The sequence below is a fragment of the Marinobacter sp. JSM 1782161 genome, assembly GCF_011421605.1.
In the GTDB taxonomy this organism is placed as follows: domain Bacteria; phylum Pseudomonadota; class Gammaproteobacteria; order Pseudomonadales; family Oleiphilaceae; genus Marinobacter_A; species Marinobacter_A bohaiensis.
On the sequence record NZ_WSSA01000002.1, the window covers coordinates 1,778,401 to 2,009,086 of the forward strand.

At 63.6% G+C, this 230,686-nt stretch carries 208 protein-coding genes, 1 tRNA gene and 2 pseudogenes (2 of these 211 running past the window's edge); 107 read left to right on the forward strand and 104 right to left on the reverse strand.

From position 1 onward, the window contains the following. Positions 1–324 carry the start of an MFS transporter gene (locus tag GQB00_RS07920; protein WP_165855831.1) on the reverse strand. 981 nt of this gene lie to the left of the window's left edge, so the window shows 324 of its 1,305 coding nt (coding positions 1–324); the start codon lies at positions 322–324; its stop codon lies beyond the left edge, outside the window. A gap of 288 nt (positions 325–612) precedes the next feature. Here GQB00_RS07920 and GQB00_RS07925 point away from each other — a divergent pair, with 288 nt between their 5' ends. The 4 genes from GQB00_RS07925 (at position 613) to GQB00_RS07940 (ending at position 3,996) form a co-directional block, all read left to right on the forward strand. Then, complete coding sequence (locus GQB00_RS07925) at positions 613–1,575, forward strand: DUF6635 family protein (RefSeq protein ID WP_165855832.1); 963 nt, start codon at positions 613–615, stop codon at positions 1,573–1,575. Positions 1,576–1,670: 95 nt separating this feature from the next. Then, positions 1,671–2,069, forward strand: coding sequence for an SET domain-containing protein-lysine N-methyltransferase (locus GQB00_RS07930; protein WP_165855833.1), 399 nt, complete (start codon positions 1,671–1,673; stop codon positions 2,067–2,069). Continuing rightward, positions 2,066–3,412: a hypothetical protein gene (locus tag GQB00_RS07935; protein ID WP_165855834.1), complete on the forward strand. Its 1,347-nt coding sequence runs from the start codon at positions 2,066–2,068 to the stop codon at positions 3,410–3,412. The genes GQB00_RS07930 and GQB00_RS07935 overlap by 4 nt, the downstream gene beginning before the upstream one ends. Positions 3,413–3,540: 128 nt before the next feature. After that, positions 3,541–3,996, forward strand: coding sequence for a GatB/YqeY domain-containing protein (locus GQB00_RS07940; protein ID WP_165855835.1), 456 nt, complete (start codon positions 3,541–3,543; stop codon positions 3,994–3,996). A 60-nt stretch (positions 3,997–4,056) separates the two neighbouring features. Here the strand turns inward: GQB00_RS07940 and GQB00_RS07945 are convergent, their stop codons facing one another. Beyond that, entirely contained in the window at positions 4,057–5,373 is a 1,317-nt protein-coding gene (locus tag GQB00_RS07945) for a short-chain fatty acid transporter (RefSeq protein WP_111494861.1), read from the reverse strand. 360 nt (positions 5,374–5,733) lie between these two features. On the opposite strand from GQB00_RS07945, the gene GQB00_RS07950 reads away from it, so the two are divergent. Beyond that, positions 5,734–6,966, forward strand: coding sequence for a cation:proton antiporter (locus tag GQB00_RS07950; protein ID WP_165855836.1), 1,233 nt, complete (start codon positions 5,734–5,736; stop codon positions 6,964–6,966). Between the two features lie 169 nt (positions 6,967–7,135). Here GQB00_RS07950 and GQB00_RS07955 read toward each other — a convergent pair whose 3' ends face one another. From GQB00_RS07955 to GQB00_RS07980, 6 genes are all read right to left on the reverse strand, one after another. Then, the gene (locus tag GQB00_RS07955; RefSeq protein WP_165855837.1) at positions 7,136–7,516 is read right to left on the reverse strand and encodes a TM2 domain-containing protein; all 381 of its coding nucleotides are present in this window, start codon (positions 7,514–7,516) and stop codon (positions 7,136–7,138) included. Continuing rightward, positions 7,500–7,754 carry a membrane protein insertion efficiency factor YidD gene (gene yidD, locus GQB00_RS07960; protein ID WP_207950638.1) on the reverse strand — a complete coding sequence of 85 codons (255 nt, stop codon included), beginning with the start codon at positions 7,752–7,754 and terminating at the stop codon, positions 7,500–7,502. Before yidD ends, GQB00_RS07955 begins: the two co-directional genes overlap by 17 nt. Position 7,755: 1 nt before the next feature. Continuing rightward, a complete protein-coding gene (locus tag GQB00_RS07965; protein ID WP_111494857.1) occupies positions 7,756–7,977 on the reverse strand; it encodes a DUF4177 domain-containing protein in 222 nt (73 codons plus the stop codon). A 328-nt stretch (positions 7,978–8,305) separates the two neighbouring features. Next, positions 8,306–8,761: a metallophosphoesterase family protein gene (locus tag GQB00_RS07970; RefSeq protein ID WP_165855838.1), complete on the reverse strand. Its 456-nt coding sequence runs from the start codon at positions 8,759–8,761 to the stop codon at positions 8,306–8,308. A gap of 98 nt (positions 8,762–8,859) precedes the next feature. Next, the gene (locus GQB00_RS07975) at positions 8,860–9,789 is read right to left on the reverse strand and encodes an ornithine cyclodeaminase family protein (RefSeq protein ID WP_165855839.1); all 930 of its coding nucleotides are present in this window, start codon (positions 9,787–9,789) and stop codon (positions 8,860–8,862) included. Positions 9,790–10,059: 270 nt separating this feature from the next. After that, a complete protein-coding gene (locus GQB00_RS07980; RefSeq protein ID WP_111494851.1) occupies positions 10,060–10,836 on the reverse strand; it encodes a GntR family transcriptional regulator in 777 nt (258 codons plus the stop codon). Between the two features lie 208 nt (positions 10,837–11,044). Here GQB00_RS07980 and GQB00_RS07985 point away from each other — a divergent pair, with 208 nt between their 5' ends. From GQB00_RS07985 to dld, 3 genes are all read left to right on the forward strand, one after another. Then, on the forward strand, positions 11,045–12,739 hold the full coding sequence (locus GQB00_RS07985; protein ID WP_165855840.1) for an L-lactate permease: 1,695 nt from the start codon (positions 11,045–11,047) through the stop codon (positions 12,737–12,739). Positions 12,740–12,810: 71 nt separating this feature from the next. Further along, positions 12,811–13,950: an FMN-dependent L-lactate dehydrogenase LldD gene (gene lldD, locus GQB00_RS07990; RefSeq protein ID WP_111494847.1), complete on the forward strand. Its 1,140-nt coding sequence runs from the start codon at positions 12,811–12,813 to the stop codon at positions 13,948–13,950. Beyond that, complete coding sequence (gene dld, locus GQB00_RS07995; RefSeq protein WP_165855841.1) at positions 13,947–15,677, forward strand: D-lactate dehydrogenase; 1,731 nt, start codon at positions 13,947–13,949, stop codon at positions 15,675–15,677. Before lldD ends, dld begins: the two co-directional genes overlap by 4 nt. A gap of 5 nt (positions 15,678–15,682) precedes the next feature. Here dld and GQB00_RS08000 read toward each other — a convergent pair whose 3' ends face one another. Next, complete coding sequence (locus tag GQB00_RS08000) at positions 15,683–16,162, reverse strand: FKBP-type peptidyl-prolyl cis-trans isomerase (protein ID WP_165855842.1); 480 nt, start codon at positions 16,160–16,162, stop codon at positions 15,683–15,685. A 146-nt stretch (positions 16,163–16,308) separates the two neighbouring features. On the opposite strand from GQB00_RS08000, the gene GQB00_RS22020 reads away from it, so the two are divergent. Further along, positions 16,309–16,488 (forward strand): NYN domain-containing protein, encoded by a 180-nt coding sequence (locus tag GQB00_RS22020; protein WP_323127282.1) that lies wholly within the window; start codon positions 16,309–16,311, stop codon positions 16,486–16,488. Here the strand turns inward: GQB00_RS22020 and GQB00_RS08005 are convergent. Together GQB00_RS08005 and GQB00_RS08010 are read right to left on the reverse strand one after the other, a co-directional pair. Next, entirely contained in the window at positions 16,451–16,612 is a 162-nt protein-coding gene (locus GQB00_RS08005; RefSeq protein ID WP_165855843.1) for a hypothetical protein, read from the reverse strand. The genes GQB00_RS22020 and GQB00_RS08005 overlap by 38 nt on opposite strands. A gap of 163 nt (positions 16,613–16,775) precedes the next feature. Beyond that, a complete protein-coding gene (locus GQB00_RS08010; protein ID WP_165855844.1) occupies positions 16,776–18,566 on the reverse strand; it encodes a DEAD/DEAH box helicase in 1,791 nt (596 codons plus the stop codon). A 406-nt stretch (positions 18,567–18,972) separates the two neighbouring features. Here GQB00_RS08010 and GQB00_RS08015 point away from each other — a divergent pair, with 406 nt between their 5' ends. Together GQB00_RS08015 and choX are read left to right on the forward strand one after the other, a co-directional pair. Then, a complete protein-coding gene (locus GQB00_RS08015; protein ID WP_165855845.1) occupies positions 18,973–19,800 on the forward strand; it encodes a MipA/OmpV family protein in 828 nt (275 codons plus the stop codon). Between the two features lie 452 nt (positions 19,801–20,252). Continuing rightward, the gene (gene choX, locus GQB00_RS08020) at positions 20,253–21,200 is read left to right on the forward strand and encodes a choline ABC transporter substrate-binding protein (RefSeq protein WP_165856561.1); all 948 of its coding nucleotides are present in this window, start codon (positions 20,253–20,255) and stop codon (positions 21,198–21,200) included. Between the two features lie 140 nt (positions 21,201–21,340). On the opposite strand, the gene GQB00_RS08025 is transcribed toward choX, so the two are convergent. Both GQB00_RS08025 and GQB00_RS08030 read right to left on the reverse strand, forming a co-directional pair. Continuing rightward, positions 21,341–22,123 carry a class II glutamine amidotransferase gene (locus GQB00_RS08025; protein ID WP_165855846.1) on the reverse strand — a complete coding sequence of 261 codons (783 nt, stop codon included), beginning with the start codon at positions 22,121–22,123 and terminating at the stop codon, positions 21,341–21,343. Positions 22,124–22,421: 298 nt separating this feature from the next. Then, on the reverse strand, positions 22,422–23,252 hold the full coding sequence (locus tag GQB00_RS08030) for a hypothetical protein (protein ID WP_165855847.1): 831 nt from the start codon (positions 23,250–23,252) through the stop codon (positions 22,422–22,424). A 202-nt stretch (positions 23,253–23,454) separates the two neighbouring features. Between GQB00_RS08030 and GQB00_RS08035 the strand changes: the two genes are divergently transcribed. Together GQB00_RS08035 and GQB00_RS08040 are read left to right on the forward strand one after the other, a co-directional pair. Beyond that, positions 23,455–24,807: a hypothetical protein gene (locus GQB00_RS08035; RefSeq protein WP_323127255.1), complete on the forward strand. Its 1,353-nt coding sequence runs from the start codon at positions 23,455–23,457 to the stop codon at positions 24,805–24,807. A 310-nt stretch (positions 24,808–25,117) separates the two neighbouring features. Beyond that, entirely contained in the window at positions 25,118–27,052 is a 1,935-nt protein-coding gene (locus GQB00_RS08040; RefSeq protein ID WP_165855848.1) for an AAA family ATPase, read from the forward strand. 132 nt (positions 27,053–27,184) lie between these two features. Here GQB00_RS08040 and GQB00_RS08045 read toward each other — a convergent pair whose 3' ends face one another. The 13 genes from GQB00_RS08045 to urtA all read right to left on the reverse strand — a co-directional run bounded on the left by GQB00_RS08045 (position 27,185) and on the right by urtA (position 39,312). After that, positions 27,185–27,757, reverse strand: coding sequence for a HupE/UreJ family protein (locus tag GQB00_RS08045; protein WP_165855849.1), 573 nt, complete (start codon positions 27,755–27,757; stop codon positions 27,185–27,187). A gap of 173 nt (positions 27,758–27,930) precedes the next feature. After that, positions 27,931–28,569, reverse strand: coding sequence for an urease accessory protein UreG (gene ureG / locus GQB00_RS08050; RefSeq protein ID WP_165855850.1), 639 nt, complete (start codon positions 28,567–28,569; stop codon positions 27,931–27,933). 45 nt (positions 28,570–28,614) lie between these two features. Next, complete coding sequence (locus GQB00_RS08055; protein ID WP_165855851.1) at positions 28,615–29,304, reverse strand: urease accessory protein UreF; 690 nt, start codon at positions 29,302–29,304, stop codon at positions 28,615–28,617. Continuing rightward, a complete protein-coding gene (gene ureE / locus GQB00_RS08060) occupies positions 29,294–29,893 on the reverse strand; it encodes an urease accessory protein UreE (RefSeq protein WP_165855852.1) in 600 nt (199 codons plus the stop codon). Before ureE ends, GQB00_RS08055 begins: the two co-directional genes overlap by 11 nt. 10 nt (positions 29,894–29,903) lie before the next feature. Continuing rightward, entirely contained in the window at positions 29,904–31,607 is a 1,704-nt protein-coding gene (ureC, locus tag GQB00_RS08065) for an urease subunit alpha (protein ID WP_165855853.1), read from the reverse strand. 145 nt (positions 31,608–31,752) lie between these two features. Beyond that, on the reverse strand, positions 31,753–32,067 hold the full coding sequence (locus GQB00_RS08070) for an urease subunit beta (RefSeq protein WP_165855854.1): 315 nt from the start codon (positions 32,065–32,067) through the stop codon (positions 31,753–31,755). 11 nt (positions 32,068–32,078) lie between these two features. Further along, positions 32,079–32,381: an urease subunit gamma gene (ureA, locus tag GQB00_RS08075; RefSeq protein ID WP_111494800.1), complete on the reverse strand. Its 303-nt coding sequence runs from the start codon at positions 32,379–32,381 to the stop codon at positions 32,079–32,081. A 150-nt stretch (positions 32,382–32,531) separates the two neighbouring features. Continuing rightward, the gene (locus GQB00_RS08080) at positions 32,532–33,452 is read right to left on the reverse strand and encodes an urease accessory protein UreD (protein WP_165855855.1); all 921 of its coding nucleotides are present in this window, start codon (positions 33,450–33,452) and stop codon (positions 32,532–32,534) included. Next, positions 33,449–34,147 (reverse strand): urea ABC transporter ATP-binding subunit UrtE, encoded by a 699-nt coding sequence (gene urtE / locus GQB00_RS08085; RefSeq protein WP_165855856.1) that lies wholly within the window; start codon positions 34,145–34,147, stop codon positions 33,449–33,451. Before urtE ends, GQB00_RS08080 begins: the two co-directional genes overlap by 4 nt. Beyond that, entirely contained in the window at positions 34,147–34,962 is an 816-nt protein-coding gene (urtD, locus tag GQB00_RS08090) for an urea ABC transporter ATP-binding protein UrtD (RefSeq protein WP_228276770.1), read from the reverse strand. Before urtD ends, urtE begins: the two co-directional genes overlap by 1 nt. Positions 34,963–34,967: 5 nt before the next feature. Next, complete coding sequence (gene urtC, locus GQB00_RS08095) at positions 34,968–36,116, reverse strand: urea ABC transporter permease subunit UrtC (protein WP_165855858.1); 1,149 nt, start codon at positions 36,114–36,116, stop codon at positions 34,968–34,970. Between the two features lie 97 nt (positions 36,117–36,213). Further along, positions 36,214–37,839 (reverse strand): urea ABC transporter permease subunit UrtB, encoded by a 1,626-nt coding sequence (gene urtB / locus GQB00_RS08100; RefSeq protein ID WP_165855859.1) that lies wholly within the window; start codon positions 37,837–37,839, stop codon positions 36,214–36,216. Positions 37,840–38,004: 165 nt separating this feature from the next. Next, positions 38,005–39,312 carry an urea ABC transporter substrate-binding protein gene (urtA, locus tag GQB00_RS08105; RefSeq protein WP_165855860.1) on the reverse strand — a complete coding sequence of 436 codons (1,308 nt, stop codon included), beginning with the start codon at positions 39,310–39,312 and terminating at the stop codon, positions 38,005–38,007. Positions 39,313–39,942: 630 nt separating this feature from the next. On the opposite strand from urtA, the gene GQB00_RS08110 reads away from it, so the two are divergent. From GQB00_RS08110 to GQB00_RS08120, 3 genes are all read left to right on the forward strand, one after another. Then, entirely contained in the window at positions 39,943–40,986 is a 1,044-nt protein-coding gene (locus tag GQB00_RS08110) for a 2-dehydropantoate 2-reductase (RefSeq protein WP_207950639.1), read from the forward strand. Positions 40,987–41,547: 561 nt separating this feature from the next. Then, positions 41,548–41,841 (forward strand): ComEA family DNA-binding protein, encoded by a 294-nt coding sequence (locus GQB00_RS08115; RefSeq protein WP_165855861.1) that lies wholly within the window; start codon positions 41,548–41,550, stop codon positions 41,839–41,841. 238 nt (positions 41,842–42,079) lie between these two features. Next, a complete protein-coding gene (locus GQB00_RS08120) occupies positions 42,080–43,024 on the forward strand; it encodes a DMT family transporter (protein ID WP_165855862.1) in 945 nt (314 codons plus the stop codon). A 237-nt stretch (positions 43,025–43,261) separates the two neighbouring features. On the opposite strand, the gene gloA is transcribed toward GQB00_RS08120, so the two are convergent. After that, on the reverse strand, positions 43,262–43,816 hold the full coding sequence (gloA, locus tag GQB00_RS08125; RefSeq protein ID WP_111494782.1) for a lactoylglutathione lyase: 555 nt from the start codon (positions 43,814–43,816) through the stop codon (positions 43,262–43,264). 239 nt (positions 43,817–44,055) lie between these two features. Here gloA and GQB00_RS08130 point away from each other — a divergent pair, with 239 nt between their 5' ends. After that, positions 44,056–45,849, forward strand: coding sequence for a monovalent cation:proton antiporter-2 (CPA2) family protein (locus GQB00_RS08130; RefSeq protein WP_165855863.1), 1,794 nt, complete (start codon positions 44,056–44,058; stop codon positions 45,847–45,849). A gap of 173 nt (positions 45,850–46,022) precedes the next feature. Here the strand turns inward: GQB00_RS08130 and GQB00_RS08135 are convergent, their stop codons facing one another. Further along, positions 46,023–47,159: an alkane 1-monooxygenase gene (locus tag GQB00_RS08135; RefSeq protein ID WP_323127256.1), complete on the reverse strand. Its 1,137-nt coding sequence runs from the start codon at positions 47,157–47,159 to the stop codon at positions 46,023–46,025. Between the two features lie 252 nt (positions 47,160–47,411). Between GQB00_RS08135 and GQB00_RS08140 the strand changes: the two genes are divergently transcribed. Further along, positions 47,412–48,077, forward strand: a complete 666-nt coding sequence (locus GQB00_RS08140; protein WP_111494776.1) for a GntR family transcriptional regulator — start codon at positions 47,412–47,414, stop codon at positions 48,075–48,077. Between the two features lie 16 nt (positions 48,078–48,093). Here the strand turns inward: GQB00_RS08140 and GQB00_RS08145 are convergent, their stop codons facing one another. Next, on the reverse strand, positions 48,094–48,480 hold the full coding sequence (locus GQB00_RS08145) for a DUF4864 domain-containing protein (protein ID WP_228276683.1): 387 nt from the start codon (positions 48,478–48,480) through the stop codon (positions 48,094–48,096). Positions 48,481–48,721: 241 nt separating this feature from the next. Between GQB00_RS08145 and GQB00_RS08150 the strand changes: the two genes are divergently transcribed. Further along, positions 48,722–49,513, forward strand: coding sequence for a substrate-binding periplasmic protein (locus tag GQB00_RS08150; protein WP_111494774.1), 792 nt, complete (start codon positions 48,722–48,724; stop codon positions 49,511–49,513). A 107-nt stretch (positions 49,514–49,620) separates the two neighbouring features. On the opposite strand, the gene GQB00_RS08155 is transcribed toward GQB00_RS08150, so the two are convergent. From GQB00_RS08155 to GQB00_RS08165, 3 genes are read right to left on the reverse strand one after another with little or no spacing between them, the layout of a single operon-like run. Then, a complete protein-coding gene (locus tag GQB00_RS08155; protein WP_165855864.1) occupies positions 49,621–51,366 on the reverse strand; it encodes an alpha-amylase family glycosyl hydrolase in 1,746 nt (581 codons plus the stop codon). A 35-nt stretch (positions 51,367–51,401) separates the two neighbouring features. Then, a complete protein-coding gene (locus GQB00_RS08160) occupies positions 51,402–52,646 on the reverse strand; it encodes a glycosyl transferase (protein ID WP_111494770.1) in 1,245 nt (414 codons plus the stop codon). A gap of 37 nt (positions 52,647–52,683) precedes the next feature. Further along, on the reverse strand, positions 52,684–53,511 hold the full coding sequence (locus GQB00_RS08165) for an HAD-IIB family hydrolase (protein ID WP_165855865.1): 828 nt from the start codon (positions 53,509–53,511) through the stop codon (positions 52,684–52,686). Positions 53,512–53,850: 339 nt separating this feature from the next. Here GQB00_RS08165 and GQB00_RS08170 point away from each other — a divergent pair, with 339 nt between their 5' ends. From GQB00_RS08170 to GQB00_RS08180, 3 genes are all read left to right on the forward strand, one after another. Then, complete coding sequence (locus tag GQB00_RS08170; protein WP_165855866.1) at positions 53,851–54,957, forward strand: lysylphosphatidylglycerol synthase transmembrane domain-containing protein; 1,107 nt, start codon at positions 53,851–53,853, stop codon at positions 54,955–54,957. Next, entirely contained in the window at positions 54,944–57,169 is a 2,226-nt protein-coding gene (locus tag GQB00_RS08175; RefSeq protein ID WP_165855867.1) for a glycosyltransferase, read from the forward strand. The genes GQB00_RS08170 and GQB00_RS08175 overlap by 14 nt, the downstream gene beginning before the upstream one ends. Positions 57,170–57,246: 77 nt before the next feature. Continuing rightward, positions 57,247–58,191 (forward strand): YbgA family protein, encoded by a 945-nt coding sequence (locus GQB00_RS08180; RefSeq protein ID WP_165855868.1) that lies wholly within the window; start codon positions 57,247–57,249, stop codon positions 58,189–58,191. Between the two features lie 36 nt (positions 58,192–58,227). Here the strand turns inward: GQB00_RS08180 and GQB00_RS08185 are convergent, their stop codons facing one another. The 4 genes from GQB00_RS08185 to GQB00_RS08200 form a co-directional block, all read right to left on the reverse strand. Beyond that, positions 58,228–58,989 (reverse strand): DUF481 domain-containing protein, encoded by a 762-nt coding sequence (locus tag GQB00_RS08185; protein WP_165855869.1) that lies wholly within the window; start codon positions 58,987–58,989, stop codon positions 58,228–58,230. A gap of 175 nt (positions 58,990–59,164) precedes the next feature. Next, positions 59,165–60,166, reverse strand: coding sequence for a rhodanese-related sulfurtransferase (locus GQB00_RS08190; RefSeq protein ID WP_111494759.1), 1,002 nt, complete (start codon positions 60,164–60,166; stop codon positions 59,165–59,167). Between the two features lie 167 nt (positions 60,167–60,333). Next, positions 60,334–60,885 carry an outer membrane beta-barrel protein gene (locus GQB00_RS08195; protein WP_165855870.1) on the reverse strand — a complete coding sequence of 184 codons (552 nt, stop codon included), beginning with the start codon at positions 60,883–60,885 and terminating at the stop codon, positions 60,334–60,336. A gap of 185 nt (positions 60,886–61,070) precedes the next feature. Continuing rightward, a complete protein-coding gene (locus tag GQB00_RS08200) occupies positions 61,071–61,802 on the reverse strand; it encodes a DsbA family protein (protein ID WP_111494756.1) in 732 nt (243 codons plus the stop codon). A gap of 163 nt (positions 61,803–61,965) precedes the next feature. On the opposite strand from GQB00_RS08200, the gene GQB00_RS08205 reads away from it, so the two are divergent. Then, a complete protein-coding gene (locus GQB00_RS08205; protein WP_165855871.1) occupies positions 61,966–62,946 on the forward strand; it encodes an NAD(P)H-dependent flavin oxidoreductase in 981 nt (326 codons plus the stop codon). Between the two features lie 22 nt (positions 62,947–62,968). Here the strand turns inward: GQB00_RS08205 and GQB00_RS08210 are convergent, their stop codons facing one another. The 10 genes and pseudogenes from GQB00_RS08210 to GQB00_RS08245 form a co-directional block, all read right to left on the reverse strand. Further along, positions 62,969–63,304, reverse strand: a complete 336-nt coding sequence (locus tag GQB00_RS08210) for a chaperone modulator CbpM (RefSeq protein WP_228160509.1) — start codon at positions 63,302–63,304, stop codon at positions 62,969–62,971. Positions 63,305–63,315: 11 nt separating this feature from the next. Further along, a complete protein-coding gene (locus GQB00_RS08215; protein WP_165855872.1) occupies positions 63,316–64,269 on the reverse strand; it encodes a DnaJ C-terminal domain-containing protein in 954 nt (317 codons plus the stop codon). Between the two features lie 226 nt (positions 64,270–64,495). Continuing rightward, positions 64,496–65,560, reverse strand: coding sequence for a class II fructose-bisphosphate aldolase (gene fba, locus GQB00_RS08220; RefSeq protein WP_165855873.1), 1,065 nt, complete (start codon positions 65,558–65,560; stop codon positions 64,496–64,498). Positions 65,561–65,796: 236 nt separating this feature from the next. Next, complete coding sequence (locus GQB00_RS08225; RefSeq protein ID WP_165855874.1) at positions 65,797–66,957, reverse strand: phosphoglycerate kinase; 1,161 nt, start codon at positions 66,955–66,957, stop codon at positions 65,797–65,799. A 55-nt stretch (positions 66,958–67,012) separates the two neighbouring features. After that, entirely contained in the window at positions 67,013–68,041 is a 1,029-nt protein-coding gene (gene gap / locus GQB00_RS08230) for a type I glyceraldehyde-3-phosphate dehydrogenase (RefSeq protein ID WP_165855875.1), read from the reverse strand. A 75-nt stretch (positions 68,042–68,116) separates the two neighbouring features. Further along, positions 68,117–70,117 (reverse strand): transketolase, encoded by a 2,001-nt coding sequence (gene tkt / locus GQB00_RS08235; protein ID WP_165855876.1) that lies wholly within the window; start codon positions 70,115–70,117, stop codon positions 68,117–68,119. A 205-nt stretch (positions 70,118–70,322) separates the two neighbouring features. After that, the gene (locus tag GQB00_RS22125) at positions 70,323–71,981 is read right to left on the reverse strand and encodes a thrombospondin type 3 repeat-containing protein (protein WP_416234154.1); all 1,659 of its coding nucleotides are present in this window, start codon (positions 71,979–71,981) and stop codon (positions 70,323–70,325) included. Positions 71,982–71,987: 6 nt separating this feature from the next. Next, a pseudogene (locus GQB00_RS22130) lies at positions 71,988–72,227 on the reverse strand (thrombospondin type 3 repeat-containing protein); the annotation flags it as partial. After that, positions 72,204–73,784: pseudogene (locus GQB00_RS22135) on the reverse strand (thrombospondin type 3 repeat-containing protein); the annotation flags it as partial. The pseudogenes GQB00_RS22135 and GQB00_RS22130, both read right to left, overlap by 24 nt. Before the next feature lie 49 nt (positions 73,785–73,833). Next, the gene (locus GQB00_RS08245; protein WP_165855877.1) at positions 73,834–74,427 is read right to left on the reverse strand and encodes a hypothetical protein; all 594 of its coding nucleotides are present in this window, start codon (positions 74,425–74,427) and stop codon (positions 73,834–73,836) included. A 267-nt stretch (positions 74,428–74,694) separates the two neighbouring features. Here GQB00_RS08245 and GQB00_RS08250 point away from each other — a divergent pair, with 267 nt between their 5' ends. The 7 genes from GQB00_RS08250 (at position 74,695) to GQB00_RS08280 (ending at position 81,973) form a co-directional block, all read left to right on the forward strand. Then, the gene (locus GQB00_RS08250) at positions 74,695–75,693 is read left to right on the forward strand and encodes a metalloregulator ArsR/SmtB family transcription factor (RefSeq protein WP_165855878.1); all 999 of its coding nucleotides are present in this window, start codon (positions 74,695–74,697) and stop codon (positions 75,691–75,693) included. A gap of 97 nt (positions 75,694–75,790) precedes the next feature. Beyond that, entirely contained in the window at positions 75,791–76,981 is a 1,191-nt protein-coding gene (metK, locus tag GQB00_RS08255) for a methionine adenosyltransferase (protein ID WP_111494738.1), read from the forward strand. 124 nt (positions 76,982–77,105) lie between these two features. Then, positions 77,106–78,500 (forward strand): adenosylhomocysteinase, encoded by a 1,395-nt coding sequence (gene ahcY / locus GQB00_RS08260; RefSeq protein ID WP_111494736.1) that lies wholly within the window; start codon positions 77,106–77,108, stop codon positions 78,498–78,500. A gap of 98 nt (positions 78,501–78,598) precedes the next feature. Then, entirely contained in the window at positions 78,599–79,468 is an 870-nt protein-coding gene (gene metF / locus GQB00_RS08265; RefSeq protein WP_111494734.1) for a methylenetetrahydrofolate reductase [NAD(P)H], read from the forward strand. Between the two features lie 244 nt (positions 79,469–79,712). Then, the gene (locus GQB00_RS08270; protein ID WP_111494732.1) at positions 79,713–80,471 is read left to right on the forward strand and encodes a transporter substrate-binding domain-containing protein; all 759 of its coding nucleotides are present in this window, start codon (positions 79,713–79,715) and stop codon (positions 80,469–80,471) included. Positions 80,472–80,542: 71 nt separating this feature from the next. After that, a complete protein-coding gene (locus GQB00_RS08275; RefSeq protein ID WP_111494730.1) occupies positions 80,543–81,214 on the forward strand; it encodes an amino acid ABC transporter permease in 672 nt (223 codons plus the stop codon). Positions 81,215–81,226: 12 nt separating this feature from the next. Continuing rightward, on the forward strand, positions 81,227–81,973 hold the full coding sequence (locus tag GQB00_RS08280; RefSeq protein ID WP_111494728.1) for an amino acid ABC transporter ATP-binding protein: 747 nt from the start codon (positions 81,227–81,229) through the stop codon (positions 81,971–81,973). A 277-nt stretch (positions 81,974–82,250) separates the two neighbouring features. Here GQB00_RS08280 and GQB00_RS08285 read toward each other — a convergent pair whose 3' ends face one another. Beyond that, a complete protein-coding gene (locus GQB00_RS08285; RefSeq protein ID WP_165855879.1) occupies positions 82,251–82,742 on the reverse strand; it encodes a DUF2505 domain-containing protein in 492 nt (163 codons plus the stop codon). Between the two features lie 224 nt (positions 82,743–82,966). Between GQB00_RS08285 and GQB00_RS08290 the strand changes: the two genes are divergently transcribed. The 6 genes from GQB00_RS08290 to GQB00_RS08315 all read left to right on the forward strand — a co-directional run bounded on the left by GQB00_RS08290 (position 82,967) and on the right by GQB00_RS08315 (position 92,194). After that, positions 82,967–84,316: an adenosylmethionine--8-amino-7-oxononanoate transaminase gene (locus tag GQB00_RS08290; protein WP_111494724.1), complete on the forward strand. Its 1,350-nt coding sequence runs from the start codon at positions 82,967–82,969 to the stop codon at positions 84,314–84,316. 16 nt (positions 84,317–84,332) lie between these two features. Then, a complete protein-coding gene (locus GQB00_RS08295) occupies positions 84,333–85,076 on the forward strand; it encodes a 16S rRNA (uracil(1498)-N(3))-methyltransferase (RefSeq protein WP_165855880.1) in 744 nt (247 codons plus the stop codon). Between the two features lie 120 nt (positions 85,077–85,196). Continuing rightward, entirely contained in the window at positions 85,197–86,456 is a 1,260-nt protein-coding gene (locus GQB00_RS08300; protein ID WP_165855881.1) for an efflux RND transporter periplasmic adaptor subunit, read from the forward strand. Next, positions 86,449–89,607, forward strand: coding sequence for an efflux RND transporter permease subunit (locus GQB00_RS08305; RefSeq protein ID WP_323127257.1), 3,159 nt, complete (start codon positions 86,449–86,451; stop codon positions 89,605–89,607). Before GQB00_RS08300 ends, GQB00_RS08305 begins: the two co-directional genes overlap by 8 nt. A gap of 154 nt (positions 89,608–89,761) precedes the next feature. Continuing rightward, on the forward strand, positions 89,762–90,997 hold the full coding sequence (locus tag GQB00_RS08310) for a DUF445 domain-containing protein (RefSeq protein WP_165855883.1): 1,236 nt from the start codon (positions 89,762–89,764) through the stop codon (positions 90,995–90,997). A 165-nt stretch (positions 90,998–91,162) separates the two neighbouring features. Further along, the gene (locus GQB00_RS08315) at positions 91,163–92,194 is read left to right on the forward strand and encodes an HDOD domain-containing protein (RefSeq protein ID WP_165855884.1); all 1,032 of its coding nucleotides are present in this window, start codon (positions 91,163–91,165) and stop codon (positions 92,192–92,194) included. 9 nt (positions 92,195–92,203) lie between these two features. Here the strand turns inward: GQB00_RS08315 and GQB00_RS08320 are convergent, their stop codons facing one another. Beyond that, positions 92,204–93,508 carry a YihY/virulence factor BrkB family protein gene (locus tag GQB00_RS08320; RefSeq protein WP_111494712.1) on the reverse strand — a complete coding sequence of 435 codons (1,305 nt, stop codon included), beginning with the start codon at positions 93,506–93,508 and terminating at the stop codon, positions 92,204–92,206. Between the two features lie 452 nt (positions 93,509–93,960). On the opposite strand from GQB00_RS08320, the gene GQB00_RS08325 reads away from it, so the two are divergent. Then, entirely contained in the window at positions 93,961–96,126 is a 2,166-nt protein-coding gene (locus tag GQB00_RS08325; protein ID WP_165855885.1) for a methyl-accepting chemotaxis protein, read from the forward strand. A 77-nt stretch (positions 96,127–96,203) separates the two neighbouring features. Here the strand turns inward: GQB00_RS08325 and GQB00_RS08330 are convergent, their stop codons facing one another. The 4 genes from GQB00_RS08330 to GQB00_RS08345 form a co-directional block, all read right to left on the reverse strand. Further along, positions 96,204–98,612 (reverse strand): fatty acid cis/trans isomerase, encoded by a 2,409-nt coding sequence (locus GQB00_RS08330; RefSeq protein WP_165855886.1) that lies wholly within the window; start codon positions 98,610–98,612, stop codon positions 96,204–96,206. Between the two features lie 117 nt (positions 98,613–98,729). Continuing rightward, entirely contained in the window at positions 98,730–99,758 is a 1,029-nt protein-coding gene (locus GQB00_RS08335) for an acyltransferase (RefSeq protein WP_165855887.1), read from the reverse strand. Between the two features lie 140 nt (positions 99,759–99,898). After that, complete coding sequence (locus tag GQB00_RS08340; RefSeq protein WP_165855888.1) at positions 99,899–100,330, reverse strand: hypothetical protein; 432 nt, start codon at positions 100,328–100,330, stop codon at positions 99,899–99,901. Positions 100,331–100,395: 65 nt separating this feature from the next. After that, the gene (locus GQB00_RS08345) at positions 100,396–100,947 is read right to left on the reverse strand and encodes an NADPH-dependent FMN reductase (RefSeq protein WP_165855889.1); all 552 of its coding nucleotides are present in this window, start codon (positions 100,945–100,947) and stop codon (positions 100,396–100,398) included. Between the two features lie 113 nt (positions 100,948–101,060). Between GQB00_RS08345 and soxR the strand changes: the two genes are divergently transcribed. Next, complete coding sequence (soxR, locus tag GQB00_RS08350; RefSeq protein WP_416234155.1) at positions 101,061–101,537, forward strand: redox-sensitive transcriptional activator SoxR; 477 nt, start codon at positions 101,061–101,063, stop codon at positions 101,535–101,537. A gap of 75 nt (positions 101,538–101,612) precedes the next feature. Beyond that, entirely contained in the window at positions 101,613–102,275 is a 663-nt protein-coding gene (locus tag GQB00_RS08355; protein ID WP_165855891.1) for a DsbA family oxidoreductase, read from the forward strand. 5 nt (positions 102,276–102,280) lie between these two features. On the opposite strand, the gene GQB00_RS08360 is transcribed toward GQB00_RS08355, so the two are convergent. After that, complete coding sequence (locus tag GQB00_RS08360) at positions 102,281–103,195, reverse strand: AraC family transcriptional regulator (RefSeq protein WP_407657827.1); 915 nt, start codon at positions 103,193–103,195, stop codon at positions 102,281–102,283. A gap of 722 nt (positions 103,196–103,917) precedes the next feature. Here GQB00_RS08360 and GQB00_RS08365 point away from each other — a divergent pair. From GQB00_RS08365 to GQB00_RS08375, 3 genes are all read left to right on the forward strand, one after another. Continuing rightward, a complete protein-coding gene (locus GQB00_RS08365) occupies positions 103,918–105,093 on the forward strand; it encodes an efflux RND transporter periplasmic adaptor subunit (protein ID WP_165855892.1) in 1,176 nt (391 codons plus the stop codon). Positions 105,094–105,163: 70 nt separating this feature from the next. After that, the gene (locus tag GQB00_RS08370) at positions 105,164–108,343 is read left to right on the forward strand and encodes an efflux RND transporter permease subunit (protein WP_165855893.1); all 3,180 of its coding nucleotides are present in this window, start codon (positions 105,164–105,166) and stop codon (positions 108,341–108,343) included. Then, entirely contained in the window at positions 108,336–109,784 is a 1,449-nt protein-coding gene (locus GQB00_RS08375) for an efflux transporter outer membrane subunit (RefSeq protein ID WP_165855894.1), read from the forward strand. The genes GQB00_RS08370 and GQB00_RS08375 overlap by 8 nt, the downstream gene beginning before the upstream one ends. A gap of 199 nt (positions 109,785–109,983) precedes the next feature. Here the strand turns inward: GQB00_RS08375 and eat are convergent, their stop codons facing one another. The 3 genes from eat to GQB00_RS08390 all read right to left on the reverse strand — a co-directional run bounded on the left by eat (position 109,984) and on the right by GQB00_RS08390 (position 113,722). After that, positions 109,984–111,426, reverse strand: a complete 1,443-nt coding sequence (eat, locus tag GQB00_RS08380) for an ethanolamine permease (protein WP_165855895.1) — start codon at positions 111,424–111,426, stop codon at positions 109,984–109,986. 62 nt (positions 111,427–111,488) lie between these two features. Next, a complete protein-coding gene (gene eutC, locus GQB00_RS08385) occupies positions 111,489–112,319 on the reverse strand; it encodes an ethanolamine ammonia-lyase subunit EutC (RefSeq protein WP_165855896.1) in 831 nt (276 codons plus the stop codon). Beyond that, positions 112,316–113,722, reverse strand: coding sequence for an ethanolamine ammonia-lyase subunit EutB (locus GQB00_RS08390; protein ID WP_165855897.1), 1,407 nt, complete (start codon positions 113,720–113,722; stop codon positions 112,316–112,318). Before GQB00_RS08390 ends, eutC begins: the two co-directional genes overlap by 4 nt. 177 nt (positions 113,723–113,899) lie before the next feature. Here GQB00_RS08390 and GQB00_RS08395 point away from each other — a divergent pair, with 177 nt between their 5' ends. Both GQB00_RS08395 and GQB00_RS08400 read left to right on the forward strand, forming a co-directional pair. Next, positions 113,900–114,889, forward strand: a complete 990-nt coding sequence (locus GQB00_RS08395) for a helix-turn-helix domain-containing protein (RefSeq protein WP_207950643.1) — start codon at positions 113,900–113,902, stop codon at positions 114,887–114,889. Between the two features lie 91 nt (positions 114,890–114,980). Further along, complete coding sequence (locus GQB00_RS08400; protein WP_165855899.1) at positions 114,981–115,592, forward strand: FMN-binding negative transcriptional regulator; 612 nt, start codon at positions 114,981–114,983, stop codon at positions 115,590–115,592. Positions 115,593–115,637: 45 nt separating this feature from the next. On the opposite strand, the gene GQB00_RS08405 is transcribed toward GQB00_RS08400, so the two are convergent. Beyond that, on the reverse strand, positions 115,638–115,940 hold the full coding sequence (locus tag GQB00_RS08405; protein ID WP_111494680.1) for an antibiotic biosynthesis monooxygenase family protein: 303 nt from the start codon (positions 115,938–115,940) through the stop codon (positions 115,638–115,640). A gap of 222 nt (positions 115,941–116,162) precedes the next feature. Here GQB00_RS08405 and GQB00_RS08410 point away from each other — a divergent pair, with 222 nt between their 5' ends. After that, positions 116,163–117,077, forward strand: coding sequence for a glutathione S-transferase family protein (locus GQB00_RS08410; protein ID WP_165855900.1), 915 nt, complete (start codon positions 116,163–116,165; stop codon positions 117,075–117,077). A gap of 8 nt (positions 117,078–117,085) precedes the next feature. Here the strand turns inward: GQB00_RS08410 and lpoB are convergent, their stop codons facing one another. From lpoB to GQB00_RS08425, 3 genes are read right to left on the reverse strand one after another with little or no spacing between them, the layout of a single operon-like run. Continuing rightward, positions 117,086–117,703 (reverse strand): penicillin-binding protein activator LpoB, encoded by a 618-nt coding sequence (gene lpoB, locus GQB00_RS08415; protein ID WP_228276684.1) that lies wholly within the window; start codon positions 117,701–117,703, stop codon positions 117,086–117,088. Next, positions 117,700–118,092 carry a DUF1425 domain-containing protein gene (locus GQB00_RS08420; protein WP_162628735.1) on the reverse strand — a complete coding sequence of 131 codons (393 nt, stop codon included), beginning with the start codon at positions 118,090–118,092 and terminating at the stop codon, positions 117,700–117,702. The genes lpoB and GQB00_RS08420 overlap by 4 nt, the downstream gene beginning before the upstream one ends. 20 nt (positions 118,093–118,112) lie before the next feature. Continuing rightward, entirely contained in the window at positions 118,113–119,609 is a 1,497-nt protein-coding gene (locus GQB00_RS08425) for a COG3014 family protein (protein WP_165855901.1), read from the reverse strand. Between the two features lie 157 nt (positions 119,610–119,766). Between GQB00_RS08425 and GQB00_RS08430 the strand changes: the two genes are divergently transcribed. Continuing rightward, positions 119,767–120,045: a peptidylprolyl isomerase gene (locus GQB00_RS08430; protein WP_111494670.1), complete on the forward strand. Its 279-nt coding sequence runs from the start codon at positions 119,767–119,769 to the stop codon at positions 120,043–120,045. 74 nt (positions 120,046–120,119) lie between these two features. Here GQB00_RS08430 and GQB00_RS08435 read toward each other — a convergent pair whose 3' ends face one another. From GQB00_RS08435 to GQB00_RS08445, 3 genes are all read right to left on the reverse strand, one after another. Further along, complete coding sequence (locus tag GQB00_RS08435) at positions 120,120–121,859, reverse strand: methyl-accepting chemotaxis protein (protein WP_165855902.1); 1,740 nt, start codon at positions 121,857–121,859, stop codon at positions 120,120–120,122. Positions 121,860–121,892: 33 nt separating this feature from the next. After that, positions 121,893–123,131 carry a maltose/maltodextrin ABC transporter substrate-binding protein MalE gene (gene malE, locus GQB00_RS08440; protein ID WP_228276685.1) on the reverse strand — a complete coding sequence of 413 codons (1,239 nt, stop codon included), beginning with the start codon at positions 123,129–123,131 and terminating at the stop codon, positions 121,893–121,895. A gap of 293 nt (positions 123,132–123,424) precedes the next feature. Then, positions 123,425–124,387, reverse strand: a complete 963-nt coding sequence (locus GQB00_RS08445) for a D-2-hydroxyacid dehydrogenase (RefSeq protein WP_165856568.1) — start codon at positions 124,385–124,387, stop codon at positions 123,425–123,427. Positions 124,388–124,562: 175 nt separating this feature from the next. Here GQB00_RS08445 and tmpT point away from each other — a divergent pair, with 175 nt between their 5' ends. Further along, on the forward strand, positions 124,563–125,222 hold the full coding sequence (gene tmpT / locus GQB00_RS08450; RefSeq protein WP_165855903.1) for a thiopurine S-methyltransferase: 660 nt from the start codon (positions 124,563–124,565) through the stop codon (positions 125,220–125,222). Positions 125,223–125,239: 17 nt separating this feature from the next. On the opposite strand, the gene GQB00_RS08455 is transcribed toward tmpT, so the two are convergent. Next, positions 125,240–125,647 carry a hypothetical protein gene (locus tag GQB00_RS08455; protein ID WP_165855904.1) on the reverse strand — a complete coding sequence of 136 codons (408 nt, stop codon included), beginning with the start codon at positions 125,645–125,647 and terminating at the stop codon, positions 125,240–125,242. A 148-nt stretch (positions 125,648–125,795) separates the two neighbouring features. Beyond that, on the reverse strand, positions 125,796–126,821 hold the full coding sequence (locus GQB00_RS08460; RefSeq protein ID WP_165855905.1) for a GlxA family transcriptional regulator: 1,026 nt from the start codon (positions 126,819–126,821) through the stop codon (positions 125,796–125,798). Between the two features lie 110 nt (positions 126,822–126,931). On the opposite strand from GQB00_RS08460, the gene GQB00_RS08465 reads away from it, so the two are divergent. Further along, positions 126,932–127,825 carry an alpha/beta hydrolase gene (locus GQB00_RS08465; protein WP_165855906.1) on the forward strand — a complete coding sequence of 298 codons (894 nt, stop codon included), beginning with the start codon at positions 126,932–126,934 and terminating at the stop codon, positions 127,823–127,825. 67 nt (positions 127,826–127,892) lie between these two features. Here the strand turns inward: GQB00_RS08465 and GQB00_RS08470 are convergent, their stop codons facing one another. The 6 genes from GQB00_RS08470 to GQB00_RS08495 all read right to left on the reverse strand — a co-directional run bounded on the left by GQB00_RS08470 (position 127,893) and on the right by GQB00_RS08495 (position 132,691). Then, positions 127,893–128,351, reverse strand: coding sequence for an ATPase (locus GQB00_RS08470; protein ID WP_111494658.1), 459 nt, complete (start codon positions 128,349–128,351; stop codon positions 127,893–127,895). Between the two features lie 103 nt (positions 128,352–128,454). Beyond that, positions 128,455–128,775, reverse strand: a complete 321-nt coding sequence (locus GQB00_RS08475) for an antibiotic biosynthesis monooxygenase family protein (RefSeq protein WP_111494656.1) — start codon at positions 128,773–128,775, stop codon at positions 128,455–128,457. Positions 128,776–128,840: 65 nt separating this feature from the next. Continuing rightward, positions 128,841–129,587 (reverse strand): ABC transporter permease, encoded by a 747-nt coding sequence (locus tag GQB00_RS08480; RefSeq protein ID WP_165855907.1) that lies wholly within the window; start codon positions 129,585–129,587, stop codon positions 128,841–128,843. Then, positions 129,587–130,534, reverse strand: coding sequence for an ABC transporter ATP-binding protein (locus GQB00_RS08485; RefSeq protein WP_165855908.1), 948 nt, complete (start codon positions 130,532–130,534; stop codon positions 129,587–129,589). Before GQB00_RS08485 ends, GQB00_RS08480 begins: the two co-directional genes overlap by 1 nt. Positions 130,535–130,598: 64 nt before the next feature. Next, entirely contained in the window at positions 130,599–131,777 is a 1,179-nt protein-coding gene (locus GQB00_RS08490; RefSeq protein WP_416234145.1) for an ABC transporter permease, read from the reverse strand. Beyond that, positions 131,774–132,691 (reverse strand): ABC transporter substrate-binding protein, encoded by a 918-nt coding sequence (locus GQB00_RS08495; RefSeq protein WP_323127259.1) that lies wholly within the window; start codon positions 132,689–132,691, stop codon positions 131,774–131,776. The genes GQB00_RS08490 and GQB00_RS08495 overlap by 4 nt, the downstream gene beginning before the upstream one ends. 544 nt (positions 132,692–133,235) lie before the next feature. On the opposite strand from GQB00_RS08495, the gene GQB00_RS08500 reads away from it, so the two are divergent. The 3 genes from GQB00_RS08500 to GQB00_RS08510 all read left to right on the forward strand — a co-directional run bounded on the left by GQB00_RS08500 (position 133,236) and on the right by GQB00_RS08510 (position 138,233). Then, entirely contained in the window at positions 133,236–135,158 is a 1,923-nt protein-coding gene (locus GQB00_RS08500; protein ID WP_111494648.1) for a PrkA family serine protein kinase, read from the forward strand. A gap of 250 nt (positions 135,159–135,408) precedes the next feature. Continuing rightward, on the forward strand, positions 135,409–136,695 hold the full coding sequence (locus GQB00_RS08505) for a YeaH/YhbH family protein (protein WP_204355797.1): 1,287 nt from the start codon (positions 135,409–135,411) through the stop codon (positions 136,693–136,695). Next, entirely contained in the window at positions 136,692–138,233 is a 1,542-nt protein-coding gene (locus GQB00_RS08510; protein WP_165855910.1) for a SpoVR family protein, read from the forward strand. The genes GQB00_RS08505 and GQB00_RS08510 overlap by 4 nt, the downstream gene beginning before the upstream one ends. Positions 138,234–138,272: 39 nt before the next feature. Here GQB00_RS08510 and GQB00_RS08515 read toward each other — a convergent pair whose 3' ends face one another. Genes GQB00_RS08515 through GQB00_RS08525 form a run of 3 tightly spaced genes read right to left on the reverse strand, consistent with a single transcriptional unit; the run spans position 138,273 to position 140,640 of the window. Continuing rightward, positions 138,273–139,652: a sensor histidine kinase gene (locus GQB00_RS08515; protein WP_165855911.1), complete on the reverse strand. Its 1,380-nt coding sequence runs from the start codon at positions 139,650–139,652 to the stop codon at positions 138,273–138,275. Next, a complete protein-coding gene (locus GQB00_RS08520) occupies positions 139,649–140,311 on the reverse strand; it encodes a response regulator transcription factor (protein ID WP_111494640.1) in 663 nt (220 codons plus the stop codon). The genes GQB00_RS08515 and GQB00_RS08520 overlap by 4 nt, the downstream gene beginning before the upstream one ends. Next, positions 140,308–140,640: a PepSY domain-containing protein gene (locus GQB00_RS08525; RefSeq protein ID WP_228276686.1), complete on the reverse strand. Its 333-nt coding sequence runs from the start codon at positions 140,638–140,640 to the stop codon at positions 140,308–140,310. The genes GQB00_RS08520 and GQB00_RS08525 overlap by 4 nt, the downstream gene beginning before the upstream one ends. 172 nt (positions 140,641–140,812) lie before the next feature. Between GQB00_RS08525 and GQB00_RS08530 the strand changes: the two genes are divergently transcribed. The 3 genes from GQB00_RS08530 (at position 140,813) to GQB00_RS08540 (ending at position 142,577) form a co-directional block, all read left to right on the forward strand. Next, on the forward strand, positions 140,813–141,286 hold the full coding sequence (locus GQB00_RS08530) for a PepSY domain-containing protein (protein ID WP_165855913.1): 474 nt from the start codon (positions 140,813–140,815) through the stop codon (positions 141,284–141,286). A 186-nt stretch (positions 141,287–141,472) separates the two neighbouring features. Next, on the forward strand, positions 141,473–141,841 hold the full coding sequence (locus GQB00_RS08535) for a CidA/LrgA family protein (RefSeq protein WP_165855914.1): 369 nt from the start codon (positions 141,473–141,475) through the stop codon (positions 141,839–141,841). Next, positions 141,834–142,577, forward strand: a complete 744-nt coding sequence (locus GQB00_RS08540; protein ID WP_165855915.1) for an LrgB family protein — start codon at positions 141,834–141,836, stop codon at positions 142,575–142,577. Before GQB00_RS08535 ends, GQB00_RS08540 begins: the two co-directional genes overlap by 8 nt. Positions 142,578–142,601: 24 nt before the next feature. On the opposite strand, the gene GQB00_RS08545 is transcribed toward GQB00_RS08540, so the two are convergent. The 4 genes from GQB00_RS08545 to GQB00_RS08560 all read right to left on the reverse strand — a co-directional run bounded on the left by GQB00_RS08545 (position 142,602) and on the right by GQB00_RS08560 (position 144,793). Further along, the gene (locus GQB00_RS08545; protein ID WP_165855916.1) at positions 142,602–143,231 is read right to left on the reverse strand and encodes a TetR/AcrR family transcriptional regulator; all 630 of its coding nucleotides are present in this window, start codon (positions 143,229–143,231) and stop codon (positions 142,602–142,604) included. 159 nt (positions 143,232–143,390) lie between these two features. Further along, complete coding sequence (locus GQB00_RS08550) at positions 143,391–143,849, reverse strand: EVE domain-containing protein (RefSeq protein ID WP_165855917.1); 459 nt, start codon at positions 143,847–143,849, stop codon at positions 143,391–143,393. Next, a complete protein-coding gene (locus GQB00_RS08555) occupies positions 143,824–144,195 on the reverse strand; it encodes an antibiotic biosynthesis monooxygenase family protein (RefSeq protein WP_165855918.1) in 372 nt (123 codons plus the stop codon). The genes GQB00_RS08550 and GQB00_RS08555 overlap by 26 nt, the downstream gene beginning before the upstream one ends. Further along, positions 144,188–144,793, reverse strand: a complete 606-nt coding sequence (locus GQB00_RS08560; protein ID WP_165855919.1) for a DJ-1/PfpI family protein — start codon at positions 144,791–144,793, stop codon at positions 144,188–144,190. The genes GQB00_RS08555 and GQB00_RS08560 overlap by 8 nt, the downstream gene beginning before the upstream one ends. 506 nt (positions 144,794–145,299) lie before the next feature. On the opposite strand from GQB00_RS08560, the gene GQB00_RS08565 reads away from it, so the two are divergent. From GQB00_RS08565 to gntR, 11 genes are all read left to right on the forward strand, one after another. After that, positions 145,300–146,418: an HlyD family secretion protein gene (locus GQB00_RS08565; RefSeq protein ID WP_165855920.1), complete on the forward strand. Its 1,119-nt coding sequence runs from the start codon at positions 145,300–145,302 to the stop codon at positions 146,416–146,418. Further along, the gene (locus tag GQB00_RS08570; RefSeq protein WP_165855921.1) at positions 146,415–147,944 is read left to right on the forward strand and encodes a DHA2 family efflux MFS transporter permease subunit; all 1,530 of its coding nucleotides are present in this window, start codon (positions 146,415–146,417) and stop codon (positions 147,942–147,944) included. The genes GQB00_RS08565 and GQB00_RS08570 overlap by 4 nt, the downstream gene beginning before the upstream one ends. A gap of 73 nt (positions 147,945–148,017) precedes the next feature. Further along, positions 148,018–149,778 (forward strand): ABC transporter transmembrane domain-containing protein, encoded by a 1,761-nt coding sequence (locus tag GQB00_RS08575; RefSeq protein ID WP_165855922.1) that lies wholly within the window; start codon positions 148,018–148,020, stop codon positions 149,776–149,778. A gap of 69 nt (positions 149,779–149,847) precedes the next feature. After that, the gene (locus tag GQB00_RS08580) at positions 149,848–150,786 is read left to right on the forward strand and encodes a cation diffusion facilitator family transporter (protein WP_111494616.1); all 939 of its coding nucleotides are present in this window, start codon (positions 149,848–149,850) and stop codon (positions 150,784–150,786) included. Positions 150,787–150,815: 29 nt separating this feature from the next. After that, a complete protein-coding gene (locus GQB00_RS08585; RefSeq protein WP_165855923.1) occupies positions 150,816–151,244 on the forward strand; it encodes a DUF2946 domain-containing protein in 429 nt (142 codons plus the stop codon). A gap of 86 nt (positions 151,245–151,330) precedes the next feature. Next, entirely contained in the window at positions 151,331–152,716 is a 1,386-nt protein-coding gene (locus GQB00_RS08590; RefSeq protein ID WP_165855924.1) for a PepSY-associated TM helix domain-containing protein, read from the forward strand. 384 nt (positions 152,717–153,100) lie between these two features. Then, positions 153,101–154,111 (forward strand): TRAP transporter substrate-binding protein, encoded by a 1,011-nt coding sequence (locus tag GQB00_RS08595; protein ID WP_111494610.1) that lies wholly within the window; start codon positions 153,101–153,103, stop codon positions 154,109–154,111. Between the two features lie 77 nt (positions 154,112–154,188). Beyond that, on the forward strand, positions 154,189–154,791 hold the full coding sequence (locus GQB00_RS08600) for a TRAP transporter small permease subunit (RefSeq protein ID WP_165855925.1): 603 nt from the start codon (positions 154,189–154,191) through the stop codon (positions 154,789–154,791). Next, on the forward strand, positions 154,791–156,107 hold the full coding sequence (locus tag GQB00_RS08605) for a TRAP transporter large permease (RefSeq protein WP_111494606.1): 1,317 nt from the start codon (positions 154,791–154,793) through the stop codon (positions 156,105–156,107). The genes GQB00_RS08600 and GQB00_RS08605 overlap by 1 nt, the downstream gene beginning before the upstream one ends. Before the next feature lies 1 nt (position 156,108). Further along, positions 156,109–156,606 carry a gluconokinase gene (locus tag GQB00_RS08610; RefSeq protein WP_165855926.1) on the forward strand — a complete coding sequence of 166 codons (498 nt, stop codon included), beginning with the start codon at positions 156,109–156,111 and terminating at the stop codon, positions 156,604–156,606. Between the two features lie 103 nt (positions 156,607–156,709). Next, positions 156,710–157,708, forward strand: coding sequence for a gluconate operon transcriptional repressor GntR (gene gntR / locus GQB00_RS08615; protein ID WP_111494602.1), 999 nt, complete (start codon positions 156,710–156,712; stop codon positions 157,706–157,708). 16 nt (positions 157,709–157,724) lie between these two features. Here gntR and GQB00_RS08620 read toward each other — a convergent pair whose 3' ends face one another. Continuing rightward, a complete protein-coding gene (locus GQB00_RS08620) occupies positions 157,725–159,311 on the reverse strand; it encodes an ABC-F family ATPase (RefSeq protein ID WP_165856570.1) in 1,587 nt (528 codons plus the stop codon). A gap of 198 nt (positions 159,312–159,509) precedes the next feature. Between GQB00_RS08620 and GQB00_RS08625 the strand changes: the two genes are divergently transcribed. The 10 genes from GQB00_RS08625 (at position 159,510) to xylB (ending at position 170,274) form a co-directional block, all read left to right on the forward strand. Beyond that, positions 159,510–160,496: a sugar-binding transcriptional regulator gene (locus GQB00_RS08625; protein WP_165855927.1), complete on the forward strand. Its 987-nt coding sequence runs from the start codon at positions 159,510–159,512 to the stop codon at positions 160,494–160,496. A 149-nt stretch (positions 160,497–160,645) separates the two neighbouring features. Further along, entirely contained in the window at positions 160,646–161,956 is a 1,311-nt protein-coding gene (locus GQB00_RS08630; protein ID WP_165855928.1) for an ABC transporter substrate-binding protein, read from the forward strand. Positions 161,957–162,056: 100 nt separating this feature from the next. Further along, positions 162,057–162,947, forward strand: a complete 891-nt coding sequence (locus GQB00_RS08635) for a carbohydrate ABC transporter permease (protein WP_165855929.1) — start codon at positions 162,057–162,059, stop codon at positions 162,945–162,947. A gap of 10 nt (positions 162,948–162,957) precedes the next feature. Further along, a complete protein-coding gene (locus GQB00_RS08640) occupies positions 162,958–163,776 on the forward strand; it encodes a carbohydrate ABC transporter permease (protein WP_111494594.1) in 819 nt (272 codons plus the stop codon). Positions 163,777–163,828: 52 nt separating this feature from the next. Further along, the gene (locus GQB00_RS08645; RefSeq protein WP_165855930.1) at positions 163,829–164,974 is read left to right on the forward strand and encodes an ABC transporter ATP-binding protein; all 1,146 of its coding nucleotides are present in this window, start codon (positions 163,829–163,831) and stop codon (positions 164,972–164,974) included. An 11-nt stretch (positions 164,975–164,985) separates the two neighbouring features. After that, positions 164,986–165,690 carry an HAD family hydrolase gene (locus GQB00_RS08650; protein WP_165855931.1) on the forward strand — a complete coding sequence of 235 codons (705 nt, stop codon included), beginning with the start codon at positions 164,986–164,988 and terminating at the stop codon, positions 165,688–165,690. Then, positions 165,687–166,475 carry an L-iditol 2-dehydrogenase gene (locus tag GQB00_RS08655; protein ID WP_165855932.1) on the forward strand — a complete coding sequence of 263 codons (789 nt, stop codon included), beginning with the start codon at positions 165,687–165,689 and terminating at the stop codon, positions 166,473–166,475. The genes GQB00_RS08650 and GQB00_RS08655 overlap by 4 nt, the downstream gene beginning before the upstream one ends. A gap of 53 nt (positions 166,476–166,528) precedes the next feature. Then, entirely contained in the window at positions 166,529–167,176 is a 648-nt protein-coding gene (locus GQB00_RS08660) for a nucleoside/nucleotide kinase family protein (protein WP_165855933.1), read from the forward strand. Positions 167,177–167,210: 34 nt separating this feature from the next. After that, positions 167,211–168,692, forward strand: a complete 1,482-nt coding sequence (locus GQB00_RS08665; protein ID WP_165855934.1) for a mannitol dehydrogenase family protein — start codon at positions 167,211–167,213, stop codon at positions 168,690–168,692. A gap of 85 nt (positions 168,693–168,777) precedes the next feature. Beyond that, positions 168,778–170,274 carry a xylulokinase gene (gene xylB / locus GQB00_RS08670; protein WP_165855935.1) on the forward strand — a complete coding sequence of 499 codons (1,497 nt, stop codon included), beginning with the start codon at positions 168,778–168,780 and terminating at the stop codon, positions 170,272–170,274. A 96-nt stretch (positions 170,275–170,370) separates the two neighbouring features. On the opposite strand, the gene GQB00_RS08675 is transcribed toward xylB, so the two are convergent. From GQB00_RS08675 to GQB00_RS08685, 3 genes are all read right to left on the reverse strand, one after another. Continuing rightward, positions 170,371–171,075, reverse strand: coding sequence for an aspartate/glutamate racemase family protein (locus GQB00_RS08675; RefSeq protein ID WP_165855936.1), 705 nt, complete (start codon positions 171,073–171,075; stop codon positions 170,371–170,373). Positions 171,076–171,111: 36 nt separating this feature from the next. Beyond that, complete coding sequence (locus GQB00_RS08680) at positions 171,112–175,623, reverse strand: CHASE domain-containing protein (RefSeq protein WP_165855937.1); 4,512 nt, start codon at positions 175,621–175,623, stop codon at positions 171,112–171,114. Positions 175,624–175,752: 129 nt separating this feature from the next. After that, the gene (locus GQB00_RS08685; RefSeq protein WP_165855938.1) at positions 175,753–176,664 is read right to left on the reverse strand and encodes a diguanylate cyclase domain-containing protein; all 912 of its coding nucleotides are present in this window, start codon (positions 176,662–176,664) and stop codon (positions 175,753–175,755) included. Between the two features lie 216 nt (positions 176,665–176,880). On the opposite strand from GQB00_RS08685, the gene GQB00_RS08690 reads away from it, so the two are divergent. Continuing rightward, positions 176,881–177,591: an SIMPL domain-containing protein gene (locus GQB00_RS08690; protein WP_165855939.1), complete on the forward strand. Its 711-nt coding sequence runs from the start codon at positions 176,881–176,883 to the stop codon at positions 177,589–177,591. 55 nt (positions 177,592–177,646) lie between these two features. On the opposite strand, the gene GQB00_RS08695 is transcribed toward GQB00_RS08690, so the two are convergent. Both GQB00_RS08695 and GQB00_RS08700 read right to left on the reverse strand, forming a co-directional pair. After that, complete coding sequence (locus GQB00_RS08695) at positions 177,647–178,435, reverse strand: substrate-binding periplasmic protein (RefSeq protein ID WP_165855940.1); 789 nt, start codon at positions 178,433–178,435, stop codon at positions 177,647–177,649. Between the two features lie 207 nt (positions 178,436–178,642). Beyond that, on the reverse strand, positions 178,643–179,335 hold the full coding sequence (locus tag GQB00_RS08700) for a Crp/Fnr family transcriptional regulator (RefSeq protein ID WP_165855941.1): 693 nt from the start codon (positions 179,333–179,335) through the stop codon (positions 178,643–178,645). A 155-nt stretch (positions 179,336–179,490) separates the two neighbouring features. Between GQB00_RS08700 and GQB00_RS08705 the strand changes: the two genes are divergently transcribed. The 3 genes from GQB00_RS08705 to GQB00_RS08715 all read left to right on the forward strand — a co-directional run bounded on the left by GQB00_RS08705 (position 179,491) and on the right by GQB00_RS08715 (position 182,751). Next, positions 179,491–180,261 (forward strand): class II aldolase/adducin family protein, encoded by a 771-nt coding sequence (locus tag GQB00_RS08705; RefSeq protein WP_165855942.1) that lies wholly within the window; start codon positions 179,491–179,493, stop codon positions 180,259–180,261. Between the two features lie 14 nt (positions 180,262–180,275). Continuing rightward, on the forward strand, positions 180,276–180,866 hold the full coding sequence (locus tag GQB00_RS08710) for an HD domain-containing protein (RefSeq protein WP_165855943.1): 591 nt from the start codon (positions 180,276–180,278) through the stop codon (positions 180,864–180,866). 412 nt (positions 180,867–181,278) lie between these two features. Continuing rightward, positions 181,279–182,751 (forward strand): WS/DGAT/MGAT family O-acyltransferase, encoded by a 1,473-nt coding sequence (locus GQB00_RS08715; protein WP_165855944.1) that lies wholly within the window; start codon positions 181,279–181,281, stop codon positions 182,749–182,751. Here GQB00_RS08715 and GQB00_RS08720 read toward each other — a convergent pair. Both GQB00_RS08720 and GQB00_RS08725 read right to left on the reverse strand, forming a co-directional pair. Further along, positions 182,731–183,204 carry a hypothetical protein gene (locus tag GQB00_RS08720; protein ID WP_165855945.1) on the reverse strand — a complete coding sequence of 158 codons (474 nt, stop codon included), beginning with the start codon at positions 183,202–183,204 and terminating at the stop codon, positions 182,731–182,733. The genes GQB00_RS08715 and GQB00_RS08720 overlap by 21 nt on opposite strands. After that, positions 183,201–183,842 carry a TetR family transcriptional regulator gene (locus tag GQB00_RS08725; RefSeq protein ID WP_111494560.1) on the reverse strand — a complete coding sequence of 214 codons (642 nt, stop codon included), beginning with the start codon at positions 183,840–183,842 and terminating at the stop codon, positions 183,201–183,203. Before GQB00_RS08725 ends, GQB00_RS08720 begins: the two co-directional genes overlap by 4 nt. A gap of 294 nt (positions 183,843–184,136) precedes the next feature. On the opposite strand from GQB00_RS08725, the gene GQB00_RS08730 reads away from it, so the two are divergent. Both GQB00_RS08730 and GQB00_RS08735 read left to right on the forward strand, forming a co-directional pair. Then, on the forward strand, positions 184,137–185,246 hold the full coding sequence (locus GQB00_RS08730) for a ferredoxin reductase (protein WP_165855946.1): 1,110 nt from the start codon (positions 184,137–184,139) through the stop codon (positions 185,244–185,246). A 63-nt stretch (positions 185,247–185,309) separates the two neighbouring features. Continuing rightward, positions 185,310–186,392 (forward strand): fatty acid desaturase family protein, encoded by a 1,083-nt coding sequence (locus GQB00_RS08735; RefSeq protein WP_165855947.1) that lies wholly within the window; start codon positions 185,310–185,312, stop codon positions 186,390–186,392. A gap of 142 nt (positions 186,393–186,534) precedes the next feature. Here GQB00_RS08735 and hemN read toward each other — a convergent pair whose 3' ends face one another. Continuing rightward, on the reverse strand, positions 186,535–187,959 hold the full coding sequence (gene hemN, locus GQB00_RS08740) for an oxygen-independent coproporphyrinogen III oxidase (protein ID WP_165855948.1): 1,425 nt from the start codon (positions 187,957–187,959) through the stop codon (positions 186,535–186,537). Between the two features lie 128 nt (positions 187,960–188,087). Here hemN and GQB00_RS08745 point away from each other — a divergent pair, with 128 nt between their 5' ends. Then, a complete protein-coding gene (locus tag GQB00_RS08745; RefSeq protein WP_165855949.1) occupies positions 188,088–189,620 on the forward strand; it encodes a cryptochrome/photolyase family protein in 1,533 nt (510 codons plus the stop codon). A gap of 121 nt (positions 189,621–189,741) precedes the next feature. Further along, on the forward strand, positions 189,742–190,956 hold the full coding sequence (locus GQB00_RS08750) for a transporter substrate-binding domain-containing protein (protein ID WP_111494550.1): 1,215 nt from the start codon (positions 189,742–189,744) through the stop codon (positions 190,954–190,956). A gap of 10 nt (positions 190,957–190,966) precedes the next feature. Here GQB00_RS08750 and GQB00_RS08755 read toward each other — a convergent pair whose 3' ends face one another. Then, a complete protein-coding gene (locus tag GQB00_RS08755) occupies positions 190,967–192,661 on the reverse strand; it encodes an HAD-IA family hydrolase (RefSeq protein WP_323127260.1) in 1,695 nt (564 codons plus the stop codon). Between the two features lie 70 nt (positions 192,662–192,731). Then, entirely contained in the window at positions 192,732–193,289 is a 558-nt protein-coding gene (locus GQB00_RS08760) for a DUF2845 domain-containing protein (RefSeq protein ID WP_111494548.1), read from the reverse strand. A gap of 149 nt (positions 193,290–193,438) precedes the next feature. Here GQB00_RS08760 and GQB00_RS08765 point away from each other — a divergent pair, with 149 nt between their 5' ends. Continuing rightward, complete coding sequence (locus GQB00_RS08765) at positions 193,439–193,594, forward strand: DUF2256 domain-containing protein (protein WP_165855950.1); 156 nt, start codon at positions 193,439–193,441, stop codon at positions 193,592–193,594. After that, positions 193,591–195,114: an FAD-binding domain-containing protein gene (locus GQB00_RS08770; RefSeq protein ID WP_165855951.1), complete on the forward strand. Its 1,524-nt coding sequence runs from the start codon at positions 193,591–193,593 to the stop codon at positions 195,112–195,114. Before GQB00_RS08765 ends, GQB00_RS08770 begins: the two co-directional genes overlap by 4 nt. On the opposite strand, the gene GQB00_RS08775 is transcribed toward GQB00_RS08770, so the two are convergent. Then, positions 195,111–196,031 carry an AEC family transporter gene (locus GQB00_RS08775; protein WP_165855952.1) on the reverse strand — a complete coding sequence of 307 codons (921 nt, stop codon included), beginning with the start codon at positions 196,029–196,031 and terminating at the stop codon, positions 195,111–195,113. The two genes, GQB00_RS08770 and GQB00_RS08775, sit on opposite strands and share 4 nt — an antisense overlap. Before the next feature lie 567 nt (positions 196,032–196,598). Between GQB00_RS08775 and sufB the strand changes: the two genes are divergently transcribed. The 7 genes from sufB (at position 196,599) to GQB00_RS08810 (ending at position 202,927) form a co-directional block, all read left to right on the forward strand. After that, entirely contained in the window at positions 196,599–198,047 is a 1,449-nt protein-coding gene (gene sufB, locus GQB00_RS08780; protein ID WP_165855953.1) for a Fe-S cluster assembly protein SufB, read from the forward strand. Between the two features lie 71 nt (positions 198,048–198,118). After that, complete coding sequence (gene sufC, locus GQB00_RS08785; RefSeq protein ID WP_111494538.1) at positions 198,119–198,886, forward strand: Fe-S cluster assembly ATPase SufC; 768 nt, start codon at positions 198,119–198,121, stop codon at positions 198,884–198,886. A 14-nt stretch (positions 198,887–198,900) separates the two neighbouring features. Next, a complete protein-coding gene (gene sufD, locus GQB00_RS08790; RefSeq protein WP_165856572.1) occupies positions 198,901–200,187 on the forward strand; it encodes a Fe-S cluster assembly protein SufD in 1,287 nt (428 codons plus the stop codon). A gap of 5 nt (positions 200,188–200,192) precedes the next feature. Further along, positions 200,193–201,440 carry an aminotransferase class V-fold PLP-dependent enzyme gene (locus GQB00_RS08795; RefSeq protein ID WP_165855954.1) on the forward strand — a complete coding sequence of 416 codons (1,248 nt, stop codon included), beginning with the start codon at positions 200,193–200,195 and terminating at the stop codon, positions 201,438–201,440. Positions 201,441–201,463: 23 nt separating this feature from the next. Beyond that, positions 201,464–201,817 (forward strand): HesB/IscA family protein, encoded by a 354-nt coding sequence (locus tag GQB00_RS08800; protein WP_111494534.1) that lies wholly within the window; start codon positions 201,464–201,466, stop codon positions 201,815–201,817. A 29-nt stretch (positions 201,818–201,846) separates the two neighbouring features. Beyond that, complete coding sequence (gene sufT / locus GQB00_RS08805; protein WP_111494532.1) at positions 201,847–202,389, forward strand: putative Fe-S cluster assembly protein SufT; 543 nt, start codon at positions 201,847–201,849, stop codon at positions 202,387–202,389. 73 nt (positions 202,390–202,462) lie between these two features. Beyond that, positions 202,463–202,927, forward strand: coding sequence for a SufE family protein (locus GQB00_RS08810; protein WP_165855955.1), 465 nt, complete (start codon positions 202,463–202,465; stop codon positions 202,925–202,927). A 151-nt stretch (positions 202,928–203,078) separates the two neighbouring features. On the opposite strand, the gene GQB00_RS08815 is transcribed toward GQB00_RS08810, so the two are convergent. Continuing rightward, a complete protein-coding gene (locus GQB00_RS08815) occupies positions 203,079–204,269 on the reverse strand; it encodes a flagellar assembly protein T N-terminal domain-containing protein (protein ID WP_228276687.1) in 1,191 nt (396 codons plus the stop codon). A 56-nt stretch (positions 204,270–204,325) separates the two neighbouring features. Then, complete coding sequence (locus GQB00_RS08820; protein ID WP_165855957.1) at positions 204,326–204,865, reverse strand: LPP20 family lipoprotein; 540 nt, start codon at positions 204,863–204,865, stop codon at positions 204,326–204,328. A 287-nt stretch (positions 204,866–205,152) separates the two neighbouring features. Here GQB00_RS08820 and traF point away from each other — a divergent pair, with 287 nt between their 5' ends. From traF to pntB, 5 genes are all read left to right on the forward strand, one after another. Then, a complete protein-coding gene (gene traF / locus GQB00_RS08825; RefSeq protein WP_165855958.1) occupies positions 205,153–206,385 on the forward strand; it encodes a conjugal transfer protein TraF in 1,233 nt (410 codons plus the stop codon). Between the two features lie 118 nt (positions 206,386–206,503). After that, a complete protein-coding gene (locus tag GQB00_RS08830) occupies positions 206,504–207,679 on the forward strand; it encodes a multifunctional CCA addition/repair protein (RefSeq protein WP_165855959.1) in 1,176 nt (391 codons plus the stop codon). Between the two features lie 58 nt (positions 207,680–207,737). Continuing rightward, on the forward strand, positions 207,738–208,916 hold the full coding sequence (locus tag GQB00_RS08835; protein WP_111494520.1) for an acetyl-CoA C-acetyltransferase: 1,179 nt from the start codon (positions 207,738–207,740) through the stop codon (positions 208,914–208,916). A gap of 375 nt (positions 208,917–209,291) precedes the next feature. Further along, positions 209,292–210,860: a Re/Si-specific NAD(P)(+) transhydrogenase subunit alpha gene (locus GQB00_RS08840; protein ID WP_111494518.1), complete on the forward strand. Its 1,569-nt coding sequence runs from the start codon at positions 209,292–209,294 to the stop codon at positions 210,858–210,860. An 11-nt stretch (positions 210,861–210,871) separates the two neighbouring features. Beyond that, a complete protein-coding gene (pntB, locus tag GQB00_RS08845; RefSeq protein WP_111494516.1) occupies positions 210,872–212,269 on the forward strand; it encodes a Re/Si-specific NAD(P)(+) transhydrogenase subunit beta in 1,398 nt (465 codons plus the stop codon). Positions 212,270–212,335: 66 nt separating this feature from the next. Here pntB and GQB00_RS08850 read toward each other — a convergent pair whose 3' ends face one another. The 3 genes from GQB00_RS08850 to GQB00_RS08860 form a co-directional block, all read right to left on the reverse strand. Then, a complete protein-coding gene (locus GQB00_RS08850) occupies positions 212,336–212,800 on the reverse strand; it encodes a tRNA (cytidine(34)-2'-O)-methyltransferase (RefSeq protein WP_165855960.1) in 465 nt (154 codons plus the stop codon). A 190-nt stretch (positions 212,801–212,990) separates the two neighbouring features. After that, positions 212,991–213,494 carry a protein-export chaperone SecB gene (gene secB / locus GQB00_RS08855; RefSeq protein ID WP_111494512.1) on the reverse strand — a complete coding sequence of 168 codons (504 nt, stop codon included), beginning with the start codon at positions 213,492–213,494 and terminating at the stop codon, positions 212,991–212,993. A gap of 192 nt (positions 213,495–213,686) precedes the next feature. Then, a complete protein-coding gene (locus tag GQB00_RS08860; protein WP_111494510.1) occupies positions 213,687–214,109 on the reverse strand; it encodes a rhodanese-like domain-containing protein in 423 nt (140 codons plus the stop codon). A 143-nt stretch (positions 214,110–214,252) separates the two neighbouring features. Between GQB00_RS08860 and gpmI the strand changes: the two genes are divergently transcribed. The 4 genes from gpmI to GQB00_RS08880 all read left to right on the forward strand — a co-directional run bounded on the left by gpmI (position 214,253) and on the right by GQB00_RS08880 (position 219,418). Next, entirely contained in the window at positions 214,253–215,800 is a 1,548-nt protein-coding gene (gene gpmI / locus GQB00_RS08865; RefSeq protein ID WP_165856573.1) for a 2,3-bisphosphoglycerate-independent phosphoglycerate mutase, read from the forward strand. Positions 215,801–215,993: 193 nt separating this feature from the next. Then, a complete protein-coding gene (locus tag GQB00_RS08870) occupies positions 215,994–217,121 on the forward strand; it encodes a peptidoglycan DD-metalloendopeptidase family protein (protein ID WP_165856574.1) in 1,128 nt (375 codons plus the stop codon). Positions 217,122–217,202: 81 nt separating this feature from the next. Further along, entirely contained in the window at positions 217,203–218,576 is a 1,374-nt protein-coding gene (locus GQB00_RS08875; protein WP_165855961.1) for a S41 family peptidase, read from the forward strand. A gap of 38 nt (positions 218,577–218,614) precedes the next feature. Then, positions 218,615–219,418 carry a divergent polysaccharide deacetylase family protein gene (locus GQB00_RS08880; protein WP_407657826.1) on the forward strand — a complete coding sequence of 268 codons (804 nt, stop codon included), beginning with the start codon at positions 218,615–218,617 and terminating at the stop codon, positions 219,416–219,418. A gap of 57 nt (positions 219,419–219,475) precedes the next feature. Here the strand turns inward: GQB00_RS08880 and hisF are convergent, their stop codons facing one another. The 5 genes from hisF to GQB00_RS08905 form a co-directional block, all read right to left on the reverse strand. Next, the gene (gene hisF, locus GQB00_RS08885) at positions 219,476–220,249 is read right to left on the reverse strand and encodes an imidazole glycerol phosphate synthase subunit HisF (protein ID WP_165855962.1); all 774 of its coding nucleotides are present in this window, start codon (positions 220,247–220,249) and stop codon (positions 219,476–219,478) included. Positions 220,250–220,251: 2 nt separating this feature from the next. Further along, entirely contained in the window at positions 220,252–220,989 is a 738-nt protein-coding gene (gene hisA, locus GQB00_RS08890; protein WP_111494500.1) for a 1-(5-phosphoribosyl)-5-[(5-phosphoribosylamino)methylideneamino]imidazole-4-carboxamide isomerase, read from the reverse strand. A 36-nt stretch (positions 220,990–221,025) separates the two neighbouring features. Next, positions 221,026–221,685 carry an imidazole glycerol phosphate synthase subunit HisH gene (gene hisH / locus GQB00_RS08895; RefSeq protein WP_165855963.1) on the reverse strand — a complete coding sequence of 220 codons (660 nt, stop codon included), beginning with the start codon at positions 221,683–221,685 and terminating at the stop codon, positions 221,026–221,028. Positions 221,686–221,758: 73 nt separating this feature from the next. Next, complete coding sequence (gene hisB / locus GQB00_RS08900; protein WP_111494496.1) at positions 221,759–222,352, reverse strand: imidazoleglycerol-phosphate dehydratase HisB; 594 nt, start codon at positions 222,350–222,352, stop codon at positions 221,759–221,761. Between the two features lie 154 nt (positions 222,353–222,506). After that, positions 222,507–222,968, reverse strand: a complete 462-nt coding sequence (locus tag GQB00_RS08905) for an SRPBCC family protein (RefSeq protein WP_111494494.1) — start codon at positions 222,966–222,968, stop codon at positions 222,507–222,509. Between the two features lie 299 nt (positions 222,969–223,267). On the opposite strand from GQB00_RS08905, the gene GQB00_RS08910 reads away from it, so the two are divergent. The 4 genes from GQB00_RS08910 (at position 223,268) to GQB00_RS08925 (ending at position 227,063) form a co-directional block, all read left to right on the forward strand. Further along, complete coding sequence (locus GQB00_RS08910) at positions 223,268–225,481, forward strand: AsmA family protein (protein ID WP_165855964.1); 2,214 nt, start codon at positions 223,268–223,270, stop codon at positions 225,479–225,481. Beyond that, positions 225,481–226,545, forward strand: a complete 1,065-nt coding sequence (gene mutY / locus GQB00_RS08915; RefSeq protein ID WP_165855965.1) for an A/G-specific adenine glycosylase — start codon at positions 225,481–225,483, stop codon at positions 226,543–226,545. Before GQB00_RS08910 ends, mutY begins: the two co-directional genes overlap by 1 nt. 62 nt (positions 226,546–226,607) lie before the next feature. Beyond that, positions 226,608–226,883: an oxidative damage protection protein gene (locus GQB00_RS08920; RefSeq protein WP_165855966.1), complete on the forward strand. Its 276-nt coding sequence runs from the start codon at positions 226,608–226,610 to the stop codon at positions 226,881–226,883. 104 nt (positions 226,884–226,987) lie between these two features. Continuing rightward, positions 226,988–227,063, forward strand: a tRNA-Phe gene (locus GQB00_RS08925). 363 nt (positions 227,064–227,426) lie between these two features. Here the strand turns inward: GQB00_RS08925 and GQB00_RS08930 are convergent. Next, complete coding sequence (locus tag GQB00_RS08930) at positions 227,427–227,858, reverse strand: hypothetical protein (protein ID WP_111494486.1); 432 nt, start codon at positions 227,856–227,858, stop codon at positions 227,427–227,429. Positions 227,859–227,997: 139 nt separating this feature from the next. On the opposite strand from GQB00_RS08930, the gene GQB00_RS08935 reads away from it, so the two are divergent. Beyond that, positions 227,998–228,861 carry an AraC family transcriptional regulator gene (locus GQB00_RS08935; protein WP_207950645.1) on the forward strand — a complete coding sequence of 288 codons (864 nt, stop codon included), beginning with the start codon at positions 227,998–228,000 and terminating at the stop codon, positions 228,859–228,861. Here GQB00_RS08935 and GQB00_RS08940 read toward each other — a convergent pair. After that, on the reverse strand, positions 228,820–229,407 hold the full coding sequence (locus tag GQB00_RS08940; RefSeq protein ID WP_165856575.1) for a LysE family translocator: 588 nt from the start codon (positions 229,405–229,407) through the stop codon (positions 228,820–228,822). The two genes, GQB00_RS08935 and GQB00_RS08940, sit on opposite strands and share 42 nt — an antisense overlap. Before the next feature lie 158 nt (positions 229,408–229,565). Between GQB00_RS08940 and GQB00_RS08945 the strand changes: the two genes are divergently transcribed. Then, positions 229,566–229,907 carry a hypothetical protein gene (locus GQB00_RS08945; protein ID WP_165855967.1) on the forward strand — a complete coding sequence of 114 codons (342 nt, stop codon included), beginning with the start codon at positions 229,566–229,568 and terminating at the stop codon, positions 229,905–229,907. Positions 229,908–229,928: 21 nt separating this feature from the next. On the opposite strand, the gene GQB00_RS08950 is transcribed toward GQB00_RS08945, so the two are convergent. Both GQB00_RS08950 and GQB00_RS08955 read right to left on the reverse strand, forming a co-directional pair. Next, on the reverse strand, positions 229,929–230,345 hold the full coding sequence (locus GQB00_RS08950; RefSeq protein ID WP_323127261.1) for a thermonuclease family protein: 417 nt from the start codon (positions 230,343–230,345) through the stop codon (positions 229,929–229,931). Positions 230,346–230,426: 81 nt separating this feature from the next. Then, positions 230,427–230,686: the 3' portion of a hypothetical protein gene (locus GQB00_RS08955; RefSeq protein WP_165855968.1), read on the reverse strand. Its footprint extends 52 nt past the window's final position; 260 of the gene's 312 nt are visible here — the last part of the coding sequence; the start codon falls outside the window, past its right edge; its stop codon occupies positions 230,427–230,429.

The window sequence follows — 230,686 nt, forward strand, 5'->3', positions numbered from 1 at the left end:
GCCGCAGGCAAACACGCCCGCGCCCAGCGATAGCGCGCCGGACGCCTGACTGATCAGCGCCAGCCCGACCACGCCAAACGCGCCGGACAGCACCGCCGTGTTACGGGCGCCGAAACGAACCGCCAGAAAAGAGGCCACCGACGAGGCCAGCAGGAAGCTGATCAGCGGTAGCGCGCCGATAATACCGATGACGTAGGGCGTCAGGCCCAGATCGGCCCGGATGGGAGGTACGAACAAACCAAAGGCGAAGCGCGCCAGACCGTAGCTGATGGCGATCAGCGAAGCGCCGAACAGCGCGAAACCGGTACTCGACAACGACTTCATGGCGCCCTCCTCTATTCGTCGACTATCGAGCACTCCGGGAAGAACTCAAGCTGGCACGGTTACACTGTGATCCCTTACTCGCACAGCGGATCACAATGCCTGTGAGGGTAGGAGTTGTGCTGTGCGGTTTCAATCCGCAAGGGCTTCCCGGAAACAATCAACAGAGCGTCGCCGGCAAGCCGCGCCGCCAGTATGATTGTGCAGGCTACCCCAGGAACATTGTCCCGGCTTTCTCTAATACGGTTAAATGTGCCGGCCACTCACAAACCCGCTGATACACCTTTCACCATGCCCAATGCCACATCGCCCGAGCACCCCGTCTCCGAAGCGGAGATCGAGCAGGCCATCCGCGCCGGCATTGCGCGCTATTTCAACGACTGCCGGACGCGGATACCGGGCTTTATCGATCGCCACTTTCACTATCCCGGTGCAATCGAGACCAACCGCAAAGCACTCGGCTGGGACATGCTGCGGGCGCCGATCAACCTGCTATGGGCGCCGGTGTACGCCCTGGCGTGCCTGCTGAAAATCCTGATTCGCAATCGACCAAGGCTGGCGTGGCTGCACCAGTTTGCGGACCGGGTGCCGGCCGGCTTCACCACCCAGGTCCAGCAGCACATTTCCGACCTGATCCTGGTCGACCTGCTGAACGATGGCCAGCCGGGGCCTCTACTGGAAGACTACCTGATCGAAGCCCTCGAATCGGTCTACGCGCGTCATGCCCTCGAGCCGGTCGACCACCAGCGCTTCAGCACGCTGATCGAGCCGCTGGTCGCGGACGCGCTCAGCCAGTACCGGGTCACCCGCACAGCGTCGGCCGACATCACCAACAGCATTTCCTGTACGGTGCTGGGGGCCTTTGCGTTCCAGAAGTTCACACCGGGCGGGATCGGGCTCGGCGTAGTGCTGGCTTCCATGGCCGCCAAGTTTATGGCTGCCCGGGATTTCATCCTCGGCGAGACGATCGGCGGGTGGTACTACAGCTGGTTTCCACCGGAGCCGTCACTGGCCACCACCGCCAGCGTGATGGTCGCGGTCATGGCCGCCTTGGCGGCGCTGGCGGCCCTGTCCGGCGTTATCTTCGACCCCGTGCAGGCCGCAGTGGGACTGCATCGACGACGCCTGAACAAGCTGCTGGACCATCTGGAGCGGGACGTCTCCATCAGCACCCAAAGCAGCTTCCGCCCCAAGGATCAGTATGTGGCGCGGATCCTCGATATGTTTGACATGATCCGGTCGGGGTTGATCTGAAAACTTCATTTTCTGACAGAAAACAGACAAAATGCCCGCGTGACCTCTCCGCATGAAGCCATCGGTTTCAGACTGTGGCTCGCTAAGGACCTTTCTTGTTTTCGGACGTTATCGATAACATCAGATACACGCGCATCGCATCCAGCACCATTCATGGTCACGGCCTGTTCTGTATCACAGATCTCGAAGCCGGACTGGCGATCGCGGAGCTGGACGGCCAAGTGGTTCCCTGGTCGCTGCACGAAACACAACACCTGACAAGCGAATGGAATGCGCTGCCGGGCAACCGCCTTTTAGTCCGCCCCTATAAAACCAGGTACTTCTACATCAATCACGCTCGTACGCCTAACCTTAAGCTGGAACGGCTCGGTGACGACAGGATCCGGATCGTCACGCTGCGCTTTATCCGGGAGGGAGAAGAGCTAACGCTGGACTACCGAAGCGAACCACTTCCCGACGATTACCTGAGCGGACACGGTGCAACGTACCTATGACATCGACAGGCAACCTCAAGCTTTTCCTGCTCTCATCCATAGACTACCGAAGTCACGATGGCCAGGGTCCCCAGTATGTGGACGCCATGCTATCGATGTCCCGCCACTTCGGGACCGACACGTATGGCGCGCATCGCACGCTGGAAGGGCACAACGTTTTCTACTCCGAAACCGATGATATAGCAGACGCCTGCCAGGTCACCGCGTTTGAAGCCATCGACAAGGCCCGGGGACTGAAGTTGAGCCATGTAGCTTCTTTCAACGGCGACCCAGCCAGGCTCACCACTCCCAGGATCGACGCGGTTGGCGTGCGCGATGTGCGTAGTCACCTTCTGTACGATTCGCACGCCTGCTTCCTGGTGATCACCGAAGTCTGCCTGGAAACCACCGCCCCGCCGCCTACGGGCATCATTGAGAATATTTTCCGCCAGCGCTCATCGTTCAGGAATCTCGGCATCGACCAGTACATGGACGACGTCTTCAAACGGGCGACGACCGACGTCATCCAGATTCTCGGAACGCCGCCGGGGGCCGGAGGTTCCTTTTCCGGGGAGGATATCGGGTTCTCCGAGGAGAAAACTCTTCCACTACTCATGTCGGGGCATGCTTTCGACATCAATCCAACCCATTTTGCCAACGAGGAAACCGTCGGCCAGATCACTGATGGCCAGTCGATGAGTCAGGATTATCCGGGGTCCTTTTTTCATCCCGGCTGGAATTACACCATCGCCGTGGGTTTCCCGTTTGAAGTGCTGGTCAACATCCTTCACATGATGATCCGTGCCCAGACCTTCTTCTTCAGCTTGGGCTACATGAAGAGTTACTTCGCCGATGAGCTCAACATGACGCTGAGAAGAAAAGCAGGCATTGGCGAAAAGGAAGTAGACGACGCCGAGGAAGTCCGGCTCGCCTTTTACGACCTGCTGGCAAAGTTCAAGGGTTACAAGAACCGACTGTTCCCAAAGTATCACCGGGAACTGACGGCACTCATGGAGCGCTGGCACTGCAACGACGACGTCGCCTACGTCAAAGACAGCATAGAGCTGAACCTGCAGGCCAAGGATCGCATCCACAACAACAAGGTCGAGAAACAGAACGAACGACAGAACACGGCCCTGGCTTTTATTGCGTTCCTGCAGCTGATATCCATCTATGGCGCGTTCGGCGACGGCTTCAGCCTGTTCAACAATGAGAGCACGCTGTTCCACGTCGGCACCGCGACGCTTATCCTCTCGCTGGTGACTTTCCTCGTCATCTCCCGCTACTTGAAGAGTGCCCTTGTGTTCGGTTTTGCCTCGGCTCTGACGGTGTCCGTCGTGGTGCAGTTGGGATTGATGGGGTAACGGCTGACAGAAAACAGCCAACGCTCGAATCGCGGTACGTCTGCAATCGACCGCAGGCGGCACTCGTCCCTACCGGGTCCGTTTTGGGTTAAGGTACCATCCTCAACACCCCGCACAGGAGATCCGCTATGTCTGCCCCATCCCTCAAGGAAACACTGGCCGGAGCCGTCAAGGAAGCGATGCGCAACAAGGACAAGGGCCGGTTGGTCACCCTGCGCATGGCCCAGGCCGCGATCAAGCAGATCGAGATCGATGAACGCCGCGATCTCAGCGACGACGAAGTGCTGAAGGTGCTGGACAAGATGCTGAAGCAGCGTCGCGATGCCGCCAGTCAGTACGACGACGCCGGTCGCCAGGAGCTGGCCGACAAGGAACGGGCGGAGATGGTCATCATCGAGGAATTCATGCCCGCCGCCCTCACCGACGACGAGCTGGACGGCCTTATCCGCGAGGCGATCAGCACCGCCGATGCCCAGGGCATGCAGGACATGGGCAAAGTCATGAACGCCCTGCGCCCGCAGGTCACAGGCCGGGTGGACATGGGCCACCTGAGCCAGAAAGTACGGGCGGCGCTGGCGGGATAGGTTCGCCGTGGGCGGGAGCCGGCCTGGCATGATGCCAGACCGGCATTCCGCGAGGCGGCGTCAGCCGTAGACGGACAGCGCCACAAACGTCCCGGCAATCGCAACGCCGGCGATCACCAGCCAGATCAGCAGGTAGCCCATGATGTCGCGAGCCGAGAGCCCCGCCACGCCCAGCAGCGGCAGAGCCCAGAAGGGCTGGATCTGGTTGGTCCAGCCATCGCCCCAGGCAAAGGCCATGATGGTTTGCGCCGGATCCGCGCCGATGGCGGCCGCCGCTTCCATCATGATCGGTCCCTGGATGGCCCACTGACCGCCGCCCGATGGAATGAAGAAGTTGACGATGCCCGCAGACAGGAAGGTCAGGATCGGGAAGCTGGTCGGCGTGGCGACGGAAATGATCGCCTCACTGAACTGCGTTACCAGGCCGGCGCTGGTCATCATGCCGGCGATCCCCGCGTACAGAGGGAACTGCACGATAATGCCACGCGCGGCGTTGACCGCCTTTTCCGCCGCTTTCAGGTAAGCCGCCGGACTCCGGTGCAGCAGCAGGCCCAACGCCAGGAAGATCAGGATGATGGTGTTCAGGTTGATGCTGAAGCCCTTGTCGATAGCCTGCCCCACCAGGAAAGTGGCCGCCAGCACACCCAGCAGGAACGTCGGCCAGCGGCTGTTCTCCAGGCGGTCGGACGGGCTCATCGAGGCCTTGTCGAGGGTCTCATCGTCTGGCTGCTCGTCGCCGGCACGCAGCTCCACGATGCGATCGGGCTGTTTCTGCATCATGAAGAAGGCAATCAGCAGCGCCAGCAGGCCCAGGGTCAGGGCGATGTTCCAGGGCGAGTATAAAGTCTCTGTGACCGGCACAATCCCGATGCTGTCTTCCATGAAATGGCCCGGCGTGGCGATGACCAGGGGAATCGACGACGACGGTCCCCGGACCAGCTCGCCCCCGTAAGCGGCGGCCACGATCAGCGGGAAATGCAGCCCCTTGATCCGGGCCCCCATCTCTCGGGCCAGGATGGCGCCGGTCACCATGCCGAAGCCCCAGTTCAGGTAGTAGCAGACGAAGCTCACCACGATGGTCAGCACCATCGCCTGCCTGGGCGTGCTGGCGTGCCGTGTCATGCCGGAGAGCAGGGTCTGCACGACCGGTGTCAGAGCCAGCACGTAGCCAGTCAGCAGCACCAGGGTCATCTGCATGCCAAACTTGAACAGCTTGGAGAAGCCACCGCCCCAATAATTGGCCATGTCCATTGGGGAACTGTCGGTGAGCGTAACACCGAGGAAGAAAACGATCGCCGTCAGCAGGATCGCCAGCACGAACGCGCTGGGCAAATAGCGCTGGACGACGCGCACAGAAAAGTTGGTCACAGCTTGCATGGTCGAAAGGGTCTCATCATCTGATTTTGTTCGCATCGCGAACATTAGTTAATTATACGAACATGCTTGCGCGAGATAGTGTGTAGGGTCAAGCGAGAGATCGTCGGACTGGTGATATAAATCAACTGGGAAGCATTGGAGCGTTCGGCCAATCCAGACAGGAGTTCCTGGCCGCGGCATCGAACCGACAAACCGGCTCCATGCCGCCTCGGCGCCGCTTATTTCTTCTGAAACTCCGTCCCAACACTGTGCGAGAATAGCCCGCCCAGGCCGACACGAGTCTGACCGGACGAACACAGGACCGACCGGAACGCTCACACAACGGCCTTTCTCCACCGCTACATGGACGTAAAGGAACGCATGTCTCTCTTTGAAATCATCGCTATTCTGCTGTGCCTGTCGGCACTGTTCAGCTATATCAATGCCCGTTTCATTGGTTTGCCCAACAGCATCGCCGTCATGGCCTTTTCGCTGGCGTTTTCCCTGATACTGCTCGGGCTGAAACCGTTGGGTGTGACCGGCCTGGCCGGCTGGGCCGAGCAGCTGGTTGGCGGCGCCGATCTCGGCCCTACCCTGCTCAACGGCCTGCTGAGTTTCCTGTTGTTCGCCGGCGCCCTACACGTGAACCTGGACGAACTCGCCGATCAGAAATGGCTGGTCGCCTTACTGGCCACCGTGGGCGTGGTCCTCACGACGTTCCTGGTAGGCGGGGCGATGTGGTATGTGCTGCAGTGGCTGGGCAGTCCATTGCCCTTCATTTATTGCCTCCTGTTTGGCGCCCTGGTCGCGCCAACCGATCCCGTGGCCGTGATGGCAATCCTCAAATCGCTGAACGCGCCGGCCAGTCTCTCCACCAAAATCGCTGGCGAATCGCTGTTCAATGATGGCGTCGCCGTCGTGATGTTCATCGCCATTCTGGGGATCGCCCAGGGCCGGCATGAGGCGTCCTTCGAGAACATTGGCGTGCTGTTCCTGCATGAAGCCGTCGGCGGCCTGGTACTGGGCTTCCTGCTGGGGCTGTTGGGCTATCACCTGCTCAAGAACCTGGACAACTATCAGGTTGAAGTTCTCATCACCGTGGCCCTCGTCGCCGGCGGTTACGCCCTGGCCAGTCGACTGCACACCTCCGGTCCGCTCGCGGTTGTCGTCGCCGGCCTGATGATCGGGAACCACGGCCGCGAGTTCGCCATGTCCAAGAAGACGGAGGAGCAGCTCGATACCTTCTGGGAAATGGTCGACGAGGTGCTGAACGCGGTCCTGTTCCTGTTGATCGGCCTTGAGCTGATGATCATCACGTTCGAGCTGCCCTCGCTCTGGGCCGGGATCATCGCGGTGCCGCTGGTGCTCCTGGTGCGGTTCGTTTCGGTGGGAATCCCCGTCGTCGCGCTGCAGCCTTTCCGGGACTTCAAACCCAATCCCATCAAGGCCCTGACCTGGGGCGGCCTGAAAGGCGGCATTTCAGTAGCGCTGGCCCTGTCACTGCCGATGAGCGAGGAACGGGACCTGATCCTGCCGATGACCTACGTGGTCGTGGTGTTTTCAATACTGGTGCAGGGGCTGACGGTTAAGCGGGTATTGAGAACGAAAGGATAAGGCGAGGAGTCTGCAGCCAGCCTCTTCGTCAGACGGAAGAGGTTGGCTTCGATAACTGACTTTATGGGGAGTATGGGGAGAAAACGGCTGCCGGAGCTCGCGGTGCCTGATGTTCAGTCCGCGCCACGCTTTCTCAACGCGCTGTATGCTTCGGCGTGCTCTGCTCGCCCTACGCGCCATACTTATCAAGAAGGGACCGATAGACCTGGTTATTCCAGTCCTGGACGATAATCTGCGACCTGAACAGGGCCCACAGCTCCCAGGCGGAAACCACACCAATCAGGATGACGCCGACCCAAAGAAAATCCAGCACCAGCAATACGATGCCGATAGCGATCAGCCCGATATCCGCCAGCGCACTGAACCATCTTCTGAGATAAAGATGATGGATTCCTATGGGGAAAAACCAGTTCAGCACGGCATAGGTATCGGGATCTTTTATCTGCCCCCGGAGTTCGCCAAACAGGGCCTTCCGGCTTTCGTCTGGAAGCTTGCCGGCGAGGTTTCGCAACCGTTCCTCTTCTGAATCAACATCACTCTGTTTCAGCATTCGACAGGCTCCGTGGTACCGGCTCAATGCATTTGCAGATGCAGTCGCTCCGATTGCATCGCTTCAAGCGCCCCAGGATCAACGGCAGTCCCCGGAACAGCCCAAACCGCTCAATCGCCGTCTCAGCGTAGGCCGAGCAGGTCGGCTCGAAATTGCAGTCAATCCCGAACCATCGGCTTCCACCGCCTGTACGCCGGTAAAAACCGATGGCCCGGAGGGCAAGGAACTTGCCGATCAAATCAGCGCCCCAGAGTCACGATGACCGCTTCACGCTGCCAGAACAGCCAAAACCGCTTCATTTCCAGCACCTGGAAAACCACCTGCCAGCCCTCGGCAGCCAGACGGTTCAGCTCGGCCTCGATTTTCTTCAACGGCAAACCGGAAGACCCGAGCAGCAGCGTCCCGCAACCGCCTTCGGCGATGTGGACCATCTTGTATTCCTTGAAACGGGCTTCAGACATATACACTCCTTGTAACTTCATTCTGGAAGGATTTAAGGCGCGGAATTATCTCACTTTTTAAAAAGTATCAGGCAAGGCGGCGGGAAGATTTCACAGGATTTTATATCGTGGACTGAGCGCGATGCCGTAAGCCCACCACCAGGGCCATCCCCTCATTCAGGGGGTCACTCGGCCCCGGGCGGTCATAACAGTGAAGCCGACGACAATGGTCTGGCCGTACGTGAATGCATCACTTCTTGGCAACCGAGACTGGCTGGGCCAAGGCAACTGCAGAAGCGAGTCCGGCTCGCCCCAAAGCGGGATCAGCCATGAAGGCACTCAGTCCGGCTCAGACCGCCAGGTCGATGATGTCCCCAACGACGCCATCTGCCGTCACCTCCAACTGCCCCACCGTAATCGGCAGCGTAAATCGCCGGGGCCCGGCGCCGCCGGGATTGAAATAGAGCACACCGTCGATCCACTCGTTACGCGGCTTGTGGGAGTGGCCGGCGATCACCACGCGATACCGGTCCCGTGGGTCCAGGTCGAGGGTTTTGACGTCGTGGAGCATGTAGAACGCGTGCCCGAGGAAATCCAGTTCCAGCACATCGGGCAGATCCGCGGCGCGGCCGGTCTTGTCGATATTGCCGCGAATCGCCACCACCGGCGCGATGTCCTCCAGCGCTTTCAGAACGTCATCCCGACCCACGTCGCCGGCGTGAAGAATCACGTCCGAGCCTTGCAGAGCCTCCAGGGCTTCGGGACGCATCTTGCTGTGGGTATCGGCGATAACGCCAATTCGCATACCTGTCGCTGACCTCGCTTTGTGCCTCGTCGCGCGTGGCTGGAAACAGCCGCTCGTCCCCGGTTCTGGCGTCCGGGTCGAGCGGCCTGCCCTCAGCGCTACTTCATGACGCTCGCAATGTACATCCCGATCATGGTGTCCAGGTGGGCACCGCCGCCGTTCTTGTACACGGTCACTTCCTGATCGGACTCACGGCCGATGCCGTTCTGAATCATGTCGTACAGATCGCCTTTGACATCGTCCGCCGTGATCACGCCGTTAGCGATGGGGATTTTCAGCTCGCCGATATGCCCGAGGGTCGTGTCCCGGCTGTCCACGAACAGTGAATGGTCGGCGATCAGCGCGTCGTCGGCTTCACGCATGTCGGCCTTGTAGGCGCCGATCAGATCCACATGGGTGCCCGGACGGACCCAGGCGCCCTTAAGAATGGGGCTGCGGGCCATGGTGGCGGTAGACACGATATCGGCGGTGGCGACGGCGGCCTCAAGATCCGCAGCGGCCACGACTTCGATCGAGTGATCGCTCATCTCATCGGCGAGCTGCTGCGCCTGTTCGGGCCGGCGCGCCCACACCGAGATCCGTTCCAGCGCCGGCATGCCGGCGGTGTAGGCCCGGATCAGGCTGCGCGCCAACGTCCCGGCACCGGCGATGACCAGATGGCGACTGTCCGGCCGGGCCAACAGTTGGGCGCCGAGTACCGAGTCCCCCGCGGTTTTGTATTCGGTGACCAGGCGACTTTCGATAATGGCGCTCAACGCGCCGTGCTCGGGTTCGAAGACCATCATGGCACCCTGGACGGTATCGAGCCCGTGGGACGGGTTCTCGTCAAAAACCGTCACCGCCTTCACGCCATAGCCCTGCCCCGGAAGATAGGCCGCACGGTTCAGCAGCGTGCCTTTGGCGGGCCCCAGGAAAATATCGTCGACGTCGGCCTTTTCCGCCCGGTGCCCCGCACGCAGTGCATCAATGGCATCGCGCCAGGATAAACGCTCGACAGCGGCTTCGTATTGGATAACGCGCAGGGACATAGACTGAGAATCCTCTGTGATGGTCGTGGGTGGAGGACGACTGGAATGGGTTAATCAGGGACCACCTGAACCTTTTTCTCTCCAGCCAAATCCTTTGGCCCGATGGATTCTAACCCATCGGGGCTTTGGCTTCAGAAGGGATCAGTGGAAGTGATCCATAGAAGGGCTTGCGGACAGCTTCCTGCTGCGGCGTCAGGGTAGTCAGCAAGCGGCACTGGCCAGACCGCGACAGGTGCCTGCACGGGGATACCGTGCAGGCCGCCAGCCTGATCAGCGACTGCCCGGCTGCTCGCGCCGTTGGGCACGGGCCAGTCGGCGGCTTTCTTCCTCGCTCTCTTCCAGTACGTCCTGCACGTAACTGATGTGCTCGCCGGCGATGCGCCGGGCATCCTCGGCGCGGCCCTCCATGATGGCGTCGAACAGTTCCCGGTGCTGCGCGACCAGCATGTGCCGGGTCTCGCTGCGCAGCGCATACATGCCGCCGATATTGGTCACCACATTGCGCTTGAGCAGGTCGAACAGACCGCGAATGGTGTGCAGCAGCACCAGATTGTGGCTGGCCTCGGCAATCGCCAGATGGAAGCGCGCATCGGCGGCGCCTTCTTCGGCACGGGTCGCCTTGCCCTCGCGGGCGTAGCAGGCCTGCAACGCGTCATAGGCCGACTGCAATTGCTGACGGTCAAGCTCCGTGGCGCGCCGGGCGGCGTAGTAGGCACAGTCCGCCTCCAGCGTATGGCGAAACTCCAGCAGGTCACGCTGGGCTTCGGGACGCCCTTCGAGCAGGCTCAGCAACGGGTCGCTAAAGCTCGAGCCCAGCGACTCGCTGACGTAATTACCGCCGCCCTGACGGCTGATCAGCAGCCCCCTGGCCACGAGTTTTTGTACCGCCTCGCGCAGCGACGGTCGCGAGACGCCAAACCGCTCGGCCAGCGCGCGCTCGGCGGGCAGTCGCTGCCCCGGTTGCAGCGTGCCTTCCAGAATCATGGTTTCCAGCTGCTCGACGATGTTGTCGGAAAGTCGGTGCTGGCGAATCTGCCCCAATTCCATTCCTGATCCTTTTGGTCTTACCAATTTATACGAAAGAGTAACCAGAGGCCGTCGCACGATCAACCCGAATACTCGCCTCTAGTTCCGCACGTCCAAAGACGCAGGTTTGACATGCCGTTGATGCTTTTCTAATCTACCCGCTCACAATTTTGTAAATTGGTATTACCAATTTATGCTCGTACATCAATAACAAATACAGGAGCGTTCCATGTCTTCCGGTTTTCTTGCCCTGATGGCATTCACCCCGATTCTGCTTGCCGGGGTGCTGCTGATCGGTTTGCGTTGGCCGGCACGCCGTGCCATGCCACTGGTGTATCTGCTCAGCGCAGGCATCGCACTGTTCGTCTGGGATATGAGTTTCAACCGCGTACTGGCCTCGACCCTGCAGGGGCTGCTGGTGACCGTCGGCGTGTTGTGGATCATCTTCGGCGCCATCTTCCTGCTCAACACGCTCAAGCACTCGGGCGGCATCACGGCCATCCGCGCCGGCTTTACCACCATCAGCCCGGACCGCCGCATCCAGGCAATCATCATCGCCTGGCTGTTCGGCTGTTTTATCGAGGGCGCGTCCGGCTTCGGCACCCCGGCGGCCATTGCCGCGCCGCTGCTGGTGGCCATCGGCTTCCCGGCCCTGGCGGCCGTGCTGATGGGCATGCTGGTACAGAGCACGCCGGTGTCCTTTGGTGCGGTGGGTACGCCGATCATCGTAGGGGTCAACACCGGCCTGGATCACGCGGTCATCGGCGAGCAGCTGGCCGCCAACGGCTCCAGCTGGGACGCCTACCTGCAACTGATCACCAGCCAGGTCGCTATCGTGCATGCGCTGGTCGGCACGGCGATGCCGCTGATCATGGTCATCATGCTGGTGCGCTTCTTCGGCCGGGACAAAAGCTGGCGCGCGGTGCTCGAGGTGCTGCCCTTCGCACTGTTTGCCGGGGTCTCCATGACCATTCCCTATGTGCTGGGCGGCATCTTCCTGGGCCCGGAATTCCCCTCCCTGATCGGCGGCCTGGCCGGGCTGGCGATTGTCACCACCGCCGCGCGTTTCGGCTTCCTGGTGCCCAAGCGCCAGTGGGACTTTGCCCCGAGCGAGCATTGGCCGGCGGCCTGGATGGGCTCAATCGAGATGAAGCTGGACGAACTCACCGCCCGCCCCATGAGCAGCGTGCGCGCCTGGTTGCCCTATTTGCTGGTGGGGGTGCTGCTGGTCATCAGCCGGGTGTTCCCGGAGGTCACCGCCGCGTTCAAGTCGGTGGCCGTCAGCTTCACCGACATTCTGGGCGAGACGGGTATCAGCGCCGGCCTCCAGCCGCTGTACCTGCCGGGCGGTATCCTGGTCATGGTGGTGCTGGCCACTTTCTTCCTGCACCGCATGAAAATCAGCGAGCTGGGCAAGGCGGCGAGTGAATCCTGGGGCGTGCTGCTGAGCGCGGGCTTCGTGCTGTTGTTTACCGTGCCGATGGTGCGCATCCTGATCAACTCCGGCATCAACGCGGGCGACTTGCCCAGCATGCCGATTGTCATGGCGCGCTACGTTGCCGACAGCGTCGGCGGCATCTACCCGCTGCTGGCGCCAACCATCGGCGCACTGGGTGCTTTTCTGGCTGGTTCCAACACCGTCTCCAACATGATGTTCAGCCAGTTCCAGTTCGGCGTCGCGAGCAACCTGGGGCTGTCCACCGCGTTGATCGTGTCGGTGCAGGCCATCGGCGCCGCAGCCGGCAACATGGTGTCCATCCACAACGTAGTGGCGGCCTCGGCCACGGTGGGCCTGCTGGGGCGCGAAGGGACCACGCTGCGCCGCACCGTCTGGCCGACCCTTTACTATGTGCTGGTAACGGGGCTGATTGCGCTCTTCGCCGCCTATGTGCTGGGCGTCAGCGATCCGCTGATGGCCGGCTGATGCCGTGACTGCATGCGCCCCGGCCTGCGCGCCGGGGCGCGATTCGTTCAAGAACCGATGGGAATTCCTTGATGATCATTTCCGCCTCGACCGACTATCGCGCCGCCGCCCGGCGCCGCCTGCCGCCCTTCCTGTTCCATTACATCGATGGGGGCGCCTACGCCGAGCGCACGCTCGAGCGCAACGTCGCGGATCTGGCCGACATTGCCCTGCGCCAGCGGGTGCTGAAAAACATGGAGGACCTGAGCCTGGAAACCCGGCTGTTCGACGAAACCCTGGACATGCCGGTGGCCCTGTCGCCGGTGGGCCTGACCGGCATGTACGCCCGTCGGGGCGAAGTACAGGCGGCGCGCGCGGCGGCGGACAAGGGCGTGCCCTTCACCCTCTCCACCGTCTCGGTCTGCCCGATCGAGGAGGTTGCACCGGCGATCGGCCGCCCCATGTGGTTCCAGCTCTATGTATTGAAAGACCGCGGCTTTATGAAGAATGCGCTGGAGCGCGCCAAGGCCGCCGGCGTCACCACCCTGGTGTTCACCGTCGACATGCCGGTGCCGGGTGCCCGCTACCGGGATGCGCACTCCGGTATGAGCGGTCCCAACGCGGCCATGCGCCGTTACCTGCAGGCGGTGACGCATCCGCATTGGGCCTTTGACGTGGGTCTGCGCGGCAAGCCGCACGATCTGGGCAATATCTCCGCCTATCGCGGCCACCCGACCGGACTGGAGGACTACATGGGCTGGCTGGGCGCCAACTTCGATGCCTCGATCTCGTGGAAGGATCTGGAGTGGATTCGCGATTTCTGGGACGGGCCGATGGTGATCAAGGGCATTCTGGACCCGGAGGACGCCCGCGATGCCGTGCGCTTCGGCGCCGACGGCATCGTGGTGTCCAACCACGGCGGCCGCCAGCTCGACGGTGTCCCGTCCAGTGCCCGCGCATTGCCGGCCATTGCCGATGCGGTCAAGGGCGACCTGAAGATCCTGGTCGACTCCGGCATTCGCACCGGCCTGGACGTGGTGCGCATGCTGGCGCTGGGTGCCGACTGCACCATGCTCGGCCGCGCCTTTGTCTACGCACTGGCGGCCGGCGGCCAGGCCGGTGTCAGCAACCTGCTTGAGTTGATCGAGAAAGAAATGCGGGTGGCCATGGTACTGACCGGCGCCAAGTCGATCAGCGAGATCAACGCCGACCTGCTGGTGTCCGAAGCATGAGTGTGGCTGACCGCAATCAACGCCGTACGCTGCTGGACCGGCTGCGCGGGCTGGTCGGACGACGCCATGTGCTGACCGGCGATCAGCCGACCCGGCACTTTCGCAAGGGCATCCGTACCGGCGAGGGCAAGGTACTGGCCGTGGTCAGGCCCGGCACCCTGCTGGAGCAGTGGCAGGTGTTGCAGGCGGCGGTGGCGGCGGATTGCATCGTCATCATGCAGGCCGCCAATACCGGCCTGACCGGCGGCTCCACCCCGGATGGCGACGACTACGACCGCGATATCGTACTGATCAGCACCCGACGCATGGACGGCGTGCAACTGATCAACCAGGGCGAGCAGGTGGTCTGCCTACCCGGCGCCACCCTCGATCGCCTGGAACGCGAGCTGGCGCCGCTGGGCCGCGAACCGCATTCGGTGATCGGCTCCTCCTGCATCGGTGCCTCGGTGCTGGGCGGCGTCTGCAACAACTCCGGTGGAGCGCTGGTGCGGCGTGGTCCGGCCTACACCGAACTGGCGCTCTACGCCCAGGTGCAGGCCGATGGCCGCCTGACGCTGGTGAATCACCTGGGGATCGAACTGGGTGATAGCCCGGAAGAAATTCTCACCCGCCTGCAGACCGGCGACTACTGCCCCGACGCCGTGCGCAATGAGGCCGCCAACGCCTCGGACGCCGGCTACGCCGAGCACGTGCGTGACGTGGACGCCGATACCCCCGCGCGCTTCAACGCCGACCCGTCACGGCTGTTCGAGGCCTCGGGCTCAGCCGGCAAACTGTGCCTGTTTGCCGTGCGGCTGGATACCTTCGTCAAGGAGGCCAGCACTGTGTTCTACATCGGCACCAACGATCCGCAGGATTTGACCGAGCTCCGCCGTCACCTGTTGACCCACCTGCCGAGCCTGCCCATTGCCGGCGAATACATTCACCGCACCGCGTTCGACATCGGCGAGCGCTACGGCAAGGACACCTACCTGATCATCGACCATTTCGGCACCGCCCGCGTACCCACCGCCTTCGCGCTCAAGAGCCGGATCGATGGCCTGTTCGAGCGCCTGGGCCTGCGTGGTGTCAGCGACCGGCTGATCCAGAAAGTCATGGACCGCCTGCCCAGCCACCTGCCCGAACGCATGCGCGACTACCGCGATCGTTTCGAGCATCACCTGCTGCTGCGCGTGGCGGACGACACCGCCGCCCAGACACGCGAACACCTCGCCCGCTTCTTCGCCGGGCGGGACGGCGACCATTTCTTCGAGTGCGACGAGGACGAAGGGCGCCGCGCCTTCCTGCATCGCTTTGCCATCGCCGGCGCAGCCATCCGTTACCGCGAAGTGCACCGTCGTGAGGTGGAAGACATCGTCGCGCTGGACATCGCCCTACGCCGCAACGACCGCGACTGGGTCGAAACCCTGCCCGCCGAGCTGGAACAGGGCATGGTGCACAAGCTGTACTACGGGCACTTCTTCTGCCACGTCTTCCATCAGGACTACATCGTGCGCAAGGGCGTCGACCCGCTCGCCATGGAGCACCGCATGTGGGCACTGCTGGACGAGCGCCGCGCCGAATACCCCGCCGAGCACAACGTGGGCCATCTCTACGTCGCCAAGCCCGCACTGGCCGGTTTCTACCGCGATCTGGACCCGACCAACAGCTTCAACCCCGGGATCGGGCACACCTCACGCCAGCGTGGCTGGGGCGAGTGCTGTGGTGGGCATGGGGAGAAGGCGTGACTCGCTCAGTGATGCCCTCCCGGCCCATGCGCGTGGCCGTGCGCGATCTCCTCCGGGTCGGCGTCGCGTACATCGATGATTTCGATATCGAAGGTTAGGGTTCGGCCAGCCATCGGATGGTTGGTATCGACGTCGACGAACTTGTGGCCGACCTTAACAACCACCACGTGGCGCGGGCCCTGCTCGGTCTGCACCTGGGCGATCATCCCCGGCTTCCAGCGTTTGGCACCGCGCAGGTGTTTCATCGGCACGCGCTGCATGGCCTCGGGGTTGCGCGGGCCATAGCCTTTCTCCGGGGGAACGGTGACGCTGAAGGTGTCGCCCGTCTCGCGACCTTCCAGGGCTTCTTCCAGGCCCTGGATAATGCCGCCGTGACCGTGCAGGTAGGCGTTCGGTTCGCCGTCTCGGGAGGTTTCAACGACGTTGCCCTGTTCGTCACTGACACTGTAGTGGAACAGGACCACCTGGTTCTTTTCGATTGGCATAGAGGTACTCCGCGACGGTTTTCGGGAGCGCTATTGTAGCCTGCGGCGGAGTGGATTCCAGCCGCCGTCGCGGGTAACAAGTACTCTCATGCACTTACGCCATCCGGGATAGGCAAAGCTCAGGGAATATGAACAATAACGACAAAATGGCCCTCCTGATCGACTGTGACAACGTCAGCCATCAATCAATCGAAGGAGTGCTTCAGGAGCTTGCCAAGTATGGTGCCGTGAACGTGCGCCATGCCCATGGGAACTGGAATGGACCACAACTGAGTGGCTGGATCGTGATCAGTTCGCCTTCAGATCAATCTGCTTTGATCCTTTAGCGTCGAATCGCCCGCTTTTACCCTTTTCGACATACTCCACCGTCCCGCCAGACTTCAGGAAAGCAGTCGTCTGCGCCTCAATCATGGCGCTCGTTAACGTCGCTTTTACGGTTTTCTTGTTCATCATCGTCTCCCGACTAAACGCTGACCGATTCACCAACGTCGAACCTACATCATATACAAAGTAGGAAATTATTGTTTGGCGTAGGCAAGCAGCACCTGAGCCTCACAGGAATTCGCAACGACGTACCGCTTCCTTTTTTTGCAAACCGCACATTTTGCAAACCTCACACCTCATTCGCCTTACGATAATTCCCCTGATAATCAAAGATCCGCTCCTGCACCTGCCAGTAGTGCTTCTGCTGGCGGGCGATGACGAAATCCGGGGATGGCAGCAAGGCTTCGATTTCCAGCACTTCATCAGCACGGCTGAACACTTTCGGGGCCCGGCTATCGGCCAAACGGCGCCCGAACAGTTTGTTGAAAACGTGGCGCTGGGGTGGCTTGCTGAAATCGAACGATTCGCTGAGCTCTTCCCCATCTTCACCGTGGTAGGTGATCTTCAGTTTGCCCTCGCTCTTGCCGTTCTGGGCGCTCAGCGTGATCCCGGCGCATCGGATCACCATGGCGTCCTTGAGCTTCAGGGCATCCCGCAGCTGATCGTCGGGATCGATGATGGCTTTCTGGCACTGCCCACAGCGACGGGCCGCGATATCGTTCTCGCCGCCGCAGTGGGGGCACTCCTTGAACCGGAAACGGTAATCGCACTGTTGCGGACGTGTGTCCGACGCTGCAGCGTCATCCCCGTCCGCGGCCCCAAGCAGGCCCTGACAGCGGCGGCCGTAGTGTTCGATGACATGGCCGTCACCGTCCGTCTTGCCCCAGAAGATGTTGGCGAAACCGCAGCCCGGGCAGAACACCTGCACCGGCTCGCTGTCGGGGTTCGGTTTCGGCTCCCCCACCTCCGGGTGATGCAGGTTCACGTGGTTGCCGGCGTAATCGATCACCAGACAATCCTGCTTGCCTTCATCCAGACGCAGCCCACGGCCCACGATCTGCTGATACAGGCTGACGGACTGGGTCGGGCGCAGGATGGCGATGAAGTCGACATGGGGCGCATCAAAGCCCGTGGTGAGCACGGACACGTTCACCAGGTACTTCAACTCCCGCTGCTTGAAGCGCTGGATCAGCGATGCCCGTTCGGTCAGTTCGGTAGCGCCGGTCACCAGGGCGGTTTCGCTTTCTGGCAGGTAGCCGGTGATCTCCCGCGCGTGATCCACGGTGGCCGCGAAGATCATGACGCCCTGGCGATCCCCGGCCAGCTCCATCACCTGCTCGATGATGGCGCGGGTCACGCGTTGATGCTTGCTTAGCAGCTGGTTGACGTCCTTCTCGGCGTATTCGCCAAAACGGTCCTGGGGCAGCGCGGAGAAATCGTATTGCGCCACCGCCGCGTTCACCAGCTCGGGCTTGGTGAGGTACCCCCGATTGATCATGTAGCGCAGCGGCAGTTCGTAGATGCAATGTTGAAAGGGCTTGTCCTGCCCATCGAGGCTGCCACGGACAAAGCCCCGGTAGTGGTAGCGATAGATCCAGCCCATGGCCAGACGATAGGGTGTGGCGGTCAGCCCAAGCACTTTGAGGGCATCATTCTGCTGCCGCAGCAGTTCGATGATCCGGTGATACTGGCTGGTGTCGTCCCCGCTGACCCGATGGCACTCATCGATGATGACCAGCGAATACGCATCCCTGAACTGATCCAGATTCGCCGCCACGGACTGCACGCTGGCAAAGGTCACCTGATGCCGGCTTTCCTTACGCTTCAGCCCGGCCGCGAAGATACCGCCCGTTAACCCATAGCTCTCGTACTTGGCGTGATTCTGCTCCACCAGCTCCTTGACGTGGGTCAGCACCAGAATCTTGCGCCGGGCCAGACGGGCCAGCTCGGCGATGACCAGACTCTTCCCCGCTCCGGTCGGCAGCACGATCACAGCCGACTCGTCGGATCGGCGGAAGTGCCGCAGGGTGGCATCGACCGCTTCCTGTTGGTAGGGACGCAGTTTGAAGGGAGCGTTCATGCTTCAGGGTTTGATCGTTTTGGGAATGAGGGGGCAGTCATACTAGCAAATGTTGTTGCCGTTGCCTGCGAGCCAGGATAAAGCGGACGATCGTACCGCCAGCCCCAATACCAGCCGGGCTCCCGCTTCGGCACTGATCTATCGCCTTCCGAACCGCGTGATGGTTATGTTTTCGGCGATCTGGTGGCGTTCTCGTTTTTCAGTGGACGGGGTGACCTGTCCTCAATCATTGAGCCGTTTACTGCTTAGTGGACTTCTGGATTTCGCCGCGAGGCGTGCCCACTCGACTGGGAGAAGTCCACTGCGGCGTCAGAGCTGGTCAAAAAACAGGCACTTCAACACCCTCAAACTAATTAGAAAAGCTATACTTATTGGTGCGACTTCGCCTCTATCGGAGGGCACCCTAATGAAGTTACCCAATGCTCTTTGGTTAACCGTGCCCCTATTGGCATTTTCCTATACAAACAACGTATTGGCTGAAGAGAGCCGATCGGTGTTGGTCCCTCTTCCTTCCCTGGACGACTTTACAGACGGTGATGGCTGGGGTATCGGATTGGGCGTCGGCGTTGAATATGAATCTGAGTATGAAGGTTCCGACGACTTCGATTTTGAATTCGACCCTGCGGGTGCGCTGCAGTGGCGTAGCGGCAATCACATCTACTACTTTGCGGGAGAAGCCATTGGTTGGCGTGGGCTCGTGTCCGACCCCTGGTTGCTGGAGGCATCGCTGGGATTTGACGAAGGACGACAGGAATCCGACTCGGACGACGGGGATTTAGATGGCCTCGGAGACCAGGATGACGGGGCCGAAGTCGTACTGCAGGTCCGTCGTGATCTCAGCGGCGAGTGGCGCGATTGGATAGACGGCCGTCTGATATTCGGCCCAAATGGAAATCGAGCCTTGATCGGATACGGTCATCGATTCGGAACACAGACGGACGGAACCGGCTCGGAAATTGGTATTGTCGCGGTGTTTCAGGACAGTGACCAGGCCAACAGTGATTTTGGCGTTGATGCAACCCAATCGGCCGCCTCGGGGCTCCCTCCCACCGATCTTGATAGCGGATTCCGATCGATCGGCGCTAACTACAACTACCGATACAACTTTACCGAGCATTGGCAATTGTTCGGCGAAGTACTCTACGAGCACTACGGCGACGATATCGCGGATAGCCCAGTGTCCCGACACAATTATGAGGCCGAGGTCGGTATCGGTGTGATTTACGTTTTCTAATTGAGAAAACCGGTACACCTTTATTTTTCGCCCGTTGCGTGTAGACACCGCTCAACGGGCGCATGTCTTTTGAGAGAGCATCAAACAGCCGGCAAGGCATGCCCAGCCAAAGATCTCTCCAACCTCATCAAGGCACGATAACCAGGCGTGCCCGTCGTCTTCTGATTCGTAATCCTCTCCGGCGACTTTCCCAAGACGTTGCATGATACAACGCCCCGGCACACGCCAGTCGCAACGGTGTCACCCTTCCCTGACTATTCCCTTTGCTCCTTCCGTGGTTCTGGTATGAGGCGGGAACGACAGCGTTGATCAAGTCACCAAGGCAAGACGGGGCAAAACGCAAAACCTCGTGTATTGACGACGCCGCTAATTTCAACATGGCTCCGCTTTGGGTAAACTCTCGCCTCAAATTTCCATTGATTGAACGTTCATTCAACGAGTGCGGGTGCGGCATGCGATCTCTATTTTTCCTGGCGATTTTTGCGTCGGTTGTGGCTGGGCATAAGGCCTATGCAGCCGAAGCGTGTAACCAAATACAATTCGGCATTGTCGATTGGACCGATGTAAAGGCGACCACCGCCGTGGCGTCTGAACTGTTGAAGGCGCTTGACTACGACGTGGATATTTCCGATCACTCCGTCGTGGATACGTACGACGCTCTGGCGAACGGCGATATCGACGTCTTCCTAGGCAACTGGATGCCCAGTATGGCCCCCATAGCGGATCCCCTGATCGAAGACCAGAAGGTAGCCCGGCTGGGCCCCAACCTCGAAGGCGCAAAATACACGCTGGCGGTACCGCAATCGGTCTATGACGCCGGGGTCAAAAACTTCTCCGATATCGCCAAGTTTGCTGACAAGTTTGAAGACCGCATATACGGGATTGAAAAAGGCAACGACGGCAACAAGCTGATTCTCGACATGATCGATACCAACGCCTTTGGTTTGGGCCAGTTCGATCTGGTTGAGACATCGGAACGCATCATGCTGGCTCAGGTGAATGGCAAAATCCGCGATAACAAGTGGATCGTCTTCCTCGCCTGGGCGCCTCACCCCATGAACGAGCGATTTGATATCGCCTACCTGGACGGTGGCGACGACTATTTTGGCCCCAACCAGGGCGGTGCAACGGTTTACACCAACACCCGCGCCGGATTCTCCGAAGAATGCACGAACGTCGCGACACTTCTGGACAACCTGCAGTTCTCACTGTCGATGGAAGGACAGGTGATGGACATGATCCTGAACGAGTTTGTTCCTCAGGACCGGGCCGCTCGCTATTGGATGCACCGACACCCGGATGCCGTGGCGACGTGGCTGGATGGCGTCACCTACCGGGACGGCAGCCCCGTCGATCCCAAAGTCATAGCCCAATCCATGAAACTGACCATGGATAACTAGGATATTGGATCAGCCTGCATAGAAAGCTCGGTGGTGCGTTGACGGGTAAGCTCGGCTGTTGCGGGCTTCGGTTCAATCGCCACCGGACAAAACCGCGGACACAAGACCGGTTTTCCCGGGCATTCTTTTAAGGCGTCCTTCTAGTCGGAGCCTGCGCTTCCCTGCATGATGACTTCGCCCTGGCGCCAGAGGCGCCACTCACCGGGCTGGTAGATGTCCCAGATTTCATCCGTGGTCAGGGGCTCGGTCACAATCACACTGACCACGTCGTCAGGGGTGGTTTCCGATTCAAAATCGACGATGACATCGGCATCTTTCAGTCGCGCGGGGCCAAAGGGCGCGCGGCGGGTGATGCTCGCCATCTTGGTGCTGCAGTAGGTAAAGAGCCAGTCCCCGTTGCTGAGCAGGAGGTTGAACACCCCCTGACGGGCATAAACACGAGCCAATTCGACCAGCCGGCCGACAATCACCTCGGTGGCGGTGTCACGGTCACAGTCGCGTCGCAGGTCATTCAGAATATCGCAGAACAGCGCCTCACTGTCGGTGCTGCCGACCGGCTCGTAGTAACCCGGGGCCGGTCGGAAGCCGGTAATCTGGCCATTATGGGCACAGACCCAGTACCGCCCCCAGAGTTCGCGGATAAACGGGTGCGTGTTGGCCAGACAGATCTCCCCCACATTGGCCTGCCGGATGTGGCAAATGGCCACCTCACTCTTGATCGGGCTGGTCTGGACCACCTCGGCGATGCGGGAATTGGCACTGGCATCGACATCGTGGAAGGCCCGAACGCCCTTGCCCTCGTAAAAGGCGACACCCCAGCCGTCCTTGTGGGGACCGGTGGCCCCGCCACGACGGGTCAGGCCAGTGAAACTGAAACACAGATCGGTGGGGGTATTGGCGCTCATGGCCAGCAGTTCGCACATGGCTCGACGTCGTCCCTGGCGGGGAATGGTTGATGCCCCAAGGTTACCGGATTTAGCGGGCCCGGCCAGCCCGAATTTGCGCGGGCGGCGAGACGTTTCCAGCCGGGCCGGCTACGCCGTTGCGTTCCGAGCGCTTGCCGGAGTACGGGCCACGATCGGCCATGGAGAACAGGGACGGGGCGTCAGGCCCGTCGACCGGCCACCGAGCAATACCAAACGAGGCGGAGAGCTGGATGCGCGCAACGAAGAATGAATCTGTCTGACTTTTCTTAACCATGCGCCCTGAACACATCAATCACTACCCATTTTTACTGCCGCGCCGCCTCAACTTAGTCAAAACTGTTTGCTGCCTGCTAACAGGGGGCTCATGTAGCTCAAGCAAAGCTCTAACAATATAGCCAGAAATATTCTCATTTATATATGAAGACCCGCTAGTGCGCCAAGACCAAAGATAGAGCAGTTGAATTAAAACTCTAAAAATTATCGACAAAGACATAAGGCCGAATGCTATTATAAAAAACACAATTAGGTAAACAGTAAATATTTCTGACCATTCGGCTGAATGATAAAAGTCAAAAAGAGAAGTAAGAGAAATATTCTCCCTAGCAGTCAGCAAAAGTACGGCTGACCCTAAAAACAAGAGCAATGTTAATATGCGAGGCCGAGCATCTGGGGAATAAACCCACCGTGAAAATGACTTAACACTGAAATCGAGGGCAGGTCTGTATTTATAATATAGCTCGAAAGCCTTATCAAACTGAACCGCTTTGTCAGAAAACTCTGACGAGGGAGCGTTCAAAAGCCGCTTAAGCCGTTCCTTCTTAACCTCATCAACTGTTTGACATGACCATCCATATCGCTTGTTAAAAACATAGACAAGCCGCTTATCTCTATAGTCCTTTAATAACAAACTGGAGATCACGAAAAGTACCTCTGAGAGAAGCAGATAAAGGAAGCCAAGATCAGATAAATCTCCACTGAAGGTAACAATAAAATTGGTTGAAACAGTGACAAAAAGACATCCAGAAAGTAAAAACAGCCATAGCATCCAACTTTTTAGCTCTACATATGGATGATAACTTTCAAACTCTTTGTAGTATCTGTTTGCTACAGCAAAGCTATCTTGCACAACGCCCCCACACCCTAAAAATTAAACCCAACGCCAGAATCAACAACAACTACCCTACCTCGCATCGGTACCCTGCGGTAGAGGCTACAAAGACAAGGTTTTACAGGCTTTTGCATTCGCAATACTCCGAGATCAGGCAAGCGCTCTGATGCCGTACTAGGCTACAGACTAGGAAGGTATCAATAACAGAAAGGAGCGCGCCGTGTCTGACCGTCCCGAATTTCTTGCAAGTGGAGAACCCGCTCGTCTCATACCCATCGTTGCCGATAGCGCACGGGAACAAAAATCTGCCTCCGTGCTGCTGGCAGGCATGCGAGCTGTCTACGAGCTCCGACAGGCTTTGCTAAAATCGATTGGCATTCGAGTCGGGTCAAGGGCAACGCTGGAAGCATGGACCGAAGTCGTCTTCGAGAGCTCTGACAAGAAGGCCCCCAAACCCAAAGATCGCCCCGACGGGCTTTTGATTCTCAGAACCGGTAAGAAGGAATGGCGAGCGCTCATTGAAGCGAAGATCGGGAACGAGTCCGTTACTGAAGAGCAGATTTCTCGATACCTTCAGCAGGCGAAGGCTCACAAAATCGATGCCGTTATTACCATCACCAACCAGTTCTCTGCCCTGCCAACGCATCACCCGGTCTCATTACCGAAGAACGCCACGAAATCGGTCAGTCTATTCCACTGGTCCTGGGCTTTTGTGAGAACCCAATGCGCCCTGCTCCTGAAAAACGATGGCGTTGAAGACGAAGATCAGATTTTCATACTCAACGAAATCCAGCGTTACTTCGAAAGCGATCGCTCCGGCATCAGCCATTTCGATCAGATGAACGCGGAATGGAAGGACGTGGTCAACAAGGTGAAAAGCAACGCCTCGCTGTCCAAAACGAGCGATGAGGTACAAAACACCATCGCTGCTTGGCATCAGGAGCAGCGGGATCTTTGTCTCATCATGTCTCGTTTGACTGGTAGCGATGTCTCGCTAAAGCTGAAGAACGACCACCGCCTTGATCCTGCAAAGCGCGTCAAAGATGACGCAGAAGCTTTCAGCAAAGCACCTTCTCTCCAGTGTGCACTCAGCATCATCAACACGGCCGCAGATATCGAAGTGACCGCCGACCTCCAACGGCGGATGATCTATTGCTCCATGCGACTCGCTGCCCCTAAAGACAAACAGAGTACGAAAGCGAGAGCTAACTGGCTGCTGCGCCAGCTCAAGAAGACCAATCCGACTGGATTCTTCATTAGGGCAACTCGCCCTGGGAAAGCCGAAGCCACATACCAGCCGTTAAAGGATCTTCGAGAAGCCCCAGAGCTCATCGAATCCGACACATCAAACACCACCGCGACAACATTCGAAGTGGTTTATGAGGTCGATTTAGCAGGTAAGTTCAGCGGGCGAAAGGTATTCGTTGAAGAGCTTGAGAAGGCGGTCCCGCACTACTATCAAGAAGCCGGCCAGTGGTTGAAAGCCTGGACACCACCGCCTCCAAAAATCGAAAAGCGGCAGTCCGTTCAAGAGCACGATGAGGGAAATTATGAATCAGAAGCGGCAGAGTAAAGCTCTGCTGCTTCAACAGTAAGTGACAGGAAATAAATCTGCACCATCCCCATAGACTTTCAGCGTGTCAATCACCGATTGATTTAACATCTTTTTTCAAAAAAACTCCCATAGTCCAAGTAACAAGGTTGAACAGAGGCCGCATGCCATAATAGATTTCATAAAATCAAAAAAATCAAATATATGAACTAATCATATTTATCAGATTCCAACATCCTGAAAATACTTAATTAATTTGAATATTTAAAATCACTACTTTTATGATTAAATATTGAACGTAAATACCTGCCAAGCACGGAGAAATTGAGTAATGATAGCGGGGCTTTTCTTAAGGGATATAAAATGCTACTCAAACCTAAATTTTGTGCCTTTCATAAAGGATAATAATGAAAATCTAAACATTCTCATTGGCGGAAACGGGGCAGGAAAATCAACTTTATTGGAATCTATAAACTGTATACTTAATAACGTCGACCCAAAGTCTTGGGAAACCACTATCGGCCAAAAAAAGTCTAGATCTCAAATTTGCCCGGTATTTTTAATCCCAAAAGAAAAACTGAAGCCCGATCCCAAAATAGAAGCTATATCCAATGCGTTCTGGAGCAATGATTTCACAGTAACAAATCAGTCAGAATCAACGAAAGAATTTCAAGAATGGCGAGATGATTTGCGAAAAAAAGTCGATCCTGCAAAGTATTTCCTTATATCAATAGGAAAAAACTATGAAGGATCAACAATACTAACCAGCACTTTTCATAAAAAAATATTTGATCAAACAAAAAGGGCGGGAGTTTCGAAAACCTTTATAAACGACCTTTTTTCAACAATATGCAAACTCTACAGCTATATTTACATACCAGTAGAGAGTCGGATGAACGATGTCTTATCGCTGCAAGCTCATGAACTCCAAAGTCTAATGGATAAGAGTGTCATTCAAGAAATACGCTCGATACTGGAAAAAAAGGAGCACACCCAGAATCAGGGAACCAAAAAAATAAGTCTAGTAGACATCATAAACCAGAAGCTAGATGGATATATAGAAGATATTAACAAAAGCATATCTGAAGGTTATAAATTTGAACCTAAAGGCGCTCACAAAAAAACAATAAAACCAAATGACATACTAAAGATTGTACTCTCAGAATACTTCAGCATAAGACCACTAACCAAAGACGGAAAAAACATTAACAGCCTTAGCTCTGGCCAGCAGCGACTTGCATTAATTGATGTAGCAACAACACTCCTTTCATCTGAAAACGAAAAATCAAAAGAAATAATTGTTGCAATCGATGAACCTGAAAGCTCACTGGAGTCCAAACAACGATTTAACCAGTTCATTCGACTTATAAAAATATCAGAAAAACATCAACACCAAGTATTTTTAACAACTCACTGGTATGGACTACTGCTAAGACCAAGCAAGGGAAGACTACACTTCATTGAAGAAGAAGAAAACTTAACAAAAATATCAAACTTCAACATGGAGTCTCTTTTTGACAACAGAAGGAGCTTTCCCGACTCCATAGAAATGAAAAGTTACTTTGACCTCATGAGCTCTCTTCTGACTGTAATTAAAACAAGCGCTCAAAACTGGATTATTTGCGAAGGCGCTGAGGACGCCAGATACCTAGACACATATCTTAGCAACAAAGTAGAAAACTTAAATATACTACCATTTAACGGATGCGGGAACGTAAAAAAAATATTTGATTTTCTATCAGTTCCGTTTAGCGACAAAGCAGAGAGCAAAAACATTCAAGGTAAAGTTCTTTGCTTAATAGACACAGACGCAAAGTCGACCATTGTTATCAACGGGTATTCAAGTAAAAACTACGATAAAAAACTGCAATTCTCTCGCCTAAGCCTAGATCGTGAGTCTCAAAAGTCTTCGATTATCAGTGTCGCCAGCACCAATTCTATCAACACCGAAATCGAAGACTTATTAGACCCAAAAATCATGTGGCAATCGATTCAAAAAACCGCCAGAAAAGACAATGATCTGAACAGAGTATTGAAGCACTTCAGACTCAACAGTAACGCCAAGTATTCAGATTTAACGGGGCGAATGTCGATGTTCAAATTTGACTCTATGGGTTCACATCAGAACAAAGATAGACTAAAAAACCTGCTCGCCACAGACAAGGTCAAAAGGGAACTCTCGCATGCATATAGAAAGATAGCAGGCCAAGAAAGCTTGCCCTCCCCGGATTGGGCGAAGCAAATTATTGACTTCTTCGAGAATTAGTCACTCTTACTCTGCTCGCTTTTATGCAGATATTCACCTAGCGACAGATGAAACAAAAGTCGATCGTGGTTCACTACAACGGCTCTCCCCCTCTCTTCCTAATCCGGAAGAGAGGGTCTTCCTATGGCAGGCTTACGCGATTAGAAACGCTCCAGTGGCTGCCAGGGCCGCACCAACGGCCTGTGATACCCGATTGTCAGTCTTCATCAGTAACGCACCAAGACCACGGCCGGCGAAGGCAATGATCAGTGTCGCGATGCCGAAGCCGGCCATGTAAGCCATGAAGTGCGATCCCGCCGGCATTTCGGCGCCGTGGGCGAAGCCGTGGAACACCATGAAGGCAGCGACCAGTGTTCCGCCTACGGCAGTTGGCATCTTCGCCAGTGTGGCGATCAGCACACCCGCCAGCATGACGGACAGCGCAATGCCGATTTCAACGCCGGGGATGCTCAGGCCCGCGAAGGCCAGCCCGGCCCCCAGGAACATGCCGCCGATCATGAACAGCGGCGTGCCGCGTTTCATCCAGCCGCTCTGGCGCATGCTCCAGAAGCCGATGGCGGCCATGGCCAGCAGGTGGTCGAGGCCCAGCATGGGGTGCAGCAAGCCGCTGGTGAAGCCGCCCTGGCCGTGGCCCGGGTGGGCGGAGGCCGCCGTGGCGGTCAGCATGAGGCCGGCGGTGAGCAGGGTTTTGGTGAGTCGTGTCATGGTTATCTCCGTTGAATTTCTAGCGATACCTTAGCGTTCAATTAGCAGGCGAATACCTGAGGTTCTGGTGGCGTGAAGGGCAAGGCGCACCGACGCGCAGAGAGCGGGACATACCTGCTGGTAGGACCGCTTTCGAGCATCGGAGCAACGCCGCCATTCGCGTCACCAGGACCTCAGGCGCTGGCTTCAATTTTCTCTGGGCGACGTTCCGGCAACATGCCGCGTTCTAGGATGAACGAGATAATCGTGTCCAGCCCCACCCCGTCATACAGGTTGGTAAACACAAACGGCCGCTCGCCGCGCATCTTCTTGGAATCCCGGTCCATCACGTCCAGTGAGGCGTGGACCTGTTCGGCGATGTCGATCTTGTTGATGATCAGCATGTCCGACTTGGTGATGCCCGGCCCGCCCTTGCGGGGGATCTTGTCGCCGGCGGAGACGTCGATGACGTACAGGGTGAGGTCCGACAGTTCCGGGCTGAAGGTGGCGGAGAGGTTGTCGCCGCCGGATTCCACCAGCACCAGTTCCAGCTCCGGGTGGCGGGACTGGAGGTCGTCGATGGCCGCCAGGTTCATGGAGGCGTCCTCGCGGATGGCGGTGTGCGGGCAGCCGCCGGTTTCCACGCCGAGAATGCGGTCGGCTTCCAGGGCTTCGTGGCGCAGCAGGAAATCGGCGTCTTCCCGGGTGTAGATGTCGTTGGTGACCACGGCGATGTTGTAGTGATCGCGCAGGGCCAGGCAGAGCTGGCGCAGCAGGGCGGTTTTACCGGAACCGACAGGGCCACCGACCCCGACTCGCAGACAATGTTTCATGGTGTGTTCCTCATCGTTGTTTGTGGGGGCGCGTTGGCGAGCGCATTAGCTTCTAAAGAGTCTCGAATACTGTGTTTCGTGATGGGCGCTGGCGAGGGCGAGGCCGGGCAGAATCGGGCCCAGTTCGTCGTCCTTCAGCACCAGGGCGTTATCCACGGCACTCACCAGTGCCGGGCGCAGTTGTTCGGTCAGCCGCTGGGCGGCGGTGTGCCCCAAAGGCAGCGCCTTGCAGGCCACGGCGAGCTGGTTTTCCAGCCACGCCCAGGCGAAGCCGAGCAGCGTCTGGCGCACGGGCACATTGCGCTGGTGCGCGGCCCAGGCAAAGACGGTGACGTAGCCCGGCTCGTGGGGCATCTGGCCGTCTTCCGGCATCAGCTCCAGGCTGGTGAGCAGGCGCGTGAGCGCGGAGCCCAGGCGGATGTCCTCGTCGCTCAGTTCGGCGGTTTCCCGGGTGGCGTGGAGCCAGTCTTTCCACTGCGCCAGGGTCGCGGTGTCGCCGTCGGCCCAGGCCTGTTGCTGGCGCGCCAGCACGGGCAGTTCGCAACGGGTCAGGCCGTCGTCCAGCACGCCCGCCAGCCACTGGCCCAGGTCGGCTTCGTTGCGTACCCAGTCCAGCTCGAAGGCGCTTTCCAGCCCCTGGGACCAGGCAAAGGCCCCGATGGGCAGCGCCGGGCTGACCAGTTGCAGCAGGCCGAGCAGGCTGAGATCCGCCAGGGGCGATGCCTCAGTGGACATGGTCGCTCCCGTGTCCGTGGCTGTGCGGGTGATCGTGGCCGTGGTCGTGATCGTGCGAATGGCCGTGGCTATCTCCATGGCTATGGCTATGCCCGTGGCCATGACTGTGACCGTGCGAGTGCCCCGCCTGGGAATAGGCGCCCGGCTCGGGATCGAACGGGGCCTGATGGTGCTTCAGGGTGGCGCCCAGGCGTTCGGCCAGTTCTTCCAGCACGTGATCCGGCGGGAAGCGGACCCAGCCGGACTGCCCAGAGCCCCCATCGAGCGTCTCGTCAATCGTGCCGATGGCCAGTTGCACGTGGCGGTTGCCCAGGTGGTAGCACAGGCGCGCCAGCGGCAGGCCGGCCGGGATCTGGGCGGTGACCACCGGCTCGTCGGCGGCGCGGATGCGGACCACTTCGCCGCCGGCGGATTGCAGGCAGTCGCCGTCCCGCAGCACGGGGCCGCGATCGAGGAACAGGCCCACGTCGGTGCCGTTGTCCGTGGTGGCCCGCAGGCGGCCGCGGATGCGCAGCTCGAACGGCAGGGTCAGGCTGTCGAAGATTTCCGCCGACTCGACCGGGGCGATACGTTGTGTCAGTTCAATCATGCGGGCGTCCTCAGAACAGGTGATAACGCTGGGCCAGCGGCAGTTCGGTGGCCGGCTCGCAGGTGAGCAGCTCGCCGTCGGCGTGGACCTCGTAGGTCTGCGGGTCGACGGTCAGCGTCGGGCAGGCGTCGTTGAGTTTCATGTCGCCCTTGCGCACCTGGCGCACCCCTTTGCAGGCGGACAGCGGGCTGTCCAGCCCCAGCGCCTTGTCGATGCCGGCGTCCAGTGCGGCCTGGCTGACGAAGGTCAGGCGGATGGCACTGGCGGCCTTGCCGTAGGCGCCGAACATGGGGCGGTAGTGCACCGGCTGCGGCGTGGGGATGGAGGCGTTCGGGTCGCCCATCGGCGCCGCGGCGATCATGCCGCCCTTGATAATGGTGGCGGGCTTCACGCCGAAGAAGGCCGGGCTCCACAGCACCAGGTCCGCCAGCTTGCCCACTTCCACCGAGCCCACGTCGTGCGCGATGCCGTGGGTGATGGCGGAGTTGATGGTGTACTTGGCGATGTAGCGCTTGGCGCGGAAGTTGTCGGCGCCCAGCTCCTGGTCTTCCGGCAGCAGGCCGCGCTGGACTTTCATCTTGTGGGCGGTCTGCCAGGTGCGGCAGATAACCTCGCCCACCCGGCCCATAGCCTGGGAGTCGGAGGAGATCATGGAGATCACGCCCATGTCGTGGAGGATGTCCTCGGCGGCGATGGTCTCGCGGCGGATGCGGGAGTCGGCGAAGGCCACGTCTTCCGGGATGTTCGGGTCCAGGTGGTGGCAGACCATCAGCATGTCCAGGTGCTCGTCGATGGTGTTCACCGTGTAGGGCCGCGTCGGGTTGGTGGACGACGGCAGCACGTTGGCTTTCGAGCACGCGGTGATGATGTCCGGCGCGTGGCCGCCGCCCGCCCCTTCCGTGTGGAAGGTGTGGATGCAGCGGTCCTTGAACGCCGCCAGGGTGTCTTCGACGAAGCCGGACTCGTTCAGGGTGTCGGTGTGGATGGCCACCTGCACGTCGTACTTGTCCGCCACGGTCAGGCAGTTGTCGATGCTGGCCGGGGTGGTGCCCCAGTCTTCGTGCAGCTTGAGGCCGATCACGCCCGCTTCCACCTGGATTTCCAGCGCTTCCGGCAGGGAGGCGTTGCCCTTGCCGAGGAAGCCGATGTTCATGGGCAGCGTGTCCACCGCCTGCAGCATCTTGCCGATGTGCCAGGGGCCCGGTGTGCAGGTGGTGGCGTTGGTGCCGGTGGCCGGCCCGGTGCCGCCACCAAGCATGGTGGTGATGCCGCTCATCAGGGCTTCTTCCACCTGCTGCGGGCAGATGAAATGGATGTGCGGGTCGATGCCGCCGGCGGTGAGGACCTTGCCCTCCCCCGCGATGATTTCGGTGCCCGGGCCGATGACGATCTCGACGTCCGGCTGGGTGTCCGGGTTACCCGCCTTGCCGATGGCGGCGATGCGGCCTTTCTGGATACCTACGTCGGCTTTGACGACGCCCCACCAGTCGAGGATCAGGGCGTTGGTGATGACGGTGTCCATGACCGCGTCGTCGCAGCGCTGGCTCTGGCCCATGCCGTCGCGGATGACTTTGCCGCCGCCGAATTTTACTTCGTCGCCGTAGTGGGTGTGGTCTTTTTCAACCTCGATCCAGAGTTCGGTGTCCCCGAGCCGCACGCGGTCGCCCACGGTGGGGCCGTACATGTCGGCGTAGGCTTGTCTGCTGATTTTCATTGTCTGCCTCGACTTTCTGAGTCCGTGCCAGGGCGAGCGGTCGAATCCATCCGGGACACGCAATAAATACGTCCCTGTAGGCTCGACGGCAGCGTCCATGCTGCCGACGGTCCCGGATGGATTCGCCCGCTCACCTCCAGAATTCCTAGTTACCGTCGACCTTGCCCATGACCTCACCCCGGAAGCCGTAGATCTCGCGCTCGCCGGCGTAGGGAATCAGGGTGACTTCGCGGGTCTGGCCCGGCTCGAAGCGGATCGCGGTGCCGGCGGCGATGTCCAGCCGGTAGCCGGTGGCTTTCTTGCGGTCGAAGGTGAGCGCCGGGTTGGCTTCGGCAAAGTGGTAGTGGGAGCCGATCTGCACCGGGCGGTCGCCGGTGTTACCCACCTCAACGGTGATGCGTTCGCGGCCGGCGCAGAGCTCGATGTCGCCGTCCTTGATCTGGTATTCGCCGGGAATCATCTGCGGGCTCCTCAAACTATCGGGTTATGAACAGTCACGAGTTTGGTGCCGTCGGGGAACGTCGCTTCCACCTGCACCTCGTCGACCATTTCCGCGACGCCTTCCATCACGTCGTCCCGGGTCAGCACTTCGGTGCCCAGGCTCATGAGTTCCGCGACGGTGCGGCCTTCACGGGCGCCCTCGAGGATTTCGGCGCTGATCAGGGCCACGGATTCCGGGTAGTTGAGCTTGAGGCCCTTGGCCTTGCGGCGCTCGGCGAGCAGTGCTGCGGTGAACAGCATCAGCTTGTCTTTGTCTCTGGGGGTGAGTTCCATCGTCGTAACTCCGTTGTTTGCGATGTTCTTTTGTCTTTTCTGGTGTAGCCGACGCTTTAGCTTTGGAGCAGGCCACAGGGCTGCCATGTGTTGGCCGGGCGTCTAGCGACGCCTCCGAAGCTGAAGCATCGGCTACATTGGCTCGTACATCTATGTCAGCCAGATGCGCGGTATATGCGCCTCCTGGCCGGTCATCCTCGGCCTCAGAATTTCCCACGCCTGCTGGCAAATGGCCCAGGCTTCGTTGCGTTCGTGGCCGATGTAGCGCAGCAGCAACACGCCCCGGCGGCGGGTGACCGCCCATCTCGGGGACGCGGTGATCTGTTCGCGCAGGGCTTCGATGGCTTCGTTTTCATCCTCTAACCCCACCGCCCAAAGCGTCGCCTGGACAGTGCTGCCGCCCTGCCCCCAATGACCTTTGAACCGGGGGTGCGTCGGGTCCATGGGCTGGCGTTCGATCCACAGGGGGCGGCCGTCGCGGGTCAGGCGGAAGCGTTGCTCCAGATGGCCGCTGACGAACGGCAGATCCCCCACCGGACGACCGAGGGCCAGCACTTCCCAGCCGATGCAGCGGGCCGAACCGGCGAGGTCGATGGTGGTGGTCTGTTCGCCCCGGGAGCCGTCGAAGGCGAGGGTTTCCTGGGGCAGCCATTCCAGGGTGGCGCCGTCGGCGACGCTGAGATGGGTGTGCTGGCCCCAGGCGACGCCGTGGCTGTCGGCCTTGTACAACTTGGCGGCGGCGGGAGTGGTCAGCAGGGCATGCGCCCCTTCCCCCAGGGAGGCGCTGATCGACAGCGCGTCGCCGCTGACCAGCCCGCCCGGCGGGTGCAGCAGGTAGACGTGGCAGCAGCCGTCGCGGCCTTCCGGGTAGAAGGGTTTCTGGACCCGCAGCGGGCCGACGTGGCGGCGGCGGACCAGTCGCGTGATGCGCTGCAGCGACTCGCGCCGGGCCTCGAAGCCCAGTTCGATCGCCGCCGCCCAGTGCCGTTCGGTGTCGAAGCGGTGGCCGGAGTCGTTGGCGGACGCGCGGTCGTTGGGCAGCGGCGCGTTCAGGGGTGCAAAAATCGTCATACGGTCAGGTGCTGCTTGATGAGTGCGTCGGACAGCTCGGCGATCTCGCCTTCAGCCACGCGACGGCCCCGGTCCATGATGGCGAAACGGTCGGCGTACTTGCGGGCGAACGGCAGTTTCTGTTCCACCAGCAGCACGGTCAGTCCGTCCTCCTCGATCAGCTTGCGGATGACCTCGCCGATCTGGGCGACGATGTTGGGCTGGATGCCCTCGCCCGGTTCGTCGAGGATCAGCAGGCGCGGCTCGATCACCAGCGCCCGGCCGATGGCCAGCTGCTGTTGCTGGCCGCCGGAGAGATCCCCGCCGCGGCGGTTCTTCATTTCCTTGAGCACCGGGAACAGTTCGTAGACCCGTTCGGGAATGCTCTTGAGCCCGTCCTGCCGCACGGCGAGGCCAGTGCGCAGGTTCTCCTCGACGGTCAGCAGCGGGAAAATCTGCCGCCCCTGGGGAACATAGCCGATGCCGAGCCGGGATCGGTCCTCGATCTTGCGTTGGGTCAATTCCACGTCGCCGGCGAACAGCATGCGGCCATCCTTGGTGGTTTCCTCGCCCATGACGCACTTCATCAGGGTGGTCTTGCCCACGCCGTTGCGCCCCATCACGCAGGTGCACTGGCCCTGGGGCACGTCGAGGTCGAGGTCCCAGAGGGTGTGACTCTCGCCGTAGAACTGGTTGAGTTTTTCGATCTTGAGCATCAGGCGCCCTCCCCCAGATAGACTTCGATCACCTTGGGATCGTTGGACACGTCGTCCATGGAACCTTCCGCCAGCACGCTGCCCTGGTGCAGCACGGTCACGGTGCGGGCGATGGAGCGGACGAAGCCCATGTCGTGCTCCACCACCACTACGGACTGCTTGCCCGCCAGGCTGGTGAGCAGTTCGGCGGTGCGCTCCATTTCCTGTTCGGTCATGCCGGCGACGGGTTCGTCCACCAGCAGCAGGCGCGGCTTCTGCATCAGCAGCATGCCGATCTCCAGCCACTGTTTCTGGCCGTGGGAGAGAATGCCCGCCTCGCGGTGGCGCAGGCTGGTGAGGCCGATGGTTTCCAGCACCTCGCCGATGCGGTCCCTGGCCTCGCCGGTGAGCCTGGCGGTCAGCGTCGGCAGCACCCGCTTGTCGGTGGCCATGGCCAGTTCGAGGTTCTCGAACACGGTCAGGGCCTCGAACACGGTGGGCTTCTGGAACTTGCGGCCGATGCCGAGGGTGGCGATGTCCGGCTCGTTCATCGTCAGCAGGTTGTGGCGGCTGCCGAACCAGACCGAGCCCACGTCCGGGCGGGTCTTGCCGGTGATGATGTCCATCATCGTGGTCTTGCCCGCGCCGTTGGGGCCGATGATGCAGCGCAGTTCGCCGTCGTCGATGGTCAGGTTCAGGTTGTTGATGGCCCTGAAGCCGTCAAAGCTGACGGTGACGTCTTCAAGGTACAGGATCGGCCCGTGACGGACGTCCACCGGGGACGCCGTCGGGGTCAGGAAATCGAAGACCCGGTCGCGCTGGGCCAGCTCCGTCATAATGCTCATGCCGTGGCCTCCTTGGCGCTGGTGGGCGGGTCGGCGGCGTCATCGTCCGCTTTCTTGCGGTTCCCCGGCAGCAGGCCGGCAATGCCCTTGGGCAGGAACACGGTGACCAGCACGAACAGCGCGCCCAGGGCGAACAGCCACGCGTCCGGCATGATGCCGGTGAACACCGTCTTGGCGTAGTTGACGATGATGGCGCCGATAACCGCCCCGTAGAGCGTCGCGCGCCCGCCCAGGGCCACCCACACCACGATCTCGATGGAGAACAGCGGCGAGAATTCGCTGGGGTTGATGATGCCCACCTGTGGCACGTAGAGCGCCCCGGCCACCCCCGCCAGCATGGCGGAGACGGTGAACACGAACAGCTGCACCCGCTCGACCCGGTAACCGATGAAGCGCGTGCGCGCCTCGGCGTCGCGGCAGGCCACGCTGACGCGGCCCAGCTTGGAGGTGACGATGGCGCGGCAGATCACGTAGCCCACCGCCAGCGCGATGCCGGTGGCGATGAACAGCCCGAGGCGGGCGCCGTCGGTGCGCAGGTCAAAGCCGAGGATGTCCTTGAAGTCGGTCAGCCCGTTGTTGCCGCCGAAGCCCATCTCGTTGCGGAAGAAGGCCAGCATCAGCGCGAAGGTCAGCGCCTGGGTGATGATCGACAGGTACACGCCGGTCACCCGCGAGCGGAAGGCGAGGAAGCCGAACACCAGCGCCAGCAGGCCCGGGGCCAGCAGCACCATGATGAAGGCGAACCAGGCCATGTCGAAGCCGTGCCAGTACCAGGGCAGCGAATCCCAGTTCAGGAACACCATGAAGTCCGGCAGGACCGGGTCGCCGTAGACGCCGCGATCGCCGATCTGGCGCATCAGGTACATGCCCATGGCGTAGCCGCCGAGGGCAAAGAAGGCGCCGTGGCCCAGGCTGAGGATACCGAGGTAGCCCCAGACCAGATCGACGGCCACCGCCAGCAGCGCGTAGCACAGGTACTTGCCCAGCAGGGTGACGGTGTAGGAACTCACGTACAGGGCGCTGCCTTCCGGCATGACCAGGTGCAGCACGGACACCACGATCATCGCCAGGAACAGCACGCCCAGGAACAGTTGGGTGGAACGCTCGGTGAAGGGGCGTACCAGCCAGGGTTTGGACTGAAGCATTAGGTGTCCCTTCTAACTGATTTTTCGAACCACTGCCCTGCACGAGTCGGCAACCCGACAGAACACGGATTTAAAAAGCTCGTTTGATAGGACATCCCTAACCCTCCGCGGCACGGCCCTTCTGCGGGAACAATCCGCGCGGGCGTTTCTGGATGAACAGGATGATGAAGACCAGCACCACGATCTTGGCCAGCACGGCGCCCGCCCAGGGCTCCAGCAGCTGGTTGATGGTGCCCAGGGACAGGCCGGCGACCAGGGTGCCCCAGAGGTTACCGACGCCGCCGAACACCACCACCATGAAGGAGTCGATGATGTAGTTCTGGCCCAGGTTGGGACCGACGTTGGTGATCTGCGACAGGGCCACGCCCGCCAGTCCGGCCACGCCGGAGCCCAGGGCGAAGGTCATGATGTCCACCTTGGTGGCCTTGATGCCCATGGAACGGGCCATGGCGCGGTTCTGGGTAACGGCGCGCACTTCCAGCCCCAGCCGGGTCTTGCGCATGATCAGCATCAGCCCGGCGAACACGATCAGCGCGAAGCCGATGATGTAGAGCCGGTTGAGCGTGAGGGACAGGGCCTCGTTGACCATGATCGAGCCGCTCATCCACTCCGGCGTGATGACCGTGCGGTTGAGCGGGGAAATCACGGTGCGCACCAGCTGCTGCAGGATCAGGCTGATGCCGAACGTGGCCAGCAGGGTTTCCAGCGGGCGCCCCTTGAGGAACTGGATCACGCTGCGCTCGATGGCCACGCCCGCCAGGGCCGCCACCAGGAAGCCGGCGGGAATCGACAGCAGCAACGCCAGACCCGGCTGGCCCGGCAGCAGTTGCTGCATGCCCCAGGTGGTGTAGGCGCCGAGCATGATCAGCTCGCCGTGCGCCATGTTGATGACGCCCATGACGCCGAAGGTGATGGCCAGGCCAATGGCCGCCAGCACCAGCACGGAACCCAGCGACAGGCCGAAGTACAGGGTTTCGGCGGCGCGGTTCCACTTGAGTTTGGTTTCGATGGTCGCCAGCGCGTCTTCGGCGGCGGCCTTGAGGGCCGGATCGTCGCTGTAGGTGGCGGTGTTGAGGGCCGCGCGGGCTTCCGAGTTGAGGCTGCCGGACAGCGTCGCCACGGCGTCCACGTCGCCCAGATCCTCGACCCGGTGGATGGCGATGGCCTCTTGCAGGGTGGCGCGGACGGTCGCGTCGTCTTCGGTGGCCATCAGCTCGGCCAGTTTCGCCGCCATGGCTTCGTCGACGCTGCCGCGCAGGCCGCGTGCCGCGTCCAGGCGCTGGTCGGCGTCGTCGACGGTGAGGTCGATCACCGACAGGATGCTGTCGATCTCGCTGCGCAGGGAGTTGTTGACGCGGATGGTGTCCAGGTCGCGCCGGGACATCTCACCCAGGTCCTCGCCGGTCAGGGCGTCCTGGACCTTCCAGTTGCGGCCGCGGTTCGAGAGAACGATCACGAAGTCGGGAGAGCCCTCGGCGTCGCCTTTGGACGGTTCGATGCGGGCCAGCTTGCCGTCGGAGAAGGCTTCCAGCCAGCCGCGGGCGCGGTCGTCGCCGCTGCGGGCGATCTCGCCGACAATCCCGGCTTTCTGCGAGTAGGAGCCGTCGGCCAACTGGGCCAGTAACGACTGAGCCTGCTCGTCATTGGCCTGTGCGTGAACCAGCACGGGCAACGACAGCAGGCAGGCAATAAGCAGCTGTGTGAGCGATCGACGGATGCTCATGGTTGCGTCCTATCCAAGGTGAATCCTTTCCGGGCGGACGCTTTGGAAAGCAAGCGCGCTGGCGATCCCTTTCCGAAGCGCCCGTCCTGTTGTTGGTTTCGGGTTGTTCCGGTCGTTCGGGGTAGGTGCGGATGCCCGCAGGCACCCGCACCCATTGGTACAGCCTTACTCGGCGGCCTCTTCGGCCGCGCCGCCGCAGGACTTGGTGACGACGTTGTAGTTGCCGCACTTGAGCGGCTTGCGCCAGTCACTGATCAGGTCCTTGGAGCCCGGCAGGAAGTCAGACCAGGCATCGCCGGCGACCGTGGACGGGGTCTGCCAGACGACGGAGAACTGGCCGTTGTCCTGGATCTCGCCGATCAGCACCGGCTTGGTGATGTGGTGGTTGGGCATCATGGTGGCGTAGCCGCCGGTCAGGTTGGGCACGGACACCCCGATGATGGCGTCCTTAACCGCATCCACGTCGGCGGTGCCGGCTTTCTTGACCGCTTCCTTCCACATGTTGAAGCCGATGTAGTGCGCTTCCATCGGGTCGTTGGTGACCGCTTCCTCGTTACCGGTGTAGTCGATCCACTGGTCGATGAAGTCGTAGTTGACGTCGGTGTCGACGCTCATGAAGTAGTTCCACGCGGCCAGGTGACCGACCAGCGGGCCGGTGTCGATGCCGGACAGCTCCTGCTCACCCACGGAGAAGGCCACGACCGGGATGTCTTCGGCCTTGATGCCCTGGTTGGCCAGCTCGCGGTAGAACGGCACGTTGGCGTCGCCGTTGATGGTGGAGACCACGGCGGTTTTCTTGCCCTGGCTGCCGAACGCCTTGATGTCGGAGACGATGGACTGCCAGTTGGAATGACCGAACGGCGTGTAGTTGATCATGATGTCGGCATCGGCCACACCGTGATCTTTCAGATACGCATCAAGGATCTTGTTGGTGGTGCGCGGGTAGACGTAGTCGGTGCCCGCCAACACCCAGCGCTCAACGCCGACTTCGTTCATCAGGTAATCCACCGCCGGGATCGCCTGCTGGTTGGGCGCCGCGCCGGTGTAGAACACGTTCTCGGAGGATTCTTCTCCTTCGTACTGGACCGGGTAGAACAGCAGGCCGTTCAGTTCCTCGACCACCGGCAGCACGGATTTACGGGAGACGGACGTCCAGTTACCGAAGATGACGTCGACTTTGTCCTTGGCCAGCAGCTCGCGGGCCTTCTCGGCGAACAGCGGCCAGTTGGACGCCGGGTCCACCACCACCGGCTCCAGCTCGCGACCCAACAGACCGCCTTCCTCATTCTGCTTTTCGATCAGCATGAGCATGGTGTCTTTCAGGGTGGATTCACTGATGGCCATGGTGCCGGACAGGGAATGGAGGATGCCTACTTTAATCGGGCCTTCGTCCGCCGCGGATGCGGTGACGGATACAGAGATGGAGAGAGCCAGCGCAGAGAGTCCTGCTTTTATTTGCTTTTTGATCTTCATGGAGTGTGCGTCCTTTGTACCTGGTTGAGTTTCCAATGTTTCAAAACGCCAACCGATCATTGCATCGTGCATTCCACTCCCCGTTTTTTTCTTATTTTTCATTGCCTTATTTGACCAATTGGACAACAAATAGTGCGCCATTCGCTGGCGGCCACGCCCAAATACAAGACACCCGCTCTTTCTCCGCACCAAAACAGTGCTCCAAACAGGTGCCCGTGAGACAATTCGCACGCCGGAAAAAGTAACGACAAAGCAAAATGTTACGCATCCTCATAGAAACAGCCGGCTTCCTCGCCCAGACATGCACTCAATTGGCGCTGCGTCACATCGGCTGCTCATCGACAGTGCGGACATAGCCTCCCCAATTTCGCACCGGGACCAGCCATCGGCCGTCGCGCCACCTCCATACAGGGCATGAACGGAGCGCCGCCGGGACGACCCTCCGTGGACCGTCATAACGGAAACCGGGCATCCGGCGTGGCACCGGCTGAAAACGCAACATTTGGGGCGAGGGAATAAACTGTCCACTCGTTGACAGACTGCCACGGCCGATGGCGCTATCGTTCATCCGGGGGCACGCGACATTGGCCCGCAACCGCCGCATCACAACAACAAACCGGACACGACACCATGCAAGAGATGCCACGCATCGCCCTTTTTGGCGCCGGGAGTATTGGCTGCTACCTGGGCGGACGCCTGCTCGCCACCGGCGCCGACGTCATCATGATCGGGCGCCCGAGGCTCCAGGCCTTGCTGACCAGCACGCCGCTGCGGGTCAGCGACTACCAGGGGCTGGATGCCTCGATCCAGCTTTCGGACACGGAGTACACCACCGATCCGGCCGCGCTCGCCAACGCCGACCTGGTGCTGCTTACGGTCAAGTCCGCCGCCACCGAAGACGCCGCCCGCGCCATGGCGCCGCACCTGCGCCCGGGCATCCCGGTGATCAGCCTGCAGAACGGCATCAGCAACGCCCGGCGCCTGGCGCCTCTGCTGCCCGAGCAGGTCGTACTGGCGGGCATGGTGCCGTTCAATGTATTGCAGCGAGCCCCGGGTCACTTCCATCAAGGCACCGAAGGCCATCTCATGACGGCCCGGGATGCCAGCCTGTCACCGGCGCTGCTGGAAACGTTCGCCCGCGCCGGGCTGCCGCTGGACGTGCGCGACGACATGGATTCAGTGCTCTGGTCCAAACTGCTGCTGAACCTGAACAACCCGATCAACGCCTTGTCCGGCCTGCCGCTCAAGACCGAACTGTCGCAGCGGGCGTACCGGCGCTGCCTGGCCATGGCCCAGCGCGAAACGCTGGGTCTGCTGCGGGAAGCCGGCATCGCCACGGTTAAACTCACCGGGCTGCCGATGGGCCTGCTGCCCACACTTCTGGGCTTGCCGGACTGGCTGTTCCGCCATCTGGCCCGCACGATGCTCGCCATCGACCCGCTGGCGCGCTCCTCCATGTGGGAGGATCTGCAGGCCGGCCGACGTACCGAGGTGGACTGGATCAATGGCGAGGTGGCGCAGCTGGCGCAATCGCTGGGACGGGACGCACCGATCAACCGCCGACTCGTGGCGCTGATTCGCCAGGCCGAGCGGGAACCGGGCGGCCAGTGGTCCGGCGATCGCCTGCTGCAGGCACTGGAAGCCGCCCCGGAAGCCCTGAGTAGCGCCGGCTGACACACCACCTTTCCGGATGATTACGCCGGTGTAATCCATTTCCTACATCGCGCAGCGGGAATGTCCGGTTTGCCGAATTCGCCAATCCAGTAAACTTGTTTTCAGCAAGGACGCAGAACTGCATGGATGCAGGACAGGGACGTATCTCGCCTGACGGAACAGGCGGACAGGGAAAGATCAGCCCAACGGATTGGGCGGTGCAAGGATGACTCGCCTGAAGGATCAGGCCTATAGGGACGTACAGCCCGCGGACAGGGCAAATTTAAGCCACGGAACGGGTGCACAGGGATTTGTGGGCCCGTATTCCGTGACTTTTCGTCTTTCACATCAGCTCGACCATTCTTGTTTCAGCCATTTCGTTATCCCTTGATCCCCAGCGGTCGGCTTGGGCCTGATCGGGCCAACGGTCTGTTTATATCGTCGATCCGGAAGTCTTGCTCTCCATTTGTCTGTTTCTGGCGCCGTCGTGCGCTGCATTCCCGGCCACGGCCACCAGGCGTTGACAATCCGCAGTCGGTCCTTGCGATAACGCAAAAACAACCGTTGTAGGAGTAGTCTCAGATGAAAGCACTGATCACCGCCTTTTTCGTTCTGGCCACCGCGCTGTCCAACGTTGCCGTCGCCGCTGACACCCAGCCGGCTCAGGAAGCGGCTCCCACTCAGGTCAACATCAACACCGCGGACGCCAAGACCCTTTCCAGTCAGCTGGACGGCGTCGGCGAAGTCAAAGCCCAGGCCATCATCGATTACCGCGACGGCAATGGCCCGTTCGCCAGCGTGTCCGACCTGGACAAGGTCAACGGCATCGGCCAACTGACGCTGGACGCCAACCGCGATCACATCACCGTCCAGTAAGCGGCGTTCCTGCGGGCGCCGCCCGCAGGTTGCCTCCCTCACGATTTCCAGCTAATCTCGCCGCATGATTGATTCAACCGTCCTTTTCGGAAAACGCACACCCCCACCCGTCCGGTCCTGAACCGGATACGGACTCGTCATGCTCTGGCCACCCCGGCCTGAGTGATCGCGCCTGCCTGTCCGGTCGTCGCTTCTATTCCCGTTTCAGCGTTTTGTTTAACCGGACAAGAGATTTTCCATGACCACATCATTGCGTTCCCATGACGCCCTGCGCGGCGCCATCCTGATTGCTATCGCCGCCGCCCTGTGGGCCACCACCAGCATTGCGGCCAAGACCCTGTTCAACCACAGCGAGCTGGAGCCCATCGCTCTGGCATTCTTCCGGCTCTGCATCGCCTGCCCGTTCTTCGGCCTGCTGATGTGGCGTGATCGCCGTAACACCACGAACCGGATCAGCCGCGGCCTGGTGATCGGCCTGATGGGCCTGGGGCTGTTGCAGGCGGCCTACCAGGGCACCTATCTCTGGGCGGTGGATCTGACCGGCGCCGGCATCGCGACCCTGATCACGCTCTGCCTCGCGCCGGTGTTTGTGGCCATCGCCGCCGCACCGCTGCTCGGCGAAAAACCCACCCGCACTACGGTCATCGCCCTGATCAGCGCCATCGCTGGCACCCTGTTGCTGGTGTCCGGCGACGTCCGCAATCCTGACGCAGCCCGGCTAGGCGGCATCTTCATTGCCGTGGCCGCTGCGGCGGTCTATGCGGCGTTCACGCTGACCAGCCGGCACGTGTCCGGTGGCGGCTCGGTATTCACCACCGCCTTTATCTGTTTCACCACCGGCGCCGTTGCGCTGGCCCCAATCGCGGCTGGCACCGGTGCACTGGATATTCTGCCCCAGCTGGATGGGCTCGACTGGCTGCTGATCGCCTACATCGGCATCGTGCCCACCTGCGTGGGCTATGTGTGTTTCTTCAAGGGCATGCAGAGCACACCGGCCACCACCTCCAGCATCATCGTGACCCTGGAGCCGCTGTTCGCCGCACTGCTGGCGTGGATAATCCTTGGAGAGGCGCTGGGATTGCTGGGCGTGATCGGTGCCGTGGTGCTGACGGTGTCCGTGTTGGTGGCATCGCGTAGCGGGTCGGCGGCGCGGCGGAAGGAAGCCGACGAGACGTCGCAGTAGCGACGACCGTATCGGAGCAAGCCGGGGAAGGCCGGCATCCGCAGGGACTCTGGATGGCACCATCCAATGTAGCACTTCGGAGCAGGCCACGGGCCTGCCGAATGGCCACTGGAGCACCTTCGGCGCCTGAGAAGCTGAAGCTTCTGCTACATTTTGAGGCGCATCCCGCCACTTCATCGCATTCAAGACACAAAAAAGGCCGGGATAACCCGGCCTTCTCGTCTGCCTCCAGAGCCCTTACGCCTGCTCTTCCTTCCGCTGGCGCTCCAGCATGTTGGGCTGGAGGATCTCGATCCAGTAGCCATCCGGATCGCGGATGAAAGCGAGGCCCTTCATCTTGCCGTCGTCCGGTCGCTTCTGGAACGGCACGCCCAGGGACTCGAAACGCTCGGCGGCCTGGTAAACGTCAGGCACTGCGATACCAATGTGGCCGAAGCCCTGGGGCTCGTCGTTGCCGTTGTGGTATTCGAAGTCGTCCTGGTCTTCCGTGCCCCAGTTGTGGGTCAACTCCAGCATCGCCTCGCGGGCGAAGATGTAGGTGGTGCGATGGCCGTCATCGGACGGCACGGTGGTGGCCTGGCGGTCGTCCAGGTAGCCCAGGAAATAGAGGGTAAACTTCATCTCCGGGAAATCCAGTTTACGGATCAATCGCATACCCAACACCCGGGAGTAGAAATCCAGGCTGCGCTTGGGGTCCTTGATGCGCATCATGGTCTGGTTGAAGACGTAACCGTCCGTTGCCGGATCGATGTCTTCCGACAGACCGGGGGCTTCCTCAAAATGGGGCGACATGTCTTGGCTCCTGTGTTGATGCAGTCATCGGATCCCCGCTATTCGCCGGGGACCTTCGGGAAAATTCGGTGAGAAAATTGGCCGCGGGCAGCGCCTGCGGGGCCGCCGTTTTTTCGGGGCTCCCTGTCTGGCATTCAAAGCGCGGAGGTTTACCACTACATTAACGATGGGGCGCATCGGCTAAACTTTCAAGGCATTAGCTCGATGCATGCCCGTGATTTCAGCCAGTAAGGACACCCATGAATCCCTTAGGCCAGCTCGTCGTTCTCTTCCTCGTCGCGGTCATCGCCGTGCCCCTGTTCAAGCGCGCGGGCCTTGGCGCCCTGCTCGGCTATATCGCCGCCGGCATGCTGATCGGTCCACACGGAATCGGCGTGGTGGGCGATGTGGACAACATGCTGCACATTTCCGAATTCGGCGTGGTGCTGCTGATGTTCGTGATCGGCCTGGAGCTTCAGTTCTCCCGTTTGCGCGCCCTGCGCAAACCCATTTTCGGACTGGGCTCCCTGCAGGTGCTGACGGCGATGCTGATCATCGGCGGGCTGGTTGTCCTGACGGGCCGCGACATCGCCCTGGCCATCGTTCTGGGATGCGGTCTGGCCCTGTCTTCAACAGCGTTCGTGCTGCAACTGCTGGCCGAGAAGAAAGAACTGGCCACCGGTCATGGCCGGCTGGCGTTCACCATCCTGCTGTTCCAGGACATGGCCGCCGTGCCCATGCTGGCGTTCATCCCCTTTCTGGTGTCCGGCGACGCGGAAGAGGCCACCAACTGGACGGAGATTCTGCTGGGCATCGGCCAGGTGGCGGTGACTTTCGCCATCATCGTGGTCGCCGGTCGCTACCTGCTGCGCCACGCCCTGCGCTTCATCCACGCCACCCGCGTGCGCGAGGTTTCCATCGCCGCCGCCCTGCTGGTCGTCACCGGCACCGCCTACCTGATGGAGTCGGTGGGCCTGTCGATGGCCCTGGGCGCTTTCGTGGCGGGTGTGCTGCTGGCCGATTCGGAATTCCGGCATCAGCTTGAAGCCGACATCGAGCCGTTCAAGGGCCTGCTGCTCGGCCTGTTCTTCATCTCCGTGGGTATGACGCTGAACCTGGGGGCCGTGTTGGCCGATCCGCTGATCCTGATCGCCGGCGCCGCCGGGCTGATGCTGATCAAGGCTTTGTTGATCGCCGCCATCGGTCATTGGGGTGGCAAGCTGGGCGGCATCAGTGCGCTGCGCCTGGGGTTGCTGCTCAGCCAGGGCGGTGAGTTCGGTTTCGTGATCTTTTCCCTGGCCACGCAACTGGCACTGATCGATCGCACCCTGCACGAGCAGCTGATTGCGGTGGTGACCATTTCGATGGTGCTGACGCCGCTTGCACTGACGGTATTCGAGCGGATCGTCGCCCGGCTTGGCGGCGAGGAGAAGCCGCCCTTCGACACCATCGAGGACGGCCGCACCGGGGCGGTCATCGCCGGCTTCGGGCGCTTCGGCCAGATCAGCGGGCGTCTGCTGCGCTCCCTGAACGTGCCGTTCACCGCCCTGGACGTGAACCCGGATCAGGTGGACGTGGTGCGCCGCTTCGGCAACAAGGTGCATTATGGCGACGCGTCGCAACTGGACGTGCTGCGGGCCGCCCGCGTGGGTGAGGCGAAGGTGTTCATCCTGGCCATCGACGACATCGACGCGTCCCTGCGCACGGTCAACCTGGTGCGCAAGTATTTCCCGGACGTGCGCATCCTCGCCCGCGCCCGCAACCGCCGGCACGCCCACATGCTGATGGACGCCGGCGTGCGCTGGCTGGTGCGGGAAACCTACCACTCAGCGCTGCTGATGGCCGAAGAGATGCTCGTCAGCCTGGGCCGCGAGCGGGACGAGGCACAGGATCTGGTCAAACTCTTCCAGGAGACCGACCAGCGCAACCTGGCCCGTCAGCACGAGAAGGGATTGCATCACGATGCGGCCAAGATCCTCCAGTCTTCCCGGGACGCCGCCGAGGAGCTCACGCGGTTGTTCGAGGAGGACCAGGAGGAGCGCCGCGAGGGGTGAGCATTTGAAATGTAGCGGAAGCTTTAGCTTCCGAGCCGCCCGCTGGGTGGCCGCAATGATCGAGAAACTCCAGAGCGATAAGGGGCCCTACCGGGCCCTCCGAAGCTAAAGCTTCGGCTACATGGCAGTGGGCCGCTCCCTTACAAGGAGCGCTCAATGCTCGCAGTGTGTTTTCACACCAACTGGTGCTCCTCCCCCTGATAATACGCCTCCACCCGCGGATTCATGATCCGCATCCACAGCGGCGGAACCAGCGCCAGCACCACCATGGTGGCGTAACCCGCCGGTAGCTGTGGCGCGACGTCGTGGTGGCGCAGCACCTGGTAGCGGCGCTTGGCGTAGGCGTGATGGTCGCTGTGGCGTTGCAGGTGGAACAGGAACACATTGGTCAGGAAGTAGTTGGAATTCCAGCTGTGGGCCGGCGTGGTCCGCTCGTAACGGCCGTTTTCCAGCTTGCGGCGATGCAGGCCGTAATGCTCCAGGTAGTTGACGATTTCCAGCAGGGTAAAGGCGACAAAACACTGCCCCAGGAAGTACGCGGCCCCCAGCCAGCCAAAGCCCAGCGTGCACGCCACCAGCGCCAACACTGTGATGCCGTACCACCAGATCAACTCGTTGCGCCAGCTCAGCGGCGAATGGCCCTTGCGCGTCAGCTTCTGGGCTTCCAGGCGCCAGGCGTTCATGAAATTGCGCCGGTAGGCCTGGGGCAGGAACTGGTAGAGGCTCTGGTTGTAGCGGGATGACGAGGCGTCCTCCGGCGTCGAGACGTGCACGTGGTGGCCGCGGATGTGTTCCACCTTGAAGCCGCCGTAGCCCACCAGCGCCAGCAACCAGCCGCCAGCCCAGGTTTCCAGGCGGCCGTCCTTGTGAATCAGTTCGTGAGCCACGTTAATCCCCAACCCGCCGACGATGCCGATGGAGAACACCCATCCGACGCCTCCCAGCGGTGAGAACCGACCGTCGGCCAGAACGAACAGGCCCCACACCAGCAGTCCGGTGAACGCCGCCACCCAGCCGAGCGTCAATGCGCGGTAGAAGCGTTCGAGGTTCATGCGGGGTACGTCGACCTCCTCGTCGGGGTTCATGGCGTCCTGCCCCAGCATCAGGTCCAGCAGCGGGATGACGCCGAACACCACCACCGGCACGCCCCAGGCAAACAGATTGATCCAGCCGCTTGCCTCACCGGCCCGAAGCAGGAGCAGTGGCAGCGCCAGCGGCAGCAGGGCGATCAGGAAACTGTATTTCTTGAGGCGCAGCAGAATGCGGCGGCGCGCGTCGGTCAGGTCCAGGGTGCGTTGCTGTGGGTTCACGGGAATACCTCTTGTTGTTGCTGTTGTGACGTCTCGCGTTCGTTCTTTGGCGTTGCGGTCGGGGCGATGCTCGCGTCCCGGCCCGATGGCGCCAAATTATTTTGATACATTGTAGGACAATAAATCAAAAATCAAACGTTGTTGGAAAGACGGCCCCAGCGGCCAAGCCACTGGCCCATAACCACTGTGCTAGGATGCAAAGCGGCGCGATCCGGCGGGTCGGGTTGAAATCTTCAGAACAGGCAGGACTTTATGGACTTCCAGACGCCCAACACGCTGGCCGAGCAGATCGCCAACTATCTGGCCGAACGCGTGATGACTGGCGAGATCAAACCGGGGGAACGACTGCACGAAGCCACGATTGCCGGCGAACTGGACGTCAGCCGGGCGTCGGTGAAGGAAGCGCTGTATACCCTGACCCGCTGGCACCTGGTGGAGATCACGCCGCGCAAGGGCGCGCGGGCAACGCAGTTGAACGCCACCTACGCCGCGGAGCTCTACGACATCTACATGCACCTGCTGATCATGCTGGCGCGTCGTCTCTGCGAACGCTGGGAGGAAGCCGACCGGGCGCCCATGCTGGAGGCCATCAAGCGGGTTACGGGGCAACTTTACGCCCGACCGCCGGACATACTGGCCGTGGTGCAGGCCAGTTTCGAGGTACTGGATCAGTGTGCCGGGGTGGTGGGCAATCCGTACCTGAGTGAGACGCTGGCCAACTTCAAGCCGGCCGTGAGCCGAACCTACTATTTCTGCGCCGATCGATACCAGCAGGATCTGGACCGCACCGCCGCGTTTTTCGCGCGGCTGACCGAAGCGGTGCTGGCGCGGGATGCCGATGCCGCCGAAACGCAGATTGTTGGCTTCGCCGAGCACCAGAAGGCGCTGATCCGCCAGGCGCTCGACGCAACGTCATGACGGGAAGGCCGGCCGGTCAGATACCGCCGGCAACTTCCTCCAGCACCACACCGCCGATGCGCCACTCCTCCCCTTCCCGCTCCATGCGATAGTAAGCGTCCCAGTAAAGGCCGTTGGGCCCCAGCAGTTGCACCCGCTGCACCACGAACCCGGGATGGGGCACCTGCTCGCGGAAACGCACGGTGGCGGCCTCGTATACCGCCGGGTAGCGACTGCGCACCATGTTGGCGAACTCCCGGGCGCTGGCGAACCCTCGCTGGATGGCAGGCGAGGCATAGCTGAAGGCGGCTTCGTCGTTGTCTTCGGAAAAGGCTTCCAGTTGGGCTCGGATCACCGTTTCCACGGCGTCCGTCGGCGCTCGGTCGTCGGCCGCCAACGGACTGCTGAATACCAGGCACAGCAACAGCGCCCACCTGCGGGCGCCGGATCGACAGGATCTGAATCGGCGTGTCACGCTCATCTCGCCTCTCCCTTTTTCTCGGGATACGTCCGCGGACCCGCGCCGGATGATTTTTCGAGCAATCCACCGCTCCGGATCAACGCATCTGCCCCCCTATCCGCTATATTAAACCTGAGTCCCCGACTGCACTACGGAAACCCAGGCGGGGCCCCAAAAGCGGACGCATTGCGAGAAGTATCTGCCCATGCCCCTGAAAACGCTGTTGCTGTTGTTGATTGTCGTTCCGGCCGTGTTGGCCGCCCCGGTCGATGCCGGGACCGACACGCGCCTGCCCGAGGGTCCCATTCGCTTCAACGTATCGCCGGGAGGCTACCCGCCCTACACGATGGTTCACGACGACGGCTCGGTCTCGGGCATCTTCTGGGATGTGATGGTGATCCTGGCCCGGCAGCACGATTACCAACTGGAGGTGCAGCAGATACCCACCAAGCGGGTCGACGGCTTCCTGCTACGCGACGAACTGGATGTGACAATGCGTGCAAGGGAATGGACCGACCAACCGGACGCTTTCGTGTTTACCGACGGCATCCTCAAGGCCCGCGATAGCATCTTCCGCCGCGCTGACAGCCCATTGCACTCGCGCACGCTGGACGACCTGGAGGGCACGATCCTGCTGACCAACCTGGGCTATCACCACCCCAGACTGGAAAGCCGCTTTGCGTCGGGCCGGATCAGGCGCATCGACGTGCCCAACACCCTGAACATGTTGCAGCGACTGCATAACGGCCAGCACCTGCAGGGCGGCGTGGCCAACCGACGGGCGGCGCAATGGATCATCCGCCAGCACGGCTGGCAGTCCCGCTTCCGCATCGAGCCGGTGGCGCTGGACGTGACCGAGTATCGGCTGATGTTCGCGCCCAAGTGGGCACCGCTGATGGACGGTTTCAACAGAACGCTGACGGATCTGCGCCGCTCCGGCACGCTCGACGAGATCATCGCCCGTTATCTGCCGGAAGGCTCGGCGCCGGGGATCTGAGGGGACCGGCGGAACTCACCGCAGTCGGCCGGCAGACCGCCGGTCTGCTCCGAAGATAAATCTTCGGCTACATCCGCTATCGCTTCGCCACCGGTGCAAGCGTCATCTCACCAGCGATTGGTCAGCCAGATGAATTGATAGGGCTCCAGGGTCACCGGCTTCATGCGGTCCTCGAACGGCCGTCCGCTGACCAGGTCCATCCACTGATCGGTGACGATCAGGTTCAGCTCCGACAGGTTGAACACCTGCTCTTCACCGCTGATGTTGTGGATGGCGAAGATGCTCTGGCGGCGGTCGATGCTCTGGCGCCAGAAGGCGAACAGACCGTCTCCCAGATGCAGGGTGTACTGGGTGGCGTTGGGGTGGAAGGCGGCCTGCCGCGTGCGGATCGCCAGCAGCCGGCGCAGGGCACTGAACACCGAGCGGTGGTGCGTGGCGCCTTCCAGCAGATCGTCCAGTTGATCGGCGTCCCACACGTGGCGGTTGATGGACCGGTTCTGGCCGGTGTGCTCGACCCGCGCTTCGTCGTTCTCCGTGGCCAGCAGACTGTGGATGTAGAACGCCGGCACCCCTTCCAGCGCCATCATCACCGCGTGGGCACAAATGAACCGGTGGAATTGCAGGCCGTCGTTGTCGCCGGAAGTCTCCGTCCGCGCCATGGCGTTCCACAGGCTGATGTTGATCTCGTAGGGACGCACGTCGCCGTTGGCCGCGGTGCGGGCCGTGATGCGCGCGCCGGAATCGACCAGCGCCTCGATCATGCGATCGATCTCGTCGTCACTCAGCAGGCCCTCGACCGGCCGCAGGCCAATGCCGTCGTGGGACGCGATGAAATTCAGGTAGGCGGTACCCTGCTGCGCCGGCGGCATGGTCATCAGCCAGTGCTTGAGGTGCTGGGCGTTACCGCTGAGCATGGCGTGCAGCAGCAGCGGCGGCAACGAGAAGTTGTAGATCATGTGGGCTTCGTTGGCGTTGCCGAAGTAGGTCAGGTTCTCCTGGTTGGGGATGTTGGTTTCGGTGATGATCACCGCCTCCGGATCGCGGTGCTCGATCATCAGCCGGATCAGGCGGATCACCTCGTGGGTCTCCGGCAGGTTGATGCAGGGCGTACCCAGGATCTTCCAGAGAAACGCCACGGCGTCGAGCCGGAACCAGCGCATGCCGCGATCCATGTACAGCTTGATGATGCCCAGAAACTCCAGCAGCACGTCCGGGTTGGAGAAATCCAGATCCACCTGGTCGTGACTGAAGGTGCACCAGACGTGCTTCTCGCCCTCCACCGTTTCCACCGCCCGCAGCAACGGCGACGTCCGCGGACGCACCACGCCGGACAGATCCTCGTCCGGCGACATCTCGATGAAATAGCGATGCCCCGGGGCCTTGCCCGCCTTGTAGTTCTCGAACCAGAGGCTGCGGCTCGAACAGTGGTTGATCACCAGATCCGTCATCACCTGGAAGTGCCGGGACAGCTCGGTCAGGTCGTCCCAGTCCCCCAGGGACGGGTTGACGGTGGTGTAGTCCATCACCGCGAAGCCATCGTCCGAACTGTAGGGGAAGAACGGCAGCACGTGGACGGTGGAGATCATGCCGCTGAAGTGCGCCTTGCAGAACCCGGTCAGCGTATGCAGCGGTTCCTCGCCGTCCCGGCGCACCGAGTCGCCGTAGGTGATCAGCATGGCGCTGCCCGGCCCCCAGTTGTTGCGATGGGGCCCCGGCGTCGGCGCGTCCGGCGTCACCCCGAACGTTTCCAGGCAGCGCGCCGCCAGTGCGTCGATGTCTTCGTGGGGATAGAGGCACTGCAGATGCGCCTTCACACGCAGCTCCAGTGACGGTAGGGCCTCGGGCTCGGTCATGCGATCCATCCTTCTGCACGCATCGGTGAGTGAAATCAGCCGCGCTTGGCGACGCTCTTGGGCACGTGCTCTTCCAGGTCCTGCTCGACCGCGTCGTGCAGTTGCTGCATCACGCCCGGGAAGGCGCTGGCCACCCGGTTCCAGCAGGAGATGAACGGTGCCTCCATGGGGTTCTCCAGGAAGTAGATCCCGGCCTTCATGATGTTGCGGGCAAACAGCTCCACCGCCTGCTCTTCCTGGTGGACGTCGAACTTGAGGCCGTTGATCTCGGCGTCGTTGCGGTAAGTCTCGACGAAATCCAGGGCGATGCGGAAGTAGGTCGCCTTGATGGTGCGGAAGGACTCCTGGTTGAAGACGATGCCGTTGGTGGCCAGCTTGCGGAAGATGGCCTTGGCGATGTCGATGGACATCTTGGACAGCCCGCCGCTGTCGTCATCCGGGGACAGGTTCTGGTGCTTGTGGTCGTAGCAGTCGGCGATGTCCACCTGGCACAGCCGGTTGGTGCTGTAGTTGCGCTTCATTTCACTGAGCACGCCGATTTCCAGACCCCAGTCGCTGGGAATGCGGATGTCGGTCATCACGTCCTTGCGGAAGGAAAACTCGCCGGACAACGGGTAGCGGTAGCTGTCCAGGTAATCCAGGTAGTCCAGGTTGCCCAGGGTTTTCTTGAGCGCCCGCAGCAATGGAGTCACCAGCAGCCGGCTGACCCGGCCGTTGAGTTTCTGGTTGGCGACCCGGGCGTAGAAGCCCTTGCAGAATTCGTAGTTGAAATTGGGGTTGGCGACCGGATAGATCAGCCGGGCCAGCATCTCCCGATCGTAGGTGACGATGTCGCAGTCGTGCAGGGCGATGGATTCAGCACGACCGGAGGCCAGTACGTAGCCCATGCAGAACCAGACGTTGCGCCCCTTGCCCGGCTCGGTGGGCGCCAGTTCCTCGCCCTTGAGTTCCTTGTCGATTTGGCGCAGCCGCGGGCCGTCGTTCCACAGCACACGGTGGCGCTGAGGCAGTTGCGAGAAGAACGTCAGGGCGTGGTGGTACTGCTCCTCGTTGGCCCGGTCCAGGCCGATGACGATTTCGCTCAGATAGGGCACCTGCTTGAGGTGCTCCAGGATCCGGGGCATCGCCTCGGTTTCCAGTTCCGAGTAGAGACAGGGCAGGATCAGGGCCATCGGCCGCGTTTTCGAGAACGTGACCAGCTCTGCTTCCAGCTCTTCCAGTGGGCGACGTGACAGGTTGTGCAGGGTTGTCACAATGCCGTTCTGATAAAAATCACCCATTGCTTGGTTCCTCTCTGCCGGGGCGCCTGCCGGTTTGTTATTGAGGCGCCGTTATCCCCTCCCGGACCAGTATGGAAGTCACCGCTTCCGACCAGCCTTCGGGGCCACAGGAAGAGGTAATGCACACTTCGGGCCGATTCGGGATCGCCGGTGGTGCATGGGCCGGCGAGCGCACCACAACCGGGATATCCGCGGCGGACAACATGTCTACATCATTATCGCTGTCCCCCAGCGCCACGGACGTGATGGCGTCCCCGAAGGCCTTCTGGTAGACCGCCAGCAACCAGCTCATGGCCTGGCCCTTGTCACAGGCGCCGATCACGTGATGAAAACGACCGCCGCGCACCAGGTGCAGGTTGTGCCGGGCCAGCCTCTTTTCGCACTCTTTTAGTGCATCCTCGCTATCCTGCCACACCAGTGGTTCACTGAATTCACGGTTGGCGGCCAGTACCGCCTGCTGACGCTCCAAACCCGTGCGCTCCATCAGCTCCGCCACGCTCATGTCGGACAGCGACCGGAAACTGAATTCATGGCGTAACGGCTTGAGTACGTCGAGAATTTCCCCGCGCGGCACGGACAGCAGCTTGCAGTAACTGTCCCCCGCGGACTGGACATCCGGCGGTAACGGCAGATCGGTGTCGCCGGGAAACCACACCGATGCGCCATTCTCGACGATGTAGGGGCCGTCGATGCCGAGTTTCTGCTGCAGCTGCTCCACTTCAGCGCGGGTCTTGCTGGTATTGAAAATACAGGGCACGCCGCCGGCGCGGGCGGCTTCCCATGCCTGACGCGCCGGCTCGGCCGAGTAGGAGTAGTGATCGAGTAAGGTGCCGTCCAGGTCGGTAAAGATAACCAGCCTTGTCATGGGCTTTCCCCCTGTTTGACGCCCAGGAAGTACGTCGTCGCATCCATTGATGATCCGCAGATCCCGCGGTGGTTCCCCACCGCTCCCTTAGCGACCTATGCAAGGGGAGCGCCACCTTGTCTGACAGTTCCGTAACCTGCTGATTGTTGGGCCGGCATCGACGATAGCGCGGCACACGCGGGCACCGGCAATGCACCATCGACGCCAGTCCGCCGCCTGCGCCGACTCAAAGGGCAGCCAACGATTGGCCAGAGCGACCCTATAAACGACCACGGCAGGTCTTGCCAGCGCCCCCCAGGATCGCAGTACACTGCCGCAGCACCCATCAAGAGAGCCCACATGGCCGGTCAGCAATCGTCTAACGAACACACCTCGGCAACGCCCGGACGACGCCTGGTCCTGTTTTCCCTCCTGTTCCTGCTGCTGAGCGCCGCCGGCACCTGGACCATTTATTCCCAGTTCGCCGAGCGCAATTTCAGTTTCGACGACCGTTTGCTGCATCCCGGTTTCCTCGCCGGCGCCGTGGTCCTGCTGCTGATCTACTTCCTGTCCGACGGCCTGCGGCTGTATTACACGCTGCGGGCACTGGGGCATCGCGTGCCGTTCCGGGATATGTTCCGGCTGGTGTTCATCAACATTTTCTTCTCCAACGTCACGCCCATGGCCACCGGCGGTGGGGTGGCACAGATCTGGTACCTGCGACGCCACGGTGTGCGGCTGGGGACGGCCACGGCCGCAACCACCCTGCGCACCGTGCTGGCGGTGGCGTTTATCTTTACTGTCACTCCCGCCTGCCTGATCTGGATGGATGCCCTGCAGGGGCGCGCCATCATCGGCCGCATTGCCGAGCTGCTGGCGGTGTTCATCGTGCTCTACCTGGGCTTCTTTGCGGTGGTGCTGTGGCGTACCCACTGGCTGATCATGCTGCTGACGGGGCTGTTGCAGGCGGTTCGCCGGGCCCGCCTGATCGGTCCGGCGCGCCACAAACGCTGGCAGTTCCGCATGAAGCGGGAGATGACCCGCTTTTCCCGCGCCTTCACCGTCTATCGGCGCGGCCCCCGGCGCTACATCGCTCTGTCGATCCTGTTCACCCTGTTGTTCCTGGTTTCACTGTTCAGCTTCCCCGCCCTGCTGATGCAGGCGCTGGGTTACGATGTGGATTACCTGATGGTGCTGGGCCTGCTGTTCGTGACCACCTTCGTCATGTACTTCGCGCCCACGCCGGGGGCTTCGGGGATTTCCGAAGGGGTGTTCGGCACCTTCTTCAGCCCGATTCTCGGCCCGGGGCATCTGGTACTGGTCACGGTCGCCTGGCGCTTCCTCACCATCTACCTCGGCATGATCGTGGGCCTGGTGATGACCCAGGTGGAACTGTCCGGCGACCGCCGACAGAGACGCGAGGCCCTGGCCCGGCAAGTCGCAAGGACCGGCGATGATCCGACGTAAACCGCTCAAGGCACTGTTCTACCTGTGTTTGCTGATCGTCCTCCTGCTGATCGGCTACAAGATCTATCTGGATTTCTTCGAGCCGGATTACGAAGCGGTGCACACCGAACAGATCGATCGCATTCATCAGGCCCTCGACGACAGCGACCAATACAGTTTCGCCGTGGTCGGCAACATCAATAATTCGGTGGGGGTGTTCGAGCGCAAGATCATCCCGATGCTCAATGGCGCCGACGTAAACTTCGTGATTTCCGCGGGCAACGCGGTCAGCAGCGGCGGCGAGGACAAATACCGGGCCCTGTACCGGACCATGAGCCAACTGCAGGTGCCCTATCTGCTGACGTTCGGCGACAACGAATTCAGCAACTTCGGCAGCTTCCGCTTCTACGAGCACTACGGCCCCTACTTCTACTCGTTCCGCACCGGCGACAGCCTGTTCGTGTTCCTCGACGCCACCGGCAAGACGCCCTATCGCTGGCAGCTGCGCTGGCTTTCGGACCTGATGCGCCAGGACGAAAGCCAGCATCGTTTCGTGTTCATCGGCGAGCCGCTCAGGCACGTGGATCAGGACACCCTGTTCGACGATGAGGACGAGTACCTGCAGAACCCCAGATTCCGCGATGGCCTGATCGACCTGTTCCAGCAGTACAACGTGGACGCGGTTTTTTCCGCCAACCTGCCGTTCTATGCCGAACAGCAGGCGCATGGCACACGCTACATCGTCACCGGCGGTGCCGGCGGACTGGTGCTGAACAACGACACCAGCTTCTATCACTTCGTCCGCGTGGACGTGGACAAGGACGGCGTCAGCACCACGCTGGAACGGCTCAACATCGGTCAGCACCCGGTCTTCAAGCAGTTGGAAAGCTTCTGGTTCTTTATCCACTCGCTGTTCTACGTGGGCTACGTCAACTTCATCCTGATCCTGGGGATTCTGGGGCTGGTCGCCATCAAGCTCTACTCGCTGATTTTCGTCGACCGGGACTATTACCCGGACTTCGACCTAGACCCCACCCCCTGGCGGGAAAAGCAACTGCGGGTGGCCATGTTCACCAACAACTACCTGCCCTTTATCGGCGGGGTGCCGCTGTCAATCGAACGGCTGCGCCAGGGGCTGGAGGCGCTTGCTCACCAGGTCCGCATCGTCGCCCCGCGCTACCGCGACCAGGCCAACCACGAACCCCACGTGGTGCGAGTGCCGTCCCTGGTGAGCCTGGGCGCCCAGCGGGAGTTCCGCATCGCCAATATTTTCCTGCCCCGCATCCGGCAGGCCATCCGCACCTTCAAGCCGGACATTATCCACGTCCATCACCCTTTCTGGCTGGGTTCCCTGGGGCTGTGGATGGCGCGCCGGCTGAAGGTGCCGGCGGTCTACACCTACCACACGCGGCTGGAGCACTATGCCCACTTCGTGCCGCTACCGGGCCTGATCTTCCGCAACCTGATCTCCCACGCGCTGATCAAGCATTTCGCCAACAAGTGCGACGGCGTGATCGTGCCCACCTACTCGGCGGAGGAATACCTGCGCATGATCGGGGTGAAATCCCTGGCCTTCGTGCAGCCCACCGGCATCGAGTTCGACCGCTTCCAGTCGGTCTCCGACGCCGACGTGGCGGCCCTGCGGGAAAAACTGGGCATCCGCGACGACGAGCACGTGTTCGTCAGCGTGTCGCGGCTATCCACAGAAAAGAACATCGATTTCATGATCGAGGCCATCGCCGGGCTCAGGGAGCAGACCGACCGCCCCTTCCGCTTCCTGATGATCGGTGACGGTCACGAGCGCGAGCGCTTGCAGGGAAAAATCGACGACCTGGGCCTGACCGATGTGTTTATGCTGATCGGTGCGGTCCCGCCCGACGACATGGCCACCTACTACAAAGCCGGCGATACGTTCCTGTTCGCTTCGGTATCCGAAACCCAGGGCATGGTCATCCTGGAGGCCATGGCCGCGGGTCTGCCGGTGGTGGCGGTACGCTCCAGTGGCATCGACGACGTGGTGCGCGAAGGCCATAACGGCTTCAAGACGCCCAAGAACCTGGAACGCTGGCGCCAGGCGGTGCAACGCATCATGGACGACGAGGCCCTGCACCGCGAACTGGCGGACAACGCCCTGGCCTTCGCCCGGGATTTCTCCATCGACCATTTCGCCAGGGACGTGGAGAACATCTACGCCACCGTGCTGGCCGATTACCACAAGCGCCGGGAAGAATAACGGCAACCGCCTGATCGGATAGCGCGGCCGCCGCGTATGCACGGAGACGATCCAGCGAAGACGAGGTTCCGTTTCCCATGGCCAAGATTCCCGTCGGCATCAGCACCTGCCTGCTCGGCAAGAACGTCCGCCACGACGGCGGGCACAAACACTCCCGTTTCTGCACCGGCCAGCTTGCGCGCTACTTCGACTACCACCCGGTCTGTCCGGAGCTGGAAGCCGGCTTCGGCGTACCGCGACCGGCCATCCAGCTACGCCAGCAGGGCGAGGCCGTCCGTCTGATGGAATCGAAGGGGGAGCGGGACTATACCGATGAGATGACGCACTGGATCGACGGCGCGCTGCCGGGGCTGGAACACTTGCGGGGCTATATCCTGATGGCCAAGTCCCCGAGTTGCGGCATGGAACGGATCAAGGTCCACAACGAGAAGGGCCGCACGATCCACCGGGACGGTCGCGGGCTGTTTGCCGACGCCCTGATGCGGGCCTACCCCCTGCTGCCGGTAGAGGAAGAGGGCCGACTCAATGACAGCCACCTGCGGGAGAATTTCATCGAGCGCGTCTATGCCTACGACGACTGGATGCGCCTCAACGAAAACGGCCTCACCCGTGCCGGACTGGTGGCCTTTCACACCCGCCACAAGTTCCAGCTCATGGCCCACGACGAGCCCGGCTATCGCGAGCTGGGGCGGCTGATTGCCAACCAGAAGGACGAGCCCCTGGAGACCGTGGCAGAACGCTACATCGGGCGTTTCATGGAGATCATGAAGGTCCATATCCGCCGCGGCGCCCATGCCAACGTGATGCAGCACATGATGGGTTTCCTGCGGGACGCCCTGTCCGACAGCGACCGGGCCGTCATCTGCGAACAGATTGCCGCCTACCAGCGCGAGGAAGTGCCCTTGGTGGTGCCCATGTCGCTGCTGCGCATGGCCCAGCGCCGCCGGCCAGTGTCGTACCTGGAACAGCAGGAGTACATGGCTCCCTACCCGGAAGATCTGGGCCTGCGCAACCGTATTTAAGCCACCCGGGCGGGCGCCATCGAATCAGAATCCGAGTCAGAAGCCGTAGAGCAGGGCCAGGGAGATCTCGGTATCGGTCTTCTCTGTGCCCTCGGGCACTTCGGATTCGTGCTTGACCCGGTAGCCCAGTTTCATGGAGACATCGCCCACCACATTGGACTGCAGGCCGGTGAAGGATTCGGTAATGGTTTTGCCGTCCTGCAGGCCCACTTCTGTGCTCAGCTCCTGAATGAACAGGGCATTGTCGGACAGGCCATAGTTGAAGGTTCCGGCGAAGCGCAGCAGGGTACCTTTCTCGACATCGTCGCCGTCATCACCCGGTTCCTCCAGCTTGTTGTAGCGATAACCGGCACCCGCCTTGAGCTCCAGGTAGGAGCGTTCACCGGATTGCCAGACACGGTTACCGTAACCGGTACTGGTCGATGACTGGAAGTCATAGCCCGAGAACCGGTCATCCTCGTAGGCGCCGCGCAGGAACCAGAACTGGCGCTCGTCGAACTTGTAGTTGGTTTCCGCCTGGGCGTTGTACTTCTCGGAGGTCGTTTCATCCTCGCCGGTTTCATCATCCTCCGACTCGGCAAAAACGGAACGGAACTCGGCGGTGTTGCGCCACTTTTCCACCTCGTGCTTCAGAGCGAGGCGCGCATTGATGTTCGTGGAATCACTGTTGCCCTCGGTGACGAGCACACCCAGCTCACCCTCACCGGTCCAGTTCTTGCTATCGTCGTCCTGGGCCAGGGCAAAAGGGGACGAAGCGACCAGCAGGCCGCCCCAAAGAATCTGTCTGTACGTTCGCATGCCGACTCCCTGCGTCGTTCTTTACTCATTTGGCCTATGCACCAAGCGTGCCTATCAAACACGAAAAATGGCTTGGCTGAAAAGTCGATAGAACGTACAGGGCGTCAGAGAAGTCAGATCACCACCGGCTTTACCCAGATCATGGCGTTGCCGGGATCAAGATCGTGCCGGCCCCTTAAGCCTTGGCCTCGCCCTGCTGGCTTTGCCGGGCCTGTTCGGCGCGAGCCTGCTTCTTGGCCGCCTTACGCTCGGCGATCACAGCCGCCGCCTCACCGCCCACATGCGATTCGCCACGCTCACGAGCCAGGCGAATCTGCTTTTCACGCTCGGCAAACCGGGCGCGCTGTTCCGGGGTCAGTTGGTCCATGCACTGGTGACAGCTCACACCCCGCTCGTATTCGGGGCGCTGCTTGTCGGCTTCCGTGATTGGCCGGCGGCAGGCGTGGCACTGGTCGTAACCGCCGCGCTCCAGGTTGTGGTTGACGGTGACCCGGTCGTCGAACACAAAGCACTCGCCCTGCCACAGGCTCTCTTCCTCGGGTACATCCTCCAGGTATTTGAGGATGCCGCCCTTGAGGTGGTAGACCTCGTCGAAGCCCTGCTCCTTGAGGAAAGCTGTGGACTTTTCACAGCGGATGCCGCCGGTGCAGAACATGGCCACCTTGCGGTGTTTGGACGGGTCCAGGTGCTCAGCGACGTACTCAGGGAATTCCCGGAAGGTATCCGTGGCCGGGTTGACCGCGTTCTGGAAGGTCCCGACGTCCACTTCGTACTGGTTGCGGGTGTCGATCAGCAGCACCTCCGGGTCGGAAATCAGATCGTTCCAGGCCTTGGCATCGACGTAAGTGCCCACGGTGCGGCGCGGATCGATGTCTTCCACCCCCATGGTGACGATCTCTTTCTTGAGCTTCACCTTGGTGCGTTTGAAGGGCTGTATATCGACGTAGGATTCCTTGTAGTCGATGCCGTCGAAGCGGCTGTCATCGGCCAGCCACGCCTTGACCGCATCAACCCCGTCGCGGGAACCGGCGATGGTGCCGTTGATGCCCTCGTGCGCCAGCAGCAGGGTGCCGCGGACTTCGTATTCATTCAGCAGCGCCAGCAGCGGGTCACGCAGACGCTCATAATCTTCCAGTGCGGTGAACTTGTACAGCGCACAGACAACGACATCTTTCATGGTTTTCTCCTGCGGGCCGGACCGTAAATCCGGAGCATGGTCAAAACAAGAAGCCCTCGCGAGGCAACGGCTTCTCAGGACGAGCGGATTTTAACCAATGGCGGGTGACAAAAGGAAGGGATCTGCGGAAGACACCGATCCGGGGACCGGTGTCTTGTCGGTCGCCGTCAGAAACGGAACTGACCGCCCACGGAGATGCCGGCAAGCTCAGCATCGTCCTTGTCGTAATACTGCATGGCCTCTGCATTGAGCACGAACTGGTCGGTCAGTTCGATGTTGAGGCCAACGCCGTAGGAAAAGCTGCTGTCCGAATCGGACTCGGAAGCCGAGAGACCTCCGAAAGAAGCCGTTGCCTCAGCGTCAATACGGGTGACGCCGGCAACCACATAGGGATAGAGGATCGTTTCAGTGGGCAGCCCGGCTTTCAGGTAGGCGCCAAACAGGCTGTTGATTTCCAACCCCAGATCGACGCCACTCACTGTGGCGGAATCATCGGACAGGCCTGTGCCGGCACGTAATTCCCCTGCCAGGTATGGATTAAGCTGTACCCCGAGTTGGGCAAAGAGGACATCGGCATCGAAATCCTCGGAAATCTGATCTTCTTCATACTGGCCGGCCAGATAGTTCAGCCCCACGTACGCCTGGGATTTGAAATCATCGGCCATGACCGGACCTGCAACCAGGCCGGACAGCAGCACAGCAACAACGCGCTTTTTCATGAGTATTCCCTGTTTTTTTCGAGTTCTTTAGATCCATGTTTTGCACTTCACGCAGCTCCGTGCGCTTCATGAAAAACAGCGCTGTATGGTAAAGGTCTGTAAAGAAACCCTCCACTCGCTACGGAAAAAGAATGTGAAAAAGCGAAGAAACCGGGCCCAGAGAAATCTGACCCCGGGAGGAAAGGTTATTGCTGCTCCGCCAGCTCACGCTGGATCACGGCATCCATTTGGCTCCAACCGGGGCGAGTCAGGCGGATGTTGTCGACGTAGACCGTCGGTGTGCTGGCAACTTGCAGCTGCTGGGACACGCCTACGCTCTGGGCAATGACATCACCGTGCAGTTCGGTGCGGATGCAGCGTTCCAGACGGCGGCTGTCCAGGCCCAGTTCGTCGGCGTAGCGGGCAAAGGTGGGAACCGGGTCGCTCTGGCCGGACCACTCGGACTGGTTTTCGTAAAGCCTATCCTGAATGCCCCAGAAGGCAGACTGGTCCGCGGCGCAGCGTGCGGCCAGCGCCGCCGGGCGGGCATTGGCGTGTTGACGCAGGGGCAGGTCGAAGAACACCAGCCGCACCTGGCCGTCCTTCACGTAAGTCTCACGCAGCTTCTCGGAGGCAGGCGCGAACCGGGCGCAGGCCGGGCACTGGTAGTCAGCAAACTCACGCACCACGATCGGCGCATCGGGATCACCGATGGACACACCGACGCTGTCAAAGTTGGCAGGGAACGGGTCCGCACCTTCAGCAACATCCGGCAGGGCATCCGACGTCGGCTGCGGCGGCTGGATAACCCACCACAACACCGCGACCAGGAAAGTCGCCACCAACACGGCCACGCCCGCCAGCAGGACCCGCCGGCGCATGCGCTCCAGTTTCGCGGAGGAACCGCCCCGATGCTGTCGGCGTTTGGCTTCGCCCATATCGATCACTCCCTGTTCATAGCTTGGCTGTCTTGTGATTCGTTGTCGCAGAGCAGCTTACACCAGCCCGGGGCGCCTGCAATAGACGTTCGAAGCGGTCTCGGTTAATTTTGGAGGTCAATGATTCAGCCCGGAAAAGAAACACAACAACCAAGGAGTCCTCATGCCCATTCCCCACGCCTTGCGGGATCGTCTCACTCTCCCGCTGATCGCCGCCCCGATGTTCCTGATCTCCGGCCCGGAGCTGGCCCTGGCCTGCTGCCGCAAGGGGATCGTGGGGAGTTTCCCGGCGCTCAATCAACGCACCAGTGAGGGCTTCGAGGCCTGGCTGCAGACCATGGCGGCCGGCCTGACTGCATTGGAAGAGGCGGCGCCCGACAGCCCGGTCGCCCCCTATGCCGTCAACCTGATCGTGCACCCGACCAACCCGCGCTGGCAGGCGGATCTGGCCCTGTGCGAAAAATATCGGGTGCCCATCGTCATCACCTCGCTGGGCGCGGCCAGCCATGTGGTGGAGACCGTTCACGGTTATGGTGGCCTGGTGTTCCACGACGTGACCAACCAGAAACACGCCCGCAAAGCCGCCGAAGCCGGTGTGGATGGCATCATTGCCGTGGCGGCGGGCGCTGGCGGCCATGCGGGTACGACCAGCCCGATGGTGTTGGTCAAAGAAATCCGGGAAGTGTTCGACGGCGCCATCATCCTGGCCGGTTGCCTGTCGAACGGTGAGGATCTGCTGGCCGCCCAGGCCATGGGAGCGGACCTGGGCTACATGGGAACGCGCTTTATCAACACCCGGGAATCCCTGGCGGACAGCGCCTATCAGACGATGATCATCGAAGCCGTCTCGGGCGACATCATTCACACCCCCGCCGTGTCCGGCATTCCCGCCAACTTCATGCGCCAGAGCCTGGAAGCGGCGGGCTACCCGATGGACAGGCTCAACCAGCCCGGCGCCATCGACTACGGCGAAAAACTCAAACCCATCGACGACGAAGCCAAGGCCTGGAAGACTGTCTGGTCCGCCGGCCAGGGCGTCAGCGCAATTCGGGATGTGGTATCGGTGGACGACCTGGTGGGCCGCCTTGCCGACGAATACCGGGCCGCAATGGCCAGCCTTCAGGAGCGCTGTTTTAGCGGCTGAACATCCCCACCGTGCCGATCGTTCAGTCTTCCATGAACTGACGCAGTTGCTGGTGGAGCCGCTCCACCTCCCGGCGCAGCTCGGTCATCTCGTCGAGCAGTTCCAGCGACATGGCCAGCCCCGGCACGTTGATCTTGAGATCACGCTGTAGGCGCTGGGCCTTGCGCAGGCGGGTCAGCGCCACGGCATCGAAGCTCCAGCCGCTGACCGGGCCGTCTTCCACTGGCGTGATCACGCCATGATTGACCAGTTTGATCACGAACTCGGCAGGCACGTCGCCGCGTTCGCAGATCTCCCGCAGGCTGAAACGGGTGCGCTGGTCGAGCACTTCCACCTGGTAGCTGATTTCCGTCTTCACGTCGCACTCCGTTACACGTTCAGATGGGCGCGGGGATTGAATCCCTTCTCCGCCTCGGCCAGTTTGCGGTACAGGGCTTCGCTGTCACCGTCGTGTTTGCGCGGCAGCGCGATCTGCAGCACCACGATCTGATCCCCCGGTTTTTTGCCGGGCAGGCCCTTGCCCTTCAGTCGCAGCTTCTGGCCGCCGGTGGCGCCCCTGGGCACCTTGACCTTGAGCCGGCTGCCCAGCGTGGGCACGGTAACCTCCGCCCCGAGCGCCGCTTCCCAGGGGGCGACTGGCAACGTCATGACCACATCCCGACCGTCCACGGTAAACAGCGGATGCGGTGCCAGATCCACCTCAATGAAGAGATCGCCGGCTTCGCCGCCGCCAAACCCGGGTGCCCCCTGTCCTTTCAGACGAATGTGCTGGCCCTGGGACATCCCGGCGGGAATCTTGACCTTGAGGGTTTTTGTGCGCCGTTTCGGCACGCCGCGGGCATCGCTCTCGTTGACCTCGAACTGAACCTGCTTCTCGCAACCACTGTAGGCCTCCTCCAGGAACAGCGCGAGGCGGGCGTGCACGTCCTCACCGCGCATGCGCATGTTCTGCCGGAAGCCGCCAAAACCAGCGTGACGGCCACCGCCGAAAATGGACTCGAAGAAATCGCTGAACTGGCCCGCATCCGCCTCGGTATAGCCACCACCGCCGAAGCGTGAGGCGCTCTCCCAGCCGGGCGGCGGCTCGAAATGGCCACTGCGTCCGGCGCCGTAAGTGCGCAACTGGTCGTACTCGGCACGCTTCTCTGGATCCTTCAGCACCTCGTAGGCTTCGCCGACGTCCTTGAACTTATCCTCGGCGTCGTCTTCCTTGCTGATGTCCGGATGATACTTACGCGCCAGCTTGCGATAGGCCTTCTTGATCTCGTCGGGCGACGCGTCTTCTTTGACGCCCAATGCCGCGTAGTAATCCTTGAATTCCATGATGGATGCACACCCTCCGGATGTCTCCTCGCCCGTTCGGACCGGGCGACGTTTATCGACTCATTGATCAATAATTGTTCCGAAACAGCGTAATACAAGTGGTGGGAAATGAGGAATAATCCGCATCGTCGTCGCCGTTGACGCGGGTCAAGGAAAAGGCTCGAAGGCACAAAAAAGCCCCGCGCGTCTGGTGACGGGCGGGGCTCACACGATGATCAGCAAGCGATCAGTTGACCTTCGGATCCAGTTCGCCGCGCTCATAGCGCCCGAACATGTCCTCCAGGTTGATCGGCTTGATCTTGCTGGCGTTACCGGCAGTGCCAAAGGCTTCGTAACGGGCCATGCACACTTCGCTCATGGCTTTGACCGATTCCTTCAGGTATTTACGCGGGTCGAACTCGGCGGTGTTGTTCGCCAGGAAGCGACGGATCGCGCCGGTGGACGCCAGGCGCAGGTCGGTATCGATGTTGACCTTGCGCACGCCGTGCTTGATGCCTTCAACGATTTCCTCGACCGGGACACCGTAGGTTTCCGGGATCTCGCCACCGTATTCGTTGATGATCTGCAGCCAGTCCTGGGGTACGGAGCTGGAACCGTGCATGACCAGATGGGTGTCCGGGATGCGGGCGTGGATCTTCTTGATCTGGTCGATGGCCAGGATGTCGCCGGTGGGCGGACGGGTGAACTTGTAGGCGCCGTGGCTGGTGCCGATGGCGATGGCCAACGCGTCCACGTGGGTCTTCTTGACGAAGTCGGCGGCTTCTTCCGGATCGGTCAGCATCTGGCTGTGGTCCAGCGTGCCTTCCGCGCCGATGCCGTCTTCCTCACCGGCCTGGCCGGTTTCCAGGGAGCCCAGACAGCCCAGTTCGCCTTCTACGGACACGCCGCAGGCATGCGCCATTTCCACGGTGCGACGGGTGACGTCGACGTTGTACTCATAATCGGTCGGCGTTTTGCCGTCTTCACCCAGGGAACCGTCCATCATCACGGAGCTGAAACCCAACTGGATGGAGCGCTGGCATACGGCCGGGCTGGTGCCGTGGTCCTGGTGCATGACCACCGGAATGTGCGGGAATTCCTCGACCGCCGCCAGGATCAGGTGGCGCAGGAACGGTGCACCGGCGTACTTACGTGCACCGGCAGAGGCCTGGACGATGACCGGGGAGTCGGTCTTGTCCGCCGCTTCCATAATGGCGCGCATCTGCTCCAGGTTGTTGACGTTGAACGCGGGAACGCCGTAACCATGCTCGGCGGCGTGGTCCAGCAGCTGGCGCATTGAAATAAGAGCCATCGGATAGTCTCCTTGGATAATTCAGTTCGGAATTCATGGAGTCGCTGGGCGGGTCTTGAATATCTTCTGCCGAGCCTGAGGGCATCAGATGCAAGGCGCGGCTTGCCGGCAATGGCCTGGGCCGCATGCGGATAGCCCTTGGCAAAAGCCGCAACGCCGCATCTGTTGTCTTCAGGCTTGGCCCGCAGGGGCGCTTCGCGCCAGAAGGTATTCAAGACCCGTCCAGGGGCTCCCTATTAAGCGCCGCGCTCTTCCAACACCGCGACGGCGGGCAGGGTCTTGCCTTCCACGAATTCGAGGAAGGCGCCACCGCCCGTCGATATATAGGAAATTTTATCGCTTACGCCGTATTTGTCGACGGCCGCCACGGTGTCACCGCCGCCGGCCAGCGAGAAAGCGTCGCTCTCGGCGATGGCATCGGCCAGGGCGCGGGTACCGCCGCCAAACTGGTCGAATTCGAAAACGCCCACCGGACCGTTCCACAGAATGGTCTTGGCGGACTTCAGCAGTTCACCGAAGTGCGCTGCAGTTTTCGGGCCGACGTCGAGGATCATGTCGCCCTCGCCCACGTCGGCAATCGCCTTGGTGGTGGCTTCCGCGTCCTCGGCGAACTCGCCGGCAACGACCACGTCCTCCGGCAGCGGGATCTTAACCCGCTCGGCGATGGCCTTGGCGGTGTCGATCAGGTCGTGTTCGCACAGGGATTTACCCACCGGGTGACCGGCCGCCGCCAGGAAGGTGTTGGCAATACCACCGCCCACGATGATCTGGTCGCAGACCTTTTCCAGCGCGTTGAGGACGTCCAGTTTGGTGGACACCTTGGAACCGCCGACGATGGCCACCACCGGCTTGGCCGGGTTGTCCAGCGCCTGGCTCAGGGCTTCCAGCTCCGCCGCCAGCAGCGGGCCGGCGCAGGCTTCCGGCGCGAATTTCGCCACGCCATGGGTGGAGGCCTGGGCGCGGTGGGCGGTGCCAAAGGCGTCCATCACGTACACGTCGCACAGGGCGGCGTAGCGTTTGGACAGGGCTTCGTCGTCTTTCTTCTCACCCTTGTTGAAGCGGACGTTCTCGCACAGGACCACTTCACCCTCGGCCACGTCGACGCCGTCCAGGTAATCCTCGACCAGACGTACCGGCTGGCCCAGCAGTTCGCCCAGGTGCGCGGCGACCGGCTTCATGGAGGACGCCTCATCGTAGACGCCTTCTTCGGGACGCCCCAGGTGGGACATCAGCAGGACCCTGGCGCCGGCGTCGCGGGCGGCCTTGATGGTCGGCAGGGAAGCGCGGATGCGAGCGTCGCTGGTCACCTTGCCGTCCTTGACCGGGACGTTCAGGTCTTCACGAATCAGAACCCGCTTGCCCGCCAGGTCCAGCTCGGTCATTTTCTTGATCGTCATGAAACGTTCCTTTTTTCAAAGCGTTGATAAGGGTTTCAAGGCATTTTTGGGGAATTCAGTGAGAATCGACAAACCGGGACAGCCAGCTCTGGCTGACGTCGAGCATCCGGTTGGCAAAGCCCCATTCGTTATCAAACCAGCACAGCACTTTCACCATGCGACCGCCGCTGACCCGGGTCTGGCCGCCGTCCACGATCACCGAGCGCGGGTCGTGGTTGAAATCGGCGCTGGCCAGGGGCTCGTCGGTGTAGCCGACGATGCCTTTGAGGGGCCCCTCCGCACTGTCGCGGATCAGGCGGTTGACGGTCGCCACGTCGGTGTTTTTCGAGACGTTCACGGTCATGTCGATGGCCGACACATTGAGCGTCGGCACGCGCATGGCCACGGCGCTGAAGCGGCCTTTCATGGCCGGCAGCAGGCGTTCAATTCCACGCGCCAGCCCGGTGTCCACCGGCACGATATTGTGCAGGGCGCTGCGGGTGCGGCGCAGGTCATGGTGATGGTAGGCGTCGATGACCGGCTGGTCGTTCATCGCCGCATGAATGGTGGTGATCGCGCCCTGCTCCACGCCCAGGGCGCGGTCCAGCTCGCGAATCACCGGCACCACGCAGTTGGTGGTGCAGGATGCGTTGGACACGACCCGGTCGTCCGCGGTCAGCTCGGATTCGTTGATACCGTAGACCACGGTCCGGTCCACGTCCGGTTCCGCCGGCTGCGAGAACAGCAGCCGCGGAGCGCCAGCGTTCAGGTGCTGTTCCGCCGTCGAACGATCGCTGAAAGCACCGGTGCATTCCAGCACCAGGTCCACGTCCAGCGATGCCCAGGGCAGGTCCTGCGGCTGGCTGGCACGCAGCACCTGGATGTCATCGCCGTTGACCTGCATGCCAGTGGCCGTGGTGGTGACTTCCCCCCGGAAACGACCGTGGGTGGAATCATAGCGGGTCAGGTGGGCGATGGTTTCCAGATCGGACAGCTCGTTGATGGCCACAACCTGCAACGTGTCGCGGTAGCCGTTTTCATACAGCGCGCGCAGCACGCACTGACCAATGCGGCCATAGCCATTGATTGCCAGACGGTATGCCATGTGGCGGAAACGTCTCCCGGATGGAGTGACGGCCGCCGGTCATCCCGGCGGCCGAAGATCGGGCTGAGCGTGAACTCAGTTTTCGAGCAGTTCCTGGGACACCGCGACCACATTGTCCACGGTGAATCCGAAGAACTTGAACAGATCACCGGCCGGCGCCGATTCGCCAAAGCTGTTCATGCCCACCACGCGGCCGTCCAGGCCGACGTACTTGTACCAGTAATCCTCGAAGGCCGCCTCGACGGCCACGCGGTTGGTCACGTCCAGCGGCAGCACTGTCTGCTTGTACTGGGCGTCCTGGGCCTCGAACACTTCCGCCGACGGCATGGACACGACGCGCACCTTGCTGCCCTGCTCGCGCAGCTGGGTAGCGGCGTCCTGGGCCAGGCCGACTTCGGAGCCGGTGGCGATCAGGATCAGGTCCGGGTGGCCGTCGCTGTCGGAAAGAACGTAGGCGCCCTTGCTCACGTCAGCCAGCTGCTGCTCGCTGCGATCCTGGTGCGGCAGCCCCTGACGGGAGAACACCAGCGAAGACGGGCCATCGTTGCGCTCCAACGCGGATTTCCAGGCCACGGCCGATTCCACCGCGTCCGCCGGACGCCACACGTGCATGTTCGGCGTGCTGCGCAGGGCGGTGAGCTGCTCGATCGGCTGGTGGGTCGGGCCGTCCTCGCCCAGACCGATGGAGTCATGGGTGAACACGAAGATGGAACGCTGCTTCATCAGTGCCGCCATGCGCACCGCGTTGCGGCAGTATTCCATGAAAATCAGGAAGGTCGCACCGTAGGGCACGAAACCGCCGTGCAGGGCGATGCCGTTCATGATCGCCGCCATGCCGAATTCGCGCACCCCGTAATAGAGGTAGTTGCCGCTGGCGTCGTCCTTGTTGATGCCCTTGCTGCCGTCCCAGATGGTCAGGTTGGAACCGGCCAGGTCGGCGGAGCCACCCAGCAGTTCCGGCAGCATCGGGCCGAAGGCGTTGAGGGTCTTCTGGGATGCCTTACGGCTGGCCACGGTTTCGCCGTTTTCCTGGCATTCGCGGATGTAGGCGTCCGCCTTGTCCGCAAAGTCAGCCGGCAGTTCGCCCTGGATACGGCGTTCGAACTCCGCCGCCAGCTCCGGGTGGGCGCTCTTGTAGGCCGCGAAGGTCTCGTTCCAGGTCTTCTGGGCCGCAGCGCCTTTTTCGCGACCGTCCCAGGCGGCGTAGATGTCGTCCGGCACCTCGAACGCAGGATGGTTCCAGCCCAGGTTCTCGCGGGTGGCGACGATTTCGTCCTCGCCCAGGGCCGCGCCGTGGCAGCTTTCGGTGCCCTGCTTGTTGGGTGCGCCGAAGCCGATAATGGTCTTGCAGCAGATGAGTGTCGGCTGCTCGGTGTTGGCACGCGCCTGTTCGATGGCACGACGCACTTCCTCGGCGTTGTGGCCGTCCACGTCCGGGATGACCTGCCAGCCGTAGGCGTCGAAGCGCTTGGGCGTGTCGTCGGTGAACCAGCCATCCACTTCACCGTCGATGGAAATGCCGTTGTCGTCGTAGAAGAAGATCAGCTTACCCAGGCCCAGGGTGCCGGCCAGGGAGCAGACTTCGTGGGAGATGCCTTCCATCAGGCAGCCGTCGCCCAGGAACGCGTAAGTGTAGTGGTCGACGATGTCATGACCGTCACAGTTGAACTGCGCGGCCAGGGTTTTCTCGGCCACGGCAAAGCCCACGGCATTGGCAATACCCTGCCCCAGCGGGCCGGTGGTGGTCTCAACACCCGGCGTGTAGCCGAATTCCGGGTGGCCCGGCGTTTTGCTGTGCAGTTGGCGGAAGTTCTTGATGTCGTCGATGGTGACGTCGTAGCCGCTCAGGTGCAGCAGGGAATACTGCAGCATGGAACCGTGGCCGTTGGACAGGATAAACCGGTCACGGTTGGGCCAGGACGGGTCCGCCGGGTTGTGGCTCAGGTAATCGTTCCAGAGCACTTCGGCGATATCTGCCATGCCCATCGGTGCACCGGGATGACCGGATTTGGCCTTCTGGACGGCATCCATGCTGAGGGCGCGGATGGCATTGGCAAGATCTTTACGGGACGGCATCGAGTGTATCTCCACATTTAGGCGACGGCTTTCACGCGGTATTCCGGGTCCGAACCCCCCGAAAATACCGGCCAGAAATCGAGAAGGCGCATATTTTCGCCGATTAGGACATCAATGGGCAAATGCCATCCGCAAGATCCTTTCCCTCCCGTCCGCTTCCGCCATCCCTTTCTCCGGGCCGCCGCGCCGAAGCCCCTGATATCTCTCAGGGATAAGCCACGCAGGCCTGATGCACACGCAGGTCGCTCAGTACGTTGGCGACGCCGCCGAACCGGACTTCAACGGCGTCGAAGTCCTGGGTGGCCTGGAAGTTCACGAAATAACGATTGGCGTTTTCCGGAACACTGAACAGCTGTAGAGCCAGCAGGGTGCCCACCGCCGCCCGCTCCTGTTCCACGCCGTTGCGTCGGGTCACAATGGCCACGCCGCCGAGGGCGTCCAGGGTGAGCAGCGCATTGGGGCGCGACAGCATCAGGCCCAGGGTACGTGGCGCCGGCGGCGTGGCACTGAAGACCGCCGGCGACTGGCTGCTGACGCGCAGGTAGGACCCCGCCGCCAGCCCGACGGAACTGGTCATCCGGGCCGCCGTATCCGCATCCGCGTCGATTGCCAGGCCCGGGTCGGAGACGCCGCACAGCGCGCACAGCAAGCCGAACAGGCCGTCGGACGTGGTGGCATCGGGCGTTTCCAGAGGCATAAAGGGGGAATCCGGGCCGCAACTGACCGAGCTGACCAGGTCACAGGCGTCCCCGATACCGTCCAGATCCCGGTCCGCCTGATCCGCGTTGGCATCCACCGGGCAATTGTCGCTGTCGTTGGCCACCGCATCGCCGTCGATATCGGTATCGCAGGCATCCCCCTGACCGTCGCCGTCGGTATCCTGTTGCGAGGCGTTGGCGACCAGCGGGCAGTTGTCGGCGACATCATCGACGCCATCGCCGTCGACATCGTCGTCACAGGCATCGCCCGCTCCATCCAGGTCCCGATCTTCCTGCCCGATGTTGGCCACGGTCGGGCAATTGTCACTGGCATCGTCGACGGTGTCGGCGTCGTCATCGGTATCGCACGCATCGCCCTGGCCGTCGCCGTCCAGATCCGCCTGCCCCGGATTCGCCACCAGCGAGCAGTTGTCGCTGCCCTGACTCACGCCGTCGCCGTCGAGGTCGTCGTCGCAGGCGTCCCCCTGGCCGTCGCCGTCCAGGTCGGACTGGTCCTGATTGGCCATGACCGGACAATTGTCGGCTCCGTTGGCCACATTATCGCCATCGACATCCGCATCGCAGGCATCACCAACGCCGTCGTCGTCCAGATCCACCTGCCCGGCGTTGATCACCGACGGGCAGTTATCGACGCCGTCGGACACGCCATCGCCGTCGGAATCGGTGTTGGCGTCGCAGGCGTCCCCCACGCCGTCGCCATCGGCATCGCCCTGCCCCGGGTTGGCGTCGACCGGGCAGTTGTCTCCCACGTCGTCCACGCCGTCGCCATCGCGATCCGGATCGCAACTGTCGCCCACCAGGTCCCCATCCTGATCCTCCTGCCCCGCGTTGGCCATCGCGGGACAATTGTCCATGCCGTTGGTCACGCCATCACCGTCGCGATCCGCATCGCAGGCATCGCCATGACCGTCGCCATCGTCATCCTCCTGGCCGGGGTTGGCCAGCAAAGGACAGTTGTCGACCCCGTTGGCGAGGCCATCCCCATCAAGGTCGTCGTCGCAGGCATCGCCGGCGCCATCGCCATCCGAGTCGAGCTGATCGGCATTGGCATCCACCGGGCAGTTATCGCCGGCACCGATGCCGTCACCGTCGCGGTCGTCATCGCAGGCGTCGCCGATTCCATCGCCGTCGAGATCCGCCTGCAACGGGTTGGCGACGGTCGGGCAGTTGTCGAGACCGTCGGCCACCGCGTCGCCGTCCCGGTCGGAGTCGCACGCGTCGCCGACGCCATCACCGTCGAGGTCCGCCTGATCGGGGTTGATCAACGACGGGCAGTTATCGGCGTCGTTCTGGACGCCATCGCCGTCGAGGTCCGAATCGCAGGCATCCCCGACACCGTCGCTATCCCAGTCGTGCTGATTGGCGTTGTCCACCGTCGGGCAATTGTCCACGCCGTCATCGACACCATCACCATCCTGGTCCGATTCGGCATCGCAGACGTTGCCCAGACCATCGCCGTCACTGTCTTCCTGGGACGGATTACTGAGCGTCGGGCAGTTATCGCCCAGGTTGTCCACGCCATCGCCGTCGGCGTCGGTATCGCAGGCGTCACCGTCGCCGTCCAGGTCCAGGTCCCCCTGTTCCGGGTTGGCGATATACGGGCAGTTGTCCGCGCCGTTCAGCACGGCGTCGTTGTCGAGATCGCTGTCGCAGGCATTGCCCTGGCCGTCGCCGTCTGCATCGAGCTGATCCGCGTTGGCTATCGATGGGCAGTTATCCACCTCGTCGTCCAGGCCGTCGCCGTCGCTGTCCAGGCCCAGGTCGCAAGCATCGCCCTCGCCGTCGCCATCGGCATCGGCCTGCGAGGCATTGGCGACGTGGGGGCAGTTGTCGGCGACGTCCAGAACCCCATCGCCGTCGACATCGTCGTCGCAGGCGTCGCCGATATCGTCGCCATCGAAATCCGACTGGCCGGGGTTGGCGTGGGCCGGGCAGTTGTCGAGCGTATCCGGCACCGCGTCGCCGTCACTGTCCGCCGGCGTCGGCGGTTCGCAGACGTCGCCGATGCCGTTGGCGTCGCTATCGAGCTGGTCGTCGTTGGGATCGTGCGGGCAGTTGTCGACATCGTCGAAAACGCCGTCGTTATCCCTGTCCGGGTCGCAGGCGTCGCCAATGCCGTCGAGGTCCTCGTCCTCCTGAAAAGCATTGGCATCGAGCGGACAATTATCGACGCCGTTGGCGATGCCGTCTCCGTCGCTGTCCACGGACAGGTCGCACGCGTCTCCAACACCGTCCAGATCGTCGTCCCGCTGGTCGCCGTTCGCCAGGCGCGGGCAGTTGTCCACGTCGTTATCGACGGCGTCCCCATCCAGATCGTCGTCGCACACGTCGCCCAGACCGTCGCCGTCGTGGTCCACCTGATCCGAATTCGACATCAGCGGGCAATTGTCGACACCGTCGTCGATCCCGTCGTTGTCGTGATCGGCATCGCAGGCATCGCCCAGGGCGTCGCCGTCCCGGTCCGCCTGGTCCGGGTTGCTGACGGTCAGGCAATTGTCCACGCTGTCGTCGATGCCATCGGCGTCCAGGTCCCGCCCGGAATCGCAGGCATCGCCGGCACCGTCGCCATCGGAATCCTGTTGGTCGCTGTTAGCGGTGACCGGGCAATTGTCGGCGGCATCGGCCACGCCGTCGCCATCGGAGTCGATCAACGGATCGCAGGCGTCGCCGATGCGGTCGCCGTCGAGGTCGGTCTGTTGGGCGTTGGCCAGATCCGGGCAGTTGTCGACGCTGTCACGCACCTGGTCGCCGTCGCGGTCGGCATCGCAGGCATCGCCGATGCCGTCCCCATCCATATCCGCCTGATCCGGGTTGACCATCGCCGAACAGTTATCGTCGGGCCCGGGCACGCCGTCGGCATCCTGGTCCTCTCCTTCTGCCAGGCAGCCGGCCAGCAAGACCATCGCGCCCAGTACCCATGCGGCCTTCCATGACGTTCGGGTTCGCATCCGCGTCCTCCCTGCGCCTTGCCGTTGCTACTCCTTTCCCGAAAAACAGCTACCGTAGAGGCAGCATCACGCTTAAGCCGGCCTGCCAGTCCAACACGCCGCCCTGGTAGTGGTCGTAATTGGCGCGCAGACTGCCGCGCACCCGCAACCGGGTGCCCCCCAGCCAGGGCGAGGTGGCCTGTAGCCCCAGGGAGCCGAACCAGTCGTTGCTGTCGTCGGCGTCGGGCACTACGTCGTTATTCACCCAGCCCAGGCCGGCAAACACGCCACCGCGGACGTCGTGACCCAGCGCCCAGTCATGGCCCAGGTCGCCGCCGAGCCCCCGGCGATAGAAATCGGACACCACGCGATCGGTCGTCTCCAGCACCTCGTGAAAGGCCCGCACGCGCCAGTAGCCGCACCAACGGCTGCAATCCCGTTCGTAGAAAGCGTCGTAGCCCACGCTGACTTCATCAGTGCCGCGTTCGCTATCCGGCCAGTACATGTGGATCGACGCCCCGGCGCGGTCCGGCGATGGCGATGGCGATGGCGATGGCGAAGAGTCCGCCGCAGCGACCGGACAAACGACCAGCAGCGCAACGACCCCGCAGGCACTCGTGGCGATTCTCAGAGATGTCAGGGAACTGAGGATGGATGCAGGCACCAGACCTCCTGTCGGCAAACCCGCTGCATTCCGTGTAGCGGTGAATCATCGTAGGTATATCTGAGCGGCATGTACTCGAACACGCCCCGCACGCCCATTAATCTAGCAGCCGCACGACCTGTCGCTTAAACCGATGCGCGATAAAACCCGTCCGGTTATGCCTTTCAGGCGTATTGCCGGCGCCCGCCCCCGATCCAACCAACCTATATCAAAGTTTTTTGATATAGATATTGATTCCTCGCCGAAGCCTTCCTACACTTGCATCCCATGAACAGTATTGCCTCCATCGACTCCGAACTGTCGCCGTCACTGGATCAACTGGCGCCGGTCTTCAAGGCCAGCGGCGATCCGCTGCGCCTGGAAATTCTGCGCGTGCTGCAGCGGGACACCTTCGGCGTGATGGAGCTGAGCCAGATTTTCGGGGTTCGCCAGTCGGGCATGAGCCACCACCTGAAGGTGCTGGCCAAGGCTGGCCTGCTTGAGCCCCAGCGCGAAGGCAATGCCATTTTCTACCGTCGCCCGCTGCGCGCCCGCAGCCAGGAACTGACCGATCAGGCCGTGCGCCAGGTGTTTGCGCTGGTGGACCAGGTGGCCCTGCCGGATCACCTGAACGCGCGCATCCGCGAAGTGCGTGACCAGCGGGCCGACCAGTCCCAGGCGTTCTTCGCGCGCCATGCGGAGCAGTTCCGCGAACAACAGGAACTGATCGCCGCGTTCGAGCACTACGCCGAGCCGGTCGCGGAACTGGTGCGTCAGAAGGCGGCCCAACTGAGTGGGCGGGACAGCCTGGAAATCGGCCCCGGCGAAGGCGCCTTTCTGGCGGAACTGAGCCGCTCGAGCCGGCAGGTGGTGGCGGTGGACAACTCCCGCGACATGCTGTCCCGGGCAAAGGTCGCGTGCGGCGAGGCCGGCCTGGACAACGTCGAGTTGATCGAAGGCACCACCGACCTGATCCGGGGCAGCCACGCCGGGCGCTTCCAACTGGTGGTGGCCAATATGGTGCTGCACCACGTGCCCAACCCGGCGGATATTTTCGAGGATGCGGCGGCGCTGATGCGCGACGGCGGCTGCCTGATCATCAGCGACCTGTGCAGCCACGACCAGAACTGGGCGAAGGCCAACTGCGGCGACCTCTGGCTGGGCTTCGAGCCGGAAGAACTGACCGCCTGGGCGGAAGACGCCGGCCTGAGCACCGGTGAGACGCTTTTTATCGGTTTACGTAACGGTTTCCAGGTCCAGGTCCGTGAATTCTGGAAACACTCATGAGCGAAGCCCCGACGGGGATTCCGAACGATCATCAACACTGACCCATTAACCGGTTGCGGCGACTGAAACGCCGCCTGACAACAAGGAACCCGCAAGCATGTCTGACTACAGCATCTTCACGTCCGAGTCTGTATCCGAAGGTCATCCGGACAAACTGGCCGACCAGATTTCCGATGCCGTACTCGACACCATCCTGACCGAGGACCCCAATGCCCGCGTGGCGTGCGAAACCATGGTCAAGACCGGTGTGGCGATCGTCGGCGGCGAAATCACCACCTCCGCCTGGGTCGATCTGGAAGACCTGGTGCGCTCGGTGATCAAGGATATTGGTTACACCTCCTCCGACGTCGGCTTCGACGGCGACACCTGCGGTGTGATCAACATCATCGGCAAGCAGTCCGTCGACATCGCCCAGGGCGTGGACCGCCAGAAGCCGGAAGACCAGGGCGCCGGCGACCAGGGCCTGATGTTCGGCTACGCCAGCGACGAGACCGACGTACTGATGCCGGCGCCGATCTGCTACGCCCACCGCCTGGTGGAGCGCCAGGCGGAAGCGCGCAAGAACGGCCTGCTGCCGTGGCTGCGCCCGGACGCCAAGAGCCAGGTCACCTGCCGCTACGAGAACGGCCGTGTCACCGGCATCGACGCCATCGTCCTGTCCACCCAGCACGATCCCAACGTCAGCCAGGCGGACCTGAAAGAAGCCGTCATGGAGCTGATCGTCAAGAACGTCATTCCGGCCGAGCTGCTGGACGAGCACACCAAGTTCCACATCAACCCGACCGGCAAGTTCGTGATCGGCGGCCCGGTGGGTGACTGCGGCCTGACCGGCCGCAAGATCATCGTCGACACCTACGGCGGTATGGCCCGCCACGGCGGCGGTGCCTTCTCCGGCAAGGACCCTTCCAAGGTCGACCGCTCCGCCGCCTACGCCGGCCGCTACGTCGCCAAGAACATCGTCGCCGCCGGCCTGGCCCAGCGTTGCGAGGTTCAGGTGTCCTACGCCATCGGCGTGGCCGAGCCGACGTCCATCTCGGTGAACACGTTCGGCACCGGCAAGATCGCCGACGACAAGATCATCCAGCTGGTGCGCCAGCACTTCGACCTGCGCCCGTATGCCATCACGCGCATGCTCGACCTGCAGCATCCGATGTACCGCGCCACCGCGGCCTACGGCCACTTCGGCCGCGATCCGTTCGAGATGACCGTCGGCGGCAAGACCTTCACCGCCTTCCCGTGGGAGAAGACGGACAGGGCAGCGGCGCTGAAGGATGACGCGGGCATCTGATTCCCTGCGCTTTAGCCACACCCTGTTAAAGCCCCTCGCCCCTTGCGGGAGAGGGGAGCAAATACTGAATCCTCGCGTTGCGGCCAATGGCGCGGCAACGCAAACCGAACCAGGAGCACAGACAATGAGCACACCGGCCGAACAATTTAGCAGCGCAGCGGACTACAAGGTTCGCGACATTTCCCTGGCCGACTGGGGCCGCAAGGAAATCATGATCGCCGAGAGCGAAATGCCCGCGCTGATGGCCCTGCGCCACAAGTACAAGAGCGAACAGCCGCTCAAGGGCGCCAAAATCATGGGCTGTATCCACATGACCATCCAGACCGCCGTGCTGATCGAGACACTGGTGGAGCTGGGCGCCGAAGTCCGCTGGTCCTCGTGCAACATCTTCTCCACCCAGGATCACGCCGCCGCGGCCATCGCCGACCAGGGCGTGCCGGTCTTCGCCTGGAAGGGTGAGACCGACGAAGAGTACGACTGGTGCCTGGAGCGCACCGTCGGCGCCGACGTGGACGGCTGGGAGCCGAACATGGTGCTGGACGACGGCGGCGACCTGACCGCCCTGCTGCACGACAAGTTCCCGGAAATCCTGGCCAACTGCCACGGCGTCACCGAGGAAACCACCACCGGCGTGCACCGCCTGCAGGAAATGCTGCGCGAAGGCACCCTGAAAGTCCCGGCGATCAACGTCAACGACTCCATCACCAAATCCAAGAACGACAACAAGTACGGTTGTCGTCACAGCCTGAACGACGCCATCAAGCGCGCCACCGACCACCTGCTGTCCGGCAAGAAGGCGCTGGTTATCGGCTACGGTGATGTGGGCAAGGGGTCGGCGGCGTCCCTGCGTCAGGAAGGCATGATCGTGAAAGTCACCGAGGCGGATCCGATCTGCGCGATGCAGGCCTGCATGGATGGCTTCGAAGTGGTGTCCCCGTTCAACGGCGGCGTCAACACCGGCACTGAAGCCGGCGTCAACGCCGAGCTGCTGGGCAACACCGACCTGCTGGTGACCACCACCGGTAACGTCAACGTGTGCGACGCCAACATGCTCAAGGCCCTCAAGGCCGGCGCGGTGGTCTGCAATATCGGCCACTTCGACAACGAAATCGACACCGCCTTCATGCGCAAGCAGTGGGAATGGGAAGAGATCAAGCCGCAGGTGCACCTGATCCACCGCGACAAGGCCGCCGGCGACTACCTGATCCTGCTGTCCGAGGGCCGTCTGGTGAACCTGGGCAACGCCACTGGTCACCCGTCGCGCATCATGGACGGCTCTTTCGCCAACCAGGTGCTGGCGCAGATGTATCTGTTCGAGCGTCGCTTCGCCGACCTGCCGGAAGACGCCCGCGCCAAGGGCGTCTACGTCCAGGTCCTGCCCAAGCAGCTGGACGAGGAAGTGGCCCGCGCCATGGTGGAAGGCTTCGGCGGCACCATCACCAAGCTGACACCGGACCAGGCCAAGTACATCGGCGTCGATGTGGAAGGCCCGTTCAAGCCGGAAAGCTACAAGTACTGAGGCCCTGACGGGGGCGGCGTCCATACGGCGCCGCCTGACCCTGAAGTACGGCACCGCCTGTCTCGCAAGGGCGGTGTCGTCAGCAACAGAGCAGAACCATGGAATCCCAGAAACAATTCAAACGACGCTTCAGCTTCGAGTTTTTCCCACCCAAGACCGACCAGGGCAAGGAAAAGCTGCAGACGGTCCGCAACCAGCTGGCTGAAGTGAACCCGGACTTCTTCTCCGTGACCTTCGGTGCCGGCGGCTCCACCCGCGACCGCACCATCGACACCGTGCTGAGCCTGCACAAACAGGGCATCTCCACCGCGCCGCACCTGTCCTGCGTGGGCGGCACCCGGGAGAGCATTGCCGAGCTGCTGGACCTGTACAAGGAAAACGGCGTCAACCGCATCGTGGCCCTGCGCGGCGACCTGCCCTCAGGCATGGGCGCGGCTGGCGAACTGCGTTACGCCAACGAGCTGGTGAGTTTCATCCGCGAGCACACGGGCGACACCTTCAACATCGAAGTGGCGGCCTACCCGGAGTTCCATCCGCAAGCCCCCAGCGCCGAGGATGACCTGAAGAACTTCGCACGCAAGGTGGAGGCCGGTGCCAACAGCGCCATCACCCAGTACTTCTTCAACGCCGACAGCTATTTCTACTTCATCGACCGCCTGGAGAAGATGGGGATCACCATTCCGGTGGTGCCGGGCATCATGCCCATCGTCAACTTCTCCAACCTGGCGCGTTTCTCGGAGATGTGCGGCGCGGAAATCCCGCGCTGGATCCGCAAGCAGCTGGAAGCCTATGGCGACGACAGCGACAGCATCCGCCAGTTCGGCGAGGAAGTCGTTACCCGCATGTGCGAGAAGCTGCTCGACGCCGGCGCGCCTGGCCTGCACTTCTATACACTGAACCAGGCCACCGCCAGCGTGAACATCTGGAACAACCTGGGCCTGGCGGATCGCGACAAGATCGCGTTCTGAGTGACTGACCCGACCCAGCACCTTTCGCCCGGACGAATCCATTTCTCCGGGCAATTTCCTTGCCAGATTCCTTAGCCATTAGACCTTTGTCTAAAGCGTCAAAATTGACTTTTAATGCGACTTCCCCTCATGGTCTAAACTAGTTCGATCGGGAGAAATCCCCGTCCATCATGGGACTTGCGGTCTCGTGATGCCGTTGCCACAAGCAGGATCGGACATTCAAAAAAAGAAACCAGGAGGATCTATGAGCACCAAATGGCTGAAGACCGTGAGTGCAACCGTCGCCCTGACCCTGGGCTCAACAATGGTCAGCGCAGAGACCCTGCGGGCCGTCACCGACCCGAGCTTCGTACCCTTTGAGATGATGGACCAGGAATCCGGCGAGATGGTCGGTTTCGATATGGACATCCTCGCCGAAGTCGCCAAGCGCGCCGGCTTCGACTACGAGCTGAACACCATGGACTTCAACGGTATTATCCCGGCCCTGCAAACCGGTAACGTCGACATTGCCCTGGCCGGCATCACCATCACCGAAGAGCGTGAAAAGATCGTCGACTTCTCCGACCCGTACTACGACTCCGGCCTGCGTCTGCTGGTCAAGAGCAGCGACGACTCCATCAAGACCGTCGACGACCTGGAAGGCAAGAAGGTCGGCACCAAGATCGGCAGCACCAGCTACGACTACCTGACCAAGAACATCGAGGACGATGACGGCGTTACCCCGTATCCGGGCAGTGCCGACATGTACATGGCCCTGATGTCCGGCAGCGTGGACGCGGTCTTCTACGACGCGCCGAACGTCGGCTACTTCGCCCGCACCAAAGGCAAGAACCGCGTCACCACCGTCGGCCCACTGTACGAAGGCCAGCAGTACGGTATCGCCCTGAAGAGCGGCAGCGAGTGGCTCGACGAAGTCAATGACGCCCTGGCCGCCATGAAAGAGGACGGCACCTACAAAGAGATTTACGAGAAGTGGTTCGGCCCGATGCCGGAAGACATGTAAATCCCACGACCAGGCGCAGGGTATCGCGAGGTGCCCTGCGTTTTTTTGTTTAAGCACTGGAGAAAATCATCGTGGAATCCGGCTTTCAATTCGATTGGAGCGCCGCCATTGGCTCGGTGCCCTATCTGTTAAAAGGCATTCCCTACACCCTGCTCATTTCCTTTGGCGGCCTGCTGATCGGCTTCGCCATCGGGATTGTCATGGGTCTGGCCAGTATCAGCCGCAATCGCCTGCTACGCTGGCCCGCCACCGCCTACATCGAAATCTTCCGGGGCACGCCTATCCTGGTGCAGGTCCTGTTCATCTTCTACGGTCTGCCGGACATCGTCGGCGGCCCGATCAACGCGCTGACCGCAGGCATCGCCGCCATCGCGCTCAACTCCGGCGCCTACATTTCGGAAGTCGTGCGCGGCGGCGTCCAGTCCATCGACAAGGGCCAGAGCGAAGCCGGCCTGTCCCTGGGGCTGTCCCGCTCGCAGACCTTCTGGTCGGTCGTCTGGCCCCAGGCCCTGCGCCGGATGATTCCGCCGCTGGGTAACCAGGCCATCGTCAGCATCAAGGACACGTCCCTGTTCTCCGTCATCGGCGTGGGCGAGCTGGTCCGTCAGGGCCAGATCTACATCGCCACCACCTTCACCGCATTCGAGGTGTACTTCATGGTGGCCCTGCTCTATCTCGCCATCACCCTGACGCTCTCGTTCCTGCTTCGTCTTGCGGAGCGGCGCGGACTGGCATCGACCTGACGGAGGCTGACCATGGAAAAGATCGTGCGCATGCAGCGCCTGAACAAGTTCTTCGGCTCGCACCATGTCCTCAAGGACATTGATCTGGAGGTGCAACCGGGGGAAGTCGTGGTCGTTATCGGCGCCAGCGGCTCCGGCAAGTCCACCCTGATCCGTTGCGTCAACGGACTGGAGGAGTACGAATCCGGCGAGCTGGTGGTCGACCAGCAACCGCTGGCCCCGAAAGGCGGCAACCAGAAATCCCTGGCCGCGATCCGCAAGGAAGTGGGCATGGTGTTCCAGCAGTTCAATCTGTTCCCGCACCTGACGGTGAAACAGAACATCATGCTGGCACCGATGAAGGTCAAGGAGACCAACAAGCGCGCCGCCGAGGCCACCGCCATGAAGCTGCTGGACCGGGTGGGCATCGCCAACCAGGCGGAGAAATACCCAACCCAGCTGTCCGGCGGCCAGCAACAACGTGTGGCGATTGCCCGGGCGCTGGCCATGGAGCCGCGCCTGATGCTGTTCGACGAACCGACCTCGGCACTGGACCCGGAGATGATCGGCGAAGTGCTGGACGTCATGCGGGAACTGGCCAAGGAAGGGATGACCATGATGGTCGTGACCCATGAAATGGGCTTTGCCCGGGAAGTGGCGGACCGCGTCATCTACATCCACGGCGGCCAGATCGTCGAGGAAGGCAAGCCCCAGGACGTGTTCGACAACCCGCAGAACGAGCGGACCCAGTCGTTCCTGTCGCGGGTCCTCAAGCACTGATCCGTTGCTTCGAGCCGCATCAAAAAAGGGAGCCGTCGGGCTCCCTTTTTCGTCTGGCGGCCACCGTCACGTCGACGATGGTTCCCCCGACGATGCCCCCCACGTAGCCGAAGCCTCAGCTTCGGAGCAGGCCAAAGGCCTGCCGATACCTCCCCACGCTTCCGTCCAGCCGCCAGCCGCTTCCGGCAGGCGTTCAAAACTCATCAAAAAGACGGGCCCCCTGACGGCGCCTCCGAAGCTGAAGCTCCGGCTACATGGGACTCCCTCGCCTCAACGCTCAGCGCAATAAGCCGCGCGTAGCGTCGTATTCCTGCTCCAGCTTGTAGCGCATGTCGTCCACCAGGAACTGGGCGATTTTCTTGCCCAGGAACGGCACGTCGCAGTACACATCGAGAGACACGTGATTGGCGCTCACCCCGCCGTTGCCCTTGAGCTGCATGTTGCCGTGAATCTTCGCCGGCACCCCGTCGATGCGGACCCGGAACTCACAGTGCCACTCGGTCGCATCCTTGCGGAACCAGTGCTCTTCCTGGCGCACCGCATTCCATTCCCGATGAAACGCCGACAACGCCCCCGGCACCTTCACCGACGTGGTCATCTCCCGCTCCAACACCAGCTTGCCAGCGCTGTCGTCGCGTTGGTTCTCGCGCACCGCCACATTGCGATGGCCCAGACGTTCATTCTTGGCCCGAATGTGATTCTCGTCGAAAAATGCGTCCAATACCGTATCGAGACGAGCCTCGTACGGATGCACCACATCAAACTTCATGCTGTGCCTCCCTTGTTGTTGGTGTTTTTCGACATCATCGCCGCATCCAGAGCTTTCGGCATTGGCCGCCGTCGAGGCGCCCCTGGGCAACAGGGTCATGCTGTTAACCAACTCATCCTTTTTGGTTAACCTCTGGCGCGTACCCCATCCCGGCCAGTATGATGGCGCCCTGATATGGTTGATGGTCCGGGTGCTACGGAGCCCGGCTGACAGAGGAGAACACCATGCGCAACGCCGATCTCGTCAAGCGGGACCTGAAATCCGTCTGGCACCCCTGCACCCAGATGAAAGACCACGAAAGCCTGCCGCTGATCCCGATCAAGCGCGGCGAAGGGGTCTGGCTGGAGGACTTTGAAGAGAACCGCTACATCGACGCGGTCAGCTCCTGGTGGGTCAACCTGTTCGGCCACGCCAACCCGCGCATCAACGCCGCCATCCGCGAGCAGACCGAACAGCTCGAACACGTCATCCTGGCCGGGTTCAGCCACGAGCCGGTGGTTCGCCTGTCCGAGCGCCTGATCGAAGTCACCCCGGAAGGGCTGAACAAGTGCTTCTACGCCGACAATGGCTCCTCCGCCATCGAAGCGGCGCTGAAGATGAGCTATCACTACTGGCGCAACCACGGCAAACCGGGCAAGAAGAACTTCGTCAACCTGGGCAACAGCTACCACGGCGAAACCCTGGGCGCCCTGGCCCTCGGCGACGTGTCCCTGTACAAGGACACCTACGAGCCACTGCTGATGGAAGTGATCACCGCGCCCTCTCCGGACGCCTTCAACCGCGAGCCGGGCGAAAGCTGGGAAGATTACGCCCTGCGCCAGTTCGAGGCGATGGACCGGATCCTCGCCGAGCAGCACGAGGAAATCTGCGCAGTGGTGGTCGAGCCGCTGATCCAGTGCGCCGGCGGCATGCGCATGCACCACGCCATCTACCACAAGAAACTGCGCGAAGCCTGTGACAAGTACGGCGTGCACCTGATCGCCGACGAGATCGCCGTGGGCTTCGGCCGCACCGGAACGATGTTCGCCTGCGAGCAGTCCGGCATCACCCCGGACTTCATGTGCCTGTCCAAGGGCCTCACCGCCGGCTACCTGCCGCTGTCCGTCGTGCTCACCACCGACAACGTCTACGACGCCTTCTACGACGACTACGAGACCATGCGGGCCTTCCTGCACTCCCACAGCTACACCGGCAACCCCATCGGATGCGCGGTGGCCCTGGCCACACTGGACATCTTCCGCGACGACCACGTGATCGAGAACAACCAGCGCCTGGCCCGGTGCATGGGCGAGTCGGTGGCGCACCTGGCCGACCACCCCAACGTCGGCGATATCCGCCAGCACGGCATGACCCTGGGCATCGAGATGGTCAAGGACAAGGCCAGCAAGACGCCCTTCCCCTGGCAGGAACGACGCGGCATCCGGGTCTACCGCCACTCGCTCACCCGCCAGGCCCTGTTGCGGCCGCTGGGCAACGTGGTCTACTTTATGCCGCCATACATCATTACCGAGGAGCAGATCCGGCATCTGGCCCAGGTCGCCACCGAAGGCATCGAGATCGCGGTGCGCGACTGACCGACCGGACACCACCATGCGCATACCCAGGATCTACACCCCGGCGGCCCTGACCGCCGGCGCGGACATTGAGCTCGACGATCACGCCGCCAACCACGTGGGCCGGGTACTGCGCATGCAGCCGGAGCAGTCGATCGAACTGTTCAACGGCGACGGTCGGGACTATCCTGCAATCCTGACGGACGTGGGCAAAAAGCACGTCCGGGCGCGACTGGGCGAGCCGGTGACCAATGCCAGCGAGTCGCCGCTGCAGGTGCACCTGGGCCAGGTGTTGTCGCGGGGGGATCGCATGGACTTCGCTATCCAGAAAAGTGTGGAAATGGGCGTGGCCCGCATTACCCCGCTGGTCAGCGAACGCTGCGAGGTGAAACTCAAGGGCGACCGCGAGGACAAACGCCTGCGCCACTGGCAGCAGGTGGCGATCAGCGCCGCCGAGCAATGCGGCCGGGCACGGGTACCGACCATCGAGCCGGTGGCGAATCTCGACGACTGGTTCCGCCAGACCGTCGAGGACGACCTGCGCCTGGTGCTGCACCATCGTACCGAAAAGTCCCTGGACGGGCTCGATACGCCGCAGCGGATGGCCTTGCTGGTGGGTCCGGAAGGCGGCCTCAGCGCCGAGGAAATTGCCCGGGCCGAAGACGCCGGCTTCCTGCCCGCCGCGCTCGGCCCGAGGGTCCTGCGTACTGAAACCGCGCCGGTGGCGGCCCTCGCCATCTGTCACTGGCTCTGGGGAGATGGCCAGTCCCCGGGTGCCTGACCGGGCACGCCAAAACAGGCCACAATAACGCACCAGAACCACCATAACGAACAAGAAAAGGCGGGCCTCCAACCCGCGCCACAGCCATCGTTGCAGAGAGATCCGTCCGTGCGACAGTCCATGGATACATCGGGCCGCAAGCGTTACCTGCTGCCCCTGCTGCTGGTCGTTATCGCCAGCGCCGTGATCGCGCTGCTGGTGGCCACGCGCCCCTCGCCACCGGAAACGCCGGCCGCTGAAAAAAGCTGGCCAGTCCAGGCCGCCACCATCGAATCGGCTTCCCGCTCCCCCCAACTGCGCCTGCTGGGCCGCATCGAAACCCCGTTCCAGTCGACCCTGAGTGCGGCGGTCACCGCCGACGTCGCCCGGCTGCCCCGGCTGGAAGGCCAGCGCGTGACCCAGGGCGACGTCATGATCGAGCTGGACGCCGCCGAAGTGCGCCTGCTGGTGGACCAGCGCGAGGCCGACGTGGCGGAACTGGAAAGCCAGATCGAGCAGGAACGCAACCAGTACCGGGCCGACCAGCGCCTGCTGGAACGGGAACGCTCGCTGGTGGCTCTGGCGCAACGCTCGCTGGAGCGGGAACAGCGACTGTCGGAGTCCAACCTGAACAGCCAGGCGCGCATGGATCAGACCCGGGAAGCGGTGCAGGCGGCGGAGATCTCGCTGGTTAACCGCGAGCTCGCGGTGGCCAACCACGACAGCCGCCTCAAGGCCCTGCAGGCCCGGCTGGAGCGGGCCCAGGCGCTGCTGTCACAGGCCCGCCTGGATCTCGATCGCACCCGCATTCGCGCCCCGTTTGCCGGGGTAATCACCGCCATCGACGTCAGCCCCGGCGAACGGGTCCGGCCCGGCGAACCGCTGCTGAGTCTTTACGCCGACGACGCCCTGGAAATCCGCGCCCAGGTGCCCATGCCGCACATCGGGCCGATCCAGTCGGCCCTGGCTGCGGGGCAATCCCTGCGCGCCACCACCGAGCTGGGCGGCAACACGCGGCCCCTGACGCTGCAACGCCTGTCCGGACAGGTCAACCGCGGTGCCGGCGGCGTGGACGCCCTGTTCCGCTTTCGCGGCGAGACGCCCGACGCCGCCCTCAACCGCACCCTGGACGTGATCCTGGAGCTACCCGCGCAGCCGGACCTGTTCTCGGTGCCGGTCGCGGCGCTCTACGACGAGCGCACCCTGTTCCGCATCCAGGAGGGACGGCTGGAATCGCTGGACGTGGAGGTCGTCGGCACCCACTTCAACAGCGACCGCCAGCACCTGCTGATACGCTCGTCGCACCTGACCGACGGCGACCGCATCCTCACCACCCAGTTGCCCAACGCCATCGGCGGGCTGCGGGTGGATGTGCGGTCCCCGGAGACGGACGGTGACTGATCCGCACGGCCTCCACCGGCGCGACCTGCTGGGCCGTTTCGCCCAGCACCGGGTCGCCGCCAACCTGCTGATGCTGATCCTGCTGCTGGCCGGCATCTACGCGCTGACGGGCCTCAACCGCCAGTTTTTCCCCAACTTCGCCACCGACTTCATCACCGTGCGCGTGGTCTGGCCCGGTGCCAGCGCCGAGGACGTGGCACGGTCGATCACCACACCGCTGGAGCAGGAGCTGCGCAACCTCGATAACGTCAAGGAAATGCGCTCCACCTCGTCGGTGGGCTACAGCAGCATCGTGATCGAGTATGAAGAAAACTCGGACATGGGCATCGCTCTGGATCAGGTCAACGAACACGTCGGACTGGTCCGCAACCTGCCCAGCGACGCCGAGCGCCCGGAGGTCAGCAAATACATCCGCAACGAGCCCATCGCCAGCCTCATCCTGACCGGCCCGGTGCGGCTGGAGGCCCTGCGCCCGCTGGCCTACCGCTTCGAGGACGAGCTGCTCGACCGGGGCGTGGCCAAGGTGGAGATGACCGGCTTGCCGGAGCGGGAAATCGCCATCGAGGTGCCCAGCGCCGCCATCGGCGATCTTGGGCTGTCCCTGCCGCAGCTGGGCCAGCGCGTGGTGGGACAGAGCCAGGACATCCCCGCCGGCACCGTCGGCGACGAGGAATCCGCCCGCGAGATCCGCAGTCTGGAGAAAGGCCGTACGGCATCGCAGTTTTTGGACATGCCCATCATCACCACCGCCGACGGTCGACGCCTGACCCTGGGCGACGTCGCCGATGTAACGCTGCGGCCCAAGGATAACGCGGTGGAAGTGTTCTACCAGGGCCAGCCCGCCGTTCTGATGCAGCTGCAGCGAGCGGAGACCAGCGACGCCCTGGATTCCGCCGGCACCATGCTCGACTGGCTCGATCAGACCCGCCCCGACCTGCCCGAAGGCGTGCAGCTGATCACGTTCGACGAGAACTACGAGCTGATCGTCGAGCGCATCAACCTGCTGCTCAAGAACGGCCTCGGTGGGCTGATCCTGGTGGTGGGCATCCTGTTCGTGTTCCTCAACGGGCGCATCGCCTTCTGGGTGGCGGCGGGGATTCCCATCTCGTTCATGGGCACCCTGGCGATCCTCTGGTTCAACGGCGGCAGCATCAACATGGTCAGCCTGTTTGCGCTGATCATGGCGCTGGGCATCATCGTCGACGACGCCATCGTGGTGGCTGAAGACGCCATGACCCACTACCAGAAAGGCGAAGGCCCGCTGCAGGCCGCCGAGGGCGGCGCCCGTCGGATGCTGGTGCCGGTGATGAGCTCGTCGCTGACCACGGTGGCCGCCTTTCTGCCGCTGATGCTGGTCAGCGGCATCATCGGCCAGATCCTGCGGGACATTCCGTTCGTGGTGATCTGCGTGATCATCGCCTCGCTGATCGAGAGTTTCCTGATCCTGCCGGGCCACCTGCGCGCGACCTTCCAGCGTCACCACCATCGCCGCGACAAACCGCTACGCGAGCGACTGGATCGTGCCTTCAACCGCTTCCGCGACCACCGGTTCCGGCCGCTTGCCGAATGGAGCCTGAACAACCGCCTCACCGTGCTGGTGGCCACCGCCTGTGTACTGGGACTGTGTGTGACCGTGGTGGCCACCGGCCACGTGCGCTTCACCTTCTTCCCCACGCCGGAATCCACCCGCATCGTCGCCAGCGTGAAGTTCGCCGCCGGCACACCGCCTTCCGAGGTGAAAGCCTACGGCCGGCGCATGGAAGAGGCTCTCTGGCAGACCAACGAACGACTCAAGACGGGCCGCGACCGGGACGACGATCTGGTCAAGGTGGCGGTGCTGGAAATGAATCGCGGTTCCTTCGACGGCGGGCGCAGCACCGAACGCGGCGAGCAGTACGCCATGGTATCCGTCGAGCTGATCGCCCCGGATGCGCGCGAGGTGCGCAACCCGCAGTTCATCGGCGCCTGGCGCGAAACCCTTCCGCAGCGGGCGGGCATCGAGCAACTGTCGATCACCAGCCCCCAGGGCGGCCCGCCGGGCAAGCCGCTGGACGTGTTCATCACCGGTGCCGACGCCAGCACCCTGAAACAGGCGGCGGAAGACCTGAAATCCTCCCTGCGCGGCTACTCCGGTCTCAACGACATCCTCGATGATTTGCCGTGGGGCAAACAGCAGTATGTCTTCACCCTGACGCCGCTGGCCCAGTCCCTGGGGCTGACCGTCGACGATGTGGGCCGCCAGATGCGCGCGGCGCTGGACGGGCAGCTATTGCAGGTGTTTTACGACAGCCACGACGAGGTGGAAGTGCGCATCATGCTGCCGCGCCGGGAACGCGATCTGCAGCAGACCCTGGACACCCTGCCCATCGTCACACCCGACGGGGCCACCACGCCGCTGGCCAACATCATCCGGCTGGAATCCCGTCGCGGGCTGGCGCTGCTGCGGCACACCGACGGCCAGCTCGGGGTCCACGTCACCGCCGATGTGGACCCGGAAGTCACCAACGCCAACCAGGTGGTGGCGGACCTGCAGGCGGACGTGATCCCGGAACTGCAAAGTCGCTACGGCGTGCTTACCCGTTTCGAGGGCAAGGCCGAGGAACAGCGGGAGACGGGTGAAGACATGCTGTCCGGGGCGGCGATCGGGCTGGCGCTGATCTACATCATCCTGGCCTGGGTGTTTTCAGCCTACAGCTGGCCGTTGGCGGTGATGATCGCCATTCCCTTTGGTCTGTGCGGTGCCATTCTCGGCCACCTGCTGCTGGGCATCGACCTGACCATCCTGTCTCTGTTCGGCATGTTCGGGCTGTCGGGTATCGTCATCAACGATTCCATCATCCTGGTGACCTTCTACCAGTCCCTGCGCGAGGGCGGCATGCCGGCGCGGGAAGCCCTGGTGGAAGCCGCCTGCCAGCGCCTGCGCGCGGTCCTGCTCACATCCCTGACCACCATCGGCGGCTTGCTGCCATTGCTGTTCGAAACCTCCCTGCAGGCCCAGTTCCTGATCCCCATGGCGGTCAGCATCGCCTTCGGCCTGGCGGTGGGCACGGTACTGATCCTGTTGGTGGTGCCGGTGCTGCTGTCGCTGATCGAAAGCGCTACCGCGCGCCTGCGGCGGGACGCGGCAGCGGAGTCGCCCTCCGGCCACTGATCCTGCTGACCGGCATGCGACGCGGCAGCGTCATTGACACCGGCCCGGGGGCCACAGAAGATGATTCCGGCCCAGGCTGCGCAGCTACAACGATGCGGCGCCGAACCAGAAGAACGCAAAGAGACAGAACGATCACGGACCGACGAGACGCTTCATGACCGACCTGCTGCACCGCCCCGAGTTCTGGCAATACCTCAGCATTCCCGTGATTGCCGCGCTGATCGGCTGGGTCACCAACTGGCTGGCCATCAAGATGACCTTCTACCCGCTGGAATTCGTCGGCGCGCGGCCCATCTGGGGCTGGCAGGGCATTATCCCCTCCAAGGCGCGCAAGATGGCCGCCAAGAGCGTGGACGCGACCATCTCCAAGATCGGCACGGTGCAGGAGATCTTCCAGCAGATCGACCCGGAAGTACTGGGCGAGTATGTGATCCAGACCGTCGAACCGCGCACCGAGGAATACGTCGACGAGCTCATGCTGCGGGAGTACCCCACCTTCTGGGAGAATCTGCCCCAGTCCGCCCGCAACATGGTGTACGAGCGGGTGCGCAAGGCCATTCCCGGCCTGGTCGGCAACCTGGTGGACGACCTCTCCGCCAACATCGAGGGGCTGCTGGACATCAAGGGGATGGTCATCGACCAGTTGGCCCGGGACAAGCGCCTGCTCAACCGCATCTTCCTCGAGTGCGGCGAGAAGGAGTTCCGCTTCATCGTCAATTCAGGCCTCTACTTCGGTTTCCTCTTCGGCCTGGTGCAGATGGCCGTGTGGTACGTCTACCAGGCCTGGTGGGTGCTCCCGTTCTTCGGTCTGCTGGTGGGCTGGGCCACCAACTGGATTGCGTTGAACGTGATCTTCCGCCCCCTGCATGAGCACACCGTGGGGCCGGTGCGGATCCAGGGGCTGTTCCTCAAGCGCCAGCGCGAAGTGGCCGATTCCTTCTGCCACATCGTCACCCATGAAATCCTGACCGTGGGCAACATCATCAACGCCGTGCTCAACGGCCCCAACGGCGCACGCGCCCAGAACATGGTGAAGAAGCACATCAAGCCGCTGGTGGACGAAACCGCCGGCATGGGCAAAGCCCTGACCCAGATGGCCTTCGGGCCCACCGGCTTCGCCACCCTCAAGCAGCAGGTGGGTGAAAAGGCGCTGCAGATTTCCGCCACCTCCTTCAACAACCCGGTGTTCGAGAAAGACCGCGCCGAGGCGGTGGAGAGCATCATGGTCGAGCGCATGGTGGCGCTCAGCTCGGAAGAGTTCCAGGACCTGCTGCGGCCCTGCTTCCAGGAAGACGAGATCAAGCTGATCCTGGTGGGGGCCGCCCTGGGTTTTGCGGCGGGTGTGGCTCAGTTCGTGTTTGTCTTCGGGGAGCGCCTGGCCGGATTCTGAGTGGGCGCGATTAGCCGGAAGCCGCATTGTTCGCACGCAGAATCTGTCGCACTATTTGACGGACTGTGACGATTCGAATCGTTCGCGATGCTATCCTGAAAACAGCGGCTGGCGGTTGCCGACCAGTGGCTGACAAGAGCAATAAAGGCTTCCGAGGTCCAACGAATGTGGCGCCTGTTCAACTGGCTGAAACCCAAGATCCCGGCGTCGGTTCCTGAAACCGCGCCGCCTCTCGATACAAAGCCCGACGCACCGGACGGGCCCGCCCCGGACAACCAGCCTTCCCACAGCGCCCTGGATCAACTGGAAAACCACCTCTTCTGCTGGCTGCTGGACGCCGGACCCGCCACGATCGAGCGCGACACACCGATGACGCCGGTCGTCCTCACCGCTCTCGCGGACCAGTTACGCAGCGGCGCCCTCAACGAACTGCCGCGTCAGCCCAACGTGCTGCCCATGCTGCTGCGGGCGCTGACCCACGAGGACGTCAGTCGCAAGGAACTGGCGGAGATCATCCTGGCGGATCCGGCGCTGACCGACCAGCTGCTGCACATGTCCAACAGCCCGTTTTTTCGGCCCGGCGAACACCTCATCGAAACCGTGGAGCAGGCCATCTTCCGGCTGGGGCTGGACGGCGTGCGCAGCGTCGCTGCAGCGGCGGTGATGCGCCCGATGATGACCGCCCGCAACAGTCACGAGGCGCTGTTCGCCCAGCGCGTCTGGCGCTGGGGCCTGGCTTGCGCGCGTTCGGCGGAACTGATCGCCAACGCCCGGGGCGACGACGGCAACGCCTTCTTCCTGGTGGGGTTGATTCCGGCCATGGCCCACCTGACCCTGTACCGGGAAGTGGTGCGGCTCTACCGCGAGCGCCAGGACGGCGCCGCGCCGGAGCCGGCCGTGATCCACGCCGCGCTGCGCGCCAACGACTGGACCGTGACCCGCCTGCTGGCGGTGGCCTGGAACCTGCCGCCGCGCTACCAGGCCCACCTGCTGAGCACCGAGCGCCCGGTGCGGGGCCGCACCCACACACCGCTCAACGACGGCATGATCCTGGGGACCCGGGAGGTACTGCGCGATGCCCACCAGCGCAACCTGCCGGAGGACGTCCTGGTCGAGGCGCTCGCCCTCGCGCCGGACGAGTTCGAGCGCATCCGCGCCCTCCTCCTCAACATGCTGCGCGACGCCCAGCGCACCTGAAGCCGGACGTCAGGCCGGCGGGCCCTTCACCAATTCGGACATGGTACGGGCATCCCGGCTGACGCGGGCCTTCAGGGATTCGGGCAAAACCCGGGGCAGGCGCCGCACCAGGTGTTCCTCGTCGGCCCGCACCACATGCAGGATCTCGTCAACGGTGATCAGGTCCAGGTCCTTGGCGGGCACCAGGCCGTCGCCACCGGCGCCCGCGAGGTTGAGCACGCCGCCGCGAATCAGCTTGTCACTGACCCGGCGGGTCACTTCCGCGGGCACGCCCATCTGCTGTTCCAGTGCCTCCTGCTGCGGCGCCGACCGCCCCTCGCTGAACGGCTTGCACACCATCCACATCATCACCAGCGCCACCTGCTCCTGCAGTTCCGGAGAGAACCGCACCCGGTAACGCTTGGACACCGAACCGGGGTTCTGCAGGTAGAACACCACGCTGGCGCCGATCAGCAGGATCAGCCAGTTCAGGTACAGCCAGATCAGCAGCACGATACCGATGGCAAAACTCGAGTAAATGGCCGCGTACTTGGCCGACCCCGCCACGAACGAAGCGAACAGGAAGCCCCCGGCCTGCCAGGCGATGCCGGCCAGCAGTCCGCCCACCAGCGCATAGCGTACCCGCACCCGGGTGTTGGGCATGAACACGTAGGTGAAGGTGAACGCAATCACCACCAGGAAGAACGGTGTGAAGCGGCTCAGGAAAACCACCACCGACCCCAACGGCTCAACCGCCATCAGGCTCTGGACCACCGTGGACGAGAAGATCGCTGCCGAGATGCCGATGGCACTGACCATCAACAGCGGCCCCACCATGATCACGCTGAGGTAGTTGCTGAAGCGCTGGGCCATGGAGCGCATCTGCGGCACCCGCCAGATCATGTTGAAGGAGCGCTCGATCTTCTGCACCAGCGAAATCACGGTGTAGACCAGCAACGCCAGGCCCACCGAACCGAGCACCCCCACCTTGATGTTATCGACGAAATCCAGGATCTGCTGCGCCAGCTCGATGCCTTTCGGCCCCATCGGCTCGAAAAACTGGAACAGCAACGGCTGGATGCGCTGGTGCACGTCCATGGCCTTGAGCACGGAGAAACTCAACGCCAGCAGGGGCACGATACTGAGCAGCGTGGTGTACACCAGGCTCATGGCATGCAGGGTGAGCTGGCCGTTGATGACGTCCCGGGCCACGGCGTAAACGGTCCGCCCGGCGCGATACAGCCAGGTCCAGGGCCAGTGCCTGGGCGGATTGGGGTTGGCCAGGACCCACTGTTCCAGGGCCTCGATACGTTCCTTGATCTGGGAGGAAGTCACACGCGCTCTCTTGATTCCGGTTTGCAACAGCTGTCGGGACCGCCGGGCAGGCGGTCGACCGCCCTAACAGTATGGATGATTCGGCGGACATCGACCTCAAATACGCGAAATGGCGTGATTTTCCGTAATCCTTTCGCGTTCCCGCTATTCTGGCGGATGCCGGGAGCGAGGCCAACCTCCGCGACCCCATTCCATCGCACCAAAATAAATCACGCGATGTTTCATTATTAGTCGATTGCACCATCACCGACCTCGACACCCATTTTTGTGACGAGTGTCACGTTATTTTTCGCCATCCTCCGGCCGGCCTGAAGTTTGCAAAAGCCTCACATGTTGCAGGGCACGCCCGAATGCCGGCGCTTGCAGCCATGACAACGACGACACGACGATTTTTCCGGCTCGCCCTATTGTGGTGCCACGGCGAGTCCGCTGTACGGGAGGCGAATCTCACGATGACTCTGAAAAGTGACACCATGCACCTGACACCCCAGGAGCGCCGCTGGCTGCCATGGTTTGGCGGCATGGGCAAACTGGCCATGGGCTGGTCCTGTTTCCTCAACCGGGACCGATACGCCAACAACGAACGGGTCTTCCAGGGCATCGCCACGACCCGGGTCAACGCCCTGCAGCGCTGGGCCGACAGTCAGTGGAGTTTCCTCGACAGTTTCCGGGAGCGCCTGGAGCCCCGCTTCCCCGAGGCCACCGGGGATATCCTCGCGGGCGCCGCCGCCCGCCTGGGCGAGGTGTCCGAACTGTTCGTCATTGATGACAGTGGCCGGGTCATCGCGTCCACCACAGAACGCCGCTGCGGCGCCCGGGACCTGAACGAAAAGGCGGTCAGCAAGGGGGTGAACGACCGCTTCCTGCACGGCCCCTACCGCGACCCGGTGACCCTGGAGCTGGGCCCCACCTCGTCCCGCTTCCACGACGCGGTAACGCTGATGTTCTACCAGCCGCTGACCGGACCCAACGGCGAACGCGGCGCGCTGTGCGCCCGCATTCCCAACGACGTGATGAGCGACCTGATCCAGCGCGAAGCGGGCCACGTGTTTGAGGAATCCGGCGACAACTACATCTTCATGATCGACAGTCAGTTCGATCCGTCGATTCCCCAGGGCGCGGCCCTGTCCCGCTCACGCTTCGAAGACGCCACCTTCAGCCACGGCGACAATCTCAAGGACGGGATCGACACCGGCTTCGGCGTGGTCAGCATCCGCGAGCACACCGAGTTCGAGATCCGCTTCACCGACCCGGCCACCGGCCAGCTGCACCCAGGCGTGCGTGAGGCCATCGCCCGGGGCGACAACCTCTACGTCAAATACCCGGGCTACTCCGACTACCGCCACTTCCCGGTCATCGGCAAGGGCGTGACCTTCCAGTTGCCAGGGTCGCCGGACCGCTGGGGCATGATGTGCGAGGGTGATCTGGAGGAAGTCTACCGGCGCCGCTCGGTGTCCTATCAACTGACCCGGAGCTTCGGCCTGTTCGCCACGCTGTTGTGCCTGGTGCAGGTCGCCCTGCTGTCTACCGGCGTCGGCTTCTGGATCAACGTCGCCGCCCAGGTCGGCCTGACCCTGCTGGGCATCGGCGTGTTCCGGCTGACCAGCGCGCGCCCGCTGGCCCATCGCATGGCGTCGATGGCGGACGTGATCCGCAACATCGCCGAAGGCGGCGGCAATCTGCGCCAGCGACTGGACGTGACCGCCATGAAGCGGGACGAGACCGGCGACCTCGCGCGCTGGATCAACAGCTTTATCGACAGCCTGGACGGTATGGTCGGTCAGGTCATCGCCCTGGCCACGGACTCCCGCTCCGCCAGCAACGACCTGCTTGACCAGAATCGGGTGGCCGACGACAACATCCAGCAGGTGATGCAGGACATCGAACGCATGGTGGACGGCGCCCGCCAGCAGCAACACGAGATCGAGAACGCCTCGGAAACCGCCCAGCAGATGCGCACCAGCATGGAGAGCGTGGTGGCCCGGGCGCGGGACCAGTTGGGCATGATCAACCGCGAGGCCCAGGGTATCCGCGACGTCGTCAGCAAATCCGCCGGCAGCATCCGCAGCGCCAGCGACAGCACCGAGGAAATCACCCGCACCGCGGCGGAGATCAGCGCCATCGCCGAGCAGACCAACCTGCTGGCGCTGAACGCAGCCATCGAGGCCGCCCGGGCCGGGGAACACGGCAACGGCTTTGCGGTGGTCGCCGACGAGGTGCGGCAACTCGCCAGTCGTACCACCAAGGCAACCCAGGACATTGAGGAACGGCTACAACGGGTGCAGGAGGACACCCGCCAGGCGGTGACCACCATGGAAAGCGGCATGAGCGAGATGGAGCAACGACTGCAACAGGCCGAGACCGCCGCCGAGGACAACGACGCCCTGCATCAGATGGTGGAGGCCCTGTTCGGCGCCATCGCCCGGATCGAGCAGACCAACCAGTCCCAGAGCCAGCAGACGTCCGGCGTGGCCGAAGGCGCCACCCTGATGAACCGGCTCATCGCCGAGCTCAACGCCAGTTCGGAGACCACCCACAGCGCCGCCCATAAACTCAAGCAGCTGACCAGTCAGTTCCAGGTCAGCACGGCGGAGAGCGACTCGATGGCCACTCGATAGCGACCCGGCAAACCGAAGCGGCGGGGCCAGCAGGCCCTGCCGCACTCAATGTTTTCAGAGCACCTGCTTGCAGAGCATCAGAGATTCTCGTATCGGTTCACGTCGAAAATCCCCGCCTGCTCCGGATCGGTGTCCTCCACGTAGCGCCTGAAATCCGCCAGGATCGACCAGAACTGCGGGCTGGTTCGTCGTACGCCCCAGCGCGCGGCCAGATCGTGCAATCCATCGCGGCTATCCACCCGGCGCAGGGCCGAGACAAACACATCCAGGTCCTCGAGCGGGATATCAAAGCTGAAGTTCGGGTAGCTGCCGAGCGTTCCCTCCATCACGGTTACCGTGTCCTCCTCCGGCGTGAGCCGGCTGTCTTCGGCAAACATGAAGGCCACGTTCTCATGCAGCCGGTTATGGACCAGCGTGTACACCCAGCGCTGATCGCCGTCGGTGATCCGCAGGAAGGTGACTTCGGGAAGCTGCTGGATCGCCGGCAGGGTGGCACCGGTTTCCCCGGTCAAAGGCCGCAGGATCGCCTCAACCTGGCGTTGCGCGACACTGATGTCCGGCCGGTCGCAACCGGATCCGCTGCAGCGGTTGAGAGTATCCGGCGGGCCGGCCACGTCCGCAGCGCGCTGGGTCAGCAGTTCACTGAAACGGGTCATCAGGGCGCGCTCGTCCGGCTGCTGGCCGAGGCTGGAAAAATCCAGGGTGGACGGCGTCTGCCGATCCAGGTCGGTGTAGGTGATGGCGTTCTTGATCGCCGCTGCCCCCTGGTACCAGTGATCGTAGATCGGCTGGCGGGCGTCAGCCGGCATGTAGCGCAGGAAATTGTGCTCAGAGCCGTTGCGGATCAGGTCGAAGTAGAGCCGCGTCTGCGCCTGGTGCGACACGCTGCCGAACACATTGAAATTCACCACCAGCTCGTAATAGGTGCGCTCGAGCAACGGATAATCCATGACCCAGATGGTGCGCGGCACCTGCCCGTGCAGACCGCGCCGCACCGACGCGCTGTCATGGTGACGGAAGATGGTCAGCAGCGCGTCCCGGTTCCAGCCGTCGCCGTCCCAGATCTCGTCCAGGGTCGCGCCGTCCGGTTTGCGATGGGCGTAGTGGACCTCACGCTTTTCCAGATAGTCGTTGCGCTTGTGCTTATAGCCCAGCCACTCGGAGCCCAGCGCCAGCAGGTCGCTATCCTGCCCCGGCAAACCCAGCAGCGGCGTGACGCTGTCGCGATAGGCAGCGTCGTTGACGTAGGCTTCCTGGTCCGGGTCCTCGAACACCGTCCAGAACTGGTCACGGATCACGTCGGTGGCCACCTGCCCCCGGCACACCGGGCCGCGGATGAAGTTGCGCACGAAGTATTCGGCGTCATCCAGCATGAACTGGTAGCGGGATCTGGCCGGGATCGCGGCGAAGGTCTGGAACGGGTTGGCGCGCGCCTCATAGCCGTACCCCGGCGGCTCGCCCACCTGCCACTCCGGCTCGAAGAACAGGGACTGGAAGCGCCGCATACGGGTCTCGCCCAGATCGTACGTGATGTGGGTCTTCTCGACGATGGTGCGGGTGATCGGTTGCAGGCGGTAATAGAAACGGCCCTTCGGGTCGTCGTTGGGGCGTACCGTCGCCACCGGCAGAATACGCTCGCCCGGCGGTGTCCAGGAGCGCACCAGCTCGTAGAAATGGGCGCCGTCGATGTCCGGGAAATTCAGATGCGCGGCGAACAGGTGCTCGAACAGGTAGCGCGACACCAGTCGATGGCGCTCGCCGCCGGCGTTGAAGAAATCCTCCCAGCGCTGCACGGCCTGGCGCTCGGCGTCGCCCGGCTCGTAGGCGGCCGGCTCGGTCACCGCGCCTTCGGCGATCCAGGTTTCCAGGGTCCGGAACTCCTGCTCGGTCAGGCCAGCGCTGGCGAACGGCATACCGCCGAAGGGGTGCCCGTCGGCGTAGTCCTCGAAGTTCACCAGCGACGGGCAGCTCTGCGGACGCGCCATGCCCATGTTGACGTCGTCCGGGATCCGGCTGTTGGCCGGCAACGGGTTCTGACGGCCCAGGGCGAGCATCTGATAGAGCACCGAGGTGTCGCGCCCGTCCAACGCCGACTCGACGTCGCCCACATCCCCATGCAGTACCGAGAAAAAGCCTTTCTGGCGCCATTCAGCCGGCGTCTGGGCGTCCACGCCGAGACGCGTCGGCGTCATGTTTTCGAGTCGTCCGCCATCGTAGACCGGTAACGTCGAGGCACCTCGCAGCAGGCCGTCGGCGCTGGTCAGCTTGAGCTGGCAGGGGGCGTCGTAGCAGCCGTGGCAGGCGATGCACTTGGCCTCGAAGATGGGCCGGATGTCCTGCTGATAGTCGTAGGTCTGATTCAGGGACACCAGCGGCTGCGGGTTATCGTAGGTGGGCACCTGACTGCAGGCATAGACGAACATCGCCGTCAGTAACAGGAGTACGACGGTGAACAGCGAACGCGGGCGACCCGGCGATGAGGGCATGGGCAATCCTTCTGCTGACGGTTAAACAGGCGACGGACCGGCGCCCGCACGCCGTCATTATAAAGGTTGGGCCGCAAATGATGCAGCGGACGGGAGTGGTACGTCCGCCGCCTGCGATCAGCTCACCCGCCGGAACCAGGCAAAACGACGCATCAGCCGCACGATCAGGAACGAGACCAGCGCTACCGCTGCCACGTCCAGCACCATGAACAGCGCCAGCATGCCATCGAAGTAGCGACTCAGAGGCAGGGTGGCGAAAATGATCAGCGGGTGGATCAGGTAGATGCCAAAACTGGCATCGGACCAGGCACTGATCGACGCCCGGGGCTTCAGCCGATGGGCATTCTGGCGCAGCAGCCGGAAGATGGCGAAGGTGCAGGCAATCACCAGCAGCCCCCGATTACTGAGCACCAGGAAGTCCTCGTCGAGCCCGGTGTGGCGGAACAGCAGCCAGTTGCCCAGGGCGCCCACCAGCACCGTCGCGACAACGATCCCCACCAGCACGGCAGCGGGACATCGCAGCCGGTCGTCGTAGCGGTCCAGCGCGTAGCCACCGACGAAATACAGCAGGTACAGCGGGAAGACCGCGAACCACTTGATCTCCGAGTCGGCCACATATCTGACCAGCACGGCGCCCTGGGTCATCAACGCAAACAGCACGAACAGCCCTGCCAGCCAGAGCAGATCGACGCCGCGCGGCGCCTCGCCGCGCAGGTACTGGTTGACGAAGGGCGCGAACAGCATCAGGCAGGTGAACATGGTGAGGTACCAGAGATGCCCGTAGGCATGTCCGGCACGGACCATGGTGAGCGTCATGTCCAGCAGTGAACGCTGGTCCGGGTTCCACAGGAAATAACCCGCCACCAGGTACACCAGATTCCACAGTATCAATGGCGGCAGCAGACGCCAGGCGCGTTTCTGCAGGAAGGTCCCGGGGCTGATCTCGCGCCCCAACAGCACGGCACCGGAGGCCATGACAAACAACGGCACGGAGAACCGGCTGGCGGAATCCAGCAGGTTGGCGAACCACCAGTCGAAGCCACTGATCTCGCCGAGCTGTTTATAGAAAACGGTACTGACGTGTATGGCAATCACCGCCACGATGGCGATGACGCGGAGATAGTCGATCCAGACCTTGTGCTGCATGCGCATCCCTGATTCGGGACACCGCTGGCCGTGGCACAGCAGACAGCGTCCAGCGGCGTCGTCCTGACGTTCCCGGAAACCGGACGGCGACCGGCTGCAGGCCTTGCCGTCCGATTGTCCGCACAAAGTCGGCTATTGTGTCAGCAAACGCAGCGGGCGGATATGTCGCTCCGACCTGCGCAGCCGTGCCCGACAGATCCCTGGCGGCGCGTGCCCTTTCGAGACGGACGCGCCATGGGCTCGGGCTTCATGCGACAGGACAAAACCCCGTCGCGCTCCTCCAGCAGCAGGATATGGACCCCGACGATCCATTCCCGTTCAAGCCCGTGGGGCCAGGTAAACGGACCCGAGGCGAGTGCAAGTTCCGGCCGGCGGCGTTCCAGCGCCGCGCGATCCAGCGCCACGGCGACGGGAAAGTCACCGGGCCGAAATTGCCGGACCGTTTGCGACTCCACCGCCTGGCGGCGGCAAAGCTCGATGACGGTGGGCCCGGTGCCGGACTGACCGCTGCCACGGCAAAGAGCGCTCCACTGCGTCGCCGGTGTCACCCAGTACAGATAGGATTCATCCATTTACGGTTCCCCGTTACCTGTTTTCCTTTCGAATTCGATCGCCAGCCATGCGAGACATCCGCGCCTCACACCGCCTGGTCATAAGGTTCTTCCGCCCGGGCCCGCTGCATGGCCCGTGCCCACCAGGCCAGCCGCGACGCCATGCGCTCCAGCGAGGCGGTGGTCCGGCCGGCATCGTTCAACTCCCCGAACGCATCGAAGCGATCCCAGACCTGCGGCAGGGCCACCGCATCGCGCAGTGTGACCGCGTGGAGTTCGGCGAACACCAGCCGCAGCTGCTCCACCGCACGAATGCCCCCGGAGAGTCCGCCGTAACTGACGAAGGCCACCGGCTTGGCCTGCCACTCATGGAAGAACGTGTCGATCAGCTGTTTCAACGGCCCGGGAAAGCTGTGGTTGTACTCCGGCGTCACCACGATAAAACCGTCCACGGCGTCCAGTTGCTGCCCTAACCGATGCTCGGCATCGGCGCTACCCAGCCGCAGCGGGTCGATCACCCGCAGCGACAGATCACCGTTCCCCTGCAGTGTTCGCATGACCCAGGCGCTCACCGTGTCGCAAAGACGTCCCTCCCGGACACTACCCATGACCAGCCCGATGCGTATTGGTTTCCTCATGGCATTCTCCCTCGTCTCGATTTCCCTGGTGTGTCCAGGATTGACGGATAGCCTAGAACCTCAACTAAACTTGAGGTCAATCACGACTATCATTGGAGAATTCAATGACCACAATAAAATCCGTGGATCGACACAAGCCGCTCACCATCGGCGAGGTCAGCCGGCGCAGCGGCGTGGCCGTGTCCGCGATCCATTTCTATCAGCACAAGGGCCTGGTGCGGAGTTGGCGCACCGAAGGTAACCAACGACGGTTTCACCGCGATGTACTGCGTCGCCTCGCGGTGATCAAGGTGGCCCAGAAGCTCGGCATCCCCCTCGCCGGGATCGGTCGGGCCATGGACGCCCTGCCCGCCAACCGCAGCCTGACCGCCGAAGACTGGAAGCAACTTTCAAACCAGTGGCACGAGGAGTTGACCGAACGCATTGAGCAACTGACCCAACTGCGCGACCAGCTCGGCGACTGCATCGGTTGTGGCTGCCTGTCGGTGGACGCCTGCCGGCTGAGAAACCCGGGCGATCAGTTGGCGGAAGACGGCGCCGGTCCCCGCCTGCTGGACCCGGACGGTGGCGAGGATCGGCCTGAAAGATGAACAAACGGCCACTTCCCGGTATCATCATGGGGCAGTGCATCCTTATCCATCGCCTCAGGCATCAGGAGTATCACCATGAAAACGTTGCGGATCGACATCGTGTCGGATGTTGCGTGTCCGTGGTGCGCCATTGGTTATGCACGCCTCAGGCAAGCCATGAAGGCACTGGAAAACGAACTGGCGTTCACCATCGACTGGCATGCGTTCGAGCTCAACCCGGACATGTCCCTCGACGGTGAGCCGATTCTGGAACATCTCAGCCGCAAGTACGGCCGCAGTCCCGCTGAAATGGAAGCCAACCAGGCCAACATGATGGTCATCGCCCGGGAATTGGGCCTGAATTTCGATGGACTGCAGAAACGCTATTCGCGCAATACCTTCGACGCCCACCGGCTATTGCAGTGGGCCAAGGAACAGAACCGGCAGACGGACCTCAAGCTGGCCTTTTTCGACGCCTACTTCGGCGAGGCAGCCAACATCTCGGACCCGGCGGTGCTGTGTCGCTGCGTGGAAGCCACAGGACTGGACGGCGAAGCCGCGCGCCAGCTGCTGGACTCAAACCGCTACGCCGTGGCGGTACGCGCCGAGGAAAAGCGATACCAGATGGCGGGCATTCAGAGTGTGCCGGCGCTCATCGTCAACCAGCGCTACCTGATCTCCGGCGCCCAGGAACCGGCGACTCTCATCGCCAGCTTCCGGGAGATCGCCGAAGACCGCATCGAGACCTCACCCGCCTGATCGCTTCAGGCGGACACCGACTGCTCACCGCGTAGCTTGATCACGTCCGCCCGGGGCGGCGCGCCAAACAGGCGACTGTATTCGCGACTGAAGTGGGACGGGCTCTCATAGCCCACCCGGTAACTGGCGGTCGCCGCCTCCAGTCCTTCCGAAAGCATCAGGCGCCGGGCTTCGTGCAGGCGCAGCTTTTTCTGAAACTGCAGCGGCGACATCCGCGTCACCTGCTTGAAGGTGTGGAACAGCGCGGATTCGCTCATGTTCACCTCTTCAGCCAGATCCTTCACCCGCAAGCTGTCCGTGTAGCGGTCCTTGAGCACCGCAATGACACGGGACACCCGGTGCACCTGGGAATCCGCCACGGCAAACTTGCGCATGCGCGCGCCCATCTCACCGATCAGCGCCCGATAGATGATCTCACGCCGGGCCAGCGGCGCCAGAATCGGCACATCCCGCGGTGAATCCAGCAGACTCATCAGCCGGTTGACGGCATCGAGCATGCCGCGATCCATCCGCGCGAGGCACAGGCCACAGCTGGCTTCCGGGCAGGCTTCCGCTTCAGCGGCATCCAGCGGCAGCTGGCTGCCCAGCTCCAGCACGAGGTTGCTTACTTCCTGCGGATCCACATCCACCTTCAGGGCCAGGTAGGGCTCGTCAGACGAGGCGTGCACGATTCGACCCAGCACCGGCATGTGTACGGATGACACCAGGTAGGACAGCGGCCCGTAGGTCAACTCGCGATCGCCGAAGTTCACCGATTTGGCGCCCTGAACAATAAACGCGAGCGACGGCGTGTAAACGGTAGACACACAACTGGTGGAAGTTTCCGAACGGAACGTTTCCAGGCCTGGAATCGCCGTCGCGTTGATTTGCTGCTGCTCCAGGGCACTGCGCCGGACCCGCCCCGCCAGCTCCTGGCGCAGCGGTTCCAGAGCGCTGTCCGATTCCTGCTCGGCACGAACACCCGCGCCGGCAAGAGGGGACTTGTCCGGACCGTGCTGGACGGCGACGCGGCCGTGCGCTCGGGCAAACGGTTTCTGCTCAACGATGGGGGAATGAGGTTCAGGCACAGTGAGGTCTCCTGGGGCATGGCCGGGACGATGGAGTCGCCACGGCTATCAAAACGGTGACCAGTATACGCATGGAAAATGGCCCACCGGGTTCATGTTGACCCAATTCGACAGGATTAGGCAATCACCGGACAGTAACAGGCAACGATCCCGGCTGGATTAATGGATAATCCAATTCTCCTGAGCACTTCCACTCACAAGCGCTTTACCCCTCTGCTCCCGGCGCGGTAATTCTCGACAAACGGAATAAAAACTCTTTATATACGGAGTATTACGATTACATGACAAGCTGAACAAACGATCGAGCAGCCCGCCTTTGCGACACTTCCGAAACCACACGCCCAGAATTCCTTTCAAGCCTTTCTAGAGAATCAGGCAACCTTCACAGAGAAACCGGATACCGCCGTTCGCGGGACAACCATTAGATTAGTCACACGTTATCGACGCACAGCGAAACGCCGCAGCTCCCCCGCCGTCCCCGGCAACCAACCAGAACGGAGAGCGGCCCCGCGTCAGACCGTGCCAAGCCGAACTGTTTGCTGGATATCCGATATTTGACCAGGAGAACGCATCCGATGGACGCCCATCTGCAAGGAATACGTACCCCGCTTCTGACATTGACGCTGTTGTTCGCCACCGCCGTGGGACTGGTCGGCTGCGAGGCCCACAGTGAGGAAGCCGCCGCCGCGCCGCCACCGCCGGCGGTGGATGTCGCCCAGGTCGAGTCCGATGCCGTCACCCTTTGGGACGGTTTCACCGGCCGTATTGCCGCCCCCGAGAGCGTTGACCTGCGCCCGCGCGTGAGCGGCTACATCGACGAAGTCGCCTTTGAGGAAGGCGAGCTGGTGAAGCAGGGCGACCTGCTGTTCCAGATCGACCCGCGCCCCTACGAAGCCCATGTGGATGCCGCCAAGGCGCAACTGGCCCGCGCCCAGAGCCAGCTATCGCTGGCCGGCAGCGAAGCCGAGCGCGCGCGGCACCTGATGGAGAGCCGCGCCATCTCCCGCGAGGAGTTCGACCAGCGCCAGGCCACCCTCAATGAAGCCCGCGCCAGCGTCGCCGCAGCCCGTGCCGAACTGGACAGCGCACAGCTGGATCTGGAATACACCCACATCCGCTCGCCCATCGACGGACGCGTCAGTCGCGCCATGGTAACCCGCGGCAACCTGGCCACCAGCGACCAGACCCTGCTGACCCGCGTGGTGTCGGTGGACCCGCTGTACGTCTATTTCGAAGGCGATGAGGAAACCGCCCTGGAAGCGCTGAACCGCCTGGATGCGGGATCGAACCCCCAGGTACGCGTGCGCCTGGCCGGCGAGGCCGACTACGCCCACGACGCCGTCGTCGACTTCATCGACAACCAGTTGGACGCCAGCACCGGCACCCTGCAGTACCGAGCGGTCATGGCCAATCCCGACGGCCGCTTCCGTCCCGGTCAGTTCGCTCGCGTCAGCATGCCGGTCAGCCGGCTGGAGCACGCCCTGATGGTGGACCAGAAAGCCGTTCTGACCGACCAGGACCGCCGCTATGTCTACGTGGTGGGCGACGACGACACGGTCAGCCGCCGCAACATCGAGCCTGGCCGTCGCTCCGGCGAGCTGCTGGTGGTCGAGAACGGTCTGGAAGCCGGCGACCGCGTGGTGGTCAATGGGCTGCAGAAAATCCTGATGCCGGGCATGCAGGTCCATCCCGAGCAGGTGGCCATGCGGCCGGCCCAGCGCGAGAGCCAGCGCGTCGCACGCGCCCAGTAAACCCGACTTCCCGATCTCCGATTACTGAATCCGGCGTGGCCCGAACGGGCCACGCCCAGGGAGCCTTTGCATGAATTTTTCCCGATTCTTCGTCGACAGGCCGATCTTCGCGTCGGTTCTGTCCATCATCATCTTCGTGGTGGGGTTGATCAGCATTCCCGGACTGCCGGTCAGCGAGTACCCGGACGTGGTTCCACCCAGCGTCCAGGTCACGGCCAGCTATCCGGGGGCCAACCCCAAAACCATCTCTGAGACCGTCGCCACGCCGCTGGAGGAATCCATCAACGGCGTGGAGGACATGATCTACATGAAATCCGTCGCCGGCAGTGACGGCACCCTGGCCCTGACCGTCACCTTCAAGCTGGGCACCGATCCGGACCGCGCCCAGGTGCAGGTCCAGAACCGGGTCACCCAGGCCCTGCCGCGCCTGCCGGAAGACGTGCAGCGCCAGGGCGTGACGACCCAGAAGCAGTCGCCCAACCTGACCATGGCGGTGCACCTGCTGTCGCCGGACGACACCTACGACGCCACCTACATCCGCAACTACGCGGTACTGCACATCCGTGACGAACTGGCGCGCCTGCCCGGCGTGGGTCAGGCCGGCCTGTTCGGCGCCGGCGACTACGCCATGCGCCTGTGGATCGATCCGCAGAAAGCCGCCTCCCACGGCATCACCGCCAGCGACGTCTCCCGCGCGGTGCGTGAGCAGAACATCCAGGTATCGGCCGGCCAGATCGGCGCGCAGCCCATGCCGGAGAAGAACGACTTCCTGATTTCCATCAACGCCCGCGGCCGTCTGGAAACCGCCGAGGAGTTCGAGAACATCGTCGTCAAAACCGGCGACGACGGCGAAATCACCCGCCTGGGCGACATCGGCCGCGCCGAGCTGGCCGCCTCCGAGGACGCCCTGCGTGCCCTGCTGAACAACAAGCAGGCGGTGGCCATCCCCATCTTCCAGTCGCCGGGTTCCAACTCCCTGGACGTCTCCGCCGCCGTGCGCGCCAAGATGGACGAGCTGGACGACAACTTCCCCGACGGCCTGACCTGGGAAGTGGCCTACGACCCGACCGTGTTCGTCAGCAGCTCCATCGACGCGGTCATCTCCACCCTGCTGGAAGCGGTCGCCCTGGTGGTGCTGGTGGTGATCCTGTTCCTGCAGACCTGGCGCGCCTCGCTGATTCCGCTGCTGGCGGTGCCGGTCTCCATCGTGGGCACCTTCGCGGTGCTGTCGGTGCTGGGTTTCTCCATCAATACGCTGACCCTGTTCGGCATGGTGCTGGCTATCGGCATCGTGGTGGACGACGCCATCGTGGTGGTGGAGAACGTCGAACGGAATATCGAGGAAGGCCTCAAACCCCTGGCCGCCGCCCACCAGGCTATGCGCGAAGTGAGCGGGCCGATCGTCGCCATCTGCCTGGTCCTGTGCGCGGTGTTCGTGCCCATGGCCTTCCTGGATGGCATCACCGGCCAGTTCTACCGCCAGTTCGCGGCGTCCATCGCCATCGCCACGGTGATCTCGGCGATCAACTCGCTGACCCTGTCGCCGGCCCTGGCTGCCACCCTGCTCAAGGGCCACGACGCACCCAAGGACCTGCCCGCGCGTCTGATCGACCGGCTGTTCGGCTGGCTGTTCCGGCCGTTCAACCGGTTCTTCGACCGCAGCGCCAAGGGCTACGAAGGGTTCGTCCGTCGCAGCCTGCGCACCCGTGGTGTGGTGTTCCTGATCTACGCCGCCATGCTGGGCGGCACGGTGTTCCTGTTCGACCAGGTGCCGGGCGGCTTCATCCCCACCCAGGATAAGACGTATCTGGTGGGCAGTATCCGCCTGCCGGAAGGCGCCTCGCTCGACCGCACCGAAGACGTGGCCCGCAGCGTTAGCGACATCGCCCTGGACACCGACGGCGTGGCCGATGCCGCCGCCTTTGTCGGCTACAACGCGCTGCAGGGCACCAACACGCCCAACATCGGCACAGTGTTCATCCTGTTCGACGACTTCAAGGAACGCGACCGCACAGCCCAGGAGATCATGGGCGAGATCAACGGCAAGCTGGCCGGCATCAAGGAAGGCTTTGCCATTTCCTTCATGCCGCCACCGATCTTCGGTCTGGGCGCGGGCTCCGGCTACTCGCTCTACGTGCAGGACAAGACCGGCGCGGGTTACGGGGTGCTGCAGAATGCCACCAACCAGCTCGCCGGCGCGCTCAGCCAGCAGGACGGCATGAGTTACCCGTTCAGCTCCTACCAGGCCAACGTGCCGCAGCTGGATGCGGACGTGGACCGACGCCAGGCCAAGGCACAGGGGGTTGCCCTGGATGACCTGTTCGGCACCCTGCAGTTCTACTTCGGGTCGCTGTACATCAACGACTTCAACCGCTTCGGGCGCACCTATCAGGTGGTCGCCCAGGCCGACGCGCCCTACCGGGACGACGTCAGCGATCTGGAGCACCTGTTCGTGCGCAACAACCAGGGCGAAATGGTGCCGCTCAGCTCCATGGTCACCCTGGAGCGCAGCTTCGGCCCGGACCCTGTGATCCGCTTCAACGGCTATCCGGCGGCGGACCTGATCGGCCAGTCCGACCCGGCCGTGCTGTCTTCCGGCGAGGCCCTGGACAAGGTCGCCGAGGTGGCGGAACAGACGCTGCCGCGCGGCATGGACATCGCCTGGACCGACCTCAGCTTCCAGCAGATCACCCAGGGCAACGCCGCCATGGTGGTCTTCCCGCTGGCCGTGCTGCTGGTGTTCCTGGTGCTGGCCGCGCTCTACGAGAGCTGGGTGCTGCCGCTGGCGGTGATCCTGATCGTGCCCATGTGTCTGCTGGCGGCGCTGTTCGGCGTCTGGCTCACCGGCGGTGACAACAACGTCTTCGTCCAGGTGGGGCTGGTGGTCCTGATGGGGCTGGCCTGCAAGAACGCGATACTGATCGTCGAGTTCGCCCGGGAGAAGGAGATGGAAGGCATGGACACCATCGCCGCCGCCCTGGAAGCGTGCCGACTGCGTCTGCGCCCGATCATCATGACCTCCGTGGCCTTCATTGCCGGCGTTGTGCCGCTGGTGCTGGCCTCCGGTGCCGGCAGCGAAGTGCGCAACGCCATGGGCATCACCGTGTTCAGCGGCATGATCGGCGTGACCCTGTTCGGCCTGCTGCTGACGCCGGTGTTCTATGTGGCCCTGCGTCTGATCAGCGGCAAGTCCCTGGACAAGACCGCTACCGTCGCCCTGGAAAACCAGACCGGAGACCAACATGCGTAAACGTTACCTGGCCCTGGCGCCCCTGCTGCTGGCAGGGTGCGCCGTCGGCCCCGACTATCAGACACCGGATGTGCAGGCGCCGGAGCAGTTCAGCGAGGCGCGCGACAGCGCGCCCTTCTCCGCCGCGGACGAAGCCCGCTTCTGGGGTGGGTTCAACGACCCGGTACTGGCGAACCTGATCGACGACGTCATGACCGACAACCAGACCCTGCAGGCCGCCCTGGCCCGCTTCGAGCGCGCCGACGCCCTGCTGCGCGGCGCCCGGGCCGACCGAATGCCCGCCATCGGCGCCAGCGCCTCCGCCCGCTCCCAGCATCTGGCGGAAGCGGAGCGCACATCGGCCGACACCGGTGACGCCGACGTGGACGTCTATCGCGTCAGCGCCAACGCCAGCTGGGAGCTGGACCTGTTCGGGCGCCTGCGCCGGGCCAGCGAAGCCCAGGCCGCGCGCCTGCAGGCTGCCGGCGCCGAGCTGGACGCCCTACGCGTCTCGCTCGCCGGCGAGGTGGCCGCCAGTTACTTCGAGCTGCGCGGCCTGCAGCAGCAGTTGGACGTCGCCCGCAACAACGTCCGCATCCAGCGCGAGTCCCTCGACATCGTGCGCTCACGCCTGGACGCCGGTCGCAGCACCCGCTTCGACGAACGCCGCGCCGAAGCCCAACTGGAGCGCACCCGCGCGGCCCTGCCGCAACTGGAAGCGGACGTGCGGGTGCGGATGCATCGCATCGCCGTGCTGTCTGGCCGAGCACCCGGTGAGCTGATTCCACAGCTGTCCGAGGCCGAACCGCTGCCGTCCGCCCTGCCGCTGATTCCCGCGGGGACGCCAGGCGACGTGCTGCGCCGCCGGCCGGACATCCTGGCCGCGGAGCGCCAGTTGGCGGCCGCGACGGCGGACATTGGCGTCGCCACCGCGGATCTGTACCCGCGCTTCAGCCTCGACGCCCTGCTGGGCAGCGTGGCGGTGGACGGCGGCGATCTGTTCAGTGCCGGCGCCGAATCCCGGGCCGTAGGCCTGGGCATCGACTGGTCGTTCCTCAACTTTGGCCGCGTCCGCTCACGGATCGACGCCGCGGATGCGGACGCCCAGGCGGCCCTGGCCAATTACCGCCAGGCCATTCTCGACGCACTGGAGGAAACCGAGAACCGCCTGGTCCGCTACGCCCGCGCCCAGGAGCGCACCGAGCGCCTGCAAGCCAGTGCCCGGGCGGCCCGCGAGGCCGCCGAACTGGCCCGCACCCGCTACGAGCAGGGTTACATCGGCTACTTCGAAGTGCTGGATGCCGAACGCGAGCAACTGGACAGCGAGAACGCCCTGGAACAGGGCCGGACCGCATCGGTGTTGGCCATGGTGAATCTGTATCGGGCACTGGCGGGCGCACCCGGGAAAAGCGAACAGGCCACCGCGTCAAAAGCACCGGCGGCGTCGGACGGACCGGCTTGAGCCGCGACTCGTCCGCAATGTCGATGTAGCAGACGCTTTAGCTTCCGAGCCGCCCCGACGGGACGGCCGATGGTTACGGGTTTATCCCGACACAGGGGACCCTTGCGGGTCCTCCGAAGATGAAGCTTCGGCTACATGACGCTCCAAACAGAAAGGCCGGCAGGTTTCCCTGCCGGCCTTTTCTTTGCCCTCTTCCAAATCAGGCCTGGGCAGGCCGTGCTTCCGTGGACGCCTCGTCCTCATCACCCAGCGAATGCTCGGCATCCAGCACCAGGGCCAACTCTTCCTCAGCGGTCTTGGCCACCAGGTGGTTCTTGCCGTAGGCGAAGTAGTACACCGCGCCGATCACGAACAGCACGATGGTGTAGTTGAACGCCCGCGGGTCGAAGGCGTAGACGCCGGTCATGGCGACCAGGGACAGCACCAGCGCAATCACCGACGTGACCATGCCACCCGGCGTCTTATAGGGGCGCGCCAGGTGCGGCTGGCGCAGGCGCAGCAGGATGTGACTGCCGGCCATTAACGCGTAGGAGATGGTGGCACCGACCACCGCCATACCCAGGATCAGGTCGCCCTCGCCGGTCAGCGACACCAGGAAACCGAACACGCCCGGCACCACCAGGGCCCACACCGGCGCCTTGCGCTTACTGGTCAGGGACAGGGCCTTGGGCAGGTAGCCGGCCCGGGACAGGGCGAACACCAGGCGGCTGTAGCCGAAGATGATCGAGAAGAACGAGGCGATCAGGCCGGCCAGCCCCAGCACGTTGATCACCGTGGCCAGGGTCGCCTGATCCGTGGCTTTCAGGGCATCCACCAGCGGCACGCCACTGGCGCCGATCATCTCCGCACCGGCGGCACCCGCCAGCAGGAAGACCACCAACACGGCGGTGAACAGCAGGAACACCATGGCGCCGATGATGCCCTTGGGCATGTCCCGGGCCGGGTTCTTGGATTCCTCAGCCGCCAGGGGCACGCCTTCCACCGCCAGGAACAGCCACATGGCGAACGGCAGCGCCGCCCACACGCCGTACCAGCCGAACGGCAGGAATTCGCTGGCGCCGGATGCCGCCGACGGAGCGATGTCGAACAGGTTGGCGGCATCGAAATCCCCCACCAGCGCAATCGCCGTGGCCAGGATGGCGAACACCGCCAGGCCGCTGATCACCATCATCACCTTGAGCGCCTCGCCGACGCCGGCCAGGTGAATGCCCACGAATACAGCGTAGAACAGGGCGTAGACCCAGGGCCCGTTCACCCCGAGTAGCTCTTCCACCGCGGCGCCGATAAAGATCACGATGGCCGCCGGCGCCAGGGCGTACTCGATCAGCACCGCCAGCCCGGTCAGATAGCCGCCGGTCGCGCCCATGGCGTGGCGGGCGAAGCTGTAACCGCCGCCGGCGGCGGGAATCGCGGCGGACATCTCCGCCAGGGACAGCACCAGCGCGAAGTACATCAGCGCCATCAACGCCATGGCCACGGCAAACCCGCCCCAGCCGGCCTCACCGATCCCGAAGTTCCAGCCGGCGAAATCGCCGGAAATCACATAGGACACCCCCAGCCCCGCCAGCAGCACCCAGCCGGCGGTTCCCTTTTTTAACTGGCGCTTGGCCAGGTACTCGTCATCCACGTTGTGTGTCGTCATTGCGTTCTCCAGAAGAGCCTTCGTTTTATGGAATCGTTGTGGTTTTTTGAATCGTTATGGTTTTAGTGAGTGAGGAAATTCCTGTTATCCGACGAAGCATCGACCACCACTTCCTCGGTACGGTCCTTGAGCCCCACGCCCGACAGTTTCAGGCGGAAGGCTTCGCGCAATAGATACAGCAGCCGCTGGCTCGCCTGCTCCACCGGCAGCCCGGCGGGCCGCACGTTGGACACGCAGTTGCGGTCGGCGTCGTTGAGCCCGGGCCGCGGATTCCAGGTGAGGTACAGCCCCAGGCTGTCCGGCGAACTGAGCCCCGGCCGCTCGCCGATCAGCACCGCCACCACCCGGGCCTTGAGCGCCGCGCCCACGGCATCGCCGATGGCCACGCGGCCCTGCTCCACCACGGTGAGCGGCGCCAGACGCCAGTCGTCGCGCTCCTGCCCCAGGTCCTGCAGGAAAGCACTTAGAAACGGCACGGCGTTGGCCAGCACCGCCGAGGACGACAGGCCGTCGACCACCACCAGCGCCAGGTCGTAGCCGTCCGTGGCCAGATCGGGTTCAGCCAGTTTTTCGCTGGACGCGGGGGACAGCTCCCGCCCCAGGTCGGGCCGCTGCAGGTAGGTCGCCCGGTCATCGGCCTGGCTGTGGAGCCGCAGCGGCGCCACGGCGCTCAGCTGCGGGCTTTCGAGTGCCGCCAGTTCCTCCAGCAAGCGATCCACGTCGAGCGGGAAGTGCACCGCATCCCGGGCACGGGCGTGAGCCAGCTGGAATTCGAGCATCTCCGAGGTGGGCAGGCTGATGCCGGCGCGGCCCAGACCAATACGGGCGTCCGTGTACTGGCGCAGGGCGCGCCAGGGGTTGTCGATCACCGGGGGTTTGTTGCGATCGCTCATGACGCACCTCCGGTAATGCGCTTGAGACTGGGGCCGAACAGACCCGGCAGGGTCGCCGCCGGTTCGTGGCGGCGCACGTCGTCGAACACGCCCATGCGCTCCAGCCAGGCCTCGAACTCCGGCGCCGGACTCAGCCCCAGCACGCGACGGGCGTAGAGGGCATCGTGGAAGGAGGTGGTCTGGTAGTTGAGCATGATGTCGTCGGAGCCCGGGATGCCCATGATGAAGGTGCAACCGGCCACCCCCAGCAGGGTCAGCAGGTTGTCCATGTCGTTCTGGTCGGCCTCGGCGTGGTTGGTGTAGCAGATGTCGCAGCCCATGGGCACGCCCAGCAACTTGCCGCAGAAATGGTCTTCCAGTCCGGCGCGGATGATTTCCTTGCCGTCGAACAGGTATTCGGGGCCGATAAAGCCCACCACCGTGTTCACCAGCAGCGGCTTGAATTCGCGAGCCACGGCGTAGCTACGCGCCTCGCAGGTCTGCTGGTCCAGGCCATGGTGGGCGTTGGCGGACAGCGCGCTGCCCTGCCCGGTCTCGAAGTACATGGCGTTCTGGCCGACGCTGCCGCGATTGAGGGACAGTGCCGCGTCCCGCGCTTCCTTCAGCGTCGACAGGCCGAAACCGAAGCTGCGGTTGGTGGCCTCGGTGCCGCCGATCGACTGGAACACCAGATCCACCGGCGCGCCCTGCTCGATCGCTTCCAGCGTGTTGGTCACATGGGTCAGCACGCAGGACTGGGTGGGAATCTCGTACTTGCGGATCACCTCGTCCATAAGCTGCATCAGCTGCTTGGCCTGGGCCACGTTGTCGGTGGCCGGGTTGATGCCAATGACCGCGTCGCCGCTGCCGTAGAGCAGGCCGTCGAGGATGCTGGCGGCGATCCCGGTGGCGTCATCGGTGGGGTGATTGGGTTGCAGCCGTGTGGACAGGCGCCCTTCCAGGCCAATGGTGTTGCGAAACGCGGTTTCCACCCGACACTTGCGGGCGACCAGAATGAGGTCCTGGTTGCGCATGATCTTGCTGACCGCGGCCACCATCTCCGGGGTCAGGCCGGGCCGGATGCGGGCCAACATGTCGCTGGACGCCGCGTCGCCCAGCAGCCAGTTGCGGAAATCGCCCACCGTCAGGTGGCTGACCGGCTCGAAGGCACTGCGATCGTGGCTGTCCAGGATCAGCCGGGTGACCTCATCCTCCTCGTAGGGCACCAGGGCCTCGTTCAGGAAGGTCTTGAGCGGCACCTCCGCCAGGCACATCTGGGCCACCACCCGCTCTTCGTCCGAGTCCGCCATCACGCCCGCCAGCCGGTCTCCGGACCGGGCCGGCGTGGCCTTGGCCATCAGATCCGCCAGGTTCCGGAAGTTCCAGGTCCGGCCGCCCAGGGTGTAGGAGTATCGTTGTTGCATACGCGGTCCTGCCTCTTCTGCCCCGACGCCTGGCGCGGGGAACGGATATTGCTCTGTTATTCCACTGTAACGCCGCCCCGTGAGCCGGGTTATCGAAAATTGGCAAACCTGAAACGAGACGAAAGTGCTACGGGATTAGGCACTAAAGCTCAGTGGCAAAGGCAGGATATGGCGACCATGATGGAGAGATCGGCCGAAACGTCGGAGGCGATCGTGCACCAGAAAAAACCGCGCAGCGCACCAACCCGGTGCACATCCATTACGGATGACGCCCACGAACAGGCCGACAACCTGACCAACTGGCATCAGGAATACGACCAGCTCAGCGCCGGACGCTTCTACGGCCGCATCGACGAGCTGCACCTGGACGGCATGCAGGTGTACAACGAACACAGCAGCCACGCCCTGCGCCAGCAGTGTCTGGTCTGGCCCGACGCCATCTGGTTCGGGCTGCCCAGCAACTGGCAGGACTGCCGGGTCAACGGCCAGACGCTGGATGCCACCGACATCCTGTGCCGCCCAGGCAGCACCCAGTTCGAACTGGTGACCCCGGCCGGCTTTGACATGCTGGGCATCGTGGTACGGGAGACGGCACTGCTGGAAACCGCCGACTCCCAGGGCGTGGCCATCTCTACCGAAGACGCCCGCCGCGTGGCCCGGCTCACCCTGCCGGAAGAAACCCTGCGCAACGTGCGCTACCTGATCACCCGCATCGTGCAGGCGGACGCCGGCAACCTGGACGGTAGCATCCACCACGACCTGCTGATGATGGCCCTGCTGGAAACCCTGGAACGGGAAACCCCCAACGCGTCGGTCGCGCCCAGCTACCAGCATCGCAAGGCGGTGGTGGAGCGCATCAAGGATTACGTGGAAAACGCCGGCGACCTGCCGGTCACCATGGCGGAGCTGTGCGAACTGGCCTGCGTCAGCCGCCGCACCCTGCAATACAGCTTCGAGAGCATTCTGGGCATCAGCCCCCTGCAGTTCCTGCGAGTCACCCGGCTCAACCGGGTCAAGCGGATGCTCAGCAACGGCGACGCCCCGTCGGTCTCGGATGCCGCCGGTTACAACGGCTTCTATCACCTGAGCCAGTTCTCGTCCGACTACAAGCAGCTGTTCGGCGAGCGCCCTTCCCAGACCCTGGCCCGGCACAGCGCGGCGGCCTGACTGTTCCGGTCGTCACGCCCGCCGCCTGTACCTTCATCCTGCCTCCCGGCCCGCCTATACTGATCCGTCAGCCATCAACCGGGAGTTGACGATGCACGTGCCCAAGCACTTTGCCGAGCAGGATGAGCAGCGGATGCGGGCGCTGATCCGCGAGCGCGGATTCGGCACCCTGGTCACCTCGGGACCGGAGGGGCCGGTCGCCAACCACCTGCCCTTCCACCTGGACGACGCCGGCCATCTCCAGTGCCACGTGGCGCAGGCCAACCCGGTGTGGCAACAGCTCCAGCGGTCACCGCGCGTGCTGGTGATCTTCCACGGCCCCGACGCCTACATTTCCCCCAACTGGTACGCCACCAAGCAGGAAACCGGCAAGGCCGTGCCCACCTGGAACTACCAGGTCATCCACGCCCACGGAAACGCCGTGGTGGTACAGGATCGGGACTGGCTGCGGCAACACCTGGACCGACTGACCCACGACAACGAAAGCGGGCGCCCGCAAGCCTGGCAGGTGGATGACGCCCCGGCGGACTACATCGAGCGAATGACCAACGCCCTGGTCGGCCTGGAGATCACCGTCGACCGCCTGGAAGGCGCCACCAAGGCCAGTCAGAACCAGCCGGAGCGCAACCGGGAGGGCGTCAGAGAAGGGTTACGTCGTGAGGGGCGGGAAGCGGCCGCGGCCATCAGCCGGGAGGTGCCGTAGCCGGGAACAGACTTCCCGGCACGGCAATGTTGAGTGTGTACCGACTTACAGGACTGACTGGAAGCCCTCGAACTGGGGCGGGCCCAGGTAGATGTCCTTGGCCGGCTTGGCGTTGGCGTGGGCCTTACGGAACGCCTCGGACTTGGTCCAGTTGACGAAGGCTTCCTCGGACTCCCATACGCTGTGGGACGAGAACAGCGTGTGATCCTCGTAGCTCGGTCCCTGCAGCAGCGTGAACGACTGGAAGCCCGGTACCTCGTCGAGATAGGTCTCCCGGTTGCGCCAGATCTCGATGAAGGCCTCTTCCTTGCCCGGTGCAATACGGAAACGGTTCATGGCGATGTACATGTTTCTACTCCTGCTTGGTCAGCGATTCGGCCTCACCGTGGGCCTGAGTTTCCGCCCACTATAGCAGCCTTGGCCGCAGGCCTTTGACGTCCACCTCGAGTCGTCGGTGACGTTGATCATGCCTGGCCCTGCGGGCCAGAATCCCTCGGCCAGGCGATTGTGGCTGACGGTGGCGAAGGCAGCCTGTATGGTCGAGAGCCCTGTCTTTGTCACGGAGACCCCATGTCTGACCTGATCCTGCACCAGTACGCCCTGTCCCCCTTCTCCGAGAAAATCCGCGCCATGCTGGGCTACGCCGAGCTGCCGTGGCAGGCGGTGGATGTGCAGGAAATGCCGCCGCGACCGGAGCTGGCACCACTGGCCTCGGGCTACCGCAAGATCCCGGTGGCGCAGTTGGGCGCCGATGTGTTCTGTGACACCCGCACCATCGCCCGGGAAATCGCGCACCTGAGCGGACGCTCCGAACTGGACCCGGATCGCCAGCCACAGCCGGTGCAGGACTTCGTGCAAACGCTGGACCTGGAGGTGTTCCTGGCCTGCGTCCTGTCGGCCAGCGGCGGCAGTTTGCTGTTCAAGCTGGTGCGCTGCACCTCGATCCTGCACACCTACCGGTTTCTCAAGGACCGCATCCAGATGGGGCGCCAGGCCAGGGTGCCGGCCATGGGGCCCAAGCAGGCGCGCCGCCGGGTCGCGGCGCACGTCGAGGATCTGGAGAAACGGCTGGAGGCGGATTTCCTGTTCGGCGACCGGCCCTGCGTGGCGGACTTTTCCGCTTACCACGGCCTCTGGTTCGTGGCGGATCTGGCGGGCAAGCCGGTCCTGCGGGAAGCACCGCGGGTACGCGCCTGGATGGCCCGCATGCGTGCCTTCGGACACGGCGAGGTGCGGCCCATCACCGCCGGGCAGGCTCTGCAGGCGGCCCGGGACAGCGAACCGCGCCCTCTGCCGGACGGCCGGGATCATCCCCAACTGGGCAGCCCCGTGAGCATCACGCCGAACGACTACGGCCGGATCCCGGTCACCGGCCAACTGCTCGCGGACGATGGTCAACGCTGGGTCGTCGCCCACGACCACGACCGCGTTGGCCGCGTCCACATTCACGTGCCCCACGCCGGCTTCGTGCTGACGCCGGCCTGAGCCCCGGTTTACCAGGCCACGGTATCGTTGGACCCGCGCTTGATGATCGGTGTTTCGTTTTCCCAGGTGGCCAACCCGCTGCGAAGATCGGTCAGGCTGAGCTGGAAGTAGTATTCCACCTGCTGTTCGTCCTCGACCTTGTGGTTGCGCTGGATGATCTTGCCGGACAGGCTCAGATCCGGTGCCTGCAGCGTGCCTTTCTGCTGCACGCCGGACTGGTCGAATTCCTCGTTGTTGCGCAGTTCCCGGGCCTGCATGTTCATCTCGTCCTCGGGTCCATCGACGCCCACCGCGGTGGTCGTAACCACCTTGCCGGAGCGCAGCAGCGCCACCCGGATCTTCTTGGTGAGCTGGTCGGTGTCGATGCGCTGCATGGTGTCGTTGGTGATGCGGCTGACCACCATGATGTACCGATCGCCACCGGGCTTGTCCACGGCGCCGCTGGCCAGCAGGTCCTGCACGGCGTCGTCGGCCGCACGCTCGAAGTCGCGGTAATCGAGGGTCATGGCCACCGGGCCGTCGTCCGCGGCCGGGTCGACGTAGCGGGTCGGCGTGGCGCAACCGGCCAGCAGAACGCTGGCCGCGCCCAGGGCCAGCATGGATCGGGAGATGCCTTTCAAACTCATGGCTGACGGTCCTCACGTAGATGCAACTGGAAGCTGACAGCCCGTTCCTGGGGCGCTGTCGCGGTAAAGAATCGGGTCTGGTCCCGCAGGATACGCGCGGGGCGATAGCCTTCGCCAACGCCCCGGACCACCATGCCATCGTCGTCGAACCAGGTCACCGCCCACTCCATGTCGGTGTCCTGATAGGCCTGGACCGAGAACTGGATGCGCAGCAGGCTGCCGTTGGGTGTGCTCACCCGCTGATCGAGCAGCTCCTGGACCACCAGGGACTGGCGAATTTCCGGGTCGACCTTGAGGTCATCCCGCTGGGTGTATTCCCGCTCCGGCTGGACCAGCGCACAGCCGGTCAACAACGTCAGCCATCCAAACAGCACCAGCCAAGACTTCATTCGGATCATGGTTTCCTCCATCAAGTACCGCCGCATGACCGGGGATCCGCCCCGCCGCCGGCCAACACCAGGCACTGGCCCGGCCGCCTTCCCTGCAGGTCCAGTAACATTACTGTAGCGGGTCCGGCGGCGGTAGGCCGTTTCACGTAAATCAGCGTAAAGGGTTGATCCGGGACATCCAGCGTCCCCAGTCGCCCGCGCACGGAGTCGGACAGTTCGACCTCGCCATCGGCCGGACGTTCCAGGCGCGTCACTTCCCAATGATTCGGCATCGCCTGCCAACCGCGCAGGTCCGCCTGGGTGGTGGCCAGGGAATAGATGATCGAGCCCAACTGACCGGCAATGCCAAAGGACTCGGTTGCCTGGTACTGCATCGCGCCCTTGACCACGGCTGCGGAGATGGCCCGGGTCAGGATACTGGGGAAGCGCGCCTGCATTTCGGTGCGAATGACCTTACCCATGCTGGCGAAATCGTCCGTCGCCGCCTGAATCGTGGGCGTGCTCGCCTGTACGTGTCCGGCGACCGAAGCCCGGTCCCGGTAACGCGGCAGCGCGATGCCGGTCAGGATCATCGAGGCATTGCCGCGGTGGGAATAGAACAGGGGCACGTCAAAGCGCACCTCTTCCAGCACCGGCCCCAGGCCGTTCTCGTACATCACCCAGACCTGCGGCGGCAGGTCCGCCCGGGAGCGTTTGCCGGCAGCAAGAGCCTGCGCCAGCGTCGCATCCGCTTTCAGCGTGGCGTTGCCCGGCGCCATCTGCGCCACGCGCTGCAGTGACGTGGCGGCCCGTTCAATGTCGGAGCTGCCCTGGCCCGTGGCCAGGAAGTAGAGACCGTGCAGGTAGGTGCTGGCCGGCACGATGTAATCCGGGTAGACGCTCCAGCCGCCGGGATCGCCGTAATGGGAACTCAGCACCGAACGCATGCTGCCACTGTCGATGCTCTGCTGGACCATGCGGGCGTTGGCGGGATCGTTGCGCAGGGCGCGTTTCTGTTCGGCGATTTCCTCGGAGAAGAAATCCACGGCCCGGCGGGTGCGGTCGTCGGCGCGATTGAACTCCACGCGGGCGTCGGCGGTATTGCCCAGCGCCAGGAACGACAGCCCCTTGTACGTGTTGACCAGGATCGCTTCGGACATCAGGGCCCGGTAATCCCGGGTGGATTCGTTGACCAGCACCGACATGACGTTCTCGGACGCCGCCGAGGCGAAGCCCTCGGTGTCCAGGTACTTCATGCCGTCTTCGGCCCGGTCGAAGGCATCGATGGCGTCTTTGAAATCGCCTTCCAGCCGGTAGGCTTCGCCCTGGTGCAGCAATTCCAGCACGTGCCTGCCACCGCCGCTCTGCCCCTTGGCGGCGTCGAATTGCATCGCCCCCGCCGCCCGGGCGTACTGGCCCTGGCTGTAGGCACTGTTGAACTGGGCCATCCGGTCCCGCTGCTGGAACACGGAGCAACCGCACAGGCTCAGGGCGACACCCAGTACGGTGACAGCCTGCCATCGGGATCGTGACGTCATTGAGTGTACTTCCGGAATTCCATGGTCCAGCGGGCCGGCCTCATCCGTTCCTACTGACAGGCCACACGTCCTTTTGGTTCACAAAAAACTTGCCTCCGGCGGCGCGCACGGGCAGCATTCCCGGTCTATCCACCCGGTAAACGCAAGGACTACTATCATGGCACAGGCAACCGCACGTCACATCCTGGTCGACACTGAAGCAAAGTGCGAAGAGCTCAAGCAACAGATTGAAAACGGTGCGGACTTCGCCGAACTGGCGCGTCAGCATTCCTCCTGCCCGTCCGGCCGCAATGGCGGCGACCTGGGCACCTTCGGCCCGGGCCAGATGGTACCGGAGTTCGACAAGGCCGTGTTCAACGGTGAGGTCAACCAGGTCCAGGGCCCGATCCAGACCCAGTTTGGCTATCACCTGCTGGAAGTGACCAGCCGCACCTGATCAGTCGGCTTCTCCCTCCTCTCCCCAACCGTCTTCCACCAGGGGAGAGGGGGAAGACGACCCACTCCATATTCTCAATACCTGAACTGCGATACCGCCCCCTGTAGTTCATTTCCCATCGCCGCCAATCGTTCGGTACGGCGACCTGTTTCCGACGCGTGTTCGTTGATCGCCTCGATCTGGCGGGTGAGGTTGGTGAGGTTGCGGTCGATGCTCTGGATGGCATCTCCCTGCTCCGTTGTGGCCTGGGCCACCTGCTGGTTGATGTGCTGCATCTGGCCAGCCTTGGCTTCGATATCCATCAGGCTGCCACGGCAGCGGCGGATCGCCTCCACGGTCTCGCGGCTCTCGTCCAGGCTGTCGCGGATTTCCGCCACCGCCCGCCGGGCGTCAGCCTGCAGGTTCTCCACCAGGCTGCGGATTTCCACGGTGGAGTCGCCGGTACGACCAGCCAGGCCGCGCACTTCGTCGGCCACCACCGCAAAGCCGCGTCCGGACTCCCCCGCCCGGGCCGCTTCAATCGCCGCGTTCAGCGCCAGCAGGTTGGTCTGCTCAGCGATTTCCCGGATCACGTCCAGCACGGTGCCGATGGCGTCGCTGCGCTCGGCCAGTTGATGGATTACCTGACTGGCGGTGTCGATGCGACCGGTCAGGGACTCCATCGCGCGCACCGATGCCTCCGCCGCCGTACCGCCCTGCGCCGTCAGCTCGCTGACTTCCTCCGCCAGGCGGGCGGCCTCGCCGGTACTGGCCTGGATACCGTCAGCGGCGGCCGTCATCTGGTTGGTGGCGGTAGCCACCAGGCTGGTTTCCTGAAGTTGCCGGTCCACCTGACGAGTCAGCGCACCACTGCCTTCACGCCCGTGGGTCGCCACATCGCCGAGCTCGGCGGTAGACAGGCCCAACTGACTAATCAAGGCGCGGAAGCGGGCCAGCATGCCGTCGAAGGCCTGGCTGATCACCTGCAGTTCGTCGTCACGCCGGTAATCGAGACTGGCGGTCAGGTCGTTGTGGGTCTGGATCTGGTCTATCCGCCGGCCCAGGGCACGAATCGGCCGCAGCACGGAACGCAGGAAAATGCCGCCGAACAGCACGGCCACCCCGGCCATCGCCGCCATCATGCCCAGACTGACGCCAGTGGCCCGGTCGACGTCGCTGCGGATAGCCGCCACCGAATCGGCCACCGCACCGCTGGCGGCCGACACCGCATCGCCCGCTTCCAGAACGCCATCGCCCAGCGCCTGTTCCTGCTGGCGGTAATCCTCGCGTATGGCCTCCAGTTGCCGGGTCAGGGTCACCGCCCGGTCGCGCGCGGCCTCGCCCATCGAACGCCCCATCAGCATCATGGAGTCCTCGAAGTAGCTGAACATCTTGTCGCCGAGCATTCGGTATTCTTTCAATGTCTTTTTCATCGCCGCGACCCGGTCGGCCAGACCGGAATGAGCGGCGACCAGCGCGTCGAGTGCGTCCACCAGGGCATCGTCCGCAGCATGGGCCTTGTCCAGGGATTCGGGATCGGCGTTGAGCGCCGCGTGGGAATACCAGTACTGCAGCGCCTCCAACTGGCGTTGCGCAACATTGACGCCCCGGGCCCGCTGCGCCAGTTGCCGTTGCTGGCGGATCAGTTCGGCCTGGCGGCCGGTGGCCGAGAGCTGGCGATCGATGCTGGCCTGCTGGCGGTCGACGCTCTGGCCGATGGTATCGATCCGCTGGATCACCAGGCACGAGGCGCCCACGACAATCGCCGTCAGCAGGGCGAACAGGCCGATCACCTTGGCACGGATGGTCAGGGTGCGGATAACGGGAAAACGCATGGCATGACTCCTTGGCACGACGGCGCGGACGGGCTATTGCACCAGGTAATGACGGCGGTTCCAGCCGCGCATCGAATCGAGGCGGCGCAGCAGCTTGCCGGCGTGTTCCAGGGTGGGACGGATCGGCTTCTCGCCCGCCAGCATGTCGGCGAAGCGGCGTGTAAGCAGATCCCAGAAGCGGGTCATCTCCGGCACGTTGGGCATCATCTCGCCGGTGCTGGCTGACGCGAAGGTGTGGCGGATAAACGGATCGTCCGCCAGGGTCTGCTCCAGTGCCAGGTGGGTAACGGCGCCCAGGGGCTTGTCGTCGTTGACCGCGTTGAGGCCATCGCGGGTAAGCAGGTAGTCCTCGATAAACCGCTGGGCGTGCCGGGTGTTCGGCGAGGCGGCGCTGATCCCTGCCGCCAGCACGCCGACGAAAGGTTTGCCCGGGTGCGCCGCGTCGATGCCGGGCACGTCGGCAATGCCGATGTCGATGCCCGCCTCGCGCAATTCGCTCCAGGCCCAGGGGCCGTTGATGATCATGGCGGTGGTGCCCGCCTTGAAACCGTCCATCATGCGGCCGTAGTCGTCGCTCTCTTCGATCACGCCGCGGCGCAGCAACTCGCGCATCGCCTCGACGGCGGCCACGGCACCGGGTGTATCGACGCCAACCTGGGTGAGATCGTAATGACCGTCGGTCTTGCCGAAGCTGAAGCCGCCGGCGCCGGCAATCACCGGCCAGGAGAAGTAAAGGTTCCTGTAGTCCCAGGCAATGGCCCGCTTGCCGTGAGCTCTCAGCCTGGCATCCAGCTCGGCGACCTGCTCCAGGGTGCGCGGCGGCTGGCTGACCAGTTCACGGTTGTAGATCAGGCTGACCACTTCGGTGGCGATGGGATAGCCATAAACACTGTCGCCCACCGTGACCGCGTCCCACGAAAACGGCGCCAGGGCCTGCCGCACGCCGGGCGACGGTTCCACGGTCTCCAGCAGGCCCTCGTTGATCCAGGAGCCGAAACGGTCGTGGGGCCAGATGATGATGTCCGGCGCCTCGCGGGTATAGCCGGCGTGATCGAACTTCCTGGTCAGGTCTGTCGGGGTTTCCACCACCACCGGCACGCCGGTGTCGGCTTCGAACCGACGGCCAACATCGGCCAGGCCGTTAAAGCCCTTGTCGTTGTTGATCCAGACATGCAGTTTGCCGCGCTCCACGGCGAGGACGGTTGGCACTGTCAGCATCAGCGACAGGCCAAGGAACAGAACACGGGCACATCGAATGCTCGGGATTCGCATGGGCGAGACTCCACCGGTTGCCGGCAACGCCATTGCACGAACGCGGAAAGGGCTGGAGTGGAGATCGCGCCCGTCCCCGGTACAACGGCGGCCGCGGTGTGGCGGGCATTCCCGGACACACCGGTCTTGTTATTGTCGTCGTTACGCACCTTCGCAGTGCGCATGGCGGCCAGTGTATGGCGACGACGACAGGACCGGCGTCCTTCCGGGGCGGACTTTTCAGGGGGGAGTCAGCGGGCGTAGGCGGGCCTGACGCCCGGCCACCGGCCCTGCGAGCGTGGAGTGAACCGCCATTACACCACCCAGCGCTCCTGGGTGCCGTTGCGGATACCCTCAAGGTTCGTTGCGGTGAGCTGCACCATGCGCTGCCGTGCCTCCTTGCTGGCCCAGGCGCAGTGGGGCGTGACGAGCAGGTTGGGGATGTCCGGCGACAACAGCACGTTGCCATTGGCCGGCGGCTCCTCGGTGAGCACGTCGAAACCGGCACCACCAATGCGGCCCTTGCGCAGGGCGTCGGCCAGGGCTTTCTCGTCCACCAGGCCGCCGCGGCTGGTGTTGATCAGCAGCGCGTGCTTCTGCATCTTCGCCAGGGCGTCGGCGTCGATCAGGTTGCGAGTGTCTTCGGTCAGCAGGCAATGCAGCGACAACACGTCCACCTGTGGCAGCAGTTCGTCCAGCGGAATGCGAGGATAGCCGTCCACGTCGCCGGCTTCCTGTCCCGGTCGCGCGCCCAGCAACACCTTCATGCCGAAAGCCGACGCCAACCGGGCAACGCCCTGCCCCAGATCGCCGTAGCCGACGATGCCAATGGTGCGCCCTTCCAGCTCCATGATCGGATGGTCCATCAGGCAGAACTGGCTGCTCTGCTCCCAGCAGCCGGCGCCCACGTCCTCGTGGTAGTCGACCAGACGCGTGGCCAGCGCCAGGATCAGGGTCATGGTGTGCTGGGTGACCGAGGCGCGGCCGTAGCGGATGGCGTTCACCACCTTGATGCCGCGAGCCCTGGCGGCCTCCAGGTCGATGTTGTTGGTGCCGGTGGCGGTGACGACAACCTGGCGGATGCCGGGGTGGGCATCGAAGTGCTCGGCGCCGATCACCACCTTGTTGGTGATGACGGTCTCGAACCCGGCAATGCGGTCATCCACCTGCTCCGGTGCCGTGCTCTGGTGCAGGACCAGTTCATCCACCGCATTATGAATGGGCGTCAGGTCCACATCGTGACCGAGGGTGGCGGCATCGAGGAAAACGGCTTTCATCATGATCGTTCCCTGGCGGTAAAGGTCTGGAATCCCTCCAGCTTACACGCTGAAGCGGACCGCATCACGGGTGCCAGATGACGGAGATGACAGGAAGCGGCGAAGAAGCTGACAGCCTGCCGACTCCGAGTCCATACTGGATTGAACGCAAAGCGACAGCAAAGGAGGTCGGTCGATGGACCACGAATTCTGGCACGCCCGCTGGGAGAAGCAGGAAATCGGTTTCCACGAGGGTACGGTGAACCGTTATCTCCACGACCACTGGCCGGACATGGTCCACACCGGCAACGAAACGGTACTGGTACCGCTGTGCGGCAAGTCAAAGGACATGTGGTGGCTGCACGACCGCGGGCATCCGGTGATCGGCGTGGAACTGAGCCCGGTGGCCTGCAAGGATTTTTTCGAGGAGGCCGAAGCCAAGGCCAGGGTGCATCCCGACCAGCCGTTCACCCGCTACACCCACGAGGAGCTCAGCCTCTGGTGCGGGGATTTCTTCCAACTGGTGCCGGACGACGTGCGCCATGTGCGCCAGGTCTACGACCGCGCCGCCCTGATTGCCCTGCCGCCGAACATGCGCCGGGAATACGCCGATCACCTGGAAGCCATCCTGCCGGAGGAGGCGTCCATCCTGCTGATCACCCTGGACTACGAAACGGGCGCCACCACCCCGCCGCCGTTCAATGTGAGCCCGGCGGAGGTGGCGGAACTGTTCGGCGACGACTTCGACATCGACTGCGTCCTTACCAACCCGCTTGAGAAGGATCATCCGTTCGCCAAGCGAAAGGGGCTGGAACACGGCTCGGAAAGCGTCTTCAGGCTACGCCGCAAGGCCTGAGTCCGGGCACGCCCGGTTCAGACGTGGCTCAGCACCTGATCCAGCGAGATCGCCGGAAACGAGTTCGGGTCATTGGGATCTTCGCTGAGCCACACATCCGTGGGCCACTCGGGAATCGCGCAGATCACCTCGTAATCCGACGAATCGCCCTTGCCCAGCACGTAGAACGCCGACGGCAACCAGGCGTTGCCCTGGTTGGGCGGCTCGGTGCTGATGGTAATGTCCGCGGGGGTGATCTGGCTCATGGTCTTGGTGCCGGAGGCGGGGATGGTCACCACCTGGGTGGAGCCCCGAGGGCCCGGCAGGGCGGCTTCCGACCCCGCAACCTGGGGAATGAGCACTTCGATGAACATGTTGGAATCCGCATTCGCCGCTGTGGAGGTGGATGCGATCACCAGGATGGATGTAACGGGTACGTCGGGCATGGCAACGACTCCTTTTCCGTGGAGGATGTCTACCGCATAGAGATTGTCCACCGCATGACGGTGGTTCCACAGGCCACTTCCCCGCTGCCTGTCCTGGCAGATTAGGTCGCCTTCGCATCCGGCACAAGTGACGCCGATCCCGGTTGATTCACACCTCCGCGGGACGGGGCTGCCGCCGTCCCGCCGACGGCACCACGTAGCTGAAGCGCCGGCGATATTGTTCCATGGTGCAGCCCACCGTGCGCTTGAACAGACGGCGGAAAGAGCTGGCATCCTCGTAGCCCACCGCCCAGATCACCTGCGAGGTCTGCCGACCACTGGATTCCAGCAGATGCTTGGCCGCCTCGATGCGCACATGCTGCAGGTAGCCAAGGGGCGTCTCTCCGGTGGCCTCCTTGAAGCGGCGCTTGAAGGTCCGCGCGCCCAGCCCCGCGACCGCAGCCACCTCATCCATCGCTACCGGCCCGGCGTAGTGGGCCTCCAGCCAGGTCTGGGCCTTATGGATGGCCGCGTCGGTGTGGGCCTTGTGGCCGTAGAAACTCATGTAGGGCGTCTGCTCCTGACGCCGGTTGTCCAGCACCAGCAGCTTGCTACAGGCCAGCGCCACCGCCGGCGACGCCAGCCGTTCGACCAGGTAGAGACACAGATCGACGAACGCCGTGGCACCCCCGGCACAAACCACCTGCCCGTTGTCCACCACCAGCTCGCTTTCCTCCAGCCGCACCGCCGGAAAACGCCGACGGAACAGCGCCGCCGCCCGCCAGTGGGTGGTGGCCACGCAGCCATCAAGCAACCCCGCCGCCGCCAGAATGAAGCTGCCGGTGCAGACACTCGCCAGCATCGCGCCACGCTCGTGGGCCGCTCGTAACCAGCCGAATACCGGCTCGGCCGCCGCCAGCGAGCGCTCCAGCCCCCGATCCACCAGCGCCGCCTCGATGGCCGAGCCGATCACGATCAGATCTGGCTGGATCGCGGCCCGGTCGCAGGTGGGTGTGACCAGGGCACCGCTGTAGCCGCGTACCGGCTGATCGTCGACGGTGACGATATGGCATTCGAAGCCGGTCGCGGCGGCGTCCATCCGCGCGCAATAGTGGGCGACGGTGAAGAAGTCCATCACCCCGTGGATGCCGGACGCGTGGCAGTCCGGCTGGGCAAGCACGGCAACACGAATCATCGATATGTCCCTTTTCGCACCTTTAATGTCAAATATGACACTCCGACGTCGGCCGCACAAGCCCTAACCTGAGCCTGTCGTTCACAGCAGCATCCACTGGGAGACTCGCTATGACCATCCACATGAAATCGATTGCCGATGCCGTTCCCCAACCGGCGCCGTCCCGGAAATCCTGGCGCCAGGTCGCCACACACAAGGCGCTGACAATCTACGACCGCCTGTCTCCGGAAGCCGCCGGCCGTCTGGTACACCAGCGTTTCTTCCGGCCCGGACGGCTGCCCATGCCGTCGCGCTACGAGCCTCTGCTCGACCGGGCAGAGGCCCATACCCAACTGCATCAGGGCGCCAATACGCTTCCGGTGTACAGCTGGGGAAGCGGGCCCGTGATTCTGGGCGTCCACGGCTGGTCCGGCGCCGGCATCCAGTTCGGCGCCTACGTCGAGCCGCTGGTGGCCGCCGGCTTCCGGGTGGTGCTGTTCGACGCGCCGGCCCATGGCCGGGCCCAGGGTCGCCAGACGGACCTGTACGAGATGAGCGCCGTCGTGCGGCATGTGGCGGACAGCGTGGGGGGCGTCTACGGGGTGCTGGCCCATTCTCTCGGGACTCTGGCGGCGGCGCGGGCCATTGCCGACGGCCTTGGCACGCAACGACTGGTATTGCTGGCCCCGCCGCTGGACCTGGCGTCGGTGGTGGATCGACTGGGCGTCGATCTGGGCATCCCGGAAAAGATCCTGGACGTACACCGGCGTCTGATGGCGGAGCGGTTCGGCCGTCGCGTCTGGGACGAGCTGTCGCTGTCGCGGCTGGCGCCGACCCTGCCGGTCCGGGGCCTGGTGGTGGTCGACAGCACCGATCGCGCCGTCGCGCCCGGTCACAGCGAGCAGGTCGGACGTCTCTGGGAAACATCGCAGGTGTTGCGCACCCAGGGTCTCGGCCACCACCGGATTCTGTGGCATGACACCGTCGTCGCCCCGGTGCTGGATTTCCTGGGCGCCCACAGCTGAACCAACGACGGGGGCCGCCACGCCGGCCCCCGCCTTGATCCCGCAGGATATCGGGATACGACGGCTGTCAGACGTCGTCCATGCTGCGGATCTGGCGCGCCAGGCGCATGGATTCGTTCTTCTCCATCGCCAGCAGCTCCTCCATCAACTCGGACACCTCGGGGATCTCGGCCTTGCGGATCAGGCTCTCGTAGAGCGCGATCAGCTCGTCATGGAACTCGAAGACTTCTCGGGCAATCTCCTCGAAGTTCAGGCTGGCGTAGTGGGTATCGGTCTTGCGCCGCGTTTCGAACGGGTGAAGGTTGAAAAAATCGTACAGGCAGGTTTGCAACACATTGGGGTCCGCCTGCTTTTCGAACTCGCGGGTAATGCGTTCCAGTTCCGACTCGTGCGTCGCAAGATATTGCAGCAGCGCGCTGGCGCGCTCGTCCTCGTTGCGCCCGGCCGAGTCTTCCAGGCTGCTGGACAGGTGGGCGTGGAGCTGCCGCGCCCAGTCGATCAGATCTTCGAACGTCTTGATTTCCATCGATGGCTCTCCGTTATCGGGGACTCGACGCCGTTCTCGCGATGACCGACTTTTAGTTTAACTTAGAAACTACCCGGGCACATTACACCTATGCCATCCGCACTCATTGCCGATCCGGGTCAGGAATGACCACCCATTCCGGCTCCTCGAATTCGCCCACGCGGCGAATCTCCACGAACGGGGCGGCGCTGCGGATGATCGCCTTGATCTCCTCGTTGGGCTTCGATTCCATGGCATCGCGATTGGCTTTGGTGTCCCAGTGGGCGATGGCGATCAGACGCCGGGGATCGCCGATCATCCGGTGCAGTTCGGTGCCCCGTGCGCCCGGTGCCTGCTGGATCAACTCGCTGGCGCGCACCCAGGCGTCGGCGTATTCCTCAGCGGTGTGGCCATCTTTGACGGTGACTTCGAAAATGTACTTCATGAGCCTCTCCAGCCGGTTGACGATGTCATGGTAGTCACCGGCCGCGATACTGGAAATGTCGTCGTTCAGGCCGGAGCATAGCGAATACCGTAGTGCCGTTCCCAGTTCCGCTCCAGCGCCTCGAAGACGCTGTCGGTAGCCAGCGCCAGCAAGCCGATCAGGATCGCTCCCTGCAGCACGAAGGCGGTATTGCCGTTGACCAGTCCGGCGATCACCGGATCGCCCAGAGTCCGGGCACCGACGGTGGAACCGATGGCCGCCGTGGCGATGTTGATGGTGACCGAGGTGCGGATGCCGGCCAGGATCACCCGTCCGGCCAGGGGCAGCTCCACCTGCAGCAGAACCTGTCGGGCGGACATGCCCATGCCGCGGGCCGCCTGGATGACGGTGGGATCAATGCCATCGATGCCGGCCAGGGTATTGCGCAGGATCGGCAACAAGCCGTAGAGAATCAACGCCACCAGGGTGGGCCCCTCGCCGAAGCCCAGTGCCGGCACCGCCAGCGCCAGCACCGCCACCGGCGGGAACGTCTGGCCTATGGCGGCGATCTGGCTCACCAGGGGCAGAAAATCCCGCCCCGACGCCCGGGTCACGAAGAGGCCGCCGGACACCGCCGCGACGGTGCCCACCAGCGCCGACACCAACACCAGCAGACTGTGGTTACCCAGCAGCGACAGGAACGACGAGCGGTCGTAGATCACGTTGCCCGTATCCGGCTGCAGCCAGCGAAAGACCGGCTCCAGCAGCGGCATCCCGAGGGTCAGGGCAAGCAGGAGCAGCATCCAGAGTACGGGGGCCAGCCAGTGCCGCATCAGGCCGCCACCGCCATCAGCCGTTCCCGGCTGAGCACGCCGGTCTCAAAGCCCTGGGCGTCGAACACAGACACCTGCGGCAGGTCCTGCCACATCATCACCGACAGCGCCAGGCGCAGGTTGTCGTCCTCGCGCAGGCCATCCTGCCCGGGCTCTGCCGGCCGCGGCTTGGCGTGAGGGATCATCAGGTCGCGCACCGGACGCAGGGCAAGCAGGCGCAAGCCCCGATCCTGCTTGCCCACCAGGCTCTCGACGAAGTCCGAGGCCGGCCGGCGCAGGATGTTCTCCGGTGTGTCGTGCTGGACAATGCGCCCCTGGTCCATGACCGCGATGCGGGTGGCCAGGCGCAGGGCCTCGTCGATGTCGTGGGTGACGAACACCGTGGTTTTCTTGAGCTGGCGCTGCAGGCGCAGCATTTCCTGCTGCAGGCTTTCCCGGGTAATGGCGTCGAGCGCCCCGAACGGCTCGTCCATCAGCAGGATATTGGGGTCCGCCGCCAGCGCCCGGGCCACGCCTACCCGCTGGGCCTGGCCGCCGGAGAGCTGGTGCGGGTATTTGTGGGCGAACCCGGCCGGGTCCAGCCCGAACAGGCTGAGCAGCTCGGCGACGCGGGCGTCGATGCGCTCACGGGACCAGTCCAGCAGGTTGGGCACCAGGGCGATGTTGCGCGCCACGCTCCAGTGCGGGAACAGCCCGGTGCCCTGGATCGCGTAGCCCATGTTGATGCGCAACCGGTCCGGGTCCACCGCGTTGATGTCCTCGCCATCGATCAGGATCTCGCCGCTGCTGTGGGGCAACAGGCGGTTGATCATTTTCAGGGTGGTGGACTTGCCACACCCGGAGCTGCCCACCAGCACGCACACCTCGCCGGTCTCGATGGTCAGGTCGATGTGATCGACCGCAACCGTGTCGCCGAAACGACGGGTGACGTTCTTCAGTTCGATCATTGCGGTGAACTCCTCAACACTCTCATCCCTCTTCAGCAACGCTCCTGCGGCTCTACGTCAACACTCATGCGGGCACGGGGCGGGCCTGCAGGGCGGCCGCCAGGGCCGACAACATGGCATCGGCGGCCAGCGCCAGGGCAATGGTCGGCAGCGCGCCTAGCAGCACCAGGTCCATGGCCGCCTGCCCCAGTCCCTGGAAGATAAAGGTTCCGAAACCACCCGCGCCAACCAGCGCCGCGACGGCGGTCAGCCCCATGGCCTGAATGGTGGTGATGCGCACGCCTTCAACGATGACCGGCAGCGCCAGCGGCAGACGCACCTGCAGGAACAACTGGCGCGGGTTCATGCCCATCCCCTGCCCGGCTTCCAGCACCGAGCCGGGCACCTCGGTCAGCGCCACATAGGTGTTGCGCACCATCGGCAGCAGGCTGTAGGCAATCAGGGCCAGCAGCGCCGGCGCCCAGCCAATACCGCGCACGCCGAGCTCCTGCAGCCAGGGCAAGGCCGAGCTGAGGGCGCTGAGTGGCGCGATCAGCAGGCCGAACAACGCCAGGCTGGGAATGGTCTGCAGGAAACTGGCCAGGGACATGACCGGGCGGCGCCAACGCTCGTTGCGCATCATTTTCAGCGCCAGGGCGAAGGCCAGCACGAAGCTGATCGCCACCGCGCCCAGGGCCAGCCCGAGGTGGGCCCAGAGAGCCTGGACGAACTGATCCGGCCGGTTGTCGAACTCGCGCACCAGCGACAGGCTCGACAACGCCGGACGGCTGAACAGCCAGCCCCACGCCCCGAGAATCAGGCCCAGTACCGCCAGTTGGCTCCATCGGCCGCTGCCCCGCCGGCCCAGCACCTCAATCAGCATCAGCACCAGCAGGAACAGCAACGCCCAGAAGCCGGCACCGATGGCACTGCGGGCGTAGGGTGCATCCGCCGGCAGGTGCAGGCCGGTGAAGCGGATCAGCAGCAGCGGGAGGGCGGCAAGGGCCAAAACCAGCCCCAACGAAAGCATCAGCGAACGCCGCCGCACCGGCAGTATGGCCAGGGCTACAACCGCCAGCAGGAACAGGGTAACCACAGCGGCGCCGCTCAAGCCCACCGCACTGAAGAGGCCATAGCCGGTCCCCGGCACGATCCGGTTGGGCTGGATACTGCCCAGATCCAGCGACCAGACGAGAATGAGCGCCATCAGGCCCAGCACCGGCAGCACCCGGCTGGGCCGTTTATCCGGATGGGACAAGGTCAATCCTGTTTCAGGGAATCCAGGTACTGGCGAGCCACGTCGGCCGCCGGTGCGCCGTTCACCGCCACCTCGCCATTCAGGCGCTGCAGGGTTTCCAGGTCGAGCGATTCGAACACCGGCCGGAGCGCGTCACGGATCCCGGGGTAGGCCTCCAGCACCGCCTCGCGCACGATCGGCGCCGGCTGGTAGACCGGCTGCACGCCGCGGGTGTCGCTCAGCACTTTCAGGTCGAGGGCGTTGAGGCCGCCGTCGGTGCCGTAGGTCATGGCGCCGTTGACGTCGTTGTCGTTGAGCGCGGCGGCGCGCATGGTGGCGGCGGTGTTTCCGCCGGAGAGCACCAGCAGCTGGTCGGCGTCGAGCTTGAAGCCATAGGCCTGCTGGAACGCCGGCAACGCACTGGCGGACTCAACGAATTCGGCGCTGGCGGCGAACCGGAAGTCGCCGCCGTCGTTGATGTAGGCGGCCAGGTCATCGAGGGTGGTCAGGCCCGCTTCCCGGGCGAGGTCGCCGCGCACGCTCATGGCCCAGGTGTTGTTGGCGTCGGCGGGCGTCAGCCAGACGATTTTCTCGGCGTCGTAGTCAAGCTTGCTGGCCATCTCATAGGCTTTGTCGGCGTCCTTCCACACATCGCTGTCGGCCATGTCGTAGAAGAAACCGGCGTTGCCGGTGTACTCCGGGTAAATATCGATCTCACCCGCCTTGATGGCGTTGCGCACGATGTTGGTGGCGCCGAGCTGGATGCGGTTTTCCACCGGGATGCCCGCGCGCTCCAGGCTCTGCAGGATCATCTGCCCCAGCACCGAACCTTCGGTATCGATCTTGGAGGACACCACTACCGGATCGGCCGCCAGGACCGGGCCGGACACGCACAGCAACAGCACCGCCAGGGTCTGGCGGATTCGCGGGATCAGGGACACGGGGCTCTCCTTATGGCTTCTTTTCATTTCTCTGGCGTCTCGTTTTGCCGGGATGGGAACGTGAGTATCGGTCTGTCTATACGAACCCGATTTCAGTCTAAGTCACCGAATGACGAAGGCAAGACAAATCCGGACGGATGCGCCCTTCACAGCGCCGACGCCCATCCACGGGACAATGGGTCGCCGGTCCCTTATAGCGGTGATTGAGAGGTTCTATCTCCGCACCGACGACATCGCGTCTACGCTGAAAATGACCGAATAAAAACCGCGAAAACCCCGATTGGAGCCTGCGTCATCAAGGTGCGGAAAAGGGAGCAACAATCCTGAAACAAAAAAGATTCGTAACTGTCCAAGTGGCCAGAGCTGAACTAAGCTGAAATCAGCCAGACCGGAATCCGACCACCGGCGCATTCCGGGTCTGCGACTCCCATTTCCTTATTATCCATCCACCTCTGGGGCGCCGGTGAATTGGCGATCCTGACGATACGAATCGGGGAACAGAAACGTGTAGTTGTGCGTCCAACATTGCGAGCGAGGGTCCTATATGAGCATTCTGCAGCATTTCAAAGACCGGTATGAATCAACTCAGGAGGAAGAGTTTTCCCTTGAGGAATACCTGGAGATCTGCAAACGCGACCCGTCGGCCTATGCCACGGCAGCCGAGCGGATGTTGCTGGCTATCGGCGAGCCGGAAAAGATAGATACCTCCCGCGATCCACGCCTGTCACGGATCTTCTCCAACAAGGTCATCAAGCGTTATCCCGAATTCGACGAGTTCTACGGCATGGAAGACGCCGTCGAGAACATCGTCTCCTTCTTCAAGCACGCGGCCCAGGGCCTGGAAGAGAAGAAGCAGATCCTCTACCTGCTGGGTCCGGTCGGCGGCGGTAAATCGTCCCTGGCGGAAAAGCTCAAGCAGCTGATGCAGAAGGTGCCCTTCTACGCCATCAAGGGTTCACCGGTGAACGAATCGCCGCTGGGCCTGTTCGATCCGGACGAGGACGGCCCGATCCTCGAAGAAGAGTTCAACATTCCCACCCGTTACCTCAAGCCGATCATGTCGCCCTGGGCGGTGAAACGGCTGCACGAGTTTAACGGTGACATTTCCCAATTCCGCGTGGTCAAGCGCTACCCGTCGATTCTCGATCAGATCGGCGTGTCCAAGACCGAGCCCGGCGACGACAACAACCAGGACATCTCCGCCCTGGTGGGCAAGGTCAACATCCGCATGCTGGAAGAATTTTCCCAGGACGATCCGGATGCCTACAGCTTTTCCGGTGGTCTGAGCAAGGCCAACCAGGGCCTGATGGAATTCGTCGAGATGTTCAAGGCGCCCATCAAGGTTCTGCACCCGCTGCTCACCGCCACCCAGGAAGGTAACTACAACACCACCGAGGGCATGGGCTCAGTGCCGTTCGACGGCATCATCCTGGCCCACTCCAACGAATCCGAATGGCAGACCTTCCGCAACAACAAGCATAACGAAGCGTTCCTCGACCGGGTCTACATCGTCAAGGTGCCCTACTGCCTGCGGGTGAGCGAGGAAATCGACATCTACCGCAAGCTGTTGCGCCACAGCTCCCTGCAGGGGGCGCCCTGCGCGCCGGACACCCTGGACATGCTGGCCCAGTTCACGGTGCTGTCGCGCCTGAAAGAACCCGAGAACTCCAGCATCTACTCGAAGATGCGGGTCTACGACGGCCAGAACATCAAGGACACCGATCCCAAGGCCAAGTCGATCCAGGAGTACCGCGACACCGCCGGCGTCAACGAGGGCATGGACGGCCTGTCCACCCGCTTCTCGTTCAAGATCCTGTCCAAGGTGTTCAACTTCGACACCACGGAAATCGCCGCCAACCCGGTGCACCTGCTCTACGTGCTGGAGAAGCAGATCGAACAGGAACAGTTCCCCAACGAGGTGCAGGAACGCTACCTACGCTTTATCAAGGAATACCTCGCGCCGCACTACGTCGAGTTCATCGGCAAGGAAATCCAGACCGCCTACCTGGAGAGCTACAGCGAGTACGGCCAGAACCTGTTCGACCGCTACGTCACCTACGCCGACTTCTGGATCCAGGACCAGGAGTACCGCGACCCCGAGACCGGCGAAATTCTCAACCGCTCCGCCATCAACGACGAGCTGGAGAAAATTGAGAAGCCGGCCGGCATCAGCAACCCGAAGGATTTCCGCAACGAGGTGGTCAACTTCGTCCTGCGGGCCCGAGCCAACAACCAGGGCCAGAATCCATCCTGGCTCAGTTACGAGAAGCTGCGCAGCGTGATCGAGAAGAAGATGTTCTCCAACACCGAGGACCTGCTTCCGGTCATCTCCTTCAACCCGAAGGCCTCGCAGGAAGACCAGAAGAAGCACAAACAGTTCGTCGAACGGATGGTCGAGCGCGGGTACACCGAGAAGCAGGTCCGCCTGCTGGCCGAGTGGTACCTGCGGGTCAGGAAGTCCCAGTAACGGAACGGCCGCTGGCCGCCTGAGAGCGGCCACGACCCTGAACCAGGTTGGGAGTCGGGAACAGAGGAACAAGGCTCCTTTAAATTGACTTCGAGAGTTCCGGGGCGCGCCTGGATGCATGAAGTGCAAGGCGCACGGAGCACAGCCAGCAAGGCATACCTGCCGGGTAGGTGAGCTGGTGCGCACCGCGCAACGCCGCAATTCATGTGGCCAGGGCGACCTCCACCGACAACTGGAGATATTTATGGGGATGACCCATATCGTCGACCGCCGCCTGAACGGCAAGAACAAGAGCGCCGTGAACCGCGAACGCTTCCTGCGCCGCTACCGCCATCACATCAAGAAGGCGGTGGCGGACGCGGTCCAGCGCCGCTCAATCACCGACATCGAGCGCGGCGAGAACGTCAGTATTCCTTCGAAAGACATCGACGAACCCATATTCCACCATGGCCAGGGCGGACACCGGGAAATAGTGCATCCCGGCAACAAGGAATTCGTCGCCGGCGACACCGTGCCCAAACCCCAGGGCGGCGGTGGCGGCCAGGGCCAGGGCGGCGCCAGCCCGGACGGGGAAGGCATGGACGAATTCGCCTTCCAGATCACCCAGGACGAATTCCTGGATTTCCTGTTCGACGACCTGGAACTGCCCAACCTGGCCCGCAAGAAACTCAAGGACACCGAGGCCTTCAAGTACGAACGGGCCGGCTTCACGTCCCAGGGCATCCCCGCCAAGCTGGACGTGGTGCGCTCCCTGCGCGGCGCCCACGCTCGCCGGCTGGGTCTGGGCGGCGCCCGCAAGCGCAAGCTGCGGGAGCTGGAAGCGCAACTGGCTGAGCTCAAGGCCCATCCGCACGAACCGGATCCGGCGTTCAGCCCACAGGACCAGATCGACGCCCTGGAAGCGGAGATCAAACGCCTGAAAGGCAATCTGCGCCGCATCCCCTGGATCGACGAAATCGACCTGCGCTATCGCCAGCATGTGAAGAAGCCCAAGCCGGCCACCAGTGCGGTGATGTTCTGCCTGATGGACGTGTCCGGCTCGATGACGCAGGTGCACAAGGACATCGCCAAGCGCTTCTTCATCCTGCTGTACCTGTTCCTGAAGAAGAACTACAAGCGCATCGAGGTGGTGTTTATCCGCCACCACACCAGCGCCAAGGAAGTGGACGAGGAAGAGTTCTTCTACTCCCGGGAAACGGGCGGCACCATCGTGTCCAGCGCGCTCAAGCTGATGAAGCAGATCGTCGACGCCCGCTACTCGCCCTCGGAGTGGAACATCTACGCCGCCCAGGCCTCGGACGGCGATAACTGGAACGACGATTCGCCCATCTGCGGCAAGATCCTGGCCGACCAGATCCTGCCGCTGGTGCAGTACTACGCCTATGTCGAGATCACGCCCCAGGATCACCAGATGCTCTGGTACGAGTACGAGAAGATCCTGGAGCAGGACCCCAACAGCTTTGCCATGCAGCAGATCGCGGACCCGGGCGACATCTACCCGGTCTTCCGCCAGTTGTTCGAGAGGAAAGCCGCATGACCGGAACCGTCGACAGACCGCCAGAAACCCGGCAGCCGATCTCCACCACATCGGAGTGGACGTTCGACCTGATCCGGCAATACAACGACGAAATCGCCCGATGCGCCGAGGAATTCGGCCTGGATACCTACCCCAACCAGATCGAGGTGATCAGCGCCGAGCAGATGATGGACGCCTACAGCTCGGTGGGGATGCCGGTGGGCTACCACCACTGGTCGTTCGGCAAGCAGTTCCTGAACACCTCCAAGGGCTACAAGCGCGGGCAGATGGGGCTGGCCTACGAGATCGTGATCAACTCCGATCCCTGCATTGCCTACCTGATGGAAGAGAACACCCTGCCCATGCAGGCGCTGGTGATCGCCCACGCCTGCTACGGTCACAACTCCTTCTTCAAGGGCAACTACCTGTTCCGCACCTGGACCGACGCCAGCGCCATCATCGACTACCTGGTCTTCGCCCGGCACTACGTGGCCGAATGCGAAGAGCGCCACGGCCTGGATGCGGTGGAACAGATCCTGGATTCCTGCCATGCCCTGATGAACTACGGCGTGGACCGCTACAAGCGCCCCTCCCCCATCTCCGCGGCCGAGGAGCAGCGCCGTCAGAAGGAGCGCGAAGAGTACATGCAGCGTCAGATCAACGACCTCTGGCGCACCATTCCCCGCATGGGCGCCGAAGAAGACAGCGACGAGCGCAAGCGCAGCCGCTACCCGGCAGACCCGCAGGAGAACCTGCTCTACTTCATCGAGAAAAACGCGCCGCTGCTGGAACCCTGGCAGCGCGAGCTGATCCGCATCGTGCGCAAACTGGGCCAGTACTTCTATCCCCAACGCCAGACCCAGGTGATGAACGAGGGCTGGGCCAGCTTCTGGCACTACACCCTGCTGCACCGGATGTACGAGAAAGGTCTGGTGACCGACGGCTTCATGCTGGAATTCCTGCAGAGCCACACGGCGGTGATCTATCAACCGCCGTTCGACAGCCCATGGTATTCGGGCATCAACCCGTACACGCTGGGCTTTTCCATCTACACGGACCTGCGCCGGATCTGCGAGGAGCCGACGGACGAGGATCGCGCCTGGTTCCCGGACATCGCCGGCTCCGACTGGGTGGAAACCCTGCATTTCGCCATGAGGAACTTCAAGGATGAGAGCTTCATCCAGCAGTTCCTGTCACCCAAGGTGATGCGGGATCTCAAACTGTTCGCCATTTCCAGCGAGGAGGATGAGGACGTCTACCGCATCACCGCGATCCACGACGAGGTGGGCTACCGCGCCCTGCGGGAGAAGCTGGCGCGCCAGTACAACCTGAGCTACCGCGAGCCCAACATCCAGGTGTGGAACGTGGACCTGCGCGGCGATCGCTCGCTGACCCTGCGCCACGTGCCGGCCGACGGTATCCCCCTGGGCGAGAGCACCAGCGAAGTGCTGCGTCACACTCACCGGCTGTGGGGGTTCGATGTGCATCTGGAGAGCGTCGACGACGGTACTGTGGTGGAAGAATTCCACTGCCCGCCCCACCATCTGGACGACGACTGAGGCATCCTGGTCAACGATCCGGCACAGGCGCCGGTCCGCTCAATCCGCTGACAGGCGCCGTCCCTCCGGGCCCGGGTTGCCCCGGGCGACCGGCAGGGAGACCTCAACCTGCAGGCCACCTTCGTCGGCGCGACCGAGTTGCACATCGCCGCCATACAGCGCCACCAGTTCGGTGACAATCGCCAGCCCAAGGCCGGAACCAGCACGCGACTCATCCAGCCGTCGCCCCCGCTCCAACGCCTCGGCGCACTGCTCCGGTGTCATTCCCGGGCCGTCGTCGGCCACCCGCATCGTCAACCGTTCTTCCTCCAGCGAGACCCTGAAAAAAAGCGCAGAACTTGCCCATTTCAGGGCATTTTCCAGCAGGTTTCCGGCAATTTCCTGCAGGTCCTGCGGGTCCATGCGAACCCGACCCTGCGGCATCGGCGCGGCTCGACAGGCCAGGCCCTGCCGCTCCGCCATGCGACCGATCCCGGTCACGACTGGCGCCAGGGTCTCATCCACCCGGGCCACCCGGGAGAGGGGCGCGCCGCCCGCCGCCGACGCCCGCGCCAGATGGTGCCGGACCGCCGCATCGAGGCGGTCCAGTTCCGTCAGTAACGGTCGGGCCTCAGATTCCGGCAGACGTTCGCAGTAGGCGCGCAGTACCGAACTCGGCGTCTTCAGGGCGTGGGCCAGGTTGCCGGCCGCGGTGCGACCGCGCTCGATCAAGTGGCGGTCACGCTCCAGTACCCCGTTCATGGCCTCGGCCAGGTCGTTGAGTTCGGTGGCAAAGCCGGTTTCCAGACGTTCGTCCTCGCCGGTTTCCACCCGCCGCAGATTGGCGTGGATGCGGCGCAGCGGCGACAGCCCCCAGCGGATCTGCAGGGCCAACCCCGCCAGCAACAATCCCCCCAGGCCGGCCAGGGACCACCACAGCAGACGGCCGAAGCGGGTCACTTCGGCGTCCAGATCTTCGCGGCTGGCCGCCACCGCCAGGTGCAGGGTGGCAGGCAGGTTGGGCAGTTCGACGTCCCGCTCGACGACCCGCAGGCGCTGGTTCCGGGGACCGTTGCGATCACCGATGTGCAGGCCGGATCGATCCGCCGTGGCCAGGCGCTGGTCCCACAGAGATCGGGACGTCAGAGCCAAACCGTTGCCGTCCGACACCTGCCAGTACGAGCCGGAGAACACCTGCTCGAAGCGAGGATCCCCCAGGCTGCGCGCCATCGACAGATCACCGCTGGCCGGGTCGTATTCAACGCCCGCCACCAGTACGTTGAGCAGCGAACGCAGGCGCTGGTCGAAGGCGGTGGTGACCGACTGCTCGAAGTTATAACGCAGCAACACACCGGCCAGCGGCAACGCCAACAGGACCAGCACCAGTGCGGCCACCAGCAGGCGGGTGTTGATCGAGAGACTGCGCGGGGCCGGCGTCATTCGCCGCCCAGGATGCGATAGCCCTGGCCCCGCACGGTTTCGATACGGTGACTGCCCAACTTGCGGCGCAGCCGGCTGATCTGCACGTCGATGACGTTGGAGTCGGGTTCCTGGTCCCGGTCGTAGACGTGCTCGGCCAGCTCGATCCGGCTGACAAGCCGCGGCGCGGCATGCATCAGGTAGCCCAGCAGCCGGGTTTCCTGGGCGGTCAGCGAGACCGGCATCCCGGCCAGGGTAACCTGCCCCACGTGGGTGTCGTAGGCCAGATCGCCGATACTGAGCACCGGATGGGCATGGCCGTGACTGCGCCGCACCAGGGCCCGCAGGCGGAACAGCACCTCGGCCGTCTCGAACGGTTTGGTGACGTAATCGTCAGCGCCGGCGGAAAAGCCGGCGGCCTTGTCGGACCAGCGCTCGCGGGCGGTGAGCACCAGCACCGGCAGGTCGATGCCCTCATCCCGCCAGCGCGCCAGCCAGTGGGTCCCATTGCCGTCGGGCAGGCCCAGGTCCAGGATGACCACGTCGTAGCGCTCGGTCTTGAGCAGGAAATCGCCGTCGCCACCGCTGGCTGCCGTTTCCACCAGCACCTCGGCCTCGCGCAGCGACCTCGCCAGCGTCCCGGCCAGCGCCTGGTCGTCCTCGATCAGCAATACTTTCATCGACGCTCCATGCTCTCGATGCCGCGACCTTCGATGCCGATCACCTCGCCTGTGGCGGCATCCACCTCGAACTCGACGATCTGCCCATCCGGCCCCAGCATCTCGATCTCGTAGATGGATTCGCCGTCGTCGCGTTCGAACTCCACTTCCACAACCTGGCCCCGGTAGCGCTCTTCCAGGTGGTCGAGCACGGACTGCAGGGGCTGCACACGGCCGGCCTCGACCTCCCGGTGCAGGCGACGCCACTCATCGTCATCAGCGTGCAGGCCCGCAGCCCACCCCAGTACCAGCAGGGGGACGGCCATCATCAGCATGAGCTGTTTTGTCATCAGTCGGATCCTCATGCCAACAAGTGTGGCAAACGCGAGATGAACGGAACATGAACGGATCGCTCAGCCCCGGGTCAGGCCGCTTCCGGTACAACAGTATGCCATGGCCTCCCCGACAGATGGCCACGACCGAATCAACCGACACGCTTCAATCAACTCAAGGAGTAGCCACATGACCATTCGCAACCTCATTCTCGGCACCACCCTGGCCAGCCTCGTGGCCCCCGCCGCCTTCGCCGCCAACGCTGCCACCGGCGCATCCGTCAATCTGGACGACGCGCTCGCCGCCGGCTCCGCCCACGGGTTCACCCACTACGAGGAAATCGACCTGGACGATCGGCACGGCTTCGAGCTGGAAGGCTGGCTCGACAACCAGTGGCGCACCAAGGTGGAATTCAGCCGGGACGGCGAAGCCCGCCACGAGAAGCGTGAACGGCGTGACAACGGCCCTCGTGGGCTCGACGCCGAACGTGTGCGTGAAGCCGCTGAGGTGGCCCGTGGCGAAGGGCTGGCACAGATCGAGGAAATGGACCTGCACGAGGACCACGACCGCATCCAGCTGGAAGGCCGCGACGAGCAGGGCCATGAGCTGGAGATCACCCTGCAGCGCAGTGATCTGGGCGTGATCGAAGTCGACCGCGACTGATACTGCCACCGATAGCAAGCTGCTATGAAGGCAAACCGCTTCCAACGGGTTGCCGAGCCATGTAACCACCCGCCCCGTCTGTCCACCTCATGCAGACGGGGTGACTTTCCCGGTCAGCAATGCTTTCATTAACCGTACGGGACCAGCGTCCCGCGCACGTTTTGACATCCTGCATTGCGAGACCCCATGCAATTCCTCAACGGCATCACCATCCTGCTGGTCTACCAGTTGGTGGGCGAAGTGATCGTCCGCCTGTTCGATCTGCCCATTCCCGGACCGGTGATGGGCATGCTCCTGCTGTTCCTGTCGCTGCTGCTGCGCGGCAAGGTGGACCCATCGATGGACACCGCCGCCCGGGGGCTGCTCAGCCACTTATCGCTGCTGTTCATCCCCGCCGGCGTGGGGATGATGGTGTACTTCAGCCGGATCCTCGACGAGTGGCTGCCGATTGCCCTGGCGCTGGTGCTGAGTACCGCAATCACCATGGCGGCCACCGCCGGTGCGATGGTCGCCACCCAGCGACTGCTGGCCAGGAGGGAAGGCAGCGATGGCTGAGACCGACCTGACCCGCATCTGGGTGTACCTGTCCGCCTCGCCGCTGCTGGGGCTGACGCTCACGCTGGTGGCCTATCTTCTCGCGCACCGTCTTTACCTGCGCTGCAACAGCAACCCGCTGCTGAACCCGGTGATCACCGCCATCCTGGCGCTGATCCTGTTCCTCAAGCTCACCGGCACCAGCTACCAGACCTATTTCGACGGCGCCCAGTTCGTCCACTTCCTGCTGGGACCGGCCACCGTGGCGCTGGCGGTCCCGCTGTACCAGCAGTTCTCCCGGCTACGGGCGGTGCTGGTGCCGGTCATCGTGGCGCTGCTGATCGGGGTGATCGTCGGCGCGGCGAGCTCCATCATCATCGCCTGGGCCTTCGGCGCCTCCCCGGAAACCCAGCTGTCACTGGCGCCCAAGTCGGTAACCGCGCCGGTGGCGATGGGTATCTCGGACGAGATCGGTGGCATTCCCTCGCTGACGGCGGTGCTGGTGGTGGTCACCGGCATCATCGGCGCGCTGATCGGCACGCGGCTGTTCGCTTCCCTGCGGATTCGCGATGACAGCGTGCGCGGTATCGCCATGGGCGTGGCGGCCCACGGCATCGGCACCGCCCGGGCGTTCCAGATCAGCCCCATGATGGGCGCCTTCTCCGGGCTGGCCATGGCGCTGTCGGCGTTCGCCACGTCGGTGTTCCTGCCGTGGCTGGTGGATTGGCTGCGGGCGGTATCGCCGGGGTGGCTGTAAGGGCATTCGGGACCGGGCAACCGGCTAACGAACGGCGGCCACCGAGCGCAAATAGGCCAGCATGGCCCGGCGCGCCTGCTCCACGATGGCGTCGCTGATCAGATCCTCGCGGAAGTAGCCGTGGCGCAGACAGGCCGCACCGATGTCCACCGCCAGGGTCATGACGTCCGGCTCGGTGAGCGGGTGCACGTCCGGCTGGTGCCGTTCAAGCCAGTGGCGCAGGTGCTTGCCGATATCCTGGTGGTTGAATTCGAGGGACTGGAAACCTTCACGGCTCATGGGGCCACCGAGGATCAGGATCCGCGCCGCCCGGTGCTCGTTGTAATAGTCCGCCACCACCCGCAACGCCGAACCCAGCATATCGTCGACGCTGACGTCCCCCACCAGATCCAGCAGCCGGGCCAGCTGCTGGGCAACCGTGTCCAGGTGCCGGGCGGTCAGGGCCAGCAGCAGGGCGTACTTGCTGGGGAAGAACTGATAGACCGACGAGCGGCTCAATCCGGATGCCTTGGCCACCTCCGGGATAGACAGTTGCTCCGGGCCATTCTCGAGCAACAGCGCCTCGGCCGCCGCCATCATCTGCGCGACCCGCTGCCGGCTGCGTTCCTGGGAGGGTTTGCGGGACTGGATCGGCTTGTTCTCCGACGAACTCATAAGGTCAGGACTCCAACAACGCATCCGTGCCGTGTGCATTTGTCTGCGGAAGCGCGCGGCGGGACCGGCCACATTCCAACGAACTCTTACGAAGACCGACGCCAACAGGATTCACCGAATGCCGGATCGCTGAAAGGGCACCCGCCGGTTAAACCCCGGTCAGTCCGTCATTGACAGGATGTGGCGCCACTGGGCCTCGGTCACGGGCATCACCGACAACCGCGCTCCGCGCTGCACCAGCGGCATCTCCGACAGTTCCGACGCCTCCTTCAACGCCTTGAGCGGAATCACGCGCTGGAAGCGTTGCTCGAAGACCATGTCCACCGCCTGCCAGCGGGGCTTGTTCTGCGGGCTTTTGGGGTCGTAATAATCCGATTCTGGATCGAACTGGAGCCGGTCGGGATAGGGCTCACTCACCACACGAACGACGCCCGCCACGCCGATCACTTTGCAACTGGAGTGATAGAGCAGTACGCGATCGCCGGGCGCCATCGACGCCAGGAAGTTACGCGCCTGGTAGTTGCGCACGCCATCCCAGGGGATCCGTTTTTCGGGATCGGCGGCAAAGTCATCGATGCCGCACTCGTCCGGTTCACTCTTGACCAGCCAGAACGCCATCCGGCACCTCCGTATCCATCGCGAATGCGTAGGCCCGTTCCACCCGGGCGATGCGCACGGTGTATTCCTGGTACCAGCGCTCACGCCCCAGCCGCTGGGCCAGGCGATGGTCAGCCTGGCGCTTCCAGTCGCGGATCGAGTCCAGGTCGGACCAGTAGGACACGGTGATGCCCACATCCTCCCGGGCGGACTCGACACCGAGAAAACCCGGCTGCTGCGACGCCAGCGCCACCATGGCCTGGGCCATCTCACCGTAGCCGTCGTCGCCAGCGGTGCGCAGCGAGGTGAATATCACCGCATAGTAAGGCGGCTCCGGCGTGGTTGCGATCGGGGGGTTGTCAGCCATTTTCCGTCCAGTTGAATTCCATCTGCCGAGCGGTTTTCAGCGCCAGCTCGCGTCCGGCGATGCGCTCGACGACGTGCAGGCTCATATCGATGCCGGCGGAGATGCCGCCCGAAGAGATGACGTCGCCCTGGTCGATCCAACGCCGACCCGGCAGCACCTTGATGGCCGGGAACTGGTGACGCAGGTCGTCCATATCCTCCCAGTGGGTGGTGGCGGTGCGGCCATTGAGCAACCCGGCGGCCGCCAGCAGGAAAGCGCCGGTGCAGACCGACGCCGTCAGGTTGGCCTGGTCGGCGGTTGCCTCGATCCAGCGGATCACCGAGGCCTTCTCCAACTCCTCGGTCACCACGCCGCCCGGCACCAGCAGCAGATCGATGTCCGGGTGATCGGCGATGGTGCAATCCGCGTTGACCTTGAGCCCCGCCCGGACACGGACCGGCTCATCGTGCTGGGACACGGTCATCACCGAGAAAGGCTCCGGCCCCACCGGATGCTCACGTCGATAGACCCGCGACGCGGTGGTGAACACTTCGTAGGGCCCGGCAAAGTCCAGCAGCTCCACATCATCAAACAGGTAAATCCCGACAACCGTTGTCATGATTTTGTTTCCCTTATCGGACAGAACCGTCCCTAACCTCGACGATACGCCCAGTCGCTGACGCTCTCCAGCCTAATCGTCGACCGCGAGGACAACCGTTGAGACGTCGATCTTGATCCATCTCAACTCAAACCGGTCGACTTCCAACTAATTCCGGAACAGCTGCGTATCATGCTCTAGCTGGCCACCCGGGTCCATGTCTTAACCTCGACAGCCCCCGGCGATGGCTTTGGGTCAATAGAGCCCAATTCATCAGGCAATCCCGTCGGGAATTCCGCTATTCCCACGGGATGTCTCGCTCTATATAGTTAGCAACCTATATAGGTTTGATGCCGAAGGAGTTCCGCCAACACCCCCAAGAAAAAAGGGGACCCTTCCTGCGATTCCCGAGCAACGGGCCGCTGCACAGGCCCTTTGCCGACGCAACAGACGACAGCAGGACGCATCCATCGCACCGCCTGCCCGGCATACAGCTGCCCGACATAAAGACAGTGGAGACAACACCCATGAGCAATACCGACCAGGCGTCCGAGCCCGCGCCACAGCCGGCCCGGACATCGAAAATCCGGCGCGTCCTGCTGATCGGCATTCCGCTGACCGCCGTTGTTGTCGGCGGGCTGATCAGCCTCTTTGGTGGACGCTACGTATCCACCGAAAACGCCTACATCGGCTCACCGCTGGTGAACATCGCACCCCAGGTGAGCGGCCCGATCACCCGCGTGCTGGTCGACGATAACGAAGCGGTCAGCCAGGGCGATCTGATGCTGCAGATCGATCCGGCGCCGTACCGGATCGAAGTCGCCCGCGCCGAAGCGCAACTCAGGCAGGCCGCCAATGCCATCAACAGTCTCAAGGCCAGCTACGCCACCGCCCAGGAGCAGCTCGCCAAAACCGAAGAAGACGTCGACTTCGCCAAGCGCGAACTGGCGCGCCAGCAGGCCCTGGCCAAACGCAATCTGGCGTCGCAATCGGAGCTGTCCCAGTACCAGCACGATTACACCTCCGCCGTGCGCCAGCGCGATGCCAACAAACGCGAGCTGAAACGCATCGCCGCCAGCCTGGGTGGCGACCTGAACCTGCCGGTGGAGCAATACCCGGACTACCAGGCCGCCGCCGCCAGCCTGGAGCAGGCCCGACTGGACCTGGCCCACACCCGCATCACCGCCCCGTTCGGCGGCATCGCCGCCAACACACCGGACCCCGGTGCCTACGCCACCGTCAGCTCGCCACTGATGAGCCTGGTGGGCAACGGCGATCTGTGGATCGACGCCAACTTCAAGGAAACCGCCCTCACCCGAGTGCACCCGGGGCAGTCGGTCAACATCGAAGTGGACACCTACCCCGACCGGGAATTCCACGGCCACGTGGCCAGCATCGCCCAGGCCACCGGCGCCGAGTTCTCGGTGCTGCCGGCACAGAACGCCACCGGCAACTGGGTCAAGGTGGTCCAGCGTATCCCGGTGCGCATCCGTTTTGACGACGCCGGACCGGACGACGGCCTGCGCGCGGGCATGAGTACCGTTGTCGACATCGACACCGGCTACCCCACCTCCGACCTGCCGCTGGTCGGCTGGCTGCGGGGCCTGGTCGGTGAAGCCCAGGCGGCCGAGAGCCCGACTGAATGACCACCGCCACGGCGACCCCGGCCGCCGACGAGGGCGGCCTGAAACGGGGCTGGATCACCCTCTCCATCATGTTGGCGACGATCATGCAGGCGCTGGACACCACCATCGCCAACGTGGCCCTGCCCAACATGAAAGGCAGCATGTCGGCCACCGAGGAACAGATTTCCTGGGTGCTGACGTCCTACATCGTGGCCGCCGCCATCGCCACGCCACTGACCGGTTTTCTGTCGGGACGACTGGGCCGGCGACGCCTGTTTATCGTGTCGGTGATCGGCTTTACCCTCGCCTCGGTGCTGTGCGGGATCGCCGCCAACCTGGAGGAGATCGTGCTGTTCCGCCTGCTCCAGGGCATCTTCGGCGCCGGCCTGGTGCCGCTGTCCCAGGCGGTATTGCTGGACACCTACCCCAAGGAAAAGCACGGTTCCGCCATGGCCATGTGGGGCATGGGCGTGATGGTCGGGCCGATCCTGGGGCCGACCCTGGGCGGCTACCTCACCGAGTACCTGAACTGGCGCTGGGTGTTCTTCATCAACCTACCCTTCGGCATCCTGTCGCTGCTGGGTATCCTGGCGTTCGTGCCGGAAACCGAGCGCATGAAGCGCCGCTTCGACCTGTTCGGCTTTGCCCTGCTGGGGATCGCCATCGGCGCGCTGCAGCTGCTGCTGGACCGGGGCCAGAGCGAGGACTGGTTCTCGTCCCTGGAGATCCAGATCGAGACCGCCGTGGCCGCCTGCGCCTTCCTGATGTTCCTGGTGCACATGTTCACCCACCGCGAGCCGTTCGTGGAGCCGGGCCTGTTCCGGGACCGCAACCTGGCCACGGGGCTGGTGTTCATCTTCATTGTCGGCATCATCCTGCTGGCGACGCTGTCATTGCTGCCGCCGTTCCTGCAGAACCTGATGAACTATCCGGTGATCATGACCGGCCTGGTGCTGGCGCCACGTGGGCTGGGCAGCATGTTCTCGATGATGCTGGTGGGCCGTCTGGTGAACCGGGTGGACATCCGCCTGCTGATCCTGACCGGGCTGATCCTGATCACGGCGAGCCTGTTCGAGATGGCCAACTTCAACACCGAGGTGTCCGTGCTGCGCCTGGTGGTGACCGGCATTGTCCAGGGCATGGGGCTGGGCCTGGTGTTCGTGCCCCTGAGCACCATCACCTTCGCTACCCTGCAGCCCCGTTACCGCACCGAAGCGACCGCCATGTTCAGCCTGATGCGCAACATCGGCAGCTCCATCGGCATCTCGGTGATGGTGACCCTGGTGGCACGCAACACGCAGATCAACCACGCCACCCTCGGCGAATACCTCAACCCGTTCCGCCCGGCGTTCGACGCGTTGACGCTGCCCGGGGGCATCGCCCGGGACAGCACAACCGGGCTGAGTCTGCTCAATGACATGGTCACCGCCCAGGCCAGCGCCATCAGCTATCTCAACGACTTTCGCCTGATGGCGTGGGTGACGCTGGCGTCGATTCCGCTGCTGCTGGTGTTCCGATCCCCCAAACAATCGAAGACAACGGGCTGACCCTGAGGTTGGCCCGTTACCGTCCGGCGCACGTACCCTATACTCGTTCCATTCTCCTGACTGCGAGCCCACCATGCGTTCGGACCGCCGCAAGGCCCTGCAACTGGCCATCGACTTTGTCGCCCCCTACCGCAAGGCGCTGATCGGTGCCTTTACTGCCCTGGTGTTCACCGCCGGCATCACCCTGTCCCTGGGCCAGGGCATCCGGCTGCTGGTGGACCAGGGTTTCGTCACCGGCTCGCCGGAACTGCTCAACCAGACGGTGCTGCTGTTCTTCGTGCTCATCGGCTGCCTGGCGGTGGGCACCTTCGCGCGTTTCTACCTGGTGTCCTGGATCGGCGAGCGGGTGGTGGCGGACATCCGCAAGCAGGTGTTCAACCACCTGATCGACCTGCACCCCGGCTTCTTCGAAACCAACCGCGGCCTGGAAATCCAGTCGCGCCTGACCACCGACACCACAGTCCTCCAATCGGTCATCGGCTCCACCATCTCGGTGGCCCTGCGCAACCTGTTCATGCTGATTGGCGGCATCATCCTGCTGTTCGTCACCAACGCCAAGCTGACCAGCATCGTCATGCTGGCGGTGCCGTTAGTGGTCGCGCCGATCCTGATCTTCGGGCGGCGGGTGCGGCGCCTGTCGCGCCAGAGCCAGGACCGGGTGGCGGACGTTGGCAGCTACGTGGGCGAAATCCTGGGCCAGATCAAGATCGTCCAGGCCTACAACCATCAGCCCCAGGACCAGGCCCGCTTCGGCGAGGTGGTGGAACAGGCCTTCGACGTCGCCCGTCAACGCATCCGCCAACGCGCCTGGCTGATCGCGGTGGTGATCCTGCTGATCCTGGGTGCCGTGGGCATCATGATCTGGGTCGGCGGCCAGGACGTGATCGCCGGCGAAATCTCCGGCGGCGAGCTGGCTGCCTTTGTGTTCTACAGCATGATCGTGGGTGGATCGGTCGGCTCGCTCAGCGAGGTGATCGGCGAGCTGCAGCGGGCCGCCGGGGCCGCGGCGCGGATCGTCGAGCTGCTGCAGACGGAAAGCGAGATCACCCCGCCGCCGCTGCAGCCGGAACCCCTGCCACGCCCGGTGCAAGGGCGCATCGATCTGGAGCAGGTGCGATTCGCCTACCCGGGACGGCCGGATGTCGAGGTCATCCGGGGCATGGATCTGGCGATTCCGGCGGGGCAGACGCTGGCTTTGGTGGGGCCGTCGGGCGCAGGCAAGTCGACCCTGTTCGACCTGCTGCTGCGCTTCTTCGATCCGGTCGCCGGCTGCATTCGCGTGGACGGCGTCGACGTCCGCGATCTGGACCCGGCCGAGCTGCGTCGCTGCTTCGCTCTGGTCTCCCAGAATCCGGCGCTGTTCTATGGATCGGTGGCGGACAACATCCGCTACGGCCGCCCGGACGCCAGCGACGCCGAGGTGGAAGCCGCCGCCCGCGTCGCCCACGCCGACGAGTTCATCCGCGGACTCCCCCAGGGCTACGACACCCGCCTGGGGGACGCCGGGCTGGGGTTATCCGGCGGCCAGAAGCAGCGCATCGCCATCGCCCGGGCCTTGATCATGGACGCGCCCATCCTGCTGCTGGACGAGGCCACCAGCGCCCTCGATGCCCAGAGCGAGCACCTGATCCAGCAGGCGCTGCCGGAGCTGATGGCCAATCGCACCACCCTGGTGATCGCCCACCGGCTGGCCACGGTCAAGCACGCCGACCGGATTGCGGTGCTGGATCAGGGGGAGCTGCACGGCATCGGTACTCATCAGGAGCTCATCCACAGTGACCCGCTGTACGCGCGGCTGGCGGAACTGCAGTTCAAGACGCCGGAAAACGCGTAGCCGGGCGCCTGCACGCCTGTGATATTCTTGGCCGCTACTTATCGACGATGAAGGACGACCGAGGCATCCATGGCCGGATCCAGCAAGAAAGTGATTTTCGCCGCCCTGGCGGGCAATTTCCTGATCGCCTGCACCAAGTTCGTGGCCGCCGTGGTCACCGGCAGCTCGGCGATGTTTTCCGAGGGCGTGCACTCACTGGTGGACACCGGCAACCAGGTGTTGCTGCTCTACGGCCTCAAGCGATCGGCACGGCCGGCGGACAAGCGTTTCCCGTTCGGGCACGGCAAGGAAGTGTATTTCTGGAGCTTCGTGGTGGCGATCCTGATTTTCGCCGTGGGCTCCGGCGTGTCCATCTACGAGGGCGTGCACCACATCCTCAACCCGTCGCCCATCGAAAACCCCATGATCAACTACATCGTGCTGGGGCTGGGCATCCTGTTCGAAGGCGCCGCCTGGTACTTCGCGTTCACCGAGTTTTCCCGCTCGAAAGGCAAGTGGGGCTACGTGGAAGCCGTTCAGCGCGGTAAGGACCCGACCATGTTCGTGGTGCTGTTCGAGGATTCCGCCGCGATCATCGGCCTGCTGGTGGCCATCGCCGGTATCTTCCTGGCCGACACCTTCGGGCTGTACTGGCTGGACGGTGTGGCCTCGGTGATCATCGGCCTGATCCTGGGCGGCACCGCCATCTGGCTCGCTTACGAGACCAAGGGCCTGCTGATCGGCGAGGCCGCCAACAAGTCGGTGATCGCCGGCATTCGCAAGATCGCCGTCGAAACACCGCAGATCGACGACGTGAACGAGTGCCTGACCATGCACATGGGCCCGGACTTTATCCTCGTAAACCTGAGCGTGAAGTTCCGCCCCCAGCAGAGCGTGGCGGACCTGGAGCGGGTCATCGCCGACCTGGACGGCCGCATCAAAGCCGAGTACCCGCAGGCAAAGCGGATCTTCGTGGAAGCCGAAGCCCTGCGCTCCCAGCTCAGTCCGCCGTCTCCGTCGAGCGCCTGACCATGCGACAGGAGCGGTGGCCGGCGCCAATGCTGAGTCTGGCCGGGCAGGGTCAGCGCCGGCAGCGCGCCGGTGCCTGGCTGGCGCTGCTGGCGATGGCGCTGATCTTCGCCGCACCGCTCTATTCCAAATCCATGGCGCTGGTGTCCGGGCACCATGCCGGGCACGGCGATCACCAGCACCACGCCAGCCAGGCACACCACGGCGGCAAATCCGCCATGGCGGGGATGCCCGCCGGCCATGATCATCACTCGGATAGCCTGTCGTTTGACCACGCCGAATGTGGCTACTGCGTCCTGCTGACCCACGTTTCCCCGATCTCCCTTGTCGCCCCCCTGATCAAGGCACCGCTGCTGTGGGCGCGCCCGGGAGACACCCTGACCACCCGCGCCGCCCAGGCGCGCCCGCTCCGCTACAGTCTCGCCCAGAGCCGCGCCCCGCCCGCGTCGATTGCCTGAACCACCACGCCATAACAACAGTCCGTCCGCGTTGCCGAACCGGGTGACGGGACGACGTCGTGAGCCTATTTGCCATCAGGTGATCCATGTCTGAATCCTCCACGCTCGCCCCCGATTCGGGCGAAGCCACCAGCGACGCCCGCTCCGGCGTGGCCAGCTGGTTCTACCCGCTGCTGCTGCGGCTGCATTTTTACGTCGGCCTGCTGGTCGGCCCGTTCATTCTCGTGGCCGCCCTTTCCGGCGGTCTTTACGCCATTTCGCCGCAGATCGAAAACGCCATCTACGCCGATGCGCTCAATGGCAGCGCCAGCGGCACGCCACACTCCCTGGCCGAGCAGATCGCTGTGGCCCGCCGGGAAGTGCCGGCGGATCTGACCCTGGCCGCGGTGCGGCCGGCGCCGGAACCCGGCCTGACCACCCGGGTGATGTTCAACGACCCGAGCCTGGGCCAGTACCAGCACCGGGCGATTTTTGTCGATCCGGTGACGCTGGAACCCACCGGTGACCTGGCCGTCTACGGCACCAGCGGCGCCCTGCCGCTGCGCATCTGGATCGACTTCCTGCACCGCAACCTGCTGCTGGGTGAGACCGGCCGGATCTACAGTGAGCTGGCCGCCTCCTGGCTCTGGATCGCGGCGCTGGGCGGGCTGACCCTGTGGTGCATCGGTCGGCGCAAGCGGCGCCGGAGCCCGGGTCTCAAAGCCCAGGACGCCACGCCCAACGGCCGGCGCCGGTCCCGCCACGCGGCGCTGGGGCTGACGCTATTACTGGGTTTCCTGTTCCTGTCGGTGACGGGCCTGACCTGGTCCAGGTGGGCCGGCGGCAACATCGCCGATATGCGCGCGGCGTTCGGCTGGGGCACGCCCGGGGTGAGCACACAGATCGCGGCACCCGATGGTGTCGAGCCGGGCCAGCAGCCCAGCGCCGACGCGCTGTACGATGAGGTGCTGGCCAGCGCGCGGGCGGCGGGCATCGATGCGGGCAAGCTGGAGATCCGTCCCGGCAACGCGCCGGACCGGGCCTGGAAGGTGCGGGAAATCGACCGGACCTGGCCCACGCAGGTCGACTCCGTCGCCGTCGATCCCTATTCGCTCGAGGTCGTGGACCAGGCCAACTTCGAGGATTTCCCGATCGCCGCCAAGCTGACCCGCTGGGGCATCGATATCCACATGGGGACGCTGTTCGGCGTGGCCAACCAGGTGCTGATGTTCGCCCTGGCGCTGGGGCTGTGCACCATGATCTTATGGGGCTATCGGATGTGGTGGGTGCGTCGCCCACTGCCCGGCAACCACCGGGCGGCCCAGGCCCGACGTCTGACCACCCATTGGCTGCGGGCACCGCTGCCGGCGCGCCTGCTGATCCTGGCGGTCACGGTCGCCTTGGGCTGGGTGTTGCCGGTGATGGGCGTCAGCCTGGCCCTGTTCCTGGTGCTGGATGCGCTGATCATGACGCGCCATGCCCGGAGTGCCTAGAAGAATGCCGATCCTGTAAGACGGGGTTATCGAGTCAGAAGCGAATGGCACCCTTGCCTACGTGGCTATTAATGGCCGTCCCTGGCCATCATGGCGATCAGGACATCCCTGTCCCTGCTCCGGCAAGGACGCCCATTCGCTTCGCGCAGGACTCGGGGTTGTCGCCCCGATCTTCCGGTTGACCTCGTCTCTGTCTCCGGCCGCTCACGCGGCCGGGAATTTCCCCGCTAACCAGCCACTTCCACTCAGACCGCCTCCCCATCTGCACCACCGGCAGTCATTACGATCAAATAATCCCCTTGCGCGCCCAATTTCCATGCAATAGACTCCGCAAATGTTACCGGTAACATTTACCGTAAAAACAAAAAGCCCAGGAGCTGAACTATGTCCCCGCTGAAACTCGTGGCCGGTGTCCTGACCGCCACTTTCGCCCTCAACACCTACGCAGCCGATTTCAACTTCAAGTTCCAGTCGTCCGATCCGTCCGGCGTAAAGAACTATGAGATCCAGCAGGAATGGGCCGAGCGCGTCGAAACCATGACCGGCGGTCGCGTCAACATCGAGATCCTGCCGGTGGGCAGTGTGGTCGGCCACACCGAGACCCTCGGCGCCATGAAGATGGGCGTGCTCGACGGCCATATCTCGGTCACCGGTTACTTCTCCGGCAAGGATCCCGCCTTCGGCCTGATCGGCAACACCGTCGGCGCCTGGTCCAGCCCGGATCAGCTGATCGACTACATCTACTACGGCGGTGGCTACGAGCTGATGAACGAGCTCTACAAGCCCTACGGCGTGAAGTTCGTCGGCGGTGCTGCCACCGGTCTGGAATCGTTCGTGTCCAAGAAGCCGCTGGATGGCGTGGATGACCTCAAGGGTCTGAAGATGCGTGCACCGGAAGGCCTGGTGCAGTCCGTCTTTGCCGCCGCGGGCGCCTCCCCGGTCAACCTGCCGGGCTCCGAGGTCTACACCGCGCTGAGCAAGGGCGTGATCGACGCGGCCGACTACACGGTGTTTTCCACCAACCAGGAAGCCGGTCTGAACGAGATCGCCAACAACCCGGTCTACCCCGGTTTCCACTCGCTGCCGCTGCTGGAAATCGCGATGAACCTGAAGGAGTGGAACGAGCTGCCGGAAGACATCCAGGCGATCATGACCGTTTCCGCCCGCGACTTCGCCCAGGACATCAGCACCCAGCTGGCCATGGCCGACCTGAAAGCGGTCAAGGAAGCGCGCCAGGATCCGAACATCACGATCCACGACTGGTCCGCCGAGGAGCGCCGCAAGTTCCGCAGCATCGCCCGCGACCAGTGGGAAACCTACGCTGAGCAGTCTCCCAACGCGGAGAAGGTCTACAAGTCCGTGACCAGCTACCTGGAATCCCAGGGCCTCCTGTAAACCGCACGTTCCCGTAACTCCCATGAGATTGACCGGCTCTCGCAGCGACCCTGTGAGAGCCGGTATGGAGTCCTCCTATGTCTGATCAACACCACCCGACGGGCCAGGCGCCGGACGCGGATCATCCCGACACCGACCTGGTGCCGGACGACAGCGACACCGATATCGGCTCCACCTGGCTTGACCGCGGCATCGTCTGGCTGGGCAAGAAGCTGAGCCTGATCTTTGCCGTGATTGTGGCGATCTCGGCCTACGAGATTGCACGCCGCTACCTCTTCGACTCGCCCACCCTGTGGGTCCATGAAACGGTCACCTTCATGGGCGCGACGCTGTTCGTGCTGGGCGGCCTGTATGCGTTCGCCACCAACCGTCACGTTCGGGTGGTGCTGATCTACGACGCGGTCCCGACCAAAGTGAAGCGCTGGCTGGACGTGCTGCACCAGCTGCTGGGCCTGGCCTTCTGCAGCATGCTGCTCTACGGCAGCTGGTTCATGGCCAAGGACGCGGTACGCGCGCCCTGGGGCGCCTGGCGACTGGAGACCTCCGGCTCCGCCTGGAACCCGCCCTTCCCGGCCTACCTCAAGGTGATCATCCTGGTCGCCGTTGCGGTGCTGACCCTGCAATTCATCCTGCACCTGATCCGCGACCTGCGCCGGGTGTTCCAGGGAGGTGATGCCTGATGTTTGAACTCGCTTCCATTGGGATCGGCTACGGCAGCCTGCTGATGCTGGTGCTGCTGGTCCTGCTCCTGCTGACCGGCATGCAGCTGGCGTTCGCCACCGGCCTGGTGGCACTGGTCTTCGCCATCGGCTGGTTCGGCCCCGACGCGCTGCCGATTGTCAGCAGTCGTCTCTATTCGTTTATCGGCTCCTACGTGTTCCTGGCGGTGCCGATGTTCGTGTTGATGGCGTCGTTACTGGATCACTCGGGCATCGCCAAGGACCTGTTCGACGCCATGGCCCGCGTGGGCCGCAAGCTGCGTGGCGGCGTTGCCATCCAGACCCTGATCGTGGCCATCATCCTGGCGTCCATGTCCGGCGTCATTGGCGGTGAAACCGTGCTGCTGGGCATCCTCGCCCTGCCGCAGATGCTGCGTCTGGGCTACGACCGGCGCCTGGCCATCGGCACCACCTGTGCCGGCGGCGCACTGGGCACCATGCTGCCGCCCAGCATCGTGCTGATCATCTACGGTCTGACCGCCAACGTGTCCATCGGCGAGCTGTTCAAGGGCGCCTTCCTGCCGGCCCTGATCCTGGCGCTGTTCTACATGGGCTACGTGCTGATCCGCGTCTGGCTCAATCCGCAGATGGCCCCGGTGCCGTCCGATTCCGACGAGCCGGAGACGCCGGCGCCCAATTTCTTCAAGGCGCTGTTCTTCCCGATCCTGTCGGTGGTCGTGGTGCTGGGCAGCATCTATGGCGGCGTGGCGTCGGTCACCGAGGCCTCCGCACTGGGCGTGCTGGGCATTGCGATTTCCACCGCGATCCGCGGCGAGCTGAACCTGGCGATGGTGCGCAAGGCCACCATCAGCACCCTGCGGGTGTGCGGCATGATCATCTGGATCGGCATCGGCGCCACCGCGCTGGTGGGCGTCTACAACCTGATGGGCGGCATCGACTTTGTGCGCGACATGGTGTTCACCGTGAGCGGCGGCGATGGCCTGATGACCATCCTGTTCATGATGCTGATCCTGCTGGTGCTGGGCATGTTCCTGGACTGGGTGGGCGTGGCCCTGCTGACCATGCCGATCTTCGTGCCGATCGTCACCGAGCTGGGCTACAGCCCGATCTGGTTCGGCGTGGTGTTCTGCATGAACATGCAGGTGTCGTTCCTGTCACCGCCGTTCGGCCCGGCCGCGTTCTACCTGAAGACGGTCACGCCGCCGGACATTTCACTGGGCGAGATTTTCCGTTCCCTGCTGCCGTTCATTGCCCTGCAGGTGCTGGCACTGGGTCTGCTGATCGCCTTCCCGCAACTGGCTCTATGGTGGCAGTAAGATGACACATCCCAAGATCGTCGTGATGGGCGTCTCGGGCAGTGGCAAGAGTCTGGTCGGTCAAAGACTGGGCCAGCAGCTCGGGGTGCCGTTCTTCGACGCCGACGACTATCACAGCCCGGCCAACGTGAAAAAAATGGCCAACGGCATTCCGCTCAACGACGACGACCGTCGCGAGTGGCTGTCGGACCTGGCGGCGCTGATCCGCGACAACGACGGCCTGGTGCTGGCCTGCTCGGCCCTCAAGCGGGTCTACCGGGACCAGCTGCGGGCCGGCGATCCGGCGCTGCAGTTCGTCTACCTCAAGGGCGACTTCGACACCATCTGGTCGCGCCATTCCCGGCGCCAGGATCACTACTTCAACGGCCAGGCGATGCTGGAAAGCCAGTTCGCCGCGCTGGAGGAGCCCGGTGCCGACGAGGCCATCGTGGTGGACATCAACCAGACGCCGGAGGCGATTCTAATGCAGTGCCAGGAGGCCATCGCCGAACGGGACTGAACCCCGGGAACAGCCGGCGGGTCCCGGTCGAACCGGCCCCACCGGCTTTCAATCCGAGAGATAACGCATATCATAGGCGCCGCCCGAACAGGACGTGACGACAATGCCCAAGAAAAGACGCCCCACACTGCAGGACATCGCCGACCGGGTCGGCGCGACCAAGATGACGGTCAGCCGCTGTCTGCGCGGCGCGGACAACGTCTCCGAACCCATGCGCGAGCGCATCTTTGCGGTGGCCGAAGAACTGGGCTACATCCCCAACCGGGCGCCGGACATTCTCTCCAAGGCCACCAGCCGGGCCATCGGCGTACTGCTGCCGTCACTGACCAACCAGGTCTTCGCGGACGTGATCAAGGGCATCGAAAGCGTGACGGAGCCGGCGGGTTATCACCTGATGCTGTCCCACTACGGCTACAGCCCGGACGTGGAAGAACGCAGCCTGGCCTCGCTGCTGTCCTATAACGTGGACGCGGTGGTGCTGTCGGAAAGCCAGCACACCCAGCGCTCCCGGCGCATGCTGGAAACCGCCGGCATTCCCACCATCGAGGTCATGGATACTCACCTGCCGCCCATCGAGCAGGCGGTCGGCTTCGACAACGTGCAGGCCGCCTACGACATGGTCTGCGAGATGATCCGGCGCGGCCGGAAACAGGTGGTCTATCTGGGGGTGCGGCTGGATACGCGGACCATCCAGCGTCAGGAAGGCTACACCCGCGCCATGACGGAACACGGTCTGGAACCGGTGATCCTGCGCTTCGAACAGCGCTCGTCGTTCACGGTCGGGGCGACCCTGATGGGGGACGTTCTGCGGGACTATCCGGACGCCGACGGCATCTTCTGCACCAACGACGACGTGGCCATCGGTGCCTTCTTCGAATGCCAGCGCCGCCAGATCGACGTGCCCGGGCGCATGGCCATCGCCGGTTTCCACGGCCACGACGTGGGTCAGGTCATGACGCCACGCCTGGCCAGTGTGGTCACCCCACGGGAAGCCATCGGCCGACGCGCGGCCGAGACGCTGCTGGCCCGTCTGCAGGGCGCGGACGTGGGCGAGCGCATCATCGACCTGAGCTATCGCATCGAGACCGGCGGCACGCTCTAGCGCGCCGCTCCGCCCCTCAGTAGACGCCCTGGCTGCGCAGGTAGTCGTCGTAGCTGCCGCTGAAGTCGGTCACACCGTCGGCGCGCAGTTCCACGATGCGGGTCGCCAGTGAGGACACGAATTCCCGGTCGTGGCTGACGAAGATCAGCGTGCCCGGATAGTTCTCCAGCGCCAGGTTCAGGGCTTCGATGGATTCCATGTCCAGGTGGTTGGTGGGCTCGTCCATCAGCAGCACGTTGGGCCGCTGCAGGATCAGCTTGCCGAACAGCATACGGCCTTCCTCTCCCCCGGAAATCACCTTCACCGACTTGCCGATATCGTCGCCGGAGAACAGCATCCGGCCCAGGGTGCCCCGCACCAGTTGATCGCCGCCGTCGGTCCACTGGGCCATCCATTCGGTGAGCGTCACGTCCTCGGCAAAGTCAGCGGCGTGATCCTGGGCGAAGTAGCCCACCTGGGCGCTGTCGGTCCATTTCACCTCGCCATCGTCCAGCGTCAGCTTGCCGGCCAGGCACTGCAGCAGGGTGGTCTTGCCGATACCGTTGGGGCCGATGATCGCCACGCGCTCGCCAGCCTCGACCTGCAGGTTGAGCTTGGAGAACAGCCGCGTGTCGTCAAAGCCCTTGGTCAGATCCTTCAGGGTGACGGCCTGGCGGTGCAGCTTCTTTTCCTGCTCGAAGCGGATGAACGGGCTGACCCGGCTGGACGGCTTGACCTCTTCCAGCTGGATCTTGTCGATCTGGCGGGCGCGGGAGGTGGCCTGCTTGGCCTTGGAGGCATTGGCGGAGAAGCGGCTGACGAACTGCTGCAGTTCGGCGATCTGCGCCTTCTTCTTGGCGTTGTCCGCCAGCATGCGCTCGCGCGCCTGGGTGGCCGCGGTCATGTACTCGTCGTAGTTGCCCGGGAACAGGCGCAGCTCGCCGTAATCCAGGTCCGCCATGTGGGTGCAGACGCTGTTGAGGAAGTGGCGGTCGTGGGAAATGATGATCATGGTGCTGTCCCGCGCCACCAGGATGCTCTCCAGCCAGCGGATGGTGTTGATGTCCAGGTGGTTGGTGGGCTCGTCCAGCAGCAGCACGTCGGGATCGGAGAAAAGCGCCTGCGCCAGCAGCACACGCAGCTTCCAGCCCGGCGCCAGGGCGCTCATCGGCCCATTGTGCTGATCCATGGGAATATCCAGGCCCAGCAGCAGTTCGCCGGCGCGGGCTTCGGCGGTGTAGCCGTCCATCTCCGCGAACTGGACTTCCAGGTCCGCCACGGCCATGCCGTCTTCCTCGCTCATTTCCGGCAGCGAATAGATGCGGTCACGCTCGGCCTTCACGTGCCAGAGTTCCTCGTGGCCCATGATGACGGTGTCCATCACCGTGCAGTCTTCGTAGGCGAACTGGTCCTGGCGCAGCTTGCCCAGCCGCGTGTTGGGCTCGAGCATGACCTGGCCCACCGAGGGTTCCAGATCGCCCCCGAGGATCTTCATGAAGGTGGATTTGCCGCAGCCGTTGGCACCGATCAACCCGTAGCGGTTGCCGTTGCCGAATTTGACGGACACGTTCTCAAACAGGGGCCTGGCCCCGAATTGCATGGTGATGTTGGCGGTGGAAATCATGGAAACCTGCAGAAACAGGGCGCCACCGAAAGCGGACGCCGGCGTGGAAAAGCCGGCATTGTACAGGGTTTGCCGGCCCAATGTGCTTCCCGCTCCCATCTCACACCTAGTGGATTTCCCCGGCCCGCCGTATTGTGAATTGCCGGCGCCCTTGCCATGATCGGGCGTTAAAGCGCATCAAGGAACCCGAAAACCGCGATGGATAAATTCGAACTGAGACTTGACCAGGCCGCCCGTGCCGCCTGGCTGTCCTACGTCGGCGGCCGCACCCAGGACGAGATTGCCGCCCAGCTCGGGGTGTCCCGTCCCGGGGTGCAGCGCCTGCTCGCCCTGGCCCGCCAGGAAGGGCTGGTCAAGGTCCACATCGATCACCCGATCTCCAACTGCATGATCCTGTCCCAGGCGATCCGCGACCAGTTCGGCCTGGAGTTCTGCGACGTGGTGCCGTCCGATCCCGGTGAGGACCACAGCAGCGCCCGCTACATCGCGGTGGCCGGCTGCGACCGGCTCTCCCGCTACCTGGAACGCAGCGATCCGCTGACCCTGTCGCTGGGGTCGGGCCGGACCGTGCGTGCCATGGTGGAAGCGGTCAGCCGCATGGAGCGCCCCCAGCACCGCTTTGTGTCGCTGGTGGGCAACGTCGCCCGGGATGGCTCATCCAACCGCTACGACGGCGTCACGGCACTGGCCGACAAGACCGCCAGCGAGCGCTTCCTGCTGCCGGCGCCGGTGGTGGCTGGATCGGTGGAGGAGCGCGACGCCCTGCTGCATCAGCGGCTGTTCCATGCCATCGCCCAGGTGGCCGTCGAGGCCGAGGTGGGCTTCATCGGGGTGGGGCCGATCAACCGCCACGCCACCTTGTTCCAGGACCACTTCATCAACGAAGCGGAGCTGGACGAACTGCTGGGCTGCAACGCCGTCGGCGAGCTGCTGGGCTGGCCCCTGGACCGACAGGGCGACCTGGTGGACTGCTCCATCACCCGACGCATCACCAGCCCCTCGCTGGAAATCCTGTGCAAGCAGCGTCTGGTGGCGCTGGCCGGAGGCGACGAGAAAGGACCGGCCATTCTCGCGGCGTTGCGCGGCCGCTGGATCCGGGGGCTGATCACGGACGAGACCGCCGCCCGCTATGTTGTCGAGCACGGCGTCGAGCGGGGCATCACCAACCAGGAGGTCAGGGAATGACCCCGGTCCGGCCGACATCCTTCCCGCGGGTTGTATTTTTTTTGCTCTTGACCGATCATTTGATCGGAGCTAGATTCAATTGATCAAAACAACGCGCAAGCACAGGCTTCACACAACAATTCCAAGATCTCCCACACAAGGAGCAAGCCATGAAGCTCAAACACGCCCTGCCCCTCGCCGGCATTGCGGCTTTCTCAACGCTCGCGGCCCAGGCCGAAACCCTGACCGTGGCGACGGTCAACAACAATGACATGGTCATCATGCAGCGCCTCTCCAGCGCCTTCGAAGAAGCGCATCCGGACATCGACCTGGAATGGGTGGTGCTGGAAGAAAACGTACTGCGCCAGCGCCTGACCACCGACATCGCCACCAACGGCGGCCAGTTCGACGTGATGACCATCGGCACCTACGAGGCCCCCATCTGGGCCGAGCGCGGCTGGCTGGAACCGCTCCAGAACCTGCCCGAAGCCTACAAGCCGGACGATCTGATCAAGCCCGTGCTCGACGGCCTGAGCTACGACGGCAAACCCTACGCCCTGCCGTTCTATGCCGAAAGCTCGATGATGTACTACCGCAAGGACCTGTTCGAGAAGGCCGGCATCGAGATGACCGACCAGCCCACCTGGACCGAGGTGCGTGACTGGGCCAGCAAGATCAACGATCCCGACAACGACGTGGCGGGCATCTGTCTGCGCGGCAAGCCCGGCTGGGGCGAGAACATGGCGTTCGTCACCACCCTGGTGAACACGTACGGTGGCCGCTGGTTCGATATGGACTGGAATCCGGAGATCGATTCCAAGGCCTGGAACGAGGCCATCACCTTCTACGTCGACCTGCTCAACGACTACGGTCCCGCCGGTGCCAGTTCCAACGGCTTCAACGAGAACCTGGCACTGTTCTCCCGCGGCAACTGCGGTATGTGGGTGGACGCCACCTCCGCCGCCGGCAAGCTCTACAACCCGGACGAATCCGACGTCGCCAGCAAGCTGGGCTTCGCACCGGCCCCGGTGGCACAGACCCCGAAAGGCTCCCACTGGCTCTGGTCCTGGGCGCTGGCGATTCCGTCGTCCTCCGACGCCAAGGACGCGGCGCGTGAGTTCGTCACCTGGGCCACATCCCAGGAGTACATCTCGATGGTCGGCGAGAAGGAAGGCTGGACCAGCGTACCGCCGGGCACCCGCCAGTCCACTTACAAAAACGATCATTACCAGGAAGCGGCACCCTTTGCCGACTTCGTGCTGGACGCCATCGAGGAGGCCGACCCCACCGACGCCACCCTCAAGCCGGTGCCCTACACCGGGGTGCAGATCGTGAGCATCCCCGAGTTCCAGTCGGTCGGCACCCAGGTGGGCCAGATGATCGCCGCCGCCCTGACCGGCGAGATGTCGGTGGAGCAGGCCCTGAGCAACGCTCAGCGGGCCACCCGCCGCACCATGGAGCGTGCGGGCTACATCAAGTAGACCCGGCCGCCCGGGAGGCGCGCCCGCGTCTCCCGGTCCGCATTGAACCCTGAACTCCCGGGCCGGGCTTCCCGGCCCCAGCAACGAGCCGGATACCACCATGAACAAACCCCGAGCTGCCGGACGCACGGTCGGCGGGCTGCGGCCATTGGCGCTGCAAGGGCCCGCGGTCACCCTGCTGTTCCTGTGGATGATCGTACCGCTGGCGATGACCGTCTGGTTCTCGTTCCAGCGCTACAACCTGCTGATGCCCGGCATGACCGGCTTCGCCGGGCTGGAGAACTACGAATACCTGTTCACCGACCCGGCCCTGTGGACGGCCATGCTCAACACCCTGCTGCTGGTCGGCTGGGTGCTGGTCATCACCGTGGTCGGCGGAACGCTGCTGGCGGTGCTGTTCCAGCAGGACTTCTTCGGTCGCGGTATCGCCCGGGTGCTGGTGATCTCGCCCTTCTTCGTCATGCCCACGGTCAGCGCGCTGGTGTGGAAGAACCTGATGATGCACCCGGCCAACGGCGTGCTGGCCTGGCTGGCGGGTGTGTTCGGCGCCGAGCCGGTGGACTGGTTCTCGTCCCTGCCGATGACCTCGATCGTGATCATCGTGGCCTGGCAGTGGCTGCCGTTCGCTCTGCTGATCCTGCTCACCGCCATGCAGTCGCTGGACGACGATCAGGTGGAAGCCGCCCGTATGGACGGCGCCGGGCCGGTGGCGATCTTTTTCTTCATCACGCTGCCGCACCTCAAGCGCGCCATCAGCGTGGTGATCATGATCGAGATGATCTTCCTGCTCACCGTGTTCGCGGAGATCTTCGTCACCACCTCCGGCGGTCCGGGCCTGGCCACCACCAACCTGGCCTACCTGATCTACATCCGCGCCCTGCTGGATTTCGACGTAGGCATGGCCTCCGCCGGCGGCGTGGTCGCCATCATCCTGGCCAACATCGTTGCCATCTTCCTGGTGCGGATGGTGGCCAAGAACCTGGACGAGTGAGGCGCGCATCATGACCAATCCAACCGTAAAACGCTTCGCCATCGGCCTGCTGGCCTGGGTCATCGCCTTCGTGATCTTCTTCCCGATCTTCTGGATGGTGCTGACCGGCTTCAAGACGGAAACCGAGGCGGTGGCCGATCCTTCGCTGATTTTCTCACCGACGCTGGACAGCTACGCCGAGGTGCAACAGCGGGCGGACTACTTCAAATTCGCCTGGAACAGTGTGGTCGTCGCCTTCGGCTCCACCCTGCTGGCGCTGATCATCGCGATCCCGTCGGCCTATTCGATGTCGTTCCTGCCTACCAAGCGCACCAAGGGCACGCTGCTGTGGATGCTGTCCACCAAGATGCTGCCTCCGGTGGGCGTGCTGGTACCCATCTACCTGCTGTTCCGGGACACCGGGCTGCTGGACACCAAGCTGGGGCTGACCATCGTCTACACCCTGATGAACCTGCCGATCGTGGTGTGGATGCTCTACACCTTCTTCAAGGATCTGCCCAAGGACATCCTCGAAGCCGGTCGCATGGACGGCGCCTCCACCTTCCAGGAGGTGTGGCACCTGCTGCTGCCGCTGACCGTGCCGGGCATCGCCTCCACCGGTCTGCTGTCGGTCATCCTGAGCTGGAACGAGGCCTTCTGGAGTCTCAACCTGACCTCGTCCCAGGCGGCACCGCTGACCGCCTACATCGCCTCGTTCTCCAGTCCCGAGGGTCTGTTCTGGGCCAAGCTCTCCGCCGCGTCCACCATGGCCATCGCGCCGATCCTGGTGTTCGGATGGCTGACCCAGAAACAGATGGTCCGCGGCCTGACATTCGGCGCGGTCAAATAGGCGGCTTCCGGCGCCCGTTTTCAAGAGCCGTTCTGCACAAAAAGGTTTCAACATGGCAACGCTTCAACTGAAAAACGTGATCAAGGAATTCGGCGAAACCCACGTCATCAAGGGCGTGGACCTGGAGGTAAAGGACAGGGAATTCGTCGTTTTTGTCGGACCGTCCGGCTGCGGCAAATCCACCCTGCTGCGTATGATCGCCGGGCTGGAGAGCACCAGCGACGGCGACATCCTCATCGACGGCCAGCGCATGAACGAGGTGGGCCCGGCCGAGCGCGGCCTGGCCATGGTATTCCAGAGCTACGCCCTCTACCCGCACATGACGGTGGAGGACAACATGGGCTTCAGCCTGCGCCTGGCGGGCATTCCCAAGACTGAGCGCAAGCAGAAGGTGCTGGACGCCGCCCGCATCCTGCAACTGGAGAACCTGCTGGAACGCAAGCCGCGCGCCCTGTCCGGCGGCCAGCGCCAGCGGGTGGCCATTGGCCGCGCCATCGTGCGCAACCCCAGCATCTTCCTGTTCGATGAGCCGCTCTCGAACCTCGACGCCGCCCTGCGGGTGCAGATGCGGGTGGAACTGGCCCGCCTGCACGAAGAGCTGGACGCCACCATGATCTACGTCACCCACGACCAGATCGAGGCCATGACCATGGCCGACAAGATCGTGGTGCTGCAGGGCGGGATCGTGGAGCAGATCGGCTCCCCGATGGCGCTCTACCACCACCCCCGCAACCGGTTTGTGGCCGGGTTCATCGGCTCGCCCACCATGAACTTCATGGCCGTCACCTATCGCGACAGCAACGCCGAGGGAGTCAACGTGGAACTGCCCGGCGGCGCCAGCTGCCGGATTCCGGTGGACGGCAGCGACCTGGCCGACGGCGCGTCGCTGGAGTTGGGCATCCGCCCGGAACACCTGAGCCTGGCGGACGACGGCCCCCTGAGCGGACGCATCCAGGTGATCGAACGGCTGGGTGGAGCCACCTCCCTGTACGTCCAGATGGAACAGGGCATGGTCACCGTGGTGGCCGACGGCGACATCGAACACAAGGTGGGCGACGTCGTCCGTTTCGGCTTCCAGCCCTTCCGCGGCCATTTGTTCCGCGACGACGGCCTGGCCCTGACCAGCCTGGAGCAGCACCCACTGACCGCCATTGATCGCCAGGCCAATCGGGCGCCTTCCGATTCCGGCACCCCATAAGCGAGACGCCCATGGAAACCCTGATTTTTGACTGCGACGGCGTGCTGGTGGACAGCGAGGTGATCGCCGAAGCCACCCTGGTCGACATGCTGCGGGACTGGCTGCCGGACCTGGCACCCGACACGGTGCTGCGCAACGCCCTGGGCATGACCACCGGCAACATCCTGCGCCACCTGGAGCAGCTCAGCGCCCACGCCCTGCCGGACGATGCCCTGCCGCGCATCGATGCGGCCATAGAGGACCGGTTGGGCCAGGCGCTGCAGCCGATCCATGGCGTGGCCGATGTGGTGTCGCGGCTGGACCTGCCGCTGGCCATCGTCTCCAACTCCACCCGTTTCCGGGTCCGCAACTCCCTGCGCACCACCGGCCTGGACGCCTGGCTGGGACAGGCGCCGCTGTTCACCGCCGAGCAGGTGCCGCTGCCAAAACCGGACCCGGCGGTCTATCTGCTGGCCGCCCGCGAACTGGGGATTGCGCCGGAGGACTGCCTGGTGGTGGAGGACAGCGTCTCCGGCGTCACCGCCGCCAGCGGCGCTGGCATGACCGTAATCGGCTTCACCGGTGCCAGCCACATTGAGGACGGCCACCACGAACACCTGGAAAGTGCCGGCGCCTGGCGCACCCTGCCGGCCATGGCCGGCCTGCCCCAACTGTTGGCGGAATGGCGCCGGCAACGGGGCGACAACGGCCCGGCACCTGAGGAGCAACGCCCATGAAACTGCAGGACAAGGTGGCCGTCATCACCGGCGGCGCACGCGGTATTGGCCGCGCCATCGTCGAACGCTACCTCGACGAAGGCGCCCGCGTGGTCGTGGCGGACATCGACCGCCAGGCCATCGACGACACCCTGGCCGAGCTCAAACGCGAACGGGGCGACGCGGTACTCCTGATGGGCCAGACCCTGAATGTCTGCGACCGAACCTCTATCGACAGCATGATCAAGGCCGTCACCGACCGCTGGGGCGGCATCGACATCCTCGTCAACAACGCCGCGGTGTTCGACATGGCGCCCGTGCTGGAGGTGACCGAGGACAGCTACGACCGCCAGTTCGGCGTCAACGTAAAGGGCCTGTTCTTCACCCTGCAGGCGGTGGCCCGGGCCATGGTCGCGCGGGGCGAAGGCGGCAAGATCGTCAACATGGCAAGCCAGGCCGGACGCCGCGGCGAGCCGCTGGTGAGCCTGTACTGCGCCTCCAAGGCGGCGGTGATCAGCCTCACCCAGTCCTGCGGGCTGGACCTGATCCAGTTCGGCATCAACGTCAACGGCATCGCCCCCGGCGTGGTGGACACGCCCATGTGGGATGAAGTGGACGCCCTGTTCGCCCGATACGAGAACCGCCCCCTGGGCGAGAAGAAACGCCTGGTGGGCGAAGCGGTGCCCTACGGGCGGATGGGCCGGCCCGAGGATCATGCCGGCGCGGCGGTATTCCTCGCCAGCGCCGACAGCGACTATGTTGTATCCCAGACACTGAATGTGGATGGCGGCAACTGGATGAGCTGAGGCAGCGCGGATGCGGGCCCAGCCGGCCCCATCCCCCTGCCGGAGACCGAACGATGACACCCAGTATCGCCGAAATCGCCCAGACCATCCGCGCCGCCTGCATGGAGAAAGGCCGGTTGATCGTCGCCCTGGCCGGACCGCCGGCGGCGGGCAAATCCCTGCTGTCGGAACGGCTGGCGGAAACGCTCAACGCCCAGGAAGCCGACTGCGCCGTGGTGGTACCGATGGACGGCTACCACTTCGACAACGCGGTGCTGGCGCCGCGCGGGCAACTGGCCATCAAGGGCGCTCCGGAAACCTTCGACCCGGACAGCCTGCATCACGACCTGGCGCGTATCCGGCAGGCCCGGGCACCCGTCGCAGTACCGGTGTTCGACCGGCCGCTGGACCTGGCACGGGCCGGCGCCCGCATCGTCACACCGGAGCACCGGGTGGTGATCGTGGAGGGCAACTATCTGCTGCTGGACCAGCCCGCCTGGCGCCCTCTGCACGCTTTATTCGACCTGACCCTGTTCCTGGACGTGCCGGACGGGGAACTGGTCACCCGGCTGATCGAACGCTGGCTGGAAATGGGTCAGGACGAAGCAGGCGCCCTCGACCGCACTCACAACAAGGACATGCTCAACGCGGCGCTGATCAAGCGTGAGTCCATTGAACCGGACATCCGCTGGTCCAACACGGACACCCGCGTCGCCACCTGAGCCCCGACTAACGCCGCTATCCATGGAGGCAACGATGACCCGACTGTCCCAAAGCACACTCAACGAACTGGCCGCCGGCGTCGCCGTCCCCGGGTACGACCGCAGCGCCGTCTCGGCGGGGATCGTCCACTTCGGGGTGGGCGGTTTTCACCGCGCCCATCAGGCCATGTACCTGGACAGTCTGATGAACCAGGGCCAGGCGCTGGACTGGGGCATCGTCGGCGTCGGCGTGATGCCCGGCGACCGGCGCATGCAGGACGCCCTGGCCGCCCAGGACCACCTATACACCCTGGTGGTCAAGCATCCGGACGGCCATTACGACGCCCGCGTGATCGGCAGCATGCTGGACTACCTGTTTGCCCCGGACGATCCCGACGCGGTGATCGAACGCATGGTGGACCCGGCCATTCGGATTGTCTCGCTGACCGTCACCGAGGGCGGCTACAACGTGCATCCGGTGTCCGGCGACTTCAACCGCAGCCATCCCGACATCCTGCACGACCTGGACAACCCGGCCCGCCCGAAAACCGCGTTCGGCCTGATCACCGAAGCCCTGCGCCGGCGCCGGGAGCGCCAGTTGCCGCCGTTCACCGTCATGTCCTGCGATAACATCCAGGGCAACGGCGAAGTGGCCCACCGCATGTTCACCGCCTACGCCCGCCTGCGCGACCCGGAACTGGCGGACTGGATCGAGCAGACGGTGCCCTTCCCCAATTCTATGGTGGACCGCATCACCCCGGTCACCACCGACGCCGACATCGCCGAGCTGCGCGATCGCTTCGACCTGGAGGACCACTGGCCGGTGGTGTGCGAACCCTTTACCCAGTGGGTGCTGGAAGACCGCTTTGTCGACGGCCGCCCACCGCTGGAAGAGGCCGGCGTGCAGGTGGTGGCCGACGTCGAGCCCTACGAGCTGATGAAGCTGCGTTTGCTCAACGCCAGCCACCAGGCGCTGTGTTATTTCGGCTACCTGGCGGGCTACCGTTACGCCCACGAGGTGTGCCAGGATTCGCTGTTCGTCGACTTCCTGATGGCCTACATGGAACAGGAAGGCAGCCCCACCCTGGCGGATGTGCCCGGCGTGGATCTGGCGCAGTACCGCCGCACGCTGATCGAACGCTTCGCCAACCCGGAGATCAAGGACACCCTGGCCAGACTGTGCGCGGAAAGCTCCGACCGCATTCCCAAATGGCTGCTGCCGGTGATCCGCCACCAGCTGGAATCCGGCGGCGACATGCACCGGGCGGCCGCCGTGGTGGCCAGCTGGGCGCGCTACGCCGAGGGCACCGACGAATCGGGCCAGCCCATCGACGTCGTCGACCCGCTCAAGGCCAGTCTGATGGCCATCGCCGCCGACAACCGCAAACACCCCACGGCGTTCATCGAGAACCGGGAACTGTTCGGCGACCTGGCCGGCGAGCCACGCTTCCGCGACGCCTACCTGGCCGCTCTCAACAGGCTGCACAGCGACGGCGCACGATCCACGGTGGAAGCGCTGGTGCGGGGTGATCTGTGATCGCTCGACGGACACTCCCAACCGGCGCTGTGGTCTATCCTTGGAAGTCCCGATACAGTGCGGACAGCGAGGACAGGAGCATGACATGTACGTAGGCGTCGATTGCGGTACCCAGAGCACCAAAGTCGTTGTGGTGGACGTGGACAACGGCCGCATCCTGGGGGAAGCCAGCCGGCCCCATCGACTGGAGGAAGGCGAGAACGGGCGCCGCGAGCAGGCGCCGGCCGACTGGGAGCAGGCGTTCGTGGAAGCCTTCGGCGAGGCGGTCGAGCGGGCCCGGGTGAACCCGCGCTCGATCCGGGCCATCGGCATTTCCGGACAGCAGCATGGCCTGGTCGCGCTGGACGCCAGCGGCGAGCCGGTGCACCCCGCCAAACTCTGGTGCGACACCGAAACCGCGCCCCAGAACGCGCGCCTGATCGAGCTGCTGGGCGGCGAAGCCGGCTGCATCGACCGGCTGGGGCTGGTGCTGCAGACCGGCTACACCGCCTCCAAACTGGCCTGGCTGCGGGAAACCCACCCCGACGCCTACCGCCGCATCGACACCCTGCTGCTGCCCCACGACTACCTGAATTTCCGCCTCACCGGCGAGCGGGTGGCCGAGGCCGGCGATGCCTCCGGTACCGGTTATTTCGACACCCGCACCCGCCAGTGGCGTCACGACGTGCTGGAAATCATTGCCCCGGAGCTGGACCCGGAACGGGTGTTGCCGCGACTGATCGGCGCCCGGGAACCCGCCGGCACCGTGCGCCCGGAGATGGCCGCCAAGCTGGGCCTGGCCGGGGATGTGCTGGTGTCCAGCGGCGGCGGCGACAACATGATGGGGGCGATCGGCACCGGCAACATCGAACCGGGGCTGGTGACCGTCAGCCTGGGCACCTCCGGCACGGTCTACGCCTATTCCCCGGAACCGGTGCACAGCGACAGCGCCATGGTGGCCAACTTCTGCGCCAGCTGCGATGGCTGGCTGCCGCTGGCCTGCACCATGAACGTCACCTCGGCCACGACCCTCGTGCGCAAGCTGCTCAAACTGGACCTGGCCCACTTCAGCGACCACGTGGCGGCGGCGCCGATCGGCGCCGAGGGCGTCACCATCCTGCCCTTCTTCAACGGCGAGCGGGTGCCCATGCTGCCCCATGCCAGCGCCAGCTTCGTCGGCCTGACCAGCCTCAATACCTCGCCGGCCAATCTGTGCCGGGCGGTGGTGGAAGGCGCCACCTTCGGACTGCGTTACGGCCTGGAACATCTGGGCGGCCTGGCCCGCAACGCCAGCCAGATCCGCCTGACCGGTGGCGGCGCCCGCAGCCCGGTGTGGCGCCAGATCGTCGCCGACACCCTGGGTGCCGAGGTGGTGTGCCCGGAAATCAGCGAATCCGCGGCCCTGGGCGCCGCCATCCAGGCCGCCTGGTGCGATGCTTCAGAGCGCGGACCGGGCACGCCGCTGTCCGATCTGTGCCGACGGTTGGTCAAGCTGGACAGCGCGACTCACTGCGCCCCCGACGCCGACAACCGCCGCCGCTACGACGACATCTACCAGCGCTACCGCGAAGTGCTCCACGACCGGCATGCCGTCCCGCACTGAGGCGCTGCCTGGCCAATGCCGGTCGAAAAGATCGGTGTCGGGGAACACAGGGATGTCCGGCCATGGGGCCGATGAGCCCGGCAAACGCTGCGGGGCTCAGCCCTTAACGTCGGACAGGGCCCATTCGATGGCCCGTTCGGCGTGGATCGCGGTGGTGTCGTAGAGGCGTACGCCGGTGTCACCCTGACGCACCAGCAGCGCAATCTCGGTGCAGCCGAGGATCACCGCCCGGGCGCCACGCTCGTACAGGGCCTGGATGCTGGACAGGACACGCAGCCGCGACGCCTCCCGAATCCGGCCCAGGCACAACTCCTCGAAGATGATTCGGTGGATCTCGTCCTGTTCATCCTCTGGCGGCACCAGCACATCCAGACCGTATTGGTCCGTCATGCGGCCCTTGTAGAAATCCTGGACCATGGTGTAGCGAGTGCCCAGCAACCCCACCCGTTCAACGTCATCCGCCATCAGCCGCTCCGCCGTGGCGTCGGCGATGTGCAGCAGGGGGATGTCGACGGCGGCTTCGATATCGGGCGCCACCCGGTGCATGGTGTTGGTGCCGATCATCAGGAAATCGGCACCGGCGGCCTGCACGCCCCGGGCCGCTTGTGACAGGACCCGGGCGGCGCCCTCCCAGTCATCGCGGGCCTGCATGGCCTCGATCTCGGCAAAGTCGACGCTGTAGAGGACAATCCGGGCCGAATGCAGGCCGCCCAGAGCTGATTTCACCCCTTCGTTCAGGGCGCGGTAGTAACTGGCGGTGGACTCCCAGCTCATGCCGCCGAGAAGGCCGATGGTCTTCATTGCGGTTCCTCTTGGTCCGGCCATCGCCGAGCCAGGCTATTCAGGGCTCCGGATCTCTTCCAGTACCGATTTGACCCATTCGAAATCCAGTCGTTTCATGGCGGCTTCCGCTTCGGCCATGGACGACGGCGCCATCATATCGGCCAGTGCCGCGCGATGTTCCATAAACAGCGCCTGGGCTCGCAGGTTTTTCTCTTCCAGCAGCCTCAGCAATTCATCGAGCACAGCCCGCTCCAGTGGCGCGGTATGGTCCTGCGGCTGTCCAGGGCCGCTGTGACGGGCCAGCCAATGTTCGGCAGCCACTACCACCCGGGCGTGTTCCTGCGCCAGCTCATCCCATTGGGCCGATGTCACCTCTTCCGGTGCCGAACGCAGGTTCTGCTCCAGAGCCATAGCCAGCCCCGGGAAAACAGTGGCCCCCAACGTACCGATAGAGCCTCGCAAGGTGTGCAGGATTCGGGCGGCATCGTCATTGGCTTGCTGTTGCCACAGGGTATGAGCTTCACTAAGAGGCGCTGCCCCCCGCTCCACTACGGCACCGACCACCCCACACAAGGCCTGGGCACCGGCAGGATTGGCGGCGATCAGCGCGTCCAGACTGGAGAAATCCACGGCGGCGTCTTCAGCCGTCGCTTCATCCTCCCTGGCAGCCTCTGGCGGCGCCTCGCGGGGCGAATCCAGCCCCAGATGCTCGCCGACCACCCGGATCAGTTCCGCCTCATCCACCGGCTTGCCAATGAAGCCGTCCATGCCCGCCTCGCGACAGACCGCCTGCTCCGACTCCAGCACCCCAGCGGACATGGCCACAATCGGCAAGGTCAAGCCAAGCTGGCCACGAATCTCGCGGGTGGCGGCAATGCCGTCCATGACCGGCATCTGCACGTCCATCAGAACCAGGTCGTAATGGGCGGCCTCGTGGCGCAAATGGTCCAGCGCGAGCTGGCCGTTGGCAGCAACGGCGACACGGGCGCCGGCGTACTCCAGAAAGCCCGCCGCCACGGTCTGGTTGAGAGGATTGTCTTCCACCAGCAGGATCCGGACGCCCTCCAGGCGCCCCTGCAGGGCATCGTCCATAGGTGGCAGCAGGCCATCCTGGCCGGCGCGAGCGGCGATGACTTCATGCAACCGGTCGTACAGGTGGGAGCCGGTGATCGGCTTGAGTATCACCGCGTCCACCAGCTCAGCTTCACTGGAGGCGCTGAGCGATTCCTCGGCAAACGCATTGACCATCAGCAGGATGATGGCGTTGTTGTAGGTGGGAATGCGCCGTATCACACGGGCCAGCTCCAGGCCGCTCATCGCCGGCATCTGCCAGTCCAGCAGGAAGACGTCGTACTGCGACAGGTTGTCCACACCGCTCTCCAGCTGCTCGGCCAGGGAGCGCGGCTGGTCCAGCGTATCCACGTTCCATTTCCAGCCACGCAGGGTCTTGTCCAGGTATTCCCGAGAGGTGTCGTTGTCGTCAACGATCAATACTTTCAGGTCCCCCAGGCCCCGGGGCAAGGTGGGGGCCTGCCCGGATCGCGCGAGTTCCAGTGGCAACTCCACCACAAACTCGCTGCCTTTGCCCTGCTCACTGCTGACCCGGATGTCGCCGCCCATCAGGTAGACCAGCTTGCGGGTGATGGTGAGCCCCAGGCCGGTGCCGCCGAAGCGCCGCGTCATCGACGAGTCGGCCTGGGTGAAGGCCTGGAACAACCGCTCCAACTGGGATTCCGACATACCAATCCCGGTGTCCCGCACCACGAACTCGACCCGGGCCTGCCGGTCCGTCCGCTCCAGCACCTGCACCAACAGGGACACTTCCCCCTGCTCGGTGAACTTGATCGCGTTGGACAGCAGGTTGATCAACACCTGGCGCACGCGCAGCTCGTCGCCCAACACCTCGCGAGGTACATCCGGTTCGATACCGATGGCCAGCTCCAGCCGCTTGCCGGCTGCATCCAACGTCATGATGGAAGCCAGACTGGCGGCCATCTCCTCGACATTGAAGGCTTCGTGCGTGATTTCCATGCGACCGGCTTCGATCTTGGAAAAATCCAGTATGTCGTTAAGGATCGCCAGCAGCGACCGCCCGGCGCTGTGGATCATGTTGACGTAACGCTGCTGATCCGCACTGAGGCGGGTCTTGGCCAGGATCTGGGCCATTCCCAGCATGGCGTTCATGGGGGTGCGGATTTCGTGACTCATGTTGGCGACGAATTCGGTCTTGGCGCGGCTTGCCGCCTCGGCCACCGTTCGGGCGTCTTCCAGGCGGCGCTGGGCCAGCCGGTATTCGGTAATGTCCCGCAGGACGACCCCGAAATAGGCCTCCGCCGGCGTCCGCCACTGCCCCACAGAAATCTCCGCCGGGAAGGTCTCGCCGTCGCTGCGCAGGCAAGCCAGTTCCAGTTGCTCGCCGGCCAGCTCGGCGTCGTCACGCTCCAGCAGCCCGCCTATTTGCATCAACAGCCGGGGCCGCTCAGCAGGTGGGACCAGTCGCAGACAGTGACGCCCCACCACCTGCTGTTCGGATAAACCAAAGATGATCGTAGCGGCCCGGTTCCAGGACTGTACGATGCCGCGTTCGTTGACAATGAAGATGCCGGCGTTGGCGCTTTCCGCCAGGGAGGCAAACTTGCTTTCGGATTCCCGGAACGCCTCGTTCATTTCCCGGGACAGGCTCAGTGCGCGGGCGCGGGTCAGTGCCAGGGTTCGTATGAACGAAAACAGCAGTAGGCTGATCAGGATGCCGCCGGCCAGCACGATGTGCCCCTTTCCGTAATCCGTCGCCTTGAGGAACGCCGGTAGCGTGGTCACCCGCAGGGTCCATTGCCGGTTGCCCGCCGGAAGGGTGTCCAGGCTGGTCCGCTCGCCGTTGCCGGAGACGGCGTCATCCAGCCGGGCGTCCCGATACATCAGGTGCGCGGAGTCGATCTGGGTACCGTCGAAGACTTCCACCGCAACGGTGGGAAAGTCGTCGCGCAGGATGCCCTCGACGAGATCGTTCATGCGGAAGGGGCTATAGGTATAGCCGATGATGCTCTGGCGCCGCGCCTCCTGGGAGCCGGGAACTCGAAACCCATGGTAGATGGGCGCATACATGAGGAAACCGGCCTGCACGCCGACGTCGGTTTCCTGCACAAGGGTGATCCGGCGCGACACGCTGACCTCACCGCTGTCCCGGGCCCGCACCAGGGCCCAGCGCCGGTTGTCCTCGGAAAACATGTCGTAGCCGTGGGCGCGCTGGTTGCGCCAGTCCATCGGTTCCAGGAAGGTGACCGGCACGTAAACCTGGCGAGGCCCTTCCGGCTGCACCCGGAACTGCTCAAATCCCTGTCGGCGCAGTCGTTCCTCGAACCGCTGCAGCGCCTGTGGACCGTTCACGTAGCGGGCAAACCCGACGCCCTGGATGCCGGGATAGCTTTCCGTCAGGCGCAGCTCGCGGACATAGCGACGCCAGTCGTCGGCGGTCACCGACTCCGAGCCGTAGAACAGGCCGGCCGCTCCCCGCAGCACCTGCTGACAATCGCGCAGGCGCTCCAGAATACGCGCCTCAATGTCGGCGGTCAGGCTCGCGAACCGGGCCGAAGCGTCTTCTTCAACGCTGTCGGTAATCGATCGCCAGGCAAAGATGGTCAGGGCCAGGGCCACCATCAGGGCAATCCAGGGTTGAAGAAAATCCCGAACCCGACGATTGCGGCTGTGGCCCCGCTCGGCCAGATCCGACGACAGCAGCATGCCGGTGATGGTCCACAGCAGCATAAATCCGTCGAGTGCGACCAGTGAGGCGTGCGGCGTGCGGAAGTGAAACGGCCCCAATCCATTCAACGTCCCGGCCACGGCGAGAGCCCCAATGGCGAGCGTCAACAGCGAGACGCCACGCAGGCCGAAGTAGTAGGCCGCCACGCCCAGACAGGGAATGTAGAGAAACGCCGCCAGCGCCTGGAACTCGCTGCCTCCGGGAACCGGCCAGAAGACCACCAGGCTGATCGCGCTGCACGCCAGTACCAGACCAATGCCGGCGTTCCAGGCGAAGGGGCCGCTCTCGGCGTCCTGGGTCCGGAACAGGGATACCGCCAGCGGGACCAGCACCAGCAGCCCCACGGTATCGCCCAGCCACCAGGTGCCCAGAGCCTCCAGGAACGACGGGCCGGACAGGAACCCCGCCATGAACAGCGAGGTCACGCCTACCACCGCGCTGATCAGGCAGGCCGCAGCGGCGATCATGATAAAACGGAACACGTGCAGGAGCCGGTCGAACGACACGCCGCCTCCGGCCAGACGTCGGATCACGTAAGCCGCGAAGAGGGCTTCCAGGGTATTGCCGGCAGCGATAGTCAACGACGTGATGATTGTCAGTTGGGGGGCACTTTCGAGGGTTGGAAAGCTGATCAGGTTGGCGATAAATGCGCCGGCGGCAATGGCCGGCCACAGGCGCATACCGCCCAGCAGCAACGCCGCCACGGCAATCCCTGTGGGCGGCCAGATAGGCGAGACGTTGGTGTTCTGGAACGCCAGTTTGAGGCTCAGATAGGCCACCAGCACGTAGACGGCTGTCAGGGCCATGCCAAACAGCCAGCGCGCGGGGCGGGACCGGATTTCCTCTTGGCCTGTCAACAGACTGCTCAACATCCATGAACTCCGTTTCTGCGGCATGTTTCCGTACGGACCGTTTCTTCTATCGATCTAAAGCTATTACAACTCGCGGACCCGGTAGCCGTTGCGACCGGCCCCCTTTGCCTCGTATAGCGCTTCGTCGCCCGCCCGGATGTAGTCCCGGGTCTGGATGTCCGGCGGCACGCCGGCGACCAGTCCGACGCTGACGGTCACGTGATCGGCCGCCCCCGATTTCGAGTGCGGCACCTTCAAACCGCGCACCGCGTTACAGATCCGCTCTCCGACAATGGCCATGTCGCCAGCCGGCAGATGCGGCAGCACCAAGGCGAATTCCTCGCCGCCGTAGCGCGCGGCAAATTCACCCGGGCGCCGGACGGCCCGCTCCAGGGCCTGGGCCACCGAATGCAGGCAGTCATCGCCGGCCAAATGGCCATAGTGGTCATTGAAGAGCTTGAAGTGGTCGACATCGATAAGCGCCAGTCCCAAGGATAGCCCCTGTCGCTGGTGTCGGCGAATCTCGGTGTCGAACTGCTGGTCGAAGTAACGGCGGTTGAAAACGCCGGTCAGGCCGTCATGGTTGAGCATCATGCGCAGGGCATCGGCCTGCCGTTTAAGCACAAGCTGGTTGCGCACCCGGGCGCTGACGACAACAGGCTTGAAAGGTTTGCTGATGAAGTCCCGGGCTCCGAGTTCGAACGCCTTGACCTCGTTACCGGCATGATTCTGGGCGGTGACGAAGACAATCGGGCAGTCCCGGGTAAGCGGGTTGCCAGTCAGGATCTGGCAGGTGTCGTAGCCGCTCTGTCCCGGCATCTGCTGGTCCAGCAGGATCACATCGGGCTGGTGCCTTTCCGCCAGGGTCACGCCTTCGCTACCGGAGGTGGCAAACAGGATCTCCGCCTGGTCGCTGAGAATGCTACTGAGCAGTTGGATGGTATCCGGGTCGTCATCGACAATCAGGATTCTGCTTCGTTCTGGTTCGACAGACATGCGCTGGACAACTCCCCTCTAACGCAACCGGTTAACGGTACCCTGGAGGGACCGCACACGCATGACCGGATTCAATTGCATGCTCCAGACGGTTATAGCAGTCTAGGCCTTGCGACTCCACCCCGGCGTCGCCGCAAGGAGTTGAAAAAACGGCTGCCACTCAGTTGGTTAGCCTGACAGCCGGGCTAACCGGCTACGCTACAGGGAGCCATCCAGTTGAAGCTGACATCCAGTATCGTGATCGGCGTGGCGCTGATCATTGCCGCGGCCATCGGCGCCGACGGCCTGCGGGAAATGCACACCGGCGACCGTTTTGTCACGGTCAAGGGCGTGGCTGAGAAGGAAGTCGAAGCCGACCTGGCGCTCTGGCCGATCCGCTTCATCGCCACCGGCGACACCCTTGCCGATGCCCAGCAACAGGCCCGCCAGAGCCGCGAGACCATCGTCGCCTTCCTCAAGCTCCAGGCCATCGATGCCAAAGCCGTGGAACTGCAGCGGCTGGACGTCACCGACACCCAGGCCAACCCCTACCAGAATAACAGCAGCGGCAAACGCTTCATCATCAACCAGACGCTGATGGTGCGCACCACGGACATCGACAAGGTGCGCCAGGCCGGCCAGTCGGTGAGCGACCTGGTGGATTCGGGCGTGGTGCTCTCCAGCGATTACGGGCCCGCCGGCCCCACCTACCTGTTCAACGATCTCAACACCATCAAACCGGCAATGATCGCCGAAGCCACCGCCTCGGCGCGGGAAGCCGCCCAGCAGTTCGCCCGGGACGCCGGAACCGAACTGGGCGACCTGCGTCGCGCCAATCAGGGCGTGTTCCAGATCCTGCCCCGGGACCAGGCGCCTGGCATCACCGAGGAGCAGCAGCCGGCAAAGGTCGTCCGCGTCGTATCGACGGTTGAGTACTATCTCGATTGACCCCGTCTCAACTGCCCCCCATCTCGGCGGACGCCTGAAGCGCCCGCCAGGACCATTACCGGTAGCGCTTCTCGATGGCATCGATGGTGCCATCGTCGCGGGCTTTGTCGAGCGCCGCCTGCAATTCAGCCACTACGGCCGGGTCGGTCTGGTTGCTGACCGCCAGGTACATGGGGGTCTCGCGGAACACCAGAACCGGCCGCAGTCCGGTAATGTCTGCCTGTTCCTCGGCGATCAACGGCCCCACCAACCCGTCGGTGACCCACAGGTCGACCTGCCCCAGCGCCAGACGCTGGGGATTCTGGTTGCTGTTGCGCGAGGTCAGCACATCCATACCCTGCTCGATCAGGTAATCGGACATGACGTCGCCCTTGTAGCCAGCAATTCGGTACTGTCGGGCGTCGTCCAGCGAATCCAGCTCGATGTCGGAATCCGGTGCGGCGAACAGCGTCCAGCGAATCGAGGCGAGGGGGCCCACCCACTGGAAGTCGTCCTCTCGCTCGTCGGTGCGGGCGGTGCAGAACAGACCGTGGTTGGCGTGCTCCTGGACCCACTTATAGGCGAAACTCCAGTCGCGCATCTTCATTTCGTAGTCGATATCGGTGTTGGCCATCATGGCCTTGACCATATCGGTGCAGATACCGGTGATGTCATCTTCGTTGTGGGCGAAGCTCTGGCCGGTGGTGGAGGCGTTATAGGGCGGGTAGTTCTCGGTAAAGATCCGGAAGGGACCTTCCGCGTGGGCGGCGGAAGCGGTGAACAGGGTCAACAGCAGCCCCGACAGCGCCAGCAGAAGGCGGCCGGAGATGGATCCGGACGTGCCGGAACCGGATGGTTGGTGCATTGCGAAGAGTCCTCTATCCGCGAAGGATGATGTTATTAGCGGTCGTTGACGACCTTTTGGGGTCGACAGAAAACGGCCGGCCGAACGAGCTCCACCATGAGCGAAATGGCCAATCCATCTGGTCGTTTTTGTCAGTATCGAATCTTCACTGTTTTGCATTGCGAATGAAAGCGGCGGGCTGTTTCGCTTGGTTACAGCCCGGAACCCTCATCCCAGGCCGGTCAGATAACGCTCCAGAGCCAGGGGGTTGGTCACGGTCACCCGCCCATAACGGAACTCAATCAGCCCCTCGCCGGCAAAATCCTTGAGCACTTTATGCACACCCTGACGGGTCATGCCCATCATGCTGGCCAGGTGTTCCCGGGTCAGGCGGAAACTGACCGCATCGGAGCGGATGCGGTTGCCGTCGTGCATCTGCGCCAGGAACAGCAACCGCCGACCGACGCGGGCGGGCATCCCGCGCAGGGCGTCGTCCTCGATCAGCGACATGGTGGCCCACAGACGCTGGCTGAGCAGGTCGAGCACCACCGGGTAGCTTTGCGGGTAACGCCGCATCAGGTCGTGGAAACGCTCGCCGTCCAGATCCACAATCACCGCCGACTCGTGGGCGCGAGCACCGTAAACCCGGGGCGTGTTGGGGGAAAACACGGTGTCGCCGAACCAGCTGCCGTGATCGAAGATCATCAACACCGCTTCACGGCCCTCGGCGTTGACCGAACAGATGCGCACGCTGCCTTCGGCGATCACGCAGAGGCCCGACTGCAGCGAGCCTTTTTCGTAGATCTGCTCGTCCGTCCGGAACGAGCGGACCCGGGCATGACGGGCGGCCTCCTCAATGGCCTGGTCGGGGAAGCCGGAGAAAATCGGGCACTGGCGGATGGCGTGGCGGATATCGGTCATCCGCCCAGTGTAAACCAAGCTCACGCCTGAGATGGACTGAAAACACCGCAACCCGGTGCCGCCGAATGTAAACCGATTGACAGAATTGGCCGCCGGCAACGACCTACACTCGCAGGACAGACTCAGAACAAGTCCAACAACGAGAGAGGTCCATTATGTCCGCATCACTGGCATTCCAATCCAAGAAGGACAAGGTCAGCGCCGAGGAATGGCAGCTGCGCGTCGACCTGGCCGCCGCCTACCGGCTGGTTGCCCTGTACGGCTGGGACGACCTGATTTTCACCCACATTTCCGCCCGCATTCCCGGAGACGAGCACCACTTCCTGATCAACCCCTACGGCCTGATGTTCGAGGAAATCACCGCCTCCAGCCTGGTCCGGGTGGACCAGGAGGCCAACAAGCTCGATCCCGACGATCACGACATCAACCCTGCCGGTTTCACCATCCACAGCGCCATCCACGCCGTACGCGAGGACGCCGCCTGCGTCATGCACACCCACACCACCGCCGGCGTGGCCGTGTCCGCACAGACGGACGGCCTGCTGCCGCTGTCCCAGCAGAGCCTGTTCCCCCTCGCCAGCCTGGCCTATCACGACTACGAAGGCGTGGCCCTGCGCGAGGATGAGAAGGCGCGGCTGCAGGCGGACCTGGGCGCAGCCAGCTTCATGATCCTGCGCAACCACGGTCTGCTCACCGTGGGCAGCTCCATCGCCGACGCTTTCCTGGGCATATTTATCCTGCAGCGGGCCTGCGAGATCCAGATCGGCGCCCTGGCCGGCAACCGCGAGCTGACGCCCATCCCCGGCGGCATCGTCGACACCATCAAACAGCAGGCCGCGCAGGTGACCAGGGGCATGGGCGGACAGCTGGCCTGGCCCGGGCTACTGCGCAAGCTCGACCGCATCGATCCCAGCTACCGCGACTGAGCCAGGAGAGCCCCATGAGCACAACAACCGACGCCCGCGCGCAGTTCACCCACATGAAGGACGGCACCGCCGAGGACTGGCACACCATCGCCGCGTCCTTCGGCGATTTCGCACAATCCCTGCCGGACCGAATCATGAATCACCTGACACTGCTGGAAGGCGACTTCGGCGGCTTCCAGGTGGATCGCATGACCCACTGTCTGCAGACCGCCACCCTCGCCCACCGCGACGGGAAGGACGAGGAATACGTGGTCTGCGCCCTGCTGCACGACATCGGCGACACGCTGGGCACGTACAACCACGCTGATGTGGCTGCGGTGCTGCTGGAACCCTTCGTCAGCGAAGCGAACCACTGGATGGTCAAGCACCATGCGATTTTCCAGGGCTACTACTTCTTCCATCACCTGGGGATGGACCGCAACCTGCGCGACAACTTCCTCGATCACCCGCATTACAAGCGCACGCTCGAGTTCGTCAGCAAGTACGACTCACCGGCCTTCGATCCCGAAGCGGAAACCTTACCGTTGAGCTATTTCGCGCCGATGGTGCGCCGGGTATTCGCCAAGCCGCGCAAGTCCCTCTACAAAGCGGCCATGGAGGAGTAGACCGCCCAGGGCTCACCGGCCATATCCGTACCCGGAGGTGACATGAATCTTAAGATGCTGTCACTTAACGGATTTTAACGTGCGGACATGGATTGAGCACGTTAGGGTAAACTTAATTCGACATCGGGACCCCCGTCCTCCGATGTCGCCGGGCGCCGATGCGACGCCCGGGGGCGAGCCCCGCACGGCTCGCCCAGTTGCGTCTCCAACCTGCTGCCCGGAGCTGCACCGACCGTCCCCACCCTGACCGTCGGCTCGCAGTCACCGGGCTTTTTTTTGCCCTTTTCACCTTCCCTGGCCTACCGAAACCAAATTTTATCCCACTCGCTGCACCGGCCGGCCACGCCCGCTATACTCCCGCCATACCAACAAAAACAGCCGCACGCGGCACCCCAGACGAACAAGGATCAACATGAAGCGCGTGAATACCCTCGACGCCGCCTGGCTGGCGGTGGAATCCGACGACACCCCCATGCACGTGGGCACCCTGCAGATCTTCTCGTTACCGGAAAACGCCCCCGAAACCTTCCTGCGGGACACCGTGGCGCGCATGAAAAGCGACTGCGAGGTGGCGACGCCGTGGAGCCAGAAGCTCGCCTACACCGGCGCATTGGGCCGGCTGGTGGCGCCTTACTGGATCACCGATCGCCACATCGACCTGGATTACCACGTACGCCACTCCGCGCTGCCCAAACCGGGCGGCGAACGGGAGCTGGGGGTGCTGGTGTCGCGACTGCATTCCCACCCGCTGGATTTTTCGCGGCCGCTGTGGGAGTGCCACATCATCGAGGGGCTGGAGAACAACCGTTTCGGCCTCTACACCAAGATGCACCACTCCATGATCGACGGCATCAGCGGCGTGCGCCTGATGCAACGGGTGCTGTCGAAGAGTCCTGATGACACCAACATGCGGGTGCCCTGGGCGGTACGTCCCGAGCGCGGCCGACGCCAGACCAGCGACCGCACCGCGACGCTGAACTGGGCCTTCAACGAGGCCCTGGAAGCCCTGAAAATCCAGGTGGACAGTACGCCGAAACTGATCGGCGCCCTGGGCCGCCTGGTGCACGCCGCCCGGCATTCCGACGACCGCCTCACGCCGCCGTTCGTGGGCCCCAGCTCCCTGCTCAATGGCCGCGTCACCGGCCAGCGCCGCTTTGCCACCCAGCAGTATGACCTGGAGCGCCTGAAGACCCTCGCCAAGCAGGCCGACGCCTCCCTGAACGACATCGTGCTCTACCTGTGTGGCACGGCCATGCGACGCTTCCTGCTGGAGCAGGCCGTCCTGCCGGATCAGCCACTGACCGCCGGCATCCCGGTGAACATCCGCCCCGCCGACGACGAGGGCACCGGCACCGCCATCAGTTTCATGATCGCCAGCCTGGGCACGAACGAGGCCGACCCCAGCGACCGACTCGCCGCCATCAAAGCCTCCACCGCGAGCGCCAAGGCCCACCTGCAGAGCCTGCCGCGCGCGGTGCTGAACCAGTACACCATGCTGTTGATGTCGCCCTATATCCTGCAACTGATGACCGGCCTGGGCGGCCGCATGCGCCCGGCGTTCAACATCACCATCTCCAACGTGCCGGGGCCGGAGCAGCCGCTGTACTACGAAGGCGCCAAGCTGGAAGCCATGTACCCGGTATCTCTGATCGCCCACGGCGGCGCGCTGAACATCACCTGCCTGAGCTACGCGGGATCACTGAACTTCGGGTTCACCGGGTGCCGGGATACCCTGCCGAGCATGCAGAAACTGGCGGTCTATACGGGGGAGGCTCTGGAGGAGCTGGAACAGTCGATCAACCCCGCCACGCCAGGCAAAAGGGCGTCACGACGCAAACCCGCCACGAAGCGAACACGCAAGTCCTCAGCGGGTGTCTCCAAATAGCCGCACATCGCTGATCTCCAGCAAAACCAGCTGCGGCCGCTCCTGCGTCATCACGTACCCCAGCAACACCTGCGCCTCGCCGTGCTCGAAGGCGCAGAGGCCGTTGCCCTGGTGGACGGTCGCGGCGTCGAGGCGGTTCAGGGGTGGCTGGTCGAGGGCGTCGTCTGCGAAATCACCCAGGCCCAGCCGGCCGCAGCCGACGAAGCGCCCCAGCGGCTGCCCTGTCTCGACCAACTGGCGATCATCGATGGCATCGGCGACCGCCGGATGCTGGAGGCGCTGCAGGTCCGTCATCGACCAGTCATGAGAGACGCCGTCCAGCAGGTGGGAAAACGCGTTGAGGCGTTGCGTCTGATCCAGCTCCGGGCCGCTCTGCGGCGCAAAGAACACGAACCAGAGCCCCACCCCGCCCAGGGCCACGAGGGTCCCGAGGAACCGGCGCCAGGGGATCACGACGCGTCTCCCGGCGCGCGGCTCTGCCAGTGGGCGGCGCCGGTGAAGATCAGCTGCAGGAAGCGGGTGGTGCGCTGGCGGATCTGGTCGACCTGATAGTCGTCGTCCGGGGAGACGCCCAGCAGGTCGGTCAGGGTGAAAGCCACGGTGCGCACCACCAGGTCGCAGGTCATCTCCAGGTCGCCGTCACTGAGGTGCTCCGCCAGGCGCATGCGGCGCAGATCGTTGGCCAATTCGCTGGCGAAGAAACGCATCTCGCTGCGGATCGCGTCCTGCACGGCGCGGCTTTCCCCCGCCAGCCCCTGGGCCATGAAAAAGAAGAAGCTGCGGTTGGCCTCCACGTGGCTGATGAAAATCCCCACCGACTCGTCGATCAGCCGGTCCGCCTGCAGCACGTTGCCCCGGGCCTCGCGCATCATGCGGCGCAGCACCAGGCCGAGCTGGTCCACCAGCTGCAGTCCCAGGTCGTCCATGTTGCGGAAGTGGCGGTAGAAGGACGTGGGCACCACCCCCGCCTGGCGCGTCACCTCGCGAATCCCGAGGCTGGCGAAATGCCGCCCCTTGCCGACGAGCGTGAGGGCCGCCTCCATCAGTTTGTCGCGGGTCTCGCCCGGTTTGCGTCGTGGTTTCTGGGTCATGCCTGCCGTGTCCTGACTGCCGGGCCACCGCGACCCGAAAAAACGAGTGTACACATTTCTCACCCACGACAGAAACTGGCACTGTCATTTGGGGCCATTCCTCGATTCCGATTATTTCGGCGATTCAGACACCTGGCGACAATGCCCGGAAAAAAAACGCATTAAGCACCCCAGAGCCGCATCGCCCTTGATCCATTCGGCAATTGACAGCTCAAGATCGCCATGTGTACAGTCGTTCACAACTTGTGAACACTTGTACACAGCGACAAACAATTCCTTCAGGAGGAAGCCACGATGCTGTCGACGATCCGATCCCAAGGCGCCCTGCACTGGCTCGGCCGGCAACTGTTCAACCGCGACGATCCGGGCGCGTTTTTCGACCCGCTGCTGGCGGTGCTCAACCCCATGTGGGTACGCGGTTTCGTGCCCGCCCGGCTGCTGGATGTGATCGACGAGACGGCGGACACCCGAACCTTCCGCCTGCGCCCGTCGGCGCGCTGGCAGGGTTTCCGCGCCGGCCAGCACGTCAACGTGGTCGTGGATGTGGACGGGGTGCGCCAGCACCGCACCTTCACCATCTCCAGCGCGCCCAGCCAGTGGCACACCGACGGCACCCTGACGCTGACCGTCAAGCGCCATCCGGGCGGCCACGTGACCCACTGGATGCACGACCACCTGCGCCCCGGCGCGATCCTGGGCATCAGCCAGGCGTTCGGCGAGTTCGATCTGCCCCCATCCGGGCAACCGAAACCGCTGCTCTACATCATGGGCGGCAGCGGCGTCACCCCGGCCCTGAGCCACCTGGTGGGCCTGGCGGAGCGGGACTACCGGGCGCCGGTCACCCTGCTCTATTACGTACGCACCCAGGCCGACGTGATCGGTGCCGAAACCCTATACGCTCTCGCGGCCCGCTGGCCGGCGCTGAGCCTGCATGTGTTCGCCACCGAGGAACAGGGCGAGTCGGCGCTGCTCAACGAGCAGCACCTGGACGCGGTGCCCGGCTTCGCGGCTCGCGACGTTTACCTGTGCGGACCGCCCGGCCTGATGGATCGGGCCAACGCGCTGCTGGCGCGTTACGGCGTGCAGGAAGAGCAAATCCGCTGCACCTTCTTCAGCGCGCCGACCGCGGTGGCCGCCGACACGCCCCTGGGCGGCGCGGTCACCTTCGCCCGCAGCGACACTCACGTGGATTCCGACGGCGACGCCCCGCTGCTGGAGATCGCCGAAGCCGCCGAGCTGAACCCGGCCTACGGTTGCCGCATGGGCATCTGCCACCAGTGCAGTTGCCGCAAGACCGAGGGCACCGTCGTCAACCGCCTCACCGGCAAGGCCTCCGGCCCCGGCGAGGAAACCATCCAGCTGTGCATTTCCGTGCCCCAGGGTCCGGTCACCGTGGACCTTTGATCGCCACCGGCACGCCTTCACAGCGAATCAAGCGACCGGCACAAAGCCGGCAAGGAGCGAGATATGACAACGCAACTGAACCAAAGCCAACTGGACGACCTGGCCCGGGACCTGGACGCCATCCGTGATGAAGTGCGGGCCGACCTGGGCGAGCGCGACGCGCGCTACATCCGCCGCATCATCCGCCTGCACCGCACACTGGAGATCGGCGGCCGGGTGCTGATGCCGTTCGGCTTTATCCCGCCGGTGTTCGTCGCCGGTGTGGCGTCCCTGGGCGTCGCCAAGATCATCGAGAACATGGAGATCGGCCACAACGTGATGCATGGCCAGTACGACTGGATGAACGATCCGTCGCTGCATTCCCAGACCTACGAGTGGGACACCGTGTGCACCGGCGACTCCTGGCGCCAGACCCACAACTACGAGCACCACACCTACACCAACGTGATCGGCAAGGACCGGGACTACGGCTACGCGGTGCTGCGTCTGAGCGATGACGAGAAGTGGAAGCCCTGGCACCTGCTGCAGTTCATCAACTACCTGATGCTGACCGTGTTCTTCCAGTGGGGCGTGGGCCTGCACGAGCTGGAGAGCGAACGCATCCGCCGCCGCGAAATCAAGCTGTCGGACAAGAAGGCGTTCCTGCGGGACTTCTTCCGCAAGGGCGGGCGCCAGGCGTTCAAGGACTACGTGTTCTTCCCGGCGCTGACCTTCCCGGTGTTTCCCATCGTGCTGGCCGGCAACGTGTGCGCCAACCTGGTCCGCAACCTGTGGTCGTCGACGGTGATCTTCTGCGGCCACTTCACGGAGGATGCGGAAACCTTCAGTGAAGCGTCCATCGAGAACGAGTCACGGGGCCAGTGGTACCTGCGCCAGCTGACCGGTTCCAGCAATTTCACCGGCGGCAAGTGGGTGCACATCCTCAGCGGCCACCTGAGTCACCAGATCGAGCACCATGTGTTCCCGGACATCCCGGCGCACCGCTACCGCGAGATTGCGCCGCGGGTGGAAGCGGTCTGCAGGAAGTACGGGCTGAAGTACAACACCGGGAGCTTCGGCAAGCAGTACTGGACCGTGCTCAAGCGCATCGCCCACTATTCGCTGCCGGACCGGGTGCGGGTGAAGCTGGAGGCGCAGGCGGTTTGATTGGCCCGAATCCTTGGGGGCACACCTCCCCTCTCCTCAACCCTCTCCCGCCAGGGGAGAGGGAGTTTTACCCCGAGTTAGCTGAGAAGCTCCCCCTCCCCTGGCGGGAGAGGGGCCGGGGGAGAGGGGAGCCTTAATCCACCTAGATAATCCGCGAGAACCGCTGCCCCGCGTCTTCCGCCCGATAGGCATCGAACAGCTGGCAGATCGCGCGGATCAGCAGGCGCCCCGGCGCTTTCACCTCCAGCGACTCACCGCCGATGGTCACCAGGCCGTCGGCTTCCATCTCCCGCAGCCGGTGCAGGGCCTCGACGAAGTAGAGCCCGAACGGCCGCTGCCAGCGGGCCTCGAATTCAGCGTAGTCCAGCCGGAACTGGCAAATCAGTTGGCCGATCACCCAGCGCCGGATGCGGTCGTCGTGCGTCAGCGCCACACCCCGGATCGTCGCCAGCTCACCGGCATCGATCCTCTGCTCCCAGGCGTCGAGATCGTGCGCGTTCTGGAAGTAGGCGTCGGTGGTCTGGCCGATGGCCGAGACCCCCAGCGCCACCAGGTCGCAGTCCCCGTGGGTGGTGTAACCCTGGAAGTTGCGGTGCAGGCGGCCCTCGCGCTGGGCCACGGCCAGCGGATCGTCCGGCAGGGCAAAATGATCCATGCCGATGTACTGGTAGCCGGCGCCGATCAGGGTGTCGATGGTCTGGTGCAGAATCGCCAGCTTGTCCGCCGGCGACGGCAGGTCTTCACTGCGAATCCGGGTCTGCGAGAAGAAGCGCTGCGGCAGGTGCGCGTAGCTGAAGATGGACAGCCGGTCCGGACGCATCGCCAACACCTCGTCGACGGTGCGGGCAAAGGTGTCGGGCGTCTGGTGCGGCAGGCCATAGATCAGGTCGAAATTGATCGAGCGAAAGCCCTGTGACCGGGACTCACACAGGATGTCCTCCACCATGCGGCGCGGCTGAAGCCGGTTCACCGCTTTCTGCACCCGTGCGTTGAAGTCCTGCACGCCGAGGCTGATGCGATTGAAGCCCAGGGCATGCAGTTGCGCCAGCGAGGTGTCGGTCAGCTCGCGCGGGTCGATTTCGATGCTGAAATCGCGCTCGTCGCCCAGCTCCAGGTCGAAGATGTCGCGCAGCCCCGCCATCAGGCGCCCCATCTGGTCCGGCGGCAGGAACGTCGGCGTGCCGCCGCCCCAGTGCAACTGCTGGACCCGGCGCCCGGCCCCGAACAGGTCCGCCTGCATCCGGGCTTCCTTCAGCAGCCGCGTCACGTAGGGTTCGGCCGCTTCCCGGCGCCGGGTCAGCACCTTGTTGCAGGCGCAGTAGTAACAAAGTCGCGCGCAGAACGGCACGTGCACATAAAGCGACAGCGGGCCGCCGTTATCGGCACTGGCCCGGGCGGCATCCGCCATATCCGCCGCGGTAAACGCGTCGCTGAACTCCACCGCCGTCGGGTATGAGGTATAGCGAGGGCCGCTGAGATCGTAGCGCTGGATCAGTTGGTCGTCCCAGGCAGGCCGGGCGGTGCCGGGCGTCGATGAAACGAGCTTGAGTGCGGGATGCGTCGACATGAGAGAGTCCGGAATGCGAAGTCTGGGCACAGTGTATCGGGTCACATTGTCGTCACCTTGACCTGGATCAGCCCTGAACCGGAAAGGCCTTTCGGGCGTACTCAAAGGCGAATCGAAAGGAGATGTCCATGCGCCACCTGATCCTGATCCTGGGCGATCAGCTCACCCCCGACATCAGCGCCCTGCAGGATGCCGACCCGCAGCAGGATCGCATCGTCATGGCTGAGGTCCGGGACGAAGCCAGCTACACCAATCACCACAAGAAGAAGATCATCCTGCTGTTCAGCGCCATGCGGCATTTCGCCCGGGAATTGCAGGATGCCGGCTGGGACATTCATTACCACGCCTATGATTCGGACAGTTCACACGGCTCGCTGCGCGACGTGGTGGCCGAACAGGTGGAAGCCCATCGTCCGGACAAACTGATCACCACCGAGTGCGGCGAATGGCGCCTGCACGACGATATTTGGCAATGGCATAAAAGACTGGGCATTCCCGTGGAAATCCGCCCCGATAACCGCTTCATCGCCACCAAGGACGAATTCGCCCGCTGGGCGGAGGGCCGCAAGCAGCTGCGCATGGAATTCTTCTACCGGGAAATGCGCAAGAAGACCGGCCTGCTGATGGCGCCGGAGGGCGGCCCCGAGGGCGACCAGTGGAACTTCGACGCCGACAACCGCAAGAAATGGAACGGCAAGCCACCCGCACCGGGGCCGTTCCGGGTGTCCCCGGACGCCATCACCCGCGAGGTGATCGACCTGGTGGAGCGCGAGTTTGCCGACCATTTCGGCAGCGCCGAGGATTTCCACTTCGCGGTAACCGCCGCCGACGCGGAAGAAGCCCTGGCCCACTTTCTCGACTTCGCCCTGCCCTGCTTCGGTGATTACCAGGACGCCATGGCCGACGACGAGGACTGGCTGTTCCATTCGGTGCTTTCGCCCTACATCAACTGCGGCCTGCTCGACCCGCTGGGCGTGTGCGAAGCGGCGGTCCAGCACTACTACAGCGGCCAGGCGCCGCTCAACGCGGTGGAGGGGTTCGTGCGTCAGATCATCGGCTGGCGCGAGTTCGTGCGCGGCATCTACTGGCTGCTGATGCCGGACTACGCCGCCGAAAACCGGCTCGGCAACACCCGCGACCTGCCCTGGTTCTACTGGACCGGGGACACCGGCATGCGCTGCATGCACAAGGCCATCGACGCCACCCGGCGCAACGCCTACGCGCACCACATCCAGCGGCTGATGGTGACGGGCAACTTCGCCCTGCTGGCCGGCGTCAAACCGGAGGACATCTGCGATTGGTACCTGGCGGTCTACGCCGACGCCTACGACTGGGTGGAACTGCCCAACACCCTGGGCATGGTGATGCACGCCGATGGCGGCTACCTGGGTTCCAAGCCCTACGCCGCCAGCGGCAAGTACATCCAGCGCATGTCCAACCACTGCAGCGACTGCCGCTACAATGTGAGCCGCGCCACCGAAGACGACGCCTGTCCCTTCAACGCCCTGTACTGGCACTTTATCGACCGGCACCGCGAGGCGTTCCGCAGTAACCCGCGCATGGGCATGATGTACCGCAACTGGGATCGGCAGAAGCCGGAACGGCGTGAAGCCATCCTGCAACGGGCGGACTGGATTCTGGCCCATCTGGACAGGCTCTGACCACGCTGCGAGCCGTTGAACGGCTAAACTGATAACGGGCTCTTCAAAGCAGAACAAACGTACCAGTGCTACGCTACTGACAGCCCCCTTGTTGAGGACGCTCGAACGCCAGGGACAGGGTATGAGGTTGAAGCATCAGGTTCTGGCCATCACACTCGTTTGCCTGTTCGGCCCCGCCGCGGCGCTGGCCCAGCAGACCCTGCAGCTTTTTGCCTCGGCCGCACCTCCCTACCAGTACGCCATTGACGGCACCGTTCATGGCACCACCATCGAAGCCCTGCGCTGCGCCCTGGGTGAAACCCGGTGGCGTCCAAGTATCCGCATGGTGCCCCAGCGCCGGGCCATTCACGCCCTCCAAAAAGGCCTGATTGACGGGTACCTGGGCATCAGCTCGTCCGACACCCTGGATCCCGTTGCCACCCTGTCCGCACCGCTCGCCCTGGAAAAATGGTACCTCTACGCCCTCGGCGATGTGGCTCTGGACGATGCACGGCTGGGTGCCATTGCCGGCAGCAACGAGGCCCACTGGATACAGGATCGGGGCTACAACGTGACCATGCAGGTAGCGTCACTGAATCAACTGGTGGCCCTGGTCAACCGCGGCCGCATCGACGCATTGGTGGTGGACCAGCGCATCATGGACGACTGGCGCGACCGCCATCCCGAAGGCACGCCCCTACCCAGACTGACCAGCCGCTTCATACGCTTTGCACCGCTGGGCACCTATTTCAACCAGGCTTTCCTGCAGGCCAACCCGAACTTCCTGTCCCGCTTCAACGCCAACCTCGAGGACTGCGTCACCGCTGGTTTTCAGTTGGAGGCCGACGAGGCCCGCCGCATCCGGGACCTGGCCGTCCGGCTCTTCAACCAGCTGCATGCCGAGGTGGACGTAATCAGCGCGACCTATGACCGGCGTTCAGGCCAGACGCTGGCAGCCATCCTGCAGCTGGACGAGCAATGGCGCGCCGCCCAGCCGGTCGGTTCCAGCGACCTGGCCCGGGACATTGAGCAGCGGCCCCTGTCCCGTGCGCTGCAGCAATGGCAGGAACAGCAGGACGGACTGGTGTCGGAGATCCTGGTGATGGACGCCCAGGGCGCGCTGGTGGCCATGAGCCAGCTCACCAGCGATTACTGGCAGGGCGACGAAGACAAGTTCCGCCGGGTGGCCGTCGAACCGGGTGACCAGCTCTACCTGGGCCCGGTGCGCTATGACGCGTCCTCGAACCACTTCCAGGTGATCGTGTCCCGGGCCCTGCATGATCCGCAAAGCGATGACCTGCTGGGCGCCGTGGCGCTGGGCATCGACATCGAATGGGCCCTGACCCGGGATCCATGAACAACACCCGTCACGGCGGCCCCACCTCGCAGGCCAGCACCAGCGCCCAGAATTCCGAGAAATCATTGACCACCACGTCCGGCTTGTGGGGATGGCCGTGGGTGCCGGGAAAGATGCTGTGCAGCCAGGGCAGGTCCCACAGGGCGCCGTTGAAGAAGACCCCGGTCACCCCGGCGCGCTTGGCGGCGATAATGTCGGTGGTGCTGTCGCCCACGTACCAGATACTGGGGCCGACCGGGTAGTCCAGCTTCTCCGCCGCCAGGATCAACTGGTCCGGATGCGGCTTGCGCAGCGGCGTGTCGTCGCCGCAGACCTCGGTATCAAACAGGTGCCGCCAGCCGATGCCTTCCACCGCCGCCAGCTCGTGTTCGAAGAACTCGCGATCGCGGTTGGTGATCACGCCCACACGGATACCCAGGTTGCGGAGACTGGCCAGCATGTCGCTCACTTTGGGCTCGAACGCGTCCACCGTGCCGTAGTGATTGCGGTAGTGGCGATTGAAGGCCGCGTGGGCGATGTCCTTGGCGCCCTGGTCCTCACCGAACAGCACCTCGAAAATGTCGGTGCGGGAGATCTTGCGATCAGCACGTACCTTGGGATGCAGGCGCGCGAACTCCCGTACGTAGGCCACCAGCTTGGCGTCTTCCGGCGTCTTGCTGTCTTCCGGCTCCAGCATGCGCCCCATCAGACCCAGCGCGTGAAACTCCGGCAGCATGTCGTCCACCGCGTGGTACATGGCGTCGAGCGTATCCACCAGCGTGGCGTGCCAGTCGAACAGGATCACTTGCGGGCGGATCAGCTTGGCGACGGCCGGGTGCCAGTCCGGCTCCACCCGCCGCTCCGGCGGCTGCGGCGGCGGGTAAGCGGGTGGGCGTACGCCGGCCACCTCACAGGCGAAGGTATCGCCGGGGAACGCGGCCAGCTCGTCCATCAGCGACTCGAAGCTCTCCAGCACCCGCGCCGGACGATCCTGGCGCCGGAACCAGCCGGCGATACGCTCGGTTTCCCAGGCGGCGCCGTTGTAGAAAATGGGCGTCACGCCGGCGTTGTTGGCGGTCACCATATCGGTATAGCCGTCGCCCACGTACCAGATGTCCTTGCCGACGGGCATGCCCAGCTTTTGCGCGGCGCTGTAGATCATCTCCGGGTCAGGCTTGTAGTGCACCACGTCGTCGGCGCAGACGGTGGCATCGAACAGGTCCCGCCAGCGGCCCTCCTCCAGCGTGGCCAGCTCGGTATCGAGGAACTCGCGGTTGCGGTTGGTGGCCACCACCAGCTTGATGCCCAGCTTACGGCAGGCCTCCATGTAAGCCTGCACCCCTTCCTGAAACGGCTTCACCTGACCGAAATACTGGCGGTAGCACTGGTTGTAGGCGTGATGGGCGATGGCTTTGGCGTCGCGGTTGTCGCCGAAGATCGCGTTGAAAATGTCGGTGCGGGACACCCGCCGCTCCGCCAGGATGCGCGGGTGCAAGCGTCGGAAGATGCGGATGTAACGCACCAGGCGGGCGTCTTCCGGCGTGTTGCACTGTTCTTCCGGCAACAGCTGATCCACCAACCCGAGATCCTCCAACTGCGGCAGCATCTCCTCCATGGCGCTGAACATAGCGTCATGGGTATCCACCAGCGTGCCGTGCCAGTCGAACAACAGGGCGCGGGGTATGGTCAGGCCCGTCTCATGCGGGCCCCGATCATCGCTCTGCACAGGCGTCTCTCCCGTCAGCGGTTGCGGTATCGCATCCTAAAGAGGGTGTTGCTAGCAGAAAAAATAGACGCTATTGGCCGGGCTTGCCCGCCGTCTCCACCCGGATGAGACGGCCTTCGCGGAAGGTGACGACGCGGCGGAACTCGTTGGGGCCGAATTCGTACAGCCATTCCTCCTGGGGATAGGCCGAGTACCCGCTGTAGTGATCCACGCGACGCCGGGGCAGAACCCACTCGACGCGCTTGGACAGCGGCTCGCCGCAGCGGCGGACGATCTCGAACTCGTTCATGCCCTCGCGCAGCATCCGCGGCGAGCAGTTGCCCGGAGCACCGGGCAGGAAACCGTAGCCCAGGCTCTCTTCCTGGCGTAGCTTGCCGTTGCGGAAAATCAGCCGGCGCACGAAGCTCCGTGGTCCCGGGTTGTAATACCAGTGCTCGACGGTCTGGACGATACCGATGCCGGGCAGCGCCGCCTGGGGGTAGATCGCCACGTAATCCGGTTCACCGCATTTCTCGCGGACCTCGACCGGCCAATCGCCCTCATCGACCAGGCTGGTGCCGCAGCGAAAAGCCGCCTCGCCCGTCCAGGGCAGCGCCCACATCAGGAACAAGACAATCACACCACGCATATCGCCTCCCCGCGCCTGTTCGCCCTTCTCAGCCATAGTCCCGTTGCCGGCCTGAAAGTTCAGTCAGAATGGATCAATCCGGACCGGGCAGCGTCGCGTATTCCGGGTTACCGTTCCACTTCAGGATACGTCGTCACAGGTTAGTTGCGATGCACAGCAAGCCCCATCTGCCCGAGAAAATCTGCCCGGTGTGCGAGCGCCCCTTTGCCTGGCGCCGCAAATGGGCGCGGGACTGGGAGCGCGTGCGCTACTGCAGCGAACGCTGTCGTCGCCAACGTGGCCAGTTGCTGAAGGCCGCTCCATGACAACGCTGGTGTGGTTCAAGCGCGACCTGCGGATCCAGGATCACGCGCCACTGGCGGCCGCCGCCGAATACGGCGAGCCGGTCTTGCCGCTGTACGTGGTCGAGCCGGACTACTGGCAGCTGCCCGACATCAGCCGGCGCCAGTGGGCGTTCATCGCCGACAGCCTGGCATCGCTGCATCGCCAACTGACGCGGCTGGGCGCGCCGCTGCGGGTCGAGCGCGGTGAGGTGACGGCGGTCTTTGAGCAACTCCGTCAAACCCACGGCATCAAACGGGTCCTGGCCCACGAGGAAACCGGTAACGACTGGACTTTCCGGCGCGACAGGCGGGTGATCGACTGGTGCACGGAACGCGGCATCGCATTCCGCGAATGGTCCCAGTTTGGCGTGGTACGGCGCCTGCCGGACCGGGATCTCTGGGACCAGGCGTGGAACGGGCTGATGCGGAGCGAACCGGTCGTCAGCCCGGAGCGGCTGATGGCTGCGGGCAACGACGAGCCGGGCGCGCTCGACCTGACGCCACCGCCCTGCGCCGACGACAGCGACTGCCCGGACCGCCAGGCCGGTGGCAGCGAGGCGGGTGAGCGGTTACTCACATCCTTTCTCAATCGCCGCTGTATCGGCTATCAGTACAACATCTCCAGCCCCAACAGCGCCGTCAGTGGTTGCTCCCGGCTAAGCCCGCACATCGCCTACGGCACGCTGAGCCTGCGTCAGATCTATCAGGCCAGCCGCGACAACGGCGAGCATCCGTCCAGCCTGCCCCGCCGTCAGCGCAGCCTGCGCAGCTTCCGCTCACGGCTGCACTGGCACTGCCATTTCATCCAGAAGCTGGAGGACGAGCCGGAGCTGGAATTCCGCGCCATCCATCGCGAGCTGGAAAACCTGAAGTCCGGCCCCAACGACCGGGAACGGCTGGACCGCTGGGCCCGGGGCGAAACCGGCTGGCCGCTGGTGGACGCCTGCATGCGGGCGCTGCAGGCAACCGGCTGGATTAACTTCCGCATGCGCGCCATGCTGATGGCCGTCGCCAGCTACCAGTTGTGGCTGCACTGGCGCGATCCGGCCCTGCACCTGGCGCGCCTGTTCACCGATTTCGAAGCGGGCATCCACTACCCGCAGGCCCAGATGCAGAGCGGCCTGACCGGCATCAACGCCCTGCGCATCTACAACCCGGAACTGCAGTCCCGCAAGCTGGATCCGCAGGGCACCTTCATCCGGCGCTGGATCCCGGAACTGGAAGGCGTACCCGAAGAGTTCATCCACAGCCCCTGGCACATGACCGCGCATCAACACAGTCTCTACGGGGGCGAGCGTTATCCGGAGCCGGTGTGCGACCATGATCTGGCCGCCCGCAGCGCACGGCAGGCGGTGGCCGAATTCCGCCGTGAGCACGTCACGCAGCAGGAAACCGACCGAGTGCTCGAACGCCACGGCAGCCGCAAGGGACCACGCCAGAGCCGCCCGAAGGTTCGCGGCAAAGCCGGCGCCGGCGACAACCAGCTGTCTCTGTTCGACTAACTCAGAAAGATCGCCACCATCACCGGGATATAGATCAGCGCAAACAGGGTGCTCAGCAGCGTGGTGCCCGCCGCCTGACGGGGCGAGGCATCCAGCAGCGTGGCGATGACCACGGTGTTGGCCGCCATGGGCGTGATGGATACCAGGAAGATGGCGCGATAGACCGCGTCATCGTAGAAACCGAGCCAGTGGCTGTCGACAAACCAGAACGCCAGGGCCGCCAGCGGCCAGACCACGAACTTGCCGAAGAACGCCAGCCCGGTGAACCGCACGTTGCCCATCAGGCCACGGAAATTGAGAATGCTCATGCCCACGATCATCATCCCCAGGATGCTGTAGGCGCCGCGCAGGTTATCGAACAGCGGCACGAACACGTCGGGAATGGCCACACCGCTCAGGTTGAGCAACACCCCCAGGGCAAAGGCGTAGATCGCCGGCAGCCGGACCACGCGAACGAGGCAATCCCGGGCACTGTAGCGGCCACGACCGGCCAGGTAGTAACCCACCGAGTTCTCGAACAGCGTGGTGCCCAGCATGCAGACGATGTAGAGCGCCACACCCTCTTCCCCGAACAGCAACAGCGCCACGGGAATCCCGAAGTAGCCGGTATTCCCGGTCCCCACCGCCAGGGGCATGATGTTGGCGCTGCCGTCGTTGAGCAGGCGCCGGCCAAGCGCCATGTGCGGCAGGCTGACCAATACGCAGAACGCGAACACGATGGCCGGCATCAGCAGCACTTCCGGCGTCAGCGGCGCGGCCATCACCCCGGAGAAGATCACCGACGGGGTCACGATGTAGAGCATGATGCCGGCGATGTGACGCCCGCTGGCTTCGAGATAGCGCCCGGCAATCCAGCCCAGCAGGACCGTGATGTAAAGCGGCAGGAGTTTGACGAACAGGGACAGGACAACGGCCATGGGGCGGGCAACTCCTCGGATTCAAAAAACAGTCAAGGCCGCAAAAGCCCTTCCCACCCGGCAGTGTTTTCGGGAGGAACCGTCATTCACAGCACAGCGTCAACGGGTGACACAGGATAGAGCAAATACGCGAATTGACCAGACAGGACACCAGACCTCCCGGCCACTAACATTGAATTCCTTTATCCCCCTGATTAGCCGCATCCGGATCATGCGCTGACCGCATCAGCCAGAAAGTAACCAATTGGCTCAAACTGCGTTATAATACGCGGCCTTCGGAAGGTCTGGCAGCGTCGGCGGGCTTCCGGGAGTGGCCATGCCGGTACGACCATTTAATACCTGACTATTTTACTCTGATATTGTACAATCCTCCCCCAGAAGACCACCCCATAAGAACGATAAGGGCCCAGTGCCGCACGGTGAGAGACAAATCCCCGGCGTCATTGCGCCCGAGCCATTGGGCCGATTGATTACGAGGGCGCCTTTACATCGCGGCGCTCGCAACAGTTAACAGAGTCTGCGGGCTCGCAACCGAAGACCGCACCTGAGAGAGACGGAGCGACGATCATGGCGAACACCGACAAGCAGGTGAACGAGCTGATCAAACGGGAATACGAACACGGGTTCGTAACCGAAATCGAAGCCGATACCTTCGAGCCGGGCCTGGATGAAGACGTCATTCAGCGCCTGTCAGAGATCAAGCAAGAGCCTCAATTCATGCTGGATTGGCGCCTGAAAGCTTACCGTCGCTGGCTGGAAATGGAGGAGCCGGACTGGGCTCACGTCAACTACCCGAAGGTGGATTTCCAGAGCATCTCCTACTACTCCGCGCCGAAGAAGAAAGAAGACATGCCGCAGAGCCTGGACGAAGTGGATCCGGAGCTGCTGCGCACCTACGAGAAGCTGGGCATCCCCCTGCACGAGCGCGAAAAACTGGCCGGCGTGGCCGTCGATGCCGTGTTCGACTCGGTCTCCGTCGCCACCACCTTCAAGGATCAGCTGGCCGAAGCCGGCGTGATCTTCTGCCCGATTTCCGAGGCGGTCCAGAAATACCCGGAGCTCGTGGAGAAGTACCTGGGCAGCGTGGTGCCGGCCGGTGACAACTTCTTCGCGGCGCTGAACTCCGCGGTCTTCTCCGACGGCTCGTTCGTCTACATTCCCAAGGGCGTGCGCTGCCCGCTGGAGCTGTCCACCTACTTCCGCATCAACGCGGCCAACACCGGCCAGTTCGAGCGTACCCTGATCATCGCCGACGAAGGCAGCTACGTCAGCTACCTGGAAGGCTGCACCGCGCCGATGCGCGACGAGAACCAGCTGCACGCGGCCGTGGTCGAGCTGGTGGCGCTGGGCGACGCCCAGATCAAGTACTCCACCGTGCAGAACTGGTACCCGGGCGACGAGGAAGGCAAAGGCGGTATCTTCAACTTCGTCACCAAGCGCGGCGCCTGCATCGGCAAGAACTCCAAGATCTCCTGGACCCAGGTCGAAACCGGCTCCGCCGTGACCTGGAAGTACCCGAGCTGCATCCTGCGCGGCGAGAACAGCGTGGGCGAGTTCTACTCCGTGGCGCTGACCAACAACTACCAGCAGGCCGATACCGGCACCAAGATGATCCATCTGGGCAAGAACACGTCCAGCACCATCATCTCCAAGGGCATTTCCGCCGGTCGCTCCAGCAACGCCTATCGCGGGCTGGTCAAGTTCGGCCCGGGCGCGGAAGGCGCGCGCAACTTTACCCAGTGCGACTCCCTGCTGATCGGCGACCAGTGCGCCGCCCACACGTTCCCGTACATCGAGAGCAAGAACAAGGGCGCGATCGTCGAGCACGAGGCCACCACCTCCAAGGTCAGCGACGAGCAGATGTTCCTGTGCCGCCAGCGCGGCATCGATCCGGAACAGGCGGTGTCCATGATCGTCAACGGCTTCTGTAAGGAAGTGTTCAAGGAGCTGCCGATGGAATTCGCCGTGGAAGCCGGCAAGCTGCTGGAAGTCAGCCTTGAAGGGTCCGTCGGTTAACGGGCCCGGCTTAACGGCCTGCGAACGACCACGCACACAGAATTCAGGAATTCAGAGAGAGATCACAATCCATGCTGAGCATTCGTAACCTGCACGCCGCCGTCGACGGCAAGGAAATCCTCAAGGGCATCGACCTGGACATCAAACCGGGCGAAGTTCACGCCATCATGGGCCCTAACGGCTCCGGCAAGAGCACCCTGTCCGCGATCCTGGCCGGCAACGAAGCCTACGAGGTCACCGGCGGCGAAATCACGCTCGACGGCAAGGACCTGCTGGAACTGGAAACCGAGGAGCGCGCCCGCGAAGGCATCTTCCTGGCGTTCCAGTACCCGGTGGAAATCCCCGGCGTCAGCAACCTGCAGTTCCTGCGCACCGCGGTCAACGCCATGCGCGCCCATCACGGCGAGGAAGAGCTCAGCGCGGTCGATTTCATGAAGCTGGCCAAGGAAACCACCAAGCAGGTGGACCTGGACCCGGCGTTCCTCAAGCGCGGCGTCAACGAAGGCTTCTCCGGCGGTGAGAAGAAGCGCAACGAGATCCTCCAGGCCCTGCTGCTGCAGCCGCGTCTGGCGATCCTCGACGAAACCGACTCCGGCCTGGACATCGACGCCCTCAAGGTGGTCGCCGACGGCGTCAACGCCCTGCGCTCCCCGGAGCGCGCCGTGCTGATGGTCACGCATTATCAGCGTCTGCTGAACCACATCGTGCCGGACTACGTGCACGTGCTGGCCGCCGGCAAGATCGTCAAGTCTGGCGGTCGCGAGCTGGCTCTGGAACTGGAAGAGCGCGGCTACGGCTGGCTCGGTATCAAGGACGCAGACGAAGTCGAGGCCGGCTAAGGAGGTTGGTTATGATGAAAGCAGCACCGACCCTTTCCGGCGCGTTTCTCGAGGCGTCCGGCGCCAAGCTGCCGGAACCGCTGCGCAAGCTGCGTGAACAGCGCGGCAGCGCCCTGGTAGACATGCCGCTACCGACGCGCAAGACCGAGAACTGGAAGTACTCCAGCCGTTACCTGAAGCTGGACGACACCCTCGCGGCCAACCTGCCGTCCGGTTACAAGGCCGGCCCGGCCCTGGCGATGGACGGCTACCACGTGGTCATTCACAACGGTGTTGTGGTGCCGGAAGCGAGTGATTTCCCGGACGTGGACGGCATCGAGATCCGCAGCTTCGCCGATCTGGACGAAGTCACCGCCCAGTCCCTGGCCGAGCGCCTGGACAACACCCTGGACAGCAAGGCCGTGCAGATGGCGCGCCTGAACACCGCCCGTTTCGAGGACGGCCTGTTCATCCGCCTGCGCCAGGGCGCGGTGCTCGACCGTCCGCTGTTCGTGATCGCCGAGACCGACGCCGAAGCGTCCGGCTCCGTCTACCCGCGGATCTACGTGGACGCCGGCGCCAACAGCCAGATGACCCTGGTCGAGGAGTACATCTCCACCGGCGAACAACCGGCCCTGGTGGACACCGTCACCGAATTCAGCCTGGCGGACGGCGCCAACATCACCAGCGTGCGCCTGGCCCTGGAAGGTGAGAACACCTACCACATCGGCGCCACCGGTGCGCGCCTGCTGGGCCACGCCCGTCTGGACAGCCATTGCGTCGGCTTCGGCGGCCCGCTGCGCCGGCACGACCTGCAGGTGCGCCTGGAAGAATCCGGCGCCAACTGCCGCCTCAACGGCGTCGCCGTGACCCAGGGCAAACAGCATTTCGACAACCACACCACCATTGAACACGTGGCCGCCCACTGCGACAGCGAGGAAACCTATCGCAACATCGCCGCGGACGAGTCCCACGCCATCTTCAATGGCCGCATCCACATTCACCCGGATGCGCAGAAGTCGAACGCCAACATGAGCAACAAGAATCTGCTGCTCTCCACCGGTGCGGAAATCGACACCAAGCCGGAGCTGGAAATCTACGCCGACGACGTCAAATGCGCCCACGGCGCCACCGTCGGCCAACTGGACGACACCGCGCTGTTCTACCTGGTGTCACGCGGCATCGACCGGCGCGAGGCCAACACCCTGCTCTCCATGGCGTTCATCAACGAACTGATCGAGCAGATTCCGGTCGAGGCGGTGCGGGAAACCGTACAGGCGCGTCTGAACCGGTTTATCGAACAAGCGTTCGAGGGAGCCTGAGCGACATGACCGATCTTGCGGCAGCCCGAAAAGCCCTGGACGTAGACCGCGTCCGCCGCGACTTCCCGATCCTGTCCGAGACAGTGAACGGCAAGCCCCTGGTGTACCTGGACAACGGCGCCTCCGCCCACAAGCCGGTCGCCGTGCTGGACGCCATGGACGCCTACTTCCGGCACAGCCACTCCAACGTGCACCGTGGCGCCCACACCCTGGGGGACCGGGCCACCGCCGCCTTCGAGGGCGCCCGCGAGACGGTTCGTCAGTTCCTCAACGCCGCCAGCACCAAAGAGGTGATCTGGACCCGCGGCACCACCGAGGCCATCAACACCGTCGCCAACAGCCTCGGCCAGCGGCTGCAGGCCGGCGACGAGATCCTCGTCAGCACCATGGAGCACCACGCCAACATCGTGCCCTGGCAGATGGTGGCCCAGCGCATCGGCGCGAAAGTCGTGCCGATCCCCGTCACGCCGGCGGGCGAGCTGGACATGCCGGAACTGGACACGTTACTCGATAGCGGCCGCGCCCGCGTACTGGCGGTGGCCCACGTCTCCAACGTGCTGGGCACGGTCAACCCCGTGCGCGAGCTGGTGGCCAAGGCGAAGTCGAAAGGCCTGTACACAGTGATCGACGGCGCCCAGGCGGTGCCCCACTACCGCCCCGATGTCCAGGCACTGGACTGCGACTTTTACGCCTTCTCCGGCCACAAGCTGTTCGGCCCCACCGGCATCGGCGTGCTCTACGGCCGCGAAGCGCTGTTGCAGGATATGGAGCCCTTTATGGGCGGCGGCGAGATGATCGAGCGGGTGACCTTCGAGAAGACCACCTGGAACGTGCTGCCCTACAAGTTCGAAGCCGGCACCCCGCCGATCGCCGAGGCGGTCGGTCTGGGCGCGGCCATCGACTACGTCGAGGGCCTGGGCCGCAACGCCCTGGAAACCGCCGAGCAGGCGCTGCTGCAGCGGGCCAACGAGCTGGTGGAAACGGTCCCGGGCATGACCGTGATCGGCACCGCCACTGACAAGGTGCCGGTCATGTCCTTTAAAATCGACGGACTGCACCCCAGTGATATAGGCACCCTGCTCGACCAGCAGGGCATCGCGATCCGCACCGGCCACCACTGCGCCATGCCGCTGATGGCGTATTACGGCGTACCGGGGACGGCGCGGGCTTCGTTTGCGTTCTACAACACGCTGGATGAAGTGGAGCAGCTGTTCGCAGCGCTGCAGAAGATCCAGCGACTGTTCGCTGAATAACGGATTGATCGGGAGGCGAATCGATGACGGCTGAAACCTTTACCCCCAGCGTGGGCGTGACCCTGACACCCGCCGCGGTGTCACACGTGCGCAAGCAGCTTGAGAAGCATCCGGAGGCCCGCGGCATCCGCCTGGCCGTCCGCAAGAGCGGCTGCTCCGGTTTCATGTACGAGACCGAATGGGTCACCGAACAGGGTGAGGACGACGCCATCTTCACCGTCGATGATGTGGACGTCTACGTCGAGCGCAAGCACCTGGCGGTCGTCAACGGCACCGAGATCGACTTCATTCGGGAAGGGCTGAACTCCATGTTCCATTTCCGCAATCCCAACGCCACCGCCGAATGCGGTTGCGGCGAGAGCTTTTCCATCTCCTGATTCACCGATAGACGAGGCGACATTCCCCCATGGCCGAACGCGAAGTTGTCCTGACCAAGCGCGAAGTGGAAGCCCGACTGGTGCCGTCCGGCACGGAGATCATGATTCCGTCGGACACCTTCGTGACCATCACCCAGTCCCTGGGCGGCACGTTCACGGTGGCGGTCAACGGCAACCTGGCGCGAGTGGAAGGCCACGACGCCGACGCCCTGGGCAAAGAACCGCCGCAGAGCAGCTACGACACGCCGGAAGACGGCTCGGTGAACGAGAATCAGGTGTGGGAGGCCATGCGCAGCTGCTACGATCCGGAGATTCCGGTGAACGTGGTGGAGCTGGGCCTGATCTACGACTGCCAGATAACCAACGGCACTGACGAGGGCAACCAGGTCTACATCCGGATGACCCTGACCGCCGCTGGCTGCGGCATGGGCCCGGTGATTACCGACGACGTCAAACGCAAGGTGGAACACGTGCCGAACGTGGACAAGGTCACCGTGGAACTGACCTTCGACCCGCCCTGGAACAACGACATGCTGTCGGATGAAGCCAAGCTCGAGCTAGGGATGCTGTAAGGCCTCCCCTTGCGCCATCCGCCCCGATGCGGTTCACTCTCTGCAAATCCTGAAAACGCTACACCCGAGACCTATGACAGCAGCCAAGCAATCGTTCCTCGACAACCCCCTGGGCCAGAAAGTCACCCTGGAAGACGTCCACGAGGCGTTCGAATTCCTTGATGACTGGGAAGAGCGCTACGCCTACATCATCGACCTGGGCCGCCAGCTGCCGGCGTTCCCGGATGAGGAGCGGGTCGAGGAAAACTACGTGCACGGCTGCCAGAGCCAGGTGTGGCTGATCCACTACACGGATCCGGACAGCGGCCGCCTGTTCCTGCTGATCGACAGCGACGCCATGATCGTGCGCGGTCTCGCCGCCATCATCCTCATCGCCCTGAACGCCCAGTCCCCGCGCGACCTGCTGTCGGTAGACGTGGACGAGCTGTTCGAGCGCCTCGACCTGTTCCGCCACATCTCCCCGACCCGCGGCAACGGCCTGCGCGCCATGGTCGGCAAGATCCGGGACATTGCGGCGAAGGAAGCGGCCGGGGTCTGATTCCCACGCTCGACCGCATCCCCAATGTCGCCGAAGCTTCAGCTTCGGAGGCCCGTAAGGGCCCCGGGCAACCTCTGGCAGGCCACAAGCCGGTTCCGAAACTAAAGCCCCGGCGACATGACGCCTCTAATATCCCTCAGCAACGCCGCCCTCACCAGATAATCGCAATATCATCCCGCTGCAGGTTGTGCACGGCACCGACATCCGGCATCAGACCGCTGCTGAAATCCGGATGCACGTGATTGACGGTCATGGTCATACCGGAGTCGGTCAACTCGGGCGTTGAGTCCGGTGCGTCGAAGAAGCGGAAACTGCGGTAGAGCTGAAGCTGATCGCCCGGGCGCAGCCCCGCCGTGGCACCGGACGCCAGATAGACCTTCTGGCCGTCGACCCGGCTGATGCGGGTAATGAACGGCTGGCACGCCAGGGCGGCGTTCACCGCCTGTTCCATCTGCCCCAGAGTCCGCTCCACGGCCTGCCCGTAATCGGTGGCCCGGAAAGCGGTCGAACCGAAGCCGGTATTGTCGGTCATATCCGCATCCCAGGTGCCGCTCGTCGCGAAACGCTTCTGGAACACCGGCGAGCCGCTGTAGCCGTCGTACACCATCAGATCGGCGACGAATTGCCGCTCCTGGTTCGCCACCCCCAGACCACGCTGCATGCGATCGAGAATCGAGGTTCCCCAGGCTTCCGGATCGGACAGACGCATGTCGCGGATCACACCGGTAACGACAAACTGGACATCCAGTTCCCGCGCCAGCTGGATCACGTTGGTCAGGCTATTGTCGAAGCGCTGCCGGGTCGGCGCATTGGGCACGTCCGGGAACATCTGCACACCGGTGGCACCGAATACCTGCACCTGACCATCCGCCTGCAGGCGCTCCTGCAACTGCCGCGGCAGGACCTCGCTGGCATCGGCCACGCGCCCCATACGGGTGTGATCGGTATCGGCAATCGGGAATCCGGTAATCGCCACCCGCTTGCGCAAGCGGGCCGCATCCCGGGCCTGGCAAGCCTGGTCGGCGCTCATGTCCGCCTCGATGGTCATGCGCAGCAGGTTGCCGCGGCGATTCTCCTCCAGCACCCGCACCTGACGGGCTCGCGCCTGCGACGCCACACTCAGGCGGGAATCGGTCAGCACGCCGTTGTGCATGGTGTCCTCGCTGGCCACCCGCGCGTCGTAGCGCAGGGCCGCGTCACGCAGGGCGGCGTTGCGCGCCTGTTCCCGGGCGGCACCCACGTCATCACCAACAATCACGGCCTGTCCGGTGCCCTGCACCCAGGCGGCGGCAACACTGCCGCTCAGCAGCAGGCCCGCGATAATGGCAAACCAACGACTCATCCGCTTCATTCCAGCCGGCCTCTTTGCAACCGCTCGTCTCATTCCAGACTTCCGACTCATTCCAGGTAGTACAGCGAATCGACCGTCTCGGCGTGCACATCACCGCGACTGTCGTTGCCCATGGGCATGGGAATCGGGCAGCGTTCGGGCACGTCACGGTCTTCGGACATCGCCACGCAGGCGCGGAAGCGGGACTCCAGCTTGAGCTCCATCACCGACTCCACCACGCCATCGCTGTGCTCATTGACCGCCACCAGCTTGGCGCCGCGAATGTAGCTGTCCACGTAGGAGCGGAAGTTGTCGTTGTTGAGGACAAAGTCGTTCACTGTCGAGCTACCGTAGATCACCGTGCCGTAGACCCGCTCCGCCAGCGCCCGGTAGGCATCCAGCTTGGAAGCGCGCCGTGCCAGCAGCCGTTTGCGGGTGTCCAGGCGGTCGTTGGTGGCATCCGCGTAGGTGCCGAATCCACTGACCCGGACCACGATCGGCTCCAGTCGCTCGGCGGCGATCGCCCTCTGTCGGTCCTCTGTCGACGAGGACGCACAACCGGTCAGGCCGATCGCAGCCAGGCACAGGCTGGTTACAAAACGCTTCATGTCTTTCTCCGGCAAAAACGCACTTTCGTCCCTGCCATGAAAAAATCACGCCAGGAACGCTAACTCACTATCATGAAACCATAATCCCGGAGAGCCCGGACACTCCGGGACGGCAGGCGGCAAAAATTCTCCGCAGCCGACGCGGCAGCCGGCCGGATGGTCTATCGTAAGACGAAGCGAAAAGCCACGCGACGTAACCATGTGACCACATTCCGGCGCCGGAGCCTGGTCTATAGTCCGCCACTCCGCCCGGAGGAAGCTCGACTCAGACAATCCGGAGATCTTCCATGATCCATCGCCGCATCGCCCTGGCCGTCAGCCTTGCCACCACCACCGCCGGCGCGGTGGCCGCGCCACAGAGTTTCACCACCGCCCGCTCGTTCGCCATGGGCGGCACCGGTGTCGCCGTCGCCCACCCCGCCTCGGCCAATACCGCCAACCCCGCCATGCTGGCCATGGGCCAACACGACTGGGCCGACGAATTCGGGCTCATCCTGCCGTCAATCAACGCCCGACTGGCGGACGACGAAGAGGTGATCGACCAGATCGACGACATTCAGGACACCATCGACACCATCAACGCACAGATCGACACCCTGGACACCGCAGCCATTTCCGACAGCGCCGGGCGCCTGCAATCCCAGCTCGAAGCGCTTAACCGGGATACCATGCGCGCCGACGCCGGCGTCGGCCTGAGCCTGGCGTTGCCGACCTCGGGCGTCTCGGTCGGCGTATTCACCAATGCCAGCGTACGCGCCACCGGTCGCGGCGACGTCTCCGACAGCGACCTGGCGCTGCTGGAAGCCATTCAGAACAATCCGGCACTGGCCACCACCATCACCGACATTGGCGACATCCTCACCTCCGAGGGCACCGCCTATGCCGCCGCGGTCGGGGAAGTCGGGGTCAGTTTCGCCAAGACTTTCCAGATGAGCGACGACAACCAGCTCGCCATCGGCCTGTCGCCGAAGTACGTCCAGTTGCGGACCTACGAGTACAACCGGCGGGTCAGCGACTTTGAAGACGACGACTTCGATGCCGACGAGAACGAGACCGACAAGAGCGGCTTCAACGCCGACCTCGGCGCCGCTTACCGCTTCGGCGAGAGTCAGGCGTGGACCGCCGGCCTGTCGGTACGCAACATCATCCCCATGGACCTGGATTCCCGCTCCGGCCGAACCTTCGAGCTCGATCCCCGCGTCACCGCGGGCATCGCCCATCATGGCGACATCCATGCGGTCACCGCCGAGATCGATCTGACCGAGGCGGAAGCCTTCGGTTTCGGTGACGACACGCAGTGGGCCGCCCTGGGCGGCGAGCTGGACGTATTCCGCGCCGTACAGCTGCGCGCCGGCCTCCGCCACAATCTGGCCAGCAACGACGACAACAGCGGCGTCGAAGAAGACACCCTGTACACATTCGGCCTGGGTTTCTCGCCCTATGGCGCTCACCTGGAGCTGTCCGGCCTGGTCAGCGACACCGAGACCGGCGCCGCCGTGGAGCTGGGGGCCGCCTTCTAACTAAGGGGCCTCCAGCAGTCGTCACGCCCCACGCCGCCAGTCCGGCCAATCCCGCGAACGGGTTGCCCCCTCGTTCGATGATCCCGATAATCGCCCTATCGTTATTGCAGGATGCGCTATGGATATCTATCTCGTGGGGGGAGCCGTCCGGGACCAATTGCTCGGCCGCCCGGTCAAGGATCGCGACTGGGTCGTCGTGGGCGCCACCCCACAGGAAATGCTCGACTGGGGCTTCAAGCAGGTGGGCGCGGATTTTCCGGTCTTCCTCCATCCGGAAACCGGGGAGGAATACGCCCTGGCCCGCACCGAACGTAAACAGGGACAGGGCTACCACGGTTTTGTCGTCCACAGCGAACCGGACGTCACCCTGGAAGACGACCTGCGCCGCCGGGACCTGACCATCAACGCCATGGCCCAGGCCGGGGACGGACAGATTATCGATCCCTTCAATGGCCGACAGGATCTGGAAGCGCGCCGCTTGCGGCACGTCTCGCCGGCTTTTGCCGAGGACCCGCTGCGCATCCTGCGCGTCGCCCGCTTTGCCGCTCGCCTGGCGCCGCTGGGCTTCCGCGTGGCGGACGACACCCTGGCACTGATGCGCAGCATGGCCGAGGCCGGCGAAGTCGAGCATCTGGTGGCTGAACGGGTCTGGCAGGAAATCCAGCGCGCCCTGCTGGAGGCGGACCCCGGCGTCTTCTTCCGGGTCCTGCAGCAATGCGGCGCCCTGGAGACGCTGATGCCGCCCCTGGCCGATGCGCTGGGCAGCCAGCGCCGTCCCACTACCCTGCAGGCGCTGGACGCCGCCAGCCGTCACGGGGATCGCATCGCTGTGCGCTATGCGGCCCTGGTGGCAGGGCTGGGCGACGGCAATCTCGTCGACACCCTCTCCGAACGCCTCAAGACGCCCAACGACTGTCGCGACCTGGCACGCCTGCTGGCCGACACCGTCGACGACCTGCTGGAAGACGCCCCACGCGATGCCGACCTGCTGATGGCCCTGCTCGACCGGACCGACGCCTGGCGCCGTCCGGAACGTTTCACCGACCTGCTGGACGCCGCCGAAGCGCTGGGCCAGGCCCGCAGCCAGGTGCTGGACCGGGGCCCTGTCGAAATCGCCCTGCGACAGGCCAAGACCGTGGATCCCCAGGCGTTGATGGCGGAAGGCTACACCGGCAAGGCCCTGGGTGAGGCCATTCGCCAGACCCGGCTGGAGCGCATCCGGCAGGTGCTGGCGCCGCCGGCAGCCAACGATCCGGCGGCGCCATCGCCGGACGGGTCGTCACCATACGATTAGTCGCAACCGTCACAATTTCAGATAGAATGCCAACACATTTCCCTGAGGAGAGAGCACCATGCGCGACGTAGTCATCGCGGCAGCCCGCCGTACCCCGATCGGGACGTTCGGCGGCGGACTCGCCAGCCTGCGGGCGGATCAACTGGGCTCGGCCGTCATCAAGGCCCTGCTGGACGAGACCGGGATCGCCGGCGATCAGGTGGACGAAGTCATCCTGGGACAGGTGCTGACCGCCGGCTGCGGCCAGAACCCGGCGCGCCAGGCCGCCATCCACGCCGGTCTGCCCGACCACGTGCCCGCCATGACCATCAACAAGGTGTGCGGGTCCGGCCTGAAAGCGGTCCACATGGCCGTCCAGGCCATCCGCTGCGGCGACGCGGACGTGATTCTCGCCGGGGGCCAGGAAAGCATGAGCCAGGCGCCCCACGTGCTGCCCAACAGTCGCAACGGCCAGCGCATGGGCGACTGGAAACTGGTGGACACCATGGTCAACGACGGCCTCTGGGACGCCTTCAACGGCTACCACATGGGCGTGACCGCCGAGAACATCGTGGAGAAATACGGGCTGACCCGGGAAGAGCAGGACGCGTTTGCCGCCGCCTCCCAGCAGAAAGCCGTGGCCGCACGTGAAGCCGGCTATTTCGACGGCCAGATCGTGCCCATCAGCGTGCCCCAGCGCAAGGGCGACCCGCTGGTGGTGGATCGCGACGAAGGCCCGCGTGATGGCGTCACCGGCGAGGGCCTGGGCAAACTCAAGCCCGCTTTCAAGAAAGACGGCAGCGTGACCGCCGGCAACGCCTCGTCCATCAACGACGGCGCCGCCGCCGTGGTGGTGTGCAGCGCCGAGAAGGCCCAGGCACTGGGCCTCACGCCACTGGCCACCATTCGCGCCCACGCCAGCGCCGGCGTCGACCCGCAGATCATGGGCACCGGCCCCATTCCGGCCACACGCCGCTGCCTGGAGCGCGCCGGCTGGGGCGTCGACGAGCTGGACCTGATCGAGGCCAACGAAGCCTTCGCCGCCCAGGCCCTGTCGGTCAACCGCGACCTGGGCTGGGACACCGACAAGGTCAACGTCAACGGCGGCGCCATCGCCCTGGGCCACCCGATCGGCGCCTCCGGCTGCCGCATCCTGGTCACCCTGCTGCACGAAATGCAGCGCCGTGATGCGAAAAAAGGCCTCGCGACCCTGTGCATCGGCGGCGGCATGGGCGTTGCGCTGGCGGTCGAACGCTAACCCCGGAGGGCCGGCGGCGCGCCCGCCGCCGGCTTTTTTCCCCGCCTTCTCCGAATTAACCGCCTCCCCACGTCAGACGGGCTATCCACGCGCGTCAGCCTTTCGCCCATAATCGACATTCCGCCCCAAAAGAGGGCGACGCGGTCGATTTATGTCTATGCGTAGTTACCGGTATGTGGTACAAACGCACCCCCTCGTCAGACGAACGAGTCCGGCGAGCGACGCAGATGCCCAACGCTGCCGGATCGACCACAAGAACAAAAACAACATAAAAACAATAACCTGTAATGAAAGACACCCGGCCAGCCTCGCACGGGCTTTTCGGCCGAACAACAAACGGGCACCGGTAACAGACAGTCATAAAGAGGTTTGCACATGAAAATTGGCATCCCCAAAGAGTGCTACCCCGGCGAAAACCGGGTGGCGGCCACACCGGCCTCTGTCGGCAAGCTGATCAAGCTTGGCCATACGGTCGTCGTGGAGACCGGCGCAGGCGCCGCTGCGACGTATCATGACGACGCCTATCGCCAGGCAGGGGCCGAGATCGCAGATAACGCGCAGGACCTCTGGTCCGCCGCCGAGTTCATCCTGAAAGTCCGCGGGCCCCGCTTCAACGAGCAGGCCGACCTGGACGAGACCAGCCTGCTCAAGGACGACAGCTACCTGCTGAGTTTCCTGTGGCCGGCCCAGAACCCCGAGCTGCTGGAGACACTGGCGTCCAGGAACGTCACCGCCTTCTCCATCGACGCCCTGCCCCGCATCAGCCGCGCCCAGAAGATGGACGCCCTGAGCGCGATGGGCAACATTGCCGGCTACCGCGCGGTCGTGGAAGCCTCCAACCGCTTTGGCCGCTTCTTCACCGGTCAGGTCACCGCGGCCGGTAAAGTACCGCCCGCCAAGGTCATGGTCATCGGTGCCGGTGTCGCCGGTCTGGCAGCCATCGGTGCGGCCCGCAGCATGGGCGCCATCGTGCGCGCCTTCGACACCCGCCTGGAAGTGAAAGAGCAGGTGGAAAGCATGGGCGCCGACTTCCTGGAGCTGGACTTCGAGGAAGACGGCAGCGGCAGCGGCGGCTATGCCAAGCAGATGAGCAAGGAGTTCATCGAGGCGGAAATGGCCCTGTTCATGGAACAGGCCAAGGAAGTCGACATCATCATCACCACCGCCCTGATCCCGGGCAAGCCGGCCCCGCGCCTGATTACCGCGGACATGGTTCGCGCCATGAAGCCGGGCGGCGTGATCGTGGATCTTGCGGCTGAACAAGGTGGCAACTGCGAACTGACCCAGCCGGGTGAAGTGGCGATCGAGAACGGCGTCAGCATCGTCGGCTACACCGACCTGCCGAGCCGCATGGCCAGCGTCTCCTCCGACCTCTACGCCACCAACCTCTGGCACCTGCTGAGCGAGCTGACGCCAGAGAAAGACGGCGAGATCCAGGTCGACATGGAAGACACCGTCATCCGCGGCGTGGCCGTCACCCACGAAGGCAAGGTGACCTGGCCGGCACCGCAGCCGGAGAAACCCGCGCCTAAACCGGCCCAGCCGCAAGCCGCCGCACAGCCGGCAGCCGAGGACGCCGACAGCGGCAAGTCCGGCGCCAAGGCATTCTGGAAAGGCGCCCTGCTGGTGGCCACCGTCGCCGCCCTGTACGGCATCGGTGCCTATGCACCGAAGTCCTTCCTGTCACACTTCACGGTCTTCGTGCTGGCCTGCTTCGTCGGCTGGCAGGTGATCTGGAACGTGACCGCCTCGCTTCATACCCCTCTCATGAGTGTGACCAACGCCATCAGCGGCATCATCGTGCTGGGCGCGATCCTGCACCTGGCCCAGGCGCAGAATCTGGTGATCGGCATTATCGCGTTCGTCGCGGTCCTGATTGCCTGTATCAACATCGGGGGTGGCTTCCGGGTCACCTATCGCATGCTCAAGATGTTCCATCGGTAAGGAGAGCGTCCATGTCACAAGGATTGATCACAGTCGCCTACGTGGGCGCAAGCATTCTGTTTATCCTGAGCCTGGGCGGCCTGAGCCACCAGGAAACCGCCCGTCGCGGTAACGTCTACGGCATCGCCGGTATCCTCATCGCCATAGCCGCCACCGTCGGCGGCATGAGCGATGGCTGGGTCACCACCCTGATCGCCATCACCATCGGCGCCGCCATTGGCATCGTCATCGCCAACCGGGTGGAAATGACCCAGATGCCCCAACTGGTGGCCCTGCTGCACAGCTTCGTGGGCCTGGCGGCGGTGCTGGTCGGCTTTGCCGGCTATGTCGAGCCGCTGGTGGACACCCACGGCGCCGAGCACACCATCAAACTGGTGGAAGTGTTCCTGGGCATCTTCATCGGTGCCGTGACCTTCACCGGCTCGCTGGTCGCCTGCGGCAAGCTTGACGGCCGCATCGCCAGCAAGGCGCTGACCCTGCCGGGCCGCCACGTCATGAACCTGCTCATCATCGCCGCGTGCGTTGGCCTGGGAGGCTGGTTCCTGACCACCAACAGCATGATCGAAGGCTTGCTGGCCCTGGCCATCATGACGGCTCTGGCCGCCATCCTGGGCATCCACCTGATCATGGCCATCGGCGGTGCCGATATGCCGGTCGTGGTGTCCATGCTCAACAGCTACTCCGGCTGGGCCGCCGCGGCCATCGGCTTCATGCTGGGCAACGACCTGCTGATCGTCACCGGCGCCCTGGTGGGCAGCAGCGGCGCGATCCTGAGCTACATCATGTGTAAGGCGATGAACCGCTCGTTCGTGAGCGTCATCCTCGGCGGCTTCGGTCAGACCAGTTCCAGCTCCGCTGCGGTGGACGGCGACCTGACCATCAACGAAACCTCCATCGATGAAGTCGCCGACGAGCTGCGCAACGCCGATTCGGTAATCATCGCCCCGGGTTACGGCATGGCCGTCGCCCAGGCCCAGAACGCGGTCAGCGAGATCACCCAGTTCCTGCGCAAGCGGGGCACCAACGTGCGCTTCGCGATCCATCCGGTTGCCGGTCGTCTGCCGGGACACATGAACGTGCTTCTGGCCGAGGCCCACGTGCCCTATGACATCGTGCTGGAAATGGATGAGATCAACGACGACTTCCCGGAGACCGACGTGGTCCTGGTCATCGGCGCCAACGACACCGTCAACCCGAGCGCCTCGGAAGACCCGGGCAGCCCGATCGCCGGCATGCCGGTGCTGGAAGTCTGGAAAGCGCGGCAGGTGGTGGTGCTCAAGCGCGGCATGTCCGCCGGCTACTCCGGTGTGGAAAACCCGCTGTTCTTCAAGGAGAACACGCAGATGCTGTTCGGCGATGCCCACGAAAGCACCAGCCGTCTGCTCAGCAACCTGACCTCAGGCGACTGATAACGCCGCCTATTGGAAGAGATCGTGTGAGAACGTCGCGAACGCGGCCGTTCTCACACGGAGGTCTCAGACACCTCCCTTGAACCCCACCTGACGCCAGGCCTCGTAACACACGACGGCCACGGCGTTGGACAGGTTCAGACTGCGGGAGGTGTTGCACATGGGCAGGCGCAAGGCCTGCTCAATGGCGGAACCATCGCGGATGTCCGCGGGCAACCCGGTGGTTTCGCTGCCAAACAGCAGGCAATCCCCTTCCCTGAACGTCACCTCACTGTAGTGCGCGCGGGCTTTGGTGGTCATGGCAAAGATCCGCTTGCCCGGATGCTGCGCCAGAAAGTCCTCGAAATCCCGGTAGCGACTGACATTCGCCAGATCGTGATAGTCCAGCCCCGCCCGCCTGAGCTTGCGCTCCTCGAAATCAAACCCCAACGGCTCGATCAGGTGCAGCCGGAAGCCGGTGTTGGCGGCCAGACGGATGATATTGCCGGTATTGGGGGCAATCTGGGGTTCGTGCAGGACGATATGGAACATGACGACTCGGAGGTGTTTGCTGTCGGGCTCGACGGCCAGGGTTAAACAGGAAGGCTCAACAATACGCCAACATCCCCGCTCCGGGAACGGCTGGCTCTCTAATTGCGGACACGAACGGGAAAGAGGAAAACGCGCGAGGAGGGCGCAAAAGAAGCCTGGGGCCAGCTGAAAGCCGGCCCCGAGGGCAGGATCAGTGCTTCTGCTCTTCAGCGGCTTCGCCCGCTGCTTCGTCCTGCTGGCGCTTGAGCGCCTGGGCGTAGATGGCGTCGAAGTTCACCGGCGCCAGCATCAGGGCCGGGAAGCTGCCCTTGCCCACGATGTTGTCGATGGACTCACGCGCATAGGGGAACAGGATGTTCGGGCAGTAGGCACCCAGCATCTGACCCAGTTGCGGCCCCTCGATACCCTTGACCATGAACACGCCGGCCTGCTGGATTTCGACGATGTAGGCCACTTTCTCACCCACCTTGGCGGTCACGGTCATGGACAGCACCACTTCGTACTGGGTGTCGCTGACCTGGGTATGGGCGGTGTTCAGGTCCAGGTTGACCTGCGGCTGCCACTGCTCCTGGAACAGGGTCGGCGAATTGGGGGACTCGAACGACAGATCCTTGATGTAGATCCGCTGCAGCGCGAACTGGGGCTGGTTCTCGTTGGTATTGGCGCTGCCTGCGGCCTGATCGTTTTCAGCCATCTTTCTTCCTTTCGGTTCTTGTCCGGAGTCAGCCGTGACGCCGCTCCGCTCTCGTTATCGTGTGCGTCCGCCATTAGGATCCGAAGATGCCCCGGCGGGCCGCGGCCCGTTGATGTCGAGTGCAACAGTGCGCCAACCGGGCAGCAAATTCAACTGGCTGCCCACGGCCACGCACCGGCTTATTTTTCCTGCTTACTTCTTCTTTTTCTTCAGCGGCAGGTTGTTGCCCTGCCAGTCGGCAATGCCGCCACCCAGGCGTACCACATCGGTATAACCTTCGGCGTTGAGCTGACGCACAGCGGACGCCGAGTGCTGGCCCATCTTGTCGACGATCACCACCTGCTTGCCTTCGTGTTTCTTGAGCTCGGCGGCGCGGTCCTTGAGGTTGTTCAGCGGCATGTGGATCGACCCGGAGATATGGCCGTTGGCGAAGTCCTTGCGGTCGCGGATATCGACGACCACGGCCTGATCCTTGTTGAGCAGATTAATGAGCGCCTGGGCGTTGACCTTCTTGCCCCCGCGACGGGTTTCCAGAAGCAGCAGTGCAATCAGCAGCACCACAAAGATGGAGGCGAGAATGTAGTGATTGACGACGAATTCAAAGACTCTTTCCATTAATACTACCTGCCGAAGCCAGCGGACGAATTGATGCGCGATTATACACACCCGCAGCCGGCGACAGAAGGCGCCGCCATTAGCCTGCCCCGCCGAAAACAGGTAGACTCGGCACTCCAAACTCCATTCAGGACGACCAGGCAATCAACGCTATGCGAAAGACGACTGCACTGATTATTCTCGACGGCTGGGGCCACCGCGACCCGTCTGACGATAATGCCATCAGCAACGCCAACACCCCGTTCTGGGACAAGCTCATGCAGGAACAGCCGCAGACGCTGATCAACACCTCCGGCATGTTCGTGGGCCTGCCCAAGGGCCAGATGGGGAACTCCGAGGTCGGACACATGAACCTCGGGGCCGGTCGCGTCGTCTACCAGAGCCTGACCCGCATCGATAAAGACATCAGCGACGGCGCCTTCGCCGACAATCCGGTCATCACCGGCGCCATCGACAAGGCCGTGGACGCCGGCAAGGCCGTCCACCTGATGGGCCTGCTGTCGCCGGGCGGCGTCCACGCCCACGAAGACCACATCCTCGCCGCCGCCGAAGTCGCCCGCTCGCGCGGCGCCAAGACCGTTTACATCCACGCCTTCCTGGACGGCCGCGACATGCCGCCACGCAGCGCCGAGCCGTCCCTGAAAAAAGTCGACGGCAAGCTGCGCGAGATGGGCGTGGGCCGCATCGCTTCCATCGTCGGCCGCTACTTTGCCATGGACCGGGACAATCGCTGGGACCGCGTCGAAGCCGCTTACAACCTGATCACCTCCGGTGAGGCCGAGTTCGTCACCGATACCCCGGTGGAAGGTCTGCACGAAGCCTACGAGCGCGGCGAGAACGACGAGTTCGTCAAGGCCACCCGCATCCAGGCCGCCGGCGAGCCGGACGCGTTCGTCCAGGACGGCGACAGCGTGATCTTCATGAACTTCCGCGCTGACCGCGCCCGGGAAATGACCCGCGCCTTCGTGGAAGACGATTTCGACGGTTTCGAGCGCAAGCAACGCCAGGCCCTGGCGGACTTCGTCATGCTCACCGAGTACGCCGCCACCATCAAGACGTCCTGCGCCTACCCACCCGAAGAGCTGGTCAACAGCCTGGGCGAGTACATGGAAAAACTGGACAAGACCCAGCTGCGCATCGCCGAGACCGAAAAATACGCCCACGTCACCTTCTTCTTCAGCGGTGGTCGTGAGGAGCCCTACCAGGGCGAGGACCGCATCCTGGTGCCGTCGCCGAACGTCGCCACCTATGACCTGCAGCCGGAAATGAGCGCACCGGAGGTGACCGACAAGCTGTGCGAGGCCATCCGCAGCGGCAAGTACGACCTGGTCATCTGCAACTACGCCAACGGCGACATGGTCGGCCACACCGGCAGTTACGAAGCCGCGATCAAGGCCGCCGAGTGCATCGATCAGTGCCTGACGAAGATCGACGCCGCGCTGAAAGACGTCAACGGCGAGGCCCTGATCACCGCCGATCACGGCAACTGCGAGCAGATGACCGACCCCGAGTCCGGCCAGGTGCACACCGCCCACACCACCGGCCCGGTGCCGCTGGTGTACATGGGCAGCCGCGCTATCGCGCTGAAGGACGACGGCGCCCTGAGCGACGTGGCGCCTTCCCTGCTGACGCTGATGGCGCTGGAGCAGCCGGCGGAAATGACCGGCCACTCGCTGGTCGAACTGCCGTAAACGCCGCTCAAGACGCGCGCCCACGGTGTCCGTTGTAGCTCAAGCGCTGGACGCTTTGCCCACGATCCGACCGGCCTGCCGCCTGCTTTCACTTCGCAGCGCGGCTCGCCGGTTTCGTCGCTGGGCGCCCGCGCTCCCGGTAAACGAACAGCAGCCACCGCGGTGCCAGCGCTTGCGCGCCCTGCGCTCAGGCATGCTCGGCCTGCTACTGCTGAGCGTGCTTCCCCTTCCCGCCAGCGCCCAGGACGACGACGTCTCGCGCGAACAGGTTGAAGAGCTCAAGGAACAGATCGCGGATATCGACGACTGGCTGGAAGACGCCGAGGACGATCAGGGCGAGCTGGAGCAGACCCTGGCGCGCACCGAACGGCAGATCGGGCAGCTCAAGAAAGAGCGCCGCGCCCTGCAGCAGAAGGCGGCACAGCAGCAGGCCCGACTGGAGGAACTGAGCGCGCAACAGGCCAAGCTGGAACGGGAGCTGGCCTCCAAGCGCAGCGCCCTGGAGGCCCAGATCCGCGCTGCCTGGATGGCCGGCGACGCCCCGGCTCTGAAAGTGCTGCTCAACGAGATCGATCCGCAGAAACTGGCGCGGATCATGACCTATCACGAATACCTCAGCCAGCACACCGTCAGCCAGCTGGAAGCTTTTCACCGCACCCTCAACCAGCTCAAGGACACCCGCGAACAGGTCGTCGCCGCCCGCCTGGATCTCAGGAAAACCGAAGCCTCGGTGGCCGAACGCCAGGACAAGCTGGAGGACCAGCGCCAGACCCGCCAGCGCACCCTGGCCCTGCTCAAATCCGACATCTCGGACAAGCGCTCACAGCGGGAAGACCTGGTTGCCGACCGGGAGCGACTGGAAAAACTCCTCAAGGAAGTGGAAGCGGCCATCGCCGATATCCCCACCCCCGACGAGTCGCAGCCGTTCGCCTCGCTGCGCGCTAAACTGCCCTGGCCGGCGCGTGGTAAGGTCACTGTTGGCTACGGCGAAAGCCTGCGCAACGGCCGCCTGCGTCACAACGGCCTGTTGATCGCCACCCAGCCGGAAGCCGACGTCAAAGCGGTGCATTACGGACGCGTGGTTTTTGCCAACTGGTTGCGCGGCTTCGGGCTTCTGACCATTATTGATCATGGTGATGGTTACATGAGCCTCTACGGTCACAACTCCAGCCTGCTCAAGAGCCCGGGCGATTGGGTCAGGGCCGGCGAGACCATCGCCATTGCCGGAGAGAGCGGCACGGACTCGCACTCACAACTCTACTTCGAGATCCGGCACAACGGCACGCCACAGAATCCCCGGAAGTGGCTTGCCCATCAATAAGGCGACTGTGTCTGCCGTGACGACTGTTGCGCAGGCGCCCGGTCCTCCATAATAAATCGCTGCGAGTACAGGAATGACTGCATGAAACTGGCTAGACGCAACGCCCCGACCGTTCTGGCATTTGCCGCCTGCCTGCTGGTCCTGCCGGCACTGGCCCTGGGCGACACGGATCCGGAAACGGGCGATACCCTGCTGCCGGGCGAAATCAATGGCAAGGACGTCACGGTTCGCCTGCCCAATCCGGAAAAACAGCTCCCGCTGGACGAGCTGCGCAAGTTCACCGAGGTGTTCGGGCGTATCCGTGAGGCGTATGTGGAGGAAGTCGACGACAAGACCCTGCTGGAGAACGCCATCAAGGGCATGCTGTCCGGCCTCGACCCGCATTCCGCCTACCTGGAACCCCAGGCCTACGAAGAACTGGAAGAAAGCACCAGCGGCGAGTTCGGCGGACTGGGCATCGAAGTGGGTATGGAAGACGGTTTCATCCGGGTGATCTCACCCATCGACGACACTCCGGCCCAGAAAGCCGGCGTGCAGGCCGGCGACGTCATCATCAAGCTGGGCGACCAGCCGGTCAAAGGCATGACGCTGGAAGAAGCCGTGTCGCTGATGCGCGGGGAACCGGGCACCACCCTCACACTGACCATCGTCCGTGATGACGAGGGCGGCGCGCCCATCGAAATCGACGTCGAGCGGGCGATCATCAAGGTCACCAGCGTCAAGAGCCGGATGCTTGAGCCTGGCTACGGCTACCTGCGCCTCACCCAGTTCCAGGCGGAAACCGGACGCGAGTTCGTCGACGCCATCAACCGCCTCGAAGACAGGAACGGCGGCTCCCTGAACGGCCTGATCATCGACCTGCGCAACAACCCCGGCGGCGTCCTGCAAGCGGCGGTGGAAGCGGCGGACGCGGTTATGGACGAGGGCCTGATCGTCTACACCGAGGGGCGCATCCAGAGCTCCAAACTGCGCTTCTCCGCCCAACCGGGGGACGAAACCGACGGCGCCCCCATCGTGGTGCTGATCAACGGCGGTTCGGCCTCCGCTTCGGAGATTCTCGCCGGCGCCCTGCAGGACCACCACCGCGCCGTGGTCATGGGCACCGAATCCTTTGGCAAAGGCTCCGTGCAGACGGTCGTTCCACTGGACGAGACCCACGCCATCAAACTGACCACGGCCCGCTATTACACGCCCAGCGGGCGCTCCATCCAGGCCAAGGGTATCCACCCGGACATCGTCGTGCGCCAGGGCCGGCTGACCGAAGTCGAGAACCAGCCCTTCTTTACGGAAGCGGACCTGAGCGGGCACCTGGAAAACGGCGAAGGCGAGAGCGAGGACAACGGCGATGCTCCGGCGCGGGACGAACTGGTGTCCCGCGACTACCAGCTGCGGACCAGCCTCAACCTGCTCAAGGGCCTGAAAATCCTCGATCAGAGCAAAGCCATCAAGGAGTGAGTTTGAAAGGACGTCATCGACGCCTGCTCGGCGCCCTGCTGACCGTTGTCGGCACCACCCTGCTACCGTTCGCCGATGCCTCGGCGTCGGGCGAGCAGCCGCCGCCCACCATCGCCATCATCATCGATGACATGGGGCACGACCGCATCCAGGGCCAGCGCCTGATCGATCTGGATCAGCCGATCACCCTGGCCTTCCTGCCCTACCGGCCGTACACCCACGACCTGGCGGAATCGGCCCACGCCCGCGGCAAGGAAATCATGCTGCACGCGCCCATGGCCAACACCCACCATATCGGTCTCGGCGGCGGCGGGCTCTACGCCGACATGGACCAGCGCACCACCGTGCAGACCCTGCGCCGGGCGCTGAAGTCCATTCCCTACGTGCAGGGCGTCAACAACCACATGGGCAGCCTGCTGACCCAGAACCGGGATCACATGGACTGGGTCATGGGCGAGCTGTTCCAGTACCCGCTGTACTTCGTCGACAGCCGCACCATCGCCTCCACCGTGGCTGCAGACAGCGCCCAGCGCGCACAGGTGCCCAACCTGAGCCGGGACGTGTTCCTGGACCACAAGCAGACCGAGGCCTTCGTCGATAAGCAGTTCAAACACCTGATCGACATTGCCCGCCGCAAGGGCACCGCCATCGCCATCGGCCACCCGCACAAGGTGACGGTGGACTATCTGGTCAAGCACTTGCCGGAACTGGACGAACAGGGCATCGCCGTGGCCACGGTCAGCGGCCTGTGGGCCATGCGCCACAATAACGCGCCGATGTTTGTGGACATCAAGCAGCCGGTGCATCTACCGCTGGCGAAGAGAAAGGTCGACGGGGAATAGACGGAGAATTCAGGGGAAAGCCCGGAGAGCGGGCGCCCTCCGGGTACGCACAAGGCCTCAGAGCCGGACTTCGATGCCCTGCGCCTGCATGAACTGTTTCGCCTCGGGAATGGTGTGCTGCCCGAAGTGGAAGATCGACGCCGCCAGCACCGCGTCGGCACCGCCCTCGGTGACACCGTCCGCCAGGTGCTGCAGTTCGCCTACACCGCCGGAGGCGATCACCGGCACGCTCACCGCATCGCTCACCGCACGGGTCAGGCCCAGGTCGAAGCCGACCTTGGTGCCGTCCCGGTCCATGCTGGTCAGCAGCAGTTCGCCGGCGCCGAGGTCGACCATTTTCTTCGCCCATTCCACCGCGTCCAGCCCAGTGGGCTTGCGGCCGCCGTGGGTGAAGATCTCCCAGCGCGGCGCCTCGCCCTCCTCGCTGACGCACTTGGCGTCGATCGCCACGACGATGCACTGACGGCCAAAACGCTCGGCCGCCTCGCGCACGAATTCCGGGTTGAACACCGCCGCGGTGTTGATGCTGACCTTGTCGGCCCCGGCGTTGAGCAGCTTGCGGATATCGTCCACCGTGCGCACGCCGCCACCCACGGTCAGCGGGATAAACACCTGGCTGGCCATGCGTTCCACCGTTTCGTAGGTGGTATCACGGCTTTCGTGGCTGGCGGTGATGTCGAGGAAGGTGATCTCGTCGGCGCCTTGCTCGTTGTACTTGCGGGCCACTTCCACCGGGTCGCCGGCGTCGCGGATATCGACGAAGTTCACGCCTTTCACCACGCGGCCCTTGTCCACGTCCAGGCAGGGGATGATGCGTTTGGCCAGGGACATGATTATTGCTCCTGCTGGTCGCACCAGGCCTGGGCCTCGGCCACGTCCAGGGTGCCTTCGTAGATGGCCCGGCCGGTGATGGCGCCCAGGATGCCGCGATCCGCCTCGGCGGACAGGCGCTGGATATCGTCCATGTTGGTGACGCCGCCGGAGGCGATCACCGGAATGCCGCAGGATTCCGCCAGATGCGCGGTCTGTTCGACGTTGACGCCCTGCATCATGCCGTCACGGCTGATGTCGGTGTAGACGATGCTGTCGACGCCGTCGTTGGCGAACTGCTTTGCCAGGTCGGTGGCTTTGACTTCGGACACCTCCGCCCAGCCGTCGGTGGCCACCAGGCCGTCCTTGGCGTCCAGGCCGACAATAATGTGACCCGGGAAGCGCTTGCACATCTCGGTGACGAACTCCGGCTCCTTCACGGCTTTGGTGCCAATGATCACCCATTGCACGCCCGCCTTGAGGTAGGCCTCGATGGTTTCCGCCGAGCGGATGCCGCCGCCGATCTGGATCGGCAGGTCCGGGAAGCGTTTGGCAATGGCATTGACGATCTCGCCGTTGACCGGCTCACCCGCAAAGGCACCGTTCAGGTCTACCAGATGCAGGCGACGGGCACCGGCGTCGACCCAGCGGGCCGCCACGTCCACCGGGTTCTCGGAGAAGATCGTGGAATCGTCCATGCGGCCCTGGCGCAGGCGCACGCATTTGCCGTCTTTCAGGTCGATGGCGGGAATAATCAGCATGGTGGTATCAATCCAGTTCGGGTTGTGGGGCCGGTGTTAGCGGCCGGACCATTGTACGAAGTTTTTCAGCAGCTGCAGGCCGGCCCGGTGGCTCTTCTCCGGGTGGAACTGCGTGGCGAAGACATTATTGCGGGCCACCGCGGCGGCCAGGTCCACGCCGTAGCGGGTGCGCCCGGCGATGTCGGCGTTGCCCTCGGCCTCGGCGTAGTAGCTGTGCACGAAGTAGAAGCGGTCACCGTCCTCGATGCCGTGCCAGATCGGGTGGTCCTGGGTCTGCCAGACCTGGCTCCAGCCCATGTGCGGCACTTTCAGGCGCAGCCGCTCGCCCGGACGCTTGCCGGCCTCGCTGAGGTCGTCACCGAAGTAGCGGACTTCCGACGGGAACAGGCCAATGCCCTCCACGCCGTTGTTTTCCTCGCTGCGGGCCATCAGCGCCTGCATGCCGACGCAGATCCCCAGCAGCGGGCGGCCCTCGTCGACCAGATCCCGGACCAGGGTATCCACCCCCTGGCGGCGGATCTCGGCCATGCAGTCGCGGATCGCGCCGACACCCGGCAGGATCACGCGGTCGGCTTCACGGATAACGGCTTCATCGTCGGTGACGTGGACGCGCATGTCCGGCGCCACGTGTTCCACGGCCTTGCTGGCCGAGTGCAGGTTACCCATACCGTAGTCGATAATGGCAACGGACTTCATAGTCAGGACAACTCCGGAGAGGAAGGGCCGCCGCCGTCCGATCGGGCCGCGGCCGGAATCATTGGAAACGCGGTTAGAGAGAACCCTTGGTGGAGGCGATGACGCCCGCCATGCGCTCATCCGGTTCGATGGCCATGCGCAGGGCGCGACCGAACGCCTTGAAGACGGTTTCGATCTGGTGATGGGAGTTCTTGCCGCGCAGGTTGTCGATGTGCAGCGTCACCATCGAGTGGTTGACGAAACCGTGGAAGAATTCCTCGAACAGGTCCACGTCGAAGCCACCGACGCTGGCCCGGGTATACGGCACTTCCATGGTCAGGCCGGGACGGCCGGACAGGTCGATCACCACCCGCGACAGGGCTTCGTCCAGCGGCACGTAGGCGTGACCGTAGCGGCGGATGCCCTTCTTGTCGCCCACGGCCTTGGTGAAGGCCTGGCCCAGGGTGATGCCGATGTCCTCAACCGTGTGGTGGTCGTCGATGTGCAGGTCGCCCTTGGCTACGATTTCCAGATCCACCAGACCATGACGGGCAATCTGGTCCATCATGTGCTCCAGGAAAGGCACGCCGGTGTCGAAATGGGATTCGCCGGTGCCGTCGAGATTTACGGAAACAGTGATCTGGGTTTCGAGGGTATTGCGCTCTACCCGCGCCTTGCGTTCGGCCATGGGGACTCCATCAAGAAAAGCCGTCAAAATGAACAGGGCAGAGTATACCGCGTTACGGTGTCAATCTCACTTGATTGACACCACATTGCGTCTATCAACGCGATTGCCGGAACCGCGCCCGGGAACTCTTTGGAACGGTGAGATCCGGAGCGGTCTAGAACGCTTTCCTGAGGTTGTTCATGTAGGTGTCCACCAACCCGTTGAACTCGTGCTTCACCACCGGGCTGATGGCCAGTTTGAGCAGGCCGGGCAGGGGCAGGGTCAGTTCCGCTGTCGTCTGGAAGCTGGCGCGGGTGACGTCGTCGCCCTTGGCAGTGAGCGTCCAGGATCCCTGCACCACGCCGTTGCCCTCGCCCTTGACCGGCGTCCAGGTGATCCTGCCGGCCTCTTTGTCGGACTGGTACTGGCTGGCGTAGACCGACTGGATGGAGTGCTTGTCGATGCCGATCTTCTCCATTTCCCAGCGGTAGGTGTTGTTGCCCAGGTCCACCAACTGATCGACCTTGGGGAAGTGGCTGGCCGAGCGCGGCACGTCCGCCAGCAGTTCGAAAACCTCGTCGTAGCTGCCTGGAATATCGATCTCGCGGTTCAGTTCGATCGCAATGGTAATGGCCACCCGAAACTCCTTTCGTTGATTTGTCTTTATTATGCCGGACCGGTCGCACCGACCGTGCTACTCGCCGTGACAGCAGACCTGTAACGGCCCTGCCCGATGATCGACAGTTTAACGGGTTTGCCGATTAAATGAACATTCGGAAAGATTCGCCGCTGATTGGGCCGCTGAAGTGGGCGGATTGCATCCCCTATCGTATGCTAAACGTATGGCAAAATTGACAAAGTTTCGTTAAGGGCGCTTTGCTGTCCGCGCCCGAACCCTTGCCGACAACCCATTCGAGCCGTAAGGATACTGCCGCCATGAAAGCGCTTCGCTATCTCCTGATCGCCGTGATTGCCATCATCGTGCTGATGGCCCTGGCCATTGTGGTCGCCACCACGATCATCGATCCCAACGCCTACAAGCCCCAGATCGAGAAAGCCGTCGAGAGCCGGACCAACCTCGACCTGTCCCTGAACGGCGACATCAGCTGGTCGTTCATTCCCATCGGCCTGGAAGTGAACGACGTGGAAGCGCAGCTGGAAGGCCAGCGCCTGGTCAGGCTGGACCGGCTGCAGGCGGAAGTGGACTTCTGGTCGCTGATCACCATGGCGCCGGCGGTGGACGTGTTCACCCTCGATGGCCTCGACGCCCGGCTGGTGAAGAACGCCCAGGGTCAGGGCAACTGGGAGCGCATCATGCCGGAAGGTGAGCCGGCGCAAGAGACCGCGCCGACCGAACCGGCCCCCGCCGAAGAACCAACGCAAGAAGCCGCCACCGGCGACAGCGAGCCGCTCAAGTTCAACGTCGAGGAAGTGGCCATCACCAACGCCCAGGTGCACTACAGCGACGAGGCCAGCGGCCAGTCCGTCACCCTGGAGGACTTCTCCCTGACCGCCCAGGACATCGCCCTGGGCCAGACCTTCCCGCTCGACCTGGGCTTCCGCTTCACCACCAATGCGCCGGAACTGGCGGTGAACGCGCAGCTCTCCGCCCAGCTCACCGCTAACGAAGCCCTCAACCAGTTCCAGATGCAGGACCTGGACAGCACCTTCGAGCTGAGCGGCGAAGCGGTGGGCGGCAAGACCGTCAACGCTGGCTTCACCGGCAACGCCGCCGCCAACCTGGAGAACGAAACCGCGTCCCTGTCCGACTTCGTCGCCACCCTGGCCGGCCTGGAACTGACCGCCAACGTCGACGTGGCCGGCTTCGGCGACCAGCCCAAGCTGGACGGCGACCTGGCCCTGGCCGAATTCTCCATCCGCGACCTGCTCAGCACCCTGGGCCAGCCGGCCATCGAGACCCGCGATCCGGACGTGCTCAAGAAAGCCTCGTTCTCCACCGACATCGGCGGCGAAGGCGGCCAGGTCAACCTCAGCAACCTGAAACTGGTGCTGGACGACACCACCTTCAACGGCAACTTCGGCCTGGGCCTGGCCAACACCGCCATCGACCTCACGCTGCAGGGCGACGCGATCAACGTCGACCGCTACCTGCCCCCCGAGGCGGAAGAAGGCGACGCCGGCAGCGCGGATGCCGGCGAGTCCGGCGGCGAGCAACCGTCCGGCTCGACGGCGGCCGCGTCGGGTGAGGAATCCGATCTGCTGCCGCTGGACACACTGCGCGGCCTGGACCTGGACATCGACCTGGGCCTGGGCCAGCTCATCGCCAGCAACCTGACCATCACCGAGATCCAGTCCAAGGTGTCCGCCAGGAACGGGCTGATCAAGCTCGATCCGTTCGCCGGCAAGCTCTACGACGGCGACTTCAACGTCACCGCCACCCTGGATGCGCGCAAGGACAACCCCACCTGGAAAATCAGCGAACGCGCCAACAACATCCAGACCCTGGATCTGCTCACCGATCTGGCCGACATGACCATGCTGTCCGGCGGCGCCAACCTGACCGCCGACATCACGACGCAGGGCAACCGTATGTCCGCCCTGCGCAACAACGCCAAAGGCGAAATCAAGTTCAATCTGGCCGAGGGCAGCTTCAACGACATGAACCTGACCCGCATGGCCTGCCAGGGCATTGCCCTGGCCAACCAGGAAAGCCTGTCCACCGGCGACTGGGGCACCACCACGCCGTTCAACGACATGCACGGCGTACTCAAGATCGACGGCAACACCATCACCAACACCGACCTCACCGCCGCCCTCGCCGGCATGCAGCTCAATGGCGATGGCAATGTGGATCTGGCGGCGAGCAATCTGGACTACGAACTGGGCCTGCGCATCGTCGGCGAGATCCACCGGGACGAAGCCTGCCGCGTGACCGAGTATGTGGAAGGCGTGGTGATTCCGGTAGAATGCCGCGGCGACATTTCCGGCGAACCGGCCAAGCTCTGCTCCTTCGACGGCTCGCGTTTCCGCGACAACCTCAAGGACATGGCCGCCAGCGCCGCCAAGAAAAAGGCGACCAAAGAAGTGAACAAGGCCATCGACGAGAAGCTCGGCGAAAAACTGGACGAGAAGCTGGACAAGGAAAGCAGCGACAAGATCAAGGACGCGCTGAAAGGGCTGTTCAACTGATGTCAGACCGTTTCGCCGATCGGCTGCTCGCCTGGTACGACGACCACGGCCGCAAGGCCCTGCCCTGGCACGAGAACCGGACGCCCTACCGCGTGTGGGTGTCCGAGATCATGCTGCAGCAGACCCAGGTGACCACCGTCATCCCCTACTACCAGGCGTTCATGGCCCGCTTCCCGGACGTGCAGAGCCTGGCGGAGGCGCCGGTGGACGACGTGCTGCAGCACTGGTCGGGCCTGGGCTACTACGCCCGCGCCCGCAACCTGCAGAAAGCGGCGCAGGCGGTGGTTCGCGACCACGACGGCGAGTTCCCGCAAGAACAGGAGCAGCTTGAGGCCCTGCCCGGCATCGGCCGCTCCACCGCCGCCGCCATACTGGCCCAGGCCCACGGCATCCGCGCCGCCATCCTCGACGGCAACGTCAAACGTGTGCTGGCCCGCTACCACGCCGTGCGCGGCTGGCCGGGGCAGACCGCTGTGCTGCGCGAACTCTGGACCCACGCCGAGCGGCATACGCCCCACGAGCGCGTGCGGGACTACACCCAGGGCATCATGGACCTGGGCGCCCTGCTCTGTACCCGGCGCAGACCGGACTGCGGCGTCTGCCCGGTCTCCAGCGACTGCGCAGCCCTGGCCGAGGGCCTGACCGACGCCCTGCCCGAATCCAAACCCAAGAAAGCCAAGCCCGAGAAAGAGGCCTGGCTGCTGATGATCGAGGACGACGCCGGTAACCTGCTGATGGAACGGCGCCCGCCCAGCGGCATCTGGGGCGGCCTATGGAGCCTGCCCGAACTGGATACCGCCATCACCCTAGACGAACTGCCGGAAGTGGCCGAGCGGGAACTGGGCGTGCGCTGCGGCGATGCCGAACCGCTGGAAGGCTTCCGCCACACCTTCAGCCACTACCACCTGCACATCCACCCGGTGCGCCTGCGCCACCTGGGCGAAACCACCGTGCAGGACGGCGACAGCTTCGCCTGGCAACGTCGGGAAGAAGCGCCAACGCTGGGCATTCCCAGCCCCATCCGCAAGTTGCTGACGCGCCCCGAACAGCCTCAGCTGATCTGATCCAGACCCGACGGATCTGTTACCATCGATCCCAATCCGGAACGCCCAATACAGGAGCCCTCATGAGCCGCACCGTATTCTGCCGCAAATACCAGAAAGAGATGGAAGGCCTGGACTTCCCGCCCATGCCCGGCGCCAAGGGCCAGGAACTCTACGACAGCGTCTCCAAGCAGGCCTGGCAGGAGTGGCAGAACCAGCAGACCATGCTGATCAACGAAAAGCACCTGAACATGATGGACCCGTTCGCACGGAAGTACCTCAAGGCCCAGATGGAGAAGTTCCTCGACAACGAACCCTTCGAGCAAGCCGAAGGTTTTGTGCCGCCGGAAGACCAATAAACCGGCAGGTTGCGCAAGGTTTGAGCACCCCTGAAAAGTCTGGGAATTTTTCTGCAAAACAGCCTTGACTCAACCCATCGAAACCGGTTTAATACGCCCCCGTTGCCCGGATAGCTCAGTCGGTAGAGCAGGGGATTGAAAATCCCCGTGTCGGTGGTTCGATTCCGCCTCCGGGCACCATTATTCTGAAAAGCCGCTCAATCGAGCGGCTTTTTTCGTTTCTGGCCCTCTGTTTTGGCAAGGCCCGCGCCTCACTGGGCCGGGCAGCAGCGCGCCAACTGACGCCCCACCCGATCCCGCTCCTTCTGAATCCGCCGCATCTCCCTGAGATTCTGGAAGGTCCGCTCAAACGCATACTTTGTTTCCGCCTGGTTGGCCTGGTCGCAAAGCTCCAGCCACTGCTTTGCTATGGCAATCCGAAAACATAAACGCTCCTGTATTGTCCGGGTACAGGAACAAGGCTATCGCCGGGACACCGACCGGATCTCGACGACATTCGGCAGGAATTGTGACGAAAAATGCCTTTCGGAGCAGTTACTACAGTTATTCATCGTCCCTCGGGTTCAGTCGATCAAACCGCCGAGCGACGAAGACTGTCGCCCCAAATGCAACGAATACAGCAGCAGTAAAAACGAGCCCCAGCAAGGTGGTCCAGGCACCGATAATGCCCCAGAATCCGACAACCCCGAACGACATCGCCGTCGTGGTGAAGTTATCGACTGCTTTGATGCTTTTCGGATGAACTCGATCACGCCGGAGCAACTTCAGATTAAGAACAAACGCGGCAAAGCAGAAGGGAATCGCCAATACGAGCATGATGACACCCATCAAACCGAATCCCCGGCCCGCCGAAACACTTCCCTGCACGACCAGCAATACAACAGCGGTGGCGAACGCGGTTAACGCTCCGAGAAAGCTGAGAATATGCCCATACAACACGCGGTCTACTTCTTTATACTCTTCCGTCACCGACATCAGTCCTCCCTGAGCTTCTGTGAACAACCATTCCGGGTTTCGATCAGTTTACTGCACCGGCTATTGCCAGACGAAGCTATGCTAACCTGTCAGTCGCGGCATGAATCGACACAACAATCCCGCAGCGAGGTGCCCACCGATGAAGACGGATCCCTGCCGGCCAGTGTTCTGGCGCGATGACCGCATGCCCCACGTGGAGCTGCGCAAGGTCGAGGACGGTCGCCAGGTCTGTTACGCGCCGCACAGCCACACGCAGTGGTCGCTGGGCGCCATCACTGCCGGCTTCAGCACCTTCCTCTACCATAAAGACACTTACCGTATCGATGCCGGCACGCTGGTGCTGATGAACCCCAACTGGGTCCACGCCTGCAATCCGATCGACAACCAGCCCTGGGCCTATTTCATGCTGTACGTCGACACGGACTGGCTGACGGCGCTGCGCCACGACGCCGGGTTGCTCGACGCGCCGCAGTGGCAGGACATGGCCACCGCCGTGCTCAGGGATCCGCTCTGGTACGACGGTTACGTTCGTCTGGCCGAGTGCCTGCTGGACCCGCAACGGGCGCTGCTGGACAAGCAGACGATGCTGGTCGAATACCTGACGGCATTGATGCAGGCGCTGGCAGAGCGGCCCAGTGAGCCAGTCGCCCAGGCACCTGAGGTGTTGCAGGATCTGGCCGCCTACCTGAAGGCGCGGGCAGCGGATGAGGTGTCGCTCGACGAGTTGTGCGCGCGTTCGGGATACAGCTCGGGGCACCTGGTGCGCGCCTTCAAGCAGCACTTTGGCCTGCCTCCGCACGCCTACCAGATCAACTGCCGGGTCCAGCTCGGCCAACAGGCCCTCAAACGCGGCCGTCCGATTGCCGAGGCCGCCCTGGACGCCGGTTTCACCGACCAGGCCCACTTCCAGCGCGCTTTCAAACGGCTGGTGGCGGCCACGCCGAACCAGTACCGCCACCCCCTACTCGAACAACAGGTACAGGCAGGTCGCCGCCAGCAATAACGCCAACACGCGGTTGATCGTGACCAGCACCCCAGGGCGCTGGATGTGGCGCCGCAGGAAGGCGCCGGCGTAGACCCAACTGCCCAGGGACAGCCAGCAGATCGGCAGGTACAGCGCGGCAAAGACAATCACCTGGTCCAGCTCGCTGCCGTTGGTGTAGGCGCCGATGCCCGAGGCGGACGCCAGCCAGGCCTTGGGGTTGAGCCACTGCATCAACGCTCCGGTCATGAACCCCGGCGCGGCGCGCGCCTCCCGGTCCGGCAACCGGCCATCGTCGAGAAACAGGCGCAGACTCAGGTACAGCAGGAACCCAATCCCGCCCCACCGCAAGGCGTCCTCCAGCCAGGGCGCCAGCGCCAGCACGGAATAGAGCCCCAGCCCGACGCCGATAAACAGCGCAATGAACCCCAGGGTCGCGCCGGTGACAAAAATCAGGCCCTGGGAAATCGGGTAACGGGTGCCACTGCTCAGGCACACCAGGTTCACCGGCCCCGGCGAAATGGACGCGGCAAGCGCGAAGGCGGACATCATCAGCAGGATCGAAATGGTCATGGTCGCTCTCTTCATACATGAAAGGAGCCCGCAGGATGCGATAACGGCCGGACGCGGTATTGAACGAAATTGATGTGCCCAACGCGGTAACGGAGGCGCGAGCCTGATACGCTTACCGGCTCATCAGGGATTGCGCCTTCAGGGAGGAAAGGATGGGACTGATCCTGGGTCCGCTGTTTTTGTTCTGGCTGGCCGTGGCCGGGCTGGCCTTGCTGGCCACCGCTGCTTACGTGGCGTTCGGACTGTCGCGCTACAAGGCCCAGGAGTCGGTCTGGGCCTTCGAGATTGGGTTCTTTTTCCTGACAAACACGTGGGCGTTTGCGGTGGCGATTCTCTCGTCCCTGCTCTACCTGTTCGGCGATGACTGGCTGAGCGGGCCGCTGGCCCTGCCCGCGCTTTTCATCGCCACGTTTACGGTTTCGGTGGGTGGGATTGTCGGTGTGTCTGTCTCGGATGGTTTTATCCGGAAGCGGGGCATTCAGGTGACCTACTGAACGCTTTCGATCCTTTCCCGGTCAGGCGCCACACCACCCCTGCTTGGTTCCGCCGTCGTACGGATAAGCCAGCTTCGCCGCCAGCACGTGGGAGGCGAGGTTCTGGCCGTCGACGTAGACGTCGGCCACCACGCGGAAGTACTTGCCGCGGTCGAGGTTGCGCAGTTCGATGTCGCGGGCACTCGCGAGGATGCGGCGGACCAGGTCGCGGGCTTCATAGGCCAGGGCCTTTTCGCTGTCGCAGCGGCCGCGGATTTCCGGGGTGTCGATGCCGTTCACGCGCACGCCGATCTCATGACCCAGCAGCGCCGGCCACTCGCCGACGTTCACGGTGATGGTGTCGCCGTCGTAGACCCGCACCACTTCGTCCACCCGCACGCTGCCGTAGTCAGCCCACACTATCGCTGGCAGCATCGCCAGAACCGCTATCCACTTCACGCGTAAGTCCCCGTTCGGTCGAGCAAAAGCGGGGTATTGTCTGGATTTCGGCAGCCCTTACAAGTGAACAAAGTGTCATATTCAGTGTCCGGACGATTCGGCTTCGGGCCCAGTGCGCGTCGGCTTCCGGCGTCGGCGGATGATGAATGTCCGGCGCCCCATCAGGTCGCCATCCGCGTTGTACCGGAAGTAGCCGAAGAAGCCGTTGCCGCGCTCTTCGATCATCCAGGCATCATAGAGCGCGATGACCCGGTCGCCATCTTCGCGGAGTTCGAACATTTTCTTGCGAAATCGCGCTGAACCGTCCGACGTTCGCATCCGATCCATTTCCACGAGCGTCT

Bases quoted from the DNA above. Each gene is read 5' to 3' on its own strand.
- GQB00_RS07925 (WP_165855832.1), top strand. From the start codon at position 613: ATGCCCAATGCCACATCGCCCGAGCACCCCGTCTCCGAAGCGGAGATC.
- GQB00_RS07935 (WP_165855834.1), top strand. From the start codon at position 2,066: ATGACATCGACAGGCAACCTCAAGCTTTTCCTGCTCTCATCCATAGAC.
- GQB00_RS07940 (WP_165855835.1), top strand. From the start codon at position 3,541: ATGTCTGCCCCATCCCTCAAGGAAACACTGGCCGGAGCCGTCAAGGAA.
- GQB00_RS07945 (WP_111494861.1), bottom strand. From the start codon at position 5,373: ATGCAAGCTGTGACCAACTTTTCTGTGCGCGTCGTCCAGCGCTATTTG.
- GQB00_RS07950 (WP_165855836.1), top strand. From the start codon at position 5,734: ATGTCTCTCTTTGAAATCATCGCTATTCTGCTGTGCCTGTCGGCACTG.
- GQB00_RS07955 (WP_165855837.1), bottom strand. From the start codon at position 7,516: ATGCTGAAACAGAGTGATGTTGATTCAGAAGAGGAACGGTTGCGAAAC.
- GQB00_RS07965 (WP_111494857.1), bottom strand. From the start codon at position 7,977: ATGTCTGAAGCCCGTTTCAAGGAATACAAGATGGTCCACATCGCCGAA.
- GQB00_RS07970 (WP_165855838.1), bottom strand. From the start codon at position 8,761: ATGCGAATTGGCGTTATCGCCGATACCCACAGCAAGATGCGTCCCGAA.
- GQB00_RS07975 (WP_165855839.1), bottom strand. From the start codon at position 9,789: ATGTCCCTGCGCGTTATCCAATACGAAGCCGCTGTCGAGCGTTTATCC.
- GQB00_RS07980 (WP_111494851.1), bottom strand. From the start codon at position 10,836: ATGGAATTGGGGCAGATTCGCCAGCACCGACTTTCCGACAACATCGTC.
- GQB00_RS07985 (WP_165855840.1), top strand. From the start codon at position 11,045: ATGTCTTCCGGTTTTCTTGCCCTGATGGCATTCACCCCGATTCTGCTT.
- lldD (WP_111494847.1), top strand. From the start codon at position 12,811: ATGATCATTTCCGCCTCGACCGACTATCGCGCCGCCGCCCGGCGCCGC.
- dld (WP_165855841.1), top strand. From the start codon at position 13,947: ATGAGTGTGGCTGACCGCAATCAACGCCGTACGCTGCTGGACCGGCTG.
- GQB00_RS08000 (WP_165855842.1), bottom strand. From the start codon at position 16,162: ATGCCAATCGAAAAGAACCAGGTGGTCCTGTTCCACTACAGTGTCAGT.
- GQB00_RS22020 (WP_323127282.1), top strand. From the start codon at position 16,309: ATGGCCCTCCTGATCGACTGTGACAACGTCAGCCATCAATCAATCGAA.
- GQB00_RS08005 (WP_165855843.1), bottom strand. From the start codon at position 16,612: ATGAACAAGAAAACCGTAAAAGCGACGTTAACGAGCGCCATGATTGAG.
- GQB00_RS08010 (WP_165855844.1), bottom strand. From the start codon at position 18,566: ATGAACGCTCCCTTCAAACTGCGTCCCTACCAACAGGAAGCGGTCGAT.
- GQB00_RS08015 (WP_165855845.1), top strand. From the start codon at position 18,973: ATGAAGTTACCCAATGCTCTTTGGTTAACCGTGCCCCTATTGGCATTT.
- choX (WP_165856561.1), top strand. From the start codon at position 20,253: ATGCGATCTCTATTTTTCCTGGCGATTTTTGCGTCGGTTGTGGCTGGG.
- GQB00_RS08025 (WP_165855846.1), bottom strand. From the start codon at position 22,123: ATGTGCGAACTGCTGGCCATGAGCGCCAATACCCCCACCGATCTGTGT.
- GQB00_RS08040 (WP_165855848.1), top strand. From the start codon at position 25,118: ATGATAGCGGGGCTTTTCTTAAGGGATATAAAATGCTACTCAAACCTA.
- GQB00_RS08045 (WP_165855849.1), bottom strand. From the start codon at position 27,757: ATGACACGACTCACCAAAACCCTGCTCACCGCCGGCCTCATGCTGACC.
- ureG (WP_165855850.1), bottom strand. From the start codon at position 28,569: ATGAAACATTGTCTGCGAGTCGGGGTCGGTGGCCCTGTCGGTTCCGGT.
- GQB00_RS08055 (WP_165855851.1), bottom strand. From the start codon at position 29,304: ATGTCCACTGAGGCATCGCCCCTGGCGGATCTCAGCCTGCTCGGCCTG.
- ureE (WP_165855852.1), bottom strand. From the start codon at position 29,893: ATGATTGAACTGACACAACGTATCGCCCCGGTCGAGTCGGCGGAAATC.
- ureC (WP_165855853.1), bottom strand. From the start codon at position 31,607: ATGAAAATCAGCAGACAAGCCTACGCCGACATGTACGGCCCCACCGTG.
- GQB00_RS08070 (WP_165855854.1), bottom strand. From the start codon at position 32,067: ATGATTCCCGGCGAATACCAGATCAAGGACGGCGACATCGAGCTCTGC.
- ureA (WP_111494800.1), bottom strand. From the start codon at position 32,381: ATGGAACTCACCCCCAGAGACAAAGACAAGCTGATGCTGTTCACCGCA.
- GQB00_RS08080 (WP_165855855.1), bottom strand. From the start codon at position 33,452: ATGACGATTTTTGCACCCCTGAACGCGCCGCTGCCCAACGACCGCGCG.
- urtE (WP_165855856.1), bottom strand. From the start codon at position 34,147: ATGCTCAAGATCGAAAAACTCAACCAGTTCTACGGCGAGAGTCACACC.
- urtD (WP_228276770.1), bottom strand. From the start codon at position 34,962: ATGACGGAGCTGGCCCAGCGCGACCGGGTCTTCGATTTCCTGACCCCG.
- urtC (WP_165855858.1), bottom strand. From the start codon at position 36,116: ATGCTTCAGTCCAAACCCTGGCTGGTACGCCCCTTCACCGAGCGTTCC.
- urtB (WP_165855859.1), bottom strand. From the start codon at position 37,839: ATGAGCATCCGTCGATCGCTCACACAGCTGCTTATTGCCTGCCTGCTG.
- urtA (WP_165855860.1), bottom strand. From the start codon at position 39,312: ATGAAGATCAAAAAGCAAATAAAAGCAGGACTCTCTGCGCTGGCTCTC.
- GQB00_RS08110 (WP_207950639.1), top strand. From the start codon at position 39,943: ATGCAAGAGATGCCACGCATCGCCCTTTTTGGCGCCGGGAGTATTGGC.
- GQB00_RS08115 (WP_165855861.1), top strand. From the start codon at position 41,548: ATGAAAGCACTGATCACCGCCTTTTTCGTTCTGGCCACCGCGCTGTCC.
- GQB00_RS08120 (WP_165855862.1), top strand. From the start codon at position 42,080: ATGACCACATCATTGCGTTCCCATGACGCCCTGCGCGGCGCCATCCTG.
- gloA (WP_111494782.1), bottom strand. From the start codon at position 43,816: ATGTCGCCCCATTTTGAGGAAGCCCCCGGTCTGTCGGAAGACATCGAT.
- GQB00_RS08130 (WP_165855863.1), top strand. From the start codon at position 44,056: ATGAATCCCTTAGGCCAGCTCGTCGTTCTCTTCCTCGTCGCGGTCATC.
- GQB00_RS08140 (WP_111494776.1), top strand. From the start codon at position 47,412: ATGGACTTCCAGACGCCCAACACGCTGGCCGAGCAGATCGCCAACTAT.
- GQB00_RS08150 (WP_111494774.1), top strand. From the start codon at position 48,722: ATGCCCCTGAAAACGCTGTTGCTGTTGTTGATTGTCGTTCCGGCCGTG.
- GQB00_RS08155 (WP_165855864.1), bottom strand. From the start codon at position 51,366: ATGACCGAGCCCGAGGCCCTACCGTCACTGGAGCTGCGTGTGAAGGCG.
- GQB00_RS08160 (WP_111494770.1), bottom strand. From the start codon at position 52,646: ATGGGTGATTTTTATCAGAACGGCATTGTGACAACCCTGCACAACCTG.
- GQB00_RS08165 (WP_165855865.1), bottom strand. From the start codon at position 53,511: ATGACAAGGCTGGTTATCTTTACCGACCTGGACGGCACCTTACTCGAT.
- GQB00_RS08170 (WP_165855866.1), top strand. From the start codon at position 53,851: ATGGCCGGTCAGCAATCGTCTAACGAACACACCTCGGCAACGCCCGGA.
- GQB00_RS08175 (WP_165855867.1), top strand. From the start codon at position 54,944: ATGATCCGACGTAAACCGCTCAAGGCACTGTTCTACCTGTGTTTGCTG.
- GQB00_RS08180 (WP_165855868.1), top strand. From the start codon at position 57,247: ATGGCCAAGATTCCCGTCGGCATCAGCACCTGCCTGCTCGGCAAGAAC.
- GQB00_RS08185 (WP_165855869.1), bottom strand. From the start codon at position 58,989: ATGCGAACGTACAGACAGATTCTTTGGGGCGGCCTGCTGGTCGCTTCG.
- GQB00_RS08190 (WP_111494759.1), bottom strand. From the start codon at position 60,166: ATGAAAGATGTCGTTGTCTGTGCGCTGTACAAGTTCACCGCACTGGAA.
- GQB00_RS08195 (WP_165855870.1), bottom strand. From the start codon at position 60,885: ATGAAAAAGCGCGTTGTTGCTGTGCTGCTGTCCGGCCTGGTTGCAGGT.
- GQB00_RS08200 (WP_111494756.1), bottom strand. From the start codon at position 61,802: ATGGGCGAAGCCAAACGCCGACAGCATCGGGGCGGTTCCTCCGCGAAA.
- GQB00_RS08205 (WP_165855871.1), top strand. From the start codon at position 61,966: ATGCCCATTCCCCACGCCTTGCGGGATCGTCTCACTCTCCCGCTGATC.
- GQB00_RS08215 (WP_165855872.1), bottom strand. From the start codon at position 64,269: ATGGAATTCAAGGATTACTACGCGGCATTGGGCGTCAAAGAAGACGCG.
- fba (WP_165855873.1), bottom strand. From the start codon at position 65,560: ATGGCTCTTATTTCAATGCGCCAGCTGCTGGACCACGCCGCCGAGCAT.
- GQB00_RS08225 (WP_165855874.1), bottom strand. From the start codon at position 66,957: ATGACGATCAAGAAAATGACCGAGCTGGACCTGGCGGGCAAGCGGGTT.
- gap (WP_165855875.1), bottom strand. From the start codon at position 68,041: ATGGCATACCGTCTGGCAATCAATGGCTATGGCCGCATTGGTCAGTGC.
- tkt (WP_165855876.1), bottom strand. From the start codon at position 70,117: ATGCCGTCCCGTAAAGATCTTGCCAATGCCATCCGCGCCCTCAGCATG.
- GQB00_RS08250 (WP_165855878.1), top strand. From the start codon at position 74,695: ATGAACAGTATTGCCTCCATCGACTCCGAACTGTCGCCGTCACTGGAT.
- metK (WP_111494738.1), top strand. From the start codon at position 75,791: ATGTCTGACTACAGCATCTTCACGTCCGAGTCTGTATCCGAAGGTCAT.
- ahcY (WP_111494736.1), top strand. From the start codon at position 77,106: ATGAGCACACCGGCCGAACAATTTAGCAGCGCAGCGGACTACAAGGTT.
- metF (WP_111494734.1), top strand. From the start codon at position 78,599: ATGGAATCCCAGAAACAATTCAAACGACGCTTCAGCTTCGAGTTTTTC.
- GQB00_RS08270 (WP_111494732.1), top strand. From the start codon at position 79,713: ATGAGCACCAAATGGCTGAAGACCGTGAGTGCAACCGTCGCCCTGACC.
- GQB00_RS08280 (WP_111494728.1), top strand. From the start codon at position 81,227: ATGGAAAAGATCGTGCGCATGCAGCGCCTGAACAAGTTCTTCGGCTCG.
- GQB00_RS08285 (WP_165855879.1), bottom strand. From the start codon at position 82,742: ATGAAGTTTGATGTGGTGCATCCGTACGAGGCTCGTCTCGATACGGTA.
- GQB00_RS08290 (WP_111494724.1), top strand. From the start codon at position 82,967: ATGCGCAACGCCGATCTCGTCAAGCGGGACCTGAAATCCGTCTGGCAC.
- GQB00_RS08295 (WP_165855880.1), top strand. From the start codon at position 84,333: ATGCGCATACCCAGGATCTACACCCCGGCGGCCCTGACCGCCGGCGCG.
- GQB00_RS08300 (WP_165855881.1), top strand. From the start codon at position 85,197: ATGGATACATCGGGCCGCAAGCGTTACCTGCTGCCCCTGCTGCTGGTC.
- GQB00_RS08310 (WP_165855883.1), top strand. From the start codon at position 89,762: ATGACCGACCTGCTGCACCGCCCCGAGTTCTGGCAATACCTCAGCATT.
- GQB00_RS08315 (WP_165855884.1), top strand. From the start codon at position 91,163: ATGTGGCGCCTGTTCAACTGGCTGAAACCCAAGATCCCGGCGTCGGTT.
- GQB00_RS08325 (WP_165855885.1), top strand. From the start codon at position 93,961: ATGACTCTGAAAAGTGACACCATGCACCTGACACCCCAGGAGCGCCGC.
- GQB00_RS08330 (WP_165855886.1), bottom strand. From the start codon at position 98,612: ATGCCCTCATCGCCGGGTCGCCCGCGTTCGCTGTTCACCGTCGTACTC.
- GQB00_RS08335 (WP_165855887.1), bottom strand. From the start codon at position 99,758: ATGCAGCACAAGGTCTGGATCGACTATCTCCGCGTCATCGCCATCGTG.
- GQB00_RS08340 (WP_165855888.1), bottom strand. From the start codon at position 100,330: ATGGATGAATCCTATCTGTACTGGGTGACACCGGCGACGCAGTGGAGC.
- GQB00_RS08345 (WP_165855889.1), bottom strand. From the start codon at position 100,947: ATGAGGAAACCAATACGCATCGGGCTGGTCATGGGTAGTGTCCGGGAG.
- GQB00_RS08355 (WP_165855891.1), top strand. From the start codon at position 101,613: ATGAAAACGTTGCGGATCGACATCGTGTCGGATGTTGCGTGTCCGTGG.
- GQB00_RS08365 (WP_165855892.1), top strand. From the start codon at position 103,918: ATGGACGCCCATCTGCAAGGAATACGTACCCCGCTTCTGACATTGACG.
- GQB00_RS08370 (WP_165855893.1), top strand. From the start codon at position 105,164: ATGAATTTTTCCCGATTCTTCGTCGACAGGCCGATCTTCGCGTCGGTT.
- GQB00_RS08375 (WP_165855894.1), top strand. From the start codon at position 108,336: ATGCGTAAACGTTACCTGGCCCTGGCGCCCCTGCTGCTGGCAGGGTGC.
- eat (WP_165855895.1), bottom strand. From the start codon at position 111,426: ATGACGACACACAACGTGGATGACGAGTACCTGGCCAAGCGCCAGTTA.
- eutC (WP_165855896.1), bottom strand. From the start codon at position 112,319: ATGAGCGATCGCAACAAACCCCCGGTGATCGACAACCCCTGGCGCGCC.
- GQB00_RS08390 (WP_165855897.1), bottom strand. From the start codon at position 113,722: ATGCAACAACGATACTCCTACACCCTGGGCGGCCGGACCTGGAACTTC.
- GQB00_RS08395 (WP_207950643.1), top strand. From the start codon at position 113,900: ATGATGGAGAGATCGGCCGAAACGTCGGAGGCGATCGTGCACCAGAAA.
- GQB00_RS08400 (WP_165855899.1), top strand. From the start codon at position 114,981: ATGCACGTGCCCAAGCACTTTGCCGAGCAGGATGAGCAGCGGATGCGG.
- GQB00_RS08405 (WP_111494680.1), bottom strand. From the start codon at position 115,940: ATGTACATCGCCATGAACCGTTTCCGTATTGCACCGGGCAAGGAAGAG.
- GQB00_RS08410 (WP_165855900.1), top strand. From the start codon at position 116,163: ATGTCTGACCTGATCCTGCACCAGTACGCCCTGTCCCCCTTCTCCGAG.
- lpoB (WP_228276684.1), bottom strand. From the start codon at position 117,703: ATGAGTTTGAAAGGCATCTCCCGATCCATGCTGGCCCTGGGCGCGGCC.
- GQB00_RS08420 (WP_162628735.1), bottom strand. From the start codon at position 118,092: ATGAAGTCTTGGCTGGTGCTGTTTGGATGGCTGACGTTGTTGACCGGC.
- GQB00_RS08425 (WP_165855901.1), bottom strand. From the start codon at position 119,609: ATGACGTCACGATCCCGATGGCAGGCTGTCACCGTACTGGGTGTCGCC.
- GQB00_RS08430 (WP_111494670.1), top strand. From the start codon at position 119,767: ATGGCACAGGCAACCGCACGTCACATCCTGGTCGACACTGAAGCAAAG.
- GQB00_RS08435 (WP_165855902.1), bottom strand. From the start codon at position 121,859: ATGCGTTTTCCCGTTATCCGCACCCTGACCATCCGTGCCAAGGTGATC.
- malE (WP_228276685.1), bottom strand. From the start codon at position 123,131: ATGCGAATCCCGAGCATTCGATGTGCCCGTGTTCTGTTCCTTGGCCTG.
- GQB00_RS08445 (WP_165856568.1), bottom strand. From the start codon at position 124,387: ATGAAAGCCGTTTTCCTCGATGCCGCCACCCTCGGTCACGATGTGGAC.
- tmpT (WP_165855903.1), top strand. From the start codon at position 124,563: ATGGACCACGAATTCTGGCACGCCCGCTGGGAGAAGCAGGAAATCGGT.
- GQB00_RS08455 (WP_165855904.1), bottom strand. From the start codon at position 125,647: ATGCCCGACGTACCCGTTACATCCATCCTGGTGATCGCATCCACCTCC.
- GQB00_RS08460 (WP_165855905.1), bottom strand. From the start codon at position 126,821: ATGATTCGTGTTGCCGTGCTTGCCCAGCCGGACTGCCACGCGTCCGGC.
- GQB00_RS08465 (WP_165855906.1), top strand. From the start codon at position 126,932: ATGACCATCCACATGAAATCGATTGCCGATGCCGTTCCCCAACCGGCG.
- GQB00_RS08470 (WP_111494658.1), bottom strand. From the start codon at position 128,351: ATGGAAATCAAGACGTTCGAAGATCTGATCGACTGGGCGCGGCAGCTC.
- GQB00_RS08475 (WP_111494656.1), bottom strand. From the start codon at position 128,775: ATGAAGTACATTTTCGAAGTCACCGTCAAAGATGGCCACACCGCTGAG.
- GQB00_RS08480 (WP_165855907.1), bottom strand. From the start codon at position 129,587: ATGCGGCACTGGCTGGCCCCCGTACTCTGGATGCTGCTCCTGCTTGCC.
- GQB00_RS08485 (WP_165855908.1), bottom strand. From the start codon at position 130,534: ATGATCGAACTGAAGAACGTCACCCGTCGTTTCGGCGACACGGTTGCG.
- GQB00_RS08500 (WP_111494648.1), top strand. From the start codon at position 133,236: ATGAGCATTCTGCAGCATTTCAAAGACCGGTATGAATCAACTCAGGAG.
- GQB00_RS08505 (WP_204355797.1), top strand. From the start codon at position 135,409: ATGACCCATATCGTCGACCGCCGCCTGAACGGCAAGAACAAGAGCGCC.
- GQB00_RS08510 (WP_165855910.1), top strand. From the start codon at position 136,692: ATGACCGGAACCGTCGACAGACCGCCAGAAACCCGGCAGCCGATCTCC.
- GQB00_RS08515 (WP_165855911.1), bottom strand. From the start codon at position 139,652: ATGACGCCGGCCCCGCGCAGTCTCTCGATCAACACCCGCCTGCTGGTG.
- GQB00_RS08520 (WP_111494640.1), bottom strand. From the start codon at position 140,311: ATGAAAGTATTGCTGATCGAGGACGACCAGGCGCTGGCCGGGACGCTG.
- GQB00_RS08525 (WP_228276686.1), bottom strand. From the start codon at position 140,640: ATGACAAAACAGCTCATGCTGATGATGGCCGTCCCCCTGCTGGTACTG.
- GQB00_RS08530 (WP_165855913.1), top strand. From the start codon at position 140,813: ATGACCATTCGCAACCTCATTCTCGGCACCACCCTGGCCAGCCTCGTG.
- GQB00_RS08535 (WP_165855914.1), top strand. From the start codon at position 141,473: ATGCAATTCCTCAACGGCATCACCATCCTGCTGGTCTACCAGTTGGTG.
- GQB00_RS08540 (WP_165855915.1), top strand. From the start codon at position 141,834: ATGGCTGAGACCGACCTGACCCGCATCTGGGTGTACCTGTCCGCCTCG.
- GQB00_RS08545 (WP_165855916.1), bottom strand. From the start codon at position 143,231: ATGAGTTCGTCGGAGAACAAGCCGATCCAGTCCCGCAAACCCTCCCAG.
- GQB00_RS08550 (WP_165855917.1), bottom strand. From the start codon at position 143,849: ATGGCGTTCTGGCTGGTCAAGAGTGAACCGGACGAGTGCGGCATCGAT.
- GQB00_RS08555 (WP_165855918.1), bottom strand. From the start codon at position 144,195: ATGGCTGACAACCCCCCGATCGCAACCACGCCGGAGCCGCCTTACTAT.
- GQB00_RS08560 (WP_165855919.1), bottom strand. From the start codon at position 144,793: ATGACAACGGTTGTCGGGATTTACCTGTTTGATGATGTGGAGCTGCTG.
- GQB00_RS08565 (WP_165855920.1), top strand. From the start codon at position 145,300: ATGAGCAATACCGACCAGGCGTCCGAGCCCGCGCCACAGCCGGCCCGG.
- GQB00_RS08570 (WP_165855921.1), top strand. From the start codon at position 146,415: ATGACCACCGCCACGGCGACCCCGGCCGCCGACGAGGGCGGCCTGAAA.
- GQB00_RS08575 (WP_165855922.1), top strand. From the start codon at position 148,018: ATGCGTTCGGACCGCCGCAAGGCCCTGCAACTGGCCATCGACTTTGTC.
- GQB00_RS08580 (WP_111494616.1), top strand. From the start codon at position 149,848: ATGGCCGGATCCAGCAAGAAAGTGATTTTCGCCGCCCTGGCGGGCAAT.
- GQB00_RS08585 (WP_165855923.1), top strand. From the start codon at position 150,816: ATGCTGAGTCTGGCCGGGCAGGGTCAGCGCCGGCAGCGCGCCGGTGCC.
- GQB00_RS08590 (WP_165855924.1), top strand. From the start codon at position 151,331: ATGTCTGAATCCTCCACGCTCGCCCCCGATTCGGGCGAAGCCACCAGC.
- GQB00_RS08595 (WP_111494610.1), top strand. From the start codon at position 153,101: ATGTCCCCGCTGAAACTCGTGGCCGGTGTCCTGACCGCCACTTTCGCC.
- GQB00_RS08600 (WP_165855925.1), top strand. From the start codon at position 154,189: ATGTCTGATCAACACCACCCGACGGGCCAGGCGCCGGACGCGGATCAT.
- GQB00_RS08605 (WP_111494606.1), top strand. From the start codon at position 154,791: ATGTTTGAACTCGCTTCCATTGGGATCGGCTACGGCAGCCTGCTGATG.
- GQB00_RS08610 (WP_165855926.1), top strand. From the start codon at position 156,109: ATGACACATCCCAAGATCGTCGTGATGGGCGTCTCGGGCAGTGGCAAG.
- gntR (WP_111494602.1), top strand. From the start codon at position 156,710: ATGCCCAAGAAAAGACGCCCCACACTGCAGGACATCGCCGACCGGGTC.
- GQB00_RS08620 (WP_165856570.1), bottom strand. From the start codon at position 159,311: ATGATTTCCACCGCCAACATCACCATGCAATTCGGGGCCAGGCCCCTG.
- GQB00_RS08625 (WP_165855927.1), top strand. From the start codon at position 159,510: ATGGATAAATTCGAACTGAGACTTGACCAGGCCGCCCGTGCCGCCTGG.
- GQB00_RS08630 (WP_165855928.1), top strand. From the start codon at position 160,646: ATGAAGCTCAAACACGCCCTGCCCCTCGCCGGCATTGCGGCTTTCTCA.
- GQB00_RS08635 (WP_165855929.1), top strand. From the start codon at position 162,057: ATGAACAAACCCCGAGCTGCCGGACGCACGGTCGGCGGGCTGCGGCCA.
- GQB00_RS08640 (WP_111494594.1), top strand. From the start codon at position 162,958: ATGACCAATCCAACCGTAAAACGCTTCGCCATCGGCCTGCTGGCCTGG.
- GQB00_RS08645 (WP_165855930.1), top strand. From the start codon at position 163,829: ATGGCAACGCTTCAACTGAAAAACGTGATCAAGGAATTCGGCGAAACC.
- GQB00_RS08650 (WP_165855931.1), top strand. From the start codon at position 164,986: ATGGAAACCCTGATTTTTGACTGCGACGGCGTGCTGGTGGACAGCGAG.
- GQB00_RS08655 (WP_165855932.1), top strand. From the start codon at position 165,687: ATGAAACTGCAGGACAAGGTGGCCGTCATCACCGGCGGCGCACGCGGT.
- GQB00_RS08660 (WP_165855933.1), top strand. From the start codon at position 166,529: ATGACACCCAGTATCGCCGAAATCGCCCAGACCATCCGCGCCGCCTGC.
- GQB00_RS08665 (WP_165855934.1), top strand. From the start codon at position 167,211: ATGACCCGACTGTCCCAAAGCACACTCAACGAACTGGCCGCCGGCGTC.
- xylB (WP_165855935.1), top strand. From the start codon at position 168,778: ATGTACGTAGGCGTCGATTGCGGTACCCAGAGCACCAAAGTCGTTGTG.
- GQB00_RS08675 (WP_165855936.1), bottom strand. From the start codon at position 171,075: ATGAAGACCATCGGCCTTCTCGGCGGCATGAGCTGGGAGTCCACCGCC.
- GQB00_RS08680 (WP_165855937.1), bottom strand. From the start codon at position 175,623: ATGGCCCTGACAGCCGTCTACGTGCTGGTGGCCTATCTGAGCCTCAAA.
- GQB00_RS08685 (WP_165855938.1), bottom strand. From the start codon at position 176,664: ATGTCTGTCGAACCAGAACGAAGCAGAATCCTGATTGTCGATGACGAC.
- GQB00_RS08695 (WP_165855940.1), bottom strand. From the start codon at position 178,435: ATGCACCAACCATCCGGTTCCGGCACGTCCGGATCCATCTCCGGCCGC.
- GQB00_RS08700 (WP_165855941.1), bottom strand. From the start codon at position 179,335: ATGACCGATATCCGCCACGCCATCCGCCAGTGCCCGATTTTCTCCGGC.
- GQB00_RS08705 (WP_165855942.1), top strand. From the start codon at position 179,491: ATGTCCGCATCACTGGCATTCCAATCCAAGAAGGACAAGGTCAGCGCC.
- GQB00_RS08710 (WP_165855943.1), top strand. From the start codon at position 180,276: ATGAGCACAACAACCGACGCCCGCGCGCAGTTCACCCACATGAAGGAC.
- GQB00_RS08715 (WP_165855944.1), top strand. From the start codon at position 181,279: ATGAAGCGCGTGAATACCCTCGACGCCGCCTGGCTGGCGGTGGAATCC.
- GQB00_RS08725 (WP_111494560.1), bottom strand. From the start codon at position 183,842: ATGACCCAGAAACCACGACGCAAACCGGGCGAGACCCGCGACAAACTG.
- GQB00_RS08730 (WP_165855946.1), top strand. From the start codon at position 184,137: ATGCTGTCGACGATCCGATCCCAAGGCGCCCTGCACTGGCTCGGCCGG.
- GQB00_RS08735 (WP_165855947.1), top strand. From the start codon at position 185,310: ATGACAACGCAACTGAACCAAAGCCAACTGGACGACCTGGCCCGGGAC.
- hemN (WP_165855948.1), bottom strand. From the start codon at position 187,959: ATGTCGACGCATCCCGCACTCAAGCTCGTTTCATCGACGCCCGGCACC.
- GQB00_RS08745 (WP_165855949.1), top strand. From the start codon at position 188,088: ATGCGCCACCTGATCCTGATCCTGGGCGATCAGCTCACCCCCGACATC.
- GQB00_RS08750 (WP_111494550.1), top strand. From the start codon at position 189,742: ATGAGGTTGAAGCATCAGGTTCTGGCCATCACACTCGTTTGCCTGTTC.
- GQB00_RS08760 (WP_111494548.1), bottom strand. From the start codon at position 193,289: ATGCGTGGTGTGATTGTCTTGTTCCTGATGTGGGCGCTGCCCTGGACG.
- GQB00_RS08765 (WP_165855950.1), top strand. From the start codon at position 193,439: ATGCACAGCAAGCCCCATCTGCCCGAGAAAATCTGCCCGGTGTGCGAG.
- GQB00_RS08770 (WP_165855951.1), top strand. From the start codon at position 193,591: ATGACAACGCTGGTGTGGTTCAAGCGCGACCTGCGGATCCAGGATCAC.
- GQB00_RS08775 (WP_165855952.1), bottom strand. From the start codon at position 196,031: ATGGCCGTTGTCCTGTCCCTGTTCGTCAAACTCCTGCCGCTTTACATC.
- sufB (WP_165855953.1), top strand. From the start codon at position 196,599: ATGGCGAACACCGACAAGCAGGTGAACGAGCTGATCAAACGGGAATAC.
- sufC (WP_111494538.1), top strand. From the start codon at position 198,119: ATGCTGAGCATTCGTAACCTGCACGCCGCCGTCGACGGCAAGGAAATC.
- sufD (WP_165856572.1), top strand. From the start codon at position 198,901: ATGAAAGCAGCACCGACCCTTTCCGGCGCGTTTCTCGAGGCGTCCGGC.
- GQB00_RS08795 (WP_165855954.1), top strand. From the start codon at position 200,193: ATGACCGATCTTGCGGCAGCCCGAAAAGCCCTGGACGTAGACCGCGTC.
- GQB00_RS08800 (WP_111494534.1), top strand. From the start codon at position 201,464: ATGACGGCTGAAACCTTTACCCCCAGCGTGGGCGTGACCCTGACACCC.
- sufT (WP_111494532.1), top strand. From the start codon at position 201,847: ATGGCCGAACGCGAAGTTGTCCTGACCAAGCGCGAAGTGGAAGCCCGA.
- GQB00_RS08810 (WP_165855955.1), top strand. From the start codon at position 202,463: ATGACAGCAGCCAAGCAATCGTTCCTCGACAACCCCCTGGGCCAGAAA.
- GQB00_RS08815 (WP_228276687.1), bottom strand. From the start codon at position 204,269: ATGAGTCGTTGGTTTGCCATTATCGCGGGCCTGCTGCTGAGCGGCAGT.
- GQB00_RS08820 (WP_165855957.1), bottom strand. From the start codon at position 204,865: ATGAAGCGTTTTGTAACCAGCCTGTGCCTGGCTGCGATCGGCCTGACC.
- traF (WP_165855958.1), top strand. From the start codon at position 205,153: ATGATCCATCGCCGCATCGCCCTGGCCGTCAGCCTTGCCACCACCACC.
- GQB00_RS08830 (WP_165855959.1), top strand. From the start codon at position 206,504: ATGGATATCTATCTCGTGGGGGGAGCCGTCCGGGACCAATTGCTCGGC.
- GQB00_RS08835 (WP_111494520.1), top strand. From the start codon at position 207,738: ATGCGCGACGTAGTCATCGCGGCAGCCCGCCGTACCCCGATCGGGACG.
- GQB00_RS08840 (WP_111494518.1), top strand. From the start codon at position 209,292: ATGAAAATTGGCATCCCCAAAGAGTGCTACCCCGGCGAAAACCGGGTG.
- pntB (WP_111494516.1), top strand. From the start codon at position 210,872: ATGTCACAAGGATTGATCACAGTCGCCTACGTGGGCGCAAGCATTCTG.
- GQB00_RS08850 (WP_165855960.1), bottom strand. From the start codon at position 212,800: ATGTTCCATATCGTCCTGCACGAACCCCAGATTGCCCCCAATACCGGC.
- secB (WP_111494512.1), bottom strand. From the start codon at position 213,494: ATGGCTGAAAACGATCAGGCCGCAGGCAGCGCCAATACCAACGAGAAC.
- GQB00_RS08860 (WP_111494510.1), bottom strand. From the start codon at position 214,109: ATGGAAAGAGTCTTTGAATTCGTCGTCAATCACTACATTCTCGCCTCC.
- GQB00_RS08870 (WP_165856574.1), top strand. From the start codon at position 215,994: ATGCTCGGCCTGCTACTGCTGAGCGTGCTTCCCCTTCCCGCCAGCGCC.
- GQB00_RS08875 (WP_165855961.1), top strand. From the start codon at position 217,203: ATGAAACTGGCTAGACGCAACGCCCCGACCGTTCTGGCATTTGCCGCC.
- hisF (WP_165855962.1), bottom strand. From the start codon at position 220,249: ATGTCCCTGGCCAAACGCATCATCCCCTGCCTGGACGTGGACAAGGGC.
- hisA (WP_111494500.1), bottom strand. From the start codon at position 220,989: ATGCTGATTATTCCCGCCATCGACCTGAAAGACGGCAAATGCGTGCGC.
- hisH (WP_165855963.1), bottom strand. From the start codon at position 221,685: ATGAAGTCCGTTGCCATTATCGACTACGGTATGGGTAACCTGCACTCG.
- hisB (WP_111494496.1), bottom strand. From the start codon at position 222,352: ATGGCCGAACGCAAGGCGCGGGTAGAGCGCAATACCCTCGAAACCCAG.
- GQB00_RS08910 (WP_165855964.1), top strand. From the start codon at position 223,268: ATGAAAGCGCTTCGCTATCTCCTGATCGCCGTGATTGCCATCATCGTG.
- mutY (WP_165855965.1), top strand. From the start codon at position 225,481: ATGTCAGACCGTTTCGCCGATCGGCTGCTCGCCTGGTACGACGACCAC.
- GQB00_RS08920 (WP_165855966.1), top strand. From the start codon at position 226,608: ATGAGCCGCACCGTATTCTGCCGCAAATACCAGAAAGAGATGGAAGGC.
- GQB00_RS08930 (WP_111494486.1), bottom strand. From the start codon at position 227,858: ATGTCGGTGACGGAAGAGTATAAAGAAGTAGACCGCGTGTTGTATGGG.
- GQB00_RS08935 (WP_207950645.1), top strand. From the start codon at position 227,998: ATGAAGACGGATCCCTGCCGGCCAGTGTTCTGGCGCGATGACCGCATG.
- GQB00_RS08945 (WP_165855967.1), top strand. From the start codon at position 229,566: ATGGGACTGATCCTGGGTCCGCTGTTTTTGTTCTGGCTGGCCGTGGCC.